Genomic DNA, 230,686 nt, shown 5'->3' on the forward strand with positions numbered 1-230,686 from the left:
CGCTTTTTGCAGTGACACATTGGCAACACATTCATCAATCACAGATTCAGTCAGCCACTCCTGCAGCGGCTGAGTCAGGTTCTCTTCATCGCACACTTCACGGTCACGGATGATGAAAGCCTGTTTGGTGGCTTCAACCAGCAGGTGGATGTGGTCAATTTCACTTTCCGCCTGCGCTGCCAGACGATCATAAATCGCCAGAATGAGCAGTGATGCCACGCCCTGCGTCGGCGCACCAAAGTTATACAAACGTCCTTTCGATGTTTGTACGCTGAGCGGTGCCAGCACGCGCGCCTGATGAGCATGAAAATCTTCCAGACACAACGGGCTGCCGGCCTGTTGCAGCTCTTTCGCTGCCGATTCGGCAATCTCACCGCGGTAGAAATCATCCAGGCCAGACTCGGCAAGACGGGTCAGGGTGTTAGCCAGCGCTTCGTTCACCAGCGTATCGCCCACCTGCAGTGTTTTACCCTGTTTAAGGAAACGCTCGGCAAACGCTTGTAAAGAAGCCAGGCGCTCGTAAGTTTTTTCACTGGCATTGACCAGACTTTGTGTCACTTCAATACCGGAACGCGCAGCGTCAATCGCCGGTTGCAACAGTTGGATCAGCGGCAGATTGGTGGCATCCATTTCCAGCGCTTTTTGCCAGGCTGCAACCGTACCGGCCATGGTAATTGAGGCATCACCACCCGCTTCCGGCAGTTCACTGCCTTTGGCACGGAATGCGTCCACGTCGATATTGAGCGCTGCAGCGCCGCAGCCGTCGATAGCAACCGGAGTCTGGCCTTTCTTAGCAATCAGCCAGAAGCTGTCACCGCCAATACCATTCATGTGCGGGTACTGCACAGAAATCATCGCTGCCGCCGCCACCATGGCTTCACTGGCGGTACCGCCTGCATCGAGAATTTGCTGGCCTACCTGGGCAGCCTTATAGTGAGGGGCAGTAAACGCCGTTTGGTGCTTCATTCACGTTCTCCTTGGCTCAGTTTTTCACCCGTTGCCAGCAGATCTTCTTCCTGATCAGGCTGTCCCATCAGGGAAACGCCGCACGGGCCTTCTAATAATTCGTTCATCGGCAGATGAAGCTGAGGCAGGCCGGATAAACCGGCAATACTGGTCAGCCCCATTAACTGACTGCGGTATACCGCCAGTTCATCGGCCGGCATGGTCAGAGACGGCGGACCGGATGGCGTGGTCGGAATCGCCCACAGACACTGATTTTGCTGCAGATGGCTGACTAATTTCTGCGTCAGTTCGGTTTGTTCTTCTCTGGCGTGATGGTATTGCTCACGAGTAATGGTGCGGGCCCACGCCACGCGCTCGCCAATCGCAGGATCCATACTGTCAACGTGTTCACTCAGCCATTCATCGTGTTCGCGGATAATGTCGAAGCCCTGAATGGTGCGGAACAAAAGGCTCAGTTCGGTCAGATTCCAGCCCAGATCGGCAAGAAAATCTCCTTCCAACAGCGTAAAACCATTTTGCTCACACCACTGCTGCAAACGCTCCAGACGCTGCTCAGACATAATCGCCTTACACTGACCATCCAGATAAAGGGTTTTGCACTCAACGCCCGACTGGTCGCGGCCGGAAAGTACCGACCACACCTGGCGCATCAGTCCGAGATCGCGGGTAAAAATGCCCGCTGTATCAAAGCTTTTTGCCAGTTCAAACGCGTGCGACAAATCCAGACCGCCCAGAGTCGGACGCAGACCATACAGACCACAGTAACTGGCCGGTACGCGAACCGAACCACCAGTATCCGTGCCGATAGAAAACTCACAGTCACCGTTGGCAACCGCCACGGCGCTGCCACTTGAAGATCCACCCGGAATACAGTCCGGTGCCACCGGGTTAACCGGTGTACCGTAATGGACGTTTCTGGCCGTTGAGGCTATAAGCCAGTTCATCCGTTTGCACACGTCCGCTGCACTGAGCACCTGCGTCCAGCAACGCATCAATCAGAGGTGAAGTATGAGTGGCTTTCTCATGGGTCTTCAGCCAGGTTGGGTTTCCCGCTCCGGTCACAAAACCTGCCACATCGAACAAATCTTTAAACACAAAACGCGTACCTGACAGCTCACCCTGTGCGGTGGCAGGCAAAGATTGCGGGCCTTGTTGGCAGTAAACTCGAGCATCCCTACTCATAACATTTCCTTTGTCGTATTCGTTTTCGTTCGTTAAGCGCCACACTTTCAGTGTGTGGCTGCTTTTATCAGTTGGTTGCCGCTTTTAAAGTTTCACTCTGACGCGCATAACGGTTAGCCAGCACTGCACAGTAGAAAATCTGAATTGGGTGATACAGCATGATTGGCAACAGAATCATACCCAGGGTCGGATCGGCACCGAAAATAACTTTGGCCATCGGGATACCTGCCGCCAGCGTTTTCTTGGTGCCACAGAATACCGCCGCCACTTCATCCGGCAGTGCAAATTTGACCCGGCGTGCGCCCCACTGAATCAGGTGCACCATGATGACCAGAGTAACCACACAAATAGCAATAGACGTTGCCAGCAGACCGACTGAGAATTCGCTCCACACACCGTTAACCACTGAATCACAAAACGCGTTGTAAACGATCAGCAGGATGACGTATTTGTCTACCTTGTTAACCACTGACTTATGACGGTCCACGAAAGAAACCAGATAAGGGCGCAGCAGCTGACCGACAATCATAGGAACCAGCAGCAACTTAGCAATCGACGTCACTGAATCCATCAGGTCCAGTTGTACACCTTCAAAGCCCATAAACAGTTGGATCAGCAGTGGTGTAATGAAGACACCCAGTACACTCGACAACGAGGCGTTAAAGATTGCGCCCGGAACGTTACCTTTACCCACACTGGTCATTGCAACTGAAGAAGAAATCGTACTTGGCAGCACCAGCAGGTAACAGAAACCAAACGCCAGAGCCGATGGCATGTAAGCCAGGAAGGCTTCGCCAAAAATAACCCACAGCAGCGGGTAAATCACAAAGGTCGCCATCTGGATATAAATATGCAGACGCCAGTTAGTCACGCCCGCTTTAATCGCTTTTGGTGACAGGCCCAGACCGTGCAGAAAGAAGACAATGGCGACACCAATACCCGTAATTTGATCCAGATGAATCACACCACCGGAACGACCGATTTCAGACGTCATGGAAGCCAGCACAATGGCGACGACCATGCCGACCAAAAACCACTCTTTTTTAATTTTTGCTAATACATTCATATCGTAAGTTTTGCTCTTGGTTGCTTTATAAATATCGACGGCAGACTCGCAACTATTCCACTTCGCTAAGCAGCGAATAGCTGTGAGAAATATTCCGGCTCAGCTGAGCCGCATTCTGACCAAGGTGTCGGTACACCTTATTGACCAGGTATGATATTAAGCTCATAGGCACCGCATAGCTATCTAAAGGTGCCTGATTATTCATATGACACAGCAGAAAATGCGTGACTTCTGATGCGTATTTCTGACCCGATTGATCGGTGATCAATAAACAGGGTTTGCCATTCAAATGCTGAATGATCTTTTCAAACTGGCCGATGCGGCGGCGAATACCAATCACAATAACAAAATCGTCTTCACCTATAGAAACCAAATCTTCGCCCAGAGTTTGTCCCGGCAGCGGCAGCAGTTCAACGTCACTACGGCACTGCATCAGTTGCTGGCGAAAATGCATCGCTAACGGATAACTGTTGCGATAACCGATGATCTTAACCCGTTTTGCTCGTGCTATCGCATCAACCAAACCGGTCACATCAATCGCGGCCAACTGGGTCCAGAGCTGCTCCAGGGCACGCATATCATTCTGAATGCCCGGATCATCGATGTTGGAAGTCAGGACCGGAATACCTTTATCGCGTTCCTGCATCAGCTCCTGACGGAGCGCGAGATGATCGTCATAACCTAACTGTCTGATGAAACGACTCACGCTGGTTTTGGACACCGAACAGGACTCAGCAATTTCAGCGGTCGACAGCATGAGGATCTTTTCCGGGTTGAGCTGCAGGTAGTCTGCCACCCGGCGGCTGCTTTCCGTTAAACGCGAATACTGCTGCGTAATACGTTCGCTCAGTGAGTTGTGATTAGTCATTCGCACTCCCTAGTTTCGATGAGCCGTTAGCGCACTGCCGACAAAAAGCTTTGCAGCTCTGGCGTCTGTGGCGCGGCAAACACTTCTTCACTCGGACCGGTTTCCCACACTTTACCCTGGTTCATGAACACCACGCGGTCGCCTACATCGCGGGCAAAGTTCATCTCATGGGTAACCAGAATCAGCGTCATGCCTTCAGCTTTTAACTGCTCCAGCACTTTAAGCACTTCACCCACCAGTTCCGGATCCAGCGCCGAGGTGATTTCATCACACAGCAGGACTTTCGGATTCATCGCCAGTGAACGGGCAATCGCGACACGCTGCTGCTGACCACCGGACAGATTACTCGGATACGCATCAAACTTATCGGCCAGACCGACTTTAGCCAGCAGTTCACGTGCCTGGGCTTCACACTCTTTGCTGTCTTTCTTCAACACCAGTTTGGGTGCCAGCATCACGTTTCTCGCCCACAGTCATGTGCGGAAACAGGTTAAAGCTCTGGAACACCATACCGACACTGCGGCTCAGCAGGCGCAGTTTGTATTCATCGTTTTCCACCGCCTGGCTGTCAACGATGATGGCACCTTCCTGATAATCTTCCAGGCCATTCATACAACGCAATAAGGTACTTTTACCTGAACCACTGCGACCGATGATCGAGACCACTTCACCACGTTTAATTTTCAGGTCGACGCCCTTCAGGACGTGGTTTTCACCATAATATTTATGAACTTGTTCAACACTAACGAGTGACATGATTGCGAGTCTCCAGGTATCGGGCTAACACAGAAAGCGGAAAGCAAATAGCAAAGTAAAGTACAGCAACCAAAGCAAACACCTTGAACGGCTGGAAGGTCGCGTTGTTTAACATGGTGCCGGCTTTAGTCAGCTCGACAAAGCCAATGATGGACGCCAGTGCCGTGCCTTTAACGATCTGCACGGAAAAGCCTACCGTTGGTGCAATGGCCATACGGGCCGCTTGCGGTGCGATAACATGACGCATGGTCTGAAGATAGGTCATCCCCAGTGTGCGACACGCTTCCCACTGCCCTTTTGGCAACGACTCAATACAACCGCGCCAGATATCATGGAAAAATGCACTACTAAATAGTGTCAGAGACAAAATTGCTGCCGTCCACGGGCTGACTTCGATGCCGACCAGCGACAAACCAAAGAAGGCCAGGAACAACTGCATCAGCAGTGGTGTGCCCTGAAACAGTTCCACATACAGTTTCACCACCGCCGTCATCACCGGGCTGCGGGTACTGCGTAATAAAGTGATGATAAGACCCAGTAGTCCACCACCGACAAAAGCAATCAGGGATAGAGCCACCGTCCAGCGCGCGGCCATCAGCAGGCTGCGAAAGATATCCCAATCGGTAAATTGCATCATATTCCGGCTCTCCTACAACGATGGGTTTCTTGAATGTTTTGCGTTTTACCAGCACAAACATCTGTCGCATCACTATCGCCAGTACCAGATAAATCGCTGCCGTCAGCATGTACGATTCAAAACTCAGGAAGCTGCGTGACTGAACAAAGTTGGCGGCGAAGGTTAAATCTTCCACCGAAATTTGTGACACAACCGCTGAACCAAGCATCACAATGATGCACTGGCTGACAATCGCCGGATAAACACGCTGATAGGCTGGCGGGAGCACGATGCGGGTAAAGATCTGCATCCGGGTCAGGCCCAGTGTTTTACCTGCTTCCCACTGTCCTTTCGGTGTCGCTTCAATACCAGCACGAATGATTTCCGCTGAATACGCCCCCAGGTTGATAACCATGGCAATCAAACCGGCTTGCCAGGCACTGAGTTTAATGCCCAGCGCAGGCAGGCCGAAAAAGATAAAAAACAGTTGCACAATAAACGGGGTGTTGCGAATCACCTCGATATAACACGTGCAGACAAACTTAAGCCATTTCACCTGGCTGGTTTTGGCACCGGCACAAACGGTGCCAAGCAGTAACCCACCAATAGTTGAGATGACCGTCAGTTCAACGGTGGTTCCAAGCCCTGCCACAAACTGTGGCAGGTAAGGAGTCAAACCGCTAAAATCCAACTGATAACTCATGCTTCGTCCTTAAAGTTCTTGGCTTGAAACCGCTTATGCACCCAGGTCCGCAGGGAATGGTGCCTTGAGCCATTTTTGCGAGAAACCTTCCAGTACACCCTCTTCTTTCGCTTTTGAAATCAAACGGTTTACTTCTTTCAGCAGAGCGTCTTCACCTTTCATCACGCCGACAAAACATGGCGAGTTTTTCAGCAGGAACTTGGTCTGCGGTGCTTTGGCCGGATAACGGGTTGCAATTTCAGTCACCACCAGGTTGCCGGTCGCAATCAGGCTAACCTGACCTGACAAAAACGAAGACAGCGTTGCGTTGTTGTCTTCAAAACGTTTAATCACGGTATCAGCCGGCGCAATCTTGCTCAGCTCAAGATCCTCAACCGAGCCGCGCGTCACACCAATCGTTTTGCCGCTCAGATCCTTCGCATCACTGACCGCTTCACCTTCAGAGCCGAACACACCCAGATAGAAAGGTGCATACGCTTCACTGAAATCGATCACTTTGGCACGTTCCGGGTTTTTACCCATGCTGGAAATCACCAGATCCACCTTACCAGTTTGCAGGTAAGGAATGCGGTTAGCACTGGTTACCGGAATCAACTCCAGTTTAACGTCCAGTTTGTCAGCCAGATAACCCGCCATATCAATGTCGTAACCTTGCGGTTTCAGATCGATGCCAATTGAACCGAATGGCGGAAAGTCCTGAGGAACCGCCACTTTAAGCACACCTTTCTGGTGAACCGAATCCAGCTGGTCAGCCTGAGCTGCCGTTGCGCCAACCAATAAGCTGGCAGATGCGAGTACACTCGCCATAAGGCCAAATAATTTCATCGTTAATCTCCTTTTAAAATGAAACGCTTGAAACATTTACCTTACACTCTGCAACGATCGCGCCAACTTTAATTAAAAATATAATCGCATTAATAACAACAAGTTAGACATCAATGCGATTTTTATACCTGACTTCATACTGAAACAATTGGAACTTTTGGTGCACCATCGATCACTTGTGGTGCAATCGTTTCAGCTTTTCCTTCCTGTCTTTTTACTTAATTCCGATGAAGATGGCAGTAGAACCCATAACTTCGGGGGACCTGCTGCTATCGCCACAGGCTTTTAGCCTTATTTTCTGTAGGTTAACTTACTGACTATCGGTTAACTTATTAGCTGTTGGTTAACTTGCGTATTGTCGGTTAACGTGCTGGCTCTTGCTTGAATCAACACCGGGTAAATTCGGGTCACCATCCTGGTGACCCGTTTAGTCTCAGTTTACTTATGCTTTTTCATCGCTCAGGCGCAGCGCGGCAACCGATGATGAATTTTCCATGATGTAACGGTAAGTAAACGCCGATACCAGACCACCAATGAAGAGTGCATAGTTGGCGAGTTCTGCGACCACAAACGTCGCCACGATAGCGATCAAGCTGGCAAACACTAGTGCATAAACACTGTTCATGTTCACACCGTTACGGTACCAGTACAGCCCTTCTTTTGACTCGGTGTACAGTGATGGTACGTCGATATGACCTTTCTTAATGATGTAGTAATCGACAATGATAATGCCGTACAGCGGACCAATCATCGCAGCCAGTACATCAACCGTGTAGTGAATCACTTCCGGGTTGTTGAACAAGTTCCATGGTGTCAGCAGCACTGAACCGAACGCCGCAATAAAACCACCCATTTTAAAGCTGATTTTTTGTGGTGATACGTTAGAGAAGTCAAACGCAGGCGCCACAAAGTTCGCCACAATGTTGATACCCACGGTCGCGAAGATGAACGTCAGCGCACCAAGAACGGTAATCATGCCTGAATCAAGACGTTTTACCGTTTCAACCGGGTCAGTAATCATCTCACCAAATACAGGAATCGACGCTGATACAATCACCACGCTGAACACAGAGAAACAGCAGGAAGTTCAGCGGCAAGCCCAGCAGGTTACCCAGTTTTAGCTTTTTGTAACTGCCACAGTAACGTGAGAAGTCACTGAAGTTCAGTGTCGGACCAGCAAAGTAACCCGCTACCAGAGCAATCGCGATCACCATTTGCGTCACGACTTCCCAGCCTTGCAGGTTTTGTGAGCTCAGGTTAAAGCTGATGTTGTCCCAGCCAGCCAGATCAACCATGTAGATACACAGCGCAAACATAGCCACATAAATGGCAGGACCAGACCAGTCGATCACTTTACGAATCATATCCATGCCGAACATGAACACGATACCCTGCAGGATCCACATCGAAACAAAACCAACCCAACCCAGGTAAGATAGACCGAGGAAGCTTGAGTCAGCCAGGCTTTCCATACCCGGGAAAAAGTACAGCAGCAAAATAATAAACGAGCTGGAAGCCAGGTAAGTCTGGATACCGTACCAAACCACAGCAATCAAACCACGAATCACAGCCGGAATGTTGGCACCAAACACACCAAATGACATACGCGCAATAACAGGGAACGGTGCACCCGCCTGCTGACCTGGTTTACCCATCAGGTTGGCAAACACCAGCACGATTGAAATACCCACTAACAGACTGATGAAGACCTGAATGCCGTTCAGACCCAACGCAAACAGACTAGCAGCAAAGACATAACCACCGACGCTGTGCACGTCTGACATCCAGAACGCAAAAATACTGTACCAACCCCACGTTTGTTCTTTCTCAGGGAGCAAATCAGCATTAGCTAATCTGTCGCTAACTGGTAATTCCTTTTTCATAGTATAACTTCCTCGCACTTAAATTGTATACAATCTCAAATACAAGTACCGTGCCAATTTGTTAAAACCCCGTTTTTATTGACTTCAGCCTCATTAAGCCGGTGATAACGCAGTTCGTGGCGCACCATCATAGTTCACCGTGCAACAAGATAGTGCACGGTTTGCGGTGATTTTGGTGAGAAAAATCACCAACCCCCGCCGTTTATAGCTTGCTTCATCCGATTAACATGGTATACATATTGCAGTGGTAGGTTGTATACAACCATCTAGAGAATGCTTATGTCTAACGACGAAAAAATTTATCAAAAGATGCTTAAAGCCATCGTTGAACATCAACTTCCGCCTGGTGAACGGTTACCTGAAGATAAACTTTCAGAAGCGTTTGGCGTCAGTCGCACCGGCATTCGGAAAGTACTTCAGCGCCTCGCCCTGGAACGTTTCGTGGTGATTCAGCCTAATAAAGGGGCGCAAGTGAATCGTCCCAGCCGCCAGGAAGCCGAAGAAGTACTCGATAGCCGTATTCTCCTTGAACCATTATTAATGCAGGAAGTCAGCGAAAACTGGAACCTTAAAGTGTCTCAGCATTTTCGTGACATCGTTGATCAGGAAAAGCAGGCTGAACGCAACAACAACCTGACCCGTTCAATTCAGTTGACTGCCCAATTCCACTATGAACTGGCCCGAATCGGTAACAATCGGGTGCTGGCAGAATTTATCGAACAACTCTGCTACCGCTCTTCTCTAGTTATCGCTGCCTACGGTACCCGAGAAAGTGTGAGCTGTGACTGTGGCGATCACATCGAACTGATTGATCTGCTCGATCAACGCAAAGTCGCGCAAGCCCAGCAATGGATGCGCCATCACCTGCAACATATTAAGCAGTCGATTTCACTGACTGGAAAACAAGAAGCGCAAGTCGATTTCAATTCACTTTTTGCCCAAATGGATTAATGGATGAAAATTCAGTTAATAAACCCAAATACCTGCCAGGGTATGACCGACAAAATTGCCGTGTCAGCCCAAACTATCTGCTTACCTGGTACCGAGATAATTGCCCGCTCTCCGGCTCATGGCCCGGAAAGTATTGAATGTGCAGTGGATGAAACCATCGCAGCAGCAGCCATGCTGGATGTGATTGCCCAAGGTGAAGCGGAAGGCGTTGATGCGCATATCGTGGCGTGTTTTGGTGATCCGGCAATTGATGCGGCGCGCGAAACTGGCCAAAGCGCCTGTGATTGGTATTGCGGGTGCAGCATTTCAGCTGGCCAGCCTGGTTTCACATAAATTTGGCGTGGTGACTACCATGTCCCGCACCCTGCCTGCTGCTCATCACCTGTTGCACCGTTACGGCTACCACCATCTGTGTTCAGGCGTACGTGCAACCGATATTGCAGTACTGTATCTGGAACACATTCAAGCCGACGTATACAAACAACTGGTTGATGAATGCCGTGCAGCGATTGAACAAGATGGCGCTGAAGCGATTGTGCTTGGTTGCGCCGGAATGTCAGACCTGGCCAATGAAATTTCTTCCGAGCTGCAGGTGCCGGTTATCGATGGCGTTGTCGCTGCGGTGAAACTGGCTGAATCTCTGCACGCCCTGAACCTGACTACATCCAAAAGCGGCCAGTACGCGGCCCCGTTTGGTAAAGCTTTCCACGGCCGTTATCAACACTGGAGCCGTTAATTCTGTTTTAAGGACCCTGATATGGAAATCTCAAATCCACGCGATTACATTGGCTACGGACGTGACAACGTTCCGGATGCAAAATGGCCGGGCGGCGCGAAAATCGCCCTGCAATTTGTGATGAACTATGAAGAAGGTGGCGAAAACTGCGTTCTGCACGGCGATGAGCACGCTGAAACCTTTTTGTCGGAAATTGCCGGAGCTGCACCGTACCCGACCCGTCATATGAGTATGGAATCTCTGTATGAATATGGTTCACGAGTGGGTGTGTGGCGTATTCTGAACGAATTTAAAAAGCGTGACTTACCGCTCACCGTGTTTGGTGTCGCGACAGCGTTACAGCGTAACTCTGAAGTCACCAAAGCGATCATCGAACAAGGCCATGAAATCGCCTGTCACGGCCTGAAATGGATCCATTACCAGGATATGTCACCAGAGCAAGAGCGTGCCCATATGGTAGAAGCGCTGGATATTATCGAGAAACTTGACCGGTAAACGTCCGATTGGCTGGTATACCGGCCGCGATTCTCCCAATACCCGTGAACTGGTTGCCGAGCAAGACGGCCTGCTGTACGACTCCGATTACTACGGTGACGACCTGCCTTTCTGGATGCCGGTTAACGATGTGAAAAATCCGGGACAAAAGCGCCCTCACCTGGTAATCCCATACACACTGGATACCAATGACATGCGTTTTGCCTCACCTTACGGCTTCAGCCACGGTGAAGAATTCTTCCAGTACCTGAAAGAGAACTTTGACTGCCTGTATGAAGAAGGTCAGGACAAGCCAAAAATGATGAATATAGGCCTGCACTGTCGCATCATAGGTAAACCAAGCCGCTTTATGGCACTGAAAAAATTCCTTGATTACGTGCAGTCGCACGAAGGTGTTTGGATCACAACTCGCGAGCAGATTGCCCGCCACTGGATTGAACATCATCCGGCCAAGTGAAGGCCAGGCAGCAGCACCAGTAATGATGAAAAATAGTCCATCAAGACAAACAGTCATCCTCTGAATCTGTTTGAACTGACTATTTACAAGCCGTCGGGGTTCCTTCTAGCCCGGCGGCTTTTTTTTATTCTCCCCGCACTTTTATTCGCCCCGCAACGCTTATTCGTCGCAAAACCTTTATTCGTCCCAAAACTAAATTTATCCCAAAGCTTTTATTTTTCCTGCAACAAGCATAGTTGCCTCGCTGCATGCTCAGACACGTCGCTTTTCCCCAAAAAAGCAGCTTTGCTCAGGAAAAAGTCTCTTTTCTCAGAAAATGCGCCTTGCTCAAGCCAACATTCGTTTGCTCGAGCCGATATGTCCTGGCTTGCCTATGCACCAAAGTTAACCTTTTTGCACCACCAGGGGACAGCGTACGCTTTAATTATTCAGGCGTGGTTTCATAACTCAATGAAATAACTTGACTATTTAGTCAGGAAATTAGTGGCACACTGTTTGCTCTATAGCCTGTATCAGAATGTTAACAATAATGTATACAAGGAAGTCAGTATGTCTCAACAACAAAGCCACGACCTGGTTTACGGCTTGGAAGACAAGCCAGCACCGGGCGCTGCACTCTACGCAGGACTGCAACACGTGCTCGCCAGTTTCGTTGGTATCATCACGCCAACGCTGATCATTGGCGGTGTGCTCGGATTAGGAGAGCATGTGCCCTATCTGATCAGCATGGCATTAATTGTATCCGGTATCGGTACCTTTATTCAGGCACGTCGTATCGGGCCGATCGGCGCCGGTATGGTATGTGTGCAGGGCACCAGTTTTGCGTTTCTCAGCTCAGTATTGGCGGCCGGATTCATCGCCAAGTCGAATGGCGGCGGTCCTGAAGACATTCTTGCCATGATTTTCGGGGTCTGTTTTGTCGGCGCCTTTATCGAAATTATTCTCTCGCAGTTTATTGGCAAACTGGGCAAAATCATCACCCCAATCGTGACCGGTATTGTCGTCACCACGATTGGTATTTCATTGATCAAAGTTGGTATGACTGACTTAGCCGGCGGCGTCAAAGCACCCGATTTTGGTCAGTGGCACAACCTGGCGCTGGGTGCGATTGTCCTGGTGACCATTATTGCCCTTAACCGCTCCCGCAACCTGATGGTACGCCTGTCATCGATTCTGATCGGTATGGTGATCGGTTACATCGTCGCAGCCAGTATGGGCATGGTGCAGTTGCAAAACGCATTCAACCAACCTTTGGTCAGCATTCCGGTTCCGTTCAAATACGGTTTTGACTTTGACTGGTACGCATTTTTGCCAATCGCGGTCATTTACGCGATTACCGCGATTGAATCGACCGGCGACATCACCGCAAACTGCATCATTACCAAGCTGCCTCTTTCCGGCCCTCAGTATCTGAACCGGATTAAATCAGGGATCCTTGGTGATGGCGTGAACTCTATGATTGCCGCCGTGTTCAACACTTTTCCTAATACCACTTTCAGCCAGAACAACAGCGTAATTCACCTGACGGGCATTGCCAGCCGTTATGTAGGCTATTTTGTGGCGCTGATTCTGTGTGTGCTGGGGTTATTTCCTATAATCGGCGGGATCCTGACAACCATTCCTAAACCTGTAATTGGCGGTGCAACTCTGGTGATGTTCGGCACTGTGGCCGCAGCCGGAATCAAAATCATCGCCAACGAGCATCTGGATCGTCGTAACCTGATGATTCTGGCCGTCTCTTTTGGTATTGGCCTCGGTGTTATGCTGGTTCCGGAAGTGATGCAAGAGATGCCGAAACTACTGCAAAGCGTGTTTGGTTCACCCGTCACGACCAGTGGCATTGCAGCCGTTGTTATGACGCTGGTGCTACCGGAAAGTAAAGAGGCCGAGACAAAACAAGCACAGCAAACTGCAGCCCGGGTATCAGCGACACAGTTAAAAAACGAGAGCGCATAACCGAGCATGGGTTAAATGCATTCCGAGCCTCATTACACAGCTCAGTGCAACTGCATACTCATCGGCTTGACCGATAAAAAAGGATGGCATCTGCCATCCTTTTCATTCTGTCTCAATAAATCCGACTGATTATCTGAGATTATTTTACTGAAGCCGCCGCCGCTGCGTACTCTTCTGCAGTCAGTTTTTCTTTCCAGATAACGTTTCTTGCCATCTTTTGATGCAGTTACAACCAGGTGAGTCATCTCTGCATCTGGTGTAGCGCCGTGCCAGTGATCGATACCTGGCGGACACCACACGCTTTCACCTTCATGGAAAGCAACGACTTTACCGTCGCGGGTACCGGTCAAAGCTGTACCTTTAGTAACAATCATGTGCTGGCCAGCAGGATGTTCATGCCACGCAGTATGTGCGCCAGCTGCAAAGTTAACGTAGGCCGAGCTATAGTTTGCTACATCGTTTTCAGGGAACAGCATGTCCACTTTTACTTTACCGGTGAATAAGTTTTCCGGGCCTTCAAATGATTTCAGATCTTGCTTAGTGTAATACACCTGTTCAGCCGTTTTATCCGCGGCAGACGCCGTAGACATCATCACGCCACCCGACACGAATGCTGTAAGTAGTAATAAAGACGTTTGTTTTTTCATCAGACTGACTCCTTGCTTAGTTTTACCCCGATTGCTGTCAGTGACAGCGTTCGGAAATCTCCAGATTCAACACTCGGAACGAACGTTTCTCTGCAATATATCGCTACAGTTTATGCCAATCGGTTTATGCCAATTCACTTCGCTATAAACTCGTTTTTGTAAGCAATGGATGATAGACAACAAGCCAGATTGAACCGTAACAAGGCTCAACCCGGCTATTTTGTATCACTAACGATTATTTATTTTTCAACACTTGATCCAGAACCTGCTGCGCGTTTTGTACCACTTCAGGGCTCAGATGAGTTTTCAATACAGTAATAAACTCTTTCAGGTTTTCCGGTGAAATATCATTGTTCATGCTGATATTGTAATGTGCACCCAGTTGGCTGTTCACGCCCGGAATATTAGCCAGTGCTGCAATGGTTGCAATTTCGCGTTGTCTCCAGTTCAGTACGTCGCGCTCAAAAATATCGCCGAACAGATGCGCTTTCAGATAAACATCAATTTCCGGTGAAAAATCAAACAACGGGCCCTTAACCGGCTGACCAATCAGCTTAGTTTGATTGTCAGTACCAAATTCAAGGCTGGTTTTATCTGTTGGCAGCGGCTTAGATTCCGGGCCAACGGTATCTTCGATACCCTGGCTTTTACGCTCTTCAACCACGTTCATAAATGCGGCCAGGCCATTAAGGCTGCGAGGAAAACCGGCGTAAGCGTACAGCTGAGCTAACACTTCTTTGGTTTCGTTGATGGTCAGCCCCGCATCCAAGCCCTGGTTAAGGCTGACTTTTAATTTCTCAATCTCACCACTGGCCGTAAATGCCGCGATTGGAATAATCGCTTTTTCTTTTGTATCCAGAGCCGGTGACGCATTTGCCGCCCCTACCCACAGCAAAGCCATTACACCCGCGAGTAAGGCGGAAAACTTCTTCAAAACAGTAAAAGATCGCATCATCTAGTAACCTTCCGTTAGCCAATTTATGAGCTGTTGTTCCATAAGAAACCTGTGCTCAACAATTATGGTTGATCAGATAAGTTTTCTCTATCCCTGCCCGGCGCTTTTCATTGCCTATAAACGCCTAATTATTGCCTATTCTTCCATGCAAAACGGAAATAACAAATCGTATAATTTCCACACAGTTTATTACCACCATTAACAACTTATTACGTATTATTTCTTGACGTTACTTTCAATGAAAGTTGTTGTAAAGTACCCACTTAATTCAGTGACACACTGCTTGAATACACCAATAAATAAATGAAAAAAAAGTCTCTACTTGCACTATTCATTGCTAAATTTAATTAAAATTAACAAGCCTATTTAAAATTAACCACCAAGATTTAATCAATTATTCTTTCGATAGTTTTATTGCTTATTCATATACCCAAACAACTTGGAGTTGCAGGTAGGCGGCAAATGAGTGAATCCCCATGAGCATAGAGACACTATGTGATTGGGGTGAACGAATGCAGCCAACACCGCTGCAGCTTCAAGTAGGAAGGGTATAACTTATTTCAAATAAAACCCATACGAAATTATATTTTATACCGCGCTTTTTCAGCCCATCTGTTACTCATTCACCAATCTAATGTATAAAGATTGCTTTCAATAGCGACGCTATACAGCATAAGGCTCTGCATGGCGAAGGCGCGCATTTTCTGACAAGCTTTCAGGAAAATCAGGCATAGTCGCGGGTTATTACATATTTTAAAATGACGTCACGGTTGATGCTTGCGCTTGTGCCAAGTTTTGCCTCCCAGTTTTATAACTATTGTTTATATTTTTGTGTTCACTCGAACAACCGGGTTAACAGCCTTCTTAAAACAGACCGTTTCGCTCAAAGCCAGCCTGGTTGGAAAAGATTGTAGCTACATCGATTTATTGAGGAATAAAGCATTGCAAACCAACGCTCATAAATTTTCGTTTATCGCTGCCGCATTGTCATTGATGGTGACTTACGTTACTTCGGCAGTACCTATCCCTCTGTATGGGATTTATCAGACTCAGGACAACATTGGCTACGTTGAGTTATCTCTGAGCTCAGTGGTGTACTTTATCGGCGCGGTTACCGCTCTGGTTCTGTTCGGGCGTCTGTCGACGTTTCTGGGACGTAAACCGATCGCCTTGGTTTCTTTGGTGATGGCGGCGCTGTCGATTCTGTTCTTTGTTAATGTACACAGTGCCTATCCGCTTATTCTGGGACGCTTGTGTCAGGGACTGGCTTGCGGACTGGCCTCCACAGCTCTGGCATCCTGGGTGGTTGACCACGGTCATTCTGTCCGTTTCCTGGATTGCACCTGCGGTGATCAGTTGCGGCCCCATGACCGGCCTCACCATCGGTGGTGTCGGATCCGGTTTTTTGATTGAGTACGGTCCGCTGCCACACCAGTTACCTTTTCTGGTTGCTTTAGTACTGATCGCCATCTGTATGGCGCTGGTGATTAAAGGCAAAGAAACCATGCCGGTCAAACCTGGTGCGTTAAAATCGATTAAACCTAATTTCACCCTGCCAAGTGCAGCACGTAAAGCTTTCCCTCTGGCGGCCGTAACCTTTGTCTGTACCTGGGCACTGGGTGGGTTCTTCCAGGCCTTTGGCCCTGCGATGGCACGTGAACAACTGCATTCCAGCAGCGCAATCGCTGCCGCACTGGTATTCGCGTCTATCATGGCACCGAGCTCTATCGGCGCATCACTGGCAGGTCGCATGACATCAAAACGTGCCCAGTTCGTCGGCATGCTCACCTTTACTCTGTTCGTTGGTGGTGTACTGCTTTCATTACACATGGGCTTTTTGAGCACGTTCCTCGCCGCAAGTGTCATGGCAGGCATCGCGCAGGGTATGGTCCTGACCGGCAGTATCGGCACTATGGTGTCAGAACTGAAACCGGAAGAACGAGCCAACGTCTTCTCGGTGATTTATGCTACTTCTTATGTCGGCGCCGCAGTACCGACCCTGATCGCTGGTCGTTTCTCTGAACATTTCAGCCTGCTCGAAGTCGCCTGCAGCTACGGTGTTCTGGCGTTGTGCGGCACTGTGATTCTGGTGGTTGCCAAACTGCGCACCCGCACCGCAAGCGCTAATAATACACTGGCTTAAACAAGCAAAACGTCTGTGCCAGGAGCGGCGCAGACAGAGAGTTCAAAAGGGAAGAACAGGGTTCTTCCCTTTTTTGCTATTATTCAAACAGATGCTTAATCAATGGTAAATCCGGGACTCGGCCGGCCCACAACGGGTAATGTAGGATTACAGCAGATAGCCGCTGCCAGAGGTCAAAATCCTTAATGTTTGCCTGATTGTGTAATTCCTGGCTTGTCTCAGCACAGAGTGTTTATTCACTAACAAGGTTAAGATAAAATCTTTCGGTAAGCACAGAACAATCAAGATGATATCAATAACAACAATGATACCGATATCTATGCCGCCCAACTAAAACGCGGCGAGAATATCGTACAATTTCCGCAGTACATAACACGTATCTTTGTCTTATCTGGACAGTAATTCATGCAGTTATTTCAACACTTAAGCTGGTTTTTCCGCCGACATAAGTTTACTTACTCTATTGCCCTGCTGATGCTCTTCACCGTGGCCATGCTCAATATGGCCATTCCATGGTTTATCGGCAACGCAATAGACAAACTATTGGCAACCAGAGATTTCTCACAAACAGAGTTCTACCTGTTCGCCTTGCTTGGCGTCAGTATACTGGTCTACCTGCTGCGTTATGGCTGGCGTCGGATGCTGTTTGGTACGTCTTACCAGCTTGGAAACATCTTGCGCGAGCGTTTTTACCAGCGTCTGCTTCGCCAGGGACAGGCTTTTTACAACCTGCATTCCACCGGCGATCTGATGGCAAGAGCCACCAATGATATTGATGCGGTTGAAATGGCAGCCGGTGAAGGCATACTTTCCGGATTCGACGGTCTGATGACCTTCATTCTGGTCCTGATCATGATGTTTGTTTTCATTGACTGGCAACTCGCTATTCTGGCCATTATTCCGTTTCCGTTTATGGGTTACGGTTTTTACCGCCTGTCGAATCGGATACACCATCAGTTCAAACATACCCTGGATTCGTTCTCGACTCTCAACGAGCAGGCACAGCAGTCGGTTGCGGGTATCCGGATGATCAAATCCATGGGGCGCGAGTCTATCGAGAACGATAAATTCGCCAATATTGCCGAGCGGGCCGCGCAAACAACTTATAAAGTGCAGCGCTCTGAAGCCCTTTTTGATCCGATTATTCAGCTCAGCCTCGGCTCTGCACTGTTAATTGCGCTGCTGGTCGGCGGCTGGCAAATCAGTCAGGAAACGTCTCAGCGTCGGTCAACTGACCAGCTTTACCCTATATCTGTCTGAGCTGATTTGGCCAATGTACGCCTTTGGCTGGCTGATGAATATTCTCCAGCGTGGTAATGCCGCCGTCGGCCGACTGGAAGCGTTGCTCAATCTGCCTGATTCCATCAGCGATCAGGGCAAACAGGATGTGACAGGCTATGATATTCACGTCGAACAGATGACCTTTCAATATCCGGATACGACTCAGCCTGCGCTGCACAATATCTCCCTGCAACTAAAGGAAAATCAGGTGCTGGGCATCGCCGGTGCGACCGGTTCAGGCAAATCAACACTGTTACAGTTGCTGATGCGCTACTGGGAAGCGGGTGAAGGCAAACTGGAAGTCGGACAGACTCCGATTCAGTCGATCCCCCTCGCCCAATTGCGCAGCCTGTATGCCTACGTTCCGCAGGATGCATTCCTGTTCAGTATGAGCATCATGGAGAACATTCGGATTGGCCGATCTGACGCCAGCGATGAAGACGTGTATCAGGCTGCCCGTCTGGCCGCCATTCACGATGACATTCTGCAATTTCCCGACGGCTACCAGACTCTGGTCGGCGAACGCGGTGTCACTCTTTCCGGTGGCCAGCGTCAACGTTTGTCTATTGCACGCGCGCTGCTCAGCAACGCACCGATTCTGGTACTGGATGATGCGCTGTCCGCCGTCGATATCAAGACTGAAAAGGTCATTATTGAACATCTGCAGCAGCGCCGTGAACAGACGTTAATCATCGTCAGCCATCGCCTTTCTGCTATTGAGCAGGCTGACCAAATTGTCGTTATGGCGCATGGCGAAATTGTCGAACACGGCAATCATCGCAGCCTGCTTGAACAGGACGGCTGGTACGCCCGGATGGCGGCCTATCAACAGATGGAACAAGCGCTGGAGAACGACCTGAAATGAGCACAGACACTAAAAAATCCGCGGCCAGTTCCGGCTCTCTGCGTATGCTGATGAGTTATGTTTTTGCAGAAAAAGCGCTGTTTATCAAAACATTACTCCTAGTGGTACTGGCAACCGCTTTCGATGTCCTCGGCCCGATGCTGAGTAAAGTCTTCATCGATGAATTTGTTATGCCTAACCACTATCCTACCGGACCTGTGGCTGGCGTCATTGCACTGTTTATTTTCTCGGTTCTGGCCGGCACCTATCTGAAATACAAACAGACGCTGCGTTTTCTTGATATTGCCCTCAATGCAGTACTCGATATTCGCAAACGTCTGTTCAAACATGTGCTGACCCTGCCGGTGGCCTTTTTTGACTATGCCCGCACCGGTCAGTTAGTCAGCCGGATAACTAATGACACTGAATCGATCAAAGATATCTATGTGCAGTTTCTGTCGAGCATTCTCGGTAACTTAATCATGCTGATCGGCATCCTGACCGCGATGGCGATTCTGGACGTTGATCTGATGCTGGTCGCCCTGATGCTGATCCCGGCCGTTGTGACCTTAATTTACTTGTATCAGAAGTTTAGTGTGAAAGCAGTGACCGACAGCCGTCAGCTGCGCTCGGACATCAACGCTAATATGAACGAGTCCATCAGCGGTATGGCGGTGATTCAGTCCACCAACCAGCAAGAGGCGAAATTCCAGCAGTTTCATGCCATCAATAACGCCTATTACACCACTCGACTGAAAACCGTGACCGTCGGTTCACTGCTGCTGCGTCCGGCGATCAACCTGCTAAGCATTTTGATCCTCGGTGGCGTGGTGTGGTTCTTCGGCCTCAAAGTCGTAGAAGGTGTCGCTGAAGTCGGCGTACTGTATGCCTATCTAAACTATCTTGGCCGTTTTACCGAACCACTGGTGGAAATTACCCAACGTTTCAGCCTGTACCAGCAAGCGATTGTCGCTGGTGACCGGGTCTATGAATTGCTGCAGGAACCGGCACACGATCATCAACAGGCCCATCTTGATGCAATACCCAAAGGTGACCTGAGTGTCGAACAACTGGTGTTCAGTTATCAGCAGGATAAACCTGTGCTGCATGATCTTAACTTCACAATAAAATCGGGCGAGTTTTATGCCATTGTCGGTCATACCGGCAGCGGGAAATCAACGCTGCTCAATTTGCTGCTCAGTTTTTATCAGCCGCAATCCGGTTCCATTAAGATTGATGGTCATGATCTTGAAGAGTATCACCAGCACGCCCTGCGCCAGGGCATCGGGTTCATTCCGCAAGAACCGTTTGTGCTGGCCACAACTGTGTTCGATAACATTGATATGGGCCGCGGTCTGTCTCAGCAAGCCGTCGAACGCGCAGCAAGCCAAGCTCACCTGCATGACGTCATTATGGAAATGCAGGACGGGTATCAAACCCAGCTCGGAGAAGGTGGTTTAAGATTGTCCACCGGCCAGCGTCAGCAACTAATCATTGCCCGGGCCCTGGCTGGCTCCCCTAAAATTCTGTTACTGGATGAAGCGACAGCCAACATCGACAGTGAAACCGAGCAAGTGGTACAAAGAGCGCTCAATGAACTGCGTGGCCAGGTCAGCATGATTGTCGTTGCTCACCGTCTGTCGACGATTCACCATGCCGACAGTATTATGGTGCTGGATAAAGGTCACCTGATTGAGCAAGGGAATCATCAGCAGTTGATGACTATCGAGCACGGACGTTACCGCGCCATGTACCAGTTACAGCAACAGGAAACTGCGTGTGGCTCAGGCCGAACAAGGCGCTTGCTTAGCCTGAGATTTGGATGCTAAACAATCAGGAACAAAAAGGGCCCGAACGGGCCCTTTTTGTCAGGTTTCGCCAGATTTTATCAGGCTTTTATAAGGCATTACTGTGATGTTCTCACCTTACTCCGGATTACCAAAGAGCGGGTTTACAGCAGCCCTTCCTTCCAGCAGCTTCAGTTTGTAACCGCAACAGCAGACTCACCATTTAACGGCGCTGCAGATTTTGCACCGCTTCAGAGACCGCGATATCGCCATCGGTCAGCTCGATGATTTCCTGCTTAATTTGTGGTGTGTTGATCAACTCAGCCAATACCGCCGCCACGTTGCCTCTGGCGACTGTTCCGTAGTCAATCGCGCGGTCAAGGTTGACCAAACCAGTCCCCTCTTCACTCACCAGGGTTCCGGGACGAACGATGACATAATCCAGCCCTGAAGCTACCAGCGCATTGTCCGCCGCGCGTTTCATTTTCATATAAAATTCAAAGCCTTCGCTGGTTTGCTGCCCGCGTAGCGAGTCCATAAACGCCGAGACCAAATAGAGACGATTGATACCGCTGCTTTGCGCAGCTAAGGTCAGGTTGACCGGTGTTTCAAAGTCAATCACCCGAGTGCGATCCGCGCCGCTGCCCGCCGCACCAGCCGAGAACACTATCACATCATGACCGCGAATCATTTCAGTCAGTTTCTCAACCGACATTTCCATCAGATCGCCCAGATAAGGCGTGACACCAGCCTGACGCAGCTCTTCCGCCGCTTCTGTTCTGCGCACTAAACCTGAGACTTCATGGCCGTCTTTTAGCAGTTTTGGTACCAGTCGAGAGCCCACGCCACCGCTAATTCCAACGATAAAAATTTTGCTCATTAATTCCCCCACGGTTTGTCAGTCAGAAAATATCTTAAAAACAATACGCTATGAATGTCAGAAAAGAAACAGACTGAGACTATCAGGCAATAGTTAAAGAGAATTGAGCAAAACTGTAGCGGCAAAAATCGCTTATAAATGGGTAATAGGTTATCGGCGGCGCACTAAGTTCAGTGAGATTAAGTCAGCGTTTCCTCAGTTCGCCAACAGGGCGGAAAACCCGTCTGACCTCACTTCCAGCCAAGAAAGCAAAGTGACAGTTTTACAGTGTAAAACCCTGCTATTGAGGTTGGCTATTCATCCTGTTGAATTCATCACTCTGAGCCGTGAATTCGGACACCCCCAGGTCCCTGTTTGCACAATAAATCGGCATTCAGGGGCCGCCCCTCATTACGTCACGACAAAATTTTGTTACAGTCTGGCGACTACATCCATGATTCAGTGTATTCAAACTATGGAAGAAATTTATTTCGCAGGCGGCTGTCTGTGGGGCGTGCAGGAATTTATTCGCCACCTGCCGGGTGTTATTCATACCGAAGCCGGCCGTGCGAACGGCACCGCCAGCGATACTTCAGGCGACTATGACGGTTATTCAGAGTGTGTACGCACCCAGTTCGATCCATCACAGGTCTCTGTCACACAATTGATGAGCTACTTCTTTGAAATTATTGACCCTTACAGCGTCAATAAACAGGGAATAGATGTCGGTGAAAAGTATCGTACCGGCGTATACAGTGTGAATCCGCAGCATTTACAGCAGGCGTCTGATTTCATCACCGCACGGCATGATGCAGACAAAATCGCGGTTGAAGTTCTGCCACTGACCAACTTCGTCAAGAGCGATGACGAACATCAGGATCGTCTGACGCTGCATCCGGGTGACTACTGCCATATTCCGCTCGATCTGCTACATAAATACCGAAAAGCGGATTAAGCAATAAAAGCTTATTAAATCAGTAACATTTGTGTAAGAGAGCAAGGATAAATTGGAAACCGCTTAAGCATTCGTCTTGTTTACGCATACTCCATTAAAGGTCCATGTCCTTTTCCACACCACTATATTCGGTACACGCCAGTTTACACTGGCGTTTTTTTTGCCTTTTCTGTTAGCGAAAACCGTACTCCCTGCACACAAACTGAGCGCTTTGAAAGTCAACTGGCTGACAACAATCAGAACAGCAGATAACACGTAGTGAACAGAGCCAAAGCAATCCAGGCCGCTGCTTTCATCAAACTGATCGACCGTACAATATCCTCAGCTTCGATTGCCCGTTGAGCATCACCTATCCATGGTTTATTGACCCATTCCCCAAAATACTGGTTCGGACCACCAAGACGAATACCGAGCGCACCGGCAACCGCAGCTTCCGACCAGGCACAATTCGGGCTTTTATGTTGGTAGCGATCGCGCCAGCCAATTATAAACGCCGCTTTATAATCCTGTTTCAGTAACCAGGCTGCACCGCTGAACAACAACCAGGTTAACCGGGCAGGAATGAAATTGGCCGCATCGTCGATCCGGGCAGAGACGCATCCGAGCTCCCGGTAACGTTCATTTTTATACCCAACCATGGAATCCAGCGTATTCACCGCTTTGTAAGCCATTGCCAGCGGCACGCCACCGATAAACAGGTAAAACAGCGGTGCGATAATACCGTCTACGGTATTTTCCGCGACGGTTTCTACTGTGGCCCGGGTAATTTTATCTTTATCCAGCGAGCGCGTATCACGCCCCACAATATAAGAAAGCTTGATTCTTGCCTCAGCAATATCACCGCGCCGCAACGGTTTCGAGCACGTCCAGTGCGCAGTCCTGCAAACACTTGCCTGCTAATACAGTAAACGCCAGCCACAAATGCAGCACGATCCCCGCTAACCAATGGATTTGAAACGCTGCCCAGATGGCGAACCAGGTTGCCGCTGCACTGGATCCAACCACGATGATCCACAGTAATCCCCCCGCGATATAGAGTTGCGAGGGGCTGGTAAACCAACGCCGCAGCATTTTCTCACTGCGGCTGATGGTGTTGCCAATCCAGCGGATGGGATGCGGCCAGTTGACAGGATCGCCCAGCAGCACATCCAGTACAAAAGCGCCAATACAGACCGCCAGTGAAATCATTGCTTGCGGCCCCGCGCGATCCACTGTTTGAGAATCTCAGGTGATTGGGCAAAATGCAGATGCAGATACATGGCTAATGTGTTGCCTTGCTGGTAACCGCCATGCCACTCGGACAGCACTTCGCCGTCACGACGTTTACTCAGTACAAACGCTGTTGGCAGTTGCGATTCAAAGTCGGAGTAATGAAATTCGTGACCCCGTAACTCCTGACCCGCTTTACACAGTAAGGTATCCGTTTTCGCCTCAGCACAGCAGTAACCAAAGCGCTGCAACCTCGCCGTCATATGACTGTGACCATCCAGTACGCCAACCATTGCATGCACTTTATCTTCTTTGTCGCGCAGGCTGGAGCCAAGATACATCAGGCCGCCACATTCGGCATAAATGGCCACGTTGGCCTGATGAGCACACAAAATAGACTCACGCATCGACACGTTGGCAGCCAGTGTTTCGGCATACAGCTCCGGATAACCACCGCCCAAATAAACCATGTCACACTCAGGCAATTGCGCATCGTGCATCGGACTGAAATAACACAGCTTGGCACCGGTTTGTGCCAGCAGATCCAAATTGGATTGATAATAGAAGTTGAACGCCTGATCGCGCGCAATGGCGATGGTCAGTCCCTCACCAATCCCTGCCACACTTTCAAGCACTCCAGGCACTGCAGGTTGCTGACTGGCCTGCTCAGTCACCTGCGCCGGCGCCGCCGTTTGTGCGACTTCGAGTAACGCGTCCATATCGATGAACTCTTCCACCGCCGCCGCCAAACGGTTCCACATATCGGTCATATCCGGTGATTCATGCACGGTGACCAGGCCAAGGTGACGCGAAGGCAGTTCCACTTCCGCCAGTTTAGGTAAACGGCCCAATACGCGCATATTACAATAGGTCTCAACGGCATTTTTCAACAGCTGGTAGTGGTTTTCAGTATTGACTTGGTTAAAGATGACGCCGGCGATATTGATGTCCGGCGCAAACGACTCAAAGCCTTTGACAATCGCTGCGGCCGAGGTCGACATGGCTTTGCCGTCCAGCACCAGTATCACCGGACAACCCAGCGTTTCTCGCCATGCCCGCACTGCTGCAGTAATAAGGATCAGTGCCAAAGCCATCGTAAAAGCCCATCACACCTTCGATAACTGCAATGTCTTTATCCGCCGTTTGCTGCTGATAAAGAGCCCGCAGTTCGTGAGGCGGCAGCATGAATTCATCCAGGTTGTGGGATTGAGTTCCCACCACTTTGCCGTGCCACGCAGTATCAATGTAATCGGGTCCGACTTTGAACGGCTGGACTTTCAGTCCACGCAAACATAAGGCTTTGAGGATACCGAGTGTAGTGGTTGTTTTTCCGCTGCCGCTGTTGGTTCCGGCGATTAAAATTGCTGTCATAGTTGTGTTCCAGGATCGTTACTTGTCCGCTAACACCTTGTCGTATCAGCGATAAAGCCATCAGAATGTGGCTAAACTACAGAGTTCACGCAACGAGTTCAATCTTAAATACTGTGTCGCGTGCGAATCTGCATCACATCAATACCATTGTTCGCGCCGGGGCCGCGATATCACGGTTTAAGCCGATAAATCCTTTTCTTCCGCCAGTGGCAGTTGTACGCTACGCCGCTCAGGATTGAGCAGCGGATGGAATACCGGTTACGCTAGCTGGTGCGGCTCAACATCCATGATAACGGATAAGATAAAGATTGAAGGTAAATATGGCGAAAAGCGGACAACACGGCGGTAACGTACTGCAAATGGCAGAACAATTTAATCTCGACCCGACGAATGTGATCGATTTTAGCGCGAATATCAATCCGCTCGGAATACCGCCGCAGGTTCGTGACGCAATTATCAGTCAACTCGACTGCCTGCAGCATTATCCGGATATCGAGTATCGCCAACTGCACCAGTCTATCGCCGCTCATCACCACTGCTCGCCGCTGTCTGTCGTTGCCGGCAATGGTGCCACTGAGCTGATCTTTCTGTGGGCGCAGCATGTCAAACCGCAAAAGGCATTGTTGATTGAACCCAGCTTCGCCGAATATCGCCGCGCCCTAAGCCGGGTTGGCTGTGCGATCGACAATTATGTCTTACGTGAAGAGGACGGTTTTGCCGTCACTGAGCGCGTGCTGGACGCGCTGCACGGCGAAACTGGACTGCCTGTTCATTTGCACGCCAAATAATCCGACCGGGCTGATTCCTGATGCAGAACTGCTGCAAGCGATTATTAAACGCTGTCAGCAACTGGATATTCACCTGTTTGTCGACGAATCCTTTATTGATTTTATGCCGGGTCGTCCGAGCCTGAGCCAGTGTTTAGCAGACAACCCTCACCTTTATGTACTGCGTTCGCTGACTAAGTTTTACGCGTTGCCGGGGCTGCGCCTTGGTTATCTGCTCTCTTCTGACCACCGTTTGCTGGCCAAAATTCGTGATGAACGCGAGCCCTGGACCATCAACGCACTGGCAGCGCTGGCCGGTGAGATCTTGTTTGAAGATGACTCCTACTGCCAGACCACCTATCAGTGGCTGACACAGGAGCAAGTCTACCTGCAAACGGAACTAGCGCAGTTTAAACAGTTGCAACTCTTTGCACCGAGCGCCAACTACCTGTTTTTTAAACATCTCAGCACCAACTCATTGCTGCAAAGTGAGCTGATGCAGCACGGAATTTTAATCCGAAGTTGTGCCAATTATATTGGCCTGAGTGATGCCTTTTATCGCGTTGCGATTAAATCCCATCAGGATAACCAGCGTTTGATTGAGGCCTTACAGATGATTTTTGCTCATGGCTGAAGCCCGCTGCCCGGCCTCTTGTGGTGAGTTTATTCAAGGCTGGATTGGTGGCAGCGAAAAACTGATTTCCTGCCCGATTGACTGGTTCAGTACCGTGAGCGTCACTGACGGCAATGCCGCCAGCAGCCAGCAGCGCCCGCTCATGAGACAAGCGCTTGAGCTCGCTCTGCGAACCATTGGCGTCGATGCCAGCGAAAGTCATGGTCTTAAAATCGAGTTTGACTCCACCATCCCTGTCGCCAAAGGCATGGCAAGCAGTACGGCGGATATTGCCGCCACCATCGCCGCGACCTATCGTCATTATCGCCAAGCCATATCCGAATCCGAACTGGCTGCGCTGTGCGCACAAATCGAACCCAGCGACAGCATTATGTTCAGCCGCTTCACCCTGTTTGATCATCACCGCGGAACCGTGACTGAACAGTTCGATACGGTAAACAATCTTGATGTTCTGGTGCTGGAAAGCACCCATCAGTTATGTACCGCCAGCTATCACCGTCTTGATCGGATGGCGAAGCTGCAGCGCTCCGCCACTAAGCTAGAACACTCGGTCGTTCAGTTTGCACAAGCCCTGCGCTCGCAGGATCTCTATCAACTCGGCAGGTCCGTGACCACCAGCGCGATAGAAAGCCAACATATTGTCATGAAGCCCCACTTCACTCAGCTTGTGCAGTTGGTTGAAAAACACAGCTTATACGGCATCAATGTCGCCCACAGCGGCACAGTGGCTGGCTTGCTGTTTGACCGTGCCAAACACGATATCGAGGCCGTGATAGCAGACATCAACACAACTCACATCAACCAGACCTACACCCGCAATTATCTTTGCCGGGTGATCGCCGGGGGAACTGGCGGATAACATTCCAACCTGTATGTTATCCGCTAATTTTAGTCTGATCGCGGCAGCAAACTGCGATTTTCTCCGACGATCTGCAAAATGACATTAACCAGTTCCTGAGCCGCTTTAGAAAGTGGTCGGTTTCTGCGCCACCATCAGGCCGATATCACGATACAGCCGTTCCTTAATTGGTATCAGGCACACATTGGGGAAACAATGGCAAAAGGACATTGATCTGCTCGTAGTCAGCTGCGCCGCAGATCCCGGAGTAGCAGCCCTGCGCAGCGCACTGTCGATTCCGGTCATGGGCGCTGGCGAATCTTGCTGTCATTTGGCCCGTCAACATGGTGATGTTATCGGAATTCTGGGCATCGAACCTGAACAACCTGCGGCTTTTAGCCGGGCATTGCGAGACTGCAAGTTGATTTACCGGCGTCCGGACAAGGTGGACTGTACGCACGATATTCATACAGCCGAGGGCAAGGCATCGATCATCGCTGCCGCTCTCGAATGTGAGCGTCTCGGCGCCCAAGTGATTGCCCTTGCCTGTACCGGAATGGCCACTACCGATGTCGCTGGGTTGCTGGCGCCCTACACTGATTTACCGGTGATAAATCCCGTGCTGGCCGTCGCACAGCTTATTAAGCAACGCGATGAAGACAAAAGGATTTAGGTATAAAACACCAGTTTCAGGCTGGTGTTTTGCTTTTCAATAACATTCACCGACCTAACACCTTTAAATCATTACTAAATCTCAAATCGACATTTTGTTGTCATAAGTTCGAATTCCTCGATTTGACTAGGAAAATCTGTTGTTTCTTTGCTAGCTTATTTAGTAACGAGACAAGGCTGTAACTCAACTGGATAAGAGTCAACGTGGAACAACAGAACACACATGACAACGGATTTGAAACCGTATTCCGGTACTCCAAAGATGGTCTGGCCCTTTTCAAAGACGGTGTTTTTGTAGATTGTAATCAATCCATGCTCGAGTTGGTTGGCTTACAGGAAAAAGAACAGTTTATTGGCCTGACTCCATTCGACTTTTCGCCTAAGTACCAATTTGATGGTCGCAACTCGGAAGAGAAAGGCATGGAATACATCAACCGCTGCTACGATGAAGGCAGTGTCCGCTTTGAGTGGATACACCAAAAATTCAACGGGGAGCCATTCTGGTGTGAAGTAATCATCACCACTATGATCCTGGACGGCGATGTGGTGGTACATACCAACTGGCGCAATATTAGTGAGAAGAAAGACCTCGAATTAAAACTTGCCGAACAGAAAGAAATCTTTGAGACCCTGTTTAACGAGTCCATGGATGGACTGTCCATTTTTGATGGTCATCAGTACATCGACTGCAACAAAGCGTTTTTGAACTTATTCGGATTCACCCACAAAGATCAGGTCATGGGGTTACATCCTATCAACCTTTCACCGGAGTTGCAGCCAGACGGAAGAACTTCAAGAGATTCGGTTCGTAAGGTGTTGCAGGATTCTTTAGGCAGAGGCAGTACCCGCTTTGAATGGGTGCACCAGAAAGTCGACGGCACTAAGTTTTGGGCAGAAGTGATTCTGACCAAGGTGAAATTAAACGGCGTCTTTTCAATCTACGCGGCCATTAGGGATATTTCTGAAAAGAAACAGTTAGAGCTGGAACTGTATGAACGTAACGCAGAATTAGACAGAACCAATCAGGACCTGGAGAAAATGCTTGATCATCTGAAACAAACTCAGGACCAGTTGGTTGAGTCTGAAAAAATGGCCAGCCTTGGCTCACTGGTTGCTGGCGTAGCTCACGAAATCAATACCCCGGTCGGTGTGGGATTGATGGGAATCACTCATCTGATGGAAGAGAATGAAGCGATACGTAAGCGCTATCAAAACGGTGAACTCAGCGAAGAAGTGTTCGAAGATTACCTCAGCAACACTACCGACTTGTCGAAAATTGTACTCAAAAATCTCGACCGGACTGCACATCTGGTGCGCGGTTTTAAACAGATCGCTGTCGATCAAGCCAGTGAAGAAGAGCGGGCCATTAACCTCAAAGAGTACATAGAAGAAATCATTTTCAGTCTGGGTTCAGTGACACGTAAAGCCAATGCGAATATCGAGGTTGATTGCCCGCCAGACTACCATGTCATCACCAACCCGGGACATTTATCACAGGTTGTCACCAACCTGATCGTCAATTCCATTACGCACGGTTTTCAAGACAAGAAAGGCGGTAAAATTAACATCAACATACGTGAAAAAAGCGCCAAGCAGTTTACGATGATTTACAAGGACGATGGCAAGGGGATCAGCAAAAGTAATCTTACCAAGATATTTGATCCTTTCTTTACCACCAATCGCGCCAATGGCGGCAGCGGCTTAGGCCTGAATGTGACTTATAATATCGTCAAAAACACCTTTCATGGCTCCATTACTTGTCGCAGTCAGGAAAATGAAGGCGTCGAATTCACGCTAAACCTGAAAGTAAAAGAAAGAGTGTAAGCGTTAATATCACGCATTAAGTTCGATTGCAGCTCAACACTGGCACAGATGAAAAATGGCGTATTTAAATCAATACGCCACTCTCTGCTCGATAATGCCCGGCCAATCTCTCTGCGCACTAATCAGGATAGATATCACGCAGAGCCATAATACTGGCAAAGTGTTCAATGGCCAGATCACAAATCTGCGGGTCAAAGTGACGACCGCGCTCTTGCTTCAGCAGTTCAAGAATCTTATCCGCACTCCACGGCTCCTTATAAGAGCGACGGGCGGCAAGTGCGTCAATCACATCGGCAATCGCCATCAATCGCCCTTCGACCGGAATTTCCCGGCCTTTTAAGCCCGACGGATAACCAGAACCATCCCATTTTTCATGATGATAAAGCGCAATCCGCGCGCCCATTTGCGGCAATGCCCGTTTGGATTTACACAGCAGGTCATAACCAACCTGGGCATGGGTTTTCATCACTTCCCATTCATCTGCATCCAGTTTACCGGGCTTATGTAGTATACGTTTCTGGTACCGCAATCTTGCCGATATCATGCATTGGCGTCGCGTGTTTAATCAGTTGCACGAAGTTTTCATCCAGTCGCAAACGCTGGGCCAAAAACTCACAAATCAGAGAAACCCTGCGTACATGTGAACCGGTCTCCTTGCTGCGCATCTCAATGGCGTCACCCAAAATGTACATCAGCTCTTGCTGGGTGCGTTCAATATCTTCCCGACGAGTAAGGTTCTCAAAAATGATGGATACCTTGGTCAGTAAGACGTTGAGTAAACGCAGCGTCATTGGAGAAACTGGTACTGAATACGTTATCAGGGTCGAGCTCTCACTGATTTCCGAAAGCTGCGTGAAATTGCAAAAGTGTCCGATGTCGACCTGATTTGCCTTGTGGCTTAACGTCTTGTCTAAATATTCACTGACCTGAGGCGAGAAAATATCGTGGTCAAAACCGCTCTCCATTTTAAATTGCTGCCCATCAAACGACAGCAGGATCTGTTCCCGATTACCTAACGCGTTTATCTGCTGATATTTCAGGTAAAAACCAACGTTGTCTTGCCCTAGTAAATTCTGAGCTTCCTTCCGCACCTGCTCACTGAATCCTTCGCTGTTCGAGGCTTGTAGTACCCGGGTTGTTGCGCTGACGACATCTTCCAGCCCACGATGGCCCTGCTCAACTTCGAGAATATCGCGATAAGAACGAATCGCAGAATAGATGGTGGTTTTGAGACGAGTAGAATTAAGCTCAGTTTTACTTTTATAATCGTTGATGTCGTAATCACGAATCACATCTTCTTCCGGTGCCTCACCCGGTTGTCCGGTGCGTAACACTAGACGAGTGGACGTATTACGTTCACGAATCCATTTTACTAACTCCAGACCAGCATGATTATTTTCCATCACCACATCGACCAGTGCGAGTGCAATGTCTGAATGCTGCTCAAAAAGAAGTTTGGCTTCTTCTGCTGAATGGGCTTTTAAAAACTGCAGAGGACGACTGTCTACCAGAACACGTTTTAGCACCATCTCAGACACAGTGATCACATCATCTTCGTCATCAATCAGGGCAACTTTCCAGGGAAAAAGAGTCTCTTCCTGATTGACCTTAACGGTATCAATCTTTGCAGTTTGTGCAGCAGCTTTCTTTGTAAACAATGGGTTTGGCATAAAGTCTACCTGAACGTCTATTACAACAATTTACAGCTTCCTAAAACTATAGTTTGCCTCTGAATTAGCGTCTACTTATCTTGCACAAAACACGCACAAAGCCCATTTTGATCTTCAAATAAAATTAAAACTTGCTTTTCATCGATTAAGTTACTTATGAGCCAGACATTTATTCGCACAAATATCTCATTGTTAGTATGCATATAAGTCGCACAACACTTCACACATTCTGCTTTTGAGATCGTAAATGCCAGTAAAAAGGCCAGACTGGTTATAACCAATCTGGCCTTTTGGATTAAACACAGCAGACTTAATGCTACCGCTCGATAATGTCCTGCTTAGGACTTAACGCTTACGACGCCACATCAACCAACCGACCAGAGCAATAAGCACCAACACACCAGCCGCCACTCCAAGTTGCGCCAGTAATACCAGCGGAGACGTCGGACCGCCACGGCGGATTTCAGCAACTTGTTCTGGTGACACCGTCACATCTTGCTTACCATAACGCTGCAGGATCCAGTTCGACAAGGTTGCCACCTGCTGATCATCTAAATGATTGAGCGCGTTGGGCTGGTCGCCAAACGGAGGCATAAACACGTCGCCTTCTGCGGTATCACGTTCCACACCAAACAGAATGGTCGCGATCAAATTCGATGGATTATGCTCTGCCGTAGCGCTGTTGTGGAACAGGCTTGGATAGAAACCATCTTTGGTGCCTTGCGCGCTGCTGCCGTGACAAGATGAACAGTTGCCGGAAAACAGACGGGCGCCTTCATCACTGACCGCTTCATTAAAGCCAATGCCGCGGATCGCCACCAGGTTATGACTCGCTTCTCCCTGAGTAAAGCGTGAAGGCCCGGAAGATACGTTAGTCTGATCCGGCACACTATGCATATATTCAGCGATCGCGTTCAGATCCTCATCCGAGAGATATCGGAAGCTATGGGTAATCGCTTCAGCCATACTGCCTGCCGCCTGCGCTTTGCCTTCCAGACGGCCGGTACGCAGATAGGTGACCAGCTCCTGCTGTGACCACTCACCAATACCACTGACCGGATCCGAAGTAATATTCGGCGCGTACCAACCACCAACCTGAGCGCCAGTCATCGCTTCAGCGGATTTTTCCTGCATCAGAAAGCCACGTGGCGTATGACAGGTACTGCAGTGCGCGGCCCCGTCCACCAGATAACGGCCACGGTTCCAGCTATCACTTTGTGTCGTATCCGGCTGGTAACCAGGATCATTCAGGAACAGTGCATTCCAGACCATCATAGAGAAACGCAGATTGAGCGGGAATGGCAGTTGTGTCTCCGCCGTCGGACGATCAACCGGCTGCACTCCGGACATGAAATACGCATACAAAGCATGAATATCGTCATCAGTCAGTGTGGCATAAGCGGTGTAAGGCATCGCCGGATAAAGACGCGCGCCGTCAGCACGAACACCTTTACGCAGCGCATCAGCGAACTGCTGCTCAGTGTAGTTACCAATGCCGTTCGCTTTTGACGGCGTGATATTGGTGGCAATAATCTCACCTACCGGGGAAGCAATCGCTTTACCACCGGCAAAAGGCTGTCCGCCGTGTGCCGTGTGACACGCGGTACAGTCCGAGGCAACCGCCAGATACTGACCTTTTTGGATCAGCGCATCGTCGGCACCATGAGCAGCAACATCTGTAGCAGCATAAGCCGAACCGTAGCCCAGAGCGAGCATCAACGCGAGCGCGCCGGATTTGAGTGTCAGCATCATTACGCCTCCTGAGCCTGTTTAACAATGGCTTCAGCGGCCTTGAATGCCAACGCGACCATGGTAATTGTGCTGTTACCACAAGCGGTACTCGGCATAGCGCCGCCGCCAGGCAGGAACAGGTTACGGTGATCGTGCGAACGACAAACATCATCGACCACAGAAGTCGCAGGATCACGGCCCATAATGGTACCGCCCATGATGTGTTTACTCGGGTTAAACTGCTTGGAAAAGGTCTTATCAATCGCGCCCATCGCCTCGGCAATATCATTGGCAATCGGTTTTGAATACTGCTCGTGAGAACGACGAACGTAATCACCCACATCGTAATTGATCGCGGGTTTTGGCAGGCCGAGCCAGTCTTTTTTATCCGACAGGGTCAGGCGGTTATTGGAATCCGGCAGCATCTCATGCGCCATGACAATATTGGCAGTACACGCGGTCATGCGACGGATTTCTTCATCCAGCGCTTTACCCACTAGGCCTTTCTGCAACGCACCGAAGGTAACAAATCGGTTACGGGCAAAGTTGTTGAATCGGAAATACGCCCCCGCGTGCTGTGAGCGGAAATCGCCCTGCGAGGTTTCCATAATACCACTGTTCACCACCGGGCCAACACCCGCCCAGTAAGGTTCATCCAAGGTTACCGTCATGGTGATCTGCGGGTGGTCCATCATGTTACGACCAACCTGATCCGAACTGTTGGCAATCCCGTTCGGGTTGCGCGAATCGGTCGACATCAGCAGCAGCTTTGGTGTTTCCAGGCCGTTACAGGCGATGATAAACAAATTACCGTTCACCCGATGAGTCTGCTTATGCTGGTCATAGTAATGCACCGCTTCGATGTTGTTTTTGGCATTGGTTTCAATGCGCCACACCACCGAGTTATACAGAATCGTCGCACCTTTGGCTTCAAGACGGGATAACGCGGTCGCACCGTCATATTTAGCGCCTACCGGACAAACCGGCACACAGTTGTTGTTGGCACAACATGCAGGACGATCATCATAAGAAGTGCCGCTGTTACGCGCCTGCGCTGTCGGGATATTATGCAGACCGAGCTTTTCACGCACCACCGCAGTAAAACGCTCTTCTCCAGGACCAAACGGTAACGCCGGCATCGGGTAAGGCTTGGAGCGCTTCGCCGGCCATTGCAGTGCCGGATCATCCGGGCCACAAATACCCAGTTTGTATTCTGCGCGCACATAGTAAGGTTCCAGCGTATCGTAGTCGAAGGCCCAGTCGCGACCGACGCCATACAGACTGTGCAGTCGCAGATCATCCGGCGTCATCCGCCAGCAGGTTCCGGCCCAATGCCAGGTCGAACCACCAGCATAACGGACGTAACTTTGCGCGTAGGCATCTTTACCGCTTAATTGCAGGTAGTCCTGACCCGGGCCGACCGGCTCCGGGTGAGGCGCCCACTCGCGAGACGGATAACACTCAATCGCCGTACCTTTGGCAGCCAGAGGCAGGTTACGATAGTTTTCTACAATTTCCGCACGTGATACACGCGGACCGGCTTCAATCATAAGGACCGGAACACCGGCATCGAGCAATTGCTCTGCGATCACCACGCCGACAACGCCGGTACCGACGATCACTACAGGTGACTGATTTGGGGATGTCATAAATTTCTTCTTGTCAGATTCAGAATTGAGGTACGGGAAGGACTGGGGTGTTTACACGCTGCCAGTTGTTCGGACCACTGATGCCATAAGACGGAATCGTGATCACATCCAGCGTGGTCTGCCAGGTAAGAGCCTGCTCGAAAGCGAAGGTTTTGGCAGTGCGCGTCGGAGTGAGGCTACCGGTATACCAACCAAAGATAATTTTGTAAGCCAGATCCTGTAACTCACCTTGCGGGATCGCAGGGAAGAAATCTTCTACTATTGAAGCATTACGTGAGCGGGCAATAGCGATTAACTGATAGATATTCTCCAGTACGCCCTGCTCTTCGCTTTCCAGGACCGCCAACATACGCTGCCCTACTGCTTCATCCAGTTGATGATTCACCAACAAGCGAGAAATCTGCATAAAAGGAGAAAAACTTTTGGATGGTTTAGACTCTGCCATCACAAATGACGGTAGCGCGGAGGTGACTACACCACCAGCGATAATCACCGCACCAGAAAGCAGGACTTTCCGGCGTGAAAACTGGACCTTCCCTTCGGAAAGATCGTCGGAGTGAAACATGTTATTTCCCTGAATGTTTACTTGGCACTATATAAAAATAGGATGCGAGAAAGCATTCATTATTATTCTGTCAATAATAATGAATATCAGGGGCGTATTCTATCTGGTGAGACATCAAAATCAATAGAGATAGTTATTAATAATAAACAACAAACTTTATTTAAAAGTGGCCACCTTAAACATTTAGATGGATTATATATTTAAGGTGCAACGCATCAATGCAGTGAATTAATCTTAATTAAACATGACAAACCACTATCAGTAATCTACTAAAAAATAGTAAGTTAAATAGCTTGATTTAAATTGAATAATGGCGCACGCCCTTTTAAATACAATAACTTGTCATCATAATACATTAGATTATTTAGTCTAAGAATTTTCCACGCCTGTGAAAATTAGCTAATTCCAGACAAACAATTTAAATCCACCTTTCCACACAACACATAACATTAGCAATACCTATATTAGATATGATGATTACAAAAAAAGAGAAGATAGTAGCATTACAATTGATGTTTTATAATTTAAATCTATTATTTAATAGAATATTAATTTACTAAAGTAATGAGTGAACGCCTTACTGTTAGCCAAGGTAGCGGACAAAATTTCCGATTAATCTCAATTTATAACCTTCTTCCAAAACAAAAAACGTTTAAGCGACACAGTCACTTCCATTGCAATGGTTAGTTATAGAGTAATAGACAGTTTCAAAATGATTGCAGGGTGCGGCGCGAAATAAGGATATTTTTTCACCACCGACTGGCCACGAAAAACACCAACGCAAAAACACGCAATTAAGCGCTTTATTTGAATTAGTCAGGGATTAACTACAGAAGAGAAAGCTTGGAGCGGGCAGCGGGAATCGAACCCGCATCATCAGCTTGGAAGGCTGAGGTAATAGCCATTATACGATGCCCGCGCATCGAAGCGATGAAGCTACTATGCCACAACCATTGAAAAAGAAAACCGTTTTTTCGTAAATTCAGGTTGTTTGCATAGTTAATAATCAATTAAACATCAATTGGTTAGCTTTTCGACATGCCGCACAGTTTTTCTAAGATTACTGATTTAGCGCTGCGTTACCGGTTTAGAACTTAATGACCGCTATAGAAACTTAATGACTGCTATAGCGATGCGTCGCCGCAGATATGTTCATCGCTGACAAATAGGGCTACCCTAGGTGGACCCATTGACTGCCTGACCGATTATGCAACCTTTACCCGTTTTGCCTGACGACTATTATCTGACGAACTTTCACAAGCTGACCTCACACGCATTGGAGTGGTATACCGATTTACTCCAGCCTGGTGAGCTAAAATGGTGTCATGATTTTCACCGGCTGTCTCATGATGCGCAGTGTCTGCTGGTTCGCCTGCTGTCACGCAAAGGGCATTGGTTTCGCAGCGATAAACTCAACTATGCGGAAATCACTGACCAGACACATGCACTGGATGAACTTGCCCGCTCAGGTTTTATCAGCCTCAATCCTGAGGTAGATGCCGTGGCAGTCGCCCGGGAACTTCTCACTAAAGCGGAAATTGTGGCGCTCTATCCACGGCTGGGCAGGTCATTACGCAAGCCGCAGCTGATCGAAGCGTTGAAGACAGAGCCGATCGAGCATGTGCCGAATCTGAGCTTTGACATTATCTATCTCAATCAAGGTGACATCATTGAGCTGTTGTTGATCTTGTTTTTCGCTAATACGCGACAAACCTTCTCGCAATTTGTCCTTGATGACCTGGGTTTAAATAATTTCGAGCATTACCCGCTGAGTAAAGAAACGTCGCTTCTTTCAAACCCGTCAGCAGGTAGACCACCTGTTCGCTTTGAGCCGTATCCAGGCTCATTATGATGAACACCCCAAGCCCGATGAAGCGATGTTAGATAAGCTATTGTCTCAACTTCCTGAGCCTGGTGAGCATGCTTATATCGAGCGGCGCAGACAGCACCAGTTGAACCAGATCGCCCGCGACTATGAACGTCAGCAATGTCTGGATAAAGCACTCACCATTTACCAGCAAACCGAAGTGATTCCGTCACGTGAACGTCAGGCTCGTATCTATGAAAAGCTTGAGCAAGCGCAACACATGCGTGACATTGTTGAAGCCATGTTTCAACAACCACTCAATTACTCTGAGTATGAAGTCGCTCAAACACTGCAAAAACGCCTGCTGCGCCTCGAAGGCCATAAAGTGGCGCGGGAAAGTAAACCTGCCTACCCTACCCGCCACTTGCAACTCGACCTGTCACAGCAACGGGTCGAATTAGCGGTCAAACAACAATTAGAGAGTGAAGGTTATCAGGTTTATTATCTCGAGAACCAGTTTCTGAATACCCTGTTCGGGCTCACATTCTGGGACGCGATATTTGCTCCGGTAGAGGGCGCTTTCATCAACCGTTATCAATATCGCCCGCTAGATCTCTATCACAGTGATTTTGCCAGCAAACGCAAGCTCTGGATAGAACAGGCAATCACCCGTCTGCGAAATGAAGGCGTCATGCCATTGTGGGAGCTTTGGCAAAATAAATTCTCGCTGGCTAACCCATTTGTGTTTTGGGCCGGATGGGATAAGACCTTGTTTGAGCTTACGGAGCAGTGTTTTGCACCTGACATCCTGGTCGGGTTATTCGAGATAATGCTCAGTGATTTAAAACTCTATCGCAATGGCATGCCCGACCTGATTGCCTTTAAAGAAGGTCAGTTCGAATGGATTGAAGTGAAAGGCCCGGGCGACAAATTGCAGGACAATCAATACCGCTGGATGGCCCGGTTTGAGCAGCTCACAGTGCCGTTTTCTGTCTGCTACGTAAATCACTAAATGAAGAAAAAAATGGTGATCTTTATCGCTTTTTGCTTTAATTACGGCACGATTAATCAATAAGTTAGCCGAATGAAATTAAGAAAATTATTCGTCGTTGCGTTGGTGCCTTTATTCTACGGCTGTGCAGTGTTGGCCGGTTTTAACTTCGATCAGATGTTTGGTGATGAAGAGGTCCGCGATCGACAAGCGCCGATTGAATCAGCCCAGGCTCATTTCTTTCTCGATCAGGTCAAACCGATCATTGATAAACGCTGTGTGGTGTGTCATGCCTGTTACGATGCGCCCTGTCAGCTCAAAATGTCTTCTGTCGAAGGTATCGACCGTGGTGGCAGTAAAGACATGGTTTACCATGGTACACGTCTGACGGCCGCAACACCGACCCGTTTGTTTGAGGATGCCCAACTGACCGAAGAGTGGCGCGACTTCAACTTTCATCCGGTACTTAATGAGCGCATCCAGTCACCTGAAGCCAACATTCAGGCAGGTCTGATGGCTCGTATGCTCAAGCAAAAAGAGCTGCATCCGTTACCTCAGCAGGATCAATTGGAAGGCTTCGATTTCTCAATCGATCGTGACCAACAATGCGTCACACTCGAAGAACACGAGTCCTACCAGAAAGATTACCCGAACTGGGGAATGCCGTTTGGCATGCCAAATCTGGAGTCGTCGGAATACAATACTCTGATGACCTGGCTGAAAAATGGCGGCGTGATGAATGAACATATCCCGCTGACAATGGAACAGCAGGCATTGGTCAATCATTACGAAAGTCTGTTTAATCAAGATTTACTCAAAAACCGTGTTGTTGGTCGTTACATTTACGAACACCTGTTTCTGTCACACCTTTATTTTTCCGACATCACCAAACCTGGCGAAACGCCTCGCTTTTTTAACCTGGTTCGCTCGGCAACACCGCCCGGACAGCCGGTTAAACGTATCAGCACACGTCGCCCGTATGACGATCCGGGCGTTGACCGTGTTTACTACCGCCTGATCCCTGAGCAAGGCACTACAGTGGATAAAACCCACATGCCGTACGCACTGAACATGGAGCGCATGAAACACTGGCGTGAATGGTTTATCGATGCGGATTATAAAGTCACCGCTCTGCCAAGCTACGATGCTTCTGTGGCCGCGAACCCGATGACCTCCTTTATTGAACTACCAGTAAAAGCACGCTTTAAGTTCATGCTCGACAATGCACAAAACACCATTATGTCCTTCATCAAAGGTCCGGTATGCCGTGGTCAGCTGGCGCTGAACGTGATTAATGACCGTTTTTGGGTGTTCTTCCTTGACCCGGACAAAGCAGACATGCCGGAGGTCAATGAGTTTTACCGCGATCAGGCTGAGAACCTCAAGCTGCCGGCAGAGCTGGAAAGTAATACCCTGCCACTGAGCAACTGGATTCGTTTCTCCAACCAGCAGGCGCATTATCTGGAAGCCAAATCCGACTTTACCAACCGCTGGTTTAAGGACGGCAAACATCTGACGACCGATGTGATCTGGGATGGTAACGGAACCAACCCGAACGCAGCACTGACCATTATGCGTCATTTTGACAGTGCGTCGGTTGTACAGGGCCTGGTTGGTGAAAAACCAAAAACAGCCTGGGTGATTGACTATGCTCTGCTGGAACGTATTCATTACCTGCTGGTGGCAGGGTTTGACGTCTACGGTAACTTCGGACATCAGTTGATGACCCGTATGTTTATGGACTTCCTGCGTATGGAAGGCGAAAGTAACTTTGTCGCCCTGCTGCCGCGCAGCATGCGTCACAAAGAGATGTCGAGCTGGTACGCAGACCAGAGCAAACAGTTCTCAAACTTCCTGCTACGTAACGTGAAACCGTTCGACCAGCCGACTCAGGTGCAGTACAAAACTACTGACTACAAGTCAGAACTGTATGACAAGCTGATCGACAAAGTGAAACCGGTACTGAGTCACCGTTACGATATTGTTGATACCGGATTTACACCTGCGCATGAAAAAGCACTGGCCAGCATCAGTCATATCAAGGGAGAAGGTCTGCGTTCGATGCCACAAATCATCATGGCGATGATTGATACCGACAACGGCCCGTCGCAACTTTTCACGATTCTGCACAAAAACGCGCACAGTAATATCTCGAGTTTATTTGACGAAGAGAACAATCGTGACTACAAAAATGATGATCTCACGATCGTACGCGGTGTGATCGGAAGCTATCCGGCTGCGTACCTAAGTCTCAAAGAAAGCGAGATTCCGGAACTTGTGCAGCGCTTACAGACACTAAACAGTGAAGAAGACTACATCAAGCTTCTGGATCGGTTTGCAGTTCGTCGTAGTTCGCCACGCTTCTGGCCGTTCAGCGATAGAGTTCATGCCTGGTACAAGCAACATCAGCCTATCGAATTCGGTCTGCTGGACTACAATAGATTTGAGAACCGATGATGAATCTCAACTCACGTTAAACTAACAGGAGGTGCGAGATGAACATTCGAGACAGTATTGATGCGCTGGAGCAGCAAATCTACGTGGCATGCTCTGAAGGGGATTTTGATACCGTCAATATGCTGGAACAAAAGCTCGAACGCCTGCGTGGCAAAATAGAGCATCCATTTGACGAAGATCCCTATTCGCTTGAAGGTCGCACCTTTATGGATGATGACTGGCGTTAACTTTGCTGGGGCTGAATATTTCCATCAGCGAAGATTCGGCCCACCAGCCTGTCTGGTAAGCATTCAGAGTAAAAAAATCCAGGTGTAGCGATACACCTGGATTTTTTATGCACCCGGACTTTTTACCCGGTCCTGATAGGCTGCAACTTATTGTTTGAATGCTTTCGGTTATTGGCTGCTTTGAGATATTTACTGCTTTGAGATAATCAGGGTTATTCGCAGTGTAACCAGCGTTAGCTCTCACCCAGCACAGTCTGAACGTAACCGTTACGGCCCTGGCTTTTGGCCTGATACAGCGCCTGATCCGCCCCTTGATAGACTTCGGTCAGGGTTTCACTGCCATTAGGCGTCAGAGTCACGACGCCCTGAGATAAAGTGACATGGCTGGCCACCGGGCTGAAATTATGTGGATAGTGCATATGTTCAATCGCGTCCTGCACCCTTTCCGCCGCAACGCGTGCGCCTTCCTGGTCAGTGTTGCTCAACATAATCACAAACTCTTCCCCACCATAGCGGCCAACGAACTCGCCGCTGCGACAGAAACAGCTTGTTGGCGGCCTGAGCCAAGGTGTGTAAACAGCGGTCGCCTTCAATATGACCGTAATTGTCATTAAACAATTTGAAATGATCGACATCGAACAGAATCAACGACAGTGGCATGTTATGACGCCCGTGCCAGGTCAGCATTTCACCCAGCTTTTCATCCATAAAACGGCGATTAAACACCTTGGTCAGGCCATCTTCGTTAGCCTGATGCTGCAACTGCAAATTAAGCTCTTCAAGCTTTGCTGTGGTGCGCTTCAATTCCCGCCGCATATTAGCAATGCGCTGCATCGCCAGTAATTTGGAACTCAACACCAGTTTATCAACCGGCTTGATAAGATAGTCATCGCCCCCGGAGTCGATCGCTTTCGCGATCATGGAAGGTTCGTCATGACTACTGAGGAAAATAATCGGTACCCAATCCTTTTGATAGCGTTTACGCAGCTCCTGAGCCACTTCAAACCCATCAATGTCCGGCATAGTGACATCGAGCAATACCAGCTCGGGATCAAAACGGGCAAAGACTTCCATCGCTTCACGGCCGCTGGAGGCAACCTCGACAGAGTGGCCCAGTTGTTTGAGGCGAATCGCGAGCTGCATTCGTTCTAACTGCACATCATCCACCAGCAGAATTCTCATCGATGAACCCGTGCTCACCATATTAACCTCTGTGCAATACTATTCTATGCTTAGCTATAGCATAACTTTGTCACGCTTTCACTGCTTTATTTAGAGACTTGTATTGACATTTCGCCATAAGTTTTTAGCATTGCGGTTTTCATCAATGAGAACTTTTTCATGTCAGACACTACACAAACAGAAGCCCCACAAGTGGACCTGGATTCCATTTCTCCAGAACTGCGTCAGGTACTGGAATTTGATCAGGTACCAGAAGGTATGTTCCACATGGTGACTTCAATTCACGAAGTTTCCGAAGAAGCGGTCCGTGAAGCTTGGGATAGTCTGCCAGGCAGCGCGCAGAATATTCTCGATAACTTTGAACAGTTCCACGCGCTTATCTCAGTAAGCCAGGCGTTTGCCGGCATCAACGTAATGGAAGAGTTCCCGACTCTGAACCTGCCTAAAGACATGACCGAGCAGGACAAGGAAGAGTACCGTGCCCAGCTGCTTGACCAGGTGCTGCATAACTGTGTGAAAGACATGGTTAAACAGATCAAAAAAGCACGCCGCGATCCAATCCTGAAACGTGACTTCAAAGAAGTATTCGACAAGTAATTAAGCGTTTACAGATATAAATCGTTCCAAGCCCGCCACTGAGCGGGCTTTTTCATTTCAATCCGTTCTTTTTCAAAGAAGCGCTATCATTTTCAAAGAAGCCCCGTCTTTTTTCAAAGCAACGCTATCTTTTCATTGTATCGAAATTTAACGCCAGCCCTGTGAAACTGACGCTGCTAAGCTTACGAAATTTTGATTCTCAGCTCTCAAAAGTACATCTCTTTGTTCGATCCAGATCAAAACTCTTTATTGTCAGGCTAGTATTCATTACAGAGCATGCTTTGCTAGCGATAAAGGTTAAAAAGTCATCGCAGTCGTCACGTAACGTACATGGAGAGCACATTGATGGAACCTATCCCGGGCTCAGCTCCTCAATCCCATAATAAGGTCCTCGATCTCATCGTAGTCGGAGGCGGTATTAATGGTGCAGGTATCGCTGCCGACGCTGCGGGGCGCGGACTGAAAGTGGGTCTTTACGATGCGCAGGATTTTGCTGGCGCAACGTCATCAGCCAGTTCAAAACTGATTCACGGCGGTCTGCGTTATCTTGAACAGTATGAGTTTAGCTTAGTGAGTGAAGCCCTTACCGAGCGTGAAATTCTTTTAAAAAAAGCACCGCATCTCATTAAAGCGATGCGCCTGCGCTTACCTTACCGGCCCTCTCTCCGCCCTTCCTGGTTACTCCGTGCCGGGCTGTTTTTATACGACAGCCTCAGCCGCCGCAGCTCTCTGCCAGGCAGCCATAAAGTGCGTTTACCGGCAGGTACGGTGACCAAACCGGAACTCACAACCGGATTTGAATATTCCGACTGCTGGGCGGACGATGCGCGTCTGGTACTGGCCAATGTCATGCAAGCCAAAGAAATGGGCAGTGAAGTGATCAACTATTGCCGGGTCGTCAGTGCAAAACGTAACGGCACCATATGGGAAGTTGAACTGTTTGATGAACGTCATCAGCGTTCATTTAACCGTGAGTGCCGGGTCTTGGTAAATGCTACTGGCCCTTGGGTACGCTGCTTTTTTCATGATCACCTGCATCTCAGCTCCCCTTATGGTATCCGACTGGTAAAAGGGTCGCATATTATTGTGCCCAAGATTCACTCTGAACCCTACGCCTACGTGCTGCAAAATCACGATAAACGACTGGTTGTCGTAGTCCCATATCTCGACAAGTATTCGATGATTGGCACGACTGACGTCGAATACCAGGGCGATCCGCGTCAGGTCAAGATCTCCGACGATGAGAAACAGTACCTCATCGACGTTGTGAACCAGCACTTTGTTAAAAACATCTGTAAAAACGATATCATTCATGAATTCAGCGGTGTTCGTCCCCTGCTGGATGATGAGGCTGTCACACCGCAACGCGTCACCCGTGACTACACCCTGGCATTGGATAACAAGAAACCACCAGGCCCCGCTCTTATCTGTTTTTGGTGGCAAGCTGACCACTTACCGTAAACTGGCTGAAATCGCGATGCATCAGCTTCAACCGTGTTTCCCGCACATGAAGCCGGACTGGACCAGCCAGGCACCATTACCGGGCGGAGAAGAGTTCAATTTCCATCGCTTGCTGAGAGAATGCAAACAACGCTATCCGTTTATCGGTGAGAGTTTACTGGAACGTTGGCTTAACTGTTACGGCAGCCGTATCCGCACTTTACTGGCCGGAGTCTGTCAGCCGGAAGATCTCGGTCAGGCTTTCAGCCCGTCTCTGTATCAGATAGAAGTCGATTATCTCGCTGAGCATGAATGGGTGTTCAGTGCACAAGATCTTTTCTGGCGCCGAACCAAGCTCGGTTTAGATCATGATGAACAAACCATTGAGCTGGTTGAACGTTACCTGAAAAAGCGTCGTCATCGGTTAAGAACCAATCTCAAGGCAGTCAGTTAAATTTGGCTCTGAAAGCGTCAAACCTTTAAGGCTTTAAGCGTTTTCATCTGATTTCAGAACAAAAGACCTCACTGTTGAAGCAAACAATCACTGTTAAAACAAACATTCATTGTTGAAACAAGCAAGCAGCGAGGTCTTTAGCTTTGTAGGGCGATACCAATTCAGCCAATCAGGTTTGCGTGGCTATCGTAGTACTTTCGCATGGCTGCAAGTTACTGCCTTAGGCTTTACTCGCCGCCAGAGTACGGTTTTGACACACTTTGGCCAGCTTACCGCACAACACAATAATCACAGCGCCCAGCAGCACAGGAGTCACCAGGAATGACCAGCTTTGACCTGTCAGCATGATCAACAGCGGATTCGCTCCGGCAGGCGGATGCGTGGTTTTGGTCACCAGCATCGCAGAGATAGCCAGCCCGGTTGCACACGCCAGACTCCAGGGTTCAACCGGCACAAAATGCACAAACACTAAGCCAATCGTTGCCGTGATCAGGTGGCCGATAATAACGTTTTTCGGTTGAGCTAACGGACTGTCCGGCACCCCGAATACCAACACTGCGGTTGCACCAAAGGGTGCCATGAGCCACAGACCATGACCACTCCATGCATCTGCATAGGATAAAACTCCAATCGCGAATGTTGCCGCGATACCTGCCAATAACGCTGATTTTATATGATTCATTGTTGCTTCCTTTAGGTAGACCACTCTGTCTACCCGCAAGAGTAGACAAAGTGGTCTACCTATGTCAAGATGCTTTTGTCCACAAAATTGGTGGTGATATCCCAAACAAGTTGGAGTTACAGCGAACAGCGCTGCAGCTTCAAGTAAAAAGGGGATAAATCAGGATACTAAAAGGAAGTCTCTGATGAATGATAAACGAGAGCTGTTAATTGAAACCGCACTAACCCTGTTTTACCGCCACGGGATCCGCGCGGTAGGTATCAATGAAGTTCTCAAACAGTCCGGTATCGCCAAAAAGACGCTTTATCATCATTTCGCCGGTAAAGAAGAACTGATCGCTGCCGCACTGGAGCACCGTGACACGCTGTTTTATGGCTGGTTAAGCGCAGAAATGGCCCAGTACTCTCCGGGGCTGCCTGCCATCAAAGGGCTATTCGCTGCACTGGATCGTTGGTTGCATGGCGATGTTGAGCAGCTGAGTCCGTTCCGGGGCTGCTTTTTTATCAATACTGCCGTGGAATATGGGCAGGAAGCTGAAGGGCTAAGAGAAACGTGCCAGCAGCATAAACAGAAGGTTCGCACCCTGATTCAATCTTGCCTCACAGAAAAACAGCAAGCGCAGCCGGGGCTGCTCGATACCTTGTGTCTGTTGAAAGAAGGCGCGATCGTGACTGCTCAGGTCAATAACGACAGTAACGCCGCCCGTGCCTGTCTGCCGTTATTAGAAAGTCTGCTTGGTGAAGCCTGAACCTTGTATCATTAGCAAAGGACAGGCCTGAACAAGCGGTTAAACCCGGCCTCAGTGACAGATTTCATAGGTGGTCATCGCTTTGATCGGTACCCGAAAGCTGGAGATATGAGACAAAACATAAGAGTGGTGATGGCGAATCAGCTCTGCCGATGCATGCGGTTTATCGTGAGTGGTATGAGCATCGGTGGCCACAATGATCGAGTAACCCAAAGCTGCCGCACGTCTGGCACTGGTATCCACACAAAAATCAGAAGCGTAACCACACACAATCAACTCATCCACATCCTGCTCTTCGAGCAGAGCCCGCAGATCGGTATGGTGAAATGAATCCGGGGTCGTTTTGCGCACAAACAGATCGCCGTCTTCGGTATGGATATCATGCTGGAGTTGCCAGCCTTCACTGTCATACTTCAACTGGGCATACTCCGGCTCTTCGTGCTGAACAAAGATAACCGGGTAACCTTTCACCCTGGCCCAGGAAACTCAATGTATTGATATTGCGTACCACCTCTTTCGCGGCATACGGCTTGGGCTCCTGCTCAAACAGAGACTCCTGAACATCAATAATCAATAGCGCTTTGTTTTTCATTTTCCACCCCCTGTCACGGGCATCACCCTCGCCTTCGTGTTGGCAAGTAATACAAACTTCCATCTCAAGCATAAGCTACGCAGAGGATTTCTTCACGGCTGAGTTTTATTCCAGTCATACTCCATCTGGTGTGCCGTTTGCTCTGCCAGCGCCAGAGATGCCAGTTTGGATACCAGATACAAACTCATATCAATGCCGGCAGATATGCCCGCTGACGTGGTAATCCGTTCATCAGCAGCAACCCAGCGGCATTTTTGCTTCACATCCAGTTGCGGAAACCTCGCTTTAAGATCAGCGATATCTTCCCAATGGGTGGTGACCAAATGGTCAGTCAGAACTCCCGCCTGAGCGAGCAAAAAGGCTCCGGTACACACAGAGGCAACCTGACTGGCCTGTGCAGATACGCATCGAATCCAGTCGATCACTGCCGGCTTTTCCAGTTCAAAAGTGTGCACGCCACCGACCACGATCAATAAATCAATCGGCGGATGATCCGCAAAACTGTAATGAGGGTTAACCAAAAAGTTGCCGCGCGCTTTGACCAACACGTCATCCTGCGCCACAAAAAAGATATTCCAGTCATTCCCGGCTAAACGTTTAGCCGTGCTGAAAACTTCAAACGGGCCGGAGAAGTCCAATACTTCGGCCTCATCATAGATGTAGATACCAATATTCATTCTGACAGCCTGCTTAAAGGATAATTTCGGTGGTCACTTCCGTTTTGACCGAGTTGGCAATAAAACAGTTCTCGTGAGACTGATGGTGCATTTTTTCCAGCATAGCGATACTGGGTTGTGATTGACCGGAAAAGACAATTTTGGGCCTCAGCACCACTTTGGTCAGTGCTTCCCGACCCTGCTCGTTTTTTTCCAGTGTCCCGACTGCATTATCCTGATACAACTCAACCACAAAGCGCTTTTTTGCCGCAATCGACAAAAAAACCAACATATGGCAACTGGATAGCGCGGCAATCATCGCTTCTTCCGGGTCAACGTTAGCGGCAACCGAATAAGGCAGCGGCACTACATCCGGTGACGCGGAAGCGCCGACTTTGGCACCACCGTCGAACTGCCATTCATGACCGCGACTGTATTTATTATCACTAAAAATTTCATCAGCTTGACGCTGCCACGTAACCGTAGCGGTGTGTTGAGACATGAATACTCCAAAATCAGGTTCTAGATACGCTGGTCAGCCAAGCCCCGGCGCCAATAAATACTCCGCCGGTCAGGCGATTAAACAGTCGAGCCCGCCCCTTGGCCAAAATCCAGGTCGAAGACTTTGCACCCAGATAAGCGTAAAAACAGAGCCACGACAGCTCCATGATCATAAAGGTCGAAGCAAAAATCAGATATTGAGAAAGCAGAGGAGCCTGTGGCTGAATAAATTGCGGAAACAAAGCGGTAAAAAACAGGATTGCCTTAGGATTGCTGGCTCCCACCACCAATCCGGACAAATAATGAGCGCCAAACCCCGCAGAAGACACCGACTGACCCGATGCCATCTGATAGTCATCTTGCTTCGATGTCAGTGCTTTAAAGCCTAGATAAGCGAGATACCCGGCTCCACACCATTTCACCAGATTAAAAATCAGCTCCGAAGAGGCAATTACCACCCCGAGGCCGGTAAATGACAAGGTCATGATACAAGTAATAGCACTGAGGCTGCCTAAAGCGGTCATAAAGGCTTTACGCCAACCTGAGGTGACACCTTTGGTCATGCACAGCAAAGAAACTCGGTCCGGGCGAAGCCGTCAAAACCAATACCGCCAACGCATAAATCAACCAGGTTTCAATAGACATAGTGAACACTCCTTGATCACTTGAGATCATCCTTCCAGAACCGATAACGTCTGCAAGGATTCACTGAAAGAACGATGATATGCAACCTTTCCATAGTCGCACTCTGTTCACCATATACGCATTCCGGTGAAATGTTAATTAAATTCAGGCCGATAAAATGCCGGTTTGAAATAGACGCTGATATTCTGCCAGAGCCAGTTTGTCTGCGCGGGTATCGACCCAATCCGGATTGATCGGGCGCCAGAATACCTCTTCCGCTTCATGACAGCCGATTTCGCCCTGCCAGGCAGGAACCACATAGTAGTGCAGCAATTGCAGTTCATTGGTGGGATGGTAAAGGGAACAGAGATAGACAAACTCCGTTGGCGTTATCGCCAACTCCTCCATTAACTCGCGCAACAGTGCCTCTTGCTGAGATTCACCGGCTTCAATATGCCCGCCGGGTATCGCCACCAGATTGGGGTCGCAACTTTTTTCAGCCGAGCGCTTTTCCAGCAGTACCTGATTGTCTTTCACGACCAGAAAAGAGACGCATTGATACACTTCCATGCCTGTTTCCGTCCAATAATCATTAAAGAATTCACATTTCTGGCTCACGCCATTCCGGGTTGAAAACGAGTCCATCCAAACAAAACCAAGACGTCAGTTTGACCACTGACCACGTTCATCAACCACCAGTTTAGCGTTGTATTTAACGCGCAGCACGCCGCTATCAAAAACCTGATATTCGTAATCATCATTCTGAAAGTGATATCCCAGAAAACGGCACGGAGTTTTCTTGTCGCCACACAGCAGATGCATTGTCTCGCCCTTTAACTCAATCTCTTCACCACTGAGTTTAGAACGCCCGTGATAAGTGACATCGTCACAAGTAACCTGGCCTTCACCGCAATGGGGCGTAATGGTTACCACATAATTGGTTGTGGTCAGTATGCCCGCCCATGCTGGCGATAAAGCTGACATGACAAATCCAGCCAATGCCAGCCCACGTTTACTTAGCGTGTATTTCTCTTTCATATCTGCTACCAATCGCTTGATTACTCCGCCAACTCATGACCAACTAAGCCTTATTACCAATTCAGCGTCTCACTAATTAAGTTATTTACCAGTGAAGCCTCTGCACCGTTAAAGCGACTTTGCCCATGAAACATACGCCTTGTTCGTCTAACCCTGTGGCTATTTCAGCCAATCCAGCGCTTGCTGATAATCATCAAAAAATTGCACTTCACCCGACATAAACCACCCGGCCAGTTTCGCTGCTTTTTCCTGCCAGCCGGGTCTGCCGTACAGCGCAATCTTATCAAAATCAGCGCCATGATTAAGGCCTAACTTGAAATCATCCCAGGCAGCTCTCAGCTCCCAGCCATCCAGCTCAGTGGCATCGAGCATGACTCTGACTTTCGGTTCATTAACCTTAATCAGCGCTGCTTCCAGCATCGGGGTCATTGCCTGGTAATCACGGTGTGTTAATGTTCCGAACGCTTTGATGGTAACGAAGAACTCATCATCCACTCGATCCAGCCCAATTGAAATACCATGTCTTTGAGCATTCATAACACCCTCCCGCCGTGAAAAAATCAGCATTATTTGGCCAGCTCCACCCAGGTTTCCCTGAGTTAACAGCTCTAAGTCTTTAGAGTGTAGTTCAAACAATGAATTAGGCGTGCCCGCTGCAGCCCAGATGGCTTCATAAGATTGCAGGGAAGGATCCAGAATCGTGGTCACTTTGGCGTGGTGGGCAACAGGAGGTACACCACCGATGGCATAGCCGACCTTTTCTCGCACGAAATCGGCATCCGCTTTACCCAGTTTGATACCGGTCGCCTGTTCTACTTTTTTCGTGCACACCATATTGGCGCCTGAAGCGACAATCAGAACCGGATCTCCGGTTTGCTTGTCTTTAAAAATAAGAGATTTGGCGATCTGGCCAATTGAACAGCCGACCGCTTGCGCAGCCTCGGCGGCGGTACGCGTGGAAGCCGGCATTTGTTTCACCACAAACTGCTGCCCGTGCTGAGAAAGAAAATCCTGTACTCGCTGTGACGAGGCCTTTAACTCGATACTCATAACCCTTTCCTTGTTGATATGAACCTACACAACATAACGCGGGAATAAGTCGCGGGCAAGCCGTCAACCATGTTAGTTTTTCGTAAAGCGATAAAACGCTTTGTTCCTGATATCAGGAACTTGGCCAAGAGGTCGTTTCAGTCTATGACGGACAAAGCATGACGGCCATCATGCTAAGATTCAGGAGCCCAGGGCTTGAGCTCCACCACATTGCCTTCGGGATCGTGCAGATAAATCGAACGTCCGTAACCCTGAGCACCATACCGTTTGGCAAAATCAGAATGCTGCACGCCATGGTTGTCTAAATACGCCACCAGCTCTTTTTCATTACGCGGTGTAATCTGCAGACAGAAATGGTCCATATTGCGTCCGTCTTGTTGCGGTGGTTTACCGCCCTCTTTTCCTAGTGGGCTGTCGACCGTCACAATATCAATTAACGCGTTGCCGGCGCGCAGTTGAGTCAGCCCTTCAGGCAACTCACGCTCAACCGGACAACCAAGTACATCCCGATAAAACTTCAGCATCTGCTCCAGCTGCGTGGTTCGTACCACGACATGATCAAGCCCTTGTATCTCTATCATGGACAATTCTCCGTTCCGTTCTCAGTTATTTTACGTATACAGCGTTATTTTAAGTATACGGAATGTTTTACGTATACCTGCCCCACACGTAGCTTGTTGCAATCAAGCATCAAGTCAAAGTGAACCTGAAATCGTTCAAAAAAAAGCAAGCAACAGATTAAGTAAAGCAGAGAAAATTGATTCGCCAAACCGGCCGAAATCACTACAATGTCAGCGCACCAAAGCAAGCTCCGCTTTTCGACCATTTATACACTGCTGATAAAACTAACTAGTCACTTCCGATGAAATTAAGTAAACGTCTCAAACTACTGGAAAACCAGGTACGCCAACACTACGACCATATCTGGGATTGCTGCTGCGACCATGGTCTCCTCGGAGCAGCGCTGCTCGAGCGCCAGGCTGGCGGACAAATACACTTTGTTGATATCGTGCCGGACTTGATGACGTCATTACAGCAGCGCCTGAATAGTTATTTTGGCCAGGAGTGGCCTTGTCCATGGCAGACCTACTGTATGGACGTTGCGCGAATTCCGCTAGCCGACATGTGCGGCTCACACCTGGTCATCATTGCTGGTGTCGGCGGTGACCTGATGTCAGATTTGATTGCAGCCATCTGTAGCGCTAATCCAAACACGCCGCTGGAATTTCTGTTGTGTCCGGTTCACCACACGTATACGCTTAGAGAACAGCTGCGCCATCTTAAATGTCGCATCATTAAAGAAGAATTGATTGAAGACAACCGCCGCTTTTACGAAATATTGCACCTGACGACAAACCATCAGTACAGCAGTCAACCTCTGGTCAGTCTGACCGGGGACAGTTTATGGCGCACTGAATGTGAATCCAGTCGACAGCTTGCCCGCCGTTACCAACAAAAATTACTGGCCCATTATGGGCGCATGCAACAAAGCAATCCGCAAAAAGTCGCGCCTATTTTAACTGCCTATCAATCGGTTGTGATTGCATAGGCAATCTTAGCCAGCTGCCCTGTTTTTGACTCACTGCGCTAATACCAGGGTCATAAACTTGCTGTTGGGATCCGGTTGGTAATCGCCAAAAGGTTCACAATCAACAAAGCCATATTTGGCGTACAAACAATGCGCTGCGCTAAAGTACTCTTGAGTGCCGGTTTCCAGGCTAAGCTGTTTAAAGCCTCTGGATTTCGCCTCGGTGATAAGATGATGGAGAAGCTTGGTCGCGACCCCTTTGTTACGCGCAGCGCCGGCAGTACGCATCGATTTAATTTCGCCATGCTCAGGGCTTAATGATTTGAGAGCCACGCAACCGAGCACACTATCGCCTTCAGCCGCTGACCAGAAAGTAATTGAAGGGTGTTGTAACGCTTCGACATCCAATGCATGGACACTTTCCGCCGGTGAGGTTGCATGCATATCGGCTAAATGCTCTTCCAGCAAGCCAATGATGCCCGCTCCTTGTAAATCATCGATTTTTATTTCCACTTTAACTTCCTTACAACTCTGGCTACAGGTTCGTATTCCTGCCCGGTAATCGGCGCCTCACAGCAATTAGTCTATTCTGGCAATTAGTCTATTTTGGCAATTAGTCTATTTTGGCAATTGGTCGTCTATTCAGGCGGCCGTGTCTGATATTAACGCAGGCGGCCTGATATTAATGTCGGTTGCTACATGATTAAAGTGTGCTGCAAACAGAACCTGTTATTTGATCAGTTGTAGAATGGGCTTAAAGCTTTCGCTGCGGCAATCTTTCACCAGCTCGTACAAACACATTTCCACCGACGTTTTATGCGCACCAAGCGCGCACATCTTTTCGATACCTAACTGACGATTAGCCTGACTGCGTGAAGAGATACAATCTTGCACCACTTCTACCTGATAGCCGCTTTGCAGTAAACCGGCCACTGTCTGATACACACAGATATGGCTCTCGATGCCGCACACCAGCCAATATGATACCCCAGCCTGCATAATCGCTTCTGCAAACGGGGCTTCAGTGCCTGCACAAAAGTGGAATTTTTGAATCGGATGATGACCCGGTGCCAACAACTCACCAATTTCCGCAACGGTTGCGCCGAGTTTATCGGGATTCTGTTCCAGCCATATCACAGGCAGTCCCAGAATTTGCGCCCCTTTAATCAGTTTGGCTGTTGCGTCCAGTACCGCTTGGCTATCGTGGACCAATCGCGCCAACCTGCCTTGAACATCAACCACGATCAGACCGGTATTTTCTTTGACTAACATGATTTAGCTACCTAATGAAACATTCGTTCAGCACTGATTGCCTGATGGCTTGCTCACAAGTCTAAAATATCCGTAAGACAATGCACGACCGGTCCGGCATAAGTGCTGGTAAATGGCTGATGGCCCGGGTTGTACCAGATGGTCTGCAAACCGGCCTCTGCGGCGGGTAAAATATCATTTTCCAGCGTATCACCGACCATAGTGACCGCAGCAGGAACTGCGTTCAAATGCTCGATAATCATGTGGTAGAACAACGGCGTTTCCTTTCGAAACGCCGAGAGTCTGTTTACAGAAATAGCCCCGGATATAATCATCCAGACCAACACGTAAAAATGCATTTCGAACATCTGCTTCAACCGAGTTCTCTGCGTTGGTGGCGATATAGATCTCTGCGCGCTGGCTCAGACGGCGCAACGTTTCCAACGCGTGAGGCGTAGCTTCCACTTGTGGCCAGTCGCACATTTTTCCCGGCAGAGAGGGGTTATCAATCATCAGAGTGTCCCCCCAGTCAAACAGATAAATCCTACTCATCACTTTAACCTTGCTAGCTTGTTTACCCTTGTTCTCTTTTTACTCTATGTCCTTCACCTTGCAAGCCCGCCTCCTGGTAACCTAAACCAGTGAAGGCAGCCCGGCTAAAAGACATCACCACCCTGTTCAAGATACTCGATCTCTTCCGTGGTCGAAATCCGGCCAAGAATGGAGTTACGGTGCGGATAGCGACCGAAGCGGTCAATCACAACTTTATGTCTCACTTCAAAGTCCAGATTGCCTTGCTGACCAAGTTCAGAGTACAGATCGACCGCTGCAGCGTGTATCAGGCGCGATTCACTGTGCATAAACGGCATATAGAGAAAAACCTGCTCTTCCCTGGTGAGCTGCTTGTTGTAGCCTTTTTCTATCGCAAATTGAGACAATGCCAGAGCCAGCGGATCGTTAACGAAAGCCTCGCGGCGTCCGCGATAAATATTACGAGAAAACTGATCCAGAACGATCACCTCGGCCAACGCGCCCTGTGGACACTGCCGCCAATGAAACAACTCACCTTTCACTGCCTGCTCATGTAGCGGTAAAAAACGGTCACGAATTTGATCGTCCAATGCTGTGTCTTTCTGCCACCACATTTCCGGCGTGATCTCATTAAACCAGAATGTCAGAACACTTTGATACATATCTAACTCCTTTAGTCAGAACTGAAAGTATAGAACGTGTACAACTGTTCGCATTCACATGCTAATCACGTCTGTTAAGAGGAAAATTAAGAATCATAATCTGCTGTGGCCCTGCATCACCACCCAGATAAAGTTCACCTGTGTCACGAAATCCACCCAGCTCGTAACATCTTTTCGCCGCGGGATTTTTGCAGTTTACCGTCAGATATATGGTGTCGTACTGCGGATAGTGCGCCGGTAAATAAATCGAGAGTAGTTGTACGGCCTGCTTGCCAAATCCCTGGCCCTGAAACGGTTCCGACACAAAGAATGCACGTAGCCCCAGGCTGCCTGGCGCAGCAAACGGATACTGAGCACTATAGGTGGTATCTATCAGGAAGAAACCCACCACAGTGTCATTGAACAACATGACATGAGGATGAATGAAGTTATCAATGTTCACCATGATATCTTCGATACAACCTACAAACTTGATCTGCTCGGGTGCTACTTGCAATTCGGCCACCTCCGCGAGGTGTTTCGGTTGCATCGGATGAAGGTTTAACACGCCTGATTACCGCCTACTTAACGTATGTTTATATAAACACTGTAGCTTAAACAATCAGTTAACATAACCCCACGCCCCCATCAATGCGTTGAGCTGCGGGGTCACTTCACATAAATAACATTCTTTTCCAATCTGATTGACGGCGGCCAAAACCGCATCAGAGTTCATTGCAGGACAGGTAAAATCGCGCCGAGATAAGAACCTGAAAGTGCCTGATAGCGCAATGAGTATCCAAGCCGCACCAGATATAGAAGCCTGTGTCAGGTATAGAAGCCCGCGTCAGGTATAAAAAATCAATGCTCTCATTAACCAGACCTTAGCCGCAGTTGATTGCAGCCGTTTCCGGACCTTGGACTGAACGGTTCCCCACGCGTAATCGAATACCCGTAGAGATTCTCTGTTTTTAGTTCAGTGAATTAGGGCTAGACTGTGGTTATGCCCGACCAAGCGGGTCTTAGAGGCGGTTGAACTTTCGGGCTTGTACAGAGTCCGAATCATTATCCCGAAAATTCAACCGCTTTTATAATGTCCAATAAACTAAGGAATCATCATGATTGAACAAGGACAAAACCTTCCTGAAGCCACTCTGAGCGAGCTGACTAAAGACGGAATGGTGAATCACGACGTCAAAGAACTGTTTGCCGGTAAAAAAGTTGTGCTGTTTGCAGTACCAGGTGCCTTCACTCCGACCTGCTCTGAATCTCACCTGCCTGGTTACGTAGTACTGGCTGACAAACTGAAAGAAAAAGGCGTTGATTTGATCGCTTGTGTTGCAGTTAACGATGCGTTCGTTATGCAAGCATGGGGCGAGGCGCAGAATGCATCTGAACTACTGATGCTGGCTGATGGCGATGCAAGCTTTACTAAAGCTCTGGGCCTGGAAATGGATACTGGCGCATTCGGCGGTGTTCGTTCACAGCGTTACGCGATGATTGTTGAAAACGGTGTAGTGACGACTCTGAATGTTGAGCCACCTAAATCGTTTGAAGTCAGCAAAGCAGAAACTATTCTTGCAGCGTTGTAATTACGCTAAATGATGACAAAACACCAGGTCAGTGACCTGGTGTTTTTTTATTGCTTTCATTGCTTATGCGCTATGACCACCTGCATCGCCAAGCAAGGATCTTTTATTGATCCGCTGGGTGATGAACCCCGTCATATGTCTTGACGTGGCCCAGTTCAAACGGGTTAACGCCTTCCAGACACGCCACGTTGTAGCCATACTGAGTCGGATTGGATCGGCGCCGGTGATGCGTATAAATACCGCACACAGAACAGAAGAAGTGCTGAGCAGTGCGCGTACCAAACTGATACAGACGCAACGCTTCCTGCCCCTTGACGATGCGCAGGTTTCTCCAACGGGACTGACGCGACAATCGCACCGCGGCGCCGGCACATTGAACAATCACAGCGACGTGGATCCTCTATTCCGCGGGGTAAAGTCAACTCCAGCTCAATGGTACCGCAATGGCAGCTTGCCGTGTGTTTCTCCCGGATCTGAGTTTCGCCAACTTGCTTAATCATCTGAAATTTCAGGCTCCATCATCAGAAACTCAAGACTGCTTATCAAAAACCGCTACGCCTGACGGCAAAGTCAGCCAGCTCATTTTCTCACTTACCCACACATGTGCAGTTGGTTCGAATAAACGATCATCTTCAAGATCAACCGGGCGTAACTTGAGCTTGATGACCTCCGGCTGAGCCGGATTGAGGTGATAAATGCGATTGCTGCAGCGGACGCAGGAGAAACCTAAATTATGATTACCACTTTCGGCAATTCGACCCCATTCCGTCATTTCACCATTAAATTCAATATCTTTTGCCGCAACAAGGGCCGTAATACTGTACGGTGCGGTCGATAATTTCTGGCACTCTTTACAGTGACAAGCCATGACTTTCATCGGTGCTGCGTGTAACTGATAAGTAACCTGACCACATTGGCAGGAGGCGTGAATCGGAAACTGCATAATCTTCTATTCCTTTGAGATGCACCTGGCGAAGCACGTCATGTGATGCCTGAGTGAAGGGTAACGTAAAATTGAAGCACGTTATCATGGCGCAAAAGTTCCAATCCAACGACGGCTAATCGGTAAAAATAATGTTTCATTTTTAACAGATGCACAACCAACAAAAACGCAATATTGTAAAAGCAAGCCCGCAAAGTGTGAGGCTCAGCATAAAAATAACGATTCAGAGGAAGTTTTATGAAAATATTGATTCAATATACACAGACTGGTATGTACAAAGACGATGCATGGGAAACACCAGCGTTACATCTTAAAGGCCAGCTGCATGCGGTTTCTCCTTCATACGCCGCACAGTTAATTCAACGTAACCAGGCAAGCCTGTATACCGATGAAAACAAAAACGTGGTGATCAGCGCATAGTACAGAATAGTGCCCGACCTCCCCTTCCCGGTACCTGTTTCGGCTCAGTGTAGCAACGACGCTCAACCGTTTAACGCTGCACTCCAATCAGCCTGCAGATATCCACAAAGCACTGAGGTTCCATTAAAATCTCAGATAATGAAGACTTTCCAGGCAATATCAGCGTGCAGAAGTACCGCCCAGTAGCTGATATTGCCTTATTTACCTCGCCACTATTTTAACGCGCTCCTTCACCTCAACATTCTTTACTCCACGTCACCGCGAAACTATTTCGACACTCAACCCGCTTCAGCACTAAACCATTTCAGTACTAAGCCATTTCAGCACTAAGTAAGGTATAGCCGATAGTATTCACATCGATGTGATCCCAAACGACAGATAGCAAAACGCACCACCATGATGGCAGTGCGTGACAGGTATTTACTTTAAAAGACCCACAGCAGAAACCAGAAAATGACTGGCGTCTGGTGCGTCGTTTCCGGCAGTCCGGATTAGCAGTTGCCTTTTTTAGCCTGACCCGGAGGACAGAATTGGCCGTGACCATCATGATGTCTGCCATCTGAGCCGACTCTAACATCGACATCGTCTACCCGGCCTTCAACTCGAGTCAGCTGACAACCAAAAAGTGTAAAAGATACCATTGCGATCAGTAGATAGTTTTTCATTTCAAACTCTATTTGTTGTTATGGGTTTAATAGATGAATCTTAGTACTGTATACGCGGCAGTGAGCAGAATTGTTCTTTTTATGAAAAGAAATGGTGTTAATTATGAAAACAATAACTAAACAGAGTTTGTGATCACAATGGCTCATGTGATAACGGCATCGAGCCGCACGCTGCAACGATTAATAATCCAGCCTGGATTCACAATCCGTCCTAGAATACGAAGGCTGACTGTCCAAACAATACCTGGACAAATGATGAGTCTCTGCGAGAGTCTGATACCAGTTGTTAAATACTAAATCGCACTGATTCAACATCACTGAGCCAAACGGGTAGCTGCGATACTCAGCACACAGCGCCTGCAACTGCTGCGGATTCTGTAAAGGCTGACGAAATCGCATCGCCGTCAGATGAGCAGTAACCAGCTTATAGCGGGCATCAATGCTGGTTTGAAGACCGGAAGCCTGCAGACCGTCCCTTAATCTTTGGCGCAGAATGTCTAACTCATTACCAACCGGGTAACCTTGAATGACGATGCATGAAGGCGATGCCGTCACGCCGCGCAGTTCTAGCTGAATCGGATCGAGGCCGCGCAAAGCGCGATGAAACACTTCTATGTAGGCTTGCGGGTTTATGTCGCTGAGCTGAAAACCTTGCAGGCAAGAGATAACCGACAGCAAGGTAACATGCAGTTCATCAGTCGGATAATAGTATTGTTGTGGCTCGTGGTGACTAATGTGATCAAGAAACTGACCGACCCGAGCCGCAACATCCGGGCTGTTGTCCGCTAAATAAGCCAGAGCGGTGATACCACGCCGCGTGTCCGGCAGACCATTCAGATAAGGGTCGCATTGATACGAATTGCTGCTCAAAGCGTCAGTAAACTGCTGCCACATCTGTTCGTATATATCGTTAACCACTCTATTCTCCCTAGTTTCACGGCCTGCTTACTTTTATCGACTTACCTTTACCTGCTTACCTTTAGCAGCTGACCTTTAAGAACAGCAAAAGGTATCGATATATAAGGCTTCAACTTTATCACGCGCCCACTGAGTTTTACGTAAAAACTTCAGTGATGACTTGATGGATGGTGAGTTGTAAAAGCAGTTGATATTGACTTGTTCATACAGCTCCGGCCAACCGTAATGTTCGACCAGTTGTACTAAAATTTTTTCCAGAGTTAACCCGTGCAGAGGGTTATTCGGTTGAGCTTCACTCATGAGATATTTTCCGGCTAAAGGCAGGTATTCGTACATTATTGACGACGAATCAGGGATCAGCAGATATAAAAAAGGAGAGCATAAGCTCTCCTTCTCTTAAACCTGAACTGCTAATTACAGAGCAGCTTTCGCTTTTTCTACAAGAACAGCAAATGCTGCTTTGTCGAATACTGCGATGTCAGCAAGAATCTTACGGTCGATCTCGATAGATGCTTTCTTAAGACCGTTGATGAAACGGCTGTAAGATAGACCATTTTGACGAGAAGCCGCGTTGATACGTGCAATCCACAGTTGACGGAATTGACGTTTCTTGTTGCGACGGTCACGGTAAGCGTATTGACCAGCTTTAGTAACTGCTTGGAAAGCTACGCGGTAAACACGTGAACGTGCACCGTAGTAACCTTTAGCTTGTTTCAGAACTTTCTTATGACGTGCACGAGCTTGTACACCACGTTTTACGCGAGGCATTATGTCTCTCCTAAACTAAACGATAAATAAACTAAAAAGAATTAAGCGTATGGCAGCATACGGATTACTGCAGCCACTTCACATTTAGGAAGGATTGCATTTGGACGTAGCTGACGCTTGTTCTTAGTAGTACGCTTAGTCAGGATGTGACGTTTAGTAGCGTGCTTGTACTTAATACCACCAGCAGTTTTCTTGAAACGCTTAGCAGCACCTTTGTTGGTTTTCATCTTAGGCATGATGAATAACTCCGCATTGTAGTAGTTTAATAAACAACGTAATCAGGGCGAATAAAACCCTACCGTCTTACCCTTACGGGGACGGCCAGGTCAATTACTTGTAAGCCGTTAATTACTTCTTCTTAGGGGCTAGCACCATGATCATCTGACGACCTTCAATACGCGACGGGAAAGATTCCACAACAGCAATTTCTGCCGTGTCTTCTTTTAGTCGGTTCAGAACGTCAACACCGATGTCTTGGTGTGCCATCTCTCGGCCACGGAAGCGAATAGTTACTTTCACTTTGTTGCCTTCTTCAAGGAAACCAGTCAGGTTGCGTAGTTTTACCTGATAGTCTCCAATATCAGTCCCAGGACGGAATTTAACTTCCTTAATCTGGATCTGCTTTTGCTTCTTCTTCTGCTCTTTCTGAGCTTTACTCTTTTCGAAGAGGAACTTGCCATAGTCCATCACACGACAGACTGGTGGCTCGGCGTTAGGGCTGATCTCTACAAGATCCATACCAGCTTCTTCGGCCGCTGCTAGTGCTTCTTGGATCGAAACGATACCAACAGATTCACCGTCAGCGCCTGTTAAACGTACTTCACGAACGCCACGAATTTCACCGTTTAAACGGTGCTGGTTTTGTTTGGCCGGTACTTGGCCACGTCTTCCGCCTTTAATAGTTTATTCCTCCAGATTTAACTTACGGCTAGCAATCTCGGTCTGGATATAAGATACGAAGTCATCCAGTTTAAACTTACCAAGATCTTTACCTTTACGAGTACGTACTGCAATTTCACCGGCTTCCATTTCTTGGTCACCACAAACTAACATGTACGGTACACGCTTCAGAGTGTGTTCGCGAATTTTAAAGCCAATCTTCTCATTTCTCAAGTCCGCTTTTGCGCGAATGCCACATTTTTGTAGCTTTTGGGCCACTTCTTGAGCGTAATCAGATTGTTTGTCGGTAATATTCACAACAACAGCCTGTTCTGGTGCCAGCCAGGTCGGGAAGAAACCTGCGTATTCTTCGATAAGAATACCAATGAAGCGTTCCAGAGAGCCCAAAATAGCTCGGTGAATCATAACCGGAACCAAACGCTCATTGTTTTCGCCGACGTAAGTCGCGCCCAATCGAGTTGGCAGGTTGAAATCGAGCTGCACAGTACCACATTGCCACGCACGGTCAAGACAATCATACAAAGTAAATTCAATCTTAGGTCCGTAGAACGCGCCTTCACCCTCTTGAATCTCGTAAGCAATGTCCATTGCTTCCAGAGAATGTTTCAGTGCTTCTTCAGATTTATCCCAGATTTCATCGCTACCCACGCGCTTTTCAGGGCGAGTAGACAGTTTTACTGCGATGTTTTCAAAACCAAAAGTGGTGTATGTATCGTAAACCATCTTGATGCACGACGTCACTTCCTGCTGAATCTGATCTTCAGTACAGAAAATGTGCGCGTCATCCTGAGTAAAGCCACGCACACGCATAATGCCGTGCAGTGAACCCGATGGCTCGTTACGGTGACATGAACCGAATTCCGCCATACGCAGCGGCAGGTCACGGTACGATTTCAGACCTTGGTTAAAGATCTGTACGTGGCCAGGACAGTTCATTGGCTTAATTGCGTAGTCACGGTTCTCTGAATGGGTAGTAAACATCGCCTCTGCGTATTTATCCCAGTGACCTGAACGTTCCCACAGAAACGCGGTCCATCATCAGAGGGCCTTTCACTTCCTGATAATCGTACTCAGTCAGTTTTTGACGAACGAAAACTTCCAGGTCACGGAAAATAGACCAGCCATTGTGGTGCCAGAACACCATACCCGGTGCTTCTTGCTGCATGTGGAACAGGTCAAGTTGCTTACCGATCTTACGGTGGTCACGTTTAGCCGCTTCTTCCAGACGAGTCAGGTGCGCTTTCAGCGCCTTCTTGTCATGGAAAGCCGTACCGTAGATACGTTGCAGCATCTTGTTGTTGCTGTCGCCGCGCCAGTAAGCACCAGCGATGTTCAGCAGCTTGAAGTTCTGACAGAAACCCATGTTCGGTACGTGAGGACCGCGACACATGTCGATGTATTCTTCATGGTGGTAAAGACCAGGACGGTCATCACGAGCTACGTTTTGGTCCAGGATTTCCATCTTGTATGGTTCCTGACGCGCTTCAAACGTATCACGCGCTTCCTGCCAGCTGACTTTCTTTTTCACAACCTGATATTTGGTCTTTGCCAGTTCCAGCATGCGAGCTTCGATCTTTTCCAGATCTTCCTGAGACAGAGATTCTTCCAGGTCGATATCGTAGTAAAAACCGCTGTCGATGGTTGGACCAATCGCCATTTTTGCTTGTGGGTACAGCTGCTTCAGCGCATGGCCAAGCAGGTGAGCACAAGAGTGACGAACAATTTCCAGACCGTCTACTTCATCTTTGGTGGTGATGATTTCAAGGCTCGCATCGTTTTCGATCAGATCGCACGCATCAACACGTACGCCATCTACACGGCCGGCAATGGTCGCTTTCGCCAGACCAGGACCAATAGATTGGGCAACTTCAAAAGTAGAAACCGGGTTGTCAAATTGACGCTGACTGCCGTCAGGAAGAGTAATAATAGGCATGATATATCCCTACAGTGGTGTTGCATACCAAGCAACACTTGTTTGAATTTTGTGCTTTAAAATCAATAAATAATAAATCCAAGCACGCGAACTTTAAAACTTTGAGTACACATTTTGGCACAAATACGGATGCACCAGCCTGAGCACGAAAAAAGCATTCTAACTAATACAGATGAAATCTCAATGATATTCTGCGGTTAAGCACCAATTTCATCCTATTGTCATCTGTCATTCGGGCCTGGATGGCCCCCTGCTATTCAGGTAAAGCTGAGCACCAACATCCACTGTCAGCGTACCCATTATGCAATCCGTATCAAATTCTGAACAATAACCTGATATAGGGTTAACCGAGTTGACTTTAAAACAAACTACACTAAAGTTCGAACCTTCAAAATATGACAGGTAGACCCTACGTTCATGCTCGGACTCTTCGCTCTTCAGGTAACACTTTTTTCGCTGTTTCCACTTTATTTTCTTACTCAGCAAGGGCCATTGCGCCGAGTTTCGTTTTACATCTATATTTCTCTGGTTCTGCTGATCGGCGGTTTTTTCGGTAATGTCTACTCATTGTCCCTGGCGCCGGGAATAGAAGTCTCCGGTGGCAGTCTGTGTTATGGCGCGCTGATGATGACGTCGGTGTTATTTGTTTTAATTGAGAAAGATCTCCTTATCCTGCGCCATCTGATTCGCCTGGTCATCGTGGTCGACGTGTTTAAAGTGTCGTTTTCCATGCTGGCGGAAAAAAGCCTGCTCAGCGATGGCATTATCAATCCGCATAATATTTCGCCCGACCTGTTCGCCGTTTCAACGCCTTTTATCATTCTGGGCGGAGTGCTGATCATCAGTGAGCTGTTTGTGCTGCTGTTTGCTTTTGAGCAACTCAAGCGGCTTAATCTCAGTCATGTGACCACCACCCTGCTCTATATCGCGCTGTTTATTGGGGTACTGGCGGCTGATGGCATCTTATTCCCGCTGATCGCGTTTGGTTACAACGACCATATCGTTTCTGTCATCGTTGGTAACCTGGACGGTAAACTACTGACCGCCAGTGCATTCAGTATCCCAATCCTGCTGTTTGCCCTGTTTAAACGTCAGTCTTTTATCCACTATCTTGAGTCCGACAGCTTTCGCTGGAATCTGATGTTCAAAACCAGTGCTCAGTTAATGGAAGAAATGTCGGAGAAAGACCATGAACTGAAACAGGCGGCAACTGTATTCCATAATTCGAACGAAGGCTTAGCGATCGTCAGTGGCAGCGGCCAACTGCTGCAAGCGAATGAAGCATTCTGCCACATGGTTAGCATCCATAATCACAGTGCAGAAACTGGCTAAAATTTCCGCCGCCAGCCTGTTTTACGCGAACGAGCAACCTCTGCCCTTAAACGAGCTGTTATGGGACGACTGGCGGAGTGAAGTTATCTTCGGGCCGGAATGCCAGAATCAGGGCCTGCTTTCAGTCACTAAAGTGCATTCAAACCAGGCAACGATGGCCACCTATGTTTTTTCGCTGGTTAACATCGACGAGCAGAAGCGCATCCAGAATCAGTTGAATCATCTGGCGACCCATGACCAGTTGACTCAGTTGCCTAACCGCCGTGTGCTCGACACACAGTTGGCCGGGGTCGAAGGTTGTCCGGCAACTCTGGTTGTCATCGACCTGGACCATTTCAAGGATGTCAACGACAGTTACGGCCACACTGCCGGCGACAAAGTGCTGGTGCAGGTCGCCTATCGCCTGCTCGCTTCACTCAGCACAAACGCGCAGCTTGAATCGATTCTGCACCGTACAGGCGGCGATGAATTCGCGTTGTTGGTGAAAGACAACGACATCAATCAGATCCGGACCATCATTGCTGACATTCAGCAGCAGATGACGCGCGCCATCCTGATTGGCAATAATACCTCGGTATTCATTTCAGCCACCTTAGGTGTCAGTTTGCAGGCCAATGGGGAACATCGCGATATGTTCCAGGAAGCAGATGCCGCCATGTATGAAGCGAAGCGTAACCAGCGCGGTACTTACGCCATCTATGAAGACAGACTGACTCAGCAGAGCCAACGCAAGTTGCTGCTGAGTACCAAGCTTAAAGCCGCATTAGAGCAGCATCTGGTGCAGGTTTACTATCAGCCGCAATATAACACTACTCACCAGCAGTTGATTGGCGCAGAAGCGTTAGCACGCTGGCATGATGAAGATCTGGGCTGGATTTCCCCTGCCGAGTTTGTGCCAGTCGCAGAAGAGACCGGACTGATTGAGAAGCTGGGCGATTATGTATTGGAGCGAGCCTGCTCGGATGCTGCGCTGTGGCTGGCTGAGGGATATAGACTGGATAAGATGTCGGTGAATGTTTCAGCCCATCAGTTACGCTTTGGTCATTTTGCCGCTACCCTGCAGCGAGTTTTAGCCAGCTCCGGATTTCCGGCCGTTAAGCTTGAGCTGGAACTGACAGAATCAGCCTACATTGAGCGTAAAAACGATGCGCTTAATCTGCTTGCTCAAATTAAGACACTCGGTGTCAGTCTGGCCATCGATGACTTTGGGACTGGCTACTCATCGCTCTCTTATCTGTCAAAAATGCCGTGTGATACATTAAAAATTGATCGCAGCTTTGTCATGCATGTAACGGAGAACCAAGAGCAGGCCAATCTGACCTCAACCATCATCAAGATGGCGCACGACCTCTCTCTGGTCATTGTGGTAGAAGGTGTCGAGACAGCACAGCAGCTTCAGTTTTTTACTCAGCAAGGCTGCCAGCTTATTCAGGGCTATTTCTATTCACCACCTGTCGCAAAAGACAATTTCAGCGTTATGCTCAGCAAGCTTGACGCCGCGTCCTAAACCGACCGCTGGGCATTCAGAAGCGTTAAATATTAAGCAGACGTGAGTATTAAACAGACATGGCTATTAACCAGGCGTTGCTATTAAACAGACATAGTTATTAACCAGGCGTAGCTACTAAACAAAATTGGCTATTGGACAAACAGCAGTATCACTAAAGCACCCGATGCGTGCTGAAAAGATCAATCAAACCTGAATTAACGCGCCAGCCTTCACCAACCGGGTTGGCGTACTATCCTCTCGCAGCATCTGCCGCGCTGGCCTGCTGACTGAATCCTATCTGCATCTTGTCTGCATTACCTTATCTGCAACAGCCTATCAGTAGCAGACTACTCAGTAGCAACCTACCCATTAGCAACGATTGTCGCTACAAATCCCCTCAACCATTTTGTACAGGCAAAAAAAAAGTCCGGAGCAAGGCCCCGGACTTTTTATGCAAACTTAACAGCTGATAAGTGCTGATTATGCGTCGTTACGACGACGGCTGTGACCACGTTCACCACGGTAGTTACCACGGTCATCGCCACCACGGTTGCGATCAAAGCGACGTTCACCACCTTCACGACGGTTGCCACCTTCACGGCTGCCTTCGCGGTTACCACGGTAACCACCACCTTCGCGACGAGCACCGTTACCGCCTTCACGGTTACCACGGAAACCACCGTCACGACGACCGCCACCGTTACCGCCTTCACGGCGACCACGAGACTCACGGAAGTCATCAAAATCACAAACTACCGCACCCACTTCTTTCTGACGGATACGCAGTTTACGCAGTTTAGAACTTACTTCGCTGGTCATGCTCTTAGGCAGCTGTACGAACGTATGGCCCTGAGCCAGTTTGATCGCACCGATAGAACCTTTGGTCAGACCCAGTTCGTTTGCCAGTGCGCCAACGATGTCTTTAACCTGAACACCTTGGTCACGGCCAACTTGCAGCTGGTATGTATCCCATTCAGTGTTCGTGAATTCACGACGGCCACCACGCTCACCGCGATCGCCATTCTCACGACGCTCACGACGACGCAGCTTGTCACGCTCAAGCGCTTCCAGCATTGGGTCTTCACCAACGTAGAACAGCGGACGCTTACCTTGCTGACGTTTCAGCAGGATAGCAGCCAGAGTCGTTGCATCAATTTCCAGAGAAGCTTGCAGTTTTTCAACCAGCTCAGCGAATTTCTCCAGAGAAGTGTGCTCTTTCTCTGCTTCCAGTTCTACTGCCAGCATGCTCAGGCGTGCTTCAGCAACCTTGTCACGGTGTGGCAGTTGAATTTCTTCCATTGAAGAACGAGTCACGCGCTCGATAGTACGCAGCATGCGGATCTGGTTAGTGCGAACCAGCAGGATCGCTTTACCTTTACGACCAGCACGGCCAGTACGACCGATACGGTGAATGTAAGACTCTACATCGAACGGGATGTCGTAGTTAAATACGTGCGTGATACGCGGCACGTCCAGACCACGAGCAACAACGTCAGTAGCAACCAGAATATCAATCACACCTTGTTTGATGTGGTCAACAGTACGCTCACGTAGTGACTGAGGGATATCGCCGTGCAGTGCCGCTGCTTTAAAGCCACGTGCACACAGCCAGTCAGCCAGGCGCTCGGTATCCTGACGAGTACGTACGAATACGATAGATGCGTCAGTTTCTTCGGTTTCAAGCAGACGAGCCATTGCTTCGTCTTTCTCTACGCCCTTCACTACCCAGAATTGCTGCTCTACTTTAGCAACAGTCTGGTTAGAACCTGCAACGTCAACACGCGCTGGTTCACGCAGGAAGCGGTCAACGATGTCTTTAACCATTGGAGGCATGGTTGCAGAGAACAGAACGCGCTGTGCTGTTTCAGGAGCTTGCTCCATGATCCAGGTTACATCGTCAACGAAGCCCATTTTCAGCATTTCGTCCGCTTCATCCAGAACGAAAGTATGACATTCGTCCAGGTGCAGGCGTTCACGAGTAATCAGATCTTTAACACGGCCAGGAGTACCCACAACGATGTGAGCACCTGATTTAAGAGCACGCATTTGATCAACGATAGATGCACCACCGTAGATCTCAAGAACTTTCAGGCCTTTGATGTTTTGGCCAAGGTTTTTCACTTCTGCCGCAACCTGGATAGCCAGTTCACGAGTTGGTGCCATCACAATAGCCTGTGGCTTATGTTGTGACAGATCCAGTTTGTTGAGCAGAGGCAGAGAGAATGCAGCTGTTTTACCAGTACCGGTTTGCGCTTTACCCAGAGCATCGCGGCCTTCCAGAAGCAAAGGAATTGCAGCAGCCTGAATTGGAGTCGGAGAAACAAAGCCCATTTCGTTAAGGGCGGAAAGGATGGCACTGTTAAGTGCTAAGTCACTAAATTGAATGACGTTTTCTTGCATGGGGATCCCACTAAAATAATGAATAACTAGGTCCCACGTGCTTTACCATTCCAACCAATCCAAGAAGTTGCTGATTCCGTTCAGTTGCTGATTCCATTCAGATGAGGACAAGTATTAAAAAGCAACAAGCCACTAGGGACATCTAAGGGAGGCGGATTATTCCCTAAATGCATAAAAAAAGCTACAAAAAATTGAAATTCATCACATAAATTTCCCTGTAGTGATAAAACGCTCGACAACTCGTGCGCTAATCGTCTCATTTGCAACCAATTCGTTCATTTTTGCACCACGCCAGACCATGTAAATCGGTGCGAAAGGCACGTTTTCGGTAGTAATCAGCCATAGCAATGATTATAGTGTGCCCTATCAACCGAGTCAGATAGAAATAAGATGTTTCAAGATAATCCGCTACTAGCCCAACTCAAACAACAAATCCAAGAAAACCTGCCGAAGAAAGAAGGTCAGATCAAAGCCACTGATAAAGGTTTTGGTTTCCTTGAAGTCGACAGCAAAACCAGTTTCTTTATCCCGCCTCCGTACATGAAGAAATGTATGCATGGCGATAAAGTCGTGGCTATCATCCGCACTGAAAAAGAGCGTGAAGTAGCAGAGCCGCAAGAGCTGGTCGAACAGTCTCTGACGCGCTTCATTGGCCGTGTGCAACTGCACAAAGGCAAACTGAACGTTGCACCGGATCACCCGCAACTGAAGAAAACGCCGCTCAAAGCCAAAACGAAAAAAGGCCTCAACCCGGAGCTGTTCAAAGAAGGCGACTGGGTTGTCGCTCATCTGACTCGTCACCCGTTAAAAGGTGACAACGGTTTCTTTGTTGAAATCTCCGAAAAAATCACTGATGCCGACGACAAAATTGCACCATGGTGGGTAACGCTGGCAGAAAACGACCTGCCAAACAGCGAAACCGGCCGGTATTGATGACTGGCAACTGAAAGATGATGCAGATCTGGAGCGTGTCGACCTGACCGACATGCCTTTAGTGACCATCGACGGCGAGTCCACTAAAGATATGGATGACGCCCTGTACGCCAAGCAACTGGACAACGGCAGCTTTGAGCTGACCATTGCGATTGCGGATCCGACTGCGTACATCACGCCGGAAGATAACATGGACAAAGTAGCGCGTGAGCGTGGCTTTACTATTTATCTGCCGGGCCGCAACATTCCGATGCTGCCGCGCGATCTGGCTGACGAGCTTTGCTCTCTGATTGAAAACCAGGTACGTCCTGCGCTGTGCTGCAGTGTGACAGTAGATAAAGATGGCGTGATTGGCGATGACATCCGCTTCTTTGCTGCCAACATCAAATCGCACGCTCGTCTGGTTTACGATCACGTATCAGACTGGCTGGAAAACGGCAGCAGCGAAGCATGGCAGCCAAACGACACTATCGCCGCCGTTGTGCGCGATCTGCACGCTTTTGCTCAGGCACGTGCTAACTGGCGTGAAACCCACGCTGTGGTGTTCCCGGATCGTCCGGATTACCGCTTTGAGCTGAGTGAAGACAACGATGTTATCGCGATTCACGCGGATTCACGTCGCACAGCCAACCGCCTGGTTGAAGAATCCATGATCACTGCCAACATCTGTGCCGGTAAAACGCTGCAGGCTTCGTTTGGTACCGGCGTGTTCAACACTCACGCAGGCTTCAAACCAGAGAAACTGGCCGACGTTGTGGAGCTGATGAACGAGCACGGCGCTGAAATTGATGCCGAAAACGTGGCAACGGTAGAAGGCTTCGCCGCGCTGCGCCGTTGGTTGTCTGCTCAGGAAACCGCTTACCTGGATAACCGTATCCGTAAGAGTCAGAGCTACAGTGAAATCGGCAACGAACCGCTGCCACATTTCGCTATGGGTCTGGACGTGTACGCGACTTGGACATCACCGATCCGTAAATACGGCGATATGATCAACCATCGTATGCTGAAGGCTCACATCCTGGGTAAAGAGTCGGTACAAAAACCTGACGAAACCGTTGGTGAAGAGCTGGCACTGCATCGTAAGCACCACAAGATTGCCGAACGTAATGTCGCTGACTGGCTGTACGCTCGCACTCTGGCTGAAGAGCCGGCCAAAGGCACTCGCTTCACGGCCGAGATCTTTGACATCAACCGCGCAGGTATGCGTGTACGTCTGCTGGAAAATGGCGCAGCTGCCTTTATTCCTGGCGGCCTGATTCTGGACAACAAACAGCGTCTGGAATGTAACGGCGAGCAAGGCACCGTATCGGTTGATAAAGAAGTGGTGTTTAAACTCGGTGATACGCTGGAAGTTATCCTGAATGAAGTAAACCAGGAGAACCGCAGCCTGATTGCAAAACCAACTCAGGTGTTTGTAGAGCTGCCAAAAGAAGAGCCATCCGCTCAGGAAACCGGCTCCTCAGGAGCAGACCACCGAGGCCTGAGTCCGGAATTAGGCGTTAAAAGCCGCCAATAATACAAAAATTTAAGGGCATTCTGATGAATGCCCTTTTTATTTTCAGCGTCACATTACCCTCAACTCTTCCCTGCCGTGCTGGTTTGATACGTCACAACAATCTTCGTTGACTGTTGCAGATTGATTCTCAATTTGACCGAGCCTGTTTTTCATTTTGACGCCAAGGTTCAGAAACAACACAAGCCATTGAATTTATGAATTTATTTTTCTGGCATGCTATCTGTATTACTCCCATCAACCCCAAAGGCACAATAGGCCAACATAAGGAGATTGATGATGGGACTGCATACGAATAATTTTGATGACACGACTTTAACCCTGCTTTTTTCCGGCAATCTCGACGCAGACGGCAGCCAAAAAGCCCTGCCCCTGCTCGATAAAGTGATTTCCAACCCTGATTTCAGAGATGTGGAAGTCGATCTTTCTAATGTTACCTTCCTCGACTCATCCGGTATCGGCGCCATCGTTTACCTCTATAAACGCCTGGTCGCGAATAACCGCCGTATGCGGATTGAAAACGTGAGTGGCCAGCCGCTGGAGATTTTTACCCTGTTGCGAATTGGTCATGCGATTCCGATTAATTCGAAACAGCTAAGCCGCAAGGCTGGCTGAAAGTCACCGTTTCGCAGTGAACCCCTGATGGGAGAGAAGTCATGCTAAGATTACACCTGCCCCTCATTCTGGCTTTAACACTCGCACTGAGTACGGGTTGCAGCAGCTTTCCGCCCTACGGCAAGGGCGGAATGGCCGAGCAGACTCTGAGTGCCGACTTTTCTCCCGTTTTACCTGATGAACCTCTTGGCCCCGAACACGGTCTGCGCTTCGACTGGCAAATCGCTAAACTGCATTTGGATATGCTGGTTCAGGAAGGCGCAAGATGGTGTTTCCCCGCTTCAGTGCTGCAGCTCAATATTCGCCAGCAGCGCATTGCACGTGAACTCGAAGGTGGTTTACATCTGGATGCGGCCAATGACATCGCTATCCAGCGTAAAGCACTGAGCAAACTCGAACAGCAACTCGATTACGTCACCAGTCAGGCAGAGTGTCTGCCGCCAAACGGTCAGTCTCATCAGGCCAACAGCGCGTTTACTGGTTTGGACGCAGTAAAGTCCCTGATTGATCTGCTCAATGCCGACAATCAATTCGCGCACAACTCGGCTGAAATCAATCCGAAATACATGGGTCATCTGGCTCAGGCGGCGCAGATCCTCAAACAACATCCGCACCTTAATCTGGCGGTCACCGGCCATGCCGACGCCGATGGCACGCAAGAGTACAACGACCGCTTAGCACTCGACCGGGCTAATCAGGTGAAACGTTACCTGACCATTTTCGGCCTGTCTGCGCAGCGTATTGTCACCCATTCACTTGGCGAACGTTTACCGCTGTTCGAGGGTAATACACCAGGCGTTATGCTCACCAATCGCCGCGTGAGTGTCGAAGTAATCACACAACGCAATGACTCACAATCAGACGCAACCCAAACAAGCTCGTATCAGACCCACCCGATTTCAACTCACGCCGGAGGTATACAATGAAACCTCAAGCTCTATACAGATTACTGCTGCTGGCGCTATGTATGATGCTCAGCATGCCCACTTTCTCCAGTACTCAGCAGCGCTTTGTTGCCGTCGGTGACATGATTCAGGTCAACCTGCCTGGCGAAGCACAGCTCAATCAAGGGTTTCTGGTCGATCGCCGTGGCGCAATCAAGTTGCCTGAGTCCGGTTCGGTTTTTGTAGCAGGTTATACCGAAGAACAACTGTTCAAAGAGGTATCGCTGCGCCTGGGTGAAATTTATCGCGATCTGAATAACCTGGAAGTATTCATTGCCCGCAAGCAGCTGATCATTAATGTGCTTGGCTATGTCGAGAAGCCGGGTGAAAAAGTTCTTGATCAGAATACCACCATTCAGGAGGCCTTCACGTCTGCCGGAGGTATCCGTTTCCGGGGCGCAACTGGACAAAATTCAGCTCAAACGAGGCAAGAGCGTCACCGTGTTCGACTATAAAGCCTTCCTGGAAACCGGTGACGATGACACGCTGCCGGAACTGCGCTCAATGGACACCTTGTTTGTACCCGCCTCACCACTGGTCGGTAACATTGAGCAGGAGTTTAATCCAACCGCACTAGCCAACGCCGGTGACAGCGCCAGTGGTGCAACCTCAATTAAAGTATTTGGTGAGGTCAATGCACCGGGCTCATTTTCCTTCAAACCCAACACAAACCTGGTCGATATTCTGATGCGCTCCGGCGGCGTCACCCGCTATGCCAGCGTAGAGCAGATTCGCATTATTTCAGACAACACGCCGACCCTGTTTAATCTCAAAAAGTATCTCGACAGTGGCGACAGCGCCTTACTACCGACACTAAAACCGGGATCGACAGTATTTGTGCCTAAACAGGAAGAGGAAATTAAAGCCGGCGCTAACGTGGTGTACGTGATGGGAGAAGTGGCCATACCCGGAGCCTATGAAGGCAAGCCCGGCGCGAGCTTCATGGATATCCTTGCCAATGCCGGAGGTCCGACCCGCTTTGCCGAATCACGCCAGATTCGAATCATCAAAGCCGGAGGCGAGGTTGTTCGCTTCGACATGGTCGCCTACACAGAAGGCAGCAGCACGGTTCCTTTACCCGTAATCAACTCCGGGGACGCTATTTTTGTTCCGGAAAAACTTGATATGAACGAAAAATCCTGGCTGAAAGTCACCCCGGATCGCGCCGTCAGCGTGTTCGGTGAGGTCACTCGCCCCGGACGGGTTGAATGGTCTGACGAAATGAATCTGATGGATCTACTGGCTCATGTCGGCGGCCCGACCCTGCGTGCCGATACCACCCGTATCGAAATTGTGGCCTCATCCGGCGACCAGCGCATGCAACGTTTTAATCTCGACCAGTTCATCCAGAACGGTGCTCCGCGTCATACCCTGCCACGTATTGCCGCCGGTGCCATTATCCGCGTCCATGATCTGCCCCAGGATCCCTCAGACAACAAATCACAGTGGGTACGTCAAAGCTCGGACAGCTCGATTTATGTGTTTGGTCAGGTTAATGCCCCCGGTCGTTATCGTTTTACCGATGAAATGCACTTTCTCGATATCTTGTCTGCCGCTGACGGCCCGACCGGCCAGGCTGACATTCATAATATCCGCGTGACTCACCGCGACAAAAGCTATGCCAGAGTCAGTAAACTCAATTTGTCAATGTACTTTGAAACCGGCGATGAAAGCCTGCTGCCTAAAGTCAAACGTGGCGACACCATTTATATTCCAGAGAAAGATCGTAACTGGCTCGAGCGTTCCAAAGAGAGCACCATCCGTGTTCTGGGAGCAGTTAATCAACCGGGGCGCTATCAGTTTGATGACACCATGACCATTCTTGATTTACTGGCTCAGGCCGGCGGCCCGCGTGAATCGGCCTATCTGGAGAAAATTACTATCGTCAACGTGTCCTGTTGCCAGAATCAGGCCCGCACCTTCGATTTAATCGCTTTCAGTAAAAGTGCCAACCTGCGCAACCTGCCCGTACTGCGAGCCGGAGATACTGTTTATATACCTGATCAAAGCGATAGCCTGGCATCCAAACTGCGTACAGGTCTGAAAGACATTTTCCAAATGGCAACCACGGTTGCTTTGATAGGAGCATTATGATGACGATTCCAGCAACTCACGCCGAGGTTGAACAGATCTATCTGAACGCCGAACTCAACCATTGCCGCTCTATCTGCCTTACGTCCTGTCAGACTGATGAAGGCGTAACCGCCCTGACGATGGCGTTGACTGAACGTTATCTGCTGGCAGGCTACCGAACCGCTCTGGTGGATCTCAACTTGTTTCATCCTGGTTTTATGGCTGCTGAACTGAGCAGTGACCAGCCAAACTGGTTACAACACAATGAGTCTCTGCGCTGCTTTACCGGAATAACTGTTCCGAAAGAGACGGCGGATAGCTTGGTCTACAAACGTCCGGACTTTTTGAATAAAGCAATGCAAACCTGGCTGGGTCAATATGAACGTGTCGTCGTGGACACCTCACCCCTGCTCAACGTAAACCGCAACAATATACCGGCTCAGTGCATTGCAGGTGCCTGTGACGGCGCCATTTTGGTCGTGATGGCCGGACACACAAGTACTCTGCAGGTTCAGGCAGCCATGGAACTCCTGCAACAAGCCAACATCAGTTTGTTGGGGACAGTACTGAACTGCCGTGACAAACCGACGCTGGCTAATGAGATTTGTCGTGAAATCAACCGAATCCCTTTGCTGCCCAAACGTTGGAAAGAGCGTCTTAACGCTCGTGTGATGAACAACGAATATCTTAATGCAACAACGTGATATGACTATATATTTATACTTTCGGGCGATAGCATATTTAATAACATCTTCTAGACTAAAAAATACAACATCTTGAAAGGAAACATAATATTGAAAGAACTGTTGACTAAATCAGGATAACGCTCGTGGATAGAAGCAAACTTGTGAGGGACATCGTTGTGAGAGGCATAGTTGTGAAGAGCACAGTTGTGAAGAACATCGTTATAGCGAACAACATTGTAGCGAACAAAGTTGTGACCAACCTCGTTGCAAAAATACACTGTATCCGGGCTATGTTGCTGGTCGCAGTTCTGTTACCTGCGTTAACTGTAGCGGCACCACTAACCTTTGGCGTTGTGCCTCAGCAGTCGGTCAGTCGTCTCGCCAAGCAATGGGGGCCAATTGTGGAGGCGATGAGTGAGTATGTCGGTGAAGAGATTATCTTTGTCACCGCACCTGACATCCCTACTTTTGAAGCCCGCCTTAAGCAAGGTGAATACAGCTTTGCTTATATGAATCCCTACCATTTCACTGTTTACAATAAAAAACCGGGTTACCAGGCTTTGGTACGTGCTAAAGACAAACAGATCAACGGCATCATCGTCGTACGAAAAGACAGTAACATTACCGAACTGAGTCAGCTCAGCGGCCATGATTTGGCCTTTCCGTCGCCTGCAGCTTTTGCAGCCAGCATTCTGACCCGTAGTCACCTGCATGATAACGGCGTCGACTTTAATCCGGTTTATGTCTCGTCACATGATTCCGTTTATCTGTCTGTAGCACGTGGCATTTACCCCGCCGGTGGCGGCGTCATGCGCACCTTTAACGCAATGCCTGAAGAGATCAGACAACAACTGGTGCCGCTATGGTCGACCAAAGGCTTTACTCCCCATGCTATTGCGGCTAACCCAAATGTCGACCCGAAGTTATCCCGACAAGTTCAGACTTATTTGCTCCAGATGGATAGTAACCCGCTCGATCAACCATTATTGACACCGCTCAAATTAAAAGGTTTTGTCGCAGCGGATAATAAAGACTGGGACGACGTTTCGAGCACTCAATATTGACTTACTCTCCCAGGATTAAGCGTTAATCAAGCCGACGGGACCGGATGCCTATGCTTAAATTTCGTGCTAAAACGATTATCGGAATTGCGCTGATAGAAGTCGTACTCTTGGTAATTCTGGTTGTCAGCGCGCTAACTTTTCTCGATGACTCCAACCGGCGTCAACTGACCCAGCGTGCGCACGCCACGGCGACCATGTTTGCCCATGCAGTCAAGGATGCAGTAATTTCGACTGACCTGGCTACCTTAGATGATATGGTGCATGAGATTATGCTGCTGGAAGACGTTGTTTACGCCAAAGTCATCCGGCGTAACCGGCTTCTTGCTTCAGGCGGAGACATTTCTCTGAGCGAGAATATCGATCCGGATGAAGAGCAGAAGCCACTGCAACAGGACATCATCAATACATCCGTCAACATCAAAATCGACGGCATAATTTACGGCCATATTGAGCTGGGATTTACCACCACAGCCATTCACAGTACCCTAAGTCAGGCGCGACGGGCCATCATCGGCATCGCTTCTCTGGAAGTGATTCTGGTTGGTATGTTTTCATTTTTCCTCGGCACTTACCTGACCCGCAATCTGGTTCGTCTGCGTGATGCCGCGAAAACGGTTAAACAAAAAGGTCCGGGCTATCAAATCAACCTCAAGCAAAATGACGAACTCGGTCAGGTCGCCAGCGCGTTTGACAGTATGTCGAAAAGTTTGCAAGAGAGTTATCAGGAACTACAGCAGGCGCGTGAAGAAGCCGAACATGCCAACCAATCCAAATCGCGCTTTCTTGCCTCCATGTCGCATGAAATCCGTACCCCGATGAACGGCGTACTAGGCTTGCTGACAGCGCTTAAGCAGACCTCTCTCAAGCCTGAGCAGAAAACACTGGTGGATACTGCTCGTGAATCTGGCAACCTGATGCTTGCGCTGATCAATAACATCCTCGACTTTTCGCGCATGGAAGCCAATAACCTTGAAATAGAACGCGAGGCGTTTGACCTCAGGCAAGCGACCACAACCGTACTGAACAGCATGCAGCCCCTCGCAGAACAGACCGGCCTGAGCTTGATTGCTGATATCGATGATGTACCCCGTTATGTGATTGGTGATCGCAACCGTTATAAACAAATTTTGCTTAATTTGGTCGGAAATGCCCTCAAGTTCACTCCGCAAGGCAAAGTATCCGTCTCTCTGCGCTCACGCCCTCTGCCCGAACAACGTTTCGTGCTTGAGTGCCAGGTGAAAGATACCGGCATCGGTATCAAGGCCGACGATCAGCCTTACCTGTTCGATGAATTTACGATGGCCGACAGCAGTTTTACCCGCACGCACGGCGGTTCAGGTTTGGGCCTTGCAATCTGTAAACGACTGCTGAACATGATGGACGGCGACATAAAAGTAGACAGCATCGAGGGCATCGGCAGCTGTTTCACCTTCTCCCTTCCCTTTGAACTGTGCAGTGAAGCGGAGTTTGAATCCGAACACCAGCCGCCGGCAGTGCTCTCTTCCTGTTGCAAAGAAGCCAGGGTTTTGGTCGCCGAAGATAACAAGGCGAACCAAATGGTCATACGGAATTTGTTCCGCACCATTACGCCTTATACCGACATTGTTGATAACGGTCTTGAAGCACTCGATAAAGTCAGACAACACCACTATGACATCGTGTTTATGGACGTATCCATGCCACAGATGGATGGTCTGACAGCCTGCGCGGAGATACGTAACCTGCCCGACAGCAATAAAGCCTCACTGCCTGTGATTGCCTTTACCGCACATGCGCTCACCGGTGACAAAGAGAAATTTCTCAAGGCCGGAATGACCGACTATCTTGCCAAGCCCGTCAGCCTGGCCAAATTAATAGATGTGCTAAACCGTTATATTCCGTGCGAAGAGGACCAACCTGATATTGAAGAGAACCGTGAGAATGACGAGACCATGTCTGATTCTACGCTTCGAACAGCGCTGACCCTGGTCTCTGATGACGCTGGCTCAGATCAGCACCAGGTTGAACCTGCACACACTATTTTGGCCGGTGACAAGGAGCCTCTGTTACTTGACGAAGCCACCCTGCAGCAAATCATCAAAGATACTAACTCAGAGCTGTTACCCGTACTCATCGATCATTATGTACAGGAAACCCGTACGCATCAGGCTCAGATACGCGATGCAGCGCAGGAACAATCCCTCGAGAAACCTCCGGTTTGAGGTACACAAACTGATCAGCTCATCGCTGGCCTTGGGCAACAGTGCATTATCAGCCATGGCGCGAGCGATAGAAGTTGAGTGCAAAAACCAGCAAGCCGAACAAGCTTACACGTTGGCACAACAATTGGATGAATTAATAGATCAATCTCTGCAGGCTTTGCTGGATCGCAAAGCACTCGGATTTTCAGACCAGGATAGAGCGTCCAAAATCTGACCGAAAATAAGGATAACATTATGCAGCCGAAAGTATTGTTAGTTGAAGACGCCAGCTCGTTAGCCATCCTCTACAAACAGTATGTCAAAGATGAGCCATTCGAGTTTTTCCACGTAGAAACAGGCGCAGAGGCAAAAGCATTTATTGAGCGTTATCTCCCGCAGGTGGTGATCCTCGATCTGAATCTGCCGGATATGGACGGACAGGATATTCTCGACTGGATTAAAGAGAACGAACTGCCCACCTCTGTCCTGATCGCTACAGCCCATGGGTCGGTTGATATAGCGGTCGATTTGCTCCATCGCGGTGCAGACGATTTTCTCGAAAAACCCATCGTTGCTGAGCGTCTGAAAGCCTCGATTCGGATTCACCTCAAGAAAGTTAAACTGGAAAATATGGTCGAAGATCTCAAATCCAGTATTGAACGACCGCGTTTTCAAGGTTTTATTGGGGCCAGTGAGGCGATGCAAAAAGTGTATAAAACCATTGAAGCTGTGGCTCCGACCAACGCCAGCGTTTTTATCATCGGGGAAAGCGGCACAGGTAAAGAGGTGTGTGCAGAAGCAATCCATAAACAGAGTAACCGCCATGACAAACCTTTTGTTGCGATTAACTGTGGGGCGATTCCCAAAGATCTGATGGAAAGTGAAATTTTTGGCCATATCAAGGGCGCATTTACCGGCGCAACCACGGACCGCCGTGGTGCTGCGATGCAGGCCAATGGCGGCACGTTGTTTCTCGATGAATTGTGTGAAATGGACTTAAACCTGCAAAAGAAACTGCTGCGTTTTTTGCAGACCAGCACTTTTACTCCCCTTGGTGACAGCCGCGAGCGCAAAGTTGATGTCAGAATTATTTGTGCCACTAACCGTGATCCAATGAACGAAGTGAGCGAAGGTCGCTTTCGTGAAGATCTCTACTACCGAGTTCATGTTATTCCTATCGTGATGCCACCACTGCGTGAACGGGACCAGGATATTGTCACACTTGCTAACCACTTCCTGAAAACCTATTCGCGCCAGGACAGCAAAAAATTTGTCGCACTGGATAAAGACACTGAGCGTCTGTTCAAACGCTACCCTTGGCCTGGTAATGTGCGTCAGCTGCAAAATACTATCCGTAATATTGTTATCCTCAACGATGCTAAATATGTGGCTCGGGAGCACCTGCCGGAAACGCTTGAGACTAAGCAGGCGTTAACTTCTGTGGTTAAACCGGTTACTCACACACCGCCGGTAATACCGGCAGTCAGCGAGTCAGCGCCTCCAGAATCTGTGGTTCCTATTCACCACTCGATACCAAACCCGCAGACAACCGCAGAGAATAGTGAACAAGCGCCTGTCATTAAACCGATGTGGCAGGTAGAGCGGGAAACGATCCAACAAGCGATAGACTACTGTGACGGTAACGTGCTTAACGCCGCTGTGCTGCTGGAGCTCAGTCCGTCGACTGTTTATCGTAAAAAGCAGGCGTGGGAAAATGAAGACAGCTATGAGCAAGCCTGAACAAGCGGCTCGGCAAGTAGCTGAGCCGGGAGAAATCTGGCTATTAATTGATAGTTTACGCTTTGGCGGTATTGAAACTCATGTACGTGAACTGGCGAGCGGTCTGGTGCGTTTTAGACAGCCGGTAAGAGTCGTATTTCTGCGCCGCTACTCTGAACCACAGTTGCTCGAGCAAAGCTTGCACGAGCTTGGTATCTCCTGCTCTTTTGTCTCTGAGTTCGCTTGTGGCGAGCAACAACAGGGGCGCAATCTGCTATTCGATTTGTATCGTGCAGTACGCTGCTACCAACCCAAGGTTTCTGCACGCCCATGGATACAAAGCCAGTATTTACGCGCGTCTTGTTAAATTACTGACCGGGACCCACCAGATCTCGACCTATCACGCCGGTGAAACGCCCCGCGGCAAAGTATGGCTGTATGACTGGCTTGATCGCTATACCAGCCGGATGTCCAATCATGCAATTAGTGTCAGTCAGGCTATCGCGGCTAAATTGCCGCCTGGCAGCATCACGCTCAATAATTTCATCTCACAAACCACACAAAGTTCGCTTACTGGCGAGCAGATTGCCTTTATTGGCCGTTTAAGCCATGAAAAGGCACCGGAACGATTTGTCGCGCTGGCCAAACAGTTCCCCCGTCACCGCTTTCATCTGTATGGTGACGGGCCACTTTATCAGGAGATTAAAAACAGCGCACCAGACAACCTCACCTTGCACGGACACATCAGTGACATGCAGCCGCACTGGCCAGATATCGCTTTAGTCATTATTCCGTCACGTTTTGAAGGGCTGCCAATGGTCAGTCTCGAAGCCATGGGACGCGGTATTCCTGTCCTTGCAACCCGGGTTGGCGCTTTGGATACACTGATCGAATCCGGGATAAGTGGCTGGATAGCCGATAACGAGCAAGACCTGGTGACAGGTATCGAGCAATGGCAGCAACTGAGCCAACAACAGCGACACACCATAGGTTCACGTGCGCGTCACACCATCAACGAGAGTTATACCGACCAGGCTGTCATCCCGCAGCTGCTCAATCTGTACCAGAGCCGGTAAATGGCTTCATAACGCCACTACCGCAACCAAAACTGAAGCCGATTTTGATTCTCAAATTGAGAAAACCTCAGCCACCAGATTATTTCTTTTAATTTTCAGAATGATAGATGAAAGGTAATTTGGCACTCCATTTGCTCCACTTCCTTTACGACTCATTATGCGCCCAGATTGGTAAAGGAATTCACTATGGCATCATCTACGAAATCTCACTCAAGCCGTCACTGCCTTATCTTTGATCCGGTACCTTTTAACGGCGGCTCAAAAGTCGCCAGCTATGAGATGGTCCGGCAGAGTCTCAAGTCAGAGGTAAACTTCACCGTACTGACTTGTGATCCCGACAGCTGGCGCGCTGCCTGGCCAAAGTCCATGCCCTTTAATATGGTCACCTTTCACAAACCCGGCAGCCTGAGTAAGGCCACCAGTGGCTGGCAATACTGGCTTAAGCACCTTTACTTTATGTTGATGATTTGCCTGTGCCTGCTGAAACACCGCTCTGTTACAACACTGATCGGCATTTCCGGGCCGGGCGTTGACATGGCACTGTATGGCTGCCGCAAACTATTACGCTACCGATTAATACAATTCATCCATGGCCCGGTTCCTTGCTCCGGCTCGGTCGGCTATTGTCTGACCCAGGCTGACCGGGTGTTTTATCTGCCCAGCACTCTGGATTCGATGCGGCGTTCTGTCAGTCACTATTTTAATCGTTGGTTACCGGATAACAGTGGTGAGGCACTGGCAAACTATTTATTGGCAACCAAGCAATATCAGCCATTTATCAATGGAATTGGACACAGCCAATGGCCGACTGCGAGCCATTACTCCGGGGCTGGTCTGCTCTGGGCAGCCTCGCTGCTGAAATGGAAAGGCCTCGACATTATGGTCGATGCATTGCGTCTGCTACCCGACGAACACCCGTTACGATGTGATATCTGCTTTATCCGACCGCACAATATTAACCTGCCACACAGTCAGGCTCCGGTGACATTGCCGGGCGTCAGCTGGCACGAGCAGCCGCAAAACCTTGATAGTATTCGTGCCAACAGCTCAATTTTTGTTTCCACCAGCCAGCAAGAACCGTTTGGTCTTTCTATTCTGGAAGCCCTGGCCGCCGGACTGTGTGTTGTCATCCCTCAAGATGGTTCGTACTGGGACCAAAAGTTACGTCATAACGTTAACTGCATTAAATATACCCCCAACTGCCCGATTGCTCTGGCACAAACACTGAAATATTTAATCTCCGATCGCGTCTGTCTGCGTCAGATTGGTCAGGCGGGACAACTGTACGCAGAGAATTATCGAGCCGAAACTTGTTATCTACCCATTGTGCAGTATATCAGTTCCTGCACAGAGCAAAGCGTGCCACTAAAAACAGGACAGTATTATGCTTAGCTTAAAACTGCCTGCGGCAATCAGCCGGCCCGTCGCATACGCTTTGGGGCTGTTTGCGACCAAAGGGCTGGCACTCATCATGTTGCCCATACTTGCCAACCACTTATCCGTCGAGCAGATCGGTCAGCTTGAGCTGTATACCAGCAGTGGAGTGTTCTTTGCCATGATTCTGAGCCTGGCGCTTCATGAAGCTCTATACCGCTTCGCCGGCCATGAAGCCTGCTCTGATAAACAAACCAAAGTAGCGGGAGAGATTTATACGCTTGCCTGTATGGTCGCTGGCATATCGCTGACCGGATTATTACTGCTGATTACTCTGGCAACCACTCTCTTTCCGCAACTGCCCGATCAAGCCATGCTGCTGTTGTCATTAGGAGTCGCCAGTGAAGGTCTGATCGGACTGCAACTCGCCTGGTTGCGCATGCAAGACAGAGCCGGACAATTCTTGCAGGTGACCGTTTGCATCTGTCTGTTGCAGGTTTCACTGGTCGCGCTCTCTTTGTGGCTGATGCCGGGCGTTTTATCGATCCTTGCCGCATCAGTTATCACTCATTTTATTCAGTTCATCTGGCTGCAGCGCCTGTGCCGCCTGCCGATGCAACGCCCCTGTATCAAGCGGGCACGTGAATTCGTCGCTTACAGTTTACCCATCGCTTTAGCGGGTTTGGTGGCCTTTACACTCAATGGCGCCGAGCGCTGGGTCATCGCCGCAACAGATACGATTGAGTCGCTCGCCTACTACGCTATCGCCGCTAAGTTTGCTCTCGCTTTGTGTATTCTGGTCCAGCCATTTGGGATGTGGTGGATGCCAAAACGCTTTGCCGTTCTGCTCAATCAAGGTTGCGGTGAAGCAACCCGAATCACTCAGTACGGTATTATCTGGGTCGCTTTGCTGTGTTCAGCAATGGCCTATTTCGCGCCGTTGTTCATTCAGCTGACGTTACCAGCTAACTACCATTCAGCCGGACAGATGGTGCTGCTGTGTCTGCTGGCTGCGTTATTCAAAGAGCTGACCGAGCTGGTTAACCTCGGATTGCTGGCCAGTAAACAGACCGGGAAATTATTACGCTTTAACCTGATCGCAGCCGGCAGTGGCGCCTTATTAATTATGACCATGCTTTCCTGGGGCGTGTGGGGGATTATCACCGGTTTGGTATTAGCGCAACTCACCAAGCTCACACTGGTCTACCGAGCCAGCCAGATTGCGATGGCATTACCGTATGCCTTACGCCGGCTGACGCTGGTGATAGTCACTGCAGTCACTCATCTACTGATTTCGGTTCATCTTTCCTCCTGGCAACTTCAATTGATAATGTCGCTGCTGGCACCGCTGAGCGTCATCTTAGTCGCTCTGCTGGCTGGTCTGCTGCCGCTGCCCTACTGGTTACGCAAAAACCGGATTGCCACCGTTGAACGCCTATGAAGTCGCAAACCAGTCACTTCACCGAATTTAAAACCAGTAAAGGTATTTTACTGGCGCTGATTTACTGCCTGGTTATGGCACTGGCCTGGCAGCTCAGCGGCTCCCCTATCGCGGCACTGGCCTTGGCGCTGTTACCCGCAGGATTGGTTTTGGTGGTGACCGGTCACTTTTGGTTCGTTACCCTGTTTATATTGTTTTCCTTCTTTCGTATTCACGAAGTTGTTCCTCAACTTTACTCCTTCAAAATCCCGCTGTTACTGTCAATGGCTGCACTGGGAGGTATAGTCTGGCACCTGATTATTAGCCGTAAGCTGGTTCCGTTCTGGCATCCTTCCATGGCCTGGTTACTGCTGTTCTGGGGACTTGTGACAATCGGTATCGTATTTGCGTCCAACCGCGGTATCGCAATCGGTAACTTCAAAGGTATCTACTGGAAAATTATCGTGATGAGTCTGGCTATCATGTGGATAGTCAATGATGCCCGTCAGCTGAACAAAATGGCGGTGCTGATCGCACTGTCCGGATTGTTGGTGGGCTGCACCGCGCTCTATAACAGTGCCAACGGGATCGGACTGGTGGAAGGGACTCGTGTCACAATCGGACGCGACATCGGCTCCATGCTCGGTGATCCTAATGATCTGGCGCTGGTACTGATGTTTCCGTTCGCTTTTTCACTCAGCTTGTTACTCATGCCCGGTAGTAATCGTCTGATCCGCGCCTTGTGTCTGGTGATTTGTGTTGTATTGCTGATGGCCGTGATTGCCACCCAGAGCCGGGGGGGCTTACTGGGCGTTTCTTGCGGTATCCGGTATTTTTGCGCTGCATTTTATTCGTAACAAAGGCTTGCTGCTTTTTCTGGCCGGCTGTGGTGCTCTGCTGCTCTATATTGCCAGCGGCGTCTCTGACCGCGCTTCAGGCGGAGCGGCTGAAGAAGGCATAGACGCCTCTGCAATGGGCCGTCTTTACGCCTGGGAAGCTGCGTTTTATATGGCACTGGATAACCCGTTGACCGGGGTTGGCCTGAATAACTTTTACTTCAACTATTTTTACTACAGTCAGCACTGGGACGGACTCAACCATGCCGTGCACAGTACCTGGTTTGGTGTTTTGGCCGAAACCGGCTTCCTCGGCTTAACGGTTTTCATCTGCTGTATCGTTTCTCTGCTTAAAACCGCTCGTAACACTATTCACAAAATAGAAAAACAGCTTCATCTGTTCGAAGCTCCGGTCAGGATCGTTGCTCACGCGGTCTATGCCGGGCTGGTCGGTACCGTCGTCTCCGGTACCTTTCTCACTCAAGGCTTCAACTGGCCGATTTATCTGCTTGGTGCGCTTATCGTTGCCGTTGCTCAAATTGCTAGTCAAATTGAGAATAAAAATAACAGCAACAGTTAATTTATTGTTTTTATTGGCGTTAAAATCTGGCACAAAGTGTGAACCCTCGTAATAAGTTGCATAACCCAATGTCAAAATGATACGAGGTAAACCTTATGCTTAGCATCCGACTCTACCAGTGGAAAAGCTGGCTGCAAAATCACCCTGACCCTAAATTCCGCGCACTGTTTCAACTGTTAAAGCGTATTCGTAATCTGGAACTTCCTACACCAGCGTTCTACAACCGCATCGCGTACACCCTGTGTACTGCGCTACGAGACGGTATCGAGACCCTGCGCCGGATATTTATCTGCACGCCGGCTTTTAAAGGGCGTTTAGCCTCATGCGGTCGTCAGCTAAATCTCTACAGCGGGCTGCCTTATATTTCCGGCCCATTACATATCGAAGTTGGCGACCGGTGCCGGATTTCCGGTCAAACCACGTTCAGCGGTCGCACCTCAATCACAACTCCTCGCCTTGTCATTGGCAACAACGTTGGTATCGGCTGGCAAACCACCATCGCGGTCGGAACCCGGGTCATCATCGACGATGATGTACGCATTGCCGGGAGGGGCTTTCTGTTTGGCTATCCGGGTCATCCTATCGATGAGGCCGAACGTGCTCAGGGTTTACCGGACCATGATGAGCAAGTCGGAGATATTCATCTTGAGCAAGGTGTCTGGCTGGGCAGCAATGTCAGTGTTAAAGGCGGGGTCACAATTGGCCGCGGCACCATAGTCTGCACCGGCAGCGTGGTCACGAAAAGCCTGCCCCCTTATGTGCTCGCCGGAGGCAATCCGGCACGGGTGATCCGCTCGATCCGGACACAACAATAACCCTATCCGTCTGACTGGCTGCCACTTATTTCTGGCAGCCACCGCAGCGACACAGGAGAAAAACCATGCGCGATCTGATTGTATTTGGCGAAGATTTTGGCGGTTTACCTTCCAGTACCCAGCATCTGGTCAAACGTCTGGCAAACGAACGCCAGGTGCTGTGGATCAATTCTATTGGTCTGCGTCAACCCGGATTAAACCAACGAGATTTGCAACGGGTATGGCAAAAATTATGTCCGCCAATCAAACTACCACGCGGCGTGCGCCCGGGCAGTCACTCGTCTCAGCCTGCGATGCAGAGCCAGACCTACAGTCCTGCACAGCAGGCCAATATCATCCAGGCCAATCTGCTGACGGTTCCGGCTCCGCGTTTCTCAGCTGGCAAGGAGGGTGGCGCGCGATATGATGCTGATGCAACTTACGCCCAAGATCAACCAGCTCGGACTCAAGCGCCCTATTTTGTGGAGTTCTCTCCCGACCGCTGCCGATCTCTGCTCTCACCTTGATCACAGTGGCGTGGTGTATTATTGCGGAGACGATTTTTCTTCTCTGGCCGGTGTGGATCATGAGGTTGTTTGCCAGCACGAGAAAAACCTGGTTGAGCACGCCGATTTGATTCTGGTCGCCAGCGACCAACTAAAGAATAAGTTCCCGCCGCGCAAGACTCATCTGCTGCCGCACGGAGTGGACAGTACACTCTTTTCACAGCCAGCGCCTCGTGCTGCTGACCTTCCGGTCAGTGACAAACCTATCGCCGGTTTTTACGGTAGTCTCTCTGACTGGCTCGATTACGATTTAATCGATTATTGCGCCACGACTCTTACCGACTGGCAGTTTGTATTTATCGGACCGCAATGTATGGATAATGCGCGCCTGCCACGCCGGCACAATATTCATTATCTGGGTCCGCGTGCCCACCATCAATTACCGGGTTATTCACAGCACTGGACTGTCAGTATGCTGCCTTTCCTGCGTAATCCGCAAATTGACGCCTGTAACCCGCTAAAACTGCTCGAGTATATGGCCGCGGGTCAGCCGATTGCCTCCGTCGATTTTCCTGCCTTGGCCCCTTATCGTCGTTACCTGTATACCGCCGACCACCGACAAGGCTTTGTCGACGCGCTACTCTCTGCGGCTCAGGCAGAACGTATTCCTCCCGGCGCGATCACCGGGCAAAGCTGGGATGACCGCAGTCATTTTCTTAACTGGATGTTGGAGCTGCTATGAAAGATCTCAAATCACACCTGTTTCTTGCACTGACCGCAGCCTGGCGTCGCCGCTACGTTATCGCTATTCCTATCGTAGTGATGCCGCTACTGGCGCTAGGTATCGGTCATATGACTCCGGATATTTATCGTTCCCATACCAGTATGCTGATTCAGGAGTCGGCCAAAATGAATCCTTTCCTGCAGGACATTGCGGTTGAAACCCAGTTTAAAGAACGCATCAACGCACTGAGTACCCTGCTGAAAAGCCGCCATGTACTCGGTACGGTTGCACGTGAACAAGGGCTGATTGATGATGCGACTCCGGCAGCCAGAAGCGAATACATTATTGGTCAGCTGGCAGCCAGCCTGACCGTAAGTCAGACCGGTAAGGACTTTGTCACGATCAGCTTGTCAGCCAGCAAACCTAAGGGCATGAAGGAGATGCTGGAGTCCGTCAGCCACCATTTTATTGAGCAGTTGCTGGCTCCGGAAACGCTCTTCGATTGATGACTCATCCCGTTTTCTGGCAATGCACATTAATAAGCGTCTCGAAGAGCTGCAAACCGCCGAGCAGAATCTGGCTGAGTTTCAGAACTTAAATCCGACGACAACACCTGAGTTTCTGAATGAAAATCTCAGCCGACTGGCAATGCTCAAACAGAATCTGGCCGAAAAAGAGGCCCTGCTGGCCGGCGCTGATAAGGGGCTGGGCAGCCTGGATCAGCAGCTCTCGAGAACCAATCCGGTGTTGGGCAAGATTGAAGAGAAAATCATCGATATCCGCAGCCAGTTGACGCTGCTCACTGCGCGTTACACCAATAGTCACAGCGCGGTGGTGGCTGCTAAACGTGAGCTGGAACGACTGGAGAGAGAGCGGGAAAATCTGCTTAACGAGGGGCATAAAAGCCTGACGAGTGATGTACTTTGGGACATCGCCAGCAGCAACACCACCAGCGATCAAAGTTCAGTGCGTCCTTTGCTGATCACCCAGTTGGAAAACCTGCAAATTGCCCGCAGCCGTTATGAATCCCTAAAAGAGGAGACCAAGGCGATCCAGAACATGATTGCCGCGCTGGAAAAGCAGAACAGTCGCTTTGGCGATGTATCCAAAACCCTCAACAGCCTAAAACGGGAAGTGGAATTCAAGCGCCGTCTGTACGACGAACTGGTTGACCGTTACGAAATGGCCAAGCTGACCGGATCTTTAGGCGCATTTGAACACAGTAAACGGGTCAAGATTATCGACTTGCCCTACACGCCCGGTTCAAAAGCCAATCTGCCTAAGTTCCTTTACGCTGTGATTGGCCTCGTTGCGGGTATCGCGCTTGGCCTCGGGCTGACGGTATTACTCGAATGTACCGATACCCGAATCTACCAACCCAAGACGCTGAATCTCTTGTGTCAGGCACCCGTCCTCAGTGTCATCCCCCGGATCCGCAGCAGTAGCTGATGTGGCTCTCGAATTCGTTCTCAAATTAGTAACCAGGGCCTCCCATCAAGAGAAATTAAAAATAAATGATTGATTTTAAATGATTTAAATTTTGGCACGCTTAATGCCAGATACTGAGAAAGGTGAGAATTTTAATTCCCTGTATTTAAAACTCAGAACGTTTACTGTAAGGATACTCATATGAATAACATCCCTTCTAAAACCGGAAAAAAGATTATTCATGTCGTTCAGCATCTTGCCCCGGGGGGCATTGAAAGTCTGACTCTGGAGCTACTGCGCTTCGCCAATCCTGATGATCAGGTGTTAATCGTCAGCATGGAAGGCAATAAACATGAAGCGTTGCAACGCTGGCCGCGGCTGGCCGAATATCAGCAGCAGATGATATTTCTGGAAAAGCCACCCGGAATCCAGCTTGGTCTGGTTTTTACTCTGGTCAAAGCATTTAAAGGCGTTCGTCCGGACGTCGTCCATACCCATCATCTCGGCCCGCTGATGTACGCCGGTTACGCTGCCAAACTGGCTGGCGTGCCAGTGCGGATCCACACCGAACATGATGCCTGGCATCTTAACAACAGTAAGCATAAACAGATGCAGAGCGTATTACTCAAGGCGGCCAAACCAACCATAGTCGCCGATGCGACCCATGTTAAAGAGCAACTGGATAACCTTTTCCGCTACAGTCGCACCGTAGTGATCAAAAACGGGATTGATTGCAACAAATTCTGCCCGGGTTCAAAAAATCTGGCCCGCCATCGCTTTGATTTACCTCAGGACAAGCTGATCATCGGCTGCGCGGGCCGGCTCGAAAAGGTGAAAGATCATCAGACCGCCATCAAAGCAATGCGATTTTTGCCTGAACACAGCATGCTGGCCATCGCCGGAGAAGGAACACAACGTGAGATGCTGGAAAATCTGGTAGTAAAACTCCATTTGCAGCAGCGGGTACGCTTTATCGGTCAGACCGATCACATGCCGCACTTCTATCAGGCTCTGGATGTGTTCTGCATGCCATCCCTGATGGAAGGTCTGCCTCTGTCCCTGCTCGAAGCGCAGGCCTGTAACATCCCTGTAGTGACAACCGATGTCGGAGCCTCGGCAGAAGCCATGTGTCCCCACACCGGGAAACTGGTTAAAACCGGTGACGTTCCCGGTCTTGCTGCCACCCTGCTGCAAGCCTTGCTGCAAACCAACAGCCATGAGCCGCGTGATTTCGTGCTCAGCAATTTTGAAATTCGCAAAATGGCCAAGGCTTATCACGAACTGGCTTTGGGAGAACTGGCATGACGGACTTACTGACAGCGTTGCTGGTCGTCGTAAGCGGCGGCACTATCCTTTATCACCACGTCGGATACCCATTGTTCTTGCGCTGGTACGCGCGCAGGCACCCGACACAAAACGCGCAACCGGGTTTCGCGCGGCTACATTGCCGGTGTGGCGGATAAGCAGCTACCAAGCGTAACCATTCTGATGCCCGCCTATAACGAAGCGGAATACATTGGCGAGAAAATTCGTAATCTGGCCAGTATTGACTACCCACGCGATAAGCTGAAAGTGTTAATCGTGTGTGATGGTTGCAGTGATGACACTGCTCAAATCGCCACCGCCACTATTCAGGAGGCCATTTGTTCTGACACTTTCTACGAAATAATCAACTGCACAGAAAACCGCGGCAAAGTGGCATTATTGAATGAATTCATTCCGCAAGTTGACACTCACTTATGTGTATTGAGTGATGTTTCCGCGTTAATTTCGGTTGATGCTTTGCTGATAGCTGCCCGCCATATGCAAGACCCGCAAGTCGGTGTGGTCGGTGCCAGTTATCACCTGCTCAATCATCAATTTAATGGTGAGAGTGAATATTGGCGCTATCAGCAGCGAATCAAGCAAACCGAGTCTAGTCTGGGTTCAGTACTCGGTTGCCATGGTGCTTTTTACCTGTTCCGCTCGGAGCTGTTTGAGCCGCTGGCCCAGGACACCATCAATGATGATTTTATGCTGCCAATGCGCATTATTGAAAAACGTTTCAGAGCAGTTTATGAGCCGGCGATGCTCGCGATTGAACTGGAACCGACCGACCAGCCTGCAGACTTTCGCCGCCGACTACGTATCTCAGCGGGCAACATGCAACAGGCGCTGCGTTTATGGCGTTTGTTCAGCCCGGGCCGCAGCGGGGTCGCCTTTACCTTCTTTTCCGGCAAAGGCTTACGTCTGCTCACCCCATACTTCCTGATACTGATGCTGATCTTGCCTGCCACGCACCTGGATCAATGGTGGTATCAGTTGCTCGCCGCCGCTCAGGGGCTCTTCTATCTCATCGCGCTGGCCGGTTGGTTAAGCCCGGCGCTGAGAAGCAACCGAATTGTTGGCTTGGTAACTTATTTCGTCGCGGGCCACAGCGCAAGCCTGATCGGTGGATGGCAGTACCTGATTAGCGGGCGTGGCTGGCGCAAAAGCCAGCCGCAGCACTAACACTAGATTTATTATGCATACCGGCTCATTCCTGGTATCAGGCAAATAACAAACCAGACGCAATGACAGAATGACAGAATGACAGAATGACAGAATGACAGAATGACAGAATGACAGAATGACAAGCCAAGGAGTCAATCATGTTAAACATTATTCAAGGACCGATACATATTTCCCGCGCCAAGCGTGTGTTTGATTTCACTGTGGCAACCCTGCTATTGGCCATGGTGTTACCCCTGTTTCCTCTTATCGCTGCAGCAATAAAACTGGGGTCTCGCGGACCGGTTTTCTATACCCAGTTACGGGTCGGTTACTACACACCGGAAAAAGCACACCTGTTTCATATCATTAAATTCCGCACCATGTACCAGGACTGTGAAAGCCGCAGCGGCGCATGCTGGGCAACCGAAAATGACCCTCGCATCACCCCAATCGGGCGTTTCATGCGTAAAACCCGTCTCGATGAACTGCCTCAGCTGATCAACGTGGTCAAAGGCGAAATGTCGCTGATTGGTCCGCGACCGGAACGTCCCTGCTTCTACAGCAAACTGGAAAACGCCATTCCCTTTTTTGCCGAGCGAACTTACGGACTGCTGCCGGGGATTACCGGACTGGCCCAGGTCAGTCAGGGATACGATACCTGTATTGATGATGTGCGTCGCAAAGTAGGATTTGACCATGGTTACGCCCTCGCTCTGAGCTCTTTCAAAACCTGGCTGGCGATGGATTTGTTGATTTTATGTAAGACCATCTCAGTGGTCATTATGGGCAGGGGGCAGTAATGATTAAACTCCTCTATGTGCACTACGGTGATAACTGGTTACGCGGCAGTGAAGTCTGCCTGCTCAATCTGCTCAAGAGTCTGGACACCCAACGTTTTATGCCCGTACTGTGGACCAATAATCCGCAGTTACATCAACAGGCTCAAGAATTGGGGATCACCTCCGAACTCAGTACATTCCGGGTACTCTTTGGCTGGCCAGGTCAGCGCGCTTCTTTGTCGCAATACTTGCGCCAGATAAACAAGGCTATCGCTTTAATTCGCGAGCATGATATTCAGCTGATTCATGTTAACAGCGGCGCGCCCTGTCAATGGATGTGGTGGGCAGCCAAACGCTGCTCGGTACCCATGCTGACCCAGTTGCACAGCGATTACACTCTGCGCGACAGGCTTCGCCTCTGCCTGCATTTGTCTCCGCATTTGGTAACTGTCAGTCATGCCATCAGCACCAAACTGCACGGTGAAGGTTATCCGCAGCAACAACTGAGCGTCGTGCACAATGGTATCGATATTGATGAACTGCAAGCTCAGCCGGTGCACTGCGTTTCGCACGGCTCTGGGTCTGCCGCCGGACTGCAAAGTGATTGCCAGTGTCGGATCATTAATTTATCGCAAAGGCATGGATAGACTTATCCGTATGGTAGCCAACCTGAAACAAAGCGATGTCCATTTAGTCATTATCGGTGATGGTCCTGAGAAACACGCTCTGGAACAACTGGCGGCGGAGCTGGATGTCCGTTCACAAATACACCTGGTCGGTGAGCAAGCCAATGTCTGCGGCTGGCTGCGTGGCGGAGTGGACCTGTTTATCAGCGGCACACGTGATGAAGCGTTTGGTCTGGTGTTGGCGGAAGCGGCGATTGCTGGCGTACCTGTGATTGCACCGAGAGTTGGCGGCATACCGGAAGTCCTGCAACACGACAGCTCAGCGCTGCTCTACGACCCGCAGCAGCCGCAATTATTAGCGCACTTCACCGAACAACTACTGACGGATCGCTGCACCGCTCAAACCTTGAGTCAATGTGCTTATCTGCGTGCCATCAGCCAGTTTTCCCTGCAGGCAAATACCAGCAAGCTGTCCAGTCTCTACGAGGAGTTGCTGACTAGTACACAATACTGTCGAAGACCGGCGTGGTTTGACAGCTTGCGTCCCCTCAGAGCGCTCTCCGCCAGTCATTTTTCACGCTGACTTGAGGTCGCTCTGGCTCAACACATATGACTGACAATATTCATAATAGAATACAGCCCGCACTCGATGCGGGCTGCTTGGTTACTGCGAACCTGTTTTTGTAACGCTGTTGGCGATTAACAATCACTACAGTTTCAATCACTACAGGTTCAATAACTCCATTGGTCCAGTCACTCTTTGGGGCAATATGGATCTCCCCTCCCATCAATATCATTCTCAAAATGATTCTCAGGATGTCACCCTTCACAAGGCAAAATCCCAACCAATTGATTTAAATACACTTTAAATCAGGCATGCAAATTGAAACCTCAGCCAATACCACAGGTAAAACATCATTCGCTTAATGTACTGGCCAAGGGAGGCACATGAATGAAACCAATAAAACTCTTAGGGTTAAGCTCGTTGCTCTGCGCTTCTGCTGCATTTTCCCAACCGTTCGAATCCTGTCCCAGTAAAGCCTTTTTGTTCCAGTCTCAACCTGTTCAGGTCTACGGTGTCAATCTGGTCACAGGTAACACTTCACTGCTGCAAGGCAATACTGGCACCAGCAGCAACATCAACGCGGTCGGTTTCGATTTCGACAGCCGTTATATCTTTGGTTACGACACCACGCTAAAGCAAGTCGTGCGGCTGGATAAAGACTTCAATGTATCCCAAGTTGCTACCAGCGGACTGCCAAGCGACTACACCTTTTTTGTCGGCGATGTCTATAACAAACATTACTACCTTTACCGTAAAGGCAAAGGACTATTTCGTATTGATCTTTCCCCTCTCGACAATGACCCGGATGCGGTCCTTGTGGTGGAGCAAATAAGCGCTCAGGCAACCGTTGCTCTCACCGACTTTGCGTTCCATCCCGGTAACGGCAATCTGTACGGAGTCGACAACAACAGCGGAGCTTTGTATGCCTTTGACATCAATGATGGCAGTACAACCTACATTGGTGATACCGGTGAAACGGGTACGTTTGGCGCCGGCTATTTTGACGCCGATGGTTACTATTATGTCTCACGTAACCAGGACGGCGATATATTCCGTATTGACCTGTCAAATGATGCCAATCTTCAGTCCGGAAACGTCAGCGCGGTAAAATTTGCTTCAGGCCCGTCATCCAGTCAAAACGATGGTGCCCGCTGCGCACAGGCTCCGCTCATTGATGAAGACTCAACCATTGATTTTGGCGATGCTCCTGACAGTTATGCCACCACTCTGGTCAGTAATGGGCCGAGACACCAGCTTGATGGCGTCACCTGGCTGGGTGACGGCGCTCCGGATGGTGAACAGGATGGCATGGTCGGTTCACTGAGTGATAACGCGACTGGCATTAACGATGAAGAAGGTATCTATTTTGTAACGGCTCTGGAGGCTGGTCTGGACGCAATGGCAGTAGCAGACGCCTCCACCAGCGGGTATCTCTCACTATGGGTAGACTGGAATCAGGACGGCGATTTCGCTGATCAGGGTGAACAAGTCCTTACCGACAACCTGCTGCAAGCCGGGTTAAATACTCTCTATTTATCGGTACCTCTGAACGCCACAGAAGGCCCGACCTGGATGCGCGCCCGTTTCAGTCAGCAAACCGGCCTCAGCTATTTTGGAGGTGCCGGCTCCGGTGAAGTCGAAGACCACCAGATTTATGTCACCGCAACCGGAATCACAGTACGTCATTTTCCGAGTGAAACCGGCTACGCCACTCTGGCCTACGAAGACAACTGGCCACATACCGCAGACTACGATATGAATGATGTGGTCATCCATTATCGCATTACAGAATTCGTGGAAGACGGCGCGGTGCGTAAAAGCTTTATTCAGGGCAGGCTCGCCGCTATCGGTGCCGACTATCACAATGGTTTTGCCATTCGTTTGCAGGGGCTGTCACGCGATGCAGTTGATCCTCAGCTAAGCCGTCGATATCACAATCAGCAATTACTGAGCGAAAGCGGACTGGAATCCGATACTTCGGAAGCCATCTTCATCGTATCTGACGATATCACCACTAAAAAAACTGCGCAGTGTGAGTATTACCGCACGCGTCAGGAGTGCCGGGAGGAAGAATCATTCCAGTTCGAAATCCATATTGCAATAAAAGAGAGTGCCGACAGCAGCACTCTTGTCGGTATGCCTTATGACCCCTTTATTTTCGCAACACCCGGCTATTACCACGGTGAAGAAACTGCCTTTCCAACCCGGACGCAGCTGGGAAGTTCACCTGCCCGATCAATCCCCGACCGAGAAGTTTGACGGTGAAGCCATGTGGGGATTGGGAGTCGATGGCAGCATTCCTGAACAAGGAATCTACTTTAAAACCACCACCAACCTGCCCTGGGCACTGCTGATGAATCAGGAATGGCAATGGCCGCTTGAACGCGCTGACCTGGTTCGGGCATATCCAAAATTTGCCGACTTTGCTGAAAGTGCCGGTGCACGAGAGCAGCAATGGTATCTGCACAAAAATGCCCAGTCAGAATTCATCTACCAACCATGAGGTGCACTATGAAAATCAACTTACTGACATTGACCACTGCATTACTCCTGATTGGTTGCGGAGGTGGTGGTGGCGGTGGTGGCGAACCCACTTCATCCGCACCCGCCAGTCCGGTTGCAGCCGGTCAGCCGGCTGCGCAACGCACTATGGAAGATTTAAGTGTACCGGATGGGTTTAGTTACCGAACCGAGCTGCAAGTGAACCTGACCGTGAATGCCGATTCCCTGCCTGCAGGTCAGCATACACTGTCCATTTATAGCTCTTTTAGTGCGGATAGTAATGAACGAGTCACGCCGGTGCGCAGCAGTCGTCTTCTGACCGCTGCATTAACCGACAACAAGCTGGAAACACAATTGGTACTACCGGCCGGCACTACGCAGTTACTGTTTGAGGTTTGGACTATGGGGAACAACAGCCCACAACGCAGTTTAATCACGCTCGATCAGCAAGCACTCAATCAGGATCCGGCAGTGGCAGACGTGACGTTATAAACTGCAACGGGCGGGTCAATAAAGCGCCTGCTATTCAAACAACGAATCGGATCAACCCGGTTCGTTGTCTCACGTTTATTTGAAGCGAAAAGATGCTTTAAACGATGACATGATGGATAAGAGAAAACAGCACGTTCAGCTCCAGAAATAGGATTTCGGATCTTTTTCTATTTCACGAATCAGGGCTGTCAGATCGCCGCTTTTAGACAGGTACGGATAAGGCACCCACTCTGGCGTCTCGTCCTGGTTAGAAGGCACATACAGGCCCCATAAGCTGTGGCTCTCTTCCCAAATCACCTTTGCCACCAGGCTGGTGTAATCACAATGACTTGAATCGAGTTTGAAGTGGCTTTGAACAAAGTGCACGCCATTTTCTATTGGCTCAAAACCCGATTTGCCCAGTTCTGCAGGCAAACTCTGGTTGCGGTTGGCGCATGCGACCTCCGCTCGTCGTTCAATTTGACGCTGCAGTAAATTAATAACTGTCATGACTTCCTTAACGCCCTGATAAGCAAACCAGCCTCTAGTATCGCGTAAACTTACAACTATTACTATGATCTCAAAGTGTTTTGAGTATAACCCATACCGAGATTGTTGATCTTTTAATCGCCAAGCCAAGCAACTATTAACACGGCCTCTTTGCCGGCCAAACCTGGCATGTGCGTGCTTTTACTCCGGCATTCACAAAACTGTCACATCAGCGACATACCATAACGCTTTGTCTCTCATCGATTTTGGAGTTTAATTTATGTTACGGGTAGTGCTTGCCGCTGTTTACTCCCTTTGTTTATTTACTTCTTTTGCGCAAGCCAGTGAAATCAACGTCTCTGGTTCTACATCCGTCGCGCGCCTGATGGACGTGCTGGCAGAAGAATACAACGCCTCACATCCCGATACGTACATCGCCGTGCAAGGTGTCGGTTCTACTGCAGGGATTACTTTGCTGAAAAAAGGCGTCAGTGATATCGCGATGAGCTCGCGTTACCTGACAGAAAGTGAAGAAGAAAATCTCGCTACTTTTACCATCGCGTTTCGACGGCCTGGCCGTGGTCATCAACCGCGTTAACCCGGTGAGCAACCTGACTCGTCAGCAACTGTACGATATCTACAAAGGCAATATCACCAACTGGAAACAGGTCGGCGGTCACGATCAAAAAATCGCCGTTGTGACACGTGAAGCCTCATCCGGCACCCGCTACAGCTTTGAGAGCCTGCTTGGCCTGACCACCATCGTCAATGAACGCCTGGTATCAGACATCAACCCAAACAACCTGGTCGTTAACAGCAACAGCATGGTCAAGACCTTGGTCAACCATAACACTCAGGCGATTGGTTTTATCTCTACCGGTTCTGTCGATAAATCAGTCAAAGCGATCAGCTTTGAAGGTGTTGCACCGAGTGCAACAACCATTGCTGAGCATAAATATGAGCTGTCACGCCCATTCCTGATTCTGCACTATGCTCATAAAGAGAATAAGGAAGTCAAAGCGTTTCTGGACTTCCTGCACTCGCCACGCGCGGTTGAGCGCATCGTCGAATATGGCTACATTCCTGTGACCAAATAAGCGGCGCAAGATTACAGACACAAAAAAGGAGAGCAAATGCTCTCCTTTTTATCTCAGCAATAAACTATTTCATGAAGAAAATACTATTTCATAAAGAAACTATTACTTCACAAAAATTCGTATATCAGCGATCAAAAATGCAACTGAATCACTGAAACCACCACACAACCCGGGCGGCGAATGCCTTCGATCTCAACTTTGATTTCACGTTCGATTTCCAACCCTTTTTTAATAGGGGTCACCTTCGACAACGTGCTGACCGCACGAACTCGACTGCCAGACTTGACCGGGTAAGGAAAACGTACAGAGTTAAGGCCGATGTTCACCACCAGTTTTGCGGTTGGGAACAGAGCATTTGTTTCATCGACGCTGTCAGTCAGTTTTGGCAACAACGACAGAGTCAGAAAACCATGGGCAATAGTCGTCTTAAACGGAGATTCCGCTTCAGCACGCTGTGGATCAGTGTGAATCCATTGCTTATCTTCCGTGACAGCTCCAAACTGATTGATGCGCTCTTGATCCACGAGCATCCAGTCACCCACGTGGATGACTTCGCCAATTTGGGGCATCAGTTCATCGTACACTGCCTGCGCTTCGGGCTTCAGCACGATTGGCTCAGGAATTTGTACGTCTTCATTCGCCGGATGGAACTCTTTTAACCAAGAGAACAACTGACGATTGTTGGCTTTGCCTAAGAACTCGTCCCAATATTCGCGCATAGCGGGAGTGACCCACTGCTTAGATTCAGCGTGCTTGACCAAATTTTCTGCACGATGCTTAAATAAATCCGCGACTTTCATCAAAACCTCATTCTTAACTAAGAAGAAATGCTACCCCGCTAATTTTGAAGTACTTCACAGTAACCTGCAAATACTTTCGGGCGTACAAGCGTTTACTCAAACACCATTTCCCCATTAAATTCAAAAACTTACTAATAAAACATTATTTTATTAGGGTTTCAGCAATTAGAGTAAAAACACGATTAATATGGATATTATTTAACCGCTGGTTTTGATTAAAGCGGCATCCATAACTGTAGACAATCGTTACCAACTTAAGCAAATTGTTGAGTATTTAACGCCAGTCAGGACTTTTTAGCCTCCCCGTACGGTATATCAGCCATTGACATGTGGTGAACGAACAATCTCTTCATCAACCCAGTGCAACAACTTTTTCATCGCTTTGGACAGCACCTGATTCTGGCGCACGATGTAACCCAGACTGGCCGAAGGAAATGATGGTAAAGGCGTAATATCCGACTGCAGATTCAGCTTAGGATGCAGTGCAAAATCCGGCACAATCGCAATACCAAACCCCGCTTCGGCCCAGTCTATCTGCGCATCCACACTACCCACTTCCATAATGCGGTAATCAGGCAGCTTTAATTCGGCCAAGGCCGGGTCAATCAGATCCCGCGTGCGGGTATCGTGACCTAACAGAATCAGGGTTGGTGCTTCAAGATTACCGACCGTTTCGCCCCGTTGCCATGCGGCTAAATTATTACCCAGCGCGCGCCACTTCACCTGTTTCAGCTCGACAAAATGCAGCGGCTGACTCTCCTTCTGCGCCATCACAAACCCCAAATCAGCTTTGGCATTTTTGACCAGATCCGCCGCCTGAGAAGAAGTGGTATTGAGCAAGGTCAGGTCGATGCCGGGAAACTCGGACTTGAACGACTGAAACGGGCTGATCAGCAACCAGCGCGAGATAATATCGCTGGCCGCTATCGTCATCGTTCCCTGGCATAAATCATTGATCGCATTAAGATCTGCCTGACAACTTTGTAGCTCCATCAAGGTGTTTTGTGCACTCTGCAATAAACGTTTTCCGGCCTGGGTTAAGCGAAACGGATTACGTTCAATCAGCTTCACCCGGGTCGTTTGCTCGAGTTGTTTGATGTGCAGGCTGACATTAGGTTGGGTCATATGCAGTTCATTGGCCGCTTTACCAAAATGTTCCAGCCTGGCCAGGGTGACAAAGGTGTTAAGCCAGTGCAGATCAAGCATCGCAAGTCCTCGTAAATCAATATGATTGCAGACCGCCTTTTCGCTCACGGTCAATGGCGGGCAAAATATCCCGATATGGAATCCTTATCAAGTTAATAATAATAATTAATTTTTCTTATTCTCGCCGTCCCCCTAGGATAAATGCGTAACTTTTGAGGAGATAAAAACATGTCGTCTATCGTTGTTGTTGGTGCAAACTGGGGTGATGAAGGTAAAGGCCGTATCGTGGACTATTTAGCAGATAGCGCCGCAGCGAGCATCCGTTTCCAAGGCGGTAATAACGCCGGTCACACCGTAGTTAATGATCTGGGTACATTCAAACTGCACCAGCTGCCAAGCGGCGTGTTCAACCCGGGTTGTCTGGCGGTTTCTTGGCCCTGGCATGGTCATCAGTCCTGCTCCGCTTTCTCAGGAAATCGAAGAAGTAAAAGCAGCCGGCGTTAACGTGAACCTGTGCATTTCAGACCGCGCCACCCTGTGTCTGCCTATCCACGCACTGGAAGATACACTGGAAGAAGTTCGTCTCGGTGACGGCGCTTACGGCTCAACCCGTCAGGGTATCGCGCCGGCTTACGGCGACCGCGTGATGAAAAAAGGCATCCTGGTCGGCTGGCTGAAACAACCTGAAGTACTGCGTGAGCGCATCCAGTTCATGCTGGACTGGAAACTGCCACAACTGAAAGCGCTGTACCCGACGTTTGAATTTTCTCAGACCGCTCAAGAGATGACAGACTGGCTGCTGGAAGTGTCTGCGCCATGGCGTGATGCGATCTGCAACGTCAGCGAACCACTGAAAGCACTGCAAGCCAAAGATCAAAACCTGCTGTTTGAAGCGCAGCTGGGTGCCGGTCGTGACCTGGTTTACGGTGAATACCCGTGGACAACGTCATCAAACGTAACCGCAGCATACGCTGGTCTGGGCAGCGGCCTTCCCGCTCTGCGTCCGGAGCGCGTTATCGCTGTAGCGAAATCGTTCAGTTCATCAGTAGGCACCGGCACTCTGATCACTGCAATGGAAGAGCAGGACAACTTCCGTGAAGCCGCCAACGAATATGGCGCAGTAACGGGTCGTCCACGTGACATGGGTTACTTTGACGCAGTTGCAACCCGCAACGGTGTTGAGCTGCAAGCGGCCACTGAAGTCGCACTGACCAAACTGGACTGCCTGTCTGGTATGCAGGATCTGAAGATCTGCGTCAGCTACGACGGCGAGCACAGCGAAAACCCAATCTGGCCACAAACCTCTTCTCTGGCTCCGGTTTACGAGCAAATGGAAGGCTGGGTTGAAGACATCACAGGCTGTCGCACCTTCGAAAGCCTGCCAAAAGCGGCACAGCAATACGTACTGCGTGTCGAAGAGCTGATGGGTGTGCCAGTGAAGATGATCTCAGTCGGCCCTGAACGTGCCCAGATGATTCTGCGTTAATCACTGCAGCTGAACGACTTCTTGCTAAGAGAATGTCCTGAGCGAACGATAACTAAGATCGATTGCTGAAAGCATAGCTAAAAGGCTGACTCCGATGAGTCAGCCTTTTTACTTTGCCACACACAACCAAAGACTTCCCTTTTATCAACCAAAAGCCAGCCGCGCGATATCATACAAATCACAAAAAATGGTTGTATATTGTTCACTTAGCACAAAAGTGTATTTACAACCCCATCAACGGCGCGTATTATTCATCGCACTTACGGAGAGATGGCTGAGTGGTTGAAAGCACCGGTCTTGAAAACCGGCGTACGTTAATAGCGTACCTAGGGTTCAAATCCCTATCTCTCCGCCACATTCGAAAAGCCGCTGATTGTTCAGCGGCTTTTTTTGTATCTGCCATAACTCCTAGCGGCCTGCCTTACTGCCACAGCAAGCCACTAAACTAGCGACAATCCGTCATCATTCCAGGTGCTTAAACTGCAGTGCCACCAGCCGTTGGTAGAGATCGCAGGTTTGCATCAGTGACTGGTGATTACCGATATCGACCAGTTGACCGCCATCTAATACTGCTATCTTGTCTGCGTGCTGAATGGTCGATAGACGATGCGCAATGATCAGCGTGGTGCGGCCTTTCATTAGCGCTTCCAGCGCCTGCTGCACATGATGTTCACTTTCGCTGTCCAGAGCGCTGGTCGCTTCATCCAACAACAGAACTTTCGGGTCTTTCAGAATCGCGCGGGCAATCGCGATGCGTTGTTTCTGGCCACCCGACAAGCGGACGCCGCGTTTCTCCTAAAAAGCTGTGATAACCTTCCGGCAGCTTTTCGATAAATTCATGCGCATGGGCCTTTTTCGCAGCTTCAATAACCTGCTCATCGGTGGCTTGCGGGTTGCCATAGCGAATATTGTGGAACACATCGTGGCTGAACAAAGCGGGCTGCTGGGGTACCAGCGCCATTTGACGGCGCAGATCGTCCGGATCGAACTGGCGAATATCAACACCACCAAACAACACCCGGCCCTGCTGCGGGTCGTAAAAGCGTTGCAGCAATTCGAACAAGGTGGTTTTACCTGCTCCGGACGGCCCAACCAGTGCCAGGACTTTGCCCTCCGCTGCTGTCAGGTTTAATGCCTGAATCGCCGCTTGGTTAGGACGGGAGGGATAGTTGAAGCTGACCGAGTCAAACGTCACCTCGGCAGGCAGAGTTTCGGTGATGGCGACACAATTGTTCGGCGCACTGATGTCACTCTTGACCTGCAGGATCTCAATCAGCCTTTCGGTTGCGCCAGCTGCTCTTTGCAGTTCACCCAGCACTTCAGAAATCGTCGCCATCGAAGAGGCAACCATAATGGCATAAAACACAAAAGCGCCCAGATTACCCGCCGACATTTTACCCTGAATGACATCGCTGCCGCCGACCCAGAGCATGCCTGCGATTGCGCTAAACACGATAACAATCACACCAGAGATTAAAATCGCCCGCTGCTTGACCCGCTGACGGCCAACCTCAAACGCTTTTTCGACTTCTGCAGCAAAGGCGGCTTTTTCGTAAGGTTCGGAGTTAAAACTCTGCACCGTTTTTATGTGCTCGATGGCTTCACCGGCATAGCTGCCGACATCTGCCATTGAGTCCTGGCTTTTGCGTGACAGCGCACGCACGCGTCGTCCATAAACCAGGATCGGCACTAAAACAAAAGGCACCGAGGCCAGCACGATCAGGGTGAGTTTAAAGTTGGTCGCAAACAGCATGATGATCGCCCCGACACACATTAAGGCGCTGCGCATGGCCATCGAAAATGAGGAACCAATGATGCTCTGCAGCAACGTGGTGTCAGTTGTGAGGCGCGACATGATATCGCCGCTGCTGTTGGTTTCAAAATAACTGGGATGCAGCGAAATCACATGGTTAAACACCGCCAGGCGAATATCCGCACTGACCCGCTCCCCCACCGATGAAACCAGATAGAAGCGAAAGAAGGTGCCAATCGCAATACATAAGGTGATAGCGACAATATACTGAATCGCACTGGTCAGCTCTTGCAGTGACTGCTGAGCGAAACCCTGATCAATCAGAATACGCACCCCGTATCCGACCGACAAAGTCAGGCTCGCCGTCGCCACTAACGCCACAAGGGCAGCAGCGACCCGCCATTTATAGGGCGCGACGAAGATGCTGAGTTTAAAAAGAATGCCGAGATTTTTGTTATTTTTACCGCTCATGAATGGCCAACAACGCTATTGTGATTGTTGGCATAGTAAATCACTTTGTGCACTGCAACCAGTCACGAGTTGTCTGGCATAAGTTGACCTGCTGTAGCGGATGGTTAACTATGTGCTCAATTGATTATGATGTATGAGGCAACGACACACAGTCGTTCAGGAACTCAGTAATAAGGACATGACGTGGAAATAATCAGAAGCCAGGAATTTACCGCAGACAGAGCCTGGGGCGCCAGGGATATCGCGAACATGAGTGGTGTCACCACGCGTTTACATTGGACCGATAAACCGTACATCTGGCACGTCAATGATGGTGAAGAAGTCTTTGCTGTAATGCACGGCGTGGTCAAAATGCTTTATAAAGAGAAACGGCGAGACAAAATCTGCGATTTTAAATGCCGGGGATATTTTCTTTGCCTCCGTCGGCACCGAACATGTCGCTCATCCTCAAGGTGAAGCCAGAATCTTAGTCATCGAGCGTGAAGGCAGTATTTAACGATCTGCAGCGTTGATGACCACAACCTGATGCTTAAGGTAAATACTTCACAATAGAATTTGTGCAAACAAAAATGGCCCGCTTGAATCGAACTCAGCAGAGCCATTTGAATATTTAGATGAACGAGCCAAGGCAGCACAGCTAAACCGTTGCCCGCCCTAGCCTAACTGCACTTGCAGATCCGATTCCACTGATGAAGAGCAGGCCAGAACATAGCCCTGCTCAATCTCTTGCGGTGTCAGCGTCTGCTGACTGGTCGAGGTGACACTGCCCGTTTCAACTTTGCATTTACACGACCCACAAATCCCGCTGCGGCACGCAGCGATGATCGGCAGCCCTGCATTCTCCAATACCTCAACCAGTGGTTGCCCTTTTTGCGCTTCTATACTCTGACCAAAGTCAGGGACAAACACGTTAACCGTTTCATCAGCAAGGTCAGCGTGTTGGCTGGTTGCCGGGGTAAAACTCTCCTGATGAAAGTTGGCCATATCAAAATTAAGGGCGGCTAAATAACCCTGTACATCTTGCATAAACTGATTTGGGCCGCACAGGTAAATCGTGCGCTGCTCTAGATCCGGCACCAGTTCACGCAACCAGTCTTGATTGAGGCGACCTTGTGGATAGCGGGTGCCTGCCCTGTTTTTCAGCAGCAACTGCAAATCAAAGTTGGGATAGATGGCGTGCAATGTTTCTAGCTGGTCGTAATAAATGGTGTCGGCAGCGCTGCGTGCGATGTGCAGAAACGTAATATGCACATCACTTTCCGCGTTATGCAGCCAGTATTTTGCCATGGCAAAGACCGGCGTAATACCGCATCCGGCACTGATCAGCAGCGTTTTAGCGCCCTGTTGAGACTGGACAGGCGGATGATCAATGCAGTTAAAATCTCCTGCCGGAGGCAGTGCTTGAACCGTATCACCGGGTGACAGGTAATCAAGGACAAAGTTAGAGACCTTGCCGCCATCGACTCGCTTAATCGTCAGTTGAAGATAATCTTCATCGTTCATTGAGCTGATGGAGTAGGCACGAAATTCGCTCCGGCCGTCAATCTCTACTCCGAGGTTAATAAACTGGCCGGGCTTGAAGCGGAACAGTAACGCTGGATTGAGCGCTGCCAGTTTGATGCTGACGCTGTCCCGGGTTTCAGTAATCTTATCAATACAGCGCAGGGTGACGGGCTGCTGACCTTGCCATTCAAAAAACATTATCTTCTCTTTGATGCATTGCGAGAAGCCCCGCGTTAAGGCGGGGCGAAGAAAAAGGTATCGGAGTTACGCCGCCAGAATCGCGTTCAGGTCATCCTGCACATTGCCGATGCTGCGCATATCGAATTTTTCCTGAATGATGGCGATAAGGTTCGGAGTCAGGAAACGCCGGCGCCGTCGGGCCGGTGTAGATGCCTTTCACACCCAGAGCGAACAAAGTCAGCAGGATAACGATCGCCTTTTGCTCAAACCATGACAGCACCAGAGTCAGTGGCAGTTCATTAATGTCGCACTCAAATTCGTTTGCCAGCGCCAGAGCAAGCTGAATAGCAGAATAGGCATCGTTACACTGACCCACGTCCAGCAGGCGCGGAATACCGTTAATGTCACCAAAGGTGTTTTTGTTGAAGCGGAATTTACCGCAGGCCAGGGTCAGAATTAGCGTATCCTCCGGCGCGGCAGCGGTAAAATCGGTATAGTAGCTGCGCTCGGACTTATCGCCGTCACAACCGCCGACCAAAAAGAAGTGTTTGATGTTGCCCTGTTTCACCTGCTCGATCACCGCAGGCGCGGCATTCATCAATGCATTGCGGCCAAATCCGACCGTAATGTGATGCTCAATTTCATCATGCTGAAAGCCCGGCTGCGCCAGTGCGCACTCAACCACGGCGCTAAAATCGTCCCCCTCAAGGTGAGCAACACCCGGCCAGCCGACAATGCTGCGGGTAAACAAACGATCGGCGTACTGGCCCACGTTCGGGTTCAGCAGGCAGTTCGATGTCATCACAATCGCACCGGGAAAATTGGCGAACTCTTTCTGTTGGTTTTGCCAGGCACTGCCGTAGTTACCGGCCAGATGCGGGTATTTTTTCAGTTCAGGATAACCATGCGCCGGCAGCATTTCACCATTGGTGTAGACGTTAATGCCCTTGCCTGCCGTCTGCTGCAGGATTTTTTCCAGGTCGTGCAGATCATGGCCGGAAACCAGAATGCATTTACCTTTAACTGGCTTGACGTTGACTGTGGTCGGCTGCGGGTGACCAAAGGTTTCCGTTTCACCGCGATCCAGCATTTCCATCACTTTGTAGTTCATCAGGCCAATCTGCATCGAGCAGTCCAGCAACGCAGCTAAGTCTTGCGGATCCGTACCCAGCCACGCCATGATGTCATGATAAGTGGCATAAATTTCGTTGTCGGTTTGCTCCAGAAACGCGGGCATGTTCCATGTAAGCGGCGGCCCCTTTCAGGCCGTAAAGGCACAGCAAACGTAGACCAATCACATCCTCGTGCAGCTGATCTTTGCCGCGGTTAACCGCCACCTGCGGTGCCAGTGCGAGGATATCTTGTGCGCTGCCAGGCAGTTCGAATTCTGCCACCGCCGGGACGTTTTGTACCACCTGATTGGCCAGAGTCGCCGCAGCCAAAACCTGCTCTTTTAGGCTCGCTTTGTAAAGCGCCGCCTGAGAAGCGAGTGCCAGAATACGCTCAGGATCGAAGTTAACGTTAGTCAGGGTCGCAAAGAAAGCTTTTGACGCCCACTGGTTGATCTCATCGCTGATGATGCCAAATTCTCTTGCTTTGACCGCCCAGAACGACACGCCCTGCAGGGTATAAACCAGCGCGTCCTGCAGATCAGAAACTTCAGAGGTTTTGCCGCACATACCTTGTGCGTAAGAACAACCTTTAGCAGCAGGGGTTTGAATTGTCTGTTCGCATTGAATACAGAACATATTGGGTTCTCCAGTGATTGTTGTCATCGTTGTGATAGTCACCACTGAAGAGCAGAATGCGTGCCAAAGCTTATCTTATTGAATTTTATTAAATTTAATTACACGACAGCATCTGATTGATGTCATTGCAACAACGCTGATGGTGTTGAAATGACATCACAATCGCAAACATGCTTATTTATTAATCCCGAACTTTTTACCCATGCGGTACAGGTTGCCACGGTCCATCTGTAGAAATTGCGCGGCTTTTGCCCACACCCCGTCATTCAGGCGCAAAGCATGTTCAATCAGTTCATGCTGATAGCGTTCGACCAGGTCTCGCATCGGCTGACTTTGCTGAGGCAAAAACTGCGATGTATTTTTTACATCATCCAGATTGAGAGACGCATCAAAGTGAGTGGAGAGAATCGTCACCGCGCCCTGCTGAATCGCGTGTAGCGCGGCGCGGGTCAGCGTGTGATCCAGTTCGCGCACATTACCGTACCAGGGATGCTTTTCCATCTGTGTCAGTACTTTAGGATGAACGTGCAAGTTAGGCGCGTTAAACTGTTGGCGCACTTTTTCCAGCAAGTACCCGGCCAATACAGGAATATCGCCCTCGCGGGATCGCAGCGGCGGCACGTGGATAGGAAACACGTTGAGGCGGTGGAATAAGTCCGCACGGAACGTGCCGGCCTCGACTTCCTTCTCTAATTGGCGGTTGGTCGCCGCGACGATACGTACATTGACCAGCAGATGTTGATCGCTGCCGACACGTTGCAGCTCACCCTGCTGGATAACCCGCAGCAATTTGGCCTGCAGCACCAAAGGCAGCTCTCCCACTTCGTCCAGGAATAGCGTGCCGCCGTCGGCGAGTTCAAACTTCCCGGCTCTTTGACTATTGGCTCCGGTAAATGCGCCTTTGACATGACCAAACAACTCACTTTCCGCCAGCCCTTCCGGCAACGCAGCACAGTTAACGTAAATCATCGGCTTGTCGCTGCGCAGAGATTGCGCGTGAACTGAGTGCGCCACCAGCTCTTTACCGGTGCCGGTTTCACCGCTAATTAGCACCGCGTAATCCGATTTCGCCACCGTCTCGATGTTGTTCCTCAGTTGAGCTATCTGCGGGCTTAACCCGATCATTTCCCCATGCTGGGATCGCGCCTGTTGGATCAGTGCCTGAGTAACACTTTTCTGTTTTTGGTTCTGCGCTTTGAGCGCTTTAATCTGGCCAATATTGCGTAGCGTCGCGGCAGCCAGAGCTGCAAAGGTTTCGATCGTCACCGGGTCGATATCATCAAACGCCCCCACTGCCATTGCGTCCATGGTCAGCGCGCCGACCAACTGCCCTTCCACATACAGACTAAACCCCATGCAGTCATGAACATCGATACACAGATCGTCGCTCAACAAAGCGCCGTCAAACGGATCAGGCAGCGGGCAGTCAGCGTCAAAACGCACCGCTTCACGACTTTCGATGATCGCCTCCAGCCGCGGATGCGCTTTGGGGAAATAACGACGACCAAGCACGGAAGTCTGCAATCCTCGCACCGCAACCGGAGTAAGAAACCGCTCTTCATCCAGAATAAACAGACAACTCGCATCGCACGGAAACACCTGCGCAACCCCATCAATCAAACTTTGGTATTGCTGAGTATGAGAACGGTTGGAACTGAGATTGAGCGCGAGATTCAGCAGAACATGATCAACGGTCGGAGACATAACACACCAGAAAATAGCCACAAAACGCTCATGCTAGGCAAGTTGATGTCATTTGAACATCAGCAATCCCCGTAGATTGATGTTCCATTGACGACGATCAACTGACCCGCAATTTTTACTGGTCAGGCGGCCTGAAAATACGCTTTGGAGACACTTCTTGACTCGATACTATTGTCATTTATTGACCTACTTTGGCTAATGGTTAACTATGTAGCTAGTTTGCTATGGTATGTTTGCTCGAAGATGTCCGCATTTTGTCGATTTGATGGCCACAAGCATGCTTGTCCAACGGTAGTGTGCATTAAGCTCAAACAGCCATTAATGACAGATTGGAAGAGCTAAGCCGAGGGTTTTAGAAAGACAATTTCTGACTAACATTGTCTGATTAAGAATTGTTATGTTGCGGATTGAATTCATCGCATAAAAAGGAAGAGACATGGTTGTACTCAGAGAAATGCGGCAAGAAGAGTATCCGGCATATTGCCAGTATTTTGTTGACGATTATAGTCAGGAAATCGCCACGAATTATGGTCATTCCAGAGGACTGTCAATTGAGTTGGCTAAAAAGGAGCTGCATCGTTGCTTTCCTAATGGCTTAGAGGGAAATGTGCATTCATTGCTATGCATTGATGCTGAGGTTGACGGGCAGTTAAACCGTGTTGGTTATTTGTGGCATTCAATTAATGTCACAGATCAGTCGACCTTTATATATGATTTCTTTGTGTCCGGAGAATACCGTGGTTCGGGTTATGGTACTCAAGCTATCTCTGCTTTGGAAAAACAGCTGCAAGAAGTTGGCATTAATCAAATAAAGCTAAGAGTAGCTTATCAAAATGAGCGCGCGCTCAAGCTGTACCAAGAAGTCGGCTTTGTGATTACTGGTTTCAATATGTCCAAAAATATTGGTATGCCGTAGCGACAACATAGCAAGCAAAGAATCAACATACGTTTCCTAATCCGGCACAAACGCTAAAAACCTAACCATTAACCTCCAACACAGGGCAAAAATTCAGGACGAATTTTTAGGTTTTTGGCGTAGGGAACGCCTAAAACCGGCCCGGCCAGCGACAAAGAAACCAAGCGCCTTTCTGGTTACTCTTTGGCAAGGCAAAGAGTAACTGGCCCGCTTGCACCAAGCTTAAGATAACCGCCAGAGTAAAAGCGGGACATACCCCATCCAGTTCTAAACCACTAATCTAAAACCCCCTAACCCATTGCTCCAACTAATAAATCAGTGATAGCATTCAGCCCAGATATGCAACTGACGCATATCATTCCAATACTATTATCACAATAAAATAGAGATTCAGAATGAAAAAAACAGTTGGCCTGGTTGTCCTTACAGCCGCGTTACTTTCTGGCTGCATGTCAGAAGATAAACAAACCGGACAAGCGTGTTTGGGCGCAAATAATGATTCCTTAGTTGAATCACTGGGTGGGCAGTGTCAGGCTGGTGATGCGATCGCCACTAAACATCCGGCTTACTTCTGCGACTTTAATTACGCTGTCGCTTACAACGATTATAACTCCGCATTCTGCATCTACTCCGGTGCCCAAAAAGAAGAAACGCGTTCAAGCGAAATAAGCTTATTTAGTTATAAAAAAGCGGGGCTCAATGCCCCGCTCTGCTCTTTCTAATCAGATAACAATCAGAAATCGTAATTCACACTCAGGTTCATATTCAAGCCATCGCCCGGCGCGTGAATCGTTGTGCCAGATGCATCACTGGTAAAGTCAAACACGTACTCGTACTGCTCATCAAACAGGTTGTTGACCTGGAAGTTCACCCCACCCCACGATGTTTTGTATTCCAGGTTACTGTTCATCAGCTTGTAGCCGCCAAACTTGCCGCCGACATTGGCCTCGTTGATGTAGTAATCACCCTGCATGTCGTAATGCAGACGCCAGGTTAAATTCTCGGTGATGGCATAAGTTGAACCGACTGACGCGGTGTAAGCCGGAATACTGCGCAGATCATTGCCTTTGTTGGCACCTTCAGTCTGGATTTCGGTTTTGGTGATGGAGTAGTTACCCCACAGCGTGAGCGAATCGGTCCACATCCAGTCAGCACTTAAATCCACGCCCTGACGCAGTGTTTTACCCACGTTGCTTTCCACACCGTTAACCAGCACAAATTCGTCTTTAGCACGCTGTTCCCAGTATGAAACACGAGTCTGCAGGCTCTGTGTCGCCTGCCACTTAGTCCCGATCTCCCAGCCGTCATTGACCGAGATATCACGCGCGTGAGTGTCACCCGTGGTATAAGCACTGCTGCTGAACACCGGCTGGAAGGTACGACCGAAGTTGGCGAAAACCACCACATCGTCAGTTGGGTACAGGAATACATTTAGTTTTGGCTGAATGATGGTGCCGAAATCATACATATCGGCATGTGTGCTCACATTGGCGCTGTCGGTTGAAGTGAAATCACCGCTCAGACGATCAGCACGTACGGCCGCGTTCCAGTCTAGCCATTCGGTGGCCTGATGGTTAACCTGCACGTAAGTCCCGTAGTTGTTGTAGTCATACTGGTAGTTCCAGATAGGACTTGCGCTGTTACGGATGCGCTGGTTATTGATGGTGCCCCAGCGCTGCTCTATTACATCCTGAGTCTCGTAGTTTGCGCCCCACAGCAGTTGCCAATCGTTCGCAACGTCCCAGGTAACGGTAGAAATCACACCATAGTGCTTTTCGTCATAAATGCGCTCTTGCAGCGGCCATTCGGTTTTGAATCGCAGCCAGCGCTGACGATCAAAATGGTTGTAGTAGGTTTTTAACGACCAGGCCACAGTATCAGACCACTGGTGATCCAGGTGAATACTGACCGCATCGGTGTTTTTTTTACCGCCGTCCTGATTGGAGTAGCTGGCTGACTGACGCGGATCACGGTTCACTTCCTGCTCTGACAGTAAGAAGCCCGGCGCATCGGTATCCATACGCGCGATACGGGCGATCAGGCCCAGTGACGTCGCGTCAGAAAAATCGTAAAACCAGCGGCCGGAAGCGCCATATTTTTCAACGTTATCATGATCACGGTACCCTTCGGATTTACGGTATCCGAGCGAATAACTGTGCTTCAGGTTGCCGTTCTGAAAGCCAAAGTAACCTTGTGTCTCGCGCGCATTAAAGCTGCCCACTGTTACTTCAACACTTTGCGCCACATCGGAGCGGGTTTCTACGTTGTATGCACCGGCCAGATTGTACAAACCATAGCGTGGATCGCTGGTGCCTTTATAAACGTTAATCGACTTAATGTTGCTGGAAAATAGCTGGGCCATATCGTTGTAGCCCGCGTTCAGGTTGGACGGGATGCCATCGATCAACAGCTTGGCATGTGGCGTCGAACCGTCAGCGGCAAAACCACGGATACCGATTTCCGATTCAAACACGCCCTGCCCCCATGGCGCCATATGCACGCCCGGCAGCTTTGTGAACAGTTCCATCGCATTATCAACATGCGCGCCGGCAATCTCTTCTTGTGTCACCGTATCCAGCGCACCGGCTAAATAGCTTTGGGTATAACTTAATTCATCTTGCTGACCAATCACAACGAGGGAGGTCATTTGGCCCGCTTTAGTCTCATCATTATTCGCGTAGCCGGCATTGGCGACACCAAGACACATGATCGATGTCGTCACCACTGGAAGTGTTTTCTTCATTTAAATAAAACCTTGAATTTTAATAATTATTTATAATTGATAAAAATCTTTTGCCCCCTCACGCCCACTGCATACACGTAACGGATGTTTTTATCAAAAATCATTCTAAATGATTATTAGTATCATTATCAATATTGATTATTGAATAAGTTAAGGTTTTAGTTAGAAAACTTAGGATTTACACAGTGAATGGTTCAATCATCTGGTCCGTCGTCTTTGCGCCCTGTCAGGTTCTATATCAGCGCTTAACATGAAGCTTCTTCATGAACTGCATTAATAAAACTCTATTAGCAAAATAAAACATGAAGAAACCTCATGTAGCACATTAAATAATACCATTGTATTCAGATACCCGTTAAAGGGTACAACATACCCAAGCCATGAATTCAAAGCGAAAACAGTTGAGTTCATTACGTCACTTGGCAACAAATTACTCAAGGCTGTGGAAGTAAAGACCGGGATAGTCAGAAATACCACACCAAGCAAGGAATGAGTTTTCGATTTATCGCAGCAACGGGATACCAGAACATGAATAACGATTTTACATTTACGATTAAAAGCCTGTGTTTTGATGAAAATTACCAACCATCAAACAATACTCGTCTCACAACGAACTTTGCGAATCTGGCCCGCGGTGAGAGTCGTCAGTCAAACCTGCGCAATACGTTACAGATGATTAATAATCGCTTTAATACGTTAGCGACCTGGGATAACCCGAACGGCGATCGTTATTCGGTAGAAACTGGAGATCATTTCGGTTGATCTGAATATTGGCAACGCGACCAATGAACAAACTTTCCCGACCATCGAAGTGCTGAAAACCAACATCGTTGACCATAAAACCAATCAGCGTATCGAAGGCATTGTCGGCAACAACTTCTCCTCATACGTTCGTGACTATGACTTCAGCGTATTGCTGCTTGACCACAACAGAGACCAACCTAAGTTCAGTATTCCGCAAAACTTCGGTGACCTGCATGGCAACATCTTCAAATGTTTCGTCAATTCAGAGGTATACCAGAACAACTTTGCCAAGAAGCCGGTTATCTGTCTGAGTGTGTCGGATGCTAAGGTCTACCATCGTACGGGCAACCAACACCCGGTTCTGGGCCACGAATACGAACCGAATGAGTCATCGCTGACCGAGCAATACTTCAAGAAAATGGGTCTGCAGGTGCGTTATTTCATGCCGAAAGGCAGTGCGGCTCCTTTCGCCTTCTACTTCTTTGGCGATCTGCTTAATGATTACACCAATCTGGAACTGATCAGCACCATCAGCACTATGGAAACATTCCAGAAAATTTACCGTCCTGAGATTTATAACGCGAACTCTGCGGCTGGAAAATGTTACCAGCCTAATCTGAAAAATCAGGACCATTCAATCACGCATATTGTTTATGACCGCGAAGAAACGCAGCAAATTAGCTATTGAACAAGGCAAATTCACTGAAGAGACCTTCATCAAACCATACCAAACGCTGCTTGAGCAATGGTCTGCTGCTTACGCTTGATAATTAACGACAACACAAGACAGAATTTATTATGAAAAAACTATTACCGACTTCATCTTCAGGCAGTTTACCTAAACCATCCTGGCTGGCTCAGCCAGAGACTCTGTGGTCACCATGGAAACTGCAGGATGCAGAACTGATTACTGGCAAACAAGATGCGCTGCGTTTAGCGCTGCAAGATCAGCAGCAGGCAGGCATTGATATTGTCAGCGATGGTGAGCAGACACGTCAGCACTTCGTCACGACCTTTATTGAACACCTGAACGGCGTTGATTTCGAAAACCGCAAAACTGTTACCATCCGTAATCGTTATGAAGCGAGCGTACCGGTAGTGGTCGGCGAAGTCAGCCGTCAAAAGCCGGTGTTTGTGGAAGATGCGAAGTTCCTGCGTCAGCAAACTAAGCAACCGATCAAATGGGCTCTGCCGGGTCCTATGACCATGATCGACACCCTTTACGATGACCATTACAAAAGCCGCGAGAAACTGGCGTGGGAATTTGCCAAAATTCTTAACCAGGAAGCGAAAGAGCTGGAAGCGGCTGGCGTGGATATCATCCAGTTTGATGAACCGGCGTTTAACGTGTTTTTTGATGACGTCAACGACTGGGGTATCGCGGCGCTGGAACGTGCGATTGAAGGCCTCAAGTGTGAAACCGCTGTCCATATTTGTTATGGCTACGGCATCAAAGCCAATACTGACTGGAAAAAAACGCTGGGCTCTGAGTGGCGTCAGTACGAAGAAATTTTCCCGAAACTGCAAAAGTCTAATATCGATATTATCTCACTTGAGTGTCATAACTCCCGTGTGCCTATCGAACTGCTTGAACTGATTCGCGGTAAAAAAGTCATGGTGGGCGCAATTGACGTGGCAACCAACGATATTGAAACGCCGGAAGAAGTGGCAGAAACACTGCGTAAAGCGCTGCAGTTTGTTGACGCAGACAAACTGTACCCATGCACCAACTGTGGTATGGCACCACTGCCGCGTGGCGTGGCACGAGCAAAACTGGATGCGCTGCATGCCGGTGCGGAAATTATCCGTAAAGAGCTGTCTGCCTGAGACTGAATCCGCTTAGACAGATTCTCTGAATTGCCTGTTCGCTGCAACGCATTAACTAATGCAAAGCGAACAGGCAGCCTTTCGCCACTGCTTCTCATGACTCATTACCTCCCCCTGATTACTACTCGATGTATTTTGGCCTCCAACTCACGCTATTTGGCTAACGCATTTCATGACGTTTTACTTATGGCCGTTTATTAACCATTATTTACTGACAATTACATCAGGAGTGATGGTATGCATAAAACAACGATCATGAGATCTTTATTTCCTCTGCTCACCTTTCCTTTATCTTTCAGCGTCTTTGCTGAACCCCCTCATTCAGCAGAGGTCCGCCCGGGCACAGTGCTCTTCAAAATCAATAGTTCAATACCGGCGAATGAGTTAAAAGCACTCAACGCTTTACTGCACAGCCAGGGGCTGGTCTCACAACGCACCTTACAAGGCAGCCAGATTACCATTGCTACCTTTGAGCACGCCGGACGAGAGACGGCGGTCGCCAATATCCTCAAACGCAGCAGTTACGTGGAATTTGCCGAAGCGGACTATGCTGTCGCTCCGACCCTGACACCAAACGATGCTGATTTCGGCCTGCAATGGCACCATGCTGCGGTTAACTCGCCGCAAGCCTGGAACGTCACGACCGGCAGTAACAGTGTATTGGTTGCGGTGTGCGATACCGGTTTTGACGTTTCTCACCCGGACTTAAGCGCCAACCTGCGCACCGATTTAGCCTTTAACGCCCAAGATGGTTCGGACTATATTGCCGATGCCAACGGACATGGTACCGGAACGGCGGGAACGTTAGGCGCCGTGGGTAACAATACTCTGGGCGTGGCCGGTGTTAACTGGAATGTTGATATTATTCCGGTCCGCATTGCGATCAGCGACAGCAACAGCAGCGCCTATATCTCAACTATGGCAACCTGTATCGAATATGCCGCAGATAAAGGCGCCCGAATCGTCAACCTGAGCTATGGCGGCATTCAATACGCGACAATTGACAGCGCGGCCAGATATCTGCGCAGCAAAAATGGCCTGCTATTTATGTCTGCGGGTAACGACGGTCAGGAATTTGCTGCTTATCCCGATTACACCAGCTTTGTCGGTGTGGCCGCCACAAACACCAGTAACACCAGGGCGAGCTTTTCCAACTGGGGCACCTTTGTTGATATCACGGCGCCTGGGACCAGCATTCGTACCACCTATCCGGGCAATCGCTACGTCTATTACAGCGGCACATCATTTTCATCACCGCTGACCGCTGGTGTTGCAGCCCTGATGGTCGCGGCCAATCCGGGGATCAGTGCCAATGAAATCGAAAATGGCCTGTTCTCAACCGCAGCGGATATCGGCGCCGCGGGAGACGACAATGTGTACGGCCACGGCTTGGTCGATGCTCAGGCTGCAGTCAATTACGCGCAAAACCTCGATAACCTCAGTGCACCCGTCGCGGTGATCAACGCCAGCAGTAGCTCGGTTGCCTTTGGCAGCGCTGTGACCCTGGATGGTTCAGGTTCCAGTGACTCAGATGGCTCCATCGATTCTTATTACTGGAGCTTAGGTGACGGCACCACGTCCAACCAGGTCAGTGTTAACCATACTTACGCTGCCGCGGGCTCTTATCAGGTCAACTTAACCGTCACCGATAATCATGGACTGTCAAACTCCGCGACCAGCATTATTCAGGTCACGAATGCGATGCCAACTGCGGTCATCGATAATATGCCGACCCAATACAACATTGGTGACGCTGTTCATTTCAGTGCCTTATCTTCGACTGACAGTGACGGCACTATCGATGACTATGAGTGGGATTTGGGGAACGGAGAGACAGCTCATGGCGCAGAGGTTGACTATACCTACAGCACAGGTGGGAGTTACACCGTCACACTAACCGTAACAGACAACGCCAGCGCGCAGAGCAGCACGGATATCAGCATTGAAGTCAGCGACCCTTATATTCTTTCTGCGCCGACCAATTTACAGGCGTCCGTGTCTGGCTTTAACGTTGCGTTAAGCTGGCAGGATAACAGCCTGAGTGAGGAAAGCGTGACCATTGAACGCGGAGTGAAGGCGAGAGGTAAAACAAGCTACTCGGACCTCATTACGCTCGGCCCGGACAGCACCAGCTTTGTCGATACTGTCGATGAAACCGGTGACTACTTCTATCAGATTAGAGTGGAAAACTCACAAAGTCAGGCCACGTCTTCACCGCTGAGGGTTACCGTTGATTCAGTGACCACTTCCCAGCCAAGCCCGGATGCCCTGCCCGCTCCGACTAACCTGACTGCGGCTAGCAGTGGCGATAGCGTCACCCTGAACTGGAATTACAGCACGGATGGTATTGCGGGTTTCTATGTTGAACGCGGCGATAAAGCCAAAGGTAAAGTGACCTATTCAGGCGACCCTGTCATCGTCACTCCCGGCATCAATCAGTACACTGAAACGGGCCTAGCTGCCGGCACTTACAGCTATCGGATCAAAGCGTTTTCCTCAGACGGTAATACTTCTGACTACAGTAACAGTGCCGAAGCGCGGATAAGGTAAATTGAATGTGCACACCGCCAGCCTGTTGCTGCGGTGTGCATTTATCACCAATTCAGCTGCTGACAGCAATGACTAGTCAGATTAGAGAATCGCAAGCCTGTCAGCTAATCAAACACCTGATATCTAATCAAACACCTGAAAGCTATGTGAGCAAGTCCAGTTATGTGAGCACCTTAAAACTATGTGAGCACCTAAAAGCTAGGCGAACGCCTGCCAAATCAAGCGTAATGCCAATGCTGAGAGAACCAGGTTAAACACACGGTTAAAATAAACGTCGCTCATCCGTTTAACGAATTTAAGGCCAACCCAGGTTCCGATAGCTCCGGCGATGATCATCATGATCAACAAAGGTAACCATGGCCAGAACTCAAAGCCGACCACACCAAATACCACCAGTTTCGTCAGGTGCTGCAGTGTCATCGCCAATGCAAAGGTGGCGATGGTGGTAAGCCGGGCAATATGTACTTGTTTGACAAACGCGCCGACTAACGGCCCGGAGGCCCCGACAAACAGCCCAATGAAAGAGGTCAATAAACCAGCCAGAAACACTCCTGCCGCCCCTAAAGCGACCGACGGGATTTTGGGCCCCCAGCACAAGAACAGAATAAAACCGGCAATGGAGAGGTACATCACCTCAGGAGGAAGCACAACTAATACAAAGAATCCGATAATGGTTCCGGCCAGTACACCAGGCGCAAAGCGGGAAATCAGTAACCAATCGATGTGCTTGCGGCTCATCAGAGCGCGGCCTGAATTGGAACCAAGCTGAATAAAACCATGCAGCGGAATAATAATTTGCGGCGGCACAACCTGCGCCATCACACCCAACATCATGACTCCGCCTCCGGCGCCGAAACTGGCGGTAAACATCGAGGTGAAAAACGCCGTCACGATCAATAGCGCCGCAATGGCTGGTGAAACCCCATTAAAGACAGCGCTCAAGTCCATGCATTACCACCCGCTGTTTACGACAGCACTGGCATCGTCTGATTTAATACCCAGTAAATTAAAAGCATCGTCTTTTTGCATTGGCTTGCTGAACAGATAACCCTGGTAGAAATCAACGTCATAGTCACTAAGCAATGTTTTTTGCGACTCTTCTTCAACCCCTTCGGCAATCACTTTGACATCAATAGCATGACTCATTTTCGTCAAAGCCGAAACAATACTGCGATCCTTTTCGTCGTGACAAATATCATCGATATAAGTCTTATCAATTTTGATGTAATCCACGTTAAGGCTTTTCAGTACCGCAATCGAAGAGAAGCCCGTGCCGAAATCATCAATGGAAATTCTTACGCCCATCTTTTTGATTTCAGATATGACATAAGACAGTTTTTCCAGATCACGGATCATGGCCGTTTCGGTGACTTCCAGATGGATATTTTCAACCCGGACATCAAACTCGCTGAGCAGTTTGCGCAAATGGTCGAGGAAATGCTCATCTTCAAACTGAATCACCGACACATTGATAGACATCGATATATGGGGAAGATGCTGGTTAATCTCGTGCAAAGTTTGCAGCGATGAGCGCAGCACCAGTTTACCGATACTAAAAATCAAACCATGTTGTTCTGCGATAGGAATAAAATCGTCAGGCGACACAAACTTGCCATCCAGTTCCCATCGAATCAGAGCTTCAAAGCCAGAAACATTGTCGGTGGTAACATCAACAATCGGTTGATAGACCATGTAAAAGTCATCCGCATTGATGGCCGTGGTCATTTTTGCGAGCAACTCTTCCTGCCACTGGAGTTTGTCTTTAAGACCCTGGTCGAAACTATAAATTTTGATGTTTTTCTTCTTACCTTCCAACATGGAAAGATAAGCATTATTAACCGCATTCGACAACGTCATTTCGCTACCCAGTTCATAGAAACCGTAGTGAAAGCTTGGCGTCGTTATCAACGACAGATACTGAATTTCCCGGCTGAGCAGATGGTTAATATTCTCAATGAAACGCGCAATGCTGACATTATTGCCGTGCGGGAAATAAAGAATAAAACCGCTGCCGTTCCATTTGGAAGCAATCGTATTATAGCGTTCATCGATATTAAGCAACCGCTTACCGATCACGTTCAGCACGTAGTCGCCGTAACCGTGACCGTAATTACTGCACAGCAGCTGGAATTTGCTCAGATGAATATAGATCATCGCACACCGACATTCAGGATCTTCACATAGATGCGCTTCTTGCAGTGACTTGACCGTTGCAAGAAAACTGGTGCGGTTTAATAAACCGGTCACGCTGTCTTTTTGCTCTAACAGGGTGATTTTTTCTGTGCGGCTTTCGACTTCATGCTCAAGGCTTTTAACCAGGCTGTCGACTTTAAATCGGTCACGAATCGACGACATAATGAACTTACAGCTGCGTAAAGAAACTCAGACACAGCGCAACGCCGTAACCTATCGACATCACACCGATGACTCGTTCGTCGTAGCTGTCCGAATTAATCAGCACTAGACTAAACGGAAAAACAGTAATCGCGGTGAAAGCAATCGCAGAGCGGATGTCAGAAGAGAGCAAAGTGGCGCTGCCCCCGGACATGCCACAGAAAATAATGATGGTGATCGCTTTCTCTCGCAGACCAAACTCATCATGAAACAGATAAGGAAAACTGGCCCAGGCAACCGCCGCAAGCAATACTCCCATAAAATGAAAATCGAGTTTGTGGGGATTACTGTTAGGGATAAAAAAGTGAACAGAAAGGCGAATAATGCATGCGAGATAGATTCCCATCAGCCATACGAGCTTGTCTGTTCCGATATCACTGTAAATACCGCTAAACACCAATAAGGTAGATATCGCGATATTGACACTAACCAGAAAACACAGGTTGGATGAAAAAGCTTCGAGACGCTGCTGTCTATACATGTAATCGATTACCCATGGGACTCAACTATCAAATTTCATGATTTATTTTTTCTACTTATTTGTCAACCAGTTAAATGATAGGGTTATAAATAAACCCGCTAAACAGGGATGAAAACTTAGTTTTCCCGAGCGTCCTTGGTTGGTTTAATCACCATGTAAACCGACGTCAGGTGAATTGGCTGATACTCCATCAAGTTCAAGCTTCCGCAATTCTGCAACGCACCAGAAACCAGAAACCAGACTTAATATGCACCAGATTGAACTCTATCTCAGAGTGTATCTAACAATAGTCGATTACGTCAATTCAGCCTCTCGGGAAGTATCACTGACATTCAGCACCTTTGCCGACAAAGCGAACATAGCTTGTTTTTCACTCATATTTACTTTGCCTGAGCAAACGTCGCGATCAAATAGTCGATCATTGCCCTGACTTTGAGGGGTAAGCGGCGATCGGGCGGAAACAGTACGTGCATACCACCAATATCTACCGTTGGGTGATCCAGATCCAGAGCCACCAGCTGACCATTTTGCAAAGCATCCGCCACAATAAAATCCGGCTGATAAATAATGCCCTGCCCCGCTATAGCCGCAGCCAGTAAAGCATCACCATTATTGGCCTTGAGGTTACCTTTGACCTGAACCTGAACATCACCTTTCACACCGAAAAACCAGGCGCCGTTACCCTGCAATGCAGACAAGGTATAACTCAGGCAGTTGTGGGAAGAAAGTTCGCTCACCCGCTTAGGGGTGCCAAATTGGGCCAGATAGTCAGGCGCCGCACAAACACGCAGCGGACAATTACCCAGCTTACGTGCCTTTAGTTGGCTGTCCTCCAGATGACCAATACGCAAAATGAGATCCCAGCCTTCATACAGTAAGTTTTGCTGACTGTCACTCAGGCCGAGGTCCACTTCGACGCCCGGATAATCGCGGGAAAACGCCGGCAGCAACGGCGCAATAAACCGGGTACCGAAAGATAGAGGCACATTCATTCTCAACCGTCCTATCGCCTCATTGCGCTGTGACGAGAGTTCCGATTCGGTTTCATCCAGCTCCTGCAGAATACGCTTACACGCTTCGAGATATTCGCGCCCGCCATCAGTTAAAGTGAGCTGACGGGTGGTACGGCGCAATAGCTTGATGCCCAACCGGCTTTCCAGCGCGTCGACATGTTTAGTGGCCATTGCCGGCGACATGCCCAATTTACGTCCGGCGGCTGACAAACTGCCCTGTTCCACGGATTCGATAAAAACCCGCATGCTGGTAAAGCGATCCACGTTGATTTCCTACTCTGAGTTAAAGCTGTTCATCAAATTTAGCATGTTCTATTACCAGATTGACAGATAGATAATGGGTGTCACAAACGAATAATGCTTATCAGCGCATAATAGCCATAACGAATTTTACCCACATAACCTTGAGTTGCAGCCCACATCGCTGCAGTGTCGAGTCTGAAGGGTATATCACATTTGCACTAAGGATCATTGAGCATGACCAACGACAAATTTACCGCGAATTCCGTTACCCAGCCGACCGTATTCATCCCGCATGGCGGTGGCCCTTGTTTCTTTATGGACTGGAACCCGGCCGATACCTGGGACAATATGGCGGAATTTCTGCAAAACATCGAAAATCTGTTACCAGAACGACCAAAAGCGATTCTGATGGTTTCAGCACACTGGCAAACCGCGCAGTTTTCTGTCACTTCAGGCACAAATCCTGAGCTGATTTATGACTACTACGGTTTCCCTGCTCATACTTACCAGCTCACTTACCCTGCACCTGGCAGCCCTGAATTAGCGGAACAAGTGGTAGGTTTACTAAAACAAGCCGGTCTGAGCGGCCAGCAAGACAGCACGCGTGGTTACGATCACGGCATGTTTATTCCGATGAAACTGATGTTCCCGGATGCCGATATCCCGGTGGTTCAGCTGTCACTGCGCAACGATCTCGATCCGCAGGCGCACATTGACCTTGGTGAAGCGCTCGCACCGCTGCGCGAGCAAGGTGTGCTTATCGTTGGTAGTGGCATGAGTTTTCACAATATGCGCGGTTACGGCGACAGCCGTTTTACCGAACCTTCTGTGATGTTTGACAACTGGTTAACGGAAGCGGTCGAAGCGCAACCACAACAACGTAACGCTGGTTTAAGCCAATGGGCACAAGCGCCACACGCATTTAACTGCCATCCGCAAGGACACGAAGAGCACCTGCTGCCACTTATGGTTGTTGCTGGTGCTGCCGGCAGCGATCGCGGCCGTAAAGTGTATTCACAGCAAGTGATGAAAACTCAGCTATCCGGTTTTGTGTTCGGTTAAGGACAATTACTTTCCCCGATAAAGCTGGTTAAGACAGGCGGGATCTGATTTTGGGTTCCGCCTCTTACGCTGATAGATCTGCACCTTGCTCTGCACCTTGAGTTGCCCCTCCTGTTCCATTCAACTGACGATTTATTTCAACATCTCTTGACCGTTTCGGCATTTTGTTCAATTTCTCGCCTTGCCCCAATATGCACCTGCTAGACTCACATTACGTACCTAACCGAGAATCGGGAGAAACGTAATGAGCTATAAACACATACTGGCAGCCGTTGACCTGTCTCCATCCAGTCAAGATGTTATAGACCGTGCGATTGCCATTGCGAAAAGCGACGGCAGTGTCCTTTCGCTGGTCTTTGTCGAAGTCGACAGTATGGCCTTATCACCAAAAGAAGAACTCGAATTTAAGTCACAGTTGAAAGCACTGGCTGATAAGTGTGACTACCCTGTCAAAGACTGTTCCGTCGTAATTGGCGATCTGCACATCAAACTGTCAGGTCTGGTGAAACAGAGGGATATCGACCTGGTGGTTTGCGGCCATCACCATAAGGTATTAAGCAGGCTGTTCTCCCACATCCCTGCGGTGGCCAATGCGGTCGAATCTGACCTGTTGGTGGTGTATCTAGACCAGTAGTTTGAGTCAGCAAGTATCAGCATAGCCAAAGTGATAGCCGACAAGATAAATAGCATTAGCACAGAAATTAGCAGTAACACAGAAACAGAAAACCCGGCCACAATTGCCTGTCTCTTGATCACATCTCATAGGTCAAGAGACTTGGCTAACAGATAACCTTCAAGGATGGTTTGTAATAAGAACCATCCTTCCCATAACCGCTCCCAGCCCACACGACCATTACGTTTCGAGTCATACCATCCCGCGAGCTTGCCGAGATTGATGTATGCCCAGTACACACTTGGTGCTCTTTTAGGGGGGCGCGTCTTTTCCTGTTTTGACCAAAGTAGCTTCCAAGCAACCGGACTCAAGAGCGTTTCACAACTCTGTTTTTCCGCTTCTTTTTTGTTCAGACCAAGATAACGCAGTTGATGAACACGAACGGCTATGAACGCTAGGATGACGACCATCTTTTCTAAATTCTCTTTATTTTGCATACGGAGCTCCTCAACCTGTGTTCCTCCGCTTTTCCAGGCTTTGTGGAACTCCTCAATCAACCAGCGTTTTTCATAGTAATCCAAGATACGCTTAGCATCCTCTTTACTCAACACTGGCTCTGACGTGAGAATATGCCAGCAAAGGGCCTGCTCGTGATTCGTTTCCTGACAGCCCACATAGTACAATGAGACGGGTTCACCTCGTTTGTTTGCTGGCATTTTGATGGTGATTGGGGCATATCGAACTTCGCAGATAGCCTCTCGAGCTTTACGTCCTCCTCGTTGCTTAACCTGAACTTTTCTTTCATCTGCGGGCTGTAAGGCATCACTAAATGAGTACAGCTTGTCTGTACTCTCTTCGATGCACCGGCTTTGCATCGATCGGACGACAAAGCGTTGTCGGTTGGTCATTTTATAGGTCAGGTATTCAATGATGTCGGCTTCTCTGTCACAGACGGAGATAACCTTGTCTATCACTGAGCCGAGACGTTTTTCCATGGCTCTCGACGCACGTTCCCATTTAAAGCTTTCCTTCTCTTCATAGGCTCGGTTACCTCGCTGAGCTTTCTTTCCATATAAGCTCATGTCCCTTATCCAGCGCTCCTGCTCAATCAACCCCACAACCTGCTTCTCCTCGGGAGCAAACAGCAACACGGAGTGAGCATGCATGCCTTTGGCGCTTTTCCTAGAGGTGGTATATCCCATTTCATCCCTGACGGTTCGATGGGTAAAGTCCAGTGAGGTTGTATCTTCCAAAGCCAGTAGACAGTCATAAGATTGAGCCAGTTCGGCCGTTGCGGCAAAGCCTGCTTCTGCAATCGATTGAGAGTCAATAGCGTGATTGCGGGTAAAACGGTAAGCGGCTTCAATGTCAGAAGGAGATTTTAAAGATTGCACAATAGACTGCCCTACGTGATTAGCAAGAGATGCGGTGAGTTTAACTAAACGTTTGGTTCGTCTAAGATCTCCGAGATTAGCTTGTGAAAAAGTCTCAGTCGCCCATTGCTCTGCATCTGTTAAAAACACCATACTTTACCTCAACACTTTGTTTTTTGTTGAGATCATAAAAATCGACAAAAATTCAAAAAAAAATCCCTCAACTTTCATCGAGGGATTTGTGTAGGAAAGACAGGCCACAATTGCCGGGTTTCTTATTTGTTGAATCACAAATCAGATGAATCAAGCTCAAATGCGAAAACTTAACGGCATCGACGCCAGCACCGAGGCGCGTTTATGAATATTTTCGGATTCAGTATTCACAGTATCAACCATCTTAACGTTTCTCTTGCGAAACCTGATTGATCGCTTCAACATTGCGGCTCATATCGCCGGACACCACACTTTGCTGCTCGGCCGCAGTTGAGATCTGAATCGCCAGATCAGAAATTTCCGCTACTGCGCTGTATACCTGCTGAATACGATCCACCGATGACTGGGTTTCATCCAGACACTCTTCCGCCGATGAGCGGCCTTCCATCATGGTTTTCGACAAGGTCATCAGCGACGACTGTATTTCACCCATTGAATTGTGGATTTGTTCAGTAGCCTTATGAGTCCGGGTCGAGAGCGCTCGCACCTCTTCGGCAACCACAGCAAAACCTCGTCCGTGTTCACCGGCGCGGGCAGCTTCAATAGCCGCATTCAACGCCAGCAGGTTGGTTTGATCCGCAATCCCCTGGATTTCCTGGGTCACCTGACCAATCTGCTCGGCTTCTTTCGCCAGAGCCTCCGCCGCCAGAGACGATTTGCTCACCTCTTCAGCCAGATGGGAAACCGACTTCATGGTATTGGAAATCGCTTTCGTTGCCCCCTCACAATCGCTGTGGACCAAGCTGACTTTAGAGGAGGTTTGCGCGGTATTGTCAGCCACATTCTGGATGGTCATCGTCATTTCTTCCATCGCAGTTGCAAGCTGTTGCAACTCATAAGACTGACGCTCTACGCCATCATGAGCTTTTTTCGATGCCCCTTCCAGTAAAGTTACGCTGTCCATCAATACCTTAGCGCCATCACCCACTCGACCAAGAATAGTACGAGCACGACCACGGTGCAGAGCATCATTAAACTGAATCACACTGCAGGGAGATGTTCCGAAGAAAACGTAACGTGACACACTGTCATAGTGTGCTTTCATATCGGCAATGGAGCGACTGGCCGCAAAAATCTCAGGATAGAAACACGCCAGCGCCACAAAAGGTACAATAAAACTTAACCACGGCAAAGCAAGAGCGCCAACACACAACCCCAGCGAAATCGCCGCAAGCAGCGCCAGTCTGAACGTATGGCTGAACCACCACTTTTCTCCCACGTTCACACCGCGATTAATCTGAGCGTACATCTTTTCAGCACGCTGACGAACCCTGGGTTTCCAGAACGGTCCGGACCGACTGGTAACCGGTAAGTTCGCCGTTTTCAAACACCGGAGTGACAAACGCATCAACCCAGTAATAACGACCATCCTTACACCGATTTTTTACCGCGCCTCGCCACTCAAGGCCGGCCTGAAGTTTGGCCCACATATCCGAAAAAGCCGCTTTGGGCATATCCGGATGTCGCACGATGTTGTGGTTTTTGCCTACCAACTCGGATTCTTCAAACCCAGCGACACGGCAAAATTCTTTATTCGCGTAACGAATAACTCCTCGTTTGTCAGTCACTGAGACTAACTGCTCGTCTTTTGAAAAGGTAACTTCACTATCAACAACATGCACATTGCGTTTATTGCTCATGCTTTTTCTCCATGCCACGGCGTTGTTTTTATTTTTATTTTGAATAGACCATCAACAGCTATAACCACTCACTATCCTACTCAACTCGATGCGTAAGACACTTTGCTAAATTAGTATAGTCAGATGTTTTGATAGCATTTTAATTATGGATTAGCTATTGATAAATTTTTCATTAAGGAATGGTATACGGTCTGAATTTGTCGGGTTGAGCGTACTTTTTCGCCATTAAATTTGGTTTTACTAATATTCAAGACGACTATCTGACACTAAAGAATAAATAACCCGCAAAATAACTAGGCATACTTTGATCTATCTTACATAAAAATGTAACAATATGTAGATTTTACTAACACTTATGCCGAATTAAACAAAACGTGATTCTGGTTCTAAATTATGAAATTCGTCAGAATGTGATACAGAAGATCCGAGAGATGGATGTGATTCAAAAGCAAGGACAGAGCGAGGAAACCCTAGTGACACTATCCGCTCCCGAAGCTGTGGTGCAGGCAGCCGTGGACGGACTGGGCATAGGCCAGGTGGGCGTACATGATGCCCTGCCCTTTTTACAACAAGGTCTGTTGCACGTAGTGCTGCTCGACCAGCATGACCAGGGCAACTACGAGATGGTGATTCAGTACCCGCACCGCTCGCTGATCGCACCACGCGTCAAAGCAACGGTAGAGTATCTGCTTGAGACATTCGCTCAGGATCCGACACTGCATACACCGATCGATGAGTTGGTACAGTACAAGTTTCATTCTATAAAATAGGAAGCATACTTCGCATTTAAGGCAACAGAAAACCTAAACGCATAATTCGGTTTCCTTTTCACTGTATACCCGCTAAGTTAGCGAGTACCGCCATTTAAGCGATACCAGCCCCATTACTTCAAGCGTATTGGTCAGGAAACAATGAGTCTCGTTGTGCGACTCACTCAATTCAGGATAACAGCTTGCATTTTCAGGACCAAACATTAGATCACTCTATCGTCGCCCTGAGCCATCACTACCAACACGGTATTGAAGAGCCTCTGCATCAGCACAACGTCACCCAGCTTCTGCATATCACCAGCGGTGTATTACGGGTTTATATCGAACAGCAATGTTGGGTTATCCCTCCCCATCGCGGCTTGTGGATCCCGGCCGGTATACCTCATCGCCTGATGGCGGTCGGATCGGTGGAGGTCAAAACCTTGTTCTTTGACCCATTAGCCCGTGCGGATTTGCCGGGTATATGTGGTATTTTTCAGGTTTCATCGCTGCTGCGGGAATTAATTGTCAGCGCAACCGAAATTGAAGGTCCCATAGTGCCAGGGACCAGGGATGAAAGATTGTTAGAGCTGTTGCTTGATGAACTTCGTACCATCCATCTGGTCGATTTCAATGTGCCTTGCCCTTGTTCAAATGATTTAATCCAGTTCTGTCAGCGGGTACAAAGCCGCATCGACCATCCTTGGTCGGTATCTGACGCGGCCTCTTTACTGCAGGTTTCTGAACGCACCGTATCACGCAGATTTCATCACGAAACTGGCCTCAGTTTTGGCGAGTGGTTACGACGCAGCCGGCTGTCAACCAGCATGGAATTACTGGCGCAGGGCCACAGTGTCATCCAGGCGGCATTAGCGGTCGGCTACGACAGTCCAGCAGCGTTTACTGCCATGTTCAAACGCCGAATCGGCCTTGCCCCTACTGAATACATTCCGCCCTCGAACTGATGCGGCTTTGATTATAATTCAAGAGCATTGGCAACAGCGTTTAACGTTGCTTGCAACGAAGCGCGGCTGGTATCGGCATCCACCGCTACACCAAAGAAACGCTGCCCGCGGGCACTCTCAATTTCAACATACGCGACCGCTTTGCTGTCTGACGCCTGCCCCAGTGTATGCTCAGAGTAATCCCTGATATTCATACGCAGTGCAAGTGTTGATTTTAAAGCATCCATTAACGCACTCAATAAACCGCTGCTTTGCCCGCGGGCGCTATACTCTTCCGTGCCAATATTAAAACAGACATTCAGTTGCTGACCTTTTTCGTAAGCTGAACTTCCATACCTAAGTAAAGCTATTTTAGGCTGTTCGATCACACCATATTCACGGCGAAACAGGGTCCATAATTCAGCCAGAGCAACTTCCTGTCCCGAGCGATCAGTATGGGTTTTAACTTTCTGACTAAAATCCACCTGCAATGCACGTGGTAAACTAAGGCCGTGGTTTTGCTCCAGTAACCATGCTGCTCCGCTTTTGCCTGACTGATTATTGACCCGTATCACTTCCTCGTAACTGCAGCCGACATCTTTCGGGTCAAGCGGCAAATAAGGGATATTCCACAACCCTTGCGGATTATGCTGAGCAAAGCCTTTCTTTATCGCGTCTTGGTGTGAACCAGAGAAACGCCGTGAAAACCAGTTCACCCGCATAAGGATGGCGTGCGTGGACTGGTAGCTGATTGCAGTATTCTGCGACTTTGACTGTCTGACGGATATCGGAGAAATCCAGGTTAGGCGTTACCCCCTGGGTATACAGATTGAGTGCCAGTGTCACCAGATCTACGTTACCGGTGCGTTCACCATTACCAAACAAGCAGCCTTCTACTCGCTCTGCACCAGCAAGTAAAGCCATTTCCGCGGTGGCAACACCGGTCCCACGGTCATTATGAGGATGAACGCTAATGGTCGTGTAGGATAAATCATCCATCTGGCGACGAAATTGCTCTATCTGGTCAGCAAACACATTCGGCGTATTCACCTCAACCGTGGTCGGCAAGTTCAAGATCAAAGGGCGCAGCTCACTGGGTTGCCAAGCCGACTTGACTTCACGACACAGCTCCAGCGCGAAATCGATCTCGGTAAAACAGAAGGTTTCCGGTGAATATTGCAGACACCATTGAGTGGCACTCTGCTGTTCGGTCAATTGTTTTACCTGACGCACAGCCGCCACCGCCAGGTCAATAATTTCCTGTTTCGACTTGTTAAATACCACCTCACGAAACAAAGGCGCTGTCGCATTATAAATATGCACAATGGCTTTGTTGGCGCCTTGCAACGCAGCCACTGTCTTATCAATAAGATCAGACCGGGACTGGGTAATCACTTGCAGCCAGACATCATCAGGTACGCGCTGCTCTTCAATTAACTTACGAACAAACTGATATTCTGTCTCCGATGCGGACGGAAAGGCGACTTCGATCTCTTTAAAGCCGCAGTGCACCAAATGTTGAAAATAGGCCAGCTTACGTGCGTGATCCATAGGCGTGGCTAACGCCTGGTTTCCATCACGCAGATCAGTGGAACACCAGCGCGGCGCCTGAGTTAAGCGGTTATCAGGCCAGTTACGTTGTGGGTTGGCAATAATATAAGCCGGTTGATATTTGCTTTCGGGATTAGAAATCATGTTACACCTTGGTTGTTTGAGTTTGATTCAGTGTAACCAGCAGAGGAAACGGGTCTTATTCGTTCCGGTCAGCGACTGTCGCGTGACGGACACCGCCGTAGCTCAATTCAGATATTGGCAGGTTTAAACATAAAAAACCGCTGAGAATTTCAGCGGTTAAAACTCAAGCTTTACCAGACAGACAAATGAACAACACTGTATTCGCCTGTTCTGTCACTAAACAATGAGTTACATCTTATTAACAACATTTTTTGGTGTTTTACCATGCACGATAAAATCGACGATGTTATTAACAGCCTGAATGCCTAATTCATTAATTGCACCATCGGTATAACCTGCCACGTGTGAAGTGGCGACAAAGTTATCTAGTCCAAATAGTTTGCTGTCCACACTTGGCTCCTGCTCAAACACATCAAACGCGGCGCCAGCCAGTTTATTGTTAACTAGGGCGTTATACAGTGCTTCCTCATCAACTAACCCACCACGTGAGCAGTTTATAATGAACGCTGAAGATTTCATCGAAACTGAGGTTTTCTTTATTAAGAATATGTTTGGTTGACTCAAGTAATGGCAAATGTAGAGAGATAAAATCAGCATCTGCAATAACCTCCTCCAAGCTGCAAAGCTGAATATTATTCGCTTTCGCAAACTCTTCATTCGGAAACGGGTCATACGCTTTCACGGTCATGTTAAAGCCGGAAGCTCTTAGTGCCACTTGCTGACCAATACTACCTAATCCCAAAATGCCTAGTGTCTTACCGTACACATCAGTCGAGAATACTTTTGGCCACTGACCTTGCTTGGTTTTTTCGCTGCAGTAAGAAATCTGACGAGCAGCATCAATCAACATACCGAAAGTATGATCGGCAACAGCATGTTTATTCGCATTCGGTACGTTAGTAATATAAACATGATTCAGCGATGCCTGATTAAGGTCGATATTATCGACCCCAACTCCGTGTTTACAGATGATCTTCATATCCGGAGCATGTTGAAAAAATTCAGCATCTGTCGGCGTAAACGCGGTAATCATCGCCACTGCACCTTTTAACTCTGCAAACAGTGCTTCACCAGTCAATTTAGAGTCAATTCTGACTAACTCAAAACCATGTTGCTGTAATTTCTCTACCGGTGCATTAGAATATTTAGCAAAAGAATCTGAACTACATAATACTTTCATCACTGATTTTCCTTTAATGTTCCGTTAACAGTCATATCTTTATTTTTTTTTGCATATCGTTTATACACGGGCAGAGCGATCGAAATCACAGACAGCAGAATAAAGACTAAGCTAATAGGGCGAGTGAAGAAAATTGACCAATCACCTTCAAACATAGTCATGCCACGACGGAAGTTAGATTCCACCATATAACCAAGGATCATACCCAATACAATTGGTGCACTGCTAAATCCGTAACGATTTAAGAAGAAACCCAAAACACCGAATATCAACAGAATCCATGCTGACATTAGAGTACCACTGATACCGTATGAGCCCAGAATACACATCACCAAAATAAATGAGAGCAAGTAAGGACGCGGGATTTGTAGTACTTTCACGAAAAGTTTAATACCGATCGACTGGAAAACAAACATCAGTATATTCGCGACAAGAAACGCAATTATAATTCCATAAGCGATATCAGGTGTATCTGTGAACAATGTCGGTCCTGGTTGCAAACCGTGAATCAACAGGCCACCCATCAGAATCGCGGCAGACGCATCACCAGGAATGCCAAGAGTCATCATCGGAATCAGAGCGCCTCCGGTCATACCGTTATTCGCTGATTCACAGGACACCACGCCTTCGTTGTGACCGGTTCCAAATTTTTCCGGCGTTTTCGACATGTTCTTTGCCTGATCATAAGCCAAGAAAGAAGCAATGCTGCCACCCGCACCAGGAATAGCGCCCACAATAGAACCGATGAGAGAGCTCAAGCCCCATACTTTCCAAAGTGAAAAAGTCTCTTTAACGCGAGGATAAGCGTTGTTCACTTTGACATTTGTATTGCCTCTCGCAGTAATACGGGTGATGGCATCACTCAGAATTTGTGACAATGCAAACAATCCGATCAAGGCTGGCATAAACTCAATACCACCAATTAAATCTGGCACACCGCCCGTTAACCGTGTTACCCCTGTTAAGGAATCAATCCCTACCAATGAGAATAGAAACGCCGAGCAAGCCAGCCACCAATCCCTTCACGATTGATTTACCGGAGACAGACGCGATGATCGTCAGTCCAAACAGGCCTAATGAGAAATATTCAATAGCACTGAATTTTAACGCCACATTCGCGATAACCGGTGAAAGAAAAGCAAAAATAACCACACTTACCAAACCACCGATAAGTGAAGCCACAATAGCCAACCCCAACGCCCTGCCCGGTTCGCCATTTTTGGCCATAGGATATGCATCGAGTGTCGTTGCTACCGAAGATGGTGTGCCCGGAATGTTAAGCAGAGCCGCAGGTATACTGCCTCCGGAAATTGCACCACAATACACACCGAGTAGCATCCCCATGCCAGTCACCGCTTCCATACTGAAAGTAAGTGGCAACAACAATGCAATACCCATAGTCGCGGTCAGACCAGGCAGAGAGCCAAAAATCAGTCCTAAAATAACACCGCTAGAAATTGCGACAAAAATAATTGGATCCAGAAATAAATCTGCTGCTGATATAAAATTGGACAACATGATTTAACACCTTACGTTAGGGTAATGACAACTTAAATACAACGCCAAAGATAAAATAAATTGCCGCTGTCGATATCAAAGAAAATACAAGTGATTTCAAAGCACTCGATTTAGTTGGTTTAATACCGGAAATTAAGAAATCCGCTAACATTTTATAAACGAATAAAAACACACATGTACTTACTAAAAAGCCTACATTGGAAAGTGCTAAAAGATATGACACAACCAATGCAATTGTTAGGATTAAAGCAAAAACTTCGTGTTTTGTCAGCTTAGCGATTTTGTCTTCGGTTTTATTCAAAAACACTTCAGTCACAATCAGATAGACAAGTAATAACTCAGCTATAATACTGAACCAAAGAGGAATAAATCCTGGCCCTGGGTCACCGACCACTCCATACATTTTAGGAACGTCGAGCGCCATAGATGTAAAGCAACCAAAAACGATCAATAAGAAAACATAAAATACGTGCTTCTCTTGTATTTTATTCATACATCTCTCCTTGCAATTTATATAAGTACCCGTAGGTACTTATATAATAGACTTTCATTAGTTTTTTAGCTTTTGTGCTGTTTCAATAAAGGAAAGAGCCGTAGTTTTCATACGTTCGTCAAGTTCTTTACCACTCGCCTGATAATCAACCACACTGCCTTGGTTTTTCATCATTGCGATGAACTTCTTATCAGATGTAGCCTCTTTGATGGCTTTATTCCATGCTGCTTTTACTTCATCTGAAACACCCGCTGGAGCGACGATACCACGCCAGTTTGACAGAGAAATATCGTAGCCAAGTTCTTTTAGTGTCGGGACATTCGGATATTCAGGCAAGCGTTTCGTTACCCATTGTCGCCAGTAGACGGAGTTTGCCTGATTGAAGACCTGAAGCAAGGTCGCCCATATTCAACGTTAACGCATCAACGTGACCACCCATCGCCGCAAGCACCGCTTTTGACGAACCGTCATAAGGGATTTGCTTAGCTTTGTAATCAACTTTATCAGCGAGGATCTTACTAACTACGTGAGTCGAACCACCATATCCGGAGAAACCAAACTTAATGGTATTCGGATGCGCTTTTAGATCCGTTTCAAACTCTTGCCAAGTTTTCCAAGGACCATCGGCACGAACCGCCACCAAATAGTCTTCACTCAGTATATTGCCCAAATAATCAAAATCATTGTACTTGTAAGTCGCATTACCCATCCCTTGGTTTGCGAAAATAACGTTATTTGGTACAGTAACAGTATAACCATCCGCTTTGGCATTCGCAGCTTTAGTAAAGCCCAAAATTCCGCCACCTCCAGGGATATTAGAGACAACGATAGTCTGACCAAGAGATTTTTCTAAAGCTGGCTGCAACGCACGTGCCAGTACATCAGTACCACCACCTGCGTTATAAGGAATAACCATCGTAATTGGCTTACTTGGATATTGTTCAGCGTAGACAGCACAGCTAGCTGAAATAGCTATGGTTGTCACAATTGTTTTGCAGAGTAATGTCTTCACGTTCATATGAGCGTCCTTATTATTATGTATATTTATAAATCCGTAATATATTCAGGCTGAATGACTATGCATTGTAGATTTGCAGCAGTTTCTCTTCCTCTTCTTTAGAAAAACTGACTGGGTAACGGCTATCGCCTACATTATCGCCAAGCAGGTTTACCATCTTCTTCACGACCGCCGGAGCAAATGCGACTGGGTACAGATTGGCACGTAAATAGTTAATTCGCTCTTGTGCAGCTTCCGCTTTAGCAACTTCATCAGACTTGAAGCCTTGATAAACGTGGTTCACTAAATCAGGAACGATGTTCGCAATGCCTGAAACACAGCCAACGGCTCCTAGCTGGTAACCAGTCAAGATTAGTGAATCCGGACCAGTTAATACGTCGAAACCTTCGACTTGCTTGCTGACATCCAAGAAACCCCTTCAGGCTTTCCAATGAACCAGCGCTGTCTTTAATACCGCAAATGTTTGGGTGTTTAGCCAACTCCAGCGCCACCTCTGGAGAAATCGTATTACCTGTTCGGGCCGGAATATTGTACAAATAGACTGGAACTGGCAGGCGGTCAGCGACATCGCGGTAGTATTGAATCAATTCCTGTGGGCGAAGTGCTGAAAACCAAGGTGTAATGACTGATACAGCCTTTACACCCATATTGACCACATCCAGACCATGCTTGATTGTATGATGCAGTGACGCTTCACCTACGTGCGGAACCACCAGATCAGCATCGCCAGCTTGATCGAGGCAGATTTCGGTGACTTTACGTTTTTCGCTATCGCTCAGAACAAAAAATTCGCCGTTGGTTCCGTTACAAAAGATTTTATTTCCGTGGCTACGTTGGCGAGTTACCTGATCTCTCAAAGCGACTTGATCGAGTTCACCCTCTTTATCAAATGGAGTTACGATAGCTACATATGGGCCGTTAATTGGATTTGTCATGATATTCCCTTAGTCAGTGATGCTTTTGTAAATAGCCAAAACAGTTTGTTCGTCTACTGCAACCGGAGAATGGTTGATAAGACGTTTCACTTCCATTGCGTTAGCTGCAAGCTCTGGTAACTGAGACTCATCGATACCGATAGCATTCAGTTTGGTAGGCAGCCCAAGTTCCACTACCAGACTTTCAAGGTAGTCGACTAATGCATGAGCTTTATTAAGAGACGGAAGAGATTTATCGGATTCAGGCAGCAGATCATAGACTTGCGCCAGTTTCTCTTGACATGGCTCACAGATAAATTTCATCACTGGTACTAAAAGCAGCGAATTAGCAAGCCCATGCGGAATGCGGTACTTACCACCCAGAGGGTAAGACAGGGCATGCACCAGGTGCGTACCTGAGTGAGAAATCGATGCACCGCCATAATAAGAAGCCCACAGCAGATTCAGACGTACCTGCATATCCTCAGGCGCCGTCATCACTTTATCGATGTTGGCGAAGAACTTTTGCATACCGATCATGGCGTAGTTATCACCAACCGGATTAGAAATGCAGGCAGTGAAACACTCGATCAAGTGACACAGAGCATCAATAGAAGTAGAAGCAGTAATATGGGCAGGCATTGACGTAGTCAGTTGCGGAGCCAGCAACACGTAATCCGGCAGCATAACCGGAGAAATAATACCCACTTTGGTCGCGCGGCTCGGAATAGCGACAATCGCGTTAGGCGTCGCTTCAGCGCCGGTACCAGCTGTGGTCGGGATCAAAAGCAATTCAGTACGCTGCGCCGGCGTTTCACCACCCAGCAGTTGCTGGAACTTCTCAGCACGCTGCACGTTGTCCGCTTCCACACCCAACACGGCAATCAGTTTGCTCACATCCAGTACGCTACCACCACCAACACCCACGACCAGACTGATTGTCTGTGGCAACTGAGCAATCAGTTGTTGTACGTCTTCATCACGCGGCTCCGCAGGCAGGTTGTCAATAACGGTCAACTGAGTGCAATCCTGTTGCAACTGGTTGGTCAGCGCCTGAACCTGAGGCAGTGAGCTGACGTTTTGATCCGTGGCCAGCAAGATATGCTCGTGTTTGGCAGTAATGGCAGCGAGTTGATCTATGTTTCCGCTCAACACTGTGGTGAAAATGTTCATTTGCTGTCTTCCTTTAAATAATGATTCTTTTTAATCACTTGCTTAATTTCGCTCAATATAATAACGACAAATAAATCAAAATTGCTTGATCTCGCTCTCAAATAATCAAAATGAATAAATTTAATCAAAAATGACTTTGTAGTTGCGCACTTTTTGATTAATATGATTTCAAACGAGTTACAGGATTAACACAACAATGCTCAGACAGGGTCAACTACCATTACCAAAGTTCATCGTCGCGGATGATTTCACCGGCGCGAATGATGTCGGTGTCGGTTTAGCCGCACACGGTATCGATGTATCGGTGCTATTAAATAGTGCATACAGCAGTGATGTTGCTGCAAACCAGGCAACCATCATTTGTACTGACAGCCGTGATGACAGTGCCGCTCACGCCGATGATAAAATGCGTCAGCTGATGCAGCGCTACCCTGAACTGACCCAGCAAAAAATCCTGCTAAAGAAAATAGATTCCACTCTGCGCGGTAATGTCGGGGCTGAAATCGCACCTTGGGTCGAGTCCTGCTATTCCGTTGCCATCATGGTGATGTGCGCACCGAATGCCGGGCGTAAAACCATAGGTGGCGAGTGCTTCGTTCATGACCAGCTGTTGACCGAGACTGAATTCGCTTCGGATCCCAAGTCACCAGTGACCTCTGCGCGTATCAAAACTCTGATCGAAAGCCAGAGTCATCTCGCGGTCAGTGAGCTTTTTCTCGACCAAGTACGTGCACCTGCTCTGACGGATACCTTGCAGGCACGTGTCAATCTCGGCACGAAAGTCATCGTGTGTGATGCTCAAACCGCGCAAGATATGATTGAAATTTATCAGGCGGCCAATCAATTGAGCACTTCATGCGTGATTGTAACCACCGGTGAGATGACCCAGGCGTTACTGCCAAGCTCTGCGCAGCATCAACCAGTGCAACCCAAGCTGTATAACCAGCAACCTTTATTGGGTGTGGTCGGCTCCATGAGCCGCATTACCTTGTCACAGGTGCAATACCTGCAGACACATCACAGAGCGGAAGTGATTGACGTGGATGTCAAAACCGCACTGTTCGCTGAAAATCAGGATTATCTGCACAGCCTGGTTGCGGCCATAGCACAAGCTCATCAGGCCGGACGCCACTGTTTTATCCGTACCTGCCAGAGCAATGACCAACGCCACGACATCGAGACGATTTGCGCGCAGCTAACGATATCCCGACCTGAATTAGGTAACCGGGTTAAGCAGTTTCTTGCTCAAACCACTCAGGAAGTGCTCAGGCAATGCACTCCCGGCGCTCTATTACTGTGCGGTGGCGATATCGCACTGGCGGTGTGCCACCAACTCAAAATCGGCCAATTCAACCTGAAAGGGTTGAGTGCGCAATGTATCCCGTGGGGAATACTGCCTTACAAGCATGCCAGTATTCCCCTATTTACCAAAGCTGGGGGCTTTGGTGTGGACAGCAGCTTTGATCAAATCATAACCATTTTGGAACAAGAGGAAGCATAATGAACGGTATCATTGGTATTACTATGGGTGATCCGGCAGGGATCGGCCCGGAAATCATTCTAAAATCACTGGCTGAGCCGTCACTGAGCGGCCGCAATTGCGTCGTGATTGGCAGCGCGGAAATCCTGCGTATGGTGCAGGAAAAAGGTCTGGCACCTTCGGCAGATATTCACGTTATCGAACGTATCGAAGACGCTGTTTTCAACCCGGATATTGTGAACGTGATTGATATTCCGCTTGAAGATCTGTCCAGCTTTGAATTTGGTAAAGTTCAGGCACAAGCCGGTGATTTGGCGTACCGTTGTATCAAGAAGGCGACTGAGCTGGCGATGAACGAAGAGATCGCCGCCATTGCAACCGCGCCGCTGAATAAAGAAGCGCTGCACTTAGCCGGTCACCACTATCCGGGACACACTGAGCTGCTGGCCCATCTGACAGACACTAAAGACTACGCCATGGTGCTGTACACGGATACGCTGAAAGTTATCCACGTTACCACGCACATCGCGCTGCTCGACTTCCTGCAAAAGCTGGGGCAAGAGCGCGTTGCCACCGTCATCGACATCGCCGATTCATTCATGAAGAAAGCCGGTTTCGACAATCCGCGTATCGCCGTAGCCGGGGTTAACCCGCACGCGGGTGAGAATGGTTTGTTCGGTAAAGAAGAGATCAATATCCTCAATCCGGTTATCGCGCAGATGAAAGAAAAAGGTGTCGATGTTTACGGCCCTTGCCCGCCGGATACCGTTTTCCTGCAGGCAAAACAGGGTCAGTATGATATCGTGGTTGCCATGTATCATGACCAGGGACACATTCCATTGAAACTAATGGGATTTTATGATGGCGTTAATATTACGGCTGGATTACCATTCTTCAGAACATCTGCCGACCACGGAACTGCATTTGATATTGCATGGACTGGCAAAGCGAATCCAGAAAGTATGATTACGTCAGTTGAACTGGCCGTTAAACTAAGCAATATATGAAAAATCAGCATCGAGTAGAAAAAATTGTCGAATACTTAACCGCGCATAATCTGGCGACGGTTGAGGATCTGGTCAAGGTTGTCAATGTATCACCGGCAACCATCCGCCGGGATTTGATTAAGTTGGACGATCAGGGCGTCATCACCCGAACTCATGGTGGTGTCTCCCTCAACCGCTTTATCGCCGCTCAGCCAACCACCAATGAAAAGATGGTGCAGCATACGCGTGAGAAAAATCTTATCGCAGAAGCCGCCGCTTCGCTGGTGAAACCGGGTGATTCAGTGGTACTCGATGCCGGAACGACATCGATGGCACTGGCACGCCACTTTATTGATATGCCACTGCGAGTGATCACGGTCGATCTGCATATTGCGCTGTTTTTGTCGCAGTATACCCAGATAGAAGTGATCGTCGCCGGTGGTAAAGTGGACAACAGCAGCCAATCGACCGTTGGTGAGCATTGCCGCTCGTTATTACGCTCCATTAACCCGGATATTGCGTTTGTGACCTGCAACTCCTGGAGCCTTGAGCGCGGCATTACCACACCGACAGAAGAAAAAACCATTCTCAAGCATGACCTGATGGCCAATGCAGATAAGAAAGTCATGATTGCCGACAGCAGTAAGTACGGCAAGTACTCACTGTTTAAAGTGTGTGAGCTCAATGAGCTGGATATGCTGGTTTCAGATCAGCAGTTGGACGCCAAAGTGCAGTCTGAGCTGTCGATGAACGGCATCCACCATCTGCTGGTCTGACAGCGTCTGCCTGATTCAATGACGTTTAAAGCCTTAAGTTGGCTGATTGGCCCCGCTATTTGGCTAATCGTAACCGGCTATAGAGCAAGTGCAGAGAAGACAAAAAACCGCTCAGTTGAGCGGTTTTTTACATTTACTTGATTCCACAAATTCGCATCGTTGCCACAAATTCGCATCGTCGCCACGAATCCGCATCATCGCGACAAATCCCCAGTTCAGATGGCGTTATGTCATCACTTCTAACTGGCTCGCGAACGTGCAATTTCGATATAGATTTCACGTAACTTACGCGCAACCGGTCCTGGCTTGCCATCACCAATTCTGTGTTCGTCAATGGCGATCACCGGCCAGACAAACGCGGTGGCCGAACTGATAAAGGCTTCTTGTGCCTCATAGGCTTCTTGCAAGGTAAACGGCCGCTCGATAATCGTAATATCCAGATCCTGCGCCATTTTCAGCAATGATGCACGGGTAATACCATGCAAAATATCCTGACTGAGTGGCCGGGTAATGACTCGTCCCTGCTGGTCAACAATATAGGCATTACTTGATCCACCTTCGGTCACAACACCATTTTCAAGCATCCAGACATCATCGGCGCCCGCCTGATGGGCAATATGTTTTGCCAGGCAAGCGGGCAGCAAGCAGGTGGTTTTAATATCGCGCCGTCGCCAGCGGATATCCTCCACCGAAATCACTTTAATGCCTTGTTTCGCCGTGTCACTCTCAATCAAAGTGCGCGCCTGGGTAAACAAGACCAAGGTCGGCTTAATGCCGTCACTGAAGCTGAAATCACGGTCACCCTCATTGCCCCGGGTCAGTTGCAGATAAATGCCGCCTTCCAGCAGCTGATTTTTTTCAATCAACTGATGATGAATCTGAATCAATTCCTGTTCAGAGCACGGTAACACCATGCCCAGCTCAGCAGCGGAGCGTTTAAGGCGCGCCAGGTGCCCTGCCTGGTCAATTAACTTACCATCGAGCACGGCGGTCACTTCATACACTGCGTCTGCAAACAAAAAGCCACGATCGAAAACTGAGACACTCGCCTGAGATTCCGGCAGATAGTCACCATTCACATAAACTGTTCGTTCCATCTTTATTCCTCCCTGTTATCCCCACAGCCGCGGTGAAAACGGCAACATCTGTTGCTGACTGAATTCAAATCCGTGCTCAATATCCTCACTGAGTAACAGTGGGCCATCCAAGTCGACAACCTGAGCGCCTTGCGCGACGACAAAGGCAGGTGCCATACTGAGCGAAGATGACAACATGCAACCAACCATTACGGCCAAACCTGCCTGTTCAGCCTGCTGTTTAAGCTGCAGCGCCTCTGTCAGACCACCGGTTTTATCGGTCTTTATATTGATCATGTCATACAAGCCGACTAAGCGTTCCAGACTGTGCCGGTCATGACAGGATTCATCAGCGCAAATCGGGATCGGCCGCTCTAGTTTTGCCAGCACATCATCCTCACCGGCAGCAAACGGCTGCTCTATCATCGCGACATCCAGGCTCACCAGTTCAGGGATCAGTCGCTGATAATCACTCACACTCCAGGCTTCGTTGGCGTCGAGTATGATTTGGGCTGCCGGTGCGCCGCGTCTTACCGCCTGTACCCGGGCCAAATCTTCTGCGCCGCCCAGTTTAAGCTTCAGCAGCGGCCGTTTCGGCATTGCTGAACGCCGCTTGCTGCATATTTTCCGGCGTATCAAGTGACAAGGTGAACGCCGTCAGCAGCGGATGCGGGACAATGCCGGTCTGCGTCCATATCGACGCTTGGTTTCGTTTGCAGTTAAAATCCCACAAGGCACAGTCCAGGGCGTTGCGGGCGGCGCCAGCCGGTAATAATGTCTGCAATTCTTCTCGGCTTAGTCCTGCATTAAAGGCAGGGACCAGCGTTTCAATCTGCGCCTCAACACTGTGCAATGACTCGCCATAACGGGCGTAAGGGACACATTCACCACGCCCAGTCGCGCCTTCATGCTCAAGGCTGACTAATACCGTATCGGCTTGCGTTTTACTGCCACGTGAAATGGTAAAGTGACCACGAATCGGCCAGCTTTTGCGTTCTATCGTGACCTTCATACACACTCCAGCAGGCGATCAACCAGACGAGCCACACCCTGACGAAACGGATCCACCACCGGCAGCCCTAAATCGCTTTCCACCTTATCCATGTAAGCCATCGCATCCGCTTCACTCAGTGCCGATGTATTCACCGACACGCCGATCATCTGCACGGCCGGATTGGTGAGACGCGCCGTGTTCAGATTAGCCTCGATACAGGTCGCTAAGTCCGGCAAGGCGTAATCCGGTAATCCACGCATGTACTTACGGGTAGGTTCATGACACAGGACTAAAGCGTCAGGTTGCGCACCGTGGATCAATCCCGTCGTCACACCGGCAAATGAGGCGTGAAACAGCGAGCCCTGCCCTTCAACAATGTCCCAGTGCTCCGCACTGTTATCCGGGCAAATCGTTTCTATTGCGCCGGCAATAAAATCAGACACCACACAGTCCGCACTGACCCCGGATCCGGTAATCAAAATACCGGTTTGACCGGTGGCACGAAAATCAACATTCATTGCACGTTGCGCCATCTCTTTCTCGATGGCTAACGAGGTATACATTTTCCCGACCGAACAATCTGTACCGACCGTCAGCAGGCGTTTACCGCTGCGTTTTTTACCATTGGCCACCGGGTAACTTTGGGTCGGATAACGGACATCAAACAGATTTCGCCCGTGCTTTTGTGCCATCGCAACCAATTCAGGGATATCAGTCAGTTTATTGTGCAGGCCCGCCGCGATGTCCATGCCCTGCTCAAGCGCTTCAAGCAATACTTCAATCCAGGCCGGAGAAATCACCCCACCCCGGTTGGCGACACCAATCACCAGCGTTTTCGCTCCGGCACGGGCGGCTTCCGGTACGCTCAATTCTTGCAAACCGACGTCGGCCTGACACTCAGGCAGACTCAGTTGCCCGATACAGTGCTCCGGACGCCAGGTTTTAATTCCCTGAGCCACTTTTGCGGCCAGCGCATCAGCTGCATCACCTAAAAACAGCAAGTAAGGTTGTTTTAATTCCATTTAAAATGCTCCATTTCAACATAATTATTAGCATTACAATTCACACGTCATAGAAATAACAGTGCAAAATTCGTGACCAATAAATCAAACCAGTGATTTATTAGTTTAGCCTGTTGATTTTGATCAATTTAATTATGCCGGTGGAAGCAATCTCCAAAAACCGGGCTGAATTGAGAAAACTCTGCCAAACTGTACTCAGATAGTATTTATGTTTGTTGCAGAACACTTTTCAGAATAACCGGCAACTAAACCAACCTTTAACGGCGTTATATAAATTCACAAATAGAATAAAAACCAGTTGTTTATCCTGAACAATAAATAAGCAAAATTTTAAATGGTCAGCTGTTAGACAAGCACATATATCATTAGACCCCGATTTAAAATCGAGTTTTGACTACATTTAGTGTTGATAGTGGTGCATGAGCACCAAGATGGTGAAGCATAAGCGAAAGAGTTCCATCACGTTAGCCGGACGCTTCCAGTCACCAGCCAAATTCTCTGTTTTACAAATCACTTTTTTAAACACCATAACTAGTTTTTTATATAAAACAACACTAAACAAACAAATCTATACTCTAATATAATTAATATTTTCAGTTATTATCATTACATATTGACCATTATCACAGTGTGTTTCACTACAAAAGACTAACAACGGCAATATTTTTGCTACATAATAGCGACCACCTGGGAGCATCTCTCACTTAAGTTCGTCAGTTGTTAAGTGAGTCAGTTTCCTAAGTCAGTCAGCTCCACGTTGTATGGTTTTATCAAAGCAGGAAGCAAAATGATTACCGCCCAAGCTAAAATAGATTTGAACGCTCTTCAGCATAACTACCGCCACCTCAAAGCCCTGAGCGGGGATCAGAAAGTGATCGCTGTGATTAAAGGTGACGCATACGGACATGGCGCCCTGAAGTTGGCACAAGCACTGCCCTTTGCTGACCTGTTTGCCGTCTCTCGCCTGGAAGAGGCAGAAGAGTTACGTAATGGCGGGATTGAACAGCCTATTTTACTGTTAGAAGGTTGCTTTTGCGCCGAGGATTTACAACGTGCTGCGCAAATGCAGCTCGACACCACCATCCATTGTGCAGAACAAGTGCATGACCTGGAAAGCAGTGAACTGGCTAATCCGGTTAATGTATGGCTCAAAGTAGACAGTGGCATGCACCGCCTTGGCGTGCAGCCTTATGAAGTCTCTGATTTTGTAAAGCGTATTGAACGTACTGGTAAGCTGAAATCACAACTGGGATTCATCAGCCACTTCTGCCGCGCCGATGAAGTTGAGCAACCGACAACATCACGTCAGCTACAATGCTTTATTGACGCAACCAAAAATTATCCGGGTCCAAAAACGATTGCCAACTCAGCAGGGATCCTGTTCTGGCCACAGTCACAATTTGATGTCGCTCGTGCAGGTATCGCCCTGTATGGCATTTCTCCGAGCGCTGACCATACCGGCGCTGACCACAACCTGAAACCGGTGATGACACTCAATACCCGTATCATCGCGGTACGTGATCACAAAGCGCAGCAGCCGGTTGGTTACGGCGAAACCTGGCAGTCAGAGCGTGATACTAAAATCGCCGTGATCGCCATGGGCTATGGTGACGGCTATCCGCGCAGCGCACCAAACGGCACGCCGGTGTTCATTAACGGCCGCCAGGTGCCTATCGCCGGCAGAGTATCGATGGATATGATTACCGTTGATCTCGGACCGGATGCTCAGGATAAAGTGGGCGATGTGGTCGAGATGTGGGGCGCTAACCTGCCGATCGAAACCGTCGCACGTCATGTCGGCACGATTCCTTATGAGCTGACGATTAAACTGACGCCTCGTGTTAACAGGCACTATGCAGAGTAAGCGCTGTATCGGTCTTGTCAGCCTGTAAAGCAGGCAGCATTAAAAAATAAAGCGGTTGAATGAGAATCAACCGCTTTATTTTTATAACCTATCTTTTAAAACCGATCTTAGGACGTGAACCCCGAACAACCTGGCGTTGCAGCCAACATCACTGCAGCTTGAAGTTGTTTGGAGATATCTGAATTACATCATGTTAGCAACGAGTAAAAGGTTACATCGTCTGGTAATATGCCTGCGCGTCGCCCTCTTTGAAACGCTCTTTAATGGTCAGCACCTGGGGCAGTAAGTCGACAAACATCGGCACCAGAAGCGGGTCGAAGTGCTTACCCGCCTGTGACTGTAAAAAGTCGACCGCTTCTTCAACACTCCAGGCCTTTTTGTATGGCCGCTCACTGGTCAAGGCGTCAAACACATCAGCGACAGCCGCCAGACGCCCTTCAATCGGAATCTCTTCTCCGGCTAAACCGTTCGGGTAACCGCTGCCATCCCACTTTTCATGATGGGTAATCGCAATAGTACGCGCCAGTGCCACCAGCGAAGAAACGCGGCTGCTCCAGAATACTGGCCCCGATTTCGGCGTGCCGCTTCATATGGGTAAATTCTTCCGGATCCAGCTTGCCCGGCTTAAGCAGGATATTATCCGGGATGGCAATTTTGCCGATGTCATGCATGGTCGCCGCCATTCTCAGCTCATCCGCCTGCTCTTCATCCATCCCCGCAGCCATCGCCAGCAACTTGGTGTAATGACTCATGCGCTGCACATGCATACCGGTTTCATTGTCTTTGTATTCAGCGGCCCGGCCGAGACGCTGAATCAAATCAATCTGCGTCTCACGCAACCGATCTATTTTCACCAACGACAGATGTGTTTTGACCCTGGCACGCACAATCGCTGGTACGACAGGTTTGACAATGTAATCCACCCCACCCAGTGCAAAACCATTTTCTTCATCAATGCTGTCACGCAGCGCAGTAACGAAGATCACCGGTATATGCGCAGTTTCCGCTTGTGATTTTAACCGTTCACACACCTCAAACCCGGTCATTTCCGGCATCATAATGTCGAGCAGAATTAAGTCTGCCGGCTCCTGCTCTAACAGTGCCAGAGCATCTTGACCACTACGGGCAAAGGAGAGGCGATATTCTTCATGCAGAATCTGACGCATCACTTTCAGGTTGGCGGGTTCATCATCGACAATCAGAATTCTCGGCTGCTGTTTAGCAAGCAAAGACATAATATTTCCTTCTACTGAAGTGTATCAATGGCCGACTCCAATGAGCTGACCGCTGATTTAAAATCAAACTCATCAATCGCATTCATCGCATCCACGATCTGCTTCTTGATGGTATTAGGTGAAGAGCGCTGCAGCTGCACTGCTAAATCGTCTCTGAGTTCACCCAGCTGTGTGGCCTGCAACCATTCATGCAAAATCGTGATGATGGCATGATGATCTTCGATCGCTGCCACGCCTTCACTTGGCAGATTGTCTGCCACCGGAATATCCAACTGATCAACATCCTGTTGTAATGTCAGCCAGCCCTTGGCAATCTCTTCAATCGCTTGTTTGCACTGCACCGGCTGATGCTGATCAGCCGCTTTCTCTAAATGAGAAAAGGCGTGGAACAAAGGCAGCAGCGCCAGATTGCCAGTTAATCCCTTTAGGGCATGGGCCTTTTCACCCAGGTCGCGCCATTTCCCAGCCGAGAACAGAGCAGTGAGCTCCTGCACCACATCAGCATACTTACCTACTAATGCATGCAATTCCTGACAGTATAGTGCTTCATCACCCCAAATCTTCAGCGCCTTGCTCATATTAAGCATCTGAAACTCCGACGGGCTTGACACTGAGGGCTCTTTTTTCTGCGCAGCTTGCAGCTCTTCAGCGCTCAGATTGAGCACCCGCGCAATTTCCTGCGTCAACAGCGCGAAATCCACTGGCTTGTTGGCAAAGCCATCCATGCCCGCTTCTTTGGCTTCAATGCGATCTTCCAGCAATACACTCGCAGTTAACGCAATAATCGCTACATTGTCGCTGCCCGTTTCCCGCTCATGTGCCCGAATCGTGCGACTGGCTTCCAGACCGTCCAGGTTTGGCATCTGAATATCCATCAGCACCACGTCTGGGCGCGTTTCCTGACACTGAATCACCGCTTCGCGGCCATCTTGCGCGGTGAATACCGTGTGTCCCTGACGTTCGAGCAGTATACGCAGCAAATTGATATTTTGTTCAATATCATCACAAACCAATATTCGCTTCGGCGGCAGAGCCAGAACTTTTGACTGGCGGGTATTCTCGGTTACTTTGCCGCGAGGCAGAGGTAATTCAACACTGAAACAGCTGCCCTGACCCGGCGTACTGGTGACAGAAATCGTCCCGCCCATCAGTTCAACCAGCTGCTTGGAAATGGACGTTCCAAGACCAGTACCGCCAAAACGACGGCTCATCGAAGCATCCGCCTGAGTGAAAGGATCAAAAATAGCCTGTAAACGATCCGGCGCAATCCCGATACCCGTATCAATCACATTAAATCTTATCCAGTCCGGGCGTTCACTGACGGGTTCAACCACCAGGCTGACACTCCCCTGCTCGGTGAACTTTATCCCGTTACCAACCAGATTCATCAGTACCTGACGAATACGATCTTCCGCGCCCTGAACTTCTTCTGGCAATTCAGCAGACATATCCAGTTCCAGTTCAATGCCTTTACTTTTGGCATTGAGCCACAGTGTCGAAATAACGGTATCAACACAAGGAGATAACCTGAACGGAACCGTCTCGATTTCCAGCTTATGTTTTTCCAGCTTGGCACTGTCGAGAATGTCGTTCAGCAGATGCAACAAAGAGCGCGAAGATTGGGAAATCGTCTGCAAATGGCGGCGATTTTCACCTGTCATCTCTGACTCTAACAAAATATCCGTAAAACCAATGATGGCATTCATTGGGGTGCGGATTTCATGACTCATGTTGGCCAGAAACGCCGCTTTCATCTCTGCGGCGTCTTCCGCATGTCGTTTCGCTTCAACTAACTCACACTCCATCTGCTTGCGGCTGGTAATATCAACCACCACACCATCGATCCACAACACACGCTTTTCCGCATCCCGGACTATCATGCCATTTTCTAGCACCCACACCGTATCACGGTCGATATTCGTCAGACGGTATTCAATCTCGTAGATGTCACGTCCGACCGGAGTGTTCTGCATGATATCGCAGATCTTTTGATAGTCTTCCGGTGGTAACAGATCCGGATACTTCAGTTCACCGGACAGAAAGATATCCGCGCTATATCCGCACAAATCGGTAATACCATCACTTAAAAATATCGGAGTTAATTTCGCATCCGGCAGGCGACGGAACGAAGCGCCCGGAATGTTCTGCATCAGGGAAACTGAGCCGCTCCTCACTCTCACGCAGTTTTTCCTGCATCGCTTTACGCTCGGTAATGTCTTCCATAAAACCCACGAACAAGGTTTCGTTTTCCAGTTCGACCTTACCCACTCCGAGACGAACCGGAATATGTTCACCAAACCGGTGACGGGCATAAACTTCACGTTGCACCCCAATCATGCTGGCGAGGCCAGTCTCACCATGCTGCTCGAAATAAACCTGATGGCGCTGTTGCATCTCAGGAGTCATGAACATCGCCACATTCTGGCCGAGTGCTTCTGATTCATTCCAGCCGAGGATATGACTGGCAGCTCTGTTGAGTCCGAGAATTTCACCGTCGGCTTTAATGGTGATCACGCCATCGGTCGCCGTTTCCAGAATCGCTTGTAACCGCGCCTCACCGGCTGTTTTTTCCGACAACAAATGGCGATAACGCAGCTGGGCACTGATATTCACGGCCAACGTAGAAATCAATAAGGTAAATACCGCCACCAACAGCGCCATGGTGTTGTGATGGTGTGGCATCATCAACAAATCGTCAGTGTGCGTGACTTCTATAAATCTGGCTGCATGCATGCCTGTGTAATGCATGCCGGAGATAGCGCTGCCCATAATAGCAGCACAAATCAGCTTCAGCCTGAGCTCAGTTAAATCAGGGAAGTACTGGCGCAAAACACGACGAGCCGTCAGGGCAACAAACGCCAGACCGACCGCAACCACCACAGATAATATGAACCACCACGGGTCATACCGAAGGGTCAGATCCATCTCCATCGCTTCCATACCGATGTAGTGCATCGCACCGATACCGGATCCGACAATAAAAGCGTTACGTATGGTTAAACCCAGCGAATCACGTTTTTTGATCAAAGATCTCAACACGATGTAGCTTGCCAGAACAGCCGGAAGCACCGAGATGCCGGTTAACACCCAGTCGTACTCCATCATGTAGCGCATCTCAAACGCGAGCATGCCCACAAAATGCATACTCCAGATCCCGCCGGCCATGATGAAGGCACCAGAACATAAAGCGATTTGACGGTACTTACTTGCCACGATATGCCGTGCAGTCGCCGCCATTCTTAGCGCAAAAAATGACGCCATAGAGGCAAGAAAAACGGACAACGCCACCAGCCGTAAATCATAACTGCCTGAAATTAATGTTAAGGAGTCAGAATCAGTAACGAAAAACCGCTGAAAAAAACCAATAAAGTCTAAGTTCATTTTTACCGGATAAGTAGCAAGCATACAGACCCCGCACATTACTATCGTTACCCGTAAATGTGTAGTGATTCATAGAACAAAGATAAGATGAGGATAATCAGGATCACAGATGCATTGAGATAACTTATGCACCAGAACAAAAAAACTGCCAGTGCGCACCTTATGCGCCAGAGCCACGGGGTTCATACGGTGATTCAGGATCTACCGGATTGACTTCGTCGCATCTGGCCTGGGGTGGCATCATAAAAGCGCCGGAATGCATGGGTTAACGCGCTCTGACTGGAAAAACCCACCTGCTCGGCGATCTCAATCAACGGCAGCCGGGTTTCAAGGGTCAACTGACGTGCTCGTTTCATTCTTGCCGCAAACACATATTGGCCCGGAGTTACCCCGGTTTTCTGTCGAAATAGCTCATGAAAATGACCAGCACTTACATTGCACACCGCTGCCAGTGCAGATGTGGGCAATGCTTCATCGATATGCTGTGCTATATATTCATCAACAGCAATCAGGTCCAGACGCCCGCGAGACACCGCCTCAGGCTGACAGAACAGACGCTGATCCAAGCTGGATAAAAAAGTGATGCTAATGCTTTCCGCCGCAGCCGGATACGCTTGCCACAGTTTGTTTTCATGATGCATATAAGCCAATAGATAGCGCAGACCCGGATCAATATCAAAATAGTGTGCCGAATCAAACAAACGCTCCATTTTTGGCGCCACGTACTGAGACGGAATATCAATAATAATGTGGCTATTGTCACCAATCCCCTGATAGAAATGCTCATCACCGCCAGGTACCAGACATCCGTGAAACGGGTCGACCTGACCACCACGTCCCTCAACTTCAAATTCAGCCCCGCCACGATAAGCGATGACTATCTGGTGATAGTCATGATCATGATGTAAGCAACTGTTTTGTAAAGTCTGTGTGCGTATACGAATGCCCATGATGAATTTAATAACATGTCCGACCAGGTAATAGGAATTATTCTCTTATAACAAAAGCCTCACTAATTAAACAACCAGATATGTCAAAAAGGTTTCAAATGTTAAGCAAATGCTGCATTTTGCGCAAAAAATAAGGAGTTTTAAACAAGATTCCGTACGGTGGTCTTGCTTAAATTGCTGAAGAGCGCTTGCACCATGCGCAACACCTCTCTCGCAGAGCAATTTTTGAGCAGGAAAACGTAATGACAGCACATATCAGTTTTATCGGGGCCGGTAATATGGCCAGCGCCATCATCGGAGGTTTAATCAGTCAAGGTTACTCATCTGAAAGCATCACCGCGACTTCCCCGGACCAAACCATGCTCGATGCGATTCAAGGCCGGTTTGGTATTCAGGTAAGTAGTGACAATATCGCAGCCGCTCAGCGCGCCGATATTCTGGTGCTGGCGGTTAAGCCTCAAATACTGCAGCAGGTTTGTGCCGAACTGCGACCGGCAGTTGACTCTCGTAATCCACTGATCCTTTCCATCGCTGCTGGCATTCCACTGCATTCGCTACAAACCTGGCTCGGAAATCACCTTCCGATCGTCCGAGCGATGCCAAATACTCCAGCTATGATTAGCTGCGGCGCGACAGCTTTGTATGCCAACCCACAAGTCACTCAGACCCAATCTCATGAGGTTAAAAACCTGCTGTCCAGTACCGGACTAGTGGAATGGCTGCCTGAAGAGTCGTTAATGGATGCGGCAACCGCTATCTCTGGCAGCGCTCCAGCCTACTTTTTTCTATTTTTCCAGGCCATGGAAGATGCAGGTGTAGCACAGGGACTGAACCGAGAAACGGCACGTCGACTTGCACTGCAGACCGGACTGGGGGCCGCATCTATGGCGTTAACTGCTTCACAAGATCCTGAGCAGTTAATGCGTAATGTCATGTCACCACAAGGCTCAACCGAACGGGCTATTGCCACCTTTGAGGCCAAAGGTCTGCGCACTATCGTCACCAAAGCAATGCAGGATTGCGCCGACCGTGCCAAAGAGATGCAAGCGCAGTTCGGCGCAGCCTTGTAACTCACCTAATGCTCTTAACTACTTTCACTTATCTAACTCAAGGTCCACAGATGTAACGTTGTCATTGTTGTGACCAATCCAATAACGTCAGCCTTAGTCAGGCTGAGCTGAAAACCACAAAGGAATAATAAAATATGAAAGGAAGTCTTAGTAAAATTCTCAGCATCACAGCACTTTCTGCTTGCATATCCCTAGTAAACAATGTTGCTCACGCAGACGAGTGGCGTATGGCAACGCCCTGGTCCGGCGGTCCTTGGCTAGAGCGGGATGCGCAATACTTCGCCGACAACGTCAGCGAAACTGACCCACGGTGACATTACCGTCAAAGTATTTCCCGGAGGGACGCTTGGTAGCGCACTCAAAGTAACCGATTCGGTCAAATCTGGAGTGGCTACCGTCAGCCACAATTACATCAACTACGATTACGGTAAAGATCCAACCACAGCTTTACTAGCCGGACATTCGAGCGGTCTGACCCCAGAAGAGTTCATGTTATGGATGTACAAAGGTGGCGGTATCGAACTTTATGAACAGTACCGTAAAGAAAAATTCGGTGTAGTGGCCTTTCCGTGCTCCATTCTTGGCACCGAAATTTTTCTCCACTCCAATAAGCCAGTTCGCACGTTAGAAGACTTTAAAGGATTACGTATCCGTACCTCCGGAGCTTGGGCAGAAATCGCTTCACGCTTGGGCGCTTCTACTGTCGTTATGGCTGGCAGTGACATCTATTCCGCGCTAGAGCGCGGTGTGATTGACGCCGCCGAATGGGGCAGCCCGGAAATGAATCGACCGACCGGATTTCAGGATGTCGCTAAATACGTCATTCTACCGGGTATTCACCAATCCGGAGGTGTCCTGGAGTGCGAAGTAAACCAAAAAGCCTGGGGGAAATTGCCATCGGATGAGCAAACATTGATCCGCAAGGCCGCTAAACTATCCCTGTTTGACTCTTGGCTCGCTGCCTCTTATGCCGACCTGGATGCTTACAAAGAGCTGGTTGAGGGTGACAATGAAATCGTGCGCCTGGATCCCGCTTTTATCACTAAAATCCTTGATGAAACCCGTCAATGGGAGGACGAACACGCCGCTGATAACCCTTGGTTCAAACGCGTGTTGACCTCACAACGAGAATTCAAGCAAAAAATCAAACTATGGCCTGAATATCGTCTGCAAATAGGTGCTGACGAGGGCTAATATTGTCCGAATGCGGCCGCTGCCAAGCGGCTGCCCTTTCTGTTTTTCGCAACCCTGTTTTTTTCGTTTAGGTTAATACTATGAAATTGATTACCTGTATTGAAGCGCTGACCCGCTTCTCGGGGGTCATTGCTGCGCTACTGGTTCTGCCCTTAATAGGCGCTTTGGTCACTGAAGTTTTCAGTCGCTATGTCTTTGACACTCCAACTCTTTGGGCATTTGAAATCAGTTATATGGTGATGGGGGCCATTTTCATGCTCGGCCTGGCCAACGCGCTTCGTCTTGGTCAGCACGTCAGTGTCGATGTCATCACACTCAAACTGCCGGCACGGACCAACGCGGCTATCCGTTCCCTGTGTTATTTACTGTTTCTGCCCGTGGTGTGCTGGATCAGCAGTGAGCTTTACCATTATTTCCTTGATGCCTACCAGAGTGGTGAACGTTCTGGCCGCTCAGCCTGGAATCCAGTGATGTGGCCGGTATACAGCGTATGGTTTTTGGGTATGTCAATGTTGAGTCTGCAGATCCTGGCCGAGTTAATAAAATCCCTTCAGGTCACTCTGAATTATGAGGGCAAAATATGAGTGATTATCTATCGCTGTTGATGTTCCCATTGTTAATGCTATTTATTTTCTCCGGCTTCCAGATTGCGTTCGCGATGATATTGGTCGCTTCAATTTTCGGTGTAATCCAGTTTGGCGATGTCACTGCCTATCAGTTGTTGAGTAAAATTGAAGAAACCGCGTCAAATTCCGTGCTGGCTGCTGTGCCACTGTTTATTTTTATGGGTGCCATGCTGGAAAAGTCCGGGATAGCTGAACGGTTGTTTAAAGCGATCCATATGTGGACTCACTCTATGCCCGGTGGGCTCGGCGTCGGGGCTATCCTACTCGGAACCGTTTTTGCTGCCGCCAGTGGTGTGGTTGGAGCAACAGAAGCAGTCATCGGCATGCTGGCTATTCCTATCATGATGAAACATGCCTACGACAAGCGGTTACTGTCGGGCGTTATCTGTGCCAGTGGCTCTCTGGGGACCGCTATTCCGCCCTCCATTACCGTTATCGTTCTCGGCCCGGTCGCTGGCGTTTCTGTTGGTCAGTTGTTCAGTGGTTTGCTTATTCCCGGCTTGATGATGGCGGGCCTTTTCGTACTGTACGTTATCGCTTTATCCTGGTTTAAACCGGACGTTGCCCCACGCCAAAATGACGCCAGCACTGCTTACACTTTACAACAGAAACTGTACGTGACGTTTACTGCGCTTCTGCCGGCGGCCATTCTGATTTTCGCTGTACTGGGCACCATACTCATGGGGCTGGCGACTCCGACCGAAGCTGCGGCTTGCGGCGCTCTAGGCTCAATTATACTAGCGGCCTGCTATCGTAACCTGACAACACGGGTGATGTGGAACTCCCTGATGGGTACGGTCAATATCTCAGCAATGATCCTGCTGATCGTGCTGGGCGGTAACATGTTCGCCGGGGTGTTTTTTGCCGCCGGAGGCATGGCAACGGTGCAATCGGTACTGATAGGAACAGGATTCGATGCCTGGGCGATTCTGGCCCTGATATTAATCATTGCGTTTCTGGCCGGCTTTGTCCTCGACATGATGTCTGTTGTGCTGATTGTCGTGCCGGTCGCTATGCCTGTGGTCAGGTTACTTGGTTTTGATGAAGTTTGGTTTTGTGTGGCCTTCCTCGTCGTACTGCAAACCAGTTACCTCACCCCACCACTAGCACCCTCAATTTTCTATCTGCGAGCTATCACACCACCGGACATAACCCTGCGTCATATGTATGCCGGCGTGATTCCATTCATCATTATTCAGGTCATGGTCTTAACCGCTGTGCTTATCTTTCCCGCTACCGCGCTGTGGTTACCCGATATCATGAGCGGACCATCATGGAAATAAAGCAACAAAATGCCATTAACTAAAGGTAACCCGACTGGCAGCCCTGCTGCCGGTCTTTTTTCTCACGAGGCTTTATGAAATTTATCTGTGCGGACACTGTCGCTGCCAACCTTCCATGGCGAGCATTAATCGACAAATTGGAGTTCACCTTTCGAAACGGAGTCAATGCACCACCCCGTCATCATCACACCATCAAACGGGGCAACGCAGATGCGACTATGCTGTTGATGCCAGCATGGGAAGACGAGGGATATATCGGAATCAAAATGCTTAACGTTTTTCCCGCTAACAGCAATGCAGGTTTACCCGCCATTTCCGGCCTATACCTGTTATCCGAAGGCCAGCATGGGCAAACGTTAGCCTGTATCGCCGGTAATGAACTGACCAGACGTCGAAACCGCGGCCGCTTCAGCCCTCGCGGCCCGTTATCTGGCCAAATCAGATGCCCGCACGTTACTGATTGTCGGCACTGGCCAAGTTGCCCCGATGTTGATTGAAGCACACGCTGCGGTGCGCCCAATCCAACAGGTATTGATTTGGGGGCGCTCGGAACACAAAGCTCACGCTCTGGTCGAACAGTATCGTGGTTATCAGGGCACATTTGGACCCGTTACTGACATTCGTGCAGTCAGCGATCTCAGTTCGGCGTGCACACAGGCTGACATCATCAGTTGCGCCACCCTATCAACCCAAGCGCTGATTCTTGGGCAATGGCTGCAGCCCGGCACGCATCTCGACTTGGTAGGGGCGTTTCGCAAAGATATGCGTGAATGTGACGGTCTGGCAGTCCAGCGCAGTCAGGTTTTTGTCGATACCCTAGCAGGAGCTGAAGGTGAAGCGGGCGATTTGCATCAGGCAATGACCGAAGGGTTTTTCCGTATGAATCAAATTCAGGGTGATTTGGCCACACTTAGCCAAGCATCGGTTCCGGGACGTCGTAATAACAGCGACATTACCTTGTTCAAATCTGTCGGTACCTCACTAGAAGATCTGGCCGCCGCGATAGTGGTGTGGGAAAACTACAACTCAACGAAATAAATCTTGTTGTTCTTTTCAGCGTATGTACCTGGGCTTTCCCCGCAAACTCAAACACGCGAATAAGCCCCCCTAAGTCTGCACCAAAGACGCGCAAAGTTTTGTGCTCAGGCGGACATTTGTATACCATAGCCAGCTTTCACATGGCTGTCTGAGTGAGAAACAAAATATGGACAACAATGATAATCACGATCGCCAGGCGCACAAAGAAGCACTTTTAGCCATTGCGCTCGCTGTCGGCTACTTTGTCTGGTGGTACATTTCTGCCTATGGCTTTTCCGCCCCGCCAGAGGAGACTGCACTGCCCGAGCTCTACTGGGGTATGCCGCTTTGGTTCCTGTTATCGTGTGTGATAGGCCCGATCGTCTTCACCTGTTTGTGTGCTGTCATGGTAAAAGCGTTTTACCGTGATATTCCTCTTGATGTAAAACCAGACCAATCGAATGAATAGTCAACTTATCATCCCACTGATCATTTATCTGATCGGTGTTTTTGCAGTCGCTTTCTTTACACGCCGCCATTACCGTAAAGGCAGCTTCCTCAGCGAATACTTTGTCGGCAGCCGCAGCATGGGCGGCTTCGTGCTGGCGATGACACTCGCCGCGACCTATGCCAGTGCCAGCAGCTTTATTGGCGGCCCCGGCGCTGCGTATAAAATGGGGCTCGGCTGGGTACTGCTGGCCATGATTCAGTTGCCGGCGACCTGGTTAACGCTGGGCGTACTGGGCAAAAAATTCGCCATTGAAGCCCGTAAACATAACGCCCTGACGCTTAATGATATTTTGTATGCCCGCTTTAAAAGTCGTTTCTGTGGTGATTCTTGCTTCCCTGTCACTGCTGCTGGCTTTCTTCGGCACTATGGTGGTGCAGTTTGTTGGCGGTGCCCGTCTGTTGCAAACCGTGACCGGGCTACCTTATGAGCAAGGCCTGATGCTGTTTGCCTGTACCGTAGGTCTGTATACTACCATCGGCGGATTTCGTGCCGTCGTCCTGACCGACACCATTCAGGGCATCATGATGTTAATTGGTACTGTGCTGCTGCTAGTTGGAGTGGTTCATGCTGGTGGCAGTATTGGTGAGCTGGTTTCTGATCTGCATAGTATTGATCCGGCACTAATTACCCCGTATGGGCCGGACCATTTCCTCGGCCAGCCTTTTATTCTCAGTTTCTGGGTACTGGTCTGTTTCGGCGTTATCGGCCTGCCCCACGCGGCGGTACGTTGTATGTCTTATAAAGATAGCCCGTCACTGCACAAAGCCATGGTGATCAGCACCATTATGATGGCACTGCTGATGTTTGGAACTCATATGGCCGGTGCTCTGGGGCGTGCCATTGTCCCTGATATCGCCAGCCCGGATCAGATCATGCCGACCCTGATGATTACCGTGCTGCCACCTGTGGTCGCAGGCATCTTTCTAGCGGGTCCGATGGCGGCCATCATGTCCACCATCGATTCCCAGCTGATTCAGGCTTCCGCGACTCTGCTCAAGGATCTCTACATCAACTACATCAATCCGAAAGTGGTGGAAGAAGAGCAAGCGGAGCGCAAACTGAACCGCTTATCCCTGTGGGTAACCTCAATCTTTGCGCTGTTGGTATTCTGCGCCGCAACCAATCCGCCGGATATGATTGTATGGTTGAACCTGATTGCTCTTGGCGGCCTGCAGGCCGTATTCCTGTGGCCGCTGATTCTCGGCTTGTACTGGAAACGAGCCTGCGCTGCGGGAGCGCTGAGTTCCATGGTGGTTGGTCTGGCTGTCTATATCGGCCTGATGTGGTTCAAACCCGACCTGGGCGGTGTTCATCCGATTGTTCCGACTCTTGCTCTCGGATTTATCACTTTTATCACCGTGAGTGTATTTAAACCATGTCGCGATAAATCGCCGGCACTGCAATCTTGAATAGGCATAAGCCAGCTATACCTTTACCGCCTCGCTAACGACGGCGGTTCAATCATCACATTAACAAGAGCGGCCTGGCGTCGCTCTTTGTTGTGACGTCACCATGAACAAGGCATTGCCTTTGCGGCGCTCTCTCCTTAAGCTTGCTATCAGGTTTAATAAAATCATCAGGATAGCAGGATGGACAGGCTGCAGTGCGATCGTATGTTTGTGGCAGTGATGGAGCTGGGCAGCTTTGCCCGCGCCGCGCAAAGGCTCAATATCAGTAGCGGACAGGCATCGAAACTTATTTCCCGTCTTGAGCAGGATTTAGGGGTCCAGCTGTTTAAACGCTCGACCCGCTCTCTCGCGGCCACTGAAGTGGGTCAGGCTTATTATGAACGCATCAAACGCATTGTTGACGATCTCGATGAAACTGGACGACTCGATTCGTAACGCTTCACGTCAGCCTTCGGGCCGGCTGCGTATCGCTGCTCCCGTGACATTTGGCCAAAGCCAGTTAGCCCCTTGCCTGATTGATTTTTCTACCCAGTATCCCGAGATTGATCTCGATGTGCGCTTCTCCGATCGCAGCGTCAACATTGTTGAGGAAGGTTTCGATCTCGCTTTGCGCATTGGTCAACTGACAGACTCCAGCCTGATCGCACGCAAATTGTGTGATGTCCGGGTGTTAACCCTGGCTTCTGCGCAATATCTCAGTCAATACGGCACACCGCAGCACTGGCGGGAGCTCGCCAGCCATAACTGTATTATCGACACCAACTTCCGCGACCCGTTTCGCTGGCCCTATATTAACGCCCAGCAAATCGTCGAGGAAATGCCGGTAAACGGCCGGCTCAAATTTTCCAACGCGGATGTGTGTCTGGAAGCTGCTTGTGCAGGACTGGGCATCGCCCGCCTGCCGACCTTCGTGGCCGCCGATGCGATCCGGCGTAATAAATTAGTGCCGATTCTAAGTGACTATGAAGTACCGCCGATCGGGCTTTTCGCGCTCTATCCGCCCGCCAAGCATCTCGCGCAGTCGTCGCGTACTTTCATTGATTTTCTCGTCGCCCGCTTTAGCGCCGGTCCAACCTGGGAGTAACGATTTTATCCTTTGGGCACAGGAAGGTTTAACCGAAGATGTCATAACCGCATTTCCTTCCAAATTGGAAGGAAATATCTTCAATCAGGCTATCTAATCATTGTTTTGGAAGTAAGGTACAGTCTCTCTATCGAATGCATCGCCCCAGCGATGAATGTCTATCAAACGCAGCTCCAACCTTGCAGATAAAGGTCCGGGGAAGAGAGAGCAGATTTATACCGAGGTGAGATATGTTAGTAAATGGTCAATGGACAGCAGAGTGGCATCCCGTACAAGCAACCGATGAAAAAGGCGGATTTGTTCGTCAAATCTCAAGTTTTCGTGATTGGGTCGTTCCGGCAGAGAGCCTGGCGCCTGGTGAAACCGCACAATTCATCGCCGAAACCGGGCCGTTACCATTTATATGTCGCCCTGATTTGTCCCTGGGCTTCCCGTACTCTGATTGCCCGTAAATTAAAGGGACTGGAAGAGGTCATCAGCGTCTCGGTCGTTGAGCCTAAACTGCTTGACCAGGGCTGGCATTTCGGTGATTACCCCGGTTCGGATAAAGACGAGCTCAATGGCGCTGAGTGGATGCACCAACTCTATACTAAAGCCGATCCTAACTTTACCGGTCGCGCTACCGTGCCAATTTTGTGGGATAAACACCTTAACACTATCGTCAGTAATGAGTCCGCCGACATTGTGCGTATGCTTAACAGTGGCTTTGGTCAGTTGGCTAGTAACGACTTTGATCTGTATCCGCAACCGCTGCGCGGCGAGATTGATCAACTCAACGCCGACATCTACCCGAAACTGAATAACGGCGTATACCGCACTGGTTTTGCGACGACGCAGCAGGCATATGAAGAAGCGTTTCAGGATGTGTTTAGCATGCTTTCCACTCTGGAGCAGCGCATGAGTGATGGTCGTCCTTATTTGCTGGGCGACACCCTGACCGAAGCAGACATCCGCTTGTTTGTCACTCTGATTCGCTTCGATCCGGCTTACAACGGTATTTTCAAATGTAACCTGCACCAACTGCGAGAGTATCGCTTTCTGGATAGCTATATGAAACGTATCCTCGATCTGCCAGGTGTACGTGATACTGTTAACCTTGATCACATCAAGCAAGGTTACTACTCTATTAAAGCATTGAATCCAAATGGGATTGTGCCGGTAGGTCCGGACATGTCGGCCTACGGTTTATAAGGAATCAACCATGACTAAGAAAATTGTGATATTTCTGCACGGCGTTGGCAGCTCAGGCGCAGATCTGGAGCGTTTAGGTGATTACTGGGCAAGCTCTATGCCCGACGTGACATTTTTGTCTCCGAACGGCCCGTTTCCCTTCGATCAGGGCAATGGTTATCAGTGGTTTAGCATCAACGGTGTTAACGAAGTAAACCGGGCTATCCGGGTTCATGATGCCCGTGCGGCACTGGATAAAACGCTGAACGATCTGCTGCTGGAACATGGCGCAACATGGGAAAAAGACCAGATTGTGCTGGTTGGTTTTTCTCAGGGTACGATTATGTCTCTGGATGTTGTAGCCAGTAACCGCTTACCCGTGCACGCCGTGGTCGGATTTTCCGGCCGCCTGGCCTCTCCGCAACCGCATGAGGTGAATACCCGGGCACCATTGCTGCTCATTCATGGTAAAGCGGATCCGGTCATCCCGTTCAGTGAAACAGAAAAAGCAGCTCAGCAGCTCAAAGCACAAGGTGTCAAAGTGACGACCATCTTTGAAGAGGGTATTCCGCATACCATCTCTCAGCAAGGCGCCAAGCAGGCTGCGCAATTTATTCGTCAGTGCTTTGATATCGCCTGACTAAGCGCGCTTTCGGGCGCACTCACCGCACTACTTTATTAAGTCTTTTTTATGTGACGTAGCACCTGAACCCGCCGCATCACAATGCCGGACAGCATTACTGTCCGTTCTGTCCGGCACTTTTTCTTTTCTGAAGCCAATACTTTTCTCAGAACCGACTTCTCTTCCCGCCTGTATTACGGACCGAAATAAAAGTCCGGAAAGAACAGCTAGCTCAGGCTTGCCAGACGCGCGGCAAATCCCATAAAGAACATACCGAGGATACCATTGCCTACTTGTGACAAGCGCTTATGATTACGGAACATCTGGGTTAACGAAGTACCAAGGAAAATCAGCGCACTCAGATAAACGATGCTGAAAACTTCCAGAATAGTGGCCAGAATCAGGTAAGAGATCCAGGTGTGATCATAGGTGTAATCAATAAACTGAATGAAAAACGACACATAAAACAGAATCGCTTTCGGATTGGTCAGGCTCAGTGACAGCGACTTCACAAAGATATTTTCACTCTTCTTCGGACGCTCTACCCCATCCTCATCCACTGCATCTTTACGCAGCAACTGATGGATGATTTTCAGCCCCAGATACAGCAGATAAGCGGCACCCAGATAACGAATCACAGTAAATAGCACCGGTGATGCCTGAATCAGGGACGCCACCCCAAGATAAGAGAGCAGAATAAGGATTGCATCACCAATCAATACGCCGCTGGCTGCTTTGTAGCCGGCTTTAACACCAAACGACGAGCTTGATTTCAACACATACAGGGAGTTAGGGCCGGGCGCGAGAATGATCATGGTTAAACCGGCCAGATACGTCCAAATATTGATCACCCCAAACATCTCTAACATGCTGTCCCTCGCCTACGGATAATTGATAAGAATTGCGGGTTTTTCACCCAAAAATTTTTGCATGTATAACGCAAATTAGTCTGCTCGTCGAGTATTAACAGCAGGATCCGGACGCAACTGGCACAAATGTCCGTCAAGCCAGTGACAGCAATTAATGGCTGACCAGTTTAGCGCCCATAAGCAGAGAATTATTCTGTCTCTGGCAAAAAGCCCAACCGAGCTTTTTGCATCTCTGTTTAGCAACAGAATCATATCTTGTGTTGACTTTTTTAGAACAATTCGTTGGTTTTATATCATTAGTTCCATCAATATCTTTGTGGTTAAATCAAAAATGATCCCCAGCAAGAAGCTCACAATCACAAGGAAGCAAACTATGGATAGTTTGAAAGGCCAGCTTGGTAACTGGCGTCTGCACCTCACGGTCGTTATTATTGCCGTCATCTCAGAACTGATAGGAATTATTAAGGTGCCACTCGGCAGCAGCAGTGTTGTGTTATTACCGCTGTTCTATGCCTTTATATTCGGTTTATTAGTCAATCCGAACGTGGTCAAAAAAGCCAAAGTCATTCTGACGTCCAAACATGCTGAAAAAGCCACCCCCATTATTATTATTTCTGTACTGCCTTTCCTGGCTAAATTCGGCACCCTTATTGGCCCGTCTTTGAATAAAATTCTCGAGATCGGTCCGGCGATGATACTGCAGGAACTCGGTAACCTGGGCACGATTTTAATTGCGATGCCACTGGCCATCCTGGTTCTGAAAATGGGCCGTGAAGCCGTCGGGGCCTGTTTTTCTATCGCTCGCGAACCGAATATCGCGCTGATTTCTGATAAGTACGGTTTAAAAAGTCCGGAAGGCATCGGAGTTATGGGCGTCTACGTCATGGGTACCATGTTCGGTACACTCTATTTCGGAATTCTCGCCTCGCTCCTGGCTTCAACCGGATGGTTTGACCCTCGTGCACTGGCGATGGCCTGTGGTGTTGGCAGTGGCAGTATGACCGCCGCTTGTTCTGCCGCACTGGGCGCATCACTGCCGGCAATGAAAGAAGAGATCCTGGCTCTGGCCGGCGCAAGTAACCTGCTGACCAACGCCACTGGCCTGTTTGTCGGTCTGTTTATTGCCCTGCCCCTGACGGAAAAACTGTATCGCCTGCTGACTGGTAACAAAGCCGCCGCTCCATCAGCGCCACAAGCATCAACGCCACAAGAAATCAGCAACACAAGGAAGTGATCTCAATGTCTGATACTACTGCAAAAAAGAACGTTAACGCGTCGATTAACTTATTAGATTATGCATCAGTGTTGGTGATTGTGTGTATTATCGCACTGATCAGTAACTGGACGGGCACCGGTATTACGCCATTGTCAGCACTGCCAGGTATGGTGATTATCTTTGGTATGGTTATCGTTGGATTGGCATTAGCGAAATATATGCCTTTCTATTTACCGTCGGTGGCCTGGCTGTCACTGGTGAGTGTGGTATTAACTATTCCGGCTTCACCGGTATCGGAATTTATTCTGACTCAGGTAAAAGAAATTAACTTCCTCAGCCTGGTCAGCCCGGTATTAGCGTATGCGGGTATCGCCATCAGTAAACAAGAAGTATCAACTTTTAAAACTGCCGGTGGTAAAGTGGTCATTATTGCGCTGCTTGTGTTTACCGGCACGTACCTGGGCTCAGCGATCATCGCTAACCTGTCACTTTAAACTTTCAAAGCACAGGCTCAATGTGCACCATTATAAAAGTGAAGATTATGCCAAATTATATTAGTCAGCATTCAGAACAACATCAGCAACTGGTGAAGTGGAGACGCGATCTCCACGCTCACCCGGAAACCGCCTATGAGGAGTTCCGTACGGCGGATAAAGTCGCCGAGATCCTTTCCTCGCTTGGCCTGGAAGTCGACCGAGGCCTGGGCGGCACCGGTGTGGTCGCCACCCTGCGCGGTAATCAGGGCGATGGCCCGACCATAGGTATTCGTGCCGACATGGATGCACTCGACCTCGATGAACTCAACACCTTCGATCACTGCTCCAAGCATCAGGGCAAAATGCACGCCTGTGGCCACGACGGTCACACCACCATGCTGCTTGGCGCTGCGGTCGCGCTGGCCCAGGATCCTGTATTTAAAGGCACGGTGAACTTTATTTTCCAGCCGGCAGAAGAGAACGAGGCCGGCGCCAAAGCGATGATCGCTGACGGCCTGTTTGAACGTTTTCCTATGTCGCAGGTGTATGGTCTGCACAACTGGCCGGCTCTGCCTGCAGGTGAAGCTGCTGTGCATTACGGCGCAGTAATGGCCGCGTTTCGATACCTTTGATATTACGGTGACTGGTATCGGTGGTCATGGTGCCATGCCGCACCAGACGGTTGACCCTGTGTATGCATCAAGCCTGATCGTCAGTGCCCTGCAAGGCATCATCAGCCGTAACCTGGATCCGCAAAAATCCGGCGTGATCAGTGTGACCCAGATTCACGGCGGCCACGCTTATAACGTCATTCCGGAACAGGTGACCCTGAAAGGCACTACCCGTTCATTCTGTCCTGAGGTTCGAGACCTGATTGAAACGCGGATGCACGAAGTGGTCAGAACGATTGCCCAGGCACAAGGATGCCGTGCAGACATCACCTACACGCGCCGCTATCCGGCCACCATCAACACGGTGGATGAGGCGAAGCATTGTCAGGCAGTGCTGGAAGCCATGCCGGAAGTGCAGCAGGTACATATCAACCCACCAGCCAGCATGGGCGGTGAAGATTTTGCCTTTATGCTGGAAAAATTGCCGGGTGCGTATATCTGGCTGGGTAACGGCAGTGCTGACCATTCACATAATCTGCACAGTCCGAATTATGACTTCAATGATGAAGTTCTGCCTATTGGGGCCAATTTCTGGGTTAGACTGGTACAACACCTACTGGCAAATTAAACGGCATTACAACAGTCATGGACGAACGAGCTCTCAAATATTTTGAAGTGGTCGCAAAAACGAAAAGCATACGTGCAGCCTCTGAAGTGCTGCACGTCTCGCCTTCAGCGATCAGCAGAAAAGTGGCACAACTGGAAGCCCAACTCAACGTACGTCTAATGGACCGGATCGGGCGCGGCGTCGACATAACCGAATCCGGAATCCGGTTAGCTCGTTATATTCAGGATATCAACCAGAAGAAAAACGACCTGATTTCTGATTTGTCGGAAATCGAAAATCTGCAAAGCGGCACGCTGCGCATTTCTGTCGGCGGTGGCTTTATTCCTGACCTCATCGATCACGCCATTGCGCAGTTTTCCAGGCGCCATCCGGGCGTCAAACTGGTATTGCAAGTCGGTGGCGGAGACGATGTGATCGACTGTATCAAGCATGAAGAAACCGATATTGGGGTGCTGCTCAACTCACCGCCAGATGCCAAACTCGATGTTCTCTACTCCTGCCCTTTTCAGGCTTTGAGCCTGCTGGTGCCTAAAGAGAGCCGCTGGGCACAGCTTGATATCATTACTCCCGCCGAACTGGCTGAAGTACCGCTGGCGCTGCTCAATGAATCATTCAGCATCCGACGTGCGGTTGACCTGTATGAAGTGCGTCAGGAAATCCGCCTCAACGAGCTGATGGTGTGCAATTCGTTTGACGCACTCAAGAACTATGTGTCGGCCGGTCTGGGCGGAACCTTACTGCCTAAAGTCTGCGTCAGCAAAGAGCTAAAAAATCAGTCCTTTGTCGCGGTTGATATCGAAGGCATGCATACACTCGATACCACGGTCGATTTGGTGATCCGCAAAGGTCGTCCGCTCAGTGCATCCATTCAGGCGATGCAGGAGTGCATAGTGACCGGCATGAAAGCATTTAACGCCACATAACGGTGCTATCAATACGCAACACCACGACGGTTCTATCACGACAGTACTATCACTACGTTTCTATCGTTACGGTACTATCATTACAGTGCTATGTTGCCTGCTGACCTTATGTGAAGGTCGCTAACGGTAGCTGGCTCAGCGCTACAACAAACGCTCCGAAAACAGCAAAGCCGGCACTGATGCCGGCTTTGTCATAAACAGCGAAAACTGACCTTACGCCGGCTCCGTTTCCGGCTCCTGCTGCGCACTGACCTGCAAATACAACCACAACCCTGACAAACAGCCCAGCGTGGCAAACAACAGCCACAACCAGCCGGACGGGAATGACGGCAGATCCAGCAACCACCCGGCGCCCCAGTTACCGACAAACGCAAAGAAACCGCCGATACAGGAGTAAAGGCCATAATAACTGGCCAGCCGGGTCGAAGAGGCAAAGCGCGGAATATAAGCGCCAATCAAAGGCAGAACCATCATCGAGCCGCTGCTGAGCAGCACAGCACAAATAATAAAAGGCAGCGCCGGCCAAGCGGGAAAATGCAGATTCAGCGCCAAAAATGCACTGCCCATCAGCGCCATACCAAAGCCCATACCTTTAGCAGTCCCCAGTTTTTTATCCACCCAGTGACTGACCGGCAGTTGCATCAGTACCCCCATCAAAGACGACACCATAAACACCCAGGTAATCACCGAGGGATCGCCGGTCTGGGTCCGCACCTGATGCGGGATAGACAGGTAGAGTTGATGAAACAGGATCTGGTACACACATGCCGCCATAACAAAACGCATGAAAGGCCGGTTCTGCAGCATCTGCCACCAGTCTGCCAGCACGCCCTGACGCTGTTGTTCAACACTATGATGCGTATCTTTTGGCAGGTAATACCATTGCAGTAGCAACAGAATAAAGAACACCGCCGCCGCAGAAAGTCCGACCCACATGAAGCTGACCGCAAACAGACTAAGACCAATTAAAGGCCCGAGTAACATACCTACCTCGCTGGCGAGGTTTCTGCAGCGCAAACACCCGGTTGCGCTCTTTCTGTTGCGGATACTCCGAGGACAGATAAGCCTGGCTGCTTGGCGTAAACAGAGCTCCGGCAAATCCGGTACAAAATGCGCCGACAACAATCGCAGCGAAGCTGTCGCTGACACCAAGTAAGAAGAAGCCGACAATCCGCACCGCGCAGCCAATCAGAATCATCGGCTTGTAACCAAAGCGGTCGCCCAGAGTCCCGCCAATCAGGAACAATCCCTGCTGACTCAGCACCCGCAGGCCGATGATCAAACCGATATACCAGCCACTAAAACCCAGGTTTTGCAGATGCTCAGCCAGATACGGCAGCAACATATAAAAGCCGAGATTAAAGCTGAAGCTGTTAAAGACCAGCACTCGTCCTGCTGCAGAGAGCAGGCGCCAGTCATTCATCACGTGGTTAAGCTTCATTACGCTACCTTTTTCGACCGCAGAGTCCGTACAAACGGAATGCCGTTTTCATCACTGATCACCGTGGCCTCAACGTTATAAATATCCTGCACCAGTTCAGACGTCAGAATGGACTTAGGATGCCCGCAGGCCACCAGCTCACCCTGTTTCAGAACCAGTAAATTATCGGCATACTGAGCGGCAAGATTAAGATCATGCAACACCATTAAAGTGATGTACTGCTGCTCACGAGTCTGATTCACCAAGTGCTCGAGCAGGACATGCTGATGATGTAAATCCAGCGCACTGACCGGTTCATCCAGCATCAGAATCTGTGGTTGCCGCATCAATGCCTGTGCAAACAGAATCATCTGACACTGCCCACCACTTAAGGTGCGTACATCGCGGTTGGCCAGATGCGATAATCCCATGCTTTGTAAAATTTCTAATGCACCTTGCAGCATATGATCATCAACTCTTAAACTCAATGCATCAAGACGGCCAAGCAGCACGACTTCAATCACGGTCAGGTTGACATCCAGATGAATGTCTTGCGGCATATAGCCAAAACGTTCCCGCCAATGGGATAAACGTTTGAGATTAAGAGCTTCCTGCTGATGCACAATCGTGCCGCTATCGAGTTTAATGTCGCCAAACAGGGTTTTCAGTAACGTACTTTTGCCGGTTCCGTTCGGTCCGAGAATGGCGGTAACCTGACCGGGCTTGAGTTCAAAACTGATGTCACGAGCCAGAGTCAAGGCACCGATCTGAATATTCAGTTTGTCAGCGCTTAACCCCTGCACTGCATCACCGCAGGTTTGTGTATTCGTCATCGTTAACCTCGTTTTGCCACAATCAGCCAGAAGAAGAACGGCACACCGATAATCGCAGTCACGATACCGATTGGAAACAGAGCCCCCGGCACAATCGCTTTTGACAGCACCGATGCGGTCGATAATAAGAAAGCACCGATAATAAACGACAGCGGCAGGAAGAAACGTTGATCCTCACCAACCAGAATTTTGGCAATATTAGGCGCAACGATACCGATAAAACCGATAATGCCGACAAAACTGGTCACGGTTGCTGTCATCACTGCGACAATAAACAGAATCTTGAGGCGCAATTGAGTCACGTTCACACCGACACTTTTCGCCCGCTCTTCTCCCAGACGCAGTGCAGTCAGCTTCCATGAATCCTGCATCAACAGCAAAAAACCGCCCAGCACAACCACCGCCGTGATCAGCAGATTGCTCCAGGTCGCTTTCGATAAGCTACCAAACAGCCAAAACAGGATCTGCTGGCTCAGCTCCGGAGAAGAAACAAACTGCACCAGAGAAAGCAGCGACTGGAACAAAAACAGCAAGGCAATACCGGCCAGTATCAGTTGCCCTGAGCTGATGTGACGCATCGACGCCAAGGCAAACAAAAAGCACGCCGACAACATGCAGCACAGAAACGCACCAATCGGCACCGCGTAGTGACTGTCCATACCAAGCGAGCCGATATACAGCATGATGGCTGCACCAAAACCTGCCGCCGCCGCCATGCCCAGAGTATAAGGACTGGCCATCGGGTTATTGAGCAAGGTCTGCATTTCAGCACCGCCGACACCCAGAGAAACCGCCGACGATGATCGCCATCAGCGCAATCGGCAAACGCAGATTGGTAACGATGACCCGAGTAGAATCATCCACCTGGAACGGCAGACCAATAAATTCAAGCAGTGCGTTCAGTACCCGGGACGCATCCAGCATGGATGGCCCGGTCATGATATCGAGAACAAAAGAAGCCAGCAGCAAGAAGCCAAAACTCATCAATACCAGCCAGCGTCGCCGCTCACTGCTGCGCTGGCGTTCAATCGCCTGTAATAAAATTTCAGATTGCATCCACAATTACCTGATTTTCTAACCTAATGATCATTTCTCTGCCAGAGAGACAGCAAATGTGCCGGTTGGCGTAACAGGCAGGTATTGGTGGTAAAAATTGAGGTATTCCGCTTCCGGATCCAAATCACTAAACAAGTCCGGGTACAGCGCCTTAGCTATGTACTGAATCATAGGGCCGTCCAGAATACTACGACATGCGCCGTGATAAACGCTGATCATACGGTTATTCTGCACTGCAGGCAGGCTCTGCCAGCCCATGCGCTGTTTATAGCCGCGCAGATGTTTGATTGCAGTCTCTCGATCCACGTTTCTGGCCAATCACCATGGCATCATCAGCACCGCCGAATTCATAGCCGGTGATCAGCACCACGTCAGGCTGAGCCGCTAACACCTGCTCCGGGTTGAGGTGTCCCCACCACTCGACAAACGGCTTGGAGATGTTATTTCCTCCGGCCATCTCTGACATGGCACCCCACATATTTTTACCAAAGGTATAACCGTATTCCCTGGTACCCGGGAAACCGAATTCTGCATAGATGCTTGGCTTCGGCAAATTCGCTTTAGCCAGCCGCTCAGTAATCAGGTCGACCATGCTCTTGTAGTCAGAGGCGATTTTCTCTGCCCGCTCTTCCTGACCGGTGATTTGGCCGATAATACGCGTGCTCTGCACGTGGCGTTCAACGGTCTGCGCATTGTAGTCCACCACAATCACCGCAATTCCCGCCTGTTCAATACGCTCGACATCACTGCCCAGCCCTTTGTATTGCCACTCCGCCAGCAGAACCAGGTCCGGGCTCAGGCTAATCACTTTCTCGACCGAAAAAGTTTGAGTATCGACTTTACCAACATCAGGCAATGTCTGCAGTGAAGGACGATGAGCAACGTACATCGCCCAGTTAGCCGGGCGCCACTTTTCCCATATGCCTTTCGACATACCAACCACGCGGTCAAACGCTTTTTCAGTACCGATCGCCATGTAATCTTCGCCATAACCACCCAGTACAACGCGTTTGGCCGGCAAGTCCAGCGTTACTTCTCTGCCCAGAACATCCGTTACCGTCGTTACCTGTGCAAAAACCTGTGGTGCTACCACCATCAACAGCACTAACCAAAGCCGTTTCATCTTCACCCTATCCTTTGCCTTCTTGCGGTCATCATTCAATTTACAAAGGTTGTTATACTATAACGATTGGCATCAATATCAATATAAATCGTTATAATAATTAATATCATTTATGCATCTAACACACCGTATGCAATCTTGTTAGTTAATTTATTGTTTTTAAATACATTTAAACTCTTACACGCCTCAAAACACGGTTTTTTCCTTTTGAAATTTGGGCTACTAAGCCTCTCATTCTGTCATAATCCTGTAATTAACTTACACAACAGACGTTGCAACACGGTTTTTACCCGATAATTTTGAATTAAAATTACACTTTTTATTGATCGTGCGCACATAAAGGAGTAAAGTGTGACTCATACCTCATTTACTTATGTCGATAAAAGGTGACGTTATGTTAGATAAAAAACAATCACTGTCTGTTAGTGTTCGTGAGCTGTTCGGCATGCTGGCAATGTTTTCTGCAACCTCTCTGGTTGTGATGATGCTAAGCCTGACCTGGGTTAACATCTAATCCGGTCAAACCCCTCGCGAAAGCAAAAGAAAAAAGGCACTGTAAACAGTGCCTTTTGTGTTTATGAAGTTTGTTCAACTCTACCGATCAGCCTATCTTTAGAATTCGATAACACCTTTAAGTAGTTTCTTTGTTGTTGATTACGTCTTTTTCGTATGAATCGCCAATTGTGTTAAACGAAAATGCATGTGTTAGCATCATCTTCGAAGAAAGCTTACCTTCACTCATTAACCGTTGTACTTTAGAAAAATCTTCTTTAGTAGCATTGCGACTTCCCATCAATGTAGTTTCCTTCTTGTGAAAGTCTGGGTCGCTTATTTCTAGATTTCCTTTGAACAATCCAACGAATACGATTTTGCCGCCATGACGGATATGATTAACGGCACTATTCATTGCCCTCGCATTACCAGTAGCATCGATAACTGTAGCCGCCAAAGAACCATCAAATGCTGACCTCAGATTTTGCTCGAAATCAGGTGACGAAGGGTCAAGAGTCTCTAATCCAAGGTGCTTTTGAACATGCTCACGGCGAGCAACTTGGGTATCAGCAACGATAACCTGAGCGCCATCAGCAGCGGCAATCGCAGCAGCTCCTAAGCCAATGGGACCAGCTCCAACAACCAGTACTTGTTCACGATGAGAAAGATTTGCCCGTCTCACAGCATGAGCACTAATCGAAAATGGCTCAATTAACGCAGCAGTGTTACTGTCGATGTCATTTACTTTTAAAATATTTTTAACTGGCACGGTTAGAAATTCGCTAAAACCACCGTCACGATGTACGCCAATTACCGAAATATTTTCACAACAGTTGGTTTTTCCTGATAGACATGATGGGCATTCTTCACACGCAACATAAGGAATCAAAGCTATTTTGTCACCGACAACAAAGTCTTCACCACAACTAACGCCCAGTTTCTTCTATAGTGCCACACAGTTCATGCCCTAAAACTCTTGGATAAGTAAAAAATGGCTGATTACCTGTATAAGCATGAATATCGGTTCCACAGATACCAACAGAAAGAATCTTAACTAACGCTTCACCGGCATTGGGAGTTGGTCGGCTACGTTCTTTGTATTTCAATTCATAGGGCTTTTCGCAAATTAAAGTTTTCATGAACTATCTCTCTGGATCAAGGATTAAAACCATTGTATTAAAATATGTTTTTACAAGAAAAACTGAGCGTAAAAGTGTGACCATAAACTGAGAATTCTGTTTTTAATTGGTTTTTAATTAAGACGGAGGTTTTTATGGCTAAAAACAAAAATTTGAGAAAAAATGTCAGTAACCAGATCATAGAAGCAATTAATATGGGGCATATTGAATCCCCCTTACCGTCTCAGTCCACTCTAGCCGAACTTTTTGGTGTTAGTCGTACAACAATTAGATTTGCCGTAGACGGTTTAATAGTGAAAGGTCTGCTAACAAATACCAATGGTATCTATACTATCAATCGTGCTCCCAATGAGGAGGACTTCTTTATTCAAAACGCTTTAAATCAACAGGGAAACATCGACTCATTCGAGAGATTCTTTAACGACGCAATTAAAACAAGGAAAATAGTTCCAGGCCAGAAATTCACAGAATTAGAATTATCCAAAATGTCACATTGCCCTACTCACATAGTAAGAGAGTTCCTACTTAGATTTTCTCGCTTTCACCTTGTAAATAATATAGACAGAGGAAGATGGGAAATGAGAAATTTTGAAAAACGTTACGCGGAAAACTTATCAGAATTAAGAGAAATGATCGAATGTCATGCTTTAAGTCGCTTTATGAATTTACCCAAATCAGACATCCGTTGGAAAGAAGCACAATACTTGCTACATGAACATCGCGAACTAAGAGAAAAAGTCGTCCATGATTATCAGGAATTTTCAGATTTAGACCATCGCTTGCATAAGCTGATCCTATCTGCAGCCAATAATTCTTTCATGGAAGAGTTTCATGACATTATCTCTATTATTTTTCATTACCACTATCAATGGGACAACAGCGACTTAAGAAAAAGAAACATGGTAGCCATCGAAGAACATATGTCTATACTAAGCAAAATTCTTAGTTTTGATGACATTGGCGCAATGGGTGAATATCGTCGCCATCTGAATACCTCTAAGCTAACTATGGCACATAGTTTAATCACAGGAAACAACACCCGACGCTTAGGTCGGGTGTTTTTTAAAAGATCAAATTTGGAAGACCTATCGAAATCACTGGAATATAGGTAATCATAATTAATGCAACGATAAGTAGGAGCCAGAATGGTAGCACCTCTTTAACAAAGTCCTCTATAGCAACTTTTGTTATCGAGCAAGTCGTGAACATCACGGTACCAAGAGGCGGAGTAATTGTACCTATTGCACTATTAAATATAAAAATGATGCCAAAATGAACCGGATCTATTCCATATGAATTGGCTACGGGTGCTAGCAGCGGTGCTAATACGATCATAGCCGCGTTGCCTTCTAAAAACATTCCGACGATCAAAAGAAACAGGTTGACCAGTAGTAAAAATGTAAAGGGGCTTTCTACAGCTCCTGTAAGCCAGAATGCCAGATCTTGAGGCACTCGTTCCCATGTTAAAAATTTTGAGAACCCCACTGAAACACAGATAATAAACAATACATTAACGGAAGATAGAACAGATTCCTTAGTAGCGTTTCCATAGCTCCATTGTGTTCATATTCTTATAAACAAGCATTCCTAGAGCCAATGCATACAGCACTGCTACCGCCCCGGCTTCGGTTGGTGTAAAGACCCCGAATCGAATACCACCGATTATAACAACAGGTAATAACAAAGCTAATACTGCATCTTTTGCTGAATGCGTTATTTCCTTAGCTGATGCTCTTTTCTCTCTTAACGGTGCATAGTTTCTTTTCTTAGCGATAATCGAAACCAATAACATCATCATGGCACAAACCATAAGACCAGGTACAACACCAGCCAAAAACAACTTACCTATAGAAACATTGTTAACGTAACCATAAATAATCAGTGCAATACCCGGTGGAATGATAGGAGTAATGAGCGATGACGCCGCAGTAACCGCAGCAGAAAATGGCTTGCTATAACCCCGTGCAACCATTTGTGGTACGAGTAACTTAGAGTTCATCGCGGCATCAGCAATATTCGAACCCGATAAGCCTCCCATTAAAGTACTTAGGACAACGTTTACTTGGGCCAATCCACCACGCATGTGCCCTGTTAATACCTCAGAAAATTTTAGTAGACGCTCACTTATTCCTGAAGCATTCATAAATACACCAGCCATGACAAAGAAAGGAATAGCTAACAATGTTACAGAGTCTAAACCTCCAGCCAGACGCTGTATTAAGATCATTATCGGTAAATTATCATTAATTAAAAAGTATGATAATGTCGCTATAAATATACAAAATGCGACAGGAATTCCTAGAGCAAAAAATAGTAACAATACCGATACAGGTAAAATAACAGCCACAATAATTACTCCTGTCTTAAGCTTTTAATTGCATTTATCAAATGTACCACTTGATGATAAATCATAAATACCCCACTGATAGGCACAGCGGCGTAAATATACATATAAGAGATTTTTAGGGCTGGAGTAAAACGTACTTGAGACATGGGTACTAATTTACTTCCCAGATAAACGATGAAAACAACTGTCACGATCAGTAGTATTGGTCTGAAGAATTGATCCGCTAATCGTTGTATTGTAACCGGAAGTTTGTGAACTAATAGGTCGATACGAACTAATTCATCCGTTCGCATAAGAGCACTCGATCCCATAAATGTCATCCAAACAAATAAAGCTAAACATAGTTCTTCCACCCAAGTACTCGGATCATTTAGCACATAACGAGTAATTACTCCGTACGCAGTAAGAACAACGATGGAAACTAAACAGGCTACAGCAACAACAAGATCAATTTTGCTAATCAAACCAAGCATATCGGCTACCTTGCCAAACGCTCTATATGTCAACGTGGGTTTCTTTACATTGGCAGATGTGTCGAAATACATAGACTTCTCCTGAAAACAGGGAGAGGTGGTGCAAAATCAATTACACCACCCAGCGAATTATAACTGTTGAAGTTTATCTTGAATGCTCTGATATAGGTTTGGTGACCATTCAGGAAACTCTTGCTGAACCACGGAACGAGCCGATTTTTCGAATGCTTTCACATCAACTTCATTCACAGTTACACCTTGTGCTTTAAGATCATCAATGGCCTTCGCTTCGCTATCTTGAATTAGCGTTGCTCCGTAATCGACCATCTTACGACTAGTATTGGTTAACACTGATTTCTCGTCATCAGACAACGTATCCCAGAACATCTTACCTGCCACGAAAGGTGACATATGTTTTGTATGTGCAGTTAAATTAAGATTCTTAGCGACTTCATAAAATTTTCCACCAAACAAAACGACTGCTGGATTCTCTACGCCTTCGATGACACCTTGTGATAAACCCGGATAGACATCAGACAGAGACATCGGCGTAGGTACACCACCCATCGCTTTGATTGTGGCGACGAAACAAACGTGAATGTTGTACGCGTACTTTTGTACCGTTTAGATCTTCAGGCTTAGTTACTTTTTGTTTTGACAATAAGTGACGTGTACCGTAGACAACATCTGGCACCACAATATGTAAACCTTGGTCATCTAGCTTACTACTCTGTTCCTTAAACCATTCGGAGTTCAAAAGTTTGGATTTTTTCTCAAAAGATTGGGTCAGGTAAGGAGCATTGACAACCCCCAAATCCGGAACCATATCCATCAGGTAACCGTAGGAACTGATTGTAATAATATTCGCGCCAAATCTTGCTTGCTCAAGCACTTCAGTTTCACTACCAAGTTGACTGGATGGAAATAACTGCATTGTTATTTCACCATTAGACTCTTTTTCTACCAAGTTAGCCCAGTAGTGCATAGCCTGATCAATAGGTTCCCCTGGTTGATTACCGTAAGCTACCTTAATTTCCGTGGCAGCATTTGCGGTTGCAACACAAGCCAGAGTTAAACCAATAATTTTTGTTAATTGCTTTATGCTTTGGTGTAGGGTTTGCATGACTTATCCTCATCATTGTCATTATATGTTTCACGAGTAATCTATTTTTTGCTCTATTTACTGATTAAATTTGTTTTAAAGCCTCACATACTCCTTGTGCCTTAATGGATTTCACATATTCCACGACTAGAGCGGAAACACCGCTCAAGCTTGCGATATCAATTTCCCAATGATCAACTAGTTGTAAAAACTCAACGACATGCTCAGCAGTAGTTACCGAAGACACTCGTGATTTTTCAAAAAATTTAAGTAATTCTGCATCATCAGTGAGAGGGATAACTTCCCCGTTACGATCACCCAGATAAAAACAGTACAATGCTGCCAAACTGAAGCACAACCGCTTAGGCGCGTTACCGGTTTTTTCGACATAACAACGTAATTGAGGAAGTAGTCGTGTTTTAAATTTTGTCAATGAATTTAGTGAGATAGACAATAGTTGGTGTTGAATGAATGGATTTCTAAATCTGTTAAGTACGCTGTCTTTGAATTCAACTAATTCAGATTGATCCATGTCTAAACAAGGAATAACCTCTTCATCAAGTAATGAATCGACAAAACCGCCAATTACTGGATCACCAATCGAATCTCTTACTGTATTAAATCCTGATAAATAGGCGACAGGTACCATCGCGGTATGGGCTCCGTTGAGAATGCCAACCTTTCTTTGCTTAAACGGTTTAATGTCATCAACAATACGAATATTTAACGGATACTGATCCAGACAAAGCTTTTTATTCAACCACTCTGGTCCTTGGATGACAAACAGATAGAAATATTCAGCAGCTACTAGAAACTTATCTTTATAGCCAAGATCAACTTCTAGTTGATCAGCCTCATCTCTGGGGTAGCCGGTAACAATGCGATCGACGAGCGTAGAAACAGAATGTATTGGATGTCAGAAGCCATGTCTTAAATGAATCACCAAGATTCCATAGAGCTATGTATTCGAGTATCGACTCTTTCAGACACTCACCGTTATAGTCGATAAGTTCACAAGGAAGCAGGACTAAACCTTTATCCTCAGCCCCGTTAAACGTGTTAAAACGACGAAAAAGAAATTGTGTCAGCTTCGCCGGAAAGGACCTTGGTGGGAAATCCGTCTGCTGATCATCTTTTAAAACGCAAATCCCGGCTTCTGTTGTATTTGAAACGATCCATTCAAGATCCGGGCTATCTGCGAGTTCAAGAAATTTGTCATATTCACCATAAGCCAGAATTTCTCGACTAACCGATGTGATCAAGCGAGGTTCATTCACTGTTTCTCCTTTCTCATCAATACCACGAATAATCGCAGTGTAGAGACCATCTTGTTGGTCAAGTTTTGGATGACCTGCGTCAATCGGACGCACGATTACAACACCTGAATCAAAAGTGGTATGTTCATTCAATACATCAACTTGCCAATCGAAAAATGCTCTTAAAAAGTTGCCCTCACCAAACTGGAGAATTTTTTCTTTTCTATTTGGGGACAAGTCAGTATTTCTTGTCAACTGATTAAGTAGATTGCTCATTCTTCTTCCCTGTTTATATGGATTTAAACTACTGTTGTCGGACAGGCGTTTGTTAATGACATGGGACGAGTTTATGAGCGTAAGGCGAACTTCTTCTAGGCAGACTATTAACAAACGTGTTAGGGATCATTTTAATGTGTTTTTTATTGGTTTTTTAAACTCTATAGTATCTATACAGACTCACACATCTCATTCAATGAAAACAAAAAAATTAAAAATATCAAATAATTAAATATTAAACGCATGTTTTTTATTGGTTGTAATAAAAATTTATGGTTAGAATATCCCTGTCGGACAGGTAACTAACAACGAGTTACCTATGAAAAACAGATTTATTAAAATTCACCCTCAAGATAATGTCATTGTGTGCCTTGACCATTTTTCCTCAGGTGAAGTGATACAAGTTGACAACCAAAACATTACATTCCAACAGGATACTCCGCAGGGCAGCAAGATTGCTGTCGAGACGATTCCTGTAGGCGCCAATGTGTTAAAATATGGTTCGGCTATTGGGCACGCCATTTCCAACATTGAAACCGGAGATTGGGTTCATACACACAATCTGAAAACCAATTTAAACGACACTCAAAGTTATCAGTACTCACCTATACACCCTTCTGAAAAACTGACTTCACTACCTTCAAGAAACGTTCGACGGTTATCAGCGTGCTAACGGAGAAGTCGGAATAAGAAATGAAATTTGGGTCATTCCAACCGTCGGTTGCGTAAATGGAATAGCAAAGCAAGCAATCAAGTTATTCGAACAAGAAGTAAAAAAACTTGAATGTGATGGTGTATTTTTATTTTCACACAATTACGGCTGCTCTCAACTAGGCAATGATCACGAAAACACCAGAAAAATCCTGGCTAATATGGTAAAGCATCCTAATGCTGGGGGTGTTCTTGTCATTGGACTAGGTTGTGAAAATAATCAGGTTGACGCTTTTCAGGAACTCGTCGGTGAAGTCGACACGGATCGTGTTAAATACATGATCGCTCAAAAAGAAGAAGATGAAATCCACACCGCACTTGATTTGCTAAAAAATATCTACAGCACAATGAAATATGACCGTCGTACACCAACACCTATTGCTAAGCTAAAAATAGGTCTGGAATGTGGTGGCTCAGACGGGTTATCAGGAATCACTGCCAATCCTCTAATTGGTAAGGTTTCCGATTATCTGGTAACACATGGCGGTACATCCGTACTCACTGAAGTACCTGAAATGTTTGGAGCGGAACACCTGCTATTCGAAAGATGTGCAGACGAGTCGGTCTTTTCAAAAGCTGTCGCTATGGTAAATAACTTCAAGCAATACTATATCGACCACAATCAACCGATATACGAAAATCCATCACCGGGCAACAAAAAGGGTGGCATTTCCACTCTAGAAGATAAGTCAATGGGGTGTACCCAAAAATCAGGTTCCGGGACAGTAGTTGATGTTCTTGAATATGGTGAAGTGTTGCGGGTTCCCGGGCTCAATCTTCTCAGTGCTCCAGGGAAACGATGCGGTTGCGACATCTGCGTTAGGAGCGAGTGGCTGCCATATTGTTTTATTCTCTACCGGTCGTGGCACGCCTTACGGCGGATTCGTCCCTACCTTAAAAATTTCAACCAACACCGATTTGTATAATCGGAAAAAACACTGGATAGATTTCAATGCTGGAGAACTAGTTGACGGAACCAATATGGATACACTGCTAGATAAGCTACTTACTAGTATTGTCAGTATTTCAAGCGGTAAACAAACCAAGAATGAAATTAATGACATAAGAGAATTAGCAATATTTAAATCAGGTGTAACACTTTGATAAGTAGTTAAAATCGCAGTTTGTGAAATGAAAGAGAAAGCCTTGACCTGCTTTCTCTTTCGCATTCCAACCAAAGCTGCTTTAACTATTAGGTACTTCACCTATTTATTTCAGGTTCTTGATTAATCAAGGTCCGATAGTGTCTGCCCAGCATTGTTTTGATAACATACTGTTTCCTGAATCAAAACCGGATGACAACCATGACTATGGAAAAGTTTGATGCCATTTACCAACGCGCTGCTGAACGTAAAGGGGGCAGTGATAAACTCGAAGCGTTAGTGAGTAAACCTCTGAGTAAGGAACAACTGGCGGCGATAGCGGAAGATCGCTGGTTATCGGCATTCAGCATGAAAGTGTTTCAGAGTGGTATATCCTGGGCCGTGGTTCGCAAAAAGTGGCCGGCGTTTGAAGAGTTGTTCTTTCAGTTTCGCATCGAACCTTTGCTGATGCTCTCGGATGAAGTTTTGGAGCAAAAAGCCCAGGACCCAAGCATTATCCGTCACCTGGTAAAAGTGATGTCGATTCGCAACAATGCACAAATGATTTATGAAGCCCGCCTCAGTCACGGTTCATTCAGCCAGTTGGTGGCTGAATGGCCTGCCGAAACGCATCACTGAACTGTGGGATTATCTCAAAAAGCATGGCGATCGCCTGGGCGGTAACACCGGCCCTTACACCCTTCGTCAAATGGGTGCGGACACCTTTATCCTGACGGGTGATGTGGAAGCTTACCTGCGTAATACCGGTATTATCGAAGGTGGAAAAAACACCAAGCGCTCCATGCAGGCAGCCACTGAAGCCTTTTGTCAATGGCGAGAGCAGTCGGGACGCAGCATGACCGAAATCAGTCAGATCATCGCCTACAGTACGGGTGACAACCACGTGCAGTGAGCCGAGAGCGATTCACGAATTTTTTTGCCAACCTGACCATGCTGGCGGTCGCAACGCATATCTGTGCGGTAATATTTATGACTCATTGGGTAAAACGTCCTTACGTGAAAAGCATGCTCCCGCAACGTAGCAGTGACAAATAATCTGCTGTTTGAGTCAACGATAAGAGAAAGCTTCCCCCCGGCTTTCTCTTTTTATTTTCAGTTTCCCGTCTGATAAATTTATCAAAATGCGATCTTCACCATATTTGTGCAATTATTGATTGCAACTTGGCAGATATCTTCAATCCACTGACCTAAGCCCCGATAAATTCAGAATATTTCACTAACCTATACCGGGTGTAAGCATTATTTTACTCTCTTACCTGCCCCGACTTTGTGCGAGTTTTAACATTTTAGTTACACTTACCCTATCTGGTATTCGCAACATTGCTTGCTGGAACAAGGCGAAATGGGCAGTTCCGCGACATCGTTCCAGACAGATTTGCAGCACATTATGTTTTTCGGTTTGAAAACTGCTTGTTTGAGCAACATTCCGTTTTATAAATGAACCTTTATTCATAAACCTCTGCAAATATCGAGCATTGCGCCTAAAACCGACCAAGAAACGTGAAGGCTTTCAGTCGGATTACCGGTGAGTTTTACATAACAAGTGATTGCCTGCAGCCCTTGGCAATGCAGTAGCAAAAAGGAGCTTGAGATGAATGTTCAGGCACTCCCTATGGAGCGATTTATCGACCATCATGGCAACCTGCTCAGAGCACTCCCGGCTTGGGCAGACATCGCGACACTGACCAGTTTCTATCGTGATATGTTGCTGACCCGAACCTACGATCACAAAGCTGTGGCCCTGCAACGCACCGGTAAGCTTGGTACTTATCCCTCCCATCTGGGCGCAGAAGCCGTTGGCATCGCTGTGGGCCGTGCTTTGCAGCGCGATGACGTATTTATCCCCTACTATCGTGATATGCCTGCCATGTGGGCGCGAGGCATCGCGATGGAAAAAAATCTCCAGTACTGGGGCGGTGACGAGCGAGGCAGTGATTTTTCTCCTGATCCTGAGCAGCACTGCCGAGACCTGCCATTCTGCGTTTCCGATTGCCACGCAATGTACTCACGCGGTCGGTGTGGCCGCAGCCCTGAAAATTCAGGGACACCATCAGGCTGCTCTGGTGATGTGTGGTGATGGCGGTACCTCGAAAGGTGATTTTCTCGAATCCATCAACTGCGCCGGGGCCTGGCACATTCCTTTGGTGTTTGTGGTGAACAACAACCAATGGGCGATTTCTGTACCCCGCCATTTACAATGCGCTGCCGAATTCTTATCGGAAAAAGCCAAGGGCGCCGGCATTCCGGGCATTACCGTTGATGGTAATGATATTGTCGCGGTTTATGACGCCGTACGAACCAGCCTGGATCGGGCGCGCAAAGGCAAAGGGGCAACCTTAATTGAAGCCGTCAGCTATCGCCTCAGCGATCACACCACCGCCGATGATGCCAGTCGTTACCGCAGCGAAGACGAACTGCAACAAGCCTGGCAATTTGAACCGGTTTCCCGGCTAAAAACCTATTTGATGAACCAGAACGTCTGGAGTGATCAGGAAGAAGAAAACTGGCTGGAGCACTGTAAAGAAGTGGTTGAGCACGCCGTGCAACGCTATCTGGATCTGCCTCCTCAGGCACCGGAATCTGCGTTTGATTTTCTTTATGATTCGTTATCCCCTGATCTGCACGCCCAGCGTGACGAGCTGATCAATAAGGCGATGCGCATGCAGGGAGGTCAACATGAGTGAAATGACACTGGTGGAAGCCGTCAATCTGGCTCTGCACCATGAAATGGAACAGGACCCCAGCGTCATCGTGATGGGTGAAGATGTCGGTGATAACGGCGGTGTATTTCGCGCCACGGTCGGGCTCAAAGAGAAATATGGTTTCAAGCGCGTCATTGATACCCCGCTGGCTGAAGCGCTGATCGGCGGTGTCGCAGTCGGAATGGCGACACAGGGCCTGCGCCCGGTAGCCGAATTTCAGTTTCAGGGCTTTGTTTTTCCGGCCATGGAACATCTGATGTGCCACGCTGCGCGGATGCGTAATCGTACCCGTGGCCGTCTCACCTGCCCGGCTGTCTTCCGCGCGCCATTCGGCGGCGGTATACATGCTCCTGAACATCACTCAGAAAGTGTTGAAGCTCTGTTTGCCCACATTCCCGGCTTTAAAGTGGTCATTCCCTCTTCTCCACAGCGGGCCTATGGTCTGTTACTGGCGGCCATCCGTAGTAATGATCCGGTGATGTTTTTTGAGCCCAAACGAATCTACCGCACAGTCAAATCGAATGTCACAGATAACGGCGAAGCGCTGCCCTTAGATACCTGCTTTACCCTGCGCAAAGGTCGGGATCTGACTCTCGTGACTTGGGGTGCGTGCGTGGTGGAATCGCTGCAGGCAGCGAAGACACTCTCGTCACAAGGGGTTGAAGTGGAAGTTATCGACTTGGCCAGTATCAAACCGATTGATATGGCCACCATACAACGCTCACTGCAAAAAACCGGTCGTCTGCTTGTCGTGCACGAAGCAAGCCGCAGTTGCGCGGTCGGGGCGGAAATCCTCGCCCGTGTCGCCGAAAACGCCATGTGTCTCCTCAAAGCCCCCCCTAAACGGGTGACAGGCATGGATACCATAATGCCTTATTACAAGAATGAAGCTTATTTCATGATTCAGGAACAGGACATTGTCCTGGCAGCACGGGAATTAGTGGAGGGTTGGAAATGAAGTCATTTATGTTACCAGACCTTGGTGAAGGATTGGCCGAATCAGAAATTGTTGAATGGCACGTGAACGTCGGTGACTGGGTGGAAGTCGATCAGGTTGTGCTGACAGTCGAAACGGCCAAAGCTGTGGTGGAAGTCCCGGCCCCTTACGCGGGCAAAATTGTCAGTCGTCACGGTGCGGAAGGTGACGTCATCAATATTGGTAGCCTGCTGCTTGAAATTGAAGATCAGGCCACCAGCAAGCAAAATGGTGACGTGAGTAAAAAACGCCAGGATGCGGCAACCGTCGTCGGCAACGTCTCCAACCAATCCCACAGCGTCGATGTCGACGACTTCTGGATCGGCAGCAGTGAGCATGTTCAGCCGGTACAAAAGCCGTTAAGTGCGATGCCCGCAGCCCGTCTTCTGGCCAAACGCCTCGGAGTTGATTTGCTGCGCGTCCCGGGGAGCGGTCCGGACGGACTGATTTTAGAAACAGATGTGTATCAGGCTGCAGATAAGCAAATTCCCGGCACAGAAGTCCTCAAAGGTGCACGCCGTACTATGGTCAATACCATGACGGAATCACATTTACAGGTCGCTGCCGTTACCATTACCGAAGAGGCCCTGCTGATAGACTGGAAGCCTGGTGAGGATATTTCTATTCGCCTGATTCAGGCCATCTGCTTTGCCTGTCAGCAAGAGCCCGCGCTCAATGCCTGGTTTGATGCCGATACCATGACTCGTTGTGTGCATAACGTGGTCAATATCGGTATTGCCGTTGACAGCTCGCACGGCTTGTATGTTCCGGTGCTGCGTAAAGCGAACGAGTTCGATCCCACTGAGCTGCGCCAGTGGCTGGATAATACCGTTCAGGGAATTCGTGATCGCAAAATTGGTCGCGAACAATTGCAACACGCCACCATCACGCTCTCTAACTTTGGTGCCATTGCCGGCATTTTTGCCACGCCAGTTGTCACACCGCCTCAGGTCACCATCGTCGGCGCCGGGCGCATAGTGGAAAGAGTGATGATAAAAGATGAGCAGTTGATGAATGTGAAGACCATGCCACTCTCTATCACGTTTGACCACCGAGCCTGTACCGGAGGCGAAGCGGCCCGTTTCGCTAAAGCCCTGGTACAAGATCTGCAGCGTGCAAGCAATTAAGTGCAATTACCAAAGTTGTCCGTTTCATAAGAAACACTTTGCAAAGACAAGAAACACCTTGCAAAGCAACGGCCCCATCTTCGGGGCCGTTTTTCTCTCTGCGCTAACAAGACCTCAGAACTAAAAATCCCTCTGCACTCCTGTACTCCTGCACTAAAAACACATGCCTGAAAGCACAGAAACTAAGACCAGACAGCTACAAGGCTTCAATCAGTTGCGGCATCACTTCGAACAAGTCACCGACCAGGCCATAGTCCGCCAGCTGAAAAATAGGTGCGTCCGGATCGCTGTTGATAGCAACAATCACTTTAGAGTCTTTCATCCCCGCCACATGCTGAATAGCGCCGGAGATACCGACGGCAATATAGAGTTCAGGGGCGACAATTTTCCCTGTCTGCCCTACCTGCAAGTCGTTCGAAACAAAGCCGGCATCGACCGCCGCTCGCGAAGCGCCGATAGCTCCGCCCAGTTTATCTGCCAACTGTTCCACCAAATTAAACTGCTGCTTACTGCCCAACCCGCGACCACCAGATACAACAACCCGTGCGGAGCCCAGTTGCGGACGTTCACTTTGCGCCTGCTGCCGCTCAACAAATTGGGATTGAGTAGACTTGATGACCTGATCCAGCACGGATACTTGAGCGTTACCGCCTTGGGTCGAAACAGAATCAAACGCAGAGCAGCGAATCGTCATCACTTTAATCGCATCCAGTGATTTGACCCGGCACAGCGCATTCCCGGCATATATCGGGCGCACCACGGTATCGGCAGACTCTATCGCAACCACATCTGAGAGTTGCCCGACATCCAGCAGTGCAGCAACCCGTGGCAGCAGATTTTTACCAAATGTGGTCGCGGGAGCAAGGATATGGCTGTAATCTTTGGCCACATCGGCAATCAATTCGGCCATATTTTCCGCCAGATGGTGCTCATAAACCGCATCGTCTGCCAGCCAGACCGTGTCGATACCCTGGCAAGTGCGCAGCGCCTCAGCAACCGCTTCACAGCCATAACCAATCACCATGACATCAATGTCACTGTGCAGACTTTGTGCGGCTTGCAGGGTTCGTAAGGTATCAACCGCCGGATGCTGATTGTTATGTTCAGCAATCACTAACACTTTATCCTTCATCGTTCGCTCCCGTTTCTTTCACTGATGCAATCGCAAGAGATATCAAGCTTAATCAATCACTTTGGCTTCATTTCTTAGCTTGTCGACCAATTCATCGACCCCGGAGACAAGTATTCCCGCCCTGCGCTGTGGCGGCGACATCACTTCCAGCACTTGCTGATGTTGAGTCACAGTGACACCCAGAGAGTCGGCGGTGAGAACCTCCATCGGTTTGCGCTTGGCTTTCATGATATTAGGTAAGGAGGCATAACGCGGTTCATTGAGGCGTAAATCAGTACTGATGATGGCGGGCAGGTTCAGTTTTAACGTTTCCAGTCCGCCATCAATTTCGCGGGTGACTACAACGTCCGGGCCCTGTACCTGTACGAGTGAAGCAAAGGTACCCTGCGGTCTGCCACTCAGTGCGGCGAGCATCTGCGCCACCTGATTATTGTCGGTATCGATTGATTGTTTGCCCAGCAGAATCAGACCCGGCTGCTCTTTTTCCATGACCGCGTGCAGCAATTTGGCCACTGACAAAGGTTCCATAATCTGTTCGGTTTCGATATGAATCGCGCGGTCAGCGCCCAAAGCCAAAGCGGTGCGCAATTGCTCCTGACACGCTAAAGCGCCGATTGAAACCACCACCACTTCATCGGCGCTGCCAGCTTCGCGCAACCGAATCGCTTCTTCCACGGCTATCTCGCAAAATGGATTGATGGCCATTTTTACGTTGTTGGTTTCGACGCCTGAGCCATCGTTTTTTACTCTTACCTTTACGTAAGCGTCAACGACACGTTTAATCGCAACTAAGACTTTCACATCGCCTCCTTGTGCACTCGATCTTGCATCGGGGTTCTATTTTCGCTGGGAAAAGCTAGCTAATACACTGTTTAATCGTACGTTAAATTCATTATGCCAGCTTTTGTGAAGATGCTAATTTGAGCTTAGTTTAGTTTACGTTTACGTCAACTGAACTATATTTACTCCAAAGGTAAGTAGAGTCATCACGCCGCCATGAAACGAGGACTGGGACATGGAACGAGAATCGATGGAGTTTGATGTAGTCATTGTCGGTGCAGGTCCGGCCGGGTTAGCTTGTGCCTGCCGTCTCGCGCAACTGAGCCAGGAGCAGCAAAGTGAAAGCCGGCCCGGGCTCAGCATCTGTGTGGTGGAAAAAGGCTCAGAAGTCGGTGCCCATATCCTGTCCGGCGCTCTGTTTGAAACCACAGCGCTGGATGAACTGTTTCCGGACTGGGCCAGCCGCCGGGCACCACTTACGACTCCGGTCCGCCATGATGAATTTACTTACCTGGTCACAGAACATAATCATATCCGCCTGCCACGCTTTGTCGTTCCTAAAACCATGCACAACAGTCAGAAAAATTATGTGATTAGTTTGGGGGAATTGTGCCGCTGGCTTGCGGTTCAGGCGGAACAGCTCGGCGTAGAAATCTTTCCCGGCTTTGCCGCTGCAACAATAAACTATGCTGAGAAACGGCGCAGTCACAGGCGTCACCACATCCGATATGGGCCTGGATAAAAATGGCGAGCAAAAACGCAGTTTTGAGCCCGGCATTGAACTCAAAGCCAAATACACCATTTTCGCTGAAGGTGCACGCGGCCACCTTGGCAAAGCCCTGATAGAACGTTTTGATCTCGACCACGGGCGTCAGCCGCAGCATTATGCGCTGGGATTGAAAGAGATCTGGCAACTGCCGGACGATCATCCCCACAACACGCCCGGTTTCGTACTGCATAGCCTTGGCTGGCCGCTCAATGAAACCCATACTACCGGCGGCAGCTTTTTATATCACCTTGGCGACAATAAGGTCGCGATTGGCCTGATCACCGACCTCAACTATCACAACCCGTATCTGAATCCGTTCGAAGAGTTTCAACGCCTCAAACATCACCCTGCAATCAGTCAGTACCTGACCAGCGGGCAGCGCATTGGCTACGGAGCGCGAGCCATCGCAAAAGGCGGACTCAATTCTCTGCCCAAACAGCAGTTTCCCGGCGGAGTGCTGATCGGTTGTGATGCGGGTACACTCAATTTCGCCAAAATAAAGGGCTGCCATACCGCGATGAAATCCGGCATGCTGGCCGCTGAAGCCGTTTTTGCTGCCTGTCAGCAATCCGGCCAATCGCTGACTGAACCGGATTATCAAACCCGCTTCGAATCTTCCTGGCTTTACACCGAACTGGAACAATCACAAAATTTCTGCGCCACTATCCACCGCTATGGCAACCTTGCAGGAGGCGTGATCAACAGCCTGGAGCAGAATGTCTGGGTGCCGCTGTTCAAACGCTCAGCCCCATGGCAGATGGAGGACCCGTTTGCTGATCACGAACGGCTTGTTTGCGTCAGTCACAGCCATCCGATCGATTACCCAAAACCCGATGGTGTACTCAGTTTTGATAAAGCATCCTCTGTCTATTTAACCGCAACACGCCATGAAGAAGATCAGCCGTGCCACCTTAAACTGCGTGACCCGACCATTCCGATTCAGGTTCATCTGGCAAAATATGCCGAACCGGCGCAACGCTACTGCCCGGCCGGAGTGTATGAGGTCATTCAGGTCAATGGACAACCTAAGTTTCAGATTAATGCCGCCAACTGTATCCACTGCAAAACCTGTGACATCAAAGATCCGTCGCAGAACATCAACTGGTGTCCGCCGGAAGGCGGCGGCGGCCCTAACTATCGCAGCATGTGACACCAATACCGTAGCATGTAACACGATTGCCGCATCATGTACCCCTGCTCAAAACACGCTAAGATCAAAAAAGAGAGCCGCAGCTCTCTTTTTACTTTGTTCGGCGTTTACTGAGGCTTTTTGGCCAGTGCCGCATCAATGTCAGCAGCGCTGTGGCGCTCTTCAATGCCTTCCCACTCTTCACCAAATGGTCGGTTAACAATACGGCCGCGCTGAACAGCAGGACGTTGCGCCATCATTTTCGCCCAACGTTGCACGTGCTGATAGCTTTGTACATCAAGGAATTCAGCCGCATCGTAAGAGTTGTTCAGTACCAGGTTACCGTACCAAGGCCAGATAGCGATGTCGGCAATGCTGTACTCTTCACCGGCGATAAAGGTGTGGTTTGCCAGTTGCTTGTCCAGCACATCCAGCTGACGCTTGGCTTCCATCGCGAAACGGTTAATCGGATACTCGAATTTTTCCGGCGCATAGGCGTAGAAGTGCCCAAAACCACCGCCCAGATATGGCGCAGAACCTTGCAGCCAGAACAACCAGTTCATCACCTGCGCACGCGCAGCCAAATCGGCTGGCAGCAGATGACCAAACTTTTCTGCAAGATAGAACAGAATGTTACCCGATTCGAAAACGTTAATCGCAGCATCGCCGGAAACGATCCACCATCGCCGGAATTTTTGAATTCGGGTTAACCGCCACAAATCCGGAACCAAACTGGTCGCCATCACCGATGCGAATCAGAAATGCATCGTATTCGGCTTCTTTGACACCCAGAGCCAGCAGCTCTTCGAGCATGATGGTCACTTTCTGGCCGTTCGGAGTCCCCATGGAGTACAGCTGGATCGGGTGGTCCCCTACCGGTAATTCTTTTTCATGGCGTGCGCCGGAGTCAGGTCGGTTAATACTCGCCCACTGACCGCCGTTTTCGCTGTCCATTGTCCAAACTTTTGGTGGTACATATACGTTAGACATTATGTTTCCTTATTGATGTTGGAGTTCGGCATACACAGATATAGGGGTGACAAGCTCAGATAAAAACCCCTGCGTCTCATTTAGTTAGATCGAATGGTTATGACTTGGTTACACAAAGCATAACCAGAGTCTGTGGCAAACTCTCCACCGATATCACATTTCACAACTCTTCCCCGAAATGTCAAATATTTCTCCCAGATGCAAAGCAAGCCGGCTATGCGATCCCTTAAGGTATGGAGTGAGCACTAAAGAGTACGGAGACCACTCCGCTGACTCGTTTATTCATATGGAATAATAATTAATAAGGAAACACCATGTCTCAATTCAAAACGTTGCCTACATTAGTCACCATCGCAGTTGCCATGGCAGTGTCTGGCACAGCAGTGGCCGCTCCGGCGAAAGACCAGACCCAGATTCAGCAAAGCGGTGTCAAATATCGCAAGAAAGCGGAATCTATGGTGAAAAAACTCAGCCTGAGTGAGAAGCTCGACATCCTGTCGGGGCCTGGCATGGATTTGACCACTTACGAAGGTCAGGACGCAATAAACCTGGATGAAAGTAAAGATGTCAGCGGCGTCGCCGGTTACATCAACGGCGTGAAAAACCGTAAACTGGACATCCCGGCGATTAAGCTGGCTGATGGTCCTGCCGGCCTGCGCATTAATCCGACCCGCGATAATGATGACAGCACGTATTACGCGACTGCATGGCCAATTGGCTCACTGCTCGCTTCAACCTGGGATACCCGCCTGGTTGAGCAGGTTGGTCAGGCCGAAGGTAATGAAGTCAAAGAGTACGGCGTCGACTTTCTGCTCGCTCCGGGGATGAATATCCAGCGTAACCCGCTGTTGGGCCGTAACTTCGAATACTATTCTGAAGATCCGATTGTTTCCGGCCATATTGCCGCCGCCATGGTCAACGGGCTGCAATCGAATCACATCGGTGCCACCATTAAGCATTTTGTCGCCAACAACGCAGAAACCAACCGCTTTTTCAACGACACCATCGCAGACCCGCGTACCCTGCGTGAAATCTATCTGCGCGGCTTCCAGATTGCGGTAGAAGATGCCCAGCCATGGGCGATCATGAGCTCATATAACCTGCTTAACGGGACCTACGTTAACCAGCGTAAAGATGTCATGACCGATATCCTGCGCGGCGAATGGGGCTTTAAAGGCTTGGCGATGTCTGACTGGTTTGCCGGCAACGTCTCCGGTTTGACCAGCGACTTTACCGGTGATGTCGGCCGCGATGTCGAATCAGCGGCAAAACAGGTCAGTGCCGGCAACGATTTGATCGAACCGGGCGGTGTAAAAGCCGATCTGGCAGCATCTTACGCGGCGGGCACACTGAGCATGGAAGCGATCGACAACAGTGTCGTCGCCATTCTGACTCAGGTACAGAAAACCCCGTCCTACCTGAACTACTCCTACTCGAATCAACCGGATTTGGATGCGCACGCCGAGCTCGCTCGTCAGGCTGCAGCGGAAGGTATGGTACTGCTTAAAAACAGTAATGCTGCCCTGCCGCTCTCTTCTGGTGCCAAAGTCGCTTCATTCGGCACCACGCAGATCAACACGCTTAAAGGCGGGACCGGTAGTGGTGATGTCAACGCCGCCTACATTGCTCACATTGCCCCGGCTCTGGAAGAGAAGTTTGAGGTCAATAGTGAACTAACGGATTACTACACGACCTATTTTGCCGAGAATAAGCAGACCAACGATGCTCTGATCGGCGGATATGAATTTTGCGAAGAACCACCGGTCGGCGAACAGTTACAAAGTCTGGTCGACGCCGCCGCGCAAAACGATGATGCTGCAGTTATCACCATCGGACGCCAGGCGGGTGAAGGCGGCGATCGCACCAATACGCGCGGTGATTACCTGCTGACCGACGAAGAGCTGCAGATCATCAACGCTGTCTCAGCGGCTTTCCACGCAGAAGGCAAACCGGTGACCGTCGTGCTTAACGTCAACGGGGTGGTCGATAGCACTGAATGGTCAGATAAAGTCGACTCCATTCTGCTGGCATACATGGGCGGTCAGGAGACCGGTCATGCGATCGCGGATATTCTGGCAGGTGATGTCAATCCAAGCGGTAAACTCGCGCAAACCATGCCAAAATCCTACAGTGATGTCCCATCGGCGGAGACGTTTCCCGGGTACGGACATCGATAATGACGGATTAGTTGATGAGTCACATTACAACGAAGGGATTTATGTCGGCTACCGCTACTACACGTCGTTCGATGTCGATACCGCTTATCCGTTCGGCTATGGTATGTCTTACACTAACTTTGAATACCGTCACCCGACGGTGGTTGCCAACACCCTCGGCCGTAAAGGTAAAAAAGGCGGTTTGATTCAGCTCTCAGCTACCATCCATAACTCTGGTGATGTCGCGGGTAAAGAAGCGGCTCAGGTCTATGTCAGCGCCCCACAGGGCAAACTGGATAAACCTGTTATTGAGCTGAAAGCATTCGCGAAGACTTCGCTATTACAGCCTGGTCAGAATGCGAAACTGGCGTTTAATATCCCTGCCCGCGATTTGGCCAGCTTTGACGCCAGCCGCAACGAGTGGATTATTGAGCCAGGTACTTATCAGGTCTACATCGCTCCGTCTTCAGACGTTAATGGCAAGCTAAACGGCACAGCAACCGCACCGGTAACGTTTACCGTCAGCAAGGAGATTGTCGTAAGCGAGACCACGCCAGGCGCGCTGGCTCTGCCGCAAGGTGTGACCACAGCAGGGCTCATCACAGTCGCCAAGTAATGACTTGTATAAAACGCGACCGCTCGTACAAAATATCACTTGTACCAAGAGTCAGTTAAAAATAGTAACGTAGTCATTAACCGTTGCTCATTTTCTAAAAGCCCGCTTGCGGGCTTTTTGTCTTATTAATATGAGGAAAATTAAAAGTTTATGTATCAAACAGGAGACGTTTAGTAACAAGAATATTGCCTGACATTATTTTTTGAATAGACATCACCAATTCATATTCCTTTACAAATAAAACCATAAAGACTGATATAATCATGCCTGATGATGTTGACTCATTTATATGGACATAAAAGGGTGGATGATGAATAGCAGTGTATCGAGCTCATTAACTTTTGGTATATTAAGCCAACTATCCCAACTTGGTATTGATAATGATATTATTATTGAAAAGTGTGATATTAATCGTTATGAACTCAACAAAAAACATGGCCGTATCAGCAGCCAGGCCCATTACGCACTGTTAGATGAATGTCACCCTTATCAGAAAACGTTTCTTTGCGCATTCCGGACTCGAGAACGCCTATTCCCTGTTTCCTGAACTGTTCAGCTTATGCTGCAATGAAGCGTCATTAGCCGATGCCATCAGGTCTTACGTACGATATCGTCCTTTGATCGGCAGTTGCGACCTGTGCGAGGTTGAGGTCACGCCCAACGGCCTGAAAGTAGGTTATACCGATCAAGGGCCAAATCAAATGGTCTCCAGTGCTGTGTCTAATTTTGCATTTCTGCATGACATCAGCAGCCAGTACCTGGTCAATTTTCAGGCAGAAATAGGGTTCATTCATAATAACAACATCCCGGAAAAAATGATTAACCGCCGTTTTGGTACGAAATGCTTATTTGGAACCAGTCACAACTATTTTATTATCCGTTCCCCTCTGGTCAACCAGACCAATGAATTATTTAATCAGCGCTTGTATCAGTTACAGCGACGCACTGTGGATAATATTCATCAAACGATTCAATCATCTTCATTCTCGGCCAGCATTGAAAATATTATCGCCACTTTGATGACCCAACATAACCTGACTTGTGGTCACAGTACGTTAAATAAAGTCTGTGAATATCTGCGTATGAGTCGCTGGACATTAAATAATAAACTGAGTAATGAAAATCAATGTTTCACCGATCTTTATAACAAAGTTCGTCTCAATAAAGCGGTTGTTTTGCTGACTGAAACCAACAAAAGTATGAGTGAGATCAGCGAATTGACCCGTTTTTCCTCTCAGTCGGTGTTTTCTCGCTTTTTCCGTACTCAAACTAACATGTCGCCGATTCAGTTCAGAAAACAGGCTCAACAGCCCTAGAACGAGGCTGCACGCTGACTTTTAGGAAAGACAGTATCTCTTCATCACGATTCATAATCTGAAAAAACAACAGAAAGCTTTCTCATTCGTCTTTGTTTTGTTATGTTATTACATAACGCAACGAAATAATGAGACGGCCCGGCTATGCTGCGAAGCTTGAATAAAAGAAAATGTATCCTGGATATCAAAGACTTATCAATTAAAATTGATGGGTCCGAGCTGGTCAGTGACATCAGTCTGCAACTTTATGAAGGCGAACGTGTTTGCCTGTTGGGCGCATCAGGTTCGGGCAAATCGCTGACGGCCAAAGCTATCAGCGGAACTCTGGCCCCGTACTGCAAAGTTGAGGGGAATATCCATTTTAATGGTGAACTGGTGACAACCCTGCCAGTCCTTGGCCGTCCGTCCAATGCACGTGTGGCAACCGTATTCCAGGATACATTCAGCGCACTGAACCCGCTGATGAGCGTCGGTAAACAACTGGCGCTCAGCACCAATATTCATACACAGCAAGCTTTGCTGCCGTTGCTCAAGCAGATGCAGCTCATCCCGGCCGATGACAGTGAGCAATCGACTGTTGAGGATAAAGCCCTGCTCAATCGCTTACCCTCAGAGCTTTCCGGTGGCCAGCGTCAGCGCCTGTGTATTGCCTTCGCTTTGTTGAGTGGTTCCAACCTGCTGGTTGCCGATGAACCGACTACCGCGCTGGATGTCATCAATCAAAAACAAGTCATCGAGCTGCTGCAACAGTGTTGTGGTGAGGATGCCTGTCAGCATCCGGAGCAATTGCACAGCCGCCGTTTATCGCTGTTGTTCATTACCCACGACATCAACGTAGCGGCCCAGTTATGTGAACGGGGAATCGTGATGCACAACGGACGCATTGTCGAAGCCGGAACCATGCATCAGTTGTTGACTCAACCTGAACACGAATACACCCGTAGCCTGGTACGCGCCGCCAATCAAGTCATTGACTGGAATGATCAATTTACATCAGAGGTCAAAAGCGCATGAGCGTCTCCGTTATTGCCTCCGCCCCTTTTCTGCGCCTGAACGATTTGAGCTATACCGTCCGCCAGTCCGGAGTGGTACGTCACATCATTCGCGACCTTAATTTAGCGATCGGCCAACACGAAACGCATTGCGCTGGTCGGTGAATCCGGCAGCGGGAAATCAACCCTGCTAAAACTCATTCTGGGACTCGCATTACCGCAAAACGGCGATGTCCGGTGCGAAAGTGAGTCATTGCGCCACAGATCCTGGAAGGCGATGAAAGCCTACCGCCGACTGGTGCAATACATTCCGCAAGATCCACACACTTCCCTGCCACCGCAGCAAAGTGTCGCTCGCTTGCTGGCTGAACCGGTCAAGAGACTGGGTCTGGGCAACGCCGATCAGGCGATGCTGGAACAGGCAGTACGCCAGGTTGAGTTACCCCCGGAGATCCTGCAGCGCAAAGCGGCTGAATTATCCGGGGGTCAGGCACAGCGTATCGCGCTAGCGCGAGCCCTGATTGTGAAACCTAAATTCCTGCTGGCTGATGAACCGACCAGTGGCCTGGATCTGCCTTTGCGAGAGCAGATGAAAGCTCTGCTGCGCAGCGTATGTCAGCAAAATGGCATGGGGTTGCTGGTTGTGACTCACGATATCTCGATGGCATCCGGCCTGTGTGATCGCATGTTAGTTATGCATCAGGGGCACATTGTTGAAGACCGGATGACAGCAGACCTGCTGGCGAGTCCGGTGACACAGCACACGCAGAGGCTGCTTGATGCCGTGCCGCAAATTAATTTAAGTCATCTGGCTTCACAGGCGCACGCACTGTGACGTTATTAAATTCCGATTCGATTTTTATAAACACACTTTTTTGTAAAAACACTTTTTCAAACAATTAGCGTCAACACAATCGTCATCAACGCGATTGTCCGCCAATTCATATTTAAGGATATTCTGCTTCATGAAACCGCTCAAATCCTGGCTCGGGCTGGCTATGTCCGTTTCTCTGCTCTCGGGCTGCTTTGATTCTGAACAACCGCACCAGACCAACAGCGAAAACTCGGCTCAATCCGCTCGCATTAAGTTAGCCATGCTGCTTCCTCCGCGTTCCGGCCTGACCCCGCTCAGCGACGACGCATTTAAATTGTCTCGCTGGAGCACCGCTGAAACTCTGGTCATTCTCGATCAGGAAGGCAATCTTGCGCCGGCCCTCGCCACCCAGTGGGAACAGCTGAGTCCGACAACCTGGCGCTTCCAGCTGCGCTCTGACGTGACATTTCATGATCACACACCGTTGACGGCCAAAGCGGTGGTCAACGCGTTAAGCACCGCAACCAATGCAATGCCGAAACCGCGCATTCTGGATGGCGTAACACTGCAAATCCGTGCTGATGGAGAGCACGCTGTGATCATCACCAGTGAAATACCGGATCCTTTGCTGGCTCAGCGACTGACCAGCCCGCAACTTTCGATTCTCGCACTCAGTGCATATGGCGAAAACGGTGTAATTAATCCGGTGCTGGCGGGAACCGGGCCATTTATACTGACCGGCGTCAACGGGACCAGTTCAGCGACATTAGACCGCAACCCTGATTATTGGGGTGAACCGGCACAGGCAGAAGGTATCGATGTCAGCTTTGTTCCCGATGGTCTGGCCCGCTCTTCAGCGCTACGTACTCATTCCGCCGATATCGTCGAAGCGATTCCGGTTTCTCAGGCACCGTTACTGGATCAGTCTTTGATTCACGAAGTGCCAATGCCCCGTACCAACACTTTATATCTCAATACTCGTCACGGGGTAATGCAGGATCCGGCCATGCGCGCCGCCGCGCGCGATGCCATCAACCGGGCTCAAATCGTGGACAACGTTTACGAAAAACGGGCCGATATTGCACAAGGCTTACTGGGACCAGCGCTGCCGTGGGCCGCGAAACTGCGTCAGCCAGTCACCAACCCGACCCCAGCAGCCCAACCTGAAGGTGCGCATATCACCCTGGCTACGTTTACTGATCGCACCGAACTACCTGAGGTCGCCGTGTACCTGGCTCAGCAACTTAAAGATGCCGGTTTTACGGTAGAGCAGGTGGTGCGTGAATATTCACAGATTGAGTCTGACGCACTGGCCGGTAAATTTGATGCCTTCATTCTTTCCCGCGCTACCGTGCTCGACTCCGGCGACCCGGTTGCTTACATGTACAGTGATTTCAGCTGTGCAGGCTCATTTAATATCGCGCAGCTTTGCCAAAAGGATATCGATAAAGCACTGCAGCACGCAGCCTCGCTATCTGCCGGACCAGAAACGTCAGCAGGCAATCATGGACGCGGAGCGCCTGATCCTCGCCAGTGATGCTGCAATTCCTATGCTGCACGAGCGCGTTATCCAGGGTGAATCTGAGCGAGTAAGAGCAGCAGTGCGTGATCCGCGTGAGCGCACACTGGTCAGCAATCAGACCTACCTGGTGTCTGACCAACAGACCATGCAATAAGGTAGCGGCTATCTATGACTGAAAGTGTTGTTCAGCGCAGCCCGGATAACGGGCTTCGCTTTCGACGGCCACGCCTGAGCGGTCTGCTTGATCGGTGTTTCCGACGGTCTCGTGCCGGTTCAAGGATTGTCACTATCGGTTCACGCATCGTCACTCTGTGCGGCGTAGTGTTGCTGGTCGCACTCTTGCCCTGGCTGTCAGGCCAGGATCCGGCACTGGCGCTGCTGCGTGCCCGCTCTGCTGAACAAAATCCCAGCCAGGAGGCTCTGCAGGCGATTCGTGAATCACTTGGTCTGGATCAAGGGCCAATGACTTTAATGTGGCACTGGCTGCAAAGCTTGTTACAAGGCAATCCCGGTGTCTCCTGGGTGTCGGGACGACCGATTCTGGATGGTATGCTCAGCGCGGCCAGCGTGTCGCTGACGCTGATGGGCCTGGCATTAGTTGGCGCCTTTGCGATCGCCTTATGCCTGACCATACCGACCATCCACCAGGGGCTGCGCGGTAAAGCCTATCGCAGCAGCGGAACACTGGCCGTTGCCATGACGGCATTACCGGAGTTCTTACTGGCTTCGATACTTTTACTGGTCGGTGCGGTTTGGTTGCGGTGGCTGCCGCCCTTTGGCTGGCAAGGCTTTAGCTATGCCATTCTTCCGGCTTTATCACTGGCTATTCCGGCTGGCGGATATCTGGGAAGACTGCTGTCAGATGCCATTACTCAGGTATTTACCGAGCCCTGGGTTTCTACCTGGAGCGTTGCCGGTATCAGCCGTTTTAATATCACCTTAGCCGTGATTAAACGCGCCCTGACCACAGTACTGCCGATGATTGGCCTGGTCATGGTATCGCTGACCGGCGGCGCCATCGCGGTGGAAAAAGTATTCGCAATTCCGGGTCTGGGCCGGGCAACGCTGGGCGCAGCCATCGCTAAGGATGTACCCACATTACAGTTTGGTATTTTATTGATTTTGCTGTTTGCTTTTGTCGTCGGCATCAGCGTGAATCTGCTTAAAGCATTACTGCTTGGCCGTGCCCTGAATCAGGGCGCGATGCCAATGCCCAAAGAGTCGGACGTCACCATCAGCCAAAGTACGCGCTGGTTACCTCTGCTCTGTCTGGCCTTTCTGGCAGCGGTGATGTTGTTCGGTTTAGGACGGGACCCTTACAATATCGCTTTTATGCGACTTGAATCTCCGTCTTTGGCTCTGCCGTTTGGAGCCGATGCCATGGGGCGTGATCTGCTTGCTCGAGTCGCCCATGGCAGCCTTTATACCTGCCTGCTTTCCGTGACAGTGTCACTACTTTGTCTGGTAATAGGCTTTATCATCGGCCAGTGGCCACGCCTGATGTGCGGACCGATTGAAGTGGCGAACGCCCTTCCGCCAGTCATCAGCGGCCTTTTGATCGCCGCCGTTTATGGCCCGGGACTATTTGGAGCAACGCTGGCTGTGGTACTGGTGAGTTGGGCGCCGCTCGCCGCACACGCGGCCGCGCTGACCACCGAAGTTAAAGCAAGGCCGTATATCCAGATGCTGCCACTGATTGGGGTCGGCGTGATAAGACGCAATCTGTGTTATGTGCTTCCGGCGGTGGTTAAACCATTGCTGCGACACGCCATGCTACGTGTTCCCGGCCTGGCGCTGGCGCTGGCTTCACTCGGTTTTCTCGGTCTTGGCGCTATGCCGCCAAGTCCTGAATGGGGCCGGATTCTGGCTGAAGGCATGCCATACATTGAACGCAGCTACTGGGTGGTGCTTGCGCCGTCGCTGGCATTAATCGTATTGTCGGTATTTGCGGTCAGCGCGACTAACGTCTTTAGCCACAAGCGGCATTAACCGCCGGCACTGCAACATCAATCTCTAAGTCCGGTTTGTCAGTAGCAATACCGGACTTTTTCACTGTACCGCGAACAATGAATCTTGAACAATTTAACGGTATTCGGAGACCAGCATCGCACTGGTGCCCTCTTCCAGAGCTTCGAATATATGCGGCTGATCAGCGGCATACACCATATAGTCGCCTTGCTTTAATTCATACTCTTCACCGATTGGCCCAAGTCTGGCTGTCCCCCGGGTAATCAACACATGCTCAACGACACCATTATTATGTGCTGCTGAAATATGTGGCTGTCCCGGTTTGGCTTCCACCTGATAAATATCACGGCTGACGTTTGGCGGACAGGCAGCCAACAATGTCGCCTGATAGTTTTCACTTTGCGACACCACCGTCATCCCTTCCCCATAACGCACTACTTTCGTTACCTGCTTAGGCTCTTCCAGTAAGCGTGAAAACGGAATATCCAGCACCACACAGATGGCCCACAGGGTTTCAATACTGGGATTGCCTGAGCCGTTTTCCAATTGCGATAAGGTTGACTTGGCTATGTTTGCACGCCGGGCAACTTCGGCAATACTCAAGCCAGCATTCTGTCTTTCAGACTTTAATTTGGCAGCAATCTCGGCAATTGGTGGCTGGTTTGCGCTCATAACTCATAATTATCCTGTTTTGTTCAGACTCTGACTTTGGGGTTGTTCATTAAATTGGTCAAACGTTTTGTTTGACAAACGATGCAACGCTGTCCAATATCACTTTATCGTTTTTTATATCGAACGTTTATGCGATAAATAATTCATCATAGCATAACGCTACCGCACCGTTACCATCTGCCAGCAAGGAAGTACATTCATCTATGGAATACATTTTATCTGTGGTGCTGTTCGCCATCTCCTCTTCCGTCACTCCGGGGCCTAACAATATCATGGTGATGACATCCGGGCTTAACTTTGGCGTGCGCAGGAGTCTGCCTTTACTTGGCGGAATTTGTCTTGGCTTTGCCCTGATGCTGCTGATGGTCGGGCTGGGGTTTGCTCAACTGTTCAGTCTGTTTCCCAGCCTGTCGATGCTGGTGAAGGTTGTCGGTACTCTTTATTTACTCTACCTCGCCTGGCTGATCGCAATCAGCCGTGACGTAGGCCAGAGCTCGAGCCATACACAGCCATTTGGTTTTATCAAAGGCGCGCTGTTTCAGTGGGTCAATGCCAAAGCCTGGGTCGTTGCTATCGGGGCCATTTCCGCTTTTACCACCGTTGGCGAACAGTTTGCGCTGCAGAAACCTGACCATAGCCACGACCTTTCTTATTGTCTCATTTCCATGCGTCGGGGTTTGGCTGCTGTTTGGCTCGCTGCTGAGACGTTACCTGTCCGACAGCCGATATTTACGTGGCTTTAACCTGACGATGGCAGCACTACTGGTTCTTTCAGTACTGCCGGTAGTCAGGGAAATCATCACCACGTTAACGCTGTAAAAGGCAGACGCTGGGGTTTACCGCGCTGAGATGCGCACTCCGTTAAACAAGTTCATCACCTCAGCTTGGTTTGATATCTGACTCCAGTTGCTGAAAACAGGCCAGCAGTTCCGCGCACAAATAAGTAATGAGCAGATCGCCCCCTTGCGGAGCCGTCAGATCAAAATGCAAACGCGTAGTGTGTTCCTGACCCGCAATATCCACCAGCAGATTCACTTGCTGCTCTGAATCAGAACTGAGCGGGAAACTGAACAGACTCAGCAGCCGCTCTCCCTGCTCAGCGGCCTGTTCAAAACTCAGGTCATGCTGATATTCAAATTCCACCCGATTCTGACTGATGGTGCAGGTACAGACCCCGGCATTCAGATACGGCGTTATCATGCTGGTGAACTCTGCCAGACTTTCAGCCACCGTAGTTAGTCGATGATTGAGCTGATTCAACATGGGTATCTCCTCTGTTTTTGCAAAGCCTCTCTACATTAAAGCCTATAAATCCTGCCCGCGGATTTTAAGCCCGGCAAAGAGTGACGATTATTTTCTCACTCAATAGCTGTCAGCTTTCGATCTCAGTCTAATACCAGTCGATCCCGTTAGGGCTGAGCGGCGTAATTCCTGCCCTACAATAAGTATACAACGCAGAACATTTGCACATCATTAGTGCAATAGAAAAATAACAAAAATGGTAAGTTATTGTTATTTATAGCTTTAACTATCTGGCATCCATATTGCTCTTGTATACAAGACACCAACCAAGGACAGGTACGAGGATTCCGATGAAAAACAGTTTCAAATTTATGTTCAGCACCCTTGCTCTTTCATTATCTGCTATGAGTATGAATGCTTATTCCGCAACTTTGATTAAAGTACACAGCGATATGACGGAAGACAGCGCGCAGCAGGAAGGTATTGAACGCTTTAAGCAATTGGTCGAAGCCCGCTCTGACGGCCAGTATGAAGTCAAAATCTACGCCAATAACGCGCTTGGCAACGACGTGGAAGTCGCGCAACAAATGCAGTTTGGTGCCGTTCAGGCGGCGCCGATTCCAACGGCAAAATTAAGTGGCTTTGATAAAGATCTGCAGCTGATCGACATGCCATTCCTGTTCCCGAGCCGCGAAGTCGCCTACCAGTTTCTCGATGGCGAAATCGGTGATGAAGTGCTGTCTGGCCTGCGCTCGTCAGGTTTTGAACCGGCGATGTTCTGGGAGAGTGGTTTTAAACAGATGACCTGTAATGACCCGATTACCAAGCCCGCTGATATGCAGGATCGTAAAGTTCGCGTGATGGAAAGTCCGTTGCTGATTTCCCAGTACAAAGCCCTGGGTTCAAACCCGGTTCCGATCGCATTCAGTGAAACGTACACCGCCCTGCAACAGGGTGTGGTGGAATGTCAGGAGAACCCGCTGGTTTCGATTTCACAAATGAAATTCTACGAAGTGCAAAAAGATCTGATGCTGACTAATCACGGTTATCTGGGCACGGCGTTCGTATTCAGCAAGATCTGGTTCGACAGCCAGTCAGCCAAAAATCAGCAACTGCTTATTACGGCTGCGCGCGAAGCCGGTCAGTACCAGCGTGAACGTTCTATTGCACGCGAGGAAGTCTACCTTAACGGCATTAAACAGGCAGGCAGTACCGAAGTTATCTCACTGACACCTGAACAACTGGGCGAATTCCGCAATGCGATGTCCCCTGTTTATCAGGAGTTTGGCGCCAAGCTGAGTAAAGGCCTGCTCGACCGTGCTCAGGCAAAACTAAGCCAACTGTCTGAAATGTAACGGACTGAAAACCAAAGCTCCGTCAACCATTTCACCTCCGATTATCACTATTCAACAAGGATCCCGGGGCTGCCCCCGGGAGAAACGCTTATGTGGAATAAACTCAGTCGCCTGCTGGCCCTTTTTGAGAACACCATCGTCGGTGTTTTGATCATCTACGCATCGGGAATGCTGTTTACCCAGATTATCGCCCGCGCCGTTTTCAATACCTCATTTAGTTGGGCTGAAGAGAGCGTACGTTACGCCATTATCTGGATGGTATTTATGGCCAGCAGCATCGCCTTTCGCAATAACGCGCACATCAGTATCGATGTCATCAAACAAGTGCTGCCCAAAGCCCTGCAAAAGCCGTTTCAGATAGTAATCTGCGTGATCTGCCTCATCACCACCTTCCTGCTCGCCTGGTTTGGTTGGCAACTGGCTTCGCGCATGATGATGTTCGGCCAGCTATCGTCGGCGATGGAACTGCCGATGTACTGGTTCTATCTGGCTATTCCGGTCAGTTCGGCCTGCATGTTTATCCGCATCAGTGAATCTTTGCTGGCGCTGTTTAAACAGCCGAAACAGCAAACCGAAAACGTCTACGTGGGAGCGTAATCATGGGCTACAGTTTCTTTGCTTTAACATCGGGCCTGCTGGTTTTAGGTCTGCCTATTTTTGTGGCCCTGATCCTGGCGGTATTTATCGGCTTGCATCTGGGTGGCAGTACTCCGCTGATGCTCATCATCCAACGGATGTTTTCCGGCCTGGACAGTTTTCCGCTCATGGCGATCCCGCTGTTTATTCTGGCCGGCAACCTGATGAGCACCAGCGGCCTGTCAGCGCGCATTCTCAAGGTAGCGCTGTTGCTGGTTGGTCCGTTTCGTGGCGGCCTGGCCATGACAACCGTCACCGGCTCCATGTTCTTTGGCGCCATTTCCGGCTCCAGTCCGGCTACAGTGGTTTCTGTCGGACGCCTTATCCTGCCGTCAATGTTAAAAGAAGGCTATGATCGCCAGTTCAGTGTCGGTTTGCTGATGGCGACCGGCGCTTTAGGCATCATCATACCGCCGAGCATTTTTATGATTGTGTACGGCGCCATGGCGGGTGTTTCAATTGGTGCACTCTTTATGGCCGGTATTGGTGCCGGCGCCGTGTACGGTTCTGTCTTCCTCGCATACTGTTACTATCGGGCGCGCAAGGCTGGTATGCAGTCGCAGCCGTTTCCTAAAATGTCTGAACTGCTGGCAGCCATAAGAGAAGCAATCTGGGGCTTGGCGATACCAGTCATTATTCTTGGCGGTATATACAGCGGCCTGTTTACCCCGACGGAAGCGGCGGCGGTCGCGGTTATTTACTCTGCAGCAGTCGGTCTGTTTGTTTATCGGGACCTGACACTGAAGGACATCTGGAAAGTGTGTGTCGACAGCTCAGTCGTAACCACCCAGGTCATGATTATCGTCTCTGCAGCAGCGGCCTTCTCCTGGTATCTGACCACTTCAAGTCTGACCGACTCCCTGTCGGCGGCACTGGGCCAACTCAGCGATAATCCACTGATGTTACTGCTGATCATCAACTGTATCGTGTTGATCGCCGGGATGTTCCTGGACCCGAACTCGATTGTGATCATTCTGGTACCACTGGTTATCTCTGTTGCTCAGGCGGCAGGCATCGACTTGATTCACCTTGGTGTGATTCTGTGTGTGAACTGTGCGATTGGTATGTTCACGCCACCGTTTGGTATGAACCTGTTCGTCGCCAGCAGCCTAGATAACGTCAGTTATGGCGAAGCGGTGCGCGGCTCACTGCCTTTGGTGTGGCTGGCTCTGATTGTGCTGGTGCTGATTAACCTCTTCCCCGCGATCAGTCTGTGGCTGCCAAGTGTGGTCATGCCGGGTATTGCTGGTTAAACCTTTGCCGTTCAAGGAGATCAGTCTATGTCTGAACACTCGAATTCAATGCCGGCATCACTGGTCTCTGACCCGTCGGTGCCTCTGGCGGACAGTATCCGGATTGCGCTCTCCGATGATATTCTGGCGGGAGTGATTAGCGCCGGAAACTCGTCTTGATGAGGCGCAGCTTGCGCAGCGTTTTCAGGTCTCACGGACTCCTGTCCGTGAGGCGCTGAAACAACTCACCGCCAGTGGTCTGGTTGAACATCGTCATCGGCGCGGAGTGTTTGTTGGTGCCGTACCCGTTTCCCGGCTGGCAGAAATGTTTGAATACGTTGCCGAAATGGAAGCACTGTGCGTACGACTTGCTGCGGTCAATATGACCCAGCAAGAGCGCGAAGCGCTGCTCGCCATCCACCTCGACAGCCATAAGCATGTCACCTCGGGCGATATTGATGCTTATGACAAAGCCAATATCAAACTGCATGAGGCTCTGTTCCATGGCTGCCATAACCGCTATGTGGAGGAAGCCGTGCTCAGTGCCAGAGCCAAGGTTGCGCCCTATCGCAGGGCGCAGTTCAAGCTTGCCGATCGGGCGCGCTCATCCTTTGTCGAACACGGCGAAATCGTCAAATCGGTCATCAAAGGTATGACCCATGAAGCATCAGATATGATGCAGGCACATATCCATCAGTCTTTCCTGGCGTCTTCACGTTACGTCAGTCAGTAACCCGCAGTCACTCTGCCAGTAGGCTTGTTCGTTATCAGCGAGCAGGCTATGCCGTTATTAATCAGCGATATCAGACAGGCACAGCATGCACCTTCGAGGAGTGACGACGCTGACCAAAAATTGTCATGCGCCCATTTTACTATGACACTCATAGACTATGCTTACACCAAACAACATAAGGAGTGCATATGGGTATCATCGCGTGGATCATTCTGGGGTTAATTGCGGGCGCATTGGCAAAATGGCTGATGCCGGGACGAGATGGCGGCGGTTGGATAGCCACAATGTTGTTAGGTATCGGTGGTGCCTTTGTCGGCGGACTTATCGGCCGTGTGCTGGGTTTTGGCGGCACGAACGGTTTTAATCTGGGCAGCATACTGACAGCTACTCTCGGTGCCATCGTCTTGCTACTGGTTTACAACCGTTTCTTCAAAGGACATTAATCTCTACCAACCAGGCGACAAGTTAACCAATTCGCCGGGATTATGGGCGATTCAAAGCATCACAACGAATAAAGGCTGCATTATGCAGCCTTTTTATTGCGCAGATTTTATTAAAAACAGGCCCCGAAAGGCCTGTTTTATCTATTTAAACCATCAGATTATGAGCGGCTTTCTAACGCAAACTCTGGATCTGGTTCGTGAGTCATACGGTTACGTAAATCTCTGCGAATAATTTCAATTGACCAGAACCAAATCAGGTGACCAACAATTTCCGATACATGTTCATACCAAGGTAAACTAAACAGTGACGGAGTCAGTCCCATGAGAGGGAAAGAAATCATATGGACAAATAGCTGTGCTAATGCACCGGCAAATAAACCTTGCCATAATTTGAACTTAGGAAAACGTTCAGTAAAAACACAGTAAGCAATAGCAAATACCAGCGAGAAAATAATATGCGTCACACCGACCCAGTTAAAAACATGTCCGGCAAAGGTATACACAGCCTCATTAGGATCAATCACACCCAGCCAGTCACGCAGAAATACATATGGAGGGTTGAGGAAGTTACGTGAACAGTCAATATTTTCAGCGGCACGAATCAACGACTCCGGTGCACACGCCGCCTGGAAGATATCACCTGGGCTGCGCGGTGGCAGTGGTACCTCTGCGCCCCATTTAACAAAAGCAGAGACAAGACCCGCAATGACACCAATAAATGCAGCTAAGCCATAACGTCTGCGTGAAGGATGAGTTTGTTCAAAGAGATTCATTTTATTGTGTTCCTATTAAACGACAAGATGAGAAACTGTGTAAACGGTAACACGGTGCTAGCACGTAAAATATGAACGTAGATCAAAGCAGATGCATATTATTAAAAATAAACTCACCACTTGATTGTTATTTAATCATAGAAAAACGCTAAAATAGGCTTAATGAATAGATATAACGAACAATACATAAAATTAAACAATAGTTAGAAAAATAAAAAATAGCTATTATTTTAAAATAGAGACTATTTTGTTAACTCCAACACGTAAGACGTTTAGGAGGAAAGAGCTAACCTGACCCAAGAATTAATTAACCTTATGCTAATGAAACTCAACTTAATATTAATGACACTTAAAATGTCAGATTTATTAAATCTGTAAATATATTGTTGCCAGATATGATTGAACATGGTTTCTGCCAGACGAAAAAAAAACCAGACGTTGCGTAGAGTCTTCGCTACACAATGCCTGGTTCACTTTGAACTGACGACAACCTTTATTGTTGTAGTTTCGCTTTCGCTTCTTCAACTTTAGCGAAGTCCAGTCCAAGTTTCTTCTACCGCTTCTTTAATCAAAGCCGGGTTTTGCATCACCTGGCCCATCAGCAGTTGCAGTTTTTCCTGCGGCAGACCAAGTTGGCTGATAGTGGCCATCGCCATCAGCGGGTTTTGGGTCAGAGCCTGAAACACGTCGCGAATTTGCTGATCACTGATGTTGTTCTCTTTCAACAGCGCAATAATTGGGTTCATGAGATTACCTTTAGCTACTCAATAAAACAGAGCCGCAGTTTACCATCAGCGCGCTGAGGCGTGTACCGGCAATGAGGCATAAAAAACGCTATAACGCTCAGATAACAAACAACCACCCATCGGGTGGCTGTTTGGCGGGCTGGTGTTGCGGTTACCAACCGATGATTATCGCCGGGTTTCAGACGTTCATGATTCGGGAATGGAGCCAGTCTTTAAGCTCTGCCCGGTTGAGCTTCATCGAATTCATGTTGTGATCATCAATCGGTGCACCTCGCAGTTCTAACTTTCTAATTTCTCTGTCTAGTGCATCGTAATTCGACGCATTTTCTGCAAACGTATCATCGCTCGCGCTTAACTGGGAAATGGTGTCCATATGTTCTGGATACTCATGCGCTAAAGAGTGATTTTCGCCTAGCATAGAAACCTCGTTAAGTTGGTTGGTCACACAAATAAAGTGCGCACTTTTTGAGCCGCACAATTATAAATGTAGCAGCCTGTAACCATGACTCAAGTCAGCATTTTTCAGGTTTCGTCATTCTGAGATCCATTTCCCAGACCGGGAAAAATAAAAAACCGCCATGGAGAACCACAGCGGTTTAGTTGTCAGCCCTAACTACTTAAAAAGCGGGCTCAATTGTGCCTTTAAAGGCTTGCTGCATGTATTGGCGGATGGCTTCAGAGTGATAAATCTGGACGAACTTTTTATAATCTTCGTTGTCTTTGTCCTGCTCACGCGCCGCAATCACCATCACCGCCAGAGGTGCCTGCTTAGATTCCAGATAGATACCCTGCTTTTTCGGATCCAGTCCGGCGGACATGACGTAGTTCATCGTAATTGCCGCAGCATCGACATCATCCAGGGTACGTGGCAACTGAGCGGCGTCCACTTCAACAAATTGAAAATCCTTTGGATTCTCAACCACATCGTTCAAAGTCGCCTTAAATCCGGTCCCTTCACGTAAGGTAATCAGGTTGCTATCAGCAAACAGCAACAAACCACGCCCGCCATTGGTCGGATCATTTGGAATCGCAATGCGCGCGCCTTGTGGTAACTCATCCAACGAGTGGTATTTATTAGAATATATCCCCATTCGCATCAGGATTGACTGACCAATTGAGACCAGATGGGAATCGTGGCTGCTGTTGTAGTTGTCCAGAAAAGGCTGATGCTGGTAGCTGTTAAGATCAATGCTGCCATCTTCCAGCGCCGCATTCGGCGTAATGTAGTCAGAAAATTCAACCACTTTAACGTTTAATCCTTGCTTCGCCGCTTCTTTGGCGACCGCTTCAGCTACCTGAGCATGAGGACCAACGGTTGCACCCACTTTTAGTTCTGTATGTTCTTTCTGACCACAGGCCGTCAAACCTGCTATCAATGCCGCAGCCAGTGCCCATTGACCGACTCGCTTAAGTCCTTTCATTACTCTCTCCGTATGCTGTACATCACAGACGTTTAGCCATCTAAACTGCCATACTACGCGAGCCATTTTTTTATGCAAGCTCAATCTTTTTTTCTCAACTCTTCAGTCATTGCCCCCCTCTTTTGCCCAATTTTGGTGCTGGTTCACATCTTATAACGCAACAAATTCTCGTTGCAGTGAGGAGAATATTTCTCTAGATTGAAAATTATGTTCAAGGATGAATATGAATCACAAGGAGCGCTATGAAAAAGTTATTAATCGTTAATGTGGGATTACCACCTAAACCACAATTAGATGCGTTCGGTAAATTTGAGCAGTGGGCTAAAAACGTCATTGAGGCACATCGTCATCCGAAATCGGCCAATCAGGCGGCCACAATTGAGTTTCACGATGGTATTAATCAACCACTGCCACACTCCGACCATCTGGCAGGTGTGATTATCATGGGCTCATTGGCCATGGCGTCTGACAAAGAAGACTGGATGCTGCGCCTGTCACAGGAAATCGTGCATCTGGTCGAGCGCAGTATTCCGCTGCTCGGGATCTGTTTTGGTCACCAACTGATCGCTCAGGCGTTGGGCGGCAAAGTCGGCTACCATCCGCAAGGTCTGGAAATAGGCACCATAGCAATCAACAAACAGCCAGATGCAGAGCATGACCCTATTTTCAGTGACCTGCCTGCACAGTTTCGATGCGCAGGCGGTACATTATCAATCGGTACTGACCTTACCTGAAGATGCCGTCCATCTGGCGGCAAGCGACTTTGAACCTCATCATGCCTATCGGGTCGGTGAATGCTGTTGGGGCGTACAATTCCACCCGGAGTTTACTCCGCAAGTGATGAAGCTGTCGTTAGCCGGCTTGCAGCATGAATTACCCGATGATTACGAACGCAAGCAAGCAGCAGTGAAAGAAACCCATCATGCCAGACAGGTACTGGTCAACTTTGCCGGTCTGGTCGAGCAGCAAAGTCAGTCACTGGGCGCGGCCTAATTCTGCAAACAGCAAGCTCTGACAAAAAGGCAAGCTGCGATAAAAAAGCGTAAGTGAATTCACTTACGCTTTTTTCATCCCTCAAGCGGTATTGCGAGGTAATAACGGTATTACGAGGTAATCAAGTTACATGCGCAAGCCACCGTCCACTTCCAGCACCCGACCGGTAAAGTAGTCATTCTGCAGTATATATTTAACCGCTTGAGCAATTTCGACTGGCTCTCCCATTCGCCCCAGTGGCACCATTTGTTTGAGCCTGTCCACGGCTTCAGGTTTCATCTGGTCAGCCATCGCGGTATGAATGATTCCCGGTGCAATCGCTGCAGCACGAATACCAAATCGCGCCAGCTCTTTGGCCCAGCAGGTGGCCATCGTGGCCACTGCGGCTTTAGAAGCTGAATAATTGGTCTGGCCCATATTACCGGCCCGAGAGACACTGGAGATATTGATGATCGCTCCTTTACTGCCGGTTTCGATCATTTTCACTGCTGCTTCACGGCCACATAAAAACGTGCCGGTGACGTTCACGTTCATTACGCTATCAAACTGATCGAGTGACATTTTACTGACCACGCCATCTTTCACTTTGACCAGCAGACCATCCCGCAATATGCCGGCGTTATTAATCAAACCGTCCAGTTGGCCAAAATCAACCACGATGTCGTGAAATGCGTCGACGACCTGAGCTTCATTGGTAACATCCGCTACATAATAAATCGCTTTGGCGCTGAGCATATGACATTGCTTCTGAGTATCTATCAAAGCCGCCTCATTGGTATCGATTAAGGCAAGATCTGCTCCCGCCTGAGCAAGCGTGACCGCCATCATTTGCCCCAGTCCCTGGCCTGCCCCCGTAATTGCTATCACACTCTCTTTGAGATTCATTCTGCAGCCTCCTGTTGAACTTTTCCTGTCAGCCCCGGGAACGATAGAACTCAAACAGACTGGAAAAATCCCGTTCCTGGTTACCATTCGCGTTGTGATAGGCATAAAGATTACGTGCCAGCGAGCCCATCGGAATCGATGACTGGCTTTTCAGAGCGGCATCAATACCCAGACCGAGATCCTTTTGCATCAACTGACTCATAAAGCCCGGTTTATAATCATGACTGGCTGGAACATTTTCCATTACACCGGGACAAGGGTTATATAACTCCAGGGCCCAGTTTCTGCCTGAACTTTGCAGCATAATGTTAGACAACACTTCAGGATCCAGCCCGTTGTCGATGCCTAAATTGAGAGCTTCACACGTTCCGGACATCAGAATACCCAACATCAGGTTATTGCAGATTTTCGCCATCTGACCGTCACCGGCTTTGCCGGCATGGAAAATGTTTTTCCCCATGTGTTGCAGAAACCTGCCGGGCTTTTTCAAATGCCGCATCTGTCCCGCCGACAATAAAGGTCAGTGTCCCGGCCTGAGCCCCTGCCACTCCGCCCGATACCGGCGCGTCAACAAAATCCAACTGCTTGTCAGCTGCCTGTTCGGCAACAATCCGCGCCGACTCAGGATCTATGGTGGACGAGTCAATCAGAAACGTGCCAGACTTAACCAGATTCAGCAGCCCTACAGCCCCGGAATGATCGCCCAGATACACCGCACGAACATGCACGCCGGCAGGCAGCATTGTAATCACCGTATCAGCGCCCTGAACCACTTCCTCGACAGAATCTGCCACCTTAGCGCCAAGCGGCTGCAGCCGTTTCGCCGCTTCGCGATTGAGATCAAACACCTGCAGGGCGAGGCCTGATTTGATCAAATTCTCTGCCATGGGCGTGCCCATGTTACCTAGTCCGATAAACGCTATAGTCTTCATGCCACGCCTCCTTGAGGTGGAATTGACTGATGCACCTGTTCTAAACCTGCCAAAGGATGAATTTCTGCCGGCCATAACGAGGTAAACAGCTGGTCTATCACGGCATCGTCCACGCTGGCCACGCTTTTGAATGTCCAGTGAGGTTCACCATCTTTATCGATAAGACGAGCCCGGACACCTTCCTGAAACTCGCCCAACAAACCACTGCGCACCGATAAACTCAGTTCAAGCCGGAAGCAATCGGCCAGACTCAGTTTCTGGCATTGGGTAATCTGGCGATAACAGATATGAGCCGAGATCGGACTACCGGCAGCAAGGTTGCGCCTTGCGGTATCCATCCATTTATCCTGCCCTTCGATTGCGAGTATCTGTTCGCACACCTGAGTCAGAGTATCGGCTTTAGATGCCGATTGGATTTTGGCCAGATAAGGCAGTAGCTGGCTACTAACGCCGTCATCACCGTCCTTTGCCGCCAGTTCATCAAGTACCCGGCTCACCTGTGCCCGGTGGTTTCCCTGCCAGTCCAGAGCCTGCAGCACCGACAGCAAAGGTGAACGATCCTGGTAATGCAGTAAGTAATCGGCCATGCGGATATCAATGGCATCAATGGCATTGACCGACGCTCCGGTCAGCCCCAGAAACAGGCCAATACCCGGTGGTAAACGGTTCAGGAACCAGGTCCCCCCCACATCGGGATAAAGGCCAATACTGATTTCCGGCATGGCCAGGCGACTGCGCGGGGTGACGACCTTGTGGCTGCATCCCATAAACAGTCCCATACCGCCACCCATAACAATCCCATCTCCCCACGCGATGATCGGTTTGGTATAGGTGTGGATCAAATAGTCACACTGATATTCGAGTGAAAAGTATTCGGTGCAGAACGCCTGAACCTCTTCATCACTTTTATCGCGCATGACATTGTGCATGGTGCGGACATCGCCACCGGCACAAAACGCTTTTTCTCCGCCACCTTCAAGTAAAATACACACCAGATTGTCATCGTGTTGCCACCGCAAAAGCTGGTCAAACAGCAAGGCCAGCATGTTATAACTCAGAGCATTGAGCGAAGCCGGGTTGTCTAATGTCGCGACGCCAATTTTGTGGACATTATCCCGGCACCTCAGCTCCTGAAAGCTGACACGGTCAGTCATATCTCCTCCTCACATTGATGTTTATCTTCCTGACCTAACGGTTTTTCCAGTGCGGTTTGCGTTTTTGCAGAAACGCCTGCACGCCTTCGGTCTGATCTTCAGTATCGAACAGGTTGAGGAAGTATTCGCGTTCTTTGATCAAACCTTGCTGGTGAGTCGCATAACGGGTCTGCTGAATAAGCCGCTTGCAGGCAGCCACGGAAGACGGTGACTGATTTTCCACGTTTCTGCGCCATCTCAAGCGCGTAAGTCAGCGCCTGTCCTTTTTCTACCACCTCTTCCACCAAACCTATCTGCCGCCCCTGATCTGCTGCAATCTGCTCACCACATAAAATCATCCGCTTCGCCCAGCCTTCACCAACCAGAGCGGTAAGATTCTGCGTTCCGCCGGCACAGGGCAGTAAACCGACTTTGGCTTCAGGTAACGCTAAAACCGCTTGCCGCTCAGCAACCCGAATATCGCATGCCAGCGCGACCTCCAGACCACCGCCCATCGCATAGCCGTTAATGGCAGCGACCGACACCCCACGAAACGCACTCAGGGTTTCAAACGCTTCGCCAAACACGCGCGCCATGGTGTGCGCTGTGGCCTTATTGCCATCGGCAAACAACTTGAGATCAGCTCCGGCCGAGAAAAACTTGTCGCCAGCTCCGGTCAGTACCATGGCATAAATATCTTTATCATCGTTGAGTGACTCCACCAGCCCTTTCAGCTGCACCAGACTCTGTTCTGTCCAGGTATTGGCAGGCGGGTTGTTCATGGTAACTACCGCTACATGCTGACGCACTTCAACCTCAATGGGCGTTACCGAATTCGTTTGCTCAGCCATAATCGCTCCGTAAATTGCTCTTTCCCGCTACCAAATCGCACATCCTTCACCCAGTAACCGCCGCGCGATGATAAGACGCATAATCTCATTAGTCCCTTCCAGGATCTGATGTACACGCACATCACGAAAATGGCGTTCGAGCGGATATTCACGGATGTAACCATAGCCGCCATACAGTTGCAGCGCCGCATCACACACCTGAAAACCGACATCGGTAGCGAATCGTTTCGCCATTGCGCAGTAAGTGGTCGCCTCCCTGTCCCCGAGATCCAGTTTACTGGCGGCATAGCGCACCAGTTGACGCGCCGCTACTAACTCGGTTGCCATATCAGCCAGCTTAAACTGCAACCCCTGAAACTGAGCCAGTGACTGACCAAACTGTTTACGCTCCTGCATATACTGTGTGGCCTGATTGAGTGCCTGTTGTGCGGTGCCGACAGAGCAGGTGGCGATATTAATCCGCCCGCCATCCAGCCCTTTCATGGCGAAGGTAAATCCTTCCCCTTCCTGGCCGAGTAAACCGCTTTCCGGCACCCGGACGTTTTCCAGGGTCACCGAGCGGGTCGGCTGGCTGTTCCAGCCCATTTTGGGTTCTTTGCGTCCGTAACTGATTCCCGGCGTGTCAGCCTGTAGCACAAACGCAGAAATGCCTTTTGCTCCCGCTTCTCCGGTACGCGCCATCACCACCAGTACATCGGTTTCACCGGCACCCGAGATAAAGGTTTTGCTGCCGTTGAGGATGTAATGATCGCCTTGCTTGCGCGCGGTGGTGGTGAGTGACGCCGCATCAGAGCCGGCATTGGGCTCAGTCAGGCAGTACGAACCCAGCCATTTGCCATATACCAGTTGCGGACAGAAATAGGCTTTTGCTTCCTGAGTCCCGAAGCTGGCGACCATCCAGGTCACCATATTATGAATAGTCATAAACGCTGTGGTAGAGGTGCAGCCCATAGCAAGTTGTTCAAACACAATTGACGAGTCAAGACGGCTCAATCCAAGGCCACAATGCTCTTCAGGCGTATAAAGCGCGAGAAAACCCAGCTCTCCGGCATCACGTAACACCTGTTTGGGGAAAAACTGTTCTTCATCCCACTGCGCAGCAAATGGTGCCAGACGTTCACTGGCAAACTGGCGCGCGGTATCGGCAAACGCCCGTTGATCTTCATTCAGTTCAAAGTCCATACTGAGCTCCGTATCTGTCTGTCCGTTTTTGTAGCCTTGTTTTTCTCTCTATCTCTTTCTCTGTTTCTGCCTCAGCCGAACAGCCAGGTTCATTGCCAAAGCCGGAGAGAATTGAGACCGTCATCTGAGATGAATAGTCAGGTTAGGCCCACCGGGAATATCATCCTCAAACCAGCGTGCGCTGACCGTTTTGGTCTCCGTAAAAAAGCGAACAGCCTGCTTGCCGTAGGCATGCAGATCGCCGTAGAAGCTACCGCGCCAACCGGTAAAGGAGAAGAACGGCAGCGGCACAGGGATCGGCACGTTAATACCGACCTGCCCGACCTGAATTTCATGCTGGAATTTACGCGCGGCACCACCGCTGGCGGTAAAAATTGAGGTACCGTTGCCATAAGGGTTGCGATTAATGATTGCGATGGCTTCTTCCAGGCTGTCCGCCTGCATACACACCAGCACCGGACCAAAAATCTCCTCGCGATACAGGCTCATCTTGGTTGTCACGCCACTAAACAGGGTCGGCCCGACCCAGTTACCATGCGGCAGACCATCGACCGTACATTGGCTGCCATCCAGTTCGCACACCGCCCCCTGCTGTTTCCCCTGTTCAATCAGGCTCAGCACTCTCTGCTTCGCCTGCGGGCTGATAAGCGGCCCGTAAGCGGCTTGCTCATCATCCCAGCGTCCGGGGCGCATGGCGGCCATCGCCTGTTTAAGCTCCGGCAGCCAGTGGCGCGCGTCCCCGACCAGAATCGCAACCGATATCGCCATGCAGCGCTGACCCGCCGCCCCCACCGAGGCACCTACCAGGTTATTGATGACTTGTTCTTTATTGGCATCCGGCATCACGACCAGATGATTTTTGGCGCCGGCGAACGCCTGCACCCGTTTGAAATGGGCAGTGCCTTGCTGATAGATGTACTGAGCAACCTTGACCGAACCGACAAAAGAGATGGTTCGAATATCCGGATGAGCGAGCAGAAAATCGACCTGCGCTTTACGGCCATGCACTATCTGCAGTACGCCTTGCGGCGCTCCGGCCTGCTCAAACAGTTGTGCCAGGCGCACGGAGGTCAGCGGCACCTGCTCTGAGGGTTTGAGGACAAAGGAATTCCCCGCGGCAATCGCCAGCGGAAACATCCACAACGGAATCATGGCCGGGAAGTTAAAGGGAGTGATACCGCAACAGACGCCAAGCGGCTGGATAAGCGAATAAGTGTCGATATCAGATGCGACGTTCTCAACCGTTTCACCCATCATGTTGCTGGCGATATTCGCGGCCTGTTCCACCACTTCAATCCCGCGCCATACATCACCCTTGGCATCTGCTGTGGTTTTTCCGGTTTCCTGTGACAGCAGTTGCGCCAGTTCATCATGATGCTCTTTGAGTAAATGCTGATAGCGCAGCATCAGCCTGGCCCGCTCCGGCACCGGAACTTTCTTCCAAGACTCAAACGCGGCCAGCGCACTACGCACTGCAGCGCTCATCTCGTCTTCGGTGGCACAAGGCAGACGTGCTAAAACCTCATTCGTTGCCGGGTTCGTGACGTCTACCCACTCCTGACTCACCGACTGGCGAAACTCACCATCAATAAACAACGGGACAGAATGACTCATAATCGGATCCTTTCAAGGCAGATCGCACCGGGGGCAGCCCGGTCAAACTGACCGCAGAAACGGGACGCTGCATACCATGCAGACTCAGTAATAAGGGATTAAGGAACGAGAACATCATGATAGCGGCACCTCATCAGGCACCGGCACTTCAATCGCCACTGCGGTCGCTTCACCACCACCAATACACAGCGTGGCGATGCCGCGCATGACTTTTTTATGTTCACGGTTGCCATCCACGCCTAAGGCCTGTAACTGACGCAGACTGTGAATCAGAGTGACCAGAATTCGTGCCCCGCTGGCGCCAATAGGATGGCCAAGGGCACAGCTGCCACCTTTGACGTTGACCCGGTCCACATCCAGATCCAGTTTTTGAATCGCAATTTGAGTGACCACGGCGAAACGCTTCGTTGATTTCCCACAGGTCGACTTCATCGGCTGACCAGTCGAGCTGTGAGAGCAACTGCTCAATGGCATACACCGGCGCTAAGGTATATTCAGACGGATGTCTGGCGTGGGTACTATGACCACGCATCACGGCCAGCGGCTCAATTCCCTGCTGAAGAGCGGTTTCGCCATCCATCAGCATCAAGGCTGAGGCGCCGTCGGCTATCGCACTCGAATTGGCAGCGGTCACCGTGCCATCAGCACTGAATGCAGGTTTCAGCCGGGCAATTTTTTCTAACCGGATCGAACGTGGGTGCTCATCGTAATTGAGTATCTGCGCCCCTTCCTCAAGACTCACCGGCGCCATCTCGGCAACGAACAGTTGCTGACCCTGCGCTTCCCAGGCACGCTGAGCTGACAGCGCCGCCCACTCGTCCATCTGCTCACGGCTAAATTGCAGTTTGTCGGCGACTTGCTGGGCATAAACCCCCATCAAATGTCCTTCATAGGCATCCTGCAATCCGTCGAGAAACATGTGATCGTAGGTCGTCTGGTGGCCCATCCGCATACCACTGCGCGAGTTGGTCAAAAGATAGGGCGCATTGGTCATGCTCTCCATACCACCAGCAATAACGCAGCGCGCAGAATCGGCGTTGATCAAATCATAGGCCAGCATGACGGTTTTCATGCCCGAACCACACACCTTGTTAATCGTGCTGCAGCCGATAGAGTAAGGCAGTCCGGCCGCCAGTGCGGCCTGACGGGCCGGGGCCTGGCCGCAGCCAGCCGTCAGCACGCAGCCCATCAGCACTTCGTCGATCTGCTCAACCGGCGCTGACGCGGCATTTAACGCGGCCTTAATGGCCAGCCCGCCTAGTGCGGGAGCAGAATAATCTCGCAAGGCACCCTGAAAGCGCCCGTGCGGTGTACGTTTGGCAGATACAATCCAAATGGCTTTTTCCATGCCCTCGTCCTCGGTATCGTTGACGAAAGTATTCACCACAAGGCTCTTGTTATAGGCGGGTACAACTGAACAACTTGGCCTCGTTGATTCTCTGAGGCGCTTCTACCCGGCGATTTTCGCCCAGCGGCTTCTTGACGTTTACGTAAGCATAGCACTAACATTTACGTAAACGTAAAGAAACAAACCAACAACAATAACAATTTCTCACCTGGCTCTGTCACAGGTGACTGACAGCACAAACGTCCCTCATCGCTGGTTTCAGACCAGCCCTAATGAGCAGTTGGAGGACTTCGGTCAGTGGAAACTTTTAAAATCAGCGAGCTCGCCAAGGAGTTCGATATTACAACCCGCAGTATTCGTTTTTACGAAGACATGGGCTTAATACAGCCAGAGCGCAAAGGCACAGTGCGCATCTATCAGCGACGGGACAAAATCCGTTTGAAGTTGATTTTGCGTGGCAAACGTCTGGGGTTTTCTCTGGCCGAAATTCGCGAGTTGTTTGAGCTTTACGATGCTCATCAGGGCGAGACACAGTTAGTGAAAATGCTCAATATTATTGAGGATAAAAAGGCGGTTTTGCAGCGTCAGCTGGATGACATCGGAGCCGTGATGGGAGAGTTGGAGGCTGCGCGCGAACGTTGCGAGCAGGCTCTGAAGGTTAGCAGTTAGGTATTCCCAGTACTTATTACTTCCAGGTACTGATGTCTTCCAAATACTGCTTTCTTCCGGGTGCTTATTTATTCTAAGTAATCATTTATTCAAGGTACTTATTTATTCAAGGTACTTATTTATTCAAGGAAATAGGCGCTTCCTACAACAGCATTTTCATCTTTCGTTAGCTACTTTCTGTGACCACAGCGTTTTGTTCAACACGCTGTGTCTGCGCAAGGAAGGACGCGGAGGTGTTATGAACAGCCAGTATCAGCCACTTAGTTTCGGATTGGGCGAAACCATTGACATGTTACGAGAGCAGGTCAATGCGTTTTCTGCTCAGCATATCGCCCCTATCGCCGACCATATTGATCGGCAAAACCAGTTTCCCGAGCACTTGTGGGCTTTGTTCGGCGAAATGGGATTGCTGGGCGTCACCGTCAGTGAGGAATACGGCGGCGCGCACATGGGATACCTCGCCCACGTCATCACCATGGAGGAGATCAGCCGCGCCTCCGCTTCCGTCGGCCTTAGTTACGGCGCTCACTCCAATTTGTGCGTTAATCAGATTTTTCGCAACGGCAATGCCGATCAACGGGTCAAATATCTGCCCAAATTACTCGATGGTGCCTGGGTCGGCGCGCTGGCAATGAGCGAACCGAATGCCGGCTCCGATGTTGTCGGCATGCAGCTCAAAGCCGAACGGCGCAATGACCACTTTGTGCTCAATGGCACTAAGATGTGGATCACCAACGGGCCTGATGCCGATGTGGTGGTGGTTTACGCCAAAACGGCCGCCGAAGCCGGTTCACGCGGCATTACCGCCTTCATTGTTGAACGGGAATTTCCCGGTTTCTCTTCAGCCCAGAAGCTCGACAAACTAGGCATGCGTGGTTCCAATACCTGCGAACTGGTTTTTGACCAGTGCCGGGTTTCCTTATGACAACGTGCTCGGCAAAGTCAATCACGGCATTGAGGTGCTGATGAGCGGGCTGGATTACGAACGGGTTGTTCTGGCCGGTGGCCCGCTGGGCATCATGCAAGCCTGTCTTGATCTGGTCCTGCCCTATATTCACGATCGTAAACAGTTTGGTCAGTCGATCGGTGAATTCCAGCTGGTTCAGGCCAAGGTCGCCGACATGTATACCCGCCTGAATGCTGCGCGCGCTTATGTGTATGCCGTCGCTGGCGCGTGCGATCGCGGCGAAGTGACCCGTAAAGATTCTGCCGGAGCCATTCTGTACAGTGCTGAACTGGCCACACAAATGGCGTTAGATACTATTCAGCTGTTAGGCGGCAATGGCTATATCAACGACTTTCCGGCCGGTCGCCTGCTGCGTGATGCCAAGCTGTATGAAATCGGCGCCGGAACATCAGAGATCCGCCGTATATTGATTGGGCGGGAACTGTTCAACGAGTCACGTTAAACCTGTAACGGAGTGCGTATGGCCGTGATTAACAGCAAAATCAAAACCAGCTCAGAACTTTACCAACGCAACCTGGAACACATGACGTCACTGGTGCAACAACTTGAGGAGCACCGGACAACCCTGCTGCAGGGGGCGGGCGAACAAGCGATTGAACGCCAGCGTCAGAAAGGCAAACTACCGGTGCGCGAGCGGGTGATGCAGTTGCTCGACCCTGCCAGCCCCTTTATCGAGATTGGTCAGTTTGCGGCTTGGCAAGTCTATGAAGATGATGTGCCCTGCGCAGGTGTGGTCGCCGGCATTGGCACCATTCACGGCATTGAGTGTATGGTGGTTGCCAATGATCCGGCCGTCAAAGGCGGCACCTATTATCCACTGACGGTAAAAAAACATCTGCGCGCTCAGGAAATTGCCGAACGCTGCCACCTGCCCTGCGTCTATCTGGTTGACTCCGGCGGCGCTAATCTGCCTTATCAGGCCGAAGTTTTTCCGGACCGCGACCATTTCGGGCGTATCTTCTACAATCAGGCCCGTATGTCAGCGAAAGGGATCCCACAAATCGCGGTGGTGATGGGACTATGCACCGCGGGCGGAGCCTATATTCCAGCCATGGCAGACGTATCGATTATTGTCCGCCAGCAAGGCACCATTTTTCTGGCCGGGCCGCCGCTGGTCAGGGCCGCGACCGGTGAAGTGGTCAGTGAAGAGGAGCTGGGCGGTGCGGATGTGCATTGTAAAAAATCCGGTGTCGCCGATTATTACGCGGACAATGATCAGCACGCACTCTCCATAGCCCGCCAAGCGATCGCCAGCACGAATCTTGCGCCCACAATTGTGCCTGATTCGGTACTGCCGCCACGCTATGAGGCCGCAGAGATGTACGGGATCGTTAACGCTGATCTGCGCTTGTCGTTTGATGTACGCGAAATCATTGCCCGTCTGGTGGACGACTCTCAGTTTGATGAATTTAAGGCCTTATATGGCAGTTCACTGGTCTGTGGTTTTGCTACGTTACACGGTCACGCCATCGGTATCGTGGCCAATAACGGCATCCTATTTTCTGAATCAGCGCAAAAAGGTGCCCACTTTATTGAACTGTGTGCCAAACGCAGAATCCCGCTGCTGTTTTTACAGAATATCACCGGATTCATGGTCGGGAAAAAGGTCGAAGCGGAAGGCATTGCCAAGCATGGTGCGAAACTGGTGATGGCCGTCGCCTGTGCCGACGTGCCTAAGTTCACCGTCATCATTGGCGGCTCTTATGGTGCCGGCAACTATGGGATGTGCGGCCGTGCTTATAATCCGACCATGATGTGGATGTGGCCTAATGCACGCATTTCGGTCATGGGTGGTGAGCAGGCCGCCGGGGTACTGACCCAAGTACGGCGTGACATTCAGGCCCGGCGTCAGCAAGAGTGGCCAGAACAGGAAGCAGCCGCCTTCAGACAGTCGATTGTCGAACTATACGACACACAAGGCAGTCCCTATTACGCCAGTGCCCGCTTGTGGGATGACGGCATTCTCGACCCGCTGGAAACCCGCGACACCCTCGGGCGTGCGCTGACTGCTGCGCTGCGCGCGCCAATCGCTGACAGCCAGTTCGGCATTTTCCGCATGTAAATAAGGAATCGCGCCATGAACCCAGATCAGCCCAGTGTACTGTGTGAATTGTCCGCCAGCGGGATTGCCAGCTTAACCCTCAACCGTATCGACAAATCGAATGCGTTTGATGATCAGATGATTGCGTTGCTCTTGCATCACCTCAACGCTCTGGCCAAAGAGACCACGCTGCGCCTGCTGGTCATCAAGGCCAATGGCCGCCATTTTTCGGCCGGTGCCGATCTCAACTGGATGCGCGCGATGGCGACCAAATCACATTCTGATAATCACAGCGATGCTGCCCAGCTGGCGCTGCTGATGCAAACCCTGGATACTTTTCCCCATCCGACGATCGCTGCGGTGCAAGGCTGTGCGTTCGGCGGCGCACTGGGCCTTATCTGTTGTTGCGATATCGCGGTAGCCAGTGCCGATGCCCGCTTTTGCTTAAGTGAAGTGAAACTGGGTTTAGTCCCAGCCACCATCGCCCCATACGTATGCCGGACATTGGGACAGCGGCAGGCGCGGCGCTATATGCTGACCGCCGAACCGTTTGATGCCGCCAGAGCGCTGCAGATGGGGCTGATTCATCAACAGGTCAGTGAGAAGCCCCAGGATTTATCACTGGCGGTGCAACAGCTTTGCGAGCAAATCCTGCTCAACAGCCCCGTCGCCCTGACTCAGGCCAAAGCCCTGTGCCAGCGCTGTGCCGACAGCCCGCTCGATCAAAAACTGATCGCCTATACCAGCCAGTTAATCGCCGACATCCGCGTGTCGCCCCAAGGCCAGGAAGGGCTGAATGCCTTTTTTGCCAAACGAGCGCCAAACTGGATCTCTCCTTCAGGCGGCAACAAAGGAGAATCGCAATGAAACCGCCTCTTTTACGGGCTGGGGTCTTGAGTGACTTTCCACCCGCCGTCACTCTGGTTGAAGTCGGTGCCCGTGACGGCCTGCAAAATGAAAATGCGGTCACCAGCGCGGCTAAAATCGCTCTGATTGACCAGCTATCGGCCAGTGGCCTGACCTATATAGAAGCCGGTTCGTTTGTCTCACCCAAATGGGTACCGCAAATGGCAGATTCAGATAAAGTGCTGAGCGGCATTCAACGTGCGCCGGCAGTGACTTACTCGGCTCTGGTTTCCTAACCTGCGCGGTCTGGAGCAGGCCATCGCCTGTCAGGCGGATGAGATCGCCATCTTTACGTCAGCTTCACAGGGCTTTTGCCAGCACAACATCAATTGCTCAATCGAGCAAAGCCTGCAGCGCTTCAAGCCCGTTGTCAGCCAGGCACAACAACTAGGACTCAAAGTCCGCGGCTATCTCTCCTGCGTGGCTGATTGCCCTTATGACGGGCCGACACTACCCGAACAAGTCGCCAGTGTTGCCGCAGCATTGCAAGACCTCGGCTGTTACCAGATCTCGCTTGGCGACACGATCGGCACGGGCACGCCACTGCGTATCGCCCGGATGCTTGAGGCCGTCCGGAAACAAGTGCTGACTGAACAGTTAGCTGTGCATTTTCACGATACCTGGGGAATGGCGCTGGCCAATTTGTATCAGTCACTGTCAATGGGCATTACCACCATAGACTGCAGTGTAGCCGGATTAGGTGGCTGCCCTTATGCGCCGGGCGCGGCGGGCAATGTGGCGACAGAAGATGTGATCTATCTTTGCCAGGGATTGGGAATAAATACCGGCGTTGATCTGCAGCAAGTCGCTAACGCAGGCTGGGCTATCAGCCATATTCTGGGTCGCAGACCAATATCCAAAGTTTCGCTGGCTCTACACAGTAAGCCAACACAAAAACAAACATAACCACTTGTAAAGTATAACAAAAATATAATCAAACTTCCTGAAATCTCCTTTCTGACTCTCCCTCTCTCGTTTGTACCGTAGCTTACTATGAGTAATTTTGGATAGAAATTACCTATCAATTTAATAGTAATAAGCGATTTTTCTTAATCTCGACTTGGTGGGAATATAGTTCCCGAAGACAAGACATTCCAACCAATAACTTAAAGGAAACACGGAATATGATTAATACTAAAATCAAACCATTTAGCGCGACTGCATTCAAAAACGGCGAATTCGTAGACATCACAGAACAGGACGTTCTGGGCAAATGGGCAGTATTTTTCTTCTATCCTGCGGACTTCACTTTCGTATGTCCGACAGAGCTAGGCGACCTTGCAGACCATTACGCTGAGCTTCAGTCTCGCGGTGTTGAAGTGTACTCAGTATCAACTGACACCCACTTTACTCACAAAGCATGGCACGACAGTTCAGACACTATCGGCAAGATCAACTACTACATGGTTGGCGACCAGACCGGCAACATCACCAACAACTTCGGTGTAATGCGTGAAGGTCAGGGTCTTGCAGACCGTGCGACGTTCCTGATTGACCCGGAAGGTACTATCCAGGCAATGGAAATCACTGCTGAAGGTATCGGCCGTGACGCAGAAGACCTGATGCGTAAAGTGAAAGCCGCTCAATACGTTGCTTCTCACCCAGGTGAAGTATGTCCAGCAAAATGGAAAGAAGGTGAAGAGACTCTGGCTCCGTCACTAGACCTGGTTGGTAAAATCTAATCAGCCTTGTCCTTAGAAATTAATTCTATAGAAATAACGCGTAATCACATGATTACACGATAATTTAAGAGCTGGTCGGGCGTTCTACCTGACGACCTGAATGCCCGGTCGGCTCTTCCTTTTATCCAGAGTGACCACTCCATTTAAAATAAATAATAAAGGTATCCCGGTATGTTAGACCAAGCGATCAAACAGCAGTTATCTCAGTATCTGACGAACTTAAAACAGCCAGTCCGTCTAGTGGTCAGCCTAGATGAAAGTAAAGGCGCGCAAAATATTCTTGAACTGGCGAATGAAATTGCTTCGCTGAGCGAACTGGTCAGCGTAGAACGCGACGACAATGTCAGCGAGCGCAAGCCTGTGATGACAGTGACAAACCCTGACAAAGGCACCTCGTTGAGTTTTGCCGGCGTACCAATGGGCCATGAGTTTACTTCTCTGGTTCTGGCACTGCTGCACTCAGGCGGCCATCCAATCAAACTGGATCAGGCTACGATTGAACAGATTGCACAGCTGGACAAAAAACTGGACGTGGAAGTGTTTATTTCTCTGTCATGCCAGAAACTGTCCGGATGTGGTGCAAGCCTTTAACATGATGGCTGCGATTAATCCTGATGTGCGCACCACCATGATCGATGGCGCCCTGTTCCAGGATGAAGTAAAACAGCGCGATATCATGGCAGTACCTAGTGTATTTGTGAATGGCGAACTGTTTGGTCAGGGTCGTATGACACTGGCTGAAATACTCAACAAGTTAGATGACGGTGCGGCAGAGAAAGCGGCCTCCAGCCTAAACGAAAAAGACCCATACGATGTACTGGTTGTCGGTGGTGGCCCTGCTGGTGCTGCGGCAGCAATTTATGCAGCCCGTAAAGGTATACGCACAGGTATTGTTGCTCAGCGTCTGGGTGGCCAAGTGATGGACACCATGGCAATCGAAAACTTTATCTCGGTCAAACACACTGAGGGGCCAAAACTGGCGGCGAACCTGGGTGAGCACCTTAAAGAATACAGCGTTGATATTATTACCGAACAGCAAGCTGAAAAGCTGATGGGGTCGGAATTTACCTCCGATGGCAAAATCCATATCAATTTGCAAAGTGGTGCTACCCTGAAAAGTAACAGTGTTATCCTCAGCCCGGGTGCACGCTGGCGTGAAATGAACGTACCGGGCGAGCAAGAATATCGCAATAAAGGCGTTGCTTACTGCCCGCACTGTGACGGTCCGCTGTTCAAAGGTAAGAAAACCGCAGTTATCGGTGGTGGTAACTCAGGTATTGAAGCGGCCATTGATTTGGCAGGCATCGTAGAACACGTGACGGTACTGGAATTTGCCGACACACTGCGTGCCGACCAGGTCCTGATTAACAAAGCGAATTCACTGCCTAACGTGGATATCATCACCATGGCACAGACCACCGAAGTCATCGGTGATGGTAAACGCGTAACCGGTCTGGCTTATAAAGATCGTAATACCGACGAAATCAAGCAGCTTGAACTGTCCGGTATCTTCGTTCAAATTGGTCTGGTTCCAAACACTGAGTGGTTGAAGGATTCTGCGGTTGAACTTTCAAACCGCGGTGAAATCGAAATTGGCAGCCGTGGTGAAACCAGCATGGCAGGCGTATTCGCCGCCGGTGACGCAACCACCGTACCTTACAAACAGATCATCATTGCGATGGGTGAAGGTGCAAAAGCGAGCCTGGGTGCCTTTGATTACCTGATTCGTAAACAGGGCTAACAAGCACGATGAAAGTCAAGGGCGAACCACTGGTTCGCCCTTTTTTATATCAGGTAAATCAGCAACTAAAGGTGGTAAACTAAATTGACGTTGATGCTGTCACCCTGCAGATTAACATTATCGATATCAAAGCTATCATCAAACATTCTCAGCCATTCAACCTGTAACTCCAACGGCTGCCCCTTGTTAATTGCCATCCCCACTCCATACTGAATTTCACTTTCAGTCTCCGAATAGTCATCGACTTTCGCTTTTACTTTCCCGGCGCCCAACAAGCCATACAAGGTAAAGTTTTCAGATACGGGGACTATCCCACGCGCAAACAGACTGAATGCGGAGTTAATTTCTACTTTTGAGCCGAAAGCATCACCATCTGAAACGTTGCCATATCCACGAAATTCAACGCCGATATTTTGATGCAGTTGGTAACCTACTATTAGCCCCAGCATACCGCTATCGGTATTTTCAGAACCGGTACCATCCCAATCTACATCTGTATCCACATAGGAATATCCCAACCCGATATAAGGGTGAGGCGTGATTGATTGAGCGTTATAATCTACTGCCATTGCCGTTGTTGATAATAAAGCGCATGGTACTAACCAAAGCTTTTTTAAACTCTTCATATTCACCCTCTGACGTTGTTACTAATGTATCAATTAAAAAATTGGCGATATTGAAAGAAAAGCAAAGTCGTCAAATTATTTATGTGAATAGGTGCACACTAAATTAATAAATATATCAATTACTCGTGCTACAGCCACTCGGTCAGTTGCTTACAGATCCAGTCCGGGTTATCGAGCGGTATATCATGTCCGTCCTGTTGATTGATGACCAGACTGCAACCCCAGGCGAGCGCTAACGCCTGCGTCGCGTGGTGACTGACCAGTTGATCGCGCCGTGACGATATAAAGCGAACCGGGCATGATGGTTTCATCGCCCGAAAACGCATGGCCGCCAGCAGCTGGCGCAAAAAATTACCGCTTTGCATCGGATAACGCCGCTCCAGTTCCGCCCAATCGTTAATAACTTGCTGGTCAGGCGGGCGATTTGCAATCATAGAGTAAATCAGCTCCGCTCTGCGCTCGGGATCAGCACACAAAGCGCTGAGAATGGTGAGATAATTTTTCGGGCGCAGACGCTGATAAAACGGGCTGAATCCACGCGCCGTGGTGTTGATACACAACAGGCTCTGAACCTGGTGCGGATAATTGTGCGCCCACTGCAACCCCACCATACCGCCCATAGAAATCGTTATCAGATCAACCGGTTGATCCTTGGGCAATTGATTACGCAAGCTTTCAACCATGCCATCAATATTACAGGGGGAAATTTCTCTGCAGCGGGTGCCGGCACCAGGAATATCGAGGCAAATAAAACGACGCTGCGGAAACAAACATTGCAGACGTTGCGGTAAATCACCCCAGTGGTATTTGCCGCGGAACAAACCACGAATCAGCACCGTGTTCTGGCTCAAAGACGGTGATAAAGACAGTAAAGGTGATACCGACATGCACGACTCTCCGTGATACGCCAGCACGAAAAGAGTGAGGGCTGACGATACCTGAAGTGTAAGACTAACTGTGGCGTGAGAGTTTGAACTGCTTCGGAGTTACACCAAACTCCTTTTTGAACAAGCGGATAAAGTGGGAAATATTTTCATAGCCAAGTTCTAGCGCCGTGTCAGTCACTGACAAATGGCCAAGGTAGCGTCTCGCCTGCTGTAACTTAAGCCGAGTCAGATACTCTTTCGGAGTCTGGTTTCGTCACTAGTTTGAACTTCTGGCTGAAATTGGGCAGCGACATCTGCACTTCTTCTGCCAGTTGCGAAATAGACAATCCTTCGCTGACCGATGACTTCATGATCCGAATTGCGCGATGAATCGGATGATTTTTGTGCTGGGACAGAATATCGTAAGATCCCTGTCGTTTCATCAGCTCATACACCATCTCCTGCGTCACCAGATCGAGCAGAAAAGGAATGTTACTGTCATTGCTGCGCAGAATCTCAAGCGTGCGCAGATGTAAGGCTGACATACGATCCTGTAAACCAGACAGCTGAAAATGGCCGTTTTCAGCCTGCAAAGAGGTGTCGACTTCCAACTGTTCATTAACTCTGGCACTGACATCTTCCAGTACATCTTCGCTGAACTCGTACACCAGCGCCTCAGTAAACTCCGGCATCGACATCATGACATTGGCATGAGGTGGCAACAATACGCACTGCTCTTTATGGTAACTCAACGACTCGGACTGATTGATTCGGATATGCTTTTCGCCCTGTAAAATTGTACACAGGCGTGGCGTTTCATAGCAGCGGTATTCGCCCTGAAAATGCTTAGGCAAATGATAATGCAGCAGATTGACTTTACCGGTCGATAACGCGTATTGCGTTTCATCGACGCGGTGGAAACTATTGAGTGTTTTCATGCCATCCAAGTCGTCATTATTGTTATTTTTCGGGATTGTCAGTGTAGTGAATAAATGCTGTTTTAAACATCACTTGCCCTAAAAAAGGGAGTATTTGGCGTGTAACAAAGGCAAGAATGAGGTCTGGTTTACAATCTTGAGCAGACTACACTATAAAACTGCAAATACAATGCGACAAGAATGCGAACTTAGCGACTGCACTCATGCATGAAAACAAAATGCCCGCAGCGAGCTGCGGGCAGAATTTGTTTACTGTCATCAGTATCATGATGACAAAAGCGCAGCGAAATGACATCCGCGCCTTATCTGATTACATTGCCGCTTTCAGAATCGCAACGATCTCTTCATGCGTGGCTTGTTTAGGGTTAGTGAAACCACAAGCATCTTTCAGCGCGTTTTCAGCCAGGATGTCGAAGTCTTCCTCTTTAACACCCAGCTCTGTCAGGCCTGCCGGGATGCGTACATCAGAAGACAACTGACAAATCGCTGCAATGGCTGCCGCCGCACCGTCGCTGCCTGTCATACCTGTTGTATCCACACCCAGTGCACGAGCAACATCAGTCAAGCGCTCAGCGGCGACTTCGCTGTTATAGCGCTGTACGTGAGGCAGGAGTACTGCATTACATACACCGTGTGGCAGGTCGTAGAAACCACCCAACTGGTGAGCAATCGCGTGCACGTAACCCAGTGATGCGTTGTTGAACGCCATACCGGCCATAAACTGAGCGTAAGCCATGTTGTCACGAGCCTGGATGTCATCACCATGATCGACGGCCTGACGCAGGTTGGCCTGAATCATCTCAATCGCTTTAATCGCGACCGCATCAGTGATCGGCGTTGCGGCAATAGAAACGTAAGCTTCGATGGCGTGAGTCAGTGCATCCATGCCGGTTGCCGCTGTCAGCGACGCAGGTTTAGCCAGCATCAGCTCCGGATCGTTCACCGACATCAGTGGCGTAACGTGCTTGTCAACGATCGCCATCTTGATATGACGTGCATCATCGGTAATGATACAAAAACGAGTCATTTCTGATGCAGTACCCGCTGTGGTGTTCACTGCAAACAGAGGAAGTTGCGGTTTCGCTGAACGATCCACACCTTCATAATCTTTAATCTCACCGCCATTAGCGGCCAGCAGCGCAATACCTTTGGCACAGTCGTGAGGCGAACCGCCGCCCAGTGACATTACACAGTCACAGTTGTTGGCTTTTAACTTAGCCAGGCCCGCTTCAACGTTTTCCACCGTTGGGTTCGGTTTGGTTTCATCAAACACAACAGACGCAACACCAGCCTGCTCAAGCAGTTTACTGACTTTTTCAACTACCCCGATTTTGTTCAGGAATTTGTCTGTCACGATCAGAATGCGAGTAAAACCGTGCGAGGCAATGGCAGTTGCCGCTTCACTCAGACAACCAGGACCCATCAGGTTAGAGGAAGGAATGTAAAACATATTAGACATTTTGTGCTCCTTTTGCGCAGCCAACAATGGCGCTTTGCGTGTCCGTAACTCCGTACGTTACGAATCATTGCCGGTAGGCTATCAGGGACAAAAAGGGATAACTCACGCGTTTTTCAACAAAGTAGCTCGTATTTTCAAAACCACGAAAGGAAACTTGATCAAAATCATAAAAGTGAAATACCAAGTTAAAAATTGATCAGTAAGGCTATTCTGAGTCACATCTTCAAACGTGTTCTATGACACACATCAGGTTGACCCGACGTATACATTTTGTTCGGGCCACACAGTGTATGCGCAGAAACGTGAGTTTGAGGTAGTAAAGCTGCGTCTTCTGAAGGGATTACTTATTTGGCAGGTACGCTATTCGCCTAATAAATCAGTTAGTCGGCTAATCAATTAGTTAGTCGACGGATCAATTATCCGGCTGATAATAGCCGACCTCAGCGCTGCCGGTAGCTGAGTGAACACTTGAGTCTGCAGTGCCCGCACTATTCTCTGTATTGGCCGAATCTGGATTAGACATAAGCTGGAATTTTTCTGCACAACCACGACAGATACACGCTTTACGTTTGGCGCTAGCAGGCACTTGATCCAGCAGTGCTGGCGGGAATTGAATATTTGGATCATTACACCAGCACGATTTGGTGACATCGTTACTGCCCAGATTAACGCAGGCGTTACTGTTGCCACACAGCGGGCACAGCAACGGATCAATAATATTAGATTCAGACACTCTCTTCCCTCATCAACTGCCCCGGACTTTACTACTCTGCAAGGTAAAGCGCGAAGCCGCTCACAGTACGCAATCTGCCGAGGTTAAGCAAGCCAGCAGCGATAAAGTAAGTCACCGACTGCAGTAAGTGGCATCAGTCTTAACCGTGCCCTTTACATCCATTTTCTCAGCGTCCCAAAAAGTGACCGTCATGAAAACAACTGACCCGCTCGGCCTCACCGTTCTGGATAATATAGAAAGCATCCTGAGGCAGATCGAGTTGCCAAATGTCATCGTAGCTTAACCCCAGCAGAAGGCCACGCAGCACAATCCCGGTCAGACCATGGCTGACCACGACCAAATCCTCATGCCGGGGCGCTTCATCTAACCAGGCATTAACCCGATATTTCACCTCTGCAAACGACTCGCCGTCTGGCGCTTGCAGATACCAGTCCGGTGTAGCCAGTAAATCCGGCTTTTCATCCAGCAAGTCAAACAAAGGCTTTTCTTCCCATTGCCCGAGAGAAAACTCTTTCAGACGCGGCTCGTGAGTCAGGTCCGCTTTCGCGTAACCAACCTCATCGCAGATAATGTGCGCGGTCTCGACCGCACGCCCGAGGGAGCTGGCATACATGCGATAACTGCGCCCCTGAAGATGGGATTTGAGCTGTGTCCCCATCGCAAGGGCTTGCGCCCTGCCGGTAGAGGTCAGAGATGAGTTGCAATGTCCCTGCAACTTACGTTCGGCGTTAAACTGGGTTTGTCCGTGACGAATCACAAAGATTTTTCGGGTCATGCCTGTCCTGCAATCTGGTTGCTGATAACCCACATTAACCAATCAGATTCTTTGGCGCAAAGGTCGGCGCCAATAAGGGCGATCAAGCTAACATTAGCTGACTATCACGATGCTTTATCAATCTGTCACCACCCTAGCGAAGCCAGCTTTGATATGCAAACCTGAGCCATAACTCAGACATTCAACGAGTCTGTGTTTAAAAATCAACAACCTATTGCCTATCTGGGCTATAGTATTTCTATATGTGGCAGACGAGTTCATAAAATAGAGATGATTTATCTGATAATGCTGATAGCGATGTTCGCTCTGATGGGCTTTGTCGTATACGGCGCCATGCTGGGTATACGTTCACGACGTCAGTTCACCGAACTGCAGCAGCGTATTGAACAACTGGAACGTCAGTTACAAGTACGTCAGCCAGCAGCAGCTCAGACTTCCGCCTGGCCGCAAGGTTATCAAGTCAAACTGGCCAACAAGATTTCATCGGCTGGCGATATTTCACCCAACTCCTGGTGGAAGCGTATCCGTCAGGCCATCAGCAACTTTCCGACCGGCGATCAGTCAACCAATGCGCTGTTCTGGCTCGGCGGGATTGTACTCACCTTTGGTGGTCTGTTCCTGGCCAAATATACTCTCGAGGCTGGTCTGCTCTCCCCGCTAACCCGGGTACTACTGGGCTTTATGGTCGGGATCGGCTTTATTGCGGCAGCGGAATATCTGACCCGTAAAAAAGAATCGCTGGAGATCCACAGCGACTATCTGTGCGCCGCGCTGGTGTCAGCCGGTGTCATCACCTGTTACGCCATGACTCTGGTCGCGTCTCACTATTACCAGCTCATCTCGTCCGGTACCGCATTCGTCATTCTGGCTATCATAGCGCTGACCACCACCGCCATGACATTACGTTATGGTCCGATCGTCGCTGTGATTGGCATTTTAGGTGCCTACTCGGTACCGTTCCCGTTCTGGTCATTCGATTACAGTTTGCTGACTATCTCAGGCTACATCATGCTGGTCAGCACGTCTGCCATTGTGGTGGCGAATCAAGTCAGACGCCCCTGGCTGTGGTGGCTGAGCTTTTGCGCCCACTTCAGCTGGTTCTTGGTATTAATCGCGCTCAGCAGCGTTTCAGATGCAGGGATTATCGTGCTGTTTGCCCTGATTTCGCTCTACCTGTATGTGCTAAGCGATGTACTGGGCTGGCGCCTGCAACAGGGTCAGCAACGGCCACTACCGATCAAAGTTCTGTTGATGCCGAGAAAGGAACAAGCCGGTCTGCTGGCAGCATTACTTCCGGTGTGGCTGTTTTACATTGTGCATGGCTATCAACCTGGCCTGATCTTAGCCAGCGTATTGATACTGGCACTGTTATGCATCGCTCCACTGCGTCACTCTGCATTTGACACCTGGCCTCTGCTCGGCTGGCTGCTCTCAATCGTGACCTGGTGGATGCTACTGCCACAAACCAATTACACGGATCTGGATTTTATGTTCAGCGGCGCCCACCTGTTCAGTCAGGCAATTGCTCTGGCGCTGTTTGGCTACGCGCTGTGGATGCAACATTGGCAGCCCAAACGGCTGGCCTTTTCTCTGCTGCTGGTGATCGGGCCAAGCTCCCTGTTCGCCCTGAGCTATATCTTCTCGCCGCCGCAGGCCAACCTGAGCATGTATTCACTCTGGGCAGTGGAACTATTGGTTTTGGCCCTGATTGCCGAGCGAATCACCGCACGACACTCTTGGGGTTGGGTTACTCTGTCAGGCATCCTGCTTGCCAACTTAAATATCAGCCTGATCTTAACCATGCTGCTGGAATCAAGCACACTGACCCTCGCCCTGAGCTTACAATTGATTGGCCTGGGCTACTGGTGCCAGCGCCTGACACTGACCCCGCCACAATGGCTGGTCAAAGCCTTGCTGGCTGCCCTGCTGATCCGCCTGACCCTTTTCCCGTGGCTGGATGATTACCAAAATGATCAGATATTAGGCGTACACTGGACGCTGATCGTTTATCCGCTGATCCTGGTCATTCTCGCTTTCGCCCGCCGTTACTATCAGGATACCCAGCTTCGTCAAATCATGGCCGGCGCCATGTTGCACGTGGTGGCGCTGCTGGTCACCACCGAAAGCAGTTATCAACTGGTTGGTCACTATCCTGATTTCAGCGCACCAAGCTTTAAAGAAGCGATTCTGCTCGCGATGAACTGGCTGATCATGGCAACTGTTTATGCCTACCGCAGTCAATATTCCCGCTCTCTGCGGCCGGTTTATCTTGGCTTCGCAGCGTTGTTAACCGCTGGTGCCGCGCTGTACCACATCGCGCTGCTGACC

General features: G+C 49.2%; 203 protein-coding genes, 2 tRNA genes and 38 pseudogenes (2 of these 243 cut by a window edge). 116 read left to right on the forward strand and 127 right to left on the reverse strand.

Annotated features, from left to right (window positions below):
- The 11 genes and pseudogenes from ABDK09_02745 to ABDK09_02795 all read right to left on the reverse strand — a co-directional run.
- Window positions 1-966, reverse strand: partial view of a gamma-glutamyltransferase family protein gene (locus ABDK09_02745; protein ID XAW88291.1) — the 5' portion only. Its footprint begins 600 nt before the window's first position; 966 of the gene's 1,566 nt are visible here — the first part of the coding sequence; it begins with the start codon at window positions 964-966; its stop codon lies beyond the left edge, outside the window.
- A complete protein-coding gene (locus ABDK09_02750) occupies window positions 963-1,910 on the reverse strand; it encodes an amidase family protein (GenBank protein XAW88292.1) in 948 nt (315 codons plus the stop codon). The genes ABDK09_02745 and ABDK09_02750 overlap by 4 nt, the downstream gene beginning before the upstream one ends.
- Window positions 1,855-2,148, reverse strand: a complete 294-nt coding sequence (locus ABDK09_02755) for a hypothetical protein (GenBank protein ID XAW88293.1) — start codon at window positions 2,146-2,148, stop codon at window positions 1,855-1,857. The genes ABDK09_02750 and ABDK09_02755 overlap by 56 nt, the downstream gene beginning before the upstream one ends.
- A 67-nt stretch (window positions 2,149-2,215) precedes the next feature.
- Window positions 2,216-3,214 carry a bile acid:sodium symporter family protein gene (locus ABDK09_02760; GenBank protein XAW88294.1) on the reverse strand — a complete coding sequence of 333 codons (999 nt, stop codon included), beginning with the start codon at window positions 3,212-3,214 and terminating at the stop codon, window positions 2,216-2,218.
- 52 nt (window positions 3,215-3,266) lie between these two features.
- Complete coding sequence (locus ABDK09_02765) at window positions 3,267-4,082, reverse strand: MurR/RpiR family transcriptional regulator (protein XAW88295.1); 816 nt, start codon at window positions 4,080-4,082, stop codon at window positions 3,267-3,269.
- A 26-nt stretch (window positions 4,083-4,108) separates the two neighbouring features.
- Window positions 4,109-4,838 (reverse strand): annotated as a pseudogene (locus ABDK09_02770) (amino acid ABC transporter ATP-binding protein).
- Window positions 4,825-5,475, reverse strand: coding sequence for an amino acid ABC transporter permease (locus tag ABDK09_02775; GenBank protein ID XAW88296.1), 651 nt, complete (start codon window positions 5,473-5,475; stop codon window positions 4,825-4,827). Before ABDK09_02775 ends, ABDK09_02770 begins: the two are co-directional and overlap by 14 nt.
- A 49-nt stretch (window positions 5,476-5,524) precedes the next feature.
- A pseudogene (locus ABDK09_02780) lies at window positions 5,525-6,157 on the reverse strand (amino acid ABC transporter permease).
- A gap of 33 nt (window positions 6,158-6,190) precedes the next feature.
- Window positions 6,191-6,982, reverse strand: coding sequence for a transporter substrate-binding domain-containing protein (locus tag ABDK09_02785; protein ID XAW88297.1), 792 nt, complete (start codon window positions 6,980-6,982; stop codon window positions 6,191-6,193).
- Window positions 6,983-7,424: 442 nt separating this feature from the next.
- On the reverse strand, window positions 7,425-8,042 hold the full coding sequence (locus ABDK09_02790; protein ID XAW88298.1) for a cytosine permease: 618 nt from the start codon (window positions 8,040-8,042) through the stop codon (window positions 7,425-7,427).
- Entirely contained in the window at window positions 8,005-8,865 is an 861-nt protein-coding gene (locus tag ABDK09_02795; protein XAW88299.1) for a cytosine permease, read from the reverse strand. The genes ABDK09_02790 and ABDK09_02795 overlap by 38 nt, the downstream gene beginning before the upstream one ends.
- A gap of 279 nt (window positions 8,866-9,144) precedes the next feature.
- Between ABDK09_02795 and ABDK09_02800 the strand changes: the two genes are divergently transcribed.
- The 5 genes and pseudogenes from ABDK09_02800 to ABDK09_02820 all read left to right on the forward strand — a co-directional run bounded on the left by ABDK09_02800 (window position 9,145) and on the right by ABDK09_02820 (window position 13,460).
- On the forward strand, window positions 9,145-9,816 hold the full coding sequence (locus ABDK09_02800; protein XAW88300.1) for a GntR family transcriptional regulator: 672 nt from the start codon (window positions 9,145-9,147) through the stop codon (window positions 9,814-9,816).
- A 3-nt stretch (window positions 9,817-9,819) separates the two neighbouring features.
- Window positions 9,820-10,149, forward strand: a complete 330-nt coding sequence (locus tag ABDK09_02805; GenBank protein ID XAW88301.1) for an aspartate/glutamate racemase family protein — start codon at window positions 9,820-9,822, stop codon at window positions 10,147-10,149.
- Entirely contained in the window at window positions 10,067-10,552 is a 486-nt protein-coding gene (locus tag ABDK09_02810; GenBank protein XAW88302.1) for an aspartate/glutamate racemase family protein, read from the forward strand. The genes ABDK09_02805 and ABDK09_02810 overlap by 83 nt, the downstream gene beginning before the upstream one ends.
- Window positions 10,553-10,573: 21 nt before the next feature.
- Window positions 10,574-11,504 (forward strand): annotated as a pseudogene (gene puuE / locus ABDK09_02815) (allantoinase PuuE).
- Window positions 11,505-12,053: 549 nt separating this feature from the next.
- Window positions 12,054-13,460 (forward strand): nucleobase:cation symporter-2 family protein, encoded by a 1,407-nt coding sequence (locus ABDK09_02820; protein XAW88303.1) that lies wholly within the window; start codon window positions 12,054-12,056, stop codon window positions 13,458-13,460.
- A gap of 41 nt (window positions 13,461-13,501) precedes the next feature.
- On the opposite strand, the gene ABDK09_02825 is transcribed toward ABDK09_02820, so the two are convergent.
- Complete coding sequence (locus tag ABDK09_02825; protein XAW88304.1) at window positions 13,502-14,107, reverse strand: cupin domain-containing protein; 606 nt, start codon at window positions 14,105-14,107, stop codon at window positions 13,502-13,504.
- Window positions 14,108-14,342: 235 nt separating this feature from the next.
- The gene (locus ABDK09_02830) at window positions 14,343-15,062 is read right to left on the reverse strand and encodes a carboxymuconolactone decarboxylase family protein (protein ID XAW88305.1); all 720 of its coding nucleotides are present in this window, start codon (window positions 15,060-15,062) and stop codon (window positions 14,343-14,345) included.
- A 942-nt stretch (window positions 15,063-16,004) separates the two neighbouring features.
- On the opposite strand from ABDK09_02830, the gene ABDK09_02835 reads away from it, so the two are divergent.
- The 5 genes from ABDK09_02835 (at window position 16,005) to ABDK09_02855 (ending at window position 21,159) form a co-directional block, all read left to right on the forward strand.
- Complete coding sequence (locus ABDK09_02835) at window positions 16,005-16,475, forward strand: MFS transporter (protein ID XAW88306.1); 471 nt, start codon at window positions 16,005-16,007, stop codon at window positions 16,473-16,475.
- Window positions 16,429-17,205 carry an MFS transporter gene (locus ABDK09_02840; protein XAW88307.1) on the forward strand — a complete coding sequence of 259 codons (777 nt, stop codon included), beginning with the start codon at window positions 16,429-16,431 and terminating at the stop codon, window positions 17,203-17,205. The genes ABDK09_02835 and ABDK09_02840 overlap by 47 nt, the downstream gene beginning before the upstream one ends.
- 405 nt (window positions 17,206-17,610) lie before the next feature.
- Window positions 17,611-18,465, forward strand: coding sequence for an ABC transporter transmembrane domain-containing protein (locus ABDK09_02845; GenBank protein ID XAW88308.1), 855 nt, complete (start codon window positions 17,611-17,613; stop codon window positions 18,463-18,465).
- The gene (locus ABDK09_02850; GenBank protein ID XAW88309.1) at window positions 18,380-19,351 is read left to right on the forward strand and encodes an ATP-binding cassette domain-containing protein; all 972 of its coding nucleotides are present in this window, start codon (window positions 18,380-18,382) and stop codon (window positions 19,349-19,351) included. Before ABDK09_02845 ends, ABDK09_02850 begins: the two co-directional genes overlap by 86 nt.
- Window positions 19,348-21,159: an ATP-binding cassette domain-containing protein gene (locus tag ABDK09_02855; GenBank protein ID XAW88310.1), complete on the forward strand. Its 1,812-nt coding sequence runs from the start codon at window positions 19,348-19,350 to the stop codon at window positions 21,157-21,159. The genes ABDK09_02850 and ABDK09_02855 overlap by 4 nt, the downstream gene beginning before the upstream one ends.
- Window positions 21,160-21,340: 181 nt before the next feature.
- On the opposite strand, the gene ABDK09_02860 is transcribed toward ABDK09_02855, so the two are convergent.
- The gene (locus ABDK09_02860) at window positions 21,341-21,997 is read right to left on the reverse strand and encodes an SDR family oxidoreductase (GenBank protein XAW88311.1); all 657 of its coding nucleotides are present in this window, start codon (window positions 21,995-21,997) and stop codon (window positions 21,341-21,343) included.
- Between the two features lie 454 nt (window positions 21,998-22,451).
- Here ABDK09_02860 and ABDK09_02865 point away from each other — a divergent pair, with 454 nt between their 5' ends.
- Window positions 22,452-22,931, forward strand: coding sequence for a peptide-methionine (S)-S-oxide reductase (locus tag ABDK09_02865; protein XAW88312.1), 480 nt, complete (start codon window positions 22,452-22,454; stop codon window positions 22,929-22,931).
- Between the two features lie 236 nt (window positions 22,932-23,167).
- Here ABDK09_02865 and cbiB read toward each other — a convergent pair whose 3' ends face one another.
- From cbiB to ABDK09_02885, 4 genes are read right to left on the reverse strand one after another with little or no spacing between them, the layout of a single operon-like run.
- Window positions 23,168-23,782, reverse strand: coding sequence for an adenosylcobinamide-phosphate synthase CbiB (gene cbiB / locus ABDK09_02870; protein XAW88313.1), 615 nt, complete (start codon window positions 23,780-23,782; stop codon window positions 23,168-23,170).
- Window positions 23,769-24,119, reverse strand: coding sequence for a cobalamin biosynthesis protein (locus tag ABDK09_02875; protein XAW88314.1), 351 nt, complete (start codon window positions 24,117-24,119; stop codon window positions 23,769-23,771). The genes cbiB and ABDK09_02875 overlap by 14 nt, the downstream gene beginning before the upstream one ends.
- Window positions 24,116-25,159 carry a cobyrinate a,c-diamide synthase gene (locus ABDK09_02880; GenBank protein ID XAW88315.1) on the reverse strand — a complete coding sequence of 348 codons (1,044 nt, stop codon included), beginning with the start codon at window positions 25,157-25,159 and terminating at the stop codon, window positions 24,116-24,118. The genes ABDK09_02875 and ABDK09_02880 overlap by 4 nt, the downstream gene beginning before the upstream one ends.
- Complete coding sequence (locus ABDK09_02885) at window positions 25,104-25,511, reverse strand: hypothetical protein (protein ID XAW88316.1); 408 nt, start codon at window positions 25,509-25,511, stop codon at window positions 25,104-25,106. The genes ABDK09_02880 and ABDK09_02885 overlap by 56 nt, the downstream gene beginning before the upstream one ends.
- 320 nt (window positions 25,512-25,831) lie before the next feature.
- On the opposite strand from ABDK09_02885, the gene ABDK09_02890 reads away from it, so the two are divergent.
- The 5 genes from ABDK09_02890 (at window position 25,832) to ABDK09_02910 (ending at window position 30,246) form a co-directional block, all read left to right on the forward strand.
- Window positions 25,832-26,299 (forward strand): aminotransferase class I/II-fold pyridoxal phosphate-dependent enzyme, encoded by a 468-nt coding sequence (locus ABDK09_02890; protein ID XAW88317.1) that lies wholly within the window; start codon window positions 25,832-25,834, stop codon window positions 26,297-26,299.
- Window positions 26,226-26,912, forward strand: a complete 687-nt coding sequence (locus tag ABDK09_02895; protein XAW88318.1) for an aminotransferase class I/II-fold pyridoxal phosphate-dependent enzyme — start codon at window positions 26,226-26,228, stop codon at window positions 26,910-26,912. The genes ABDK09_02890 and ABDK09_02895 overlap by 74 nt, the downstream gene beginning before the upstream one ends.
- On the forward strand, window positions 26,905-27,771 hold the full coding sequence (locus tag ABDK09_02900; protein XAW88319.1) for a GHMP kinase: 867 nt from the start codon (window positions 26,905-26,907) through the stop codon (window positions 27,769-27,771). Before ABDK09_02895 ends, ABDK09_02900 begins: the two co-directional genes overlap by 8 nt.
- Before the next feature lie 184 nt (window positions 27,772-27,955).
- Window positions 27,956-28,423, forward strand: coding sequence for an aspartate/glutamate racemase family protein (locus ABDK09_02905; protein ID XAW88320.1), 468 nt, complete (start codon window positions 27,956-27,958; stop codon window positions 28,421-28,423).
- 203 nt (window positions 28,424-28,626) lie between these two features.
- The gene (locus ABDK09_02910; protein ID XAW88321.1) at window positions 28,627-30,246 is read left to right on the forward strand and encodes a PAS domain-containing sensor histidine kinase; all 1,620 of its coding nucleotides are present in this window, start codon (window positions 28,627-28,629) and stop codon (window positions 30,244-30,246) included.
- Between the two features lie 118 nt (window positions 30,247-30,364).
- Here ABDK09_02910 and ABDK09_02915 read toward each other — a convergent pair whose 3' ends face one another.
- The 6 genes from ABDK09_02915 to ABDK09_02940 form a co-directional block, all read right to left on the reverse strand.
- Window positions 30,365-30,790 (reverse strand): HD domain-containing phosphohydrolase, encoded by a 426-nt coding sequence (locus ABDK09_02915; GenBank protein ID XAW88322.1) that lies wholly within the window; start codon window positions 30,788-30,790, stop codon window positions 30,365-30,367.
- Window positions 30,747-31,916: a DUF3369 domain-containing protein gene (locus ABDK09_02920; protein ID XAW88323.1), complete on the reverse strand. Its 1,170-nt coding sequence runs from the start codon at window positions 31,914-31,916 to the stop codon at window positions 30,747-30,749. Before ABDK09_02920 ends, ABDK09_02915 begins: the two co-directional genes overlap by 44 nt.
- Before the next feature lie 345 nt (window positions 31,917-32,261).
- Window positions 32,262-33,668, reverse strand: a complete 1,407-nt coding sequence (locus ABDK09_02925; protein XAW88324.1) for a cytochrome c — start codon at window positions 33,666-33,668, stop codon at window positions 32,262-32,264.
- Window positions 33,668-35,296: a GMC family oxidoreductase gene (locus ABDK09_02930; GenBank protein ID XAW88325.1), complete on the reverse strand. Its 1,629-nt coding sequence runs from the start codon at window positions 35,294-35,296 to the stop codon at window positions 33,668-33,670. Before ABDK09_02930 ends, ABDK09_02925 begins: the two co-directional genes overlap by 1 nt.
- Before the next feature lie 19 nt (window positions 35,297-35,315).
- Window positions 35,316-35,861: a sugar dehydrogenase complex small subunit gene (locus ABDK09_02935; protein ID XAW88326.1), complete on the reverse strand. Its 546-nt coding sequence runs from the start codon at window positions 35,859-35,861 to the stop codon at window positions 35,316-35,318.
- 844 nt (window positions 35,862-36,705) lie between these two features.
- A tRNA-Gly gene (locus ABDK09_02940) sits at window positions 36,706-36,780 on the reverse strand.
- A gap of 288 nt (window positions 36,781-37,068) precedes the next feature.
- On the opposite strand from ABDK09_02940, the pseudogene ABDK09_02945 reads away from it, so the two are divergent.
- The 3 genes and pseudogenes from ABDK09_02945 to ABDK09_02955 all read left to right on the forward strand — a co-directional run bounded on the left by ABDK09_02945 (window position 37,069) and on the right by ABDK09_02955 (window position 41,343).
- Window positions 37,069-38,680, forward strand: a pseudogene (locus tag ABDK09_02945) (VRR-NUC domain-containing protein).
- Between the two features lie 72 nt (window positions 38,681-38,752).
- On the forward strand, window positions 38,753-41,116 hold the full coding sequence (locus ABDK09_02950; protein ID XAW88327.1) for a fatty acid cis/trans isomerase: 2,364 nt from the start codon (window positions 38,753-38,755) through the stop codon (window positions 41,114-41,116).
- A gap of 38 nt (window positions 41,117-41,154) precedes the next feature.
- Entirely contained in the window at window positions 41,155-41,343 is a 189-nt protein-coding gene (locus tag ABDK09_02955; protein XAW88328.1) for a hypothetical protein, read from the forward strand.
- 233 nt (window positions 41,344-41,576) lie between these two features.
- Here the strand turns inward: ABDK09_02955 and ABDK09_02960 are convergent.
- Window positions 41,577-42,546 (reverse strand): annotated as a pseudogene (locus ABDK09_02960) (diguanylate cyclase).
- Between the two features lie 138 nt (window positions 42,547-42,684).
- Here ABDK09_02960 and ABDK09_02965 point away from each other — a divergent pair.
- Together ABDK09_02965 and glpD are read left to right on the forward strand one after the other, a co-directional pair.
- Window positions 42,685-43,122, forward strand: a complete 438-nt coding sequence (locus ABDK09_02965) for a DUF3069 domain-containing protein (GenBank protein XAW88329.1) — start codon at window positions 42,685-42,687, stop codon at window positions 43,120-43,122.
- A 345-nt stretch (window positions 43,123-43,467) separates the two neighbouring features.
- A pseudogene (glpD, locus tag ABDK09_02970) lies at window positions 43,468-45,016 on the forward strand (glycerol-3-phosphate dehydrogenase).
- 220 nt (window positions 45,017-45,236) lie between these two features.
- Here the strand turns inward: glpD and ABDK09_02975 are convergent.
- Complete coding sequence (locus ABDK09_02975; protein XAW88330.1) at window positions 45,237-45,698, reverse strand: HPP family protein; 462 nt, start codon at window positions 45,696-45,698, stop codon at window positions 45,237-45,239.
- 184 nt (window positions 45,699-45,882) lie between these two features.
- Here ABDK09_02975 and ABDK09_02980 point away from each other — a divergent pair, with 184 nt between their 5' ends.
- Window positions 45,883-46,446 carry a TetR/AcrR family transcriptional regulator gene (locus tag ABDK09_02980; protein XAW88331.1) on the forward strand — a complete coding sequence of 188 codons (564 nt, stop codon included), beginning with the start codon at window positions 45,883-45,885 and terminating at the stop codon, window positions 46,444-46,446.
- A gap of 51 nt (window positions 46,447-46,497) precedes the next feature.
- Here the strand turns inward: ABDK09_02980 and ABDK09_02985 are convergent.
- The 9 genes and pseudogenes from ABDK09_02985 to ABDK09_03025 all read right to left on the reverse strand — a co-directional run bounded on the left by ABDK09_02985 (window position 46,498) and on the right by ABDK09_03025 (window position 51,488).
- Window positions 46,498-47,038, reverse strand: a pseudogene (locus ABDK09_02985) (cysteine hydrolase family protein).
- A 92-nt stretch (window positions 47,039-47,130) separates the two neighbouring features.
- Window positions 47,131-47,715 carry a DJ-1/PfpI family protein gene (locus tag ABDK09_02990; protein ID XAW88332.1) on the reverse strand — a complete coding sequence of 195 codons (585 nt, stop codon included), beginning with the start codon at window positions 47,713-47,715 and terminating at the stop codon, window positions 47,131-47,133.
- Between the two features lie 13 nt (window positions 47,716-47,728).
- A complete protein-coding gene (locus ABDK09_02995) occupies window positions 47,729-48,196 on the reverse strand; it encodes an OsmC family protein (protein XAW88333.1) in 468 nt (155 codons plus the stop codon).
- A gap of 13 nt (window positions 48,197-48,209) precedes the next feature.
- Window positions 48,210-48,840, reverse strand: a pseudogene (locus ABDK09_03000) (LysE family translocator).
- 144 nt (window positions 48,841-48,984) lie between these two features.
- Window positions 48,985-49,389: an NUDIX domain-containing protein gene (locus ABDK09_03005; protein XAW88334.1), complete on the reverse strand. Its 405-nt coding sequence runs from the start codon at window positions 49,387-49,389 to the stop codon at window positions 48,985-48,987.
- A gap of 93 nt (window positions 49,390-49,482) precedes the next feature.
- Window positions 49,483-49,857 carry a hypothetical protein gene (locus ABDK09_03010; GenBank protein ID XAW88335.1) on the reverse strand — a complete coding sequence of 125 codons (375 nt, stop codon included), beginning with the start codon at window positions 49,855-49,857 and terminating at the stop codon, window positions 49,483-49,485.
- A 159-nt stretch (window positions 49,858-50,016) separates the two neighbouring features.
- On the reverse strand, window positions 50,017-50,394 hold the full coding sequence (locus ABDK09_03015; GenBank protein XAW88336.1) for an STAS/SEC14 domain-containing protein: 378 nt from the start codon (window positions 50,392-50,394) through the stop codon (window positions 50,017-50,019).
- 29 nt (window positions 50,395-50,423) lie between these two features.
- Window positions 50,424-50,907, reverse strand: a pseudogene (locus tag ABDK09_03020) (YbaK/EbsC family protein).
- 173 nt (window positions 50,908-51,080) lie between these two features.
- Window positions 51,081-51,488 carry a VOC family protein gene (locus ABDK09_03025; GenBank protein XAW88337.1) on the reverse strand — a complete coding sequence of 136 codons (408 nt, stop codon included), beginning with the start codon at window positions 51,486-51,488 and terminating at the stop codon, window positions 51,081-51,083.
- Window positions 51,489-51,769: 281 nt separating this feature from the next.
- On the opposite strand from ABDK09_03025, the gene ABDK09_03030 reads away from it, so the two are divergent.
- Window positions 51,770-52,456 (forward strand): tRNA (adenine(22)-N(1))-methyltransferase TrmK, encoded by a 687-nt coding sequence (locus tag ABDK09_03030; protein ID XAW88338.1) that lies wholly within the window; start codon window positions 51,770-51,772, stop codon window positions 52,454-52,456.
- A gap of 30 nt (window positions 52,457-52,486) precedes the next feature.
- Here the strand turns inward: ABDK09_03030 and ABDK09_03035 are convergent, their stop codons facing one another.
- The 6 genes from ABDK09_03035 to ABDK09_03060 all read right to left on the reverse strand — a co-directional run bounded on the left by ABDK09_03035 (window position 52,487) and on the right by ABDK09_03060 (window position 55,384).
- A complete protein-coding gene (locus tag ABDK09_03035; protein XAW88339.1) occupies window positions 52,487-52,948 on the reverse strand; it encodes a GNAT family N-acetyltransferase in 462 nt (153 codons plus the stop codon).
- A 216-nt stretch (window positions 52,949-53,164) separates the two neighbouring features.
- Entirely contained in the window at window positions 53,165-53,707 is a 543-nt protein-coding gene (locus ABDK09_03040; protein XAW88340.1) for a hydrolase, read from the reverse strand.
- A 53-nt stretch (window positions 53,708-53,760) separates the two neighbouring features.
- Window positions 53,761-53,949: an HAD hydrolase-like protein gene (locus ABDK09_03045; protein ID XAW88442.1), complete on the reverse strand. Its 189-nt coding sequence runs from the start codon at window positions 53,947-53,949 to the stop codon at window positions 53,761-53,763.
- Window positions 53,897-54,238: a hypothetical protein gene (locus ABDK09_03050; protein ID XAW88503.1), complete on the reverse strand. Its 342-nt coding sequence runs from the start codon at window positions 54,236-54,238 to the stop codon at window positions 53,897-53,899. Before ABDK09_03050 ends, ABDK09_03045 begins: the two co-directional genes overlap by 53 nt.
- Window positions 54,239-54,342: 104 nt before the next feature.
- On the reverse strand, window positions 54,343-54,879 hold the full coding sequence (locus ABDK09_03055) for a DUF924 family protein (GenBank protein XAW88341.1): 537 nt from the start codon (window positions 54,877-54,879) through the stop codon (window positions 54,343-54,345).
- A gap of 61 nt (window positions 54,880-54,940) precedes the next feature.
- Window positions 54,941-55,384 (reverse strand): GNAT family protein, encoded by a 444-nt coding sequence (locus ABDK09_03060; protein XAW88443.1) that lies wholly within the window; start codon window positions 55,382-55,384, stop codon window positions 54,941-54,943.
- 592 nt (window positions 55,385-55,976) lie between these two features.
- On the opposite strand from ABDK09_03060, the gene ABDK09_03065 reads away from it, so the two are divergent.
- Window positions 55,977-56,450: a peroxiredoxin gene (locus ABDK09_03065; protein ID XAW88342.1), complete on the forward strand. Its 474-nt coding sequence runs from the start codon at window positions 55,977-55,979 to the stop codon at window positions 56,448-56,450.
- A gap of 103 nt (window positions 56,451-56,553) precedes the next feature.
- Here ABDK09_03065 and ABDK09_03070 read toward each other — a convergent pair.
- Window positions 56,554-56,950 (reverse strand): annotated as a pseudogene (locus ABDK09_03070) (GFA family protein).
- Between the two features lie 29 nt (window positions 56,951-56,979).
- Window positions 56,980-57,393, reverse strand: coding sequence for a GFA family protein (locus ABDK09_03075; protein ID XAW88343.1), 414 nt, complete (start codon window positions 57,391-57,393; stop codon window positions 56,980-56,982).
- Between the two features lie 237 nt (window positions 57,394-57,630).
- Here ABDK09_03075 and ABDK09_03080 point away from each other — a divergent pair, with 237 nt between their 5' ends.
- Window positions 57,631-57,813: a hypothetical protein gene (locus ABDK09_03080; protein XAW88344.1), complete on the forward strand. Its 183-nt coding sequence runs from the start codon at window positions 57,631-57,633 to the stop codon at window positions 57,811-57,813.
- Window positions 57,814-58,304: 491 nt separating this feature from the next.
- Here ABDK09_03080 and ABDK09_03085 read toward each other — a convergent pair whose 3' ends face one another.
- The 7 genes and pseudogenes from ABDK09_03085 to thrS form a co-directional block, all read right to left on the reverse strand.
- Window positions 58,305-58,478 carry a hypothetical protein gene (locus ABDK09_03085; protein XAW88345.1) on the reverse strand — a complete coding sequence of 58 codons (174 nt, stop codon included), beginning with the start codon at window positions 58,476-58,478 and terminating at the stop codon, window positions 58,305-58,307.
- 180 nt (window positions 58,479-58,658) lie between these two features.
- Window positions 58,659-59,396: a 2'-5' RNA ligase family protein gene (locus ABDK09_03090; protein XAW88346.1), complete on the reverse strand. Its 738-nt coding sequence runs from the start codon at window positions 59,394-59,396 to the stop codon at window positions 58,659-58,661.
- Window positions 59,397-59,471: 75 nt separating this feature from the next.
- Entirely contained in the window at window positions 59,472-59,696 is a 225-nt protein-coding gene (locus ABDK09_03095; GenBank protein XAW88347.1) for a VF530 family protein, read from the reverse strand.
- A gap of 114 nt (window positions 59,697-59,810) precedes the next feature.
- Entirely contained in the window at window positions 59,811-60,164 is a 354-nt protein-coding gene (rplT, locus tag ABDK09_03100) for a 50S ribosomal protein L20 (protein ID XAW88348.1), read from the reverse strand.
- A 41-nt stretch (window positions 60,165-60,205) separates the two neighbouring features.
- Window positions 60,206-60,400 (reverse strand): 50S ribosomal protein L35, encoded by a 195-nt coding sequence (gene rpmI / locus ABDK09_03105; protein XAW88349.1) that lies wholly within the window; start codon window positions 60,398-60,400, stop codon window positions 60,206-60,208.
- Between the two features lie 112 nt (window positions 60,401-60,512).
- The gene (gene infC / locus ABDK09_03110) at window positions 60,513-61,064 is read right to left on the reverse strand and encodes a translation initiation factor IF-3 (protein XAW88444.1); all 552 of its coding nucleotides are present in this window, start codon (window positions 61,062-61,064) and stop codon (window positions 60,513-60,515) included.
- A 3-nt stretch (window positions 61,065-61,067) separates the two neighbouring features.
- Window positions 61,068-62,997, reverse strand: a pseudogene (gene thrS / locus ABDK09_03115) (threonine--tRNA ligase).
- A gap of 492 nt (window positions 62,998-63,489) precedes the next feature.
- On the opposite strand from thrS, the gene ABDK09_03120 reads away from it, so the two are divergent.
- Together ABDK09_03120 and ABDK09_03125 are read left to right on the forward strand one after the other, a co-directional pair.
- Window positions 63,490-64,329: a hypothetical protein gene (locus ABDK09_03120; protein ID XAW88350.1), complete on the forward strand. Its 840-nt coding sequence runs from the start codon at window positions 63,490-63,492 to the stop codon at window positions 64,327-64,329.
- Window positions 64,313-65,836, forward strand: coding sequence for a bifunctional diguanylate cyclase/phosphodiesterase (locus ABDK09_03125; GenBank protein ID XAW88351.1), 1,524 nt, complete (start codon window positions 64,313-64,315; stop codon window positions 65,834-65,836). Before ABDK09_03120 ends, ABDK09_03125 begins: the two co-directional genes overlap by 17 nt.
- 462 nt (window positions 65,837-66,298) lie before the next feature.
- Here the strand turns inward: ABDK09_03125 and ABDK09_03130 are convergent, their stop codons facing one another.
- Window positions 66,299-68,218 (reverse strand): DEAD/DEAH box helicase, encoded by a 1,920-nt coding sequence (locus ABDK09_03130; GenBank protein XAW88352.1) that lies wholly within the window; start codon window positions 68,216-68,218, stop codon window positions 66,299-66,301.
- Between the two features lie 390 nt (window positions 68,219-68,608).
- Between ABDK09_03130 and rnb the strand changes: the two are divergent.
- The 23 genes and pseudogenes from rnb (at window position 68,609) to ABDK09_03245 (ending at window position 96,119) form a co-directional block, all read left to right on the forward strand.
- Window positions 68,609-70,667: pseudogene (gene rnb, locus ABDK09_03135) on the forward strand (exoribonuclease II).
- A 276-nt stretch (window positions 70,668-70,943) separates the two neighbouring features.
- Window positions 70,944-71,279 carry an STAS domain-containing protein gene (locus ABDK09_03140; GenBank protein XAW88445.1) on the forward strand — a complete coding sequence of 112 codons (336 nt, stop codon included), beginning with the start codon at window positions 70,944-70,946 and terminating at the stop codon, window positions 71,277-71,279.
- 41 nt (window positions 71,280-71,320) lie between these two features.
- On the forward strand, window positions 71,321-72,205 hold the full coding sequence (locus ABDK09_03145) for an OmpA family protein (protein XAW88353.1): 885 nt from the start codon (window positions 71,321-71,323) through the stop codon (window positions 72,203-72,205).
- A gap of 41 nt (window positions 72,206-72,246) precedes the next feature.
- Window positions 72,247-74,317, forward strand: a pseudogene (locus ABDK09_03150) (SLBB domain-containing protein).
- The gene (locus ABDK09_03155) at window positions 74,317-75,000 is read left to right on the forward strand and encodes a chromosome partitioning protein ParA (GenBank protein ID XAW88446.1); all 684 of its coding nucleotides are present in this window, start codon (window positions 74,317-74,319) and stop codon (window positions 74,998-75,000) included. The pseudogene ABDK09_03150 and the gene ABDK09_03155 overlap by 1 nt, the downstream one beginning before the upstream one ends.
- Before the next feature lie 188 nt (window positions 75,001-75,188).
- Window positions 75,189-76,046, forward strand: a complete 858-nt coding sequence (locus ABDK09_03160; GenBank protein XAW88354.1) for a phosphate/phosphite/phosphonate ABC transporter substrate-binding protein — start codon at window positions 75,189-75,191, stop codon at window positions 76,044-76,046.
- A gap of 50 nt (window positions 76,047-76,096) precedes the next feature.
- Window positions 76,097-78,247, forward strand: coding sequence for an ATP-binding protein (locus ABDK09_03165; GenBank protein XAW88355.1), 2,151 nt, complete (start codon window positions 76,097-76,099; stop codon window positions 78,245-78,247).
- A 234-nt stretch (window positions 78,248-78,481) separates the two neighbouring features.
- On the forward strand, window positions 78,482-79,966 hold the full coding sequence (locus tag ABDK09_03170; GenBank protein XAW88356.1) for a sigma-54 dependent transcriptional regulator: 1,485 nt from the start codon (window positions 78,482-78,484) through the stop codon (window positions 79,964-79,966).
- Window positions 79,953-80,312 (forward strand): hypothetical protein, encoded by a 360-nt coding sequence (locus tag ABDK09_03175; GenBank protein ID XAW88357.1) that lies wholly within the window; start codon window positions 79,953-79,955, stop codon window positions 80,310-80,312. The genes ABDK09_03170 and ABDK09_03175 overlap by 14 nt, the downstream gene beginning before the upstream one ends.
- Window positions 80,236-81,021, forward strand: a complete 786-nt coding sequence (locus ABDK09_03180) for a glycosyltransferase (GenBank protein ID XAW88358.1) — start codon at window positions 80,236-80,238, stop codon at window positions 81,019-81,021. Before ABDK09_03175 ends, ABDK09_03180 begins: the two co-directional genes overlap by 77 nt.
- 186 nt (window positions 81,022-81,207) lie before the next feature.
- Window positions 81,208-82,413, forward strand: coding sequence for a glycosyltransferase family 4 protein (locus ABDK09_03185; GenBank protein ID XAW88359.1), 1,206 nt, complete (start codon window positions 81,208-81,210; stop codon window positions 82,411-82,413).
- A complete protein-coding gene (locus tag ABDK09_03190) occupies window positions 82,406-83,836 on the forward strand; it encodes an oligosaccharide flippase family protein (protein ID XAW88360.1) in 1,431 nt (476 codons plus the stop codon). Before ABDK09_03185 ends, ABDK09_03190 begins: the two co-directional genes overlap by 8 nt.
- Window positions 83,837-83,910: 74 nt before the next feature.
- Window positions 83,911-85,231: pseudogene (locus ABDK09_03195) on the forward strand (O-antigen ligase family protein).
- Window positions 85,232-85,326: 95 nt separating this feature from the next.
- Window positions 85,327-86,046, forward strand: coding sequence for an acyltransferase (locus tag ABDK09_03200; protein ID XAW88361.1), 720 nt, complete (start codon window positions 85,327-85,329; stop codon window positions 86,044-86,046).
- A 65-nt stretch (window positions 86,047-86,111) separates the two neighbouring features.
- A pseudogene (locus tag ABDK09_03205) lies at window positions 86,112-87,273 on the forward strand (glycosyltransferase family 1 protein).
- Window positions 87,270-88,704: pseudogene (locus ABDK09_03210) on the forward strand (chain-length determining protein). The pseudogenes ABDK09_03205 and ABDK09_03210 overlap by 4 nt, the downstream one beginning before the upstream one ends.
- Before the next feature lie 180 nt (window positions 88,705-88,884).
- Window positions 88,885-89,988, forward strand: a complete 1,104-nt coding sequence (locus ABDK09_03215) for a glycosyltransferase (protein ID XAW88362.1) — start codon at window positions 88,885-88,887, stop codon at window positions 89,986-89,988.
- Window positions 89,985-91,173: pseudogene (locus ABDK09_03220) on the forward strand (glycosyltransferase family 2 protein). Before ABDK09_03215 ends, ABDK09_03220 begins: the two are co-directional and overlap by 4 nt.
- A gap of 140 nt (window positions 91,174-91,313) precedes the next feature.
- Window positions 91,314-91,955, forward strand: coding sequence for a sugar transferase (locus ABDK09_03225; GenBank protein XAW88363.1), 642 nt, complete (start codon window positions 91,314-91,316; stop codon window positions 91,953-91,955).
- Window positions 91,955-92,581: a glycosyltransferase gene (locus ABDK09_03230; protein XAW88364.1), complete on the forward strand. Its 627-nt coding sequence runs from the start codon at window positions 91,955-91,957 to the stop codon at window positions 92,579-92,581. Before ABDK09_03225 ends, ABDK09_03230 begins: the two co-directional genes overlap by 1 nt.
- The gene (locus tag ABDK09_03235) at window positions 92,469-93,143 is read left to right on the forward strand and encodes a glycosyltransferase (protein ID XAW88365.1); all 675 of its coding nucleotides are present in this window, start codon (window positions 92,469-92,471) and stop codon (window positions 93,141-93,143) included. The genes ABDK09_03230 and ABDK09_03235 overlap by 113 nt, the downstream gene beginning before the upstream one ends.
- 369 nt (window positions 93,144-93,512) lie before the next feature.
- Window positions 93,513-95,628: pseudogene (locus tag ABDK09_03240) on the forward strand (LruC domain-containing protein).
- Between the two features lie 8 nt (window positions 95,629-95,636).
- Window positions 95,637-96,119, forward strand: a complete 483-nt coding sequence (locus ABDK09_03245; protein ID XAW88366.1) for a hypothetical protein — start codon at window positions 95,637-95,639, stop codon at window positions 96,117-96,119.
- A 135-nt stretch (window positions 96,120-96,254) separates the two neighbouring features.
- Here the strand turns inward: ABDK09_03245 and ABDK09_03250 are convergent, their stop codons facing one another.
- Window positions 96,255-96,608 (reverse strand): DUF3024 domain-containing protein, encoded by a 354-nt coding sequence (locus tag ABDK09_03250; protein ID XAW88367.1) that lies wholly within the window; start codon window positions 96,606-96,608, stop codon window positions 96,255-96,257.
- A 259-nt stretch (window positions 96,609-96,867) separates the two neighbouring features.
- On the opposite strand from ABDK09_03250, the pseudogene ABDK09_03255 reads away from it, so the two are divergent.
- Window positions 96,868-97,684: pseudogene (locus ABDK09_03255) on the forward strand (phosphate ABC transporter substrate-binding protein).
- Between the two features lie 131 nt (window positions 97,685-97,815).
- On the opposite strand, the gene ABDK09_03260 reads toward ABDK09_03255, so the two are convergent.
- Both ABDK09_03260 and ABDK09_03265 read right to left on the reverse strand, forming a co-directional pair.
- Entirely contained in the window at window positions 97,816-98,484 is a 669-nt protein-coding gene (locus ABDK09_03260; GenBank protein ID XAW88368.1) for a MaoC family dehydratase, read from the reverse strand.
- A gap of 315 nt (window positions 98,485-98,799) precedes the next feature.
- Entirely contained in the window at window positions 98,800-99,690 is an 891-nt protein-coding gene (locus tag ABDK09_03265) for a LysR family transcriptional regulator (protein XAW88369.1), read from the reverse strand.
- A gap of 168 nt (window positions 99,691-99,858) precedes the next feature.
- Between ABDK09_03265 and ABDK09_03270 the strand changes: the two are divergent.
- Window positions 99,859-101,116 (forward strand): annotated as a pseudogene (locus tag ABDK09_03270) (adenylosuccinate synthetase).
- Window positions 101,117-101,380: 264 nt separating this feature from the next.
- Window positions 101,381-101,471: transfer RNA gene (locus ABDK09_03275), tRNA-Ser, on the forward strand.
- A gap of 107 nt (window positions 101,472-101,578) precedes the next feature.
- On the opposite strand, the gene ABDK09_03280 is transcribed toward ABDK09_03275, so the two are convergent.
- From ABDK09_03280 to norR, 5 genes and pseudogenes are all read right to left on the reverse strand, one after another.
- On the reverse strand, window positions 101,579-101,893 hold the full coding sequence (locus ABDK09_03280; protein XAW88370.1) for an ATP-binding cassette domain-containing protein: 315 nt from the start codon (window positions 101,891-101,893) through the stop codon (window positions 101,579-101,581).
- A complete protein-coding gene (locus ABDK09_03285) occupies window positions 101,817-103,340 on the reverse strand; it encodes an ABC transporter transmembrane domain-containing protein (GenBank protein ID XAW88371.1) in 1,524 nt (507 codons plus the stop codon). The genes ABDK09_03280 and ABDK09_03285 overlap by 77 nt, the downstream gene beginning before the upstream one ends.
- Window positions 103,341-103,994: 654 nt before the next feature.
- Window positions 103,995-105,041 carry a hybrid-cluster NAD(P)-dependent oxidoreductase gene (locus ABDK09_03290; GenBank protein ID XAW88372.1) on the reverse strand — a complete coding sequence of 349 codons (1,047 nt, stop codon included), beginning with the start codon at window positions 105,039-105,041 and terminating at the stop codon, window positions 103,995-103,997.
- 66 nt (window positions 105,042-105,107) lie between these two features.
- Window positions 105,108-106,771 (reverse strand): annotated as a pseudogene (hcp, locus tag ABDK09_03295) (hydroxylamine reductase).
- Window positions 106,772-106,945: 174 nt separating this feature from the next.
- Window positions 106,946-108,475, reverse strand: coding sequence for a nitric oxide reductase transcriptional regulator NorR (norR, locus tag ABDK09_03300; protein ID XAW88373.1), 1,530 nt, complete (start codon window positions 108,473-108,475; stop codon window positions 106,946-106,948).
- Window positions 108,476-108,911: 436 nt separating this feature from the next.
- Here norR and ABDK09_03305 point away from each other — a divergent pair, with 436 nt between their 5' ends.
- Both ABDK09_03305 and ABDK09_03310 read left to right on the forward strand, forming a co-directional pair.
- Window positions 108,912-109,391 carry a GNAT family N-acetyltransferase gene (locus ABDK09_03305; GenBank protein XAW88374.1) on the forward strand — a complete coding sequence of 160 codons (480 nt, stop codon included), beginning with the start codon at window positions 108,912-108,914 and terminating at the stop codon, window positions 109,389-109,391.
- A 395-nt stretch (window positions 109,392-109,786) separates the two neighbouring features.
- On the forward strand, window positions 109,787-110,113 hold the full coding sequence (locus ABDK09_03310; protein XAW88375.1) for a hypothetical protein: 327 nt from the start codon (window positions 109,787-109,789) through the stop codon (window positions 110,111-110,113).
- 11 nt (window positions 110,114-110,124) lie between these two features.
- On the opposite strand, the gene ABDK09_03315 is transcribed toward ABDK09_03310, so the two are convergent.
- Complete coding sequence (locus tag ABDK09_03315) at window positions 110,125-112,134, reverse strand: TonB-dependent receptor (protein ID XAW88376.1); 2,010 nt, start codon at window positions 112,132-112,134, stop codon at window positions 110,125-110,127.
- Window positions 112,135-112,662: 528 nt separating this feature from the next.
- Between ABDK09_03315 and ABDK09_03320 the strand changes: the two are divergent.
- The 3 genes and pseudogenes from ABDK09_03320 to ABDK09_03330 all read left to right on the forward strand — a co-directional run bounded on the left by ABDK09_03320 (window position 112,663) and on the right by ABDK09_03330 (window position 117,255).
- A pseudogene (locus tag ABDK09_03320) lies at window positions 112,663-113,645 on the forward strand (DUF1852 domain-containing protein).
- Between the two features lie 31 nt (window positions 113,646-113,676).
- Entirely contained in the window at window positions 113,677-114,705 is a 1,029-nt protein-coding gene (locus ABDK09_03325) for a methionine synthase (GenBank protein XAW88377.1), read from the forward strand.
- A gap of 237 nt (window positions 114,706-114,942) precedes the next feature.
- Window positions 114,943-117,255 carry a S8 family serine peptidase gene (locus tag ABDK09_03330; GenBank protein XAW88378.1) on the forward strand — a complete coding sequence of 771 codons (2,313 nt, stop codon included), beginning with the start codon at window positions 114,943-114,945 and terminating at the stop codon, window positions 117,253-117,255.
- Window positions 117,256-117,453: 198 nt separating this feature from the next.
- On the opposite strand, the gene ABDK09_03335 is transcribed toward ABDK09_03330, so the two are convergent.
- The 4 genes from ABDK09_03335 to ABDK09_03350 all read right to left on the reverse strand — a co-directional run bounded on the left by ABDK09_03335 (window position 117,454) and on the right by ABDK09_03350 (window position 121,407).
- The gene (locus tag ABDK09_03335; protein XAW88379.1) at window positions 117,454-118,203 is read right to left on the reverse strand and encodes a sulfite exporter TauE/SafE family protein; all 750 of its coding nucleotides are present in this window, start codon (window positions 118,201-118,203) and stop codon (window positions 117,454-117,456) included.
- Window positions 118,204-118,206: 3 nt separating this feature from the next.
- Window positions 118,207-119,610 (reverse strand): bifunctional diguanylate cyclase/phosphodiesterase, encoded by a 1,404-nt coding sequence (locus ABDK09_03340; GenBank protein ID XAW88380.1) that lies wholly within the window; start codon window positions 119,608-119,610, stop codon window positions 118,207-118,209.
- A 7-nt stretch (window positions 119,611-119,617) separates the two neighbouring features.
- Complete coding sequence (locus ABDK09_03345; GenBank protein ID XAW88381.1) at window positions 119,618-120,130, reverse strand: hypothetical protein; 513 nt, start codon at window positions 120,128-120,130, stop codon at window positions 119,618-119,620.
- Between the two features lie 380 nt (window positions 120,131-120,510).
- Entirely contained in the window at window positions 120,511-121,407 is an 897-nt protein-coding gene (locus ABDK09_03350) for a LysR family transcriptional regulator (protein XAW88382.1), read from the reverse strand.
- Between the two features lie 213 nt (window positions 121,408-121,620).
- Between ABDK09_03350 and ABDK09_03355 the strand changes: the two genes are divergently transcribed.
- Window positions 121,621-122,448 (forward strand): class III extradiol ring-cleavage dioxygenase, encoded by an 828-nt coding sequence (locus ABDK09_03355; GenBank protein XAW88383.1) that lies wholly within the window; start codon window positions 121,621-121,623, stop codon window positions 122,446-122,448.
- A 244-nt stretch (window positions 122,449-122,692) separates the two neighbouring features.
- Entirely contained in the window at window positions 122,693-123,082 is a 390-nt protein-coding gene (locus ABDK09_03360) for a universal stress protein (GenBank protein ID XAW88384.1), read from the forward strand.
- A 125-nt stretch (window positions 123,083-123,207) separates the two neighbouring features.
- Here ABDK09_03360 and ABDK09_03365 read toward each other — a convergent pair whose 3' ends face one another.
- From ABDK09_03365 to ABDK09_03375, 3 genes are all read right to left on the reverse strand, one after another.
- Window positions 123,208-124,587, reverse strand: a complete 1,380-nt coding sequence (locus ABDK09_03365; protein XAW88385.1) for an IS4 family transposase — start codon at window positions 124,585-124,587, stop codon at window positions 123,208-123,210.
- Between the two features lie 244 nt (window positions 124,588-124,831).
- On the reverse strand, window positions 124,832-125,896 hold the full coding sequence (locus tag ABDK09_03370) for a methyl-accepting chemotaxis protein (GenBank protein XAW88386.1): 1,065 nt from the start codon (window positions 125,894-125,896) through the stop codon (window positions 124,832-124,834).
- 4 nt (window positions 125,897-125,900) lie between these two features.
- Entirely contained in the window at window positions 125,901-126,287 is a 387-nt protein-coding gene (locus ABDK09_03375) for a PAS domain-containing protein (GenBank protein XAW88387.1), read from the reverse strand.
- 431 nt (window positions 126,288-126,718) lie between these two features.
- On the opposite strand from ABDK09_03375, the gene ABDK09_03380 reads away from it, so the two are divergent.
- Together ABDK09_03380 and ABDK09_03385 are read left to right on the forward strand one after the other, a co-directional pair.
- On the forward strand, window positions 126,719-127,057 hold the full coding sequence (locus tag ABDK09_03380) for a LysR substrate-binding domain-containing protein (GenBank protein XAW88447.1): 339 nt from the start codon (window positions 126,719-126,721) through the stop codon (window positions 127,055-127,057).
- 182 nt (window positions 127,058-127,239) lie between these two features.
- Window positions 127,240-128,001, forward strand: a complete 762-nt coding sequence (locus ABDK09_03385; protein ID XAW88388.1) for a helix-turn-helix transcriptional regulator — start codon at window positions 127,240-127,242, stop codon at window positions 127,999-128,001.
- 11 nt (window positions 128,002-128,012) lie between these two features.
- On the opposite strand, the gene ABDK09_03390 is transcribed toward ABDK09_03385, so the two are convergent.
- From ABDK09_03390 to ABDK09_03445, 12 genes are all read right to left on the reverse strand, one after another.
- Complete coding sequence (locus ABDK09_03390) at window positions 128,013-128,702, reverse strand: alpha-isopropylmalate synthase regulatory domain-containing protein (GenBank protein XAW88389.1); 690 nt, start codon at window positions 128,700-128,702, stop codon at window positions 128,013-128,015.
- Window positions 128,626-129,675 (reverse strand): 2-isopropylmalate synthase, encoded by a 1,050-nt coding sequence (locus tag ABDK09_03395; GenBank protein XAW88390.1) that lies wholly within the window; start codon window positions 129,673-129,675, stop codon window positions 128,626-128,628. Before ABDK09_03395 ends, ABDK09_03390 begins: the two co-directional genes overlap by 77 nt.
- Before the next feature lie 228 nt (window positions 129,676-129,903).
- Window positions 129,904-130,065, reverse strand: a complete 162-nt coding sequence (locus ABDK09_03400; protein ID XAW88391.1) for a hypothetical protein — start codon at window positions 130,063-130,065, stop codon at window positions 129,904-129,906.
- Between the two features lie 79 nt (window positions 130,066-130,144).
- The gene (locus ABDK09_03405; GenBank protein XAW88448.1) at window positions 130,145-130,855 is read right to left on the reverse strand and encodes an NAD(P)-dependent oxidoreductase; all 711 of its coding nucleotides are present in this window, start codon (window positions 130,853-130,855) and stop codon (window positions 130,145-130,147) included.
- Window positions 130,855-131,838 carry a tripartite tricarboxylate transporter permease gene (locus ABDK09_03410; GenBank protein XAW88392.1) on the reverse strand — a complete coding sequence of 328 codons (984 nt, stop codon included), beginning with the start codon at window positions 131,836-131,838 and terminating at the stop codon, window positions 130,855-130,857. The genes ABDK09_03405 and ABDK09_03410 overlap by 1 nt, the downstream gene beginning before the upstream one ends.
- Window positions 131,825-132,373, reverse strand: coding sequence for a tripartite tricarboxylate transporter permease (locus tag ABDK09_03415; GenBank protein XAW88393.1), 549 nt, complete (start codon window positions 132,371-132,373; stop codon window positions 131,825-131,827). The genes ABDK09_03410 and ABDK09_03415 overlap by 14 nt, the downstream gene beginning before the upstream one ends.
- A 16-nt stretch (window positions 132,374-132,389) precedes the next feature.
- Complete coding sequence (locus ABDK09_03420) at window positions 132,390-132,866, reverse strand: tripartite tricarboxylate transporter TctB family protein (protein ID XAW88394.1); 477 nt, start codon at window positions 132,864-132,866, stop codon at window positions 132,390-132,392.
- Window positions 132,867-132,923: 57 nt separating this feature from the next.
- Window positions 132,924-133,202: a tripartite tricarboxylate transporter substrate-binding protein gene (locus ABDK09_03425; GenBank protein XAW88395.1), complete on the reverse strand. Its 279-nt coding sequence runs from the start codon at window positions 133,200-133,202 to the stop codon at window positions 132,924-132,926.
- On the reverse strand, window positions 133,195-133,884 hold the full coding sequence (locus ABDK09_03430; GenBank protein ID XAW88396.1) for a tripartite tricarboxylate transporter substrate binding protein: 690 nt from the start codon (window positions 133,882-133,884) through the stop codon (window positions 133,195-133,197). The genes ABDK09_03425 and ABDK09_03430 overlap by 8 nt, the downstream gene beginning before the upstream one ends.
- A gap of 58 nt (window positions 133,885-133,942) precedes the next feature.
- Complete coding sequence (locus ABDK09_03435; GenBank protein ID XAW88397.1) at window positions 133,943-134,233, reverse strand: dihydrodipicolinate synthase family protein; 291 nt, start codon at window positions 134,231-134,233, stop codon at window positions 133,943-133,945.
- Window positions 134,172-134,819 carry a dihydrodipicolinate synthase family protein gene (locus ABDK09_03440; protein ID XAW88398.1) on the reverse strand — a complete coding sequence of 216 codons (648 nt, stop codon included), beginning with the start codon at window positions 134,817-134,819 and terminating at the stop codon, window positions 134,172-134,174. Before ABDK09_03440 ends, ABDK09_03435 begins: the two co-directional genes overlap by 62 nt.
- Before the next feature lie 9 nt (window positions 134,820-134,828).
- Window positions 134,829-135,971, reverse strand: a complete 1,143-nt coding sequence (locus ABDK09_03445; protein XAW88399.1) for an iron-containing alcohol dehydrogenase — start codon at window positions 135,969-135,971, stop codon at window positions 134,829-134,831.
- Between the two features lie 196 nt (window positions 135,972-136,167).
- Here ABDK09_03445 and ABDK09_03450 point away from each other — a divergent pair, with 196 nt between their 5' ends.
- The 3 genes from ABDK09_03450 to ABDK09_03460 are packed head-to-tail and all read left to right on the forward strand — an operon-like array spanning window position 136,168 to window position 139,213.
- Window positions 136,168-137,472: a four-carbon acid sugar kinase family protein gene (locus ABDK09_03450; GenBank protein ID XAW88400.1), complete on the forward strand. Its 1,305-nt coding sequence runs from the start codon at window positions 136,168-136,170 to the stop codon at window positions 137,470-137,472.
- Entirely contained in the window at window positions 137,472-138,458 is a 987-nt protein-coding gene (gene pdxA / locus ABDK09_03455; GenBank protein XAW88401.1) for a 4-hydroxythreonine-4-phosphate dehydrogenase PdxA, read from the forward strand. Before ABDK09_03450 ends, pdxA begins: the two co-directional genes overlap by 1 nt.
- Window positions 138,455-139,213, forward strand: a complete 759-nt coding sequence (locus ABDK09_03460; protein ID XAW88402.1) for a DeoR/GlpR family DNA-binding transcription regulator — start codon at window positions 138,455-138,457, stop codon at window positions 139,211-139,213. The genes pdxA and ABDK09_03460 overlap by 4 nt, the downstream gene beginning before the upstream one ends.
- Window positions 139,214-139,452: 239 nt before the next feature.
- Here the strand turns inward: ABDK09_03460 and ABDK09_03465 are convergent, their stop codons facing one another.
- From ABDK09_03465 to dgcN, 4 genes are read right to left on the reverse strand one after another with little or no spacing between them, the layout of a single operon-like run.
- Complete coding sequence (locus ABDK09_03465) at window positions 139,453-140,310, reverse strand: D-amino-acid transaminase (GenBank protein XAW88403.1); 858 nt, start codon at window positions 140,308-140,310, stop codon at window positions 139,453-139,455.
- Window positions 140,311-140,325: 15 nt separating this feature from the next.
- Entirely contained in the window at window positions 140,326-140,889 is a 564-nt protein-coding gene (locus ABDK09_03470; GenBank protein XAW88404.1) for an enolase C-terminal domain-like protein, read from the reverse strand.
- Window positions 140,861-141,301, reverse strand: a complete 441-nt coding sequence (locus tag ABDK09_03475) for a hypothetical protein (protein ID XAW88405.1) — start codon at window positions 141,299-141,301, stop codon at window positions 140,861-140,863. Before ABDK09_03475 ends, ABDK09_03470 begins: the two co-directional genes overlap by 29 nt.
- Window positions 141,298-142,305, reverse strand: coding sequence for an N-acetyltransferase DgcN (gene dgcN / locus ABDK09_03480; protein ID XAW88406.1), 1,008 nt, complete (start codon window positions 142,303-142,305; stop codon window positions 141,298-141,300). Before dgcN ends, ABDK09_03475 begins: the two co-directional genes overlap by 4 nt.
- Window positions 142,306-143,092: 787 nt before the next feature.
- Here dgcN and alr point away from each other — a divergent pair.
- Window positions 143,093-144,169 carry an alanine racemase gene (gene alr / locus ABDK09_03485; protein ID XAW88407.1) on the forward strand — a complete coding sequence of 359 codons (1,077 nt, stop codon included), beginning with the start codon at window positions 143,093-143,095 and terminating at the stop codon, window positions 144,167-144,169.
- 211 nt (window positions 144,170-144,380) lie between these two features.
- Here the strand turns inward: alr and ABDK09_03490 are convergent.
- The 4 genes and pseudogenes from ABDK09_03490 to ABDK09_03505 all read right to left on the reverse strand — a co-directional run bounded on the left by ABDK09_03490 (window position 144,381) and on the right by ABDK09_03505 (window position 149,735).
- Window positions 144,381-145,404 (reverse strand): annotated as a pseudogene (locus ABDK09_03490) (two-component system response regulator).
- An 11-nt stretch (window positions 145,405-145,415) separates the two neighbouring features.
- The gene (locus tag ABDK09_03495) at window positions 145,416-147,554 is read right to left on the reverse strand and encodes an ATP-binding protein (protein XAW88408.1); all 2,139 of its coding nucleotides are present in this window, start codon (window positions 147,552-147,554) and stop codon (window positions 145,416-145,418) included.
- Complete coding sequence (locus ABDK09_03500; protein XAW88409.1) at window positions 147,484-148,641, reverse strand: MHYT domain-containing protein; 1,158 nt, start codon at window positions 148,639-148,641, stop codon at window positions 147,484-147,486. Before ABDK09_03500 ends, ABDK09_03495 begins: the two co-directional genes overlap by 71 nt.
- A 338-nt stretch (window positions 148,642-148,979) precedes the next feature.
- Window positions 148,980-149,735 carry an AraC family transcriptional regulator gene (locus tag ABDK09_03505; GenBank protein ID XAW88410.1) on the reverse strand — a complete coding sequence of 252 codons (756 nt, stop codon included), beginning with the start codon at window positions 149,733-149,735 and terminating at the stop codon, window positions 148,980-148,982.
- Between the two features lie 242 nt (window positions 149,736-149,977).
- On the opposite strand from ABDK09_03505, the gene proC reads away from it, so the two are divergent.
- The 12 genes and pseudogenes from proC to ABDK09_03565 all read left to right on the forward strand — a co-directional run bounded on the left by proC (window position 149,978) and on the right by ABDK09_03565 (window position 159,739).
- Window positions 149,978-150,805: a pyrroline-5-carboxylate reductase gene (proC, locus tag ABDK09_03510; protein ID XAW88411.1), complete on the forward strand. Its 828-nt coding sequence runs from the start codon at window positions 149,978-149,980 to the stop codon at window positions 150,803-150,805.
- Window positions 150,806-151,072: 267 nt separating this feature from the next.
- Window positions 151,073-151,999 (forward strand): TRAP transporter substrate-binding protein DctP, encoded by a 927-nt coding sequence (gene dctP, locus ABDK09_03515; protein ID XAW88412.1) that lies wholly within the window; start codon window positions 151,073-151,075, stop codon window positions 151,997-151,999.
- Window positions 152,000-152,079: 80 nt separating this feature from the next.
- On the forward strand, window positions 152,080-152,583 hold the full coding sequence (locus ABDK09_03520) for a TRAP transporter small permease subunit (protein XAW88413.1): 504 nt from the start codon (window positions 152,080-152,082) through the stop codon (window positions 152,581-152,583).
- Window positions 152,580-153,908 (forward strand): TRAP transporter large permease subunit, encoded by a 1,329-nt coding sequence (locus ABDK09_03525; protein ID XAW88414.1) that lies wholly within the window; start codon window positions 152,580-152,582, stop codon window positions 153,906-153,908. Before ABDK09_03520 ends, ABDK09_03525 begins: the two co-directional genes overlap by 4 nt.
- Window positions 153,909-153,982: 74 nt before the next feature.
- The gene (locus ABDK09_03530) at window positions 153,983-154,405 is read left to right on the forward strand and encodes a hypothetical protein (protein XAW88415.1); all 423 of its coding nucleotides are present in this window, start codon (window positions 153,983-153,985) and stop codon (window positions 154,403-154,405) included.
- Window positions 154,338-154,946, forward strand: a complete 609-nt coding sequence (locus ABDK09_03535; protein ID XAW88449.1) for a hypothetical protein — start codon at window positions 154,338-154,340, stop codon at window positions 154,944-154,946. The genes ABDK09_03530 and ABDK09_03535 overlap by 68 nt, the downstream gene beginning before the upstream one ends.
- A gap of 166 nt (window positions 154,947-155,112) precedes the next feature.
- Window positions 155,113-155,394, forward strand: a complete 282-nt coding sequence (locus ABDK09_03540; GenBank protein XAW88416.1) for a YhdT family protein — start codon at window positions 155,113-155,115, stop codon at window positions 155,392-155,394.
- A pseudogene (panF, locus tag ABDK09_03545) lies at window positions 155,387-156,845 on the forward strand (sodium/pantothenate symporter). Before ABDK09_03540 ends, panF begins: the two are co-directional and overlap by 8 nt.
- A gap of 180 nt (window positions 156,846-157,025) precedes the next feature.
- Complete coding sequence (locus ABDK09_03550) at window positions 157,026-157,280, forward strand: LysR family transcriptional regulator (GenBank protein ID XAW88417.1); 255 nt, start codon at window positions 157,026-157,028, stop codon at window positions 157,278-157,280.
- On the forward strand, window positions 157,255-157,929 hold the full coding sequence (locus ABDK09_03555; protein XAW88418.1) for a substrate binding domain-containing protein: 675 nt from the start codon (window positions 157,255-157,257) through the stop codon (window positions 157,927-157,929). The genes ABDK09_03550 and ABDK09_03555 overlap by 26 nt, the downstream gene beginning before the upstream one ends.
- Before the next feature lie 230 nt (window positions 157,930-158,159).
- Window positions 158,160-159,120: pseudogene (locus tag ABDK09_03560) on the forward strand (glutathione S-transferase family protein).
- Window positions 159,121-159,130: 10 nt separating this feature from the next.
- Window positions 159,131-159,739, forward strand: a complete 609-nt coding sequence (locus ABDK09_03565; protein XAW88419.1) for a dienelactone hydrolase family protein — start codon at window positions 159,131-159,133, stop codon at window positions 159,737-159,739.
- 209 nt (window positions 159,740-159,948) lie between these two features.
- Here the strand turns inward: ABDK09_03565 and leuE are convergent, their stop codons facing one another.
- On the reverse strand, window positions 159,949-160,590 hold the full coding sequence (leuE, locus tag ABDK09_03570; GenBank protein XAW88420.1) for a leucine efflux protein LeuE: 642 nt from the start codon (window positions 160,588-160,590) through the stop codon (window positions 159,949-159,951).
- A gap of 373 nt (window positions 160,591-160,963) precedes the next feature.
- Between leuE and ABDK09_03575 the strand changes: the two genes are divergently transcribed.
- From ABDK09_03575 to ABDK09_03595, 5 genes are read left to right on the forward strand one after another with little or no spacing between them, the layout of a single operon-like run.
- Window positions 160,964-161,824 (forward strand): DUF3100 domain-containing protein, encoded by an 861-nt coding sequence (locus ABDK09_03575; GenBank protein ID XAW88421.1) that lies wholly within the window; start codon window positions 160,964-160,966, stop codon window positions 161,822-161,824.
- A gap of 5 nt (window positions 161,825-161,829) precedes the next feature.
- Complete coding sequence (locus ABDK09_03580; protein XAW88422.1) at window positions 161,830-162,300, forward strand: hypothetical protein; 471 nt, start codon at window positions 161,830-161,832, stop codon at window positions 162,298-162,300.
- A gap of 47 nt (window positions 162,301-162,347) precedes the next feature.
- Window positions 162,348-162,914, forward strand: a complete 567-nt coding sequence (locus tag ABDK09_03585; GenBank protein ID XAW88423.1) for an amidohydrolase — start codon at window positions 162,348-162,350, stop codon at window positions 162,912-162,914.
- Between the two features lie 7 nt (window positions 162,915-162,921).
- Window positions 162,922-163,521 (forward strand): amidohydrolase, encoded by a 600-nt coding sequence (locus ABDK09_03590; protein XAW88424.1) that lies wholly within the window; start codon window positions 162,922-162,924, stop codon window positions 163,519-163,521.
- A 17-nt stretch (window positions 163,522-163,538) separates the two neighbouring features.
- A complete protein-coding gene (locus ABDK09_03595; GenBank protein XAW88425.1) occupies window positions 163,539-164,444 on the forward strand; it encodes a LysR family transcriptional regulator in 906 nt (301 codons plus the stop codon).
- A gap of 213 nt (window positions 164,445-164,657) precedes the next feature.
- On the opposite strand, the gene ABDK09_03600 is transcribed toward ABDK09_03595, so the two are convergent.
- From ABDK09_03600 to ABDK09_03640, 9 genes are all read right to left on the reverse strand, one after another.
- Entirely contained in the window at window positions 164,658-165,428 is a 771-nt protein-coding gene (locus ABDK09_03600) for an MFS transporter (protein ID XAW88426.1), read from the reverse strand.
- The gene (locus tag ABDK09_03605) at window positions 165,400-165,885 is read right to left on the reverse strand and encodes an MFS transporter (GenBank protein XAW88427.1); all 486 of its coding nucleotides are present in this window, start codon (window positions 165,883-165,885) and stop codon (window positions 165,400-165,402) included. Before ABDK09_03605 ends, ABDK09_03600 begins: the two co-directional genes overlap by 29 nt.
- Entirely contained in the window at window positions 165,885-166,697 is an 813-nt protein-coding gene (locus ABDK09_03610; protein ID XAW88428.1) for an ABC transporter ATP-binding protein, read from the reverse strand. Before ABDK09_03610 ends, ABDK09_03605 begins: the two co-directional genes overlap by 1 nt.
- A gap of 2 nt (window positions 166,698-166,699) precedes the next feature.
- On the reverse strand, window positions 166,700-167,461 hold the full coding sequence (locus ABDK09_03615; protein XAW88429.1) for an iron ABC transporter permease: 762 nt from the start codon (window positions 167,459-167,461) through the stop codon (window positions 166,700-166,702).
- Between the two features lies 1 nt (window position 167,462).
- Complete coding sequence (locus tag ABDK09_03620; GenBank protein XAW88430.1) at window positions 167,463-167,753, reverse strand: hypothetical protein; 291 nt, start codon at window positions 167,751-167,753, stop codon at window positions 167,463-167,465.
- 30 nt (window positions 167,754-167,783) lie between these two features.
- Window positions 167,784-168,059, reverse strand: a complete 276-nt coding sequence (locus ABDK09_03625) for a hypothetical protein (protein XAW88431.1) — start codon at window positions 168,057-168,059, stop codon at window positions 167,784-167,786.
- On the reverse strand, window positions 168,019-168,876 hold the full coding sequence (locus tag ABDK09_03630) for an ABC transporter substrate-binding protein (protein XAW88432.1): 858 nt from the start codon (window positions 168,874-168,876) through the stop codon (window positions 168,019-168,021). The genes ABDK09_03625 and ABDK09_03630 overlap by 41 nt, the downstream gene beginning before the upstream one ends.
- Window positions 168,877-169,507: 631 nt before the next feature.
- Complete coding sequence (locus tag ABDK09_03635; protein ID XAW88433.1) at window positions 169,508-170,257, reverse strand: zinc-binding dehydrogenase; 750 nt, start codon at window positions 170,255-170,257, stop codon at window positions 169,508-169,510.
- Between the two features lie 37 nt (window positions 170,258-170,294).
- Entirely contained in the window at window positions 170,295-170,507 is a 213-nt protein-coding gene (locus ABDK09_03640) for an alcohol dehydrogenase catalytic domain-containing protein (GenBank protein XAW88434.1), read from the reverse strand.
- A gap of 134 nt (window positions 170,508-170,641) precedes the next feature.
- Here ABDK09_03640 and ABDK09_03645 point away from each other — a divergent pair, with 134 nt between their 5' ends.
- Window positions 170,642-171,619 carry a GntR family transcriptional regulator gene (locus ABDK09_03645; protein ID XAW88435.1) on the forward strand — a complete coding sequence of 326 codons (978 nt, stop codon included), beginning with the start codon at window positions 170,642-170,644 and terminating at the stop codon, window positions 171,617-171,619.
- Here ABDK09_03645 and ABDK09_03650 read toward each other — a convergent pair.
- The 7 genes from ABDK09_03650 to ABDK09_03680 form a co-directional block, all read right to left on the reverse strand.
- Window positions 171,570-171,992, reverse strand: coding sequence for a TRAP transporter large permease subunit (locus tag ABDK09_03650; GenBank protein XAW87371.1), 423 nt, complete (start codon window positions 171,990-171,992; stop codon window positions 171,570-171,572). The genes ABDK09_03645 and ABDK09_03650 overlap by 50 nt on opposite strands.
- A 49-nt stretch (window positions 171,993-172,041) precedes the next feature.
- Complete coding sequence (locus ABDK09_03655) at window positions 172,042-172,854, reverse strand: TRAP transporter large permease subunit (protein ID XAW87372.1); 813 nt, start codon at window positions 172,852-172,854, stop codon at window positions 172,042-172,044.
- A 5-nt stretch (window positions 172,855-172,859) separates the two neighbouring features.
- Window positions 172,860-173,399, reverse strand: a complete 540-nt coding sequence (locus ABDK09_03660; protein ID XAW87373.1) for a TRAP transporter small permease — start codon at window positions 173,397-173,399, stop codon at window positions 172,860-172,862.
- Window positions 173,400-173,456: 57 nt separating this feature from the next.
- A complete protein-coding gene (gene dctP, locus ABDK09_03665; protein ID XAW87374.1) occupies window positions 173,457-173,873 on the reverse strand; it encodes a TRAP transporter substrate-binding protein DctP in 417 nt (138 codons plus the stop codon).
- Window positions 173,860-174,450 (reverse strand): TRAP transporter substrate-binding protein DctP, encoded by a 591-nt coding sequence (gene dctP, locus ABDK09_03670; GenBank protein XAW87375.1) that lies wholly within the window; start codon window positions 174,448-174,450, stop codon window positions 173,860-173,862. Before dctP (ABDK09_03670) ends, dctP (ABDK09_03665) begins: the two co-directional genes overlap by 14 nt.
- Window positions 174,451-174,514: 64 nt before the next feature.
- Complete coding sequence (locus ABDK09_03675; GenBank protein ID XAW88450.1) at window positions 174,515-175,339, reverse strand: hypothetical protein; 825 nt, start codon at window positions 175,337-175,339, stop codon at window positions 174,515-174,517.
- A complete protein-coding gene (locus ABDK09_03680; GenBank protein ID XAW87376.1) occupies window positions 175,284-175,961 on the reverse strand; it encodes a hypothetical protein in 678 nt (225 codons plus the stop codon). Before ABDK09_03680 ends, ABDK09_03675 begins: the two co-directional genes overlap by 56 nt.
- Window positions 175,962-176,280: 319 nt before the next feature.
- On the opposite strand from ABDK09_03680, the gene ABDK09_03685 reads away from it, so the two are divergent.
- The 7 genes and pseudogenes from ABDK09_03685 to ABDK09_03715 all read left to right on the forward strand — a co-directional run bounded on the left by ABDK09_03685 (window position 176,281) and on the right by ABDK09_03715 (window position 182,580).
- Window positions 176,281-176,634, forward strand: coding sequence for a UxaA family hydrolase (locus ABDK09_03685; protein XAW87377.1), 354 nt, complete (start codon window positions 176,281-176,283; stop codon window positions 176,632-176,634).
- 34 nt (window positions 176,635-176,668) lie between these two features.
- Window positions 176,669-177,376 (forward strand): annotated as a pseudogene (locus ABDK09_03690) (UxaA family hydrolase).
- A 40-nt stretch (window positions 177,377-177,416) separates the two neighbouring features.
- Entirely contained in the window at window positions 177,417-177,776 is a 360-nt protein-coding gene (locus ABDK09_03695; GenBank protein ID XAW88451.1) for a hypothetical protein, read from the forward strand.
- A 200-nt stretch (window positions 177,777-177,976) separates the two neighbouring features.
- Window positions 177,977-178,667, forward strand: a pseudogene (locus ABDK09_03700) (DNA-3-methyladenine glycosylase I).
- Window positions 178,668-179,366: 699 nt separating this feature from the next.
- Window positions 179,367-180,459, forward strand: a pseudogene (gene pdhA, locus ABDK09_03705) (pyruvate dehydrogenase (acetyl-transferring) E1 component subunit alpha).
- On the forward strand, window positions 180,452-181,435 hold the full coding sequence (locus ABDK09_03710; GenBank protein ID XAW87378.1) for an alpha-ketoacid dehydrogenase subunit beta: 984 nt from the start codon (window positions 180,452-180,454) through the stop codon (window positions 181,433-181,435). The pseudogene pdhA and the gene ABDK09_03710 overlap by 8 nt, the downstream one beginning before the upstream one ends.
- Window positions 181,432-182,580: a dihydrolipoamide acetyltransferase family protein gene (locus ABDK09_03715; GenBank protein XAW87379.1), complete on the forward strand. Its 1,149-nt coding sequence runs from the start codon at window positions 181,432-181,434 to the stop codon at window positions 182,578-182,580. The genes ABDK09_03710 and ABDK09_03715 overlap by 4 nt, the downstream gene beginning before the upstream one ends.
- A 196-nt stretch (window positions 182,581-182,776) precedes the next feature.
- Here the strand turns inward: ABDK09_03715 and ABDK09_03720 are convergent, their stop codons facing one another.
- Window positions 182,777-183,712 (reverse strand): FAD-binding protein, encoded by a 936-nt coding sequence (locus tag ABDK09_03720; protein XAW87380.1) that lies wholly within the window; start codon window positions 183,710-183,712, stop codon window positions 182,777-182,779.
- Between the two features lie 48 nt (window positions 183,713-183,760).
- A complete protein-coding gene (locus ABDK09_03725) occupies window positions 183,761-184,513 on the reverse strand; it encodes an electron transfer flavoprotein subunit beta/FixA family protein (protein XAW87381.1) in 753 nt (250 codons plus the stop codon).
- A 214-nt stretch (window positions 184,514-184,727) separates the two neighbouring features.
- Between ABDK09_03725 and ABDK09_03730 the strand changes: the two are divergent.
- Window positions 184,728-186,411: pseudogene (locus tag ABDK09_03730) on the forward strand (electron transfer flavoprotein-ubiquinone oxidoreductase).
- A 107-nt stretch (window positions 186,412-186,518) separates the two neighbouring features.
- On the opposite strand, the pseudogene yghU reads toward ABDK09_03730, so the two are convergent.
- Window positions 186,519-187,380: pseudogene (gene yghU / locus ABDK09_03735) on the reverse strand (glutathione-dependent disulfide-bond oxidoreductase).
- 314 nt (window positions 187,381-187,694) lie between these two features.
- On the opposite strand from yghU, the gene ABDK09_03740 reads away from it, so the two are divergent.
- The 7 genes and pseudogenes from ABDK09_03740 to ABDK09_03770 all read left to right on the forward strand — a co-directional run bounded on the left by ABDK09_03740 (window position 187,695) and on the right by ABDK09_03770 (window position 196,785).
- On the forward strand, window positions 187,695-189,557 hold the full coding sequence (locus ABDK09_03740) for a glycoside hydrolase family 3 C-terminal domain-containing protein (protein XAW87382.1): 1,863 nt from the start codon (window positions 187,695-187,697) through the stop codon (window positions 189,555-189,557).
- Window positions 189,514-190,152: a fibronectin type III-like domain-contianing protein gene (locus tag ABDK09_03745; GenBank protein ID XAW87383.1), complete on the forward strand. Its 639-nt coding sequence runs from the start codon at window positions 189,514-189,516 to the stop codon at window positions 190,150-190,152. The genes ABDK09_03740 and ABDK09_03745 overlap by 44 nt, the downstream gene beginning before the upstream one ends.
- A gap of 473 nt (window positions 190,153-190,625) precedes the next feature.
- The gene (locus tag ABDK09_03750; protein ID XAW87384.1) at window positions 190,626-191,468 is read left to right on the forward strand and encodes a helix-turn-helix transcriptional regulator; all 843 of its coding nucleotides are present in this window, start codon (window positions 190,626-190,628) and stop codon (window positions 191,466-191,468) included.
- A gap of 156 nt (window positions 191,469-191,624) precedes the next feature.
- Window positions 191,625-192,482 (forward strand): ABC transporter ATP-binding protein, encoded by an 858-nt coding sequence (locus ABDK09_03755; protein XAW87385.1) that lies wholly within the window; start codon window positions 191,625-191,627, stop codon window positions 192,480-192,482.
- Between the two features lie 180 nt (window positions 192,483-192,662).
- Window positions 192,663-193,295, forward strand: a complete 633-nt coding sequence (locus ABDK09_03760; protein ID XAW88452.1) for an ATP-binding cassette domain-containing protein — start codon at window positions 192,663-192,665, stop codon at window positions 193,293-193,295.
- Between the two features lie 130 nt (window positions 193,296-193,425).
- Window positions 193,426-194,950, forward strand: a pseudogene (locus tag ABDK09_03765) (ABC transporter substrate-binding protein).
- Between the two features lie 14 nt (window positions 194,951-194,964).
- Window positions 194,965-196,785 (forward strand): ABC transporter permease subunit, encoded by a 1,821-nt coding sequence (locus ABDK09_03770; protein ID XAW87386.1) that lies wholly within the window; start codon window positions 194,965-194,967, stop codon window positions 196,783-196,785.
- 93 nt (window positions 196,786-196,878) lie between these two features.
- Here ABDK09_03770 and ABDK09_03775 read toward each other — a convergent pair whose 3' ends face one another.
- Window positions 196,879-197,436: an XRE family transcriptional regulator gene (locus tag ABDK09_03775; protein XAW87387.1), complete on the reverse strand. Its 558-nt coding sequence runs from the start codon at window positions 197,434-197,436 to the stop codon at window positions 196,879-196,881.
- A gap of 203 nt (window positions 197,437-197,639) precedes the next feature.
- Here ABDK09_03775 and ABDK09_03780 point away from each other — a divergent pair, with 203 nt between their 5' ends.
- Window positions 197,640-198,179 (forward strand): LysE family translocator, encoded by a 540-nt coding sequence (locus tag ABDK09_03780; protein XAW87388.1) that lies wholly within the window; start codon window positions 197,640-197,642, stop codon window positions 198,177-198,179.
- Between the two features lie 136 nt (window positions 198,180-198,315).
- Here ABDK09_03780 and ABDK09_03785 read toward each other — a convergent pair whose 3' ends face one another.
- Window positions 198,316-198,699 carry a hypothetical protein gene (locus ABDK09_03785; protein ID XAW87389.1) on the reverse strand — a complete coding sequence of 128 codons (384 nt, stop codon included), beginning with the start codon at window positions 198,697-198,699 and terminating at the stop codon, window positions 198,316-198,318.
- Between the two features lie 329 nt (window positions 198,700-199,028).
- On the opposite strand from ABDK09_03785, the gene ABDK09_03790 reads away from it, so the two are divergent.
- The 6 genes from ABDK09_03790 to ABDK09_03815 all read left to right on the forward strand — a co-directional run bounded on the left by ABDK09_03790 (window position 199,029) and on the right by ABDK09_03815 (window position 203,077).
- Window positions 199,029-200,033 (forward strand): TRAP transporter substrate-binding protein, encoded by a 1,005-nt coding sequence (locus ABDK09_03790; GenBank protein ID XAW87390.1) that lies wholly within the window; start codon window positions 199,029-199,031, stop codon window positions 200,031-200,033.
- A gap of 90 nt (window positions 200,034-200,123) precedes the next feature.
- Window positions 200,124-200,630 carry a TRAP transporter small permease gene (locus ABDK09_03795; GenBank protein XAW87391.1) on the forward strand — a complete coding sequence of 169 codons (507 nt, stop codon included), beginning with the start codon at window positions 200,124-200,126 and terminating at the stop codon, window positions 200,628-200,630.
- Between the two features lie 2 nt (window positions 200,631-200,632).
- Window positions 200,633-201,922 carry a TRAP transporter large permease subunit gene (locus ABDK09_03800; GenBank protein XAW87392.1) on the forward strand — a complete coding sequence of 430 codons (1,290 nt, stop codon included), beginning with the start codon at window positions 200,633-200,635 and terminating at the stop codon, window positions 201,920-201,922.
- Window positions 201,923-201,949: 27 nt separating this feature from the next.
- Window positions 201,950-202,081, forward strand: coding sequence for a hypothetical protein (locus ABDK09_03805; GenBank protein ID XAW87393.1), 132 nt, complete (start codon window positions 201,950-201,952; stop codon window positions 202,079-202,081).
- 145 nt (window positions 202,082-202,226) lie between these two features.
- Window positions 202,227-202,634, forward strand: coding sequence for an FCD domain-containing protein (locus ABDK09_03810; protein XAW87394.1), 408 nt, complete (start codon window positions 202,227-202,229; stop codon window positions 202,632-202,634).
- A 188-nt stretch (window positions 202,635-202,822) separates the two neighbouring features.
- Entirely contained in the window at window positions 202,823-203,077 is a 255-nt protein-coding gene (locus tag ABDK09_03815) for a GlsB/YeaQ/YmgE family stress response membrane protein (GenBank protein ID XAW87395.1), read from the forward strand.
- Window positions 203,078-203,235: 158 nt separating this feature from the next.
- Here ABDK09_03815 and ABDK09_03820 read toward each other — a convergent pair whose 3' ends face one another.
- The 4 genes and pseudogenes from ABDK09_03820 to ABDK09_03835 all read right to left on the reverse strand — a co-directional run bounded on the left by ABDK09_03820 (window position 203,236) and on the right by ABDK09_03835 (window position 206,017).
- Window positions 203,236-203,850, reverse strand: a complete 615-nt coding sequence (locus tag ABDK09_03820) for a DUF1440 domain-containing protein (protein XAW87396.1) — start codon at window positions 203,848-203,850, stop codon at window positions 203,236-203,238.
- Window positions 203,851-204,343: 493 nt separating this feature from the next.
- A pseudogene (locus ABDK09_03825) lies at window positions 204,344-204,596 on the reverse strand (DUF2999 family protein).
- Window positions 204,597-204,774: 178 nt separating this feature from the next.
- Window positions 204,775-205,014: a YdcH family protein gene (locus tag ABDK09_03830; GenBank protein ID XAW87397.1), complete on the reverse strand. Its 240-nt coding sequence runs from the start codon at window positions 205,012-205,014 to the stop codon at window positions 204,775-204,777.
- A gap of 199 nt (window positions 205,015-205,213) precedes the next feature.
- Complete coding sequence (locus ABDK09_03835; GenBank protein XAW87398.1) at window positions 205,214-206,017, reverse strand: MetQ/NlpA family ABC transporter substrate-binding protein; 804 nt, start codon at window positions 206,015-206,017, stop codon at window positions 205,214-205,216.
- A 242-nt stretch (window positions 206,018-206,259) separates the two neighbouring features.
- Between ABDK09_03835 and ABDK09_03840 the strand changes: the two genes are divergently transcribed.
- Both ABDK09_03840 and ABDK09_03845 read left to right on the forward strand, forming a co-directional pair.
- Complete coding sequence (locus tag ABDK09_03840) at window positions 206,260-206,751, forward strand: gamma-glutamyl-gamma-aminobutyrate hydrolase family protein (protein ID XAW87399.1); 492 nt, start codon at window positions 206,260-206,262, stop codon at window positions 206,749-206,751.
- Window positions 206,672-207,010 (forward strand): hypothetical protein, encoded by a 339-nt coding sequence (locus ABDK09_03845; GenBank protein XAW87400.1) that lies wholly within the window; start codon window positions 206,672-206,674, stop codon window positions 207,008-207,010. Before ABDK09_03840 ends, ABDK09_03845 begins: the two co-directional genes overlap by 80 nt.
- A gap of 126 nt (window positions 207,011-207,136) precedes the next feature.
- Here the strand turns inward: ABDK09_03845 and ABDK09_03850 are convergent, their stop codons facing one another.
- From ABDK09_03850 to ABDK09_03880, 7 genes and pseudogenes are all read right to left on the reverse strand, one after another.
- Complete coding sequence (locus ABDK09_03850) at window positions 207,137-207,895, reverse strand: SDR family oxidoreductase (protein ID XAW87401.1); 759 nt, start codon at window positions 207,893-207,895, stop codon at window positions 207,137-207,139.
- Between the two features lie 28 nt (window positions 207,896-207,923).
- Window positions 207,924-208,827, reverse strand: a pseudogene (mmsB, locus tag ABDK09_03855) (3-hydroxyisobutyrate dehydrogenase).
- Window positions 208,824-209,981, reverse strand: coding sequence for an enoyl-CoA hydratase/isomerase family protein (locus tag ABDK09_03860; protein ID XAW87402.1), 1,158 nt, complete (start codon window positions 209,979-209,981; stop codon window positions 208,824-208,826). Before ABDK09_03860 ends, mmsB begins: the two are co-directional and overlap by 4 nt.
- Window positions 209,982-210,015: 34 nt before the next feature.
- Window positions 210,016-210,811 (reverse strand): annotated as a pseudogene (locus tag ABDK09_03865) (enoyl-CoA hydratase).
- A 27-nt stretch (window positions 210,812-210,838) separates the two neighbouring features.
- Window positions 210,839-211,993 carry an acyl-CoA dehydrogenase family protein gene (locus tag ABDK09_03870; protein XAW87403.1) on the reverse strand — a complete coding sequence of 385 codons (1,155 nt, stop codon included), beginning with the start codon at window positions 211,991-211,993 and terminating at the stop codon, window positions 210,839-210,841.
- 120 nt (window positions 211,994-212,113) lie between these two features.
- Window positions 212,114-213,607: a CoA-acylating methylmalonate-semialdehyde dehydrogenase gene (locus tag ABDK09_03875; protein XAW87404.1), complete on the reverse strand. Its 1,494-nt coding sequence runs from the start codon at window positions 213,605-213,607 to the stop codon at window positions 212,114-212,116.
- 114 nt (window positions 213,608-213,721) lie between these two features.
- Window positions 213,722-214,955 (reverse strand): annotated as a pseudogene (locus ABDK09_03880) (thiolase family protein).
- A 297-nt stretch (window positions 214,956-215,252) separates the two neighbouring features.
- On the opposite strand from ABDK09_03880, the gene ABDK09_03885 reads away from it, so the two are divergent.
- The 7 genes and pseudogenes from ABDK09_03885 (at window position 215,253) to ahpF (ending at window position 222,961) form a co-directional block, all read left to right on the forward strand.
- A complete protein-coding gene (locus ABDK09_03885; protein XAW87405.1) occupies window positions 215,253-215,624 on the forward strand; it encodes a MerR family DNA-binding transcriptional regulator in 372 nt (123 codons plus the stop codon).
- A gap of 238 nt (window positions 215,625-215,862) precedes the next feature.
- Window positions 215,863-217,033, forward strand: a pseudogene (locus ABDK09_03890) (isovaleryl-CoA dehydrogenase).
- A gap of 18 nt (window positions 217,034-217,051) precedes the next feature.
- On the forward strand, window positions 217,052-218,653 hold the full coding sequence (locus tag ABDK09_03895) for a carboxyl transferase domain-containing protein (GenBank protein XAW87406.1): 1,602 nt from the start codon (window positions 217,052-217,054) through the stop codon (window positions 218,651-218,653).
- 15 nt (window positions 218,654-218,668) lie between these two features.
- Window positions 218,669-219,499, forward strand: a complete 831-nt coding sequence (locus ABDK09_03900) for an enoyl-CoA hydratase-related protein (GenBank protein XAW87407.1) — start codon at window positions 218,669-218,671, stop codon at window positions 219,497-219,499.
- Window positions 219,496-220,444, forward strand: a pseudogene (locus ABDK09_03905) (hydroxymethylglutaryl-CoA lyase). The gene ABDK09_03900 and the pseudogene ABDK09_03905 overlap by 4 nt, the downstream one beginning before the upstream one ends.
- Before the next feature lie 218 nt (window positions 220,445-220,662).
- Entirely contained in the window at window positions 220,663-221,220 is a 558-nt protein-coding gene (gene ahpC, locus ABDK09_03910) for an alkyl hydroperoxide reductase subunit C (GenBank protein XAW87408.1), read from the forward strand.
- 171 nt (window positions 221,221-221,391) lie between these two features.
- Window positions 221,392-222,961: pseudogene (gene ahpF, locus ABDK09_03915) on the forward strand (alkyl hydroperoxide reductase subunit F).
- A gap of 65 nt (window positions 222,962-223,026) precedes the next feature.
- Here the strand turns inward: ahpF and ABDK09_03920 are convergent.
- From ABDK09_03920 to ABDK09_03950, 7 genes are all read right to left on the reverse strand, one after another.
- Window positions 223,027-223,587: a porin family protein gene (locus ABDK09_03920; protein ID XAW87409.1), complete on the reverse strand. Its 561-nt coding sequence runs from the start codon at window positions 223,585-223,587 to the stop codon at window positions 223,027-223,029.
- A gap of 128 nt (window positions 223,588-223,715) precedes the next feature.
- A complete protein-coding gene (locus tag ABDK09_03925; protein ID XAW87410.1) occupies window positions 223,716-224,474 on the reverse strand; it encodes an alpha/beta hydrolase in 759 nt (252 codons plus the stop codon).
- Window positions 224,475-224,538: 64 nt separating this feature from the next.
- Window positions 224,539-224,703: a helix-turn-helix domain-containing protein gene (locus ABDK09_03930; protein XAW88453.1), complete on the reverse strand. Its 165-nt coding sequence runs from the start codon at window positions 224,701-224,703 to the stop codon at window positions 224,539-224,541.
- On the reverse strand, window positions 224,690-225,391 hold the full coding sequence (locus ABDK09_03935; protein ID XAW87411.1) for an AraC family transcriptional regulator N-terminal domain-containing protein: 702 nt from the start codon (window positions 225,389-225,391) through the stop codon (window positions 224,690-224,692). Before ABDK09_03935 ends, ABDK09_03930 begins: the two co-directional genes overlap by 14 nt.
- Before the next feature lie 310 nt (window positions 225,392-225,701).
- Entirely contained in the window at window positions 225,702-226,850 is a 1,149-nt protein-coding gene (gene yiaY, locus ABDK09_03940; GenBank protein XAW87412.1) for an L-threonine dehydrogenase, read from the reverse strand.
- 412 nt (window positions 226,851-227,262) lie between these two features.
- On the reverse strand, window positions 227,263-227,583 hold the full coding sequence (locus ABDK09_03945) for a cysteine-rich CWC family protein (protein XAW87413.1): 321 nt from the start codon (window positions 227,581-227,583) through the stop codon (window positions 227,263-227,265).
- Between the two features lie 166 nt (window positions 227,584-227,749).
- Entirely contained in the window at window positions 227,750-228,358 is a 609-nt protein-coding gene (locus ABDK09_03950) for a histidine phosphatase family protein (GenBank protein ID XAW87414.1), read from the reverse strand.
- Between the two features lie 270 nt (window positions 228,359-228,628).
- Between ABDK09_03950 and ABDK09_03955 the strand changes: the two genes are divergently transcribed.
- Window positions 228,629-230,686 carry the 5' portion of a DUF2339 domain-containing protein gene (locus ABDK09_03955; GenBank protein ID XAW87415.1) on the forward strand. Its footprint extends 507 nt past the window's final position, so 2,058 of the gene's 2,565 nt are visible here — the first part of the coding sequence; its start codon is at window positions 228,629-228,631; its stop codon lies off the right edge, out of view.

Source organism: Vibrio sp. CDRSL-10 TSBA, assembly GCA_039696685.1.
Classification (GTDB): Bacteria; Pseudomonadota; Gammaproteobacteria; order Enterobacterales; family Vibrionaceae; genus Vibrio.

Excerpts from the sequence above, each read along its gene's own strand:
- ABDK09_02750 (XAW88292.1), bottom strand. The coding sequence starts at position 1,910 with ATGAACTGGCTTATAGCCTCAACGGCCAGAAACGTCCATTACGGTACA.
- ABDK09_02755 (XAW88293.1), bottom strand. The coding sequence starts at position 2,148 with ATGAGTAGGGATGCTCGAGTTTACTGCCAACAAGGCCCGCAATCTTTG.
- ABDK09_02760 (XAW88294.1), bottom strand. The coding sequence starts at position 3,214 with ATGAATGTATTAGCAAAAATTAAAAAAGAGTGGTTTTTGGTCGGCATG.
- ABDK09_02765 (XAW88295.1), bottom strand. The coding sequence starts at position 4,082 with ATGACTAATCACAACTCACTGAGCGAACGTATTACGCAGCAGTATTCG.
- ABDK09_02775 (XAW88296.1), bottom strand. The coding sequence starts at position 5,475 with ATGATGCAATTTACCGATTGGGATATCTTTCGCAGCCTGCTGATGGCC.
- ABDK09_02785 (XAW88297.1), bottom strand. The coding sequence starts at position 6,982 with ATGAAATTATTTGGCCTTATGGCGAGTGTACTCGCATCTGCCAGCTTA.
- ABDK09_02795 (XAW88299.1), bottom strand. The coding sequence starts at position 8,865 with ATGAAAAAGGAATTACCAGTTAGCGACAGATTAGCTAATGCTGATTTG.
- ABDK09_02800 (XAW88300.1), top strand. The coding sequence starts at position 9,145 with ATGTCTAACGACGAAAAAATTTATCAAAAGATGCTTAAAGCCATCGTT.
- ABDK09_02805 (XAW88301.1), top strand. The coding sequence starts at position 9,820 with ATGAAAATTCAGTTAATAAACCCAAATACCTGCCAGGGTATGACCGAC.
- ABDK09_02810 (XAW88302.1), top strand. The coding sequence starts at position 10,067 with ATGCGGCGCGCGAAACTGGCCAAAGCGCCTGTGATTGGTATTGCGGGT.
- ABDK09_02820 (XAW88303.1), top strand. The coding sequence starts at position 12,054 with ATGTCTCAACAACAAAGCCACGACCTGGTTTACGGCTTGGAAGACAAG.
- ABDK09_02825 (XAW88304.1), bottom strand. The coding sequence starts at position 14,107 with ATGAAAAAACAAACGTCTTTATTACTACTTACAGCATTCGTGTCGGGT.
- ABDK09_02830 (XAW88305.1), bottom strand. The coding sequence starts at position 15,062 with ATGATGCGATCTTTTACTGTTTTGAAGAAGTTTTCCGCCTTACTCGCG.
- ABDK09_02840 (XAW88307.1), top strand. The coding sequence starts at position 16,429 with ATGACCGGCCTCACCATCGGTGGTGTCGGATCCGGTTTTTTGATTGAG.
- ABDK09_02845 (XAW88308.1), top strand. The coding sequence starts at position 17,611 with ATGCAGTTATTTCAACACTTAAGCTGGTTTTTCCGCCGACATAAGTTT.
- ABDK09_02855 (XAW88310.1), top strand. The coding sequence starts at position 19,348 with ATGAGCACAGACACTAAAAAATCCGCGGCCAGTTCCGGCTCTCTGCGT.
- ABDK09_02860 (XAW88311.1), bottom strand. The coding sequence starts at position 21,997 with ATGAGCAAAATTTTTATCGTTGGAATTAGCGGTGGCGTGGGCTCTCGA.
- ABDK09_02865 (XAW88312.1), top strand. The coding sequence starts at position 22,452 with ATGGAAGAAATTTATTTCGCAGGCGGCTGTCTGTGGGGCGTGCAGGAA.
- ABDK09_02875 (XAW88314.1), bottom strand. The coding sequence starts at position 24,119 with ATGATTTCACTGGCGGTCTGTATTGGCGCTTTTGTACTGGATGTGCTG.
- ABDK09_02885 (XAW88316.1), bottom strand. The coding sequence starts at position 25,511 with ATGACAGCAATTTTAATCGCCGGAACCAACAGCGGCAGCGGAAAAACA.
- ABDK09_02890 (XAW88317.1), top strand. The coding sequence starts at position 25,832 with ATGGCGAAAAGCGGACAACACGGCGGTAACGTACTGCAAATGGCAGAA.
- ABDK09_02900 (XAW88319.1), top strand. The coding sequence starts at position 26,905 with ATGGCTGAAGCCCGCTGCCCGGCCTCTTGTGGTGAGTTTATTCAAGGC.
- ABDK09_02915 (XAW88322.1), bottom strand. The coding sequence starts at position 30,790 with ATGATATCGGCAAGATTGCGGTACCAGAAACGTATACTACATAAGCCC.
- ABDK09_02920 (XAW88323.1), bottom strand. The coding sequence starts at position 31,916 with ATGCCAAACCCATTGTTTACAAAGAAAGCTGCTGCACAAACTGCAAAG.
- ABDK09_02925 (XAW88324.1), bottom strand. The coding sequence starts at position 33,668 with ATGATGCTGACACTCAAATCCGGCGCGCTCGCGTTGATGCTCGCTCTG.
- ABDK09_02930 (XAW88325.1), bottom strand. The coding sequence starts at position 35,296 with ATGACATCCCCAAATCAGTCACCTGTAGTGATCGTCGGTACCGGCGTT.
- ABDK09_02935 (XAW88326.1), bottom strand. The coding sequence starts at position 35,861 with ATGTTTCACTCCGACGATCTTTCCGAAGGGAAGGTCCAGTTTTCACGC.
- ABDK09_02950 (XAW88327.1), top strand. The coding sequence starts at position 38,753 with ATGAAATTAAGAAAATTATTCGTCGTTGCGTTGGTGCCTTTATTCTAC.
- ABDK09_02955 (XAW88328.1), top strand. The coding sequence starts at position 41,155 with ATGAACATTCGAGACAGTATTGATGCGCTGGAGCAGCAAATCTACGTG.
- ABDK09_02965 (XAW88329.1), top strand. The coding sequence starts at position 42,685 with ATGTCAGACACTACACAAACAGAAGCCCCACAAGTGGACCTGGATTCC.
- ABDK09_02975 (XAW88330.1), bottom strand. The coding sequence starts at position 45,698 with ATGAATCATATAAAATCAGCGTTATTGGCAGGTATCGCGGCAACATTC.
- ABDK09_02980 (XAW88331.1), top strand. The coding sequence starts at position 45,883 with ATGAATGATAAACGAGAGCTGTTAATTGAAACCGCACTAACCCTGTTT.
- ABDK09_02990 (XAW88332.1), bottom strand. The coding sequence starts at position 47,715 with ATGAATATTGGTATCTACATCTATGATGAGGCCGAAGTATTGGACTTC.
- ABDK09_02995 (XAW88333.1), bottom strand. The coding sequence starts at position 48,196 with ATGTCTCAACACACCGCTACGGTTACGTGGCAGCGTCAAGCTGATGAA.
- ABDK09_03005 (XAW88334.1), bottom strand. The coding sequence starts at position 49,389 with ATGGAAGTGTATCAATGCGTCTCTTTTCTGGTCGTGAAAGACAATCAG.
- ABDK09_03010 (XAW88335.1), bottom strand. The coding sequence starts at position 49,857 with ATGAAAGAGAAATACACGCTAAGTAAACGTGGGCTGGCATTGGCTGGA.
- ABDK09_03015 (XAW88336.1), bottom strand. The coding sequence starts at position 50,394 with ATGAATGCTCAAAGACATGGTATTTCAATTGGGCTGGATCGAGTGGAT.
- ABDK09_03025 (XAW88337.1), bottom strand. The coding sequence starts at position 51,488 with ATGATAGAGATACAAGGGCTTGATCATGTCGTGGTACGAACCACGCAG.
- ABDK09_03030 (XAW88338.1), top strand. The coding sequence starts at position 51,770 with ATGAAATTAAGTAAACGTCTCAAACTACTGGAAAACCAGGTACGCCAA.
- ABDK09_03040 (XAW88340.1), bottom strand. The coding sequence starts at position 53,707 with ATGTTAGTCAAAGAAAATACCGGTCTGATCGTGGTTGATGTTCAAGGC.
- ABDK09_03045 (XAW88442.1), bottom strand. The coding sequence starts at position 53,949 with ATGATTATCGAGCATTTGAACGCAGTTCCTGCTGCGGTCACTATGGTC.
- ABDK09_03050 (XAW88503.1), bottom strand. The coding sequence starts at position 54,238 with ATGAGTAGGATTTATCTGTTTGACTGGGGGGACACTCTGATGATTGAT.
- ABDK09_03055 (XAW88341.1), bottom strand. The coding sequence starts at position 54,879 with ATGTATCAAAGTGTTCTGACATTCTGGTTTAATGAGATCACGCCGGAA.
- ABDK09_03065 (XAW88342.1), top strand. The coding sequence starts at position 55,977 with ATGATTGAACAAGGACAAAACCTTCCTGAAGCCACTCTGAGCGAGCTG.
- ABDK09_03075 (XAW88343.1), bottom strand. The coding sequence starts at position 57,393 with ATGCAGTTTCCGATTCACGCCTCCTGCCAATGTGGTCAGGTTACTTAT.
- ABDK09_03080 (XAW88344.1), top strand. The coding sequence starts at position 57,631 with ATGAAAATATTGATTCAATATACACAGACTGGTATGTACAAAGACGAT.
- ABDK09_03085 (XAW88345.1), bottom strand. The coding sequence starts at position 58,478 with ATGAAAAACTATCTACTGATCGCAATGGTATCTTTTACACTTTTTGGT.
- ABDK09_03095 (XAW88347.1), bottom strand. The coding sequence starts at position 59,696 with ATGAGTGAAGCTCAACCGAATAACCCTCTGCACGGGTTAACTCTGGAA.
- rplT (XAW88348.1), bottom strand. The coding sequence starts at position 60,164 with ATGCCTCGCGTAAAACGTGGTGTACAAGCTCGTGCACGTCATAAGAAA.
- rpmI (XAW88349.1), bottom strand. The coding sequence starts at position 60,400 with ATGCCTAAGATGAAAACCAACAAAGGTGCTGCTAAGCGTTTCAAGAAA.
- ABDK09_03130 (XAW88352.1), bottom strand. The coding sequence starts at position 68,218 with ATGCAAGAAAACGTCATTCAATTTAGTGACTTAGCACTTAACAGTGCC.
- ABDK09_03140 (XAW88445.1), top strand. The coding sequence starts at position 70,944 with ATGGGACTGCATACGAATAATTTTGATGACACGACTTTAACCCTGCTT.
- ABDK09_03145 (XAW88353.1), top strand. The coding sequence starts at position 71,321 with ATGCTAAGATTACACCTGCCCCTCATTCTGGCTTTAACACTCGCACTG.
- ABDK09_03155 (XAW88446.1), top strand. The coding sequence starts at position 74,317 with ATGACGATTCCAGCAACTCACGCCGAGGTTGAACAGATCTATCTGAAC.
- ABDK09_03165 (XAW88355.1), top strand. The coding sequence starts at position 76,097 with ATGCTTAAATTTCGTGCTAAAACGATTATCGGAATTGCGCTGATAGAA.
- ABDK09_03170 (XAW88356.1), top strand. The coding sequence starts at position 78,482 with ATGCAGCCGAAAGTATTGTTAGTTGAAGACGCCAGCTCGTTAGCCATC.
- ABDK09_03175 (XAW88357.1), top strand. The coding sequence starts at position 79,953 with ATGAGCAAGCCTGAACAAGCGGCTCGGCAAGTAGCTGAGCCGGGAGAA.
- ABDK09_03185 (XAW88359.1), top strand. The coding sequence starts at position 81,208 with ATGGCATCATCTACGAAATCTCACTCAAGCCGTCACTGCCTTATCTTT.
- ABDK09_03190 (XAW88360.1), top strand. The coding sequence starts at position 82,406 with ATGCTTAGCTTAAAACTGCCTGCGGCAATCAGCCGGCCCGTCGCATAC.
- ABDK09_03200 (XAW88361.1), top strand. The coding sequence starts at position 85,327 with ATGCTTAGCATCCGACTCTACCAGTGGAAAAGCTGGCTGCAAAATCAC.
- ABDK09_03215 (XAW88362.1), top strand. The coding sequence starts at position 88,885 with ATGAATAACATCCCTTCTAAAACCGGAAAAAAGATTATTCATGTCGTT.
- ABDK09_03225 (XAW88363.1), top strand. The coding sequence starts at position 91,314 with ATGTTAAACATTATTCAAGGACCGATACATATTTCCCGCGCCAAGCGT.
- ABDK09_03230 (XAW88364.1), top strand. The coding sequence starts at position 91,955 with ATGATTAAACTCCTCTATGTGCACTACGGTGATAACTGGTTACGCGGC.
- ABDK09_03235 (XAW88365.1), top strand. The coding sequence starts at position 92,469 with ATGAACTGCAAGCTCAGCCGGTGCACTGCGTTTCGCACGGCTCTGGGT.
- ABDK09_03245 (XAW88366.1), top strand. The coding sequence starts at position 95,637 with ATGAAAATCAACTTACTGACATTGACCACTGCATTACTCCTGATTGGT.
- ABDK09_03250 (XAW88367.1), bottom strand. The coding sequence starts at position 96,608 with ATGACAGTTATTAATTTACTGCAGCGTCAAATTGAACGACGAGCGGAG.
- ABDK09_03260 (XAW88368.1), bottom strand. The coding sequence starts at position 98,484 with ATGAAAGTCGCGGATTTATTTAAGCATCGTGCAGAAAATTTGGTCAAG.
- ABDK09_03265 (XAW88369.1), bottom strand. The coding sequence starts at position 99,690 with ATGCTTGATCTGCACTGGCTTAACACCTTTGTCACCCTGGCCAGGCTG.
- ABDK09_03285 (XAW88371.1), bottom strand. The coding sequence starts at position 103,340 with ATGAGCGGTAAAAATAACAAAAATCTCGGCATTCTTTTTAAACTCAGC.
- ABDK09_03290 (XAW88372.1), bottom strand. The coding sequence starts at position 105,041 with ATGTTTTTTGAATGGCAAGGTCAGCAGCCCGTCACCCTGCGCTGTATT.
- norR (XAW88373.1), bottom strand. The coding sequence starts at position 108,475 with ATGTCTCCGACCGTTGATCATGTTCTGCTGAATCTCGCGCTCAATCTC.
- ABDK09_03305 (XAW88374.1), top strand. The coding sequence starts at position 108,912 with ATGGTTGTACTCAGAGAAATGCGGCAAGAAGAGTATCCGGCATATTGC.
- ABDK09_03310 (XAW88375.1), top strand. The coding sequence starts at position 109,787 with ATGAAAAAAACAGTTGGCCTGGTTGTCCTTACAGCCGCGTTACTTTCT.
- ABDK09_03315 (XAW88376.1), bottom strand. The coding sequence starts at position 112,134 with ATGAAGAAAACACTTCCAGTGGTGACGACATCGATCATGTGTCTTGGT.
- ABDK09_03325 (XAW88377.1), top strand. The coding sequence starts at position 113,677 with ATGAAAAAACTATTACCGACTTCATCTTCAGGCAGTTTACCTAAACCA.
- ABDK09_03330 (XAW88378.1), top strand. The coding sequence starts at position 114,943 with ATGCATAAAACAACGATCATGAGATCTTTATTTCCTCTGCTCACCTTT.
- ABDK09_03335 (XAW88379.1), bottom strand. The coding sequence starts at position 118,203 with ATGGACTTGAGCGCTGTCTTTAATGGGGTTTCACCAGCCATTGCGGCG.
- ABDK09_03340 (XAW88380.1), bottom strand. The coding sequence starts at position 119,610 with ATGTCGTCGATTCGTGACCGATTTAAAGTCGACAGCCTGGTTAAAAGC.
- ABDK09_03345 (XAW88381.1), bottom strand. The coding sequence starts at position 120,130 with ATGTATAGACAGCAGCGTCTCGAAGCTTTTTCATCCAACCTGTGTTTT.
- ABDK09_03355 (XAW88383.1), top strand. The coding sequence starts at position 121,621 with ATGACCAACGACAAATTTACCGCGAATTCCGTTACCCAGCCGACCGTA.
- ABDK09_03360 (XAW88384.1), top strand. The coding sequence starts at position 122,693 with ATGAGCTATAAACACATACTGGCAGCCGTTGACCTGTCTCCATCCAGT.
- ABDK09_03365 (XAW88385.1), bottom strand. The coding sequence starts at position 124,587 with ATGGTGTTTTTAACAGATGCAGAGCAATGGGCGACTGAGACTTTTTCA.
- ABDK09_03370 (XAW88386.1), bottom strand. The coding sequence starts at position 125,896 with ATGTACGCTCAGATTAATCGCGGTGTGAACGTGGGAGAAAAGTGGTGG.
- ABDK09_03375 (XAW88387.1), bottom strand. The coding sequence starts at position 126,287 with ATGAGCAATAAACGCAATGTGCATGTTGTTGATAGTGAAGTTACCTTT.
- ABDK09_03380 (XAW88447.1), top strand. The coding sequence starts at position 126,719 with ATGGATGTGATTCAAAAGCAAGGACAGAGCGAGGAAACCCTAGTGACA.
- ABDK09_03390 (XAW88389.1), bottom strand. The coding sequence starts at position 128,702 with ATGCGGGTGAACTGGTTTTCACGGCGTTTCTCTGGTTCACACCAAGAC.
- ABDK09_03395 (XAW88390.1), bottom strand. The coding sequence starts at position 129,675 with ATGATTTCTAATCCCGAAAGCAAATATCAACCGGCTTATATTATTGCC.
- ABDK09_03405 (XAW88448.1), bottom strand. The coding sequence starts at position 130,855 with ATGAAAGTATTATGTAGTTCAGATTCTTTTGCTAAATATTCTAATGCA.
- ABDK09_03415 (XAW88393.1), bottom strand. The coding sequence starts at position 132,373 with ATGTTGTCCAATTTTATATCAGCAGCAGATTTATTTCTGGATCCAATT.
- ABDK09_03420 (XAW88394.1), bottom strand. The coding sequence starts at position 132,866 with ATGAATAAAATACAAGAGAAGCACGTATTTTATGTTTTCTTATTGATC.
- ABDK09_03430 (XAW88396.1), bottom strand. The coding sequence starts at position 133,884 with ATGAACGTGAAGACATTACTCTGCAAAACAATTGTGACAACCATAGCT.
- ABDK09_03440 (XAW88398.1), bottom strand. The coding sequence starts at position 134,819 with ATGACAAATCCAATTAACGGCCCATATGTAGCTATCGTAACTCCATTT.
- ABDK09_03445 (XAW88399.1), bottom strand. The coding sequence starts at position 135,971 with ATGAACATTTTCACCACAGTGTTGAGCGGAAACATAGATCAACTCGCT.
- ABDK09_03450 (XAW88400.1), top strand. The coding sequence starts at position 136,168 with ATGCTCAGACAGGGTCAACTACCATTACCAAAGTTCATCGTCGCGGAT.
- pdxA (XAW88401.1), top strand. The coding sequence starts at position 137,472 with ATGAACGGTATCATTGGTATTACTATGGGTGATCCGGCAGGGATCGGC.
- ABDK09_03460 (XAW88402.1), top strand. The coding sequence starts at position 138,455 with ATGAAAAATCAGCATCGAGTAGAAAAAATTGTCGAATACTTAACCGCG.
- ABDK09_03465 (XAW88403.1), bottom strand. The coding sequence starts at position 140,310 with ATGGAACGAACAGTTTATGTGAATGGTGACTATCTGCCGGAATCTCAG.
- ABDK09_03470 (XAW88404.1), bottom strand. The coding sequence starts at position 140,889 with ATGCCGAAACGGCCGCTGCTGAAGCTTAAACTGGGCGGCGCAGAAGAT.
- ABDK09_03475 (XAW88405.1), bottom strand. The coding sequence starts at position 141,301 with ATGAAGGTCACGATAGAACGCAAAAGCTGGCCGATTCGTGGTCACTTT.
- dgcN (XAW88406.1), bottom strand. The coding sequence starts at position 142,305 with ATGGAATTAAAACAACCTTACTTGCTGTTTTTAGGTGATGCAGCTGAT.
- alr (XAW88407.1), top strand. The coding sequence starts at position 143,093 with ATGATTACCGCCCAAGCTAAAATAGATTTGAACGCTCTTCAGCATAAC.
- ABDK09_03495 (XAW88408.1), bottom strand. The coding sequence starts at position 147,554 with ATGCAGAACATTCCGGGCGCTTCGTTCCGTCGCCTGCCGGATGCGAAA.
- ABDK09_03500 (XAW88409.1), bottom strand. The coding sequence starts at position 148,641 with ATGGCGGCGACTGCACGGCATATCGTGGCAAGTAAGTACCGTCAAATC.
- ABDK09_03505 (XAW88410.1), bottom strand. The coding sequence starts at position 149,735 with ATGGGCATTCGTATACGCACACAGACTTTACAAAACAGTTGCTTACAT.
- proC (XAW88411.1), top strand. The coding sequence starts at position 149,978 with ATGACAGCACATATCAGTTTTATCGGGGCCGGTAATATGGCCAGCGCC.
- dctP (XAW88412.1), top strand. The coding sequence starts at position 151,073 with ATGCGCAATACTTCGCCGACAACGTCAGCGAAACTGACCCACGGTGAC.
- ABDK09_03520 (XAW88413.1), top strand. The coding sequence starts at position 152,080 with ATGAAATTGATTACCTGTATTGAAGCGCTGACCCGCTTCTCGGGGGTC.
- ABDK09_03525 (XAW88414.1), top strand. The coding sequence starts at position 152,580 with ATGAGTGATTATCTATCGCTGTTGATGTTCCCATTGTTAATGCTATTT.
- ABDK09_03530 (XAW88415.1), top strand. The coding sequence starts at position 153,983 with ATGAAATTTATCTGTGCGGACACTGTCGCTGCCAACCTTCCATGGCGA.
- ABDK09_03540 (XAW88416.1), top strand. The coding sequence starts at position 155,113 with ATGGACAACAATGATAATCACGATCGCCAGGCGCACAAAGAAGCACTT.
- ABDK09_03550 (XAW88417.1), top strand. The coding sequence starts at position 157,026 with ATGGACAGGCTGCAGTGCGATCGTATGTTTGTGGCAGTGATGGAGCTG.
- ABDK09_03555 (XAW88418.1), top strand. The coding sequence starts at position 157,255 with ATGAAACTGGACGACTCGATTCGTAACGCTTCACGTCAGCCTTCGGGC.
- ABDK09_03565 (XAW88419.1), top strand. The coding sequence starts at position 159,131 with ATGACTAAGAAAATTGTGATATTTCTGCACGGCGTTGGCAGCTCAGGC.
- leuE (XAW88420.1), bottom strand. The coding sequence starts at position 160,590 with ATGTTAGAGATGTTTGGGGTGATCAATATTTGGACGTATCTGGCCGGT.
- ABDK09_03575 (XAW88421.1), top strand. The coding sequence starts at position 160,964 with ATGGATAGTTTGAAAGGCCAGCTTGGTAACTGGCGTCTGCACCTCACG.
- ABDK09_03580 (XAW88422.1), top strand. The coding sequence starts at position 161,830 with ATGTCTGATACTACTGCAAAAAAGAACGTTAACGCGTCGATTAACTTA.
- ABDK09_03585 (XAW88423.1), top strand. The coding sequence starts at position 162,348 with ATGCCAAATTATATTAGTCAGCATTCAGAACAACATCAGCAACTGGTG.
- ABDK09_03595 (XAW88425.1), top strand. The coding sequence starts at position 163,539 with ATGGACGAACGAGCTCTCAAATATTTTGAAGTGGTCGCAAAAACGAAA.
- ABDK09_03600 (XAW88426.1), bottom strand. The coding sequence starts at position 165,428 with ATGTTACTCGGGCCTTTAATTGGTCTTAGTCTGTTTGCGGTCAGCTTC.
- ABDK09_03605 (XAW88427.1), bottom strand. The coding sequence starts at position 165,885 with ATGAAGCTTAACCACGTGATGAATGACTGGCGCCTGCTCTCTGCAGCA.
- ABDK09_03610 (XAW88428.1), bottom strand. The coding sequence starts at position 166,697 with ATGACGAATACACAAACCTGCGGTGATGCAGTGCAGGGGTTAAGCGCT.
- ABDK09_03615 (XAW88429.1), bottom strand. The coding sequence starts at position 167,461 with ATGCAGACCTTGCTCAATAACCCGATGGCCAGTCCTTATACTCTGGGC.
- ABDK09_03620 (XAW88430.1), bottom strand. The coding sequence starts at position 167,753 with ATGCAATCTGAAATTTTATTACAGGCGATTGAACGCCAGCGCAGCAGT.
- ABDK09_03630 (XAW88432.1), bottom strand. The coding sequence starts at position 168,876 with ATGAAACGGCTTTGGTTAGTGCTGTTGATGGTGGTAGCACCACAGGTT.
- ABDK09_03640 (XAW88434.1), bottom strand. The coding sequence starts at position 170,507 with ATGAAAACTTTAATTTGCGAAAAGCCCTATGAATTGAAATACAAAGAA.
- ABDK09_03645 (XAW88435.1), top strand. The coding sequence starts at position 170,642 with ATGGCTAAAAACAAAAATTTGAGAAAAAATGTCAGTAACCAGATCATA.
- ABDK09_03660 (XAW87373.1), bottom strand. The coding sequence starts at position 173,399 with ATGTATTTCGACACATCTGCCAATGTAAAGAAACCCACGTTGACATAT.
- dctP (XAW87374.1), bottom strand. The coding sequence starts at position 173,873 with ATGTCTCTGTCTGATGTCTATCCGGGTTTATCACAAGGTGTCATCGAA.
- dctP (XAW87375.1), bottom strand. The coding sequence starts at position 174,450 with ATGCAAACCCTACACCAAAGCATAAAGCAATTAACAAAAATTATTGGT.
- ABDK09_03680 (XAW87376.1), bottom strand. The coding sequence starts at position 175,961 with ATGAGCAATCTACTTAATCAGTTGACAAGAAATACTGACTTGTCCCCA.
- ABDK09_03685 (XAW87377.1), top strand. The coding sequence starts at position 176,281 with ATGAAAAACAGATTTATTAAAATTCACCCTCAAGATAATGTCATTGTG.
- ABDK09_03695 (XAW88451.1), top strand. The coding sequence starts at position 177,417 with ATGGTGAAGTGTTGCGGGTTCCCGGGCTCAATCTTCTCAGTGCTCCAG.
- ABDK09_03710 (XAW87378.1), top strand. The coding sequence starts at position 180,452 with ATGAGTGAAATGACACTGGTGGAAGCCGTCAATCTGGCTCTGCACCAT.
- ABDK09_03715 (XAW87379.1), top strand. The coding sequence starts at position 181,432 with ATGAAGTCATTTATGTTACCAGACCTTGGTGAAGGATTGGCCGAATCA.
- ABDK09_03720 (XAW87380.1), bottom strand. The coding sequence starts at position 183,712 with ATGAAGGATAAAGTGTTAGTGATTGCTGAACATAACAATCAGCATCCG.
- ABDK09_03740 (XAW87382.1), top strand. The coding sequence starts at position 187,695 with ATGTCTCAATTCAAAACGTTGCCTACATTAGTCACCATCGCAGTTGCC.
- ABDK09_03745 (XAW87383.1), top strand. The coding sequence starts at position 189,514 with ATGTCCCATCGGCGGAGACGTTTCCCGGGTACGGACATCGATAATGAC.
- ABDK09_03750 (XAW87384.1), top strand. The coding sequence starts at position 190,626 with ATGAATGTCACCCTTATCAGAAAACGTTTCTTTGCGCATTCCGGACTC.
- ABDK09_03770 (XAW87386.1), top strand. The coding sequence starts at position 194,965 with ATGACTGAAAGTGTTGTTCAGCGCAGCCCGGATAACGGGCTTCGCTTT.
- ABDK09_03775 (XAW87387.1), bottom strand. The coding sequence starts at position 197,436 with ATGAGCGCAAACCAGCCACCAATTGCCGAGATTGCTGCCAAATTAAAG.
- ABDK09_03780 (XAW87388.1), top strand. The coding sequence starts at position 197,640 with ATGGAATACATTTTATCTGTGGTGCTGTTCGCCATCTCCTCTTCCGTC.
- ABDK09_03785 (XAW87389.1), bottom strand. The coding sequence starts at position 198,699 with ATGTTGAATCAGCTCAATCATCGACTAACTACGGTGGCTGAAAGTCTG.
- ABDK09_03790 (XAW87390.1), top strand. The coding sequence starts at position 199,029 with ATGAAAAACAGTTTCAAATTTATGTTCAGCACCCTTGCTCTTTCATTA.
- ABDK09_03795 (XAW87391.1), top strand. The coding sequence starts at position 200,124 with ATGTGGAATAAACTCAGTCGCCTGCTGGCCCTTTTTGAGAACACCATC.
- ABDK09_03800 (XAW87392.1), top strand. The coding sequence starts at position 200,633 with ATGGGCTACAGTTTCTTTGCTTTAACATCGGGCCTGCTGGTTTTAGGT.
- ABDK09_03805 (XAW87393.1), top strand. The coding sequence starts at position 201,950 with ATGTCTGAACACTCGAATTCAATGCCGGCATCACTGGTCTCTGACCCG.
- ABDK09_03810 (XAW87394.1), top strand. The coding sequence starts at position 202,227 with ATGTTTGAATACGTTGCCGAAATGGAAGCACTGTGCGTACGACTTGCT.
- ABDK09_03815 (XAW87395.1), top strand. The coding sequence starts at position 202,823 with ATGGGTATCATCGCGTGGATCATTCTGGGGTTAATTGCGGGCGCATTG.
- ABDK09_03820 (XAW87396.1), bottom strand. The coding sequence starts at position 203,850 with ATGAATCTCTTTGAACAAACTCATCCTTCACGCAGACGTTATGGCTTA.
- ABDK09_03830 (XAW87397.1), bottom strand. The coding sequence starts at position 205,014 with ATGCTAGGCGAAAATCACTCTTTAGCGCATGAGTATCCAGAACATATG.
- ABDK09_03835 (XAW87398.1), bottom strand. The coding sequence starts at position 206,017 with ATGAAAGGACTTAAGCGAGTCGGTCAATGGGCACTGGCTGCGGCATTG.
- ABDK09_03840 (XAW87399.1), top strand. The coding sequence starts at position 206,260 with ATGAAAAAGTTATTAATCGTTAATGTGGGATTACCACCTAAACCACAA.
- ABDK09_03845 (XAW87400.1), top strand. The coding sequence starts at position 206,672 with ATGACCCTATTTTCAGTGACCTGCCTGCACAGTTTCGATGCGCAGGCG.
- ABDK09_03850 (XAW87401.1), bottom strand. The coding sequence starts at position 207,895 with ATGAATCTCAAAGAGAGTGTGATAGCAATTACGGGGGCAGGCCAGGGA.
- ABDK09_03860 (XAW87402.1), bottom strand. The coding sequence starts at position 209,981 with ATGACTGACCGTGTCAGCTTTCAGGAGCTGAGGTGCCGGGATAATGTC.
- ABDK09_03870 (XAW87403.1), bottom strand. The coding sequence starts at position 211,993 with ATGGACTTTGAACTGAATGAAGATCAACGGGCGTTTGCCGATACCGCG.
- ABDK09_03875 (XAW87404.1), bottom strand. The coding sequence starts at position 213,607 with ATGAGTCATTCTGTCCCGTTGTTTATTGATGGTGAGTTTCGCCAGTCG.
- ABDK09_03895 (XAW87406.1), top strand. The coding sequence starts at position 217,052 with ATGGCCGTGATTAACAGCAAAATCAAAACCAGCTCAGAACTTTACCAA.
- ABDK09_03900 (XAW87407.1), top strand. The coding sequence starts at position 218,669 with ATGAACCCAGATCAGCCCAGTGTACTGTGTGAATTGTCCGCCAGCGGG.
- ahpC (XAW87408.1), top strand. The coding sequence starts at position 220,663 with ATGATTAATACTAAAATCAAACCATTTAGCGCGACTGCATTCAAAAAC.
- ABDK09_03920 (XAW87409.1), bottom strand. The coding sequence starts at position 223,587 with ATGAAGAGTTTAAAAAAGCTTTGGTTAGTACCATGCGCTTTATTATCA.
- ABDK09_03925 (XAW87410.1), bottom strand. The coding sequence starts at position 224,474 with ATGTCGGTATCACCTTTACTGTCTTTATCACCGTCTTTGAGCCAGAAC.
- ABDK09_03935 (XAW87411.1), bottom strand. The coding sequence starts at position 225,391 with ATGAAAACACTCAATAGTTTCCACCGCGTCGATGAAACGCAATACGCG.
- yiaY (XAW87412.1), bottom strand. The coding sequence starts at position 226,850 with ATGTCTAATATGTTTTACATTCCTTCCTCTAACCTGATGGGTCCTGGT.
- ABDK09_03950 (XAW87414.1), bottom strand. The coding sequence starts at position 228,358 with ATGACCCGAAAAATCTTTGTGATTCGTCACGGACAAACCCAGTTTAAC.